This window comes from Corynebacterium sp. Marseille-P8863 (assembly GCF_946902955.1).
In the GTDB taxonomy this organism is placed as follows: Bacteria; Actinomycetota; Actinomycetes; order Mycobacteriales; family Mycobacteriaceae; genus Corynebacterium; species Corynebacterium gottingense.
The window spans coordinates 1-228,964 of the sequence record NZ_CAMPQC010000003.1; the positions used below are offsets into that span (position 1 = coordinate 1).

The following is a 228,964-nucleotide window of genomic DNA, read 5'->3' on the forward strand; positions in this document are numbered from 1 at the left end:
CCACCAATTCGATCGAGTCGCTGAATGCTGAACTGCGTAAAGCTACTCGAAACCGGGGTCAGTTCCCGAACGATACCGCGGCGCTGAAGACGCTTTGGCTGATGATCTGCAACATCGAGGACAAGCGCGCTGCCCAGCGAGCGAAGAAAGCAAAACGCGACATTGAGCGCAACGGCTATATTGAAGGAGCGAAAGCCACCGGGTGGAAACAAGCCATCAACCAACTAGCCGTGGCTTACCCCGACCGATTCGCGGACTACCTGTAAACCAAACCCCCGCACACAAACAATCGGACACTCTCATCAGGAAGGTTCCCCCAGGCACGCCGTGTCAACTATGTCGTGACTTCGGACACTGTCGGGGACACGCTGTCGGGGACACGCTGTGAAGTGGGGGTTTCACGAAACCTCCTGTCGACCGAAGGAATACGGCCGCGAACACAAAAATGACCCGCTCCGTTCATCGGAGGGGTCATTTTTCTTTGTCTGAACGCCGTTCCTGCTCGGGTTATAGCGCGGATTGTTTATGAGCGCGGACCGAGCCGCGGAAGAGTTTCCGTACTCATCTGGTGGCGCGGTTTTTGCAGCCCGTCATAGCGGTCTTGTTGCTGTGATCACGCAGGACTGGCTGCGGGTAGTTGTTGGGGTCTGAACCGAGAGGGGTGCGCCCGGTCAGGACCGTTTGGAACGCTGCCGCTACGTCAGAGCCCGAAGGCTCCGCCACTGACGAGGATCACGATGCCGAGGCCGATGAGAACGACGGGAAAGAGGATGCCCTCCCAGCGTTCGAGCACTTCCGCGATCGGGGGGCGGGTGGCGACGAACTTTGCCAGGGCCACCAGGACCGCAACGAGCGCGAGGAAGATAACGCAGTAGGCGACTACTGCGAGAGGTTCCACGCTGAGGAATACAGGGGTGTAGACGCCAATGTTGTCGCCACCGTTGGCAAACGTGACGCCTGCGACTGTCCAAACGCCGACCTTCTTGCCGGCAACCTTGGCCTCGTCGTCATCGTCGTCATCGTCTCCGCGCCAAGCCTCCCATGCGGCCCAGAGGCCGATGCCCAGAGGGATGAGACCAAAGTATGGAATAGCTGCCGGGGGCAGAAATGCTCCGGCGCCGATGGTCACAAGGATCGCGGCGACGAGGATGCCGGCAAATCCGAGGTACTGGCCGGCCATAATGCGCGCGGTTGTGCCGCGCTGGCCTGCCCCTCGCGCGAAGAAGAGAGAGAGCACGATGATGTCGTCGATGTTGGTAGCTGCGAACAGGCCTATCGCCTGCAAGACTGCGGTGAGGATCATGCGCCCTCCCCAGCTGTGTAGCACCCGGGAAGCGAGCAGGCGGGATCGATGCACGGGGCGTCTTCGTCTACTGCCAAGGAGGCATCGACCAATGCAGTCAGCGCCTGCGCCAAGTGCGGATCGGCGATCTCATATCGCGTCCGACGCCCCTCGGGCTCGGAGACGACAATCCCGCAATCGCGCAGACATGCCAGGTGGTTGGACACATTCGGGCGTGTCAGATTCAAAGCTCGAGCCAGTTCCGCCGGGTAAGCGGGATGGTCGAGCAAGGTCAAGATGATCCGCGATCGAGTGGGGTCGGCCAGTGCACGACCCAGGCGGTTCATCACGTCGAGACGTGAAGCAATAGTCAGCATGCACTGAACTATACAGCGAGCACTGAACTAGTCAAATTCCGGGTAGCGGTGCAGCTGTGTGCGCTGCTCAAAGGACAGTGGAAGTGGCAGAGATTCCGGCAAGTTGCGAAAACAGCGTCGCCAGATCAAGGTTCATGTCGTTCGTGAACTGGGCGTAGTTCGGGAAATCCGAATTCAAGCGCGAAGAAAAGACCCGAACGACCCGAAACTTGATGACCTGATCATCTTGAACCGGGAAGGCTCGAACAAAATTGTCGACCTGACCCGCAACCTCGATTCGATTCCCGTTAACGGCGAGAAAACCTCCAGGGTTGACGATGGCGTTCTCAACCGCATCATCGCCGACCAAAGCGAACTTCAACGGCTGTACAAGCGAGACCCTAAGGCGCTCCAGGCACTCGTAGAAGCCGAGACCTCGGCCGCTGAGATCAAGGGAACTGAAGAACCATCGCGACGTCGTTAACACTATGCAATCGTGGCTCGATGACCACGAAGCGTTTGCCGAAGCGAAAAACGCGGCGGGTGGCGATGAGAAGGCGTGGCAGAACCTTCTCGAAGCCAACCCATGGGTCCTCGGCATTGGTCTCGGAGATAGGGCTCTACACCACTTGGGACGAGGGAAGACTTGAGCAAACAGTTCGCGGAGCAAACCTGCACACTTCCGGGAAACGTGCCGACGCCTTCTTAGTGTCCAACGGCCTGCTGCGTTCAGTGGCGCTGGCAGAGATTAAACACCCGGACACGCCTTTGCTGACACGGGACCAATACCGCAGTGATGTTTACGGGATCAGCCGCGAGTTCTTCGGCGCAGTAGCCCAGGCCAAGAAACGGTTCTAGTCGCCAAAGAGAGCCGCGCTAGCTGGATTCCCAAGAGGGACACCGAGGGCGGCAGCACTGGCGACGGTGCGAATTTGGTCGAGCCACGCTCGTTTTTGGTGATCGGCTCCATGAGCGACTTGTGTAGCTCGCAAGGAAACCGGATTGACGCGAAGTTCCGTAGCTTTGAAAGTCTCCGCTCGAACCTTAAGTCACCGGAGGTGCTTACCTTTGACGAACTTGTCGAGCGGGCGCGGTGGGATGTGGAGCTTGCCGAGAAGCGAGAAGGCGCGGAGACGGAAGTTCCTGACTTTGAGTTCTAAGACGAAGTTCCTGCTCGCGGCATTTGCTTGACTACTGTCGTGTAACCGGAGGAGGAACCCGGTGTAACCGGGGTGTAGCCGCGGATCTGATATAACTGGTCAGGGTGTTTCGTGAAAGCCCCGAAGTCTCGAGACATCGTTCCGGTTATGTCTCGAGACTTCGGGGCTTCTTTCTTTTTGTTGCCGTTATCGCCGGGCCCCTGCGTAGGCGTTTGGCCCCCCTGTACTGCATTCTCGCCATGCCGGTATCGGTATCTGGCGAAGCGGGGCGCACTGGCTTCATTGGCGGTAGTGATCCTGAAATCCATCACCCTCCGGCACATTCATCGTGCGAGGGTCAGCGGGGTAGTCCCCACCCCAGCGCGCCTCTGAGCACCCGCTCCATTACCCCACCGAAGTCGTATACGGACATGCCTGCGTGCGGACCAGCACGAAGGAGGTAGCGCGACACGTGCACGCCGAGCAGCACCGTTGAGAGGTCGATGACGGCCTCATACGCGCTTGCGGTGGTGGGGCGGGGTGCCGCGCCTTGATTTTTCCGCCTCAGCGAGAAGCTCCCTCTCGATGTATCCGGTGACAGGGGCTCGGGTGTCCTTGTCGTTGAAGACGAGACGGAGGGTAGCGAGCACCTGCTCTTTGTGGATGAGGGACGCGTCGAGCACGCAACCCGCGACGAAGTACTGGAACGCACCGGAGCGGATTCGATGGAAGACGCATTTTGAGCGGTGATGGGACGATGAGGGTGACGTTAGCCGTCGCTAAGCGAGTGCTCACGCAGCTGCATCGGGACCCGCAGACCTTGATGCTGGTCTTCGTGGTGCCTTCGCTGCCATATTGGATGCTCATTGATACGCCAACGTTCGGGGGTTCGCGCACGCGATCTTTGCGCTGTCCCCGTTCCAGGTGATGTTCCTCGTCGCGTCCATCACGACGCTACGCGAACGCCGACGAGGCACACTCGAGCGCACACTCACCATGCCCGTATCGCGTGGCTCATTCATCCGCCGGATATGTGTTGGCGTTCGCGCTGCTCTCATTCGTGCAGGTGCTGATTACGGTCGGAGTGTGCGTGGCGTGGCTCGGCGTTGAGGTCGAAGGCTCACTGTGGGCCTTCGGAGGGATGACGGAGCACAGCGCGTTCCCACAGAGCAGCATCGCCATCGACGCGGTCTGCTTGCTGGCGTTCAGCGCGGTGCTGATCGGCGTGGCGTCGCTGAGCCTGGGCCGCCGGACAACAAACGTGTCCACAGAGGTAGACCACCCGACCACACGTCAACGCTGCCTGACAGAGTACTGCAACCTTACTCAAAGTTCGCTTACACTCACCAACATGAAACGAGGACTCGCCAGCACGCTCCTGCTCGCCTCCGGCCTTGCCATCAGCGCATGTGGCGCCCCGAATGCGGTACAAGATTCGCCCGAAACCGTGACGGTGAAACAGACCGTCACTGAGTACGAGGATCCGACGCCCGCCGAGACGGCACCACCGGCCGGGGAGGCGGCCCCGGAAGCCCAGCCGGAGCAGCCCGCGCCCGAGGCTGCGCCGGCACCTCCGGCGGGGAATCACAACATCAATGTCGGCCAGGTCGGCGGCGATTGCGGAACAACCGATTCCGGAATTCCGATCAAGGCAGGCTCGGCGACCTCGTGCGAATTCGCCGCCGCGATGTTCGATGCCGCACTGCAAGCCACATTCACTGTTACCCACGTGGCGTCCTCAGAGGTTACCCAGGTGCCGCATGCAGCGGTCACGGTCGCAAGCCCCGTCACCAAGGAGACGTACAACCTTGACTGCCGTCTGGGCAGCGACTGGGCAACGGTGACCTGCGAAAAACCCGAAGACCGGACCGTGAGCGCTTGGTTCACCCCCGAACTCCCAGACCGGATGAGCAACTACGTCGACATTGTCGAGAACTACGGATAGCGTCCCCCGGGAGACCGGCGGGGGTCCGGGGCGGCCGTGCCGGATCGTATACGTCGAGGCCGCAGGGGCGCCGATAAGCTGCCGCTAGAACTCAGCCGGCATGATGATCCAGGCGGCGAGATAGGCCAGGAACATCGGGAAGATGCCAAACAGGAGCAGGATGACGGCCAGCACACGGATGACGGTGGCGTCCATGTCGAAGTAGTCGGCGAATCCGCCGCACACGCCACCGATCATCTTGTTGGTCATGGAGCGGGTCAGGCGCTTCGGGGCTTGGTTGGGGTTGTAGCTCTGGTAGGTCATGATCGGTCCTTTCTCTCAAATCCTTGTCGGTACACCACCCATTAAACGTGCCTGGGAGGCGGCCGACAACGGGGTTTCCCCGGAGATACACCCCGATCTTTGACCCCTAGGGGGTGTTGTACGGGCGAGCGCGCTCCGTCATCGGCTGCGCACCGCGGTAGTCAGCGTAGCCTGGGACGTTGGTGACGTCCATGATTCCTTGGAAGAACTGCTTCAGCGCGCCAACGGTGCTGGGGTCCATGTGGTCAAACACCACTCGGCGGACACTTTCCACGTGCTCGGGGGCGGCCGACTCGAGGCGGCTCATGCCCTCCGATGTCAGGCACACCAGCACTCCCCTGGCATCTCCGGGGCTCTTCTCCTTGGTCACCAAACCACGCTTTGCCATCCGCGTGACCTGGTGGGAGGTCCTGGAGCGGTCCCACTCCAGCTCGCTGCATAGGTCCCGCAAACGGAGCGCCTGGTTTTCCGCCTCCGAGAGTGTGACCAGCACCGAAAACTCGGACGAGGAAAGGTCGGACTCCGCCTGCAACGTGTCGTCCAGCACGCGGGAGACCTTTCGCGACGCAGCGAGCATGAGGCGCCAGAGTTCCTGCTCTTCGTCGTTCAGCCAGCGGGCATCGTGTTTCATACTCTGCACCATAGCGGATGTGACTGCCCTAACAAAATAAGTGAATTCAGTTCGGGCGCTCCCGCTCCTCTCCTTTCCGCTAGTCCGCGTCCCCGCCCGCGAATGCGCTCCCAGCCTGTTTGAGCTCGTCGATGTGGACGGTCCGAGCAGCGGCAACGCGGTCGAAGCGCTGCGGGAAGCACGTGAGCACCAGCACCTGCGCGGTCCTCCCCACTTGAGAAAACAGGGTATTCATCAGGGCCAGGCGCTCCGGGTCGGTCGCACCGAGTGCATCGTCCACCACGACCGGCACCGGCGCGGAATCCCCCTCGGTGGACACGAGGTCCGCAATGGCAAACCGTGTCAGCAGCGCCAGCTGTTCCTTCGCGCCGCCAGACAGGGAGCTCAGCGGCACGGTCTGCTCGCCGATGGAGCGGTCCGTAATCTGCAGGTCGTCGCCGAAGTTGAACGCAACGTCCTTGCCGTAGATGATGCTGGCCCGTTTGCGCACCGCGTCGCTGAAAGGCTTGGTGTACTTGGCGCGCGCCGCGTCGCGGTGCGCGTGCAGCGTCTCCCGCAACAGGCGGATCGCGTCCGCGCGACGGGTCGCCTTGGCAAGCGCGGTCTCCGCCTTGTCCAGCACGGCTTCGGCCTTGTCCGCCTTCTCCGCGGCGCCCGCCGCCTGTTCGATCCGGCCGCGCAGCTCGGTGATGCGAATGGTGGCCTCGTGCTTCCGTTTCTGCATATTGGCAACCCTGGACTGCTCGCCCTCAAGCAACGTCTGGGTGAGCTCCACGTCCGCCTCGGCCGCGGCGGCGGCGAGCTCGTCGGCGTCCTGCTTTGCCGATTGCAGCGCCGCGGTCGCTGCCGCGAGCGCCTCGTCGAGCGCCTGCTGCGTCTGTGCGGTTTCTGCCGCCCGGAACTCCTTGTCGGCGTTGGCCATCTCGTTCGCCTTCGCCTCGAGGCGGGCTTCAAGCACCGCGAGTTCCTTTGCCGCCTTCTGTTCCGCGTAGGGCTTCAGCGCTGCCTCGGCGTGGTCCGCTTCCTGCTCGGCCTTCGCCAGCGCGGCGCTGGCCTCCTTCACAGCCGCCTCCGCGTCGGGCTCGCTGATCTCACTCCTCGCGCTGTCTGCCGCGTCGGCCAGTTCTTCCAGTACCGTCACGAGGCGGTCGCGCTCCGCGACGAGAGTATCGCGGTCCGTGCCCGCAAGCACGTCCTCGCGCCGTCGGCGCGCGGCCTCCACCTTGGACTCGTGCGCCTTGTACGCGTCGCGCGCGTCGCGCATCGCGTCGACGGACTCACACCCGGCGTCTTCCAGCAGGCCGGCGAGCGCCTCCTCCGCGTCCAGTACCGCCTCGCGGGGGTCCTTGGCCCCCTGGGCTGCGCGGTAGGTGAGGTCGTAGCCGCCGATGGCCAGCTGTGTGCCGTCGAAAAGCTGCACCTCGGTGCCCTCGTCAACGCGCACCTCCCGCCCATCAACGTCTATGGTGCCCTGCTTGCCCGCGATGGCAAGCTTTGCCGACGCCGCGTCGCGGAGCTTCCGCTGCAGCGCCACCTCGTTTTCTGCCGCCTCCGCGGCGCGCACCGCCTTCTCCGTGATCTCCTTGCTCGGCGCCTGCTCCAGCAGTTCCTTGTATGCCTGCTCCGCTTCGTCAACGCGCGCGAGGTGCGCCTTGAGCGTCTCGAGGCGGTGCGTCGCGCGAGCGACGTCGCGGCGCTGCTCCGCCTCCTTCACCGCGGCCCGGGCGCCGACGAGCGCTTCGCGGGCCGTCGCGGAGGCCGTGCGAAGCTGCTCCAGCTTGGCGGCTTCCTCCTCGCTCGCGGTTCGTGCCGGCTCGAGGGATCGTTCCAGCTCGGTGTGCTCCGTGCGCAGGGTATCGACGCGCTCGGCCAGCGCGGCACGTGCGGCCAAGTCCCTCTCGGCGCGCTGCACCTCAGTTGCTGCCTGCGTGTACTTCTTCTGCGCGTCCGCCACCTTTTCGGCGAGTTCCTTCGCCTTGGTCGCGTCCTCTTCGCGCTCGGCCAGGTCGGCCTGCGCCCCCGGGAGCTCCGCGTCGACCTGGGCGATCTCCTCCTCGCGGCGCGACACCTCGTCCACAAACGCGCTGAGGCGCTCCACTTCGGCGACGCACGCATCGCGCGCTGCCGCAGCGGCCTCCACGTCTTTTTCCAGCTGCTTCACCGCCTTCTTCGGCTTCGGCGGCGTGCTGTTGGACCAGTACTTGGCGTACTCATCCTCCACGGCCTGCATGAGCTTCGTGTCCTCGGTGGCGGAGTCGCCCTGCTCGTCGCTGCCGTCGAGCGCCCTGGTGATCGAGGGCACGCCCGCGGCCGCAACGGCTGGGTCCAGGTCTCCCTGGCGGAGGAAGAGCGTGTCCATGAGCGAGCGGTCCAGGTGCTCGTCCAGGATTCGGAACAGCTCGTCGTCGGCCTTCCTGCCGGAGAAGTTTTCCCGGCGCGGCGCGCGGACGGTCAACTCCGCCTTCTTCGACTTCACCCAGCGCTTGTGCACCACAAAGGACACTTCGCCCACGGTGGCGTCGAGCCAGACCTCGGGCCCCACGTCCTTGCCCACGGGCGCGTACTTTTCCACCTTGTTGCCGCCGGCGGTATAGCGCTCGCGCAGCACCAGGTCGAGCGCGTCCAGGATGGTCGACTTGCCCGCCTCGTTCGGCCCGTGGACGATCACCACGCCCGTATCGGGCAAGTTCTCCAGCTTTAGGTGGTCGATGGCGCGGAAGTTCTTGATTGTCAGGGAGTGGATTCGCATTTGGCTACTTCGCCTCCTGGGAGAATCGGAACAGCAGGTTGACGGCGTCGCGCGCGGTCGGATCGCCCTGCGCGGCCTCGCCGACGAGCTGGTGCATCGCCTGGCTGGCGTAGCCGGTCAGCGGGAGGTTGTCTAGCTCCTCCTCCCCCGGCTCAAGGTGCAAGTCCATAAGCCGGTCCCGCTCGTACAACGCGGCGAACACCGGCTCGAGCGCTGCCAGTTCGCGCGCCAACGTGCGGGTCGCTTCGAGCCCCAACGTTCCGGTGAGCGCGTACTTAATCACCGTGCGGTCCTTGTCGGGGTACGCCCGCAGCTGGTCGATGACCTCGGCGACGTCGTCGGCGTCGGTCACCTCCCAGCCGAGCGCGTCGAACGTCCAAATCCCGGTGCGTACCTTGTCCACGGACACCTCGGAGGCACCGCCGTCCTTGGTCACCGTGACCACCAGGGCGTTGCCGGAGTCGGATTCGCCGCCAGCCACAGCGCCCGAGAAGCCCGAGGAGCCCGCGGGGCCCGAAGTGCCCGAGCGCTCCGCGTAGTCTGTGGTTTCCGGGGCTCCGGAGAACCACACCTTGCCGGAGGAGCCCAGCGAGGCCGTCGAGTGCGAGTCACCCAGGGCGACGTAATCAATCACTCCGCGCGAGAGAGCATCTTCGAGGGGGTCGAGGTGGATCAAGGCTTCGTCATCATCCGTGCCAAAGCCCTCCACCTGGCCATGGCCGACGAGGATGCGGACCCGGTCCGAAGGCTCGAGGGCGCGGACCGCCTGCGCGCACAGGTCGTCCGAGGGATATTTGGTCAGCAGCGGCGCGCCGACGATGTCGACCCCGTCCACCGCCTCGATCGGCTCCGAGGACGAGAGGACGGTAACGTTCTCGATGTCCTCCGTGCGGCTAAAAATTGAATCCGCAACGAGCGGATCGTGGTTACCCGGGAGTAAGAAGACCGGGACCGGCAGGCGGCGCAACGCCTCGAGCGCGCGGCCAAGCGTGCGTTCCTCCAGCGAATTATGTTCGAAGACATCGCCGGCAATCACAATAAACTCCGCGCCGCGATCGCGCGCCAGGTTCCCCAGCGCGTCGATGGAGCGCTCCCGAGATTCGTCAAAACGAGCCTGGGCCTCGGGGCTTAAGAACTTTCGGGTCATACCGATCTGCAAATCGGAGCTATGGATAAATGTTGTGTGCGTCATGCTTTACACAACTACCAGGCCGACCGGACACCCGCCCTACCAACATAGAACTTATATTCCAAACCGCCGTGTTGAGCAGGCAGTTTAATCGGTGGTGAGGTCATCGTACAGCTCGGTGATGTCAGAGACCGCGCGCAGCTGATCGATGTTGGTAAAAGACACCGTCTGCATCGCCCGGTGCAGCAGCCCCGTGTCCGAATCATCAATCATCGGGGCCACCTTCGGGTGCGGCAGCGGCGGCAGGTCCCGCCCAGCCCAGAAGTACTTGGATCCCGGCTCGGTGTTCTCCCGCGCGATGGACGTCGCCTCCTCGCGCACCGCCTGCTCCACCGACGCCATGCTCAGGTCGCGCAGCGTAAACACCAGCGACGGCGTGGTGTGCACGCGCGACGCCGCCACCTGGGCCAGCGCCACCGCGTGCTTGCACACGGACGCGCTGTCCGGGCACGTGCAGGAGAAATACACCTCGTTTGGGTTGGAGAAAAGCATCACGTCCAACACTGTGTCCGGGAAGTCGCCTTGCATCGCGCGCTCGAGCGCTCCCGGGTTGCGCGCCAGCTCGCCGACCGCAACGCGCACCTCGCGTGGCGCGCGGAACGGCAGCATCATCGAGACTTCGAACGGGTAGTTTTGGCTGCCTACCACGGAGGCGTTGATCCGCGCGTTGTTGAACTCCAGGTTCACCACGTGGCCCTTGGAAGCGTAGTCGCGCCCGCGGTTCGCCCGGCCCAGGTCCGTCTTGCGCAGCGCCGCGTTGACCACGCGCTGCGCGGGCGCCGACATCGTCGATACAGCGCGCGCGGACAGCACCTTTTCGCCGGTCTCCTCCGCGGACGAGACGCGGCGGCGCTCGCCAAAGTTGGCGTAGATGACGTTGTCCTCGCTCGGACGCTTCTTCCCTGCCACTTACTCGGTCCTCCCTCGGAAGCTGATCAGGCGGGCCAGATCCTCGGTGTCCAGCTCCGTGATCCACCCCTCGCCCTCGCCGACCACCGCGCCGGCCAGGTGCATCTTGCCGTCCAGGACGTCCTGAATGGACTCCTCCATCGTGCCCTTGGTGATCATTTTGTACACGGTCACGTCCCGGCGCTGCCCGATGCGGAACGCGCGGTCCGTCGCCTGGTTCTCCACCGCCGGGTTCCACCACCTGTCCATGTGAATCACCACGGAGGCGGCGGTGAGGTTCAGCCCGGTACCGCCGGCCTTCAAGCTGAGCAGCATCGCCCGCGGCCCGTCGTCGCGCTGGAACTGTTCCACCATCGCGTCGCGGGCGCTCTTGCCCACCCCGCCGTGCAGGAACGGCACCTGTTCGCCCAGCTGGTCCGACAGGTACGGCTGCAGTAAGTCGCCGAACGCCTTGTATTGGGTGAAGATCAGGACGCGCTCGTCGCGCTCCACCGCTTGGTGCAGGAGCTCCATGAGCTTGGTTACCTTGCCCGAGCGGTGTGCGCCCCGGATGGTCACCGGCGAGCCATCGCCGAGAAAGTGGGCCGGGTGGTTGCAGATCTGCTTGATGCGCGTGATCGTGGCCAGCACCAGCCCGCGGCGCGCCATCCCTTTGCGCTGCTCGAGCTGCTGCTTCATCTCGTTCACCAGCGCCGTGTACAGGGCCGCTTGCTCCTGCGTCATCTCCACGGCGACGACGTGCTCGCTCTTTTCCGGCAGGTCGTCGATAATCGCGGCGTCCGTCTTCACGCGCCGGAGGATAAACGGCGCCGTGAGCCGCTGCAGCCGCTCGCCCATCTCATCGGCCAGGCCTTCGTCGCGCCGGGACTCGATCGCCTTGGCAAAGTGGTTGCGGAAAAACGCCTGCGAGCCCAGCATCCCCGGGTTCACAAAGTCCAGCAGGCTGCGCAGCTCGGACAGCTTATTTTCAATCGGGGTACCCGTCAGCGCAATGCGGTGTCGCGCGGGGATCGCCCGCACGCTTTTCGACGCCTGCGTCCCCGAATTCTTAATCGCCTGGGCCTCATCGCACACCACGTGATCCCACTGCACCCGGGCCAAATCCGTGAAGTCTCGCCCGACCACGCCGTAGGAGGTAATCACCAGATCCGCCTCGTCTGCTTTGGCAAACAGCTCGTCGCCCTTGGACCGGTTCGCGCCGTGGTGGACCACCACCTTCATCCCCGGGACGAAGCGGGCGGCCTCGCGCGCCCAGTTGCCCACGACCGAGGTCGGGGCAACCACCAGCGTCGGCCCGGTGCGGCGGCCCGCTGCCTCCTCTACCGCGAGCAGGGCGAGGAGCTGCAGCGTCTTGCCCAGCCCCATGTCGTCGGCAAGCACTGCCCCGAGGTTGTTGCGCGACATGTAGTAGAGCCAGTCCACGCCGCGACGCTGGTATTCGCGCAGCTCCGCGTGCACTGCCTCGGGGATGTCCACGCGCTCCGGGGCGGGCCGGTCCTGGCCGCCGACGAGCGAGGTAAACCACGTCGAGCCGGAGAACTCCACGGGCGATTCCGTCGCCGTCTCGAGCGCGAGTTGGCGCAACTCGGCGGCGGACACCTGCCCCTTGGTCTCGTCGTCAGCGAGCTCCTCGTAGCGCGCGCGGGCCTCGTCCGCCAGCTTGCGCAGCTCCGCGGCGTCGTCCGAACCGGCGGCCTCGGCCAGCTTGGCGCGCGTCTCAGCGGCCTCCGCCTCCAGGCGCGCCTTGTCGGCCGAGCTGCGCTGCAGCCGCTTCATGTACTGCTTGGTGCGCGACAGGTCCTTGCCGTCTGCAAGCACCCACTCGCCGCGCAGCTTGACCAGGCCGGACTTGGAGCGAACCAGCTTTTCCATCTCCTCGTCGGTCAGCTCCATATCGCCGAGGGAGACGTGCCAGTCGTATGAGACGAGCGTGTCAAAGCCCATCATGGTCACGGTGGAGGAATCGTACGGGTTCTCCGGGCGGGTCACGTGCAGCTTCGCCGAGGTCTCCGCCGTGGACCACGCCTTGGGCAGCATGACGGCAAACCCGGCCTGGCGCAGCTTCGACGCCTCTGTCTCCACGAACCGGACAATCTCCTCGGTGGAGAGGAAGCTATCCCAGTCGCCCCGATTCCGGTCTCGGATCGCCGACCCCTGGCGCGGGTGCCGGCGGGAGTCCACCAACTCCGTGACGTCGATCGCCGCCTCGATGGACTCGCGCAGTGTCTGCGCGGTCTGGGCATCGAAGTCGGACAGGCGCGCGGGCCGCGGGGCGTCCGTCCCGGCGCGCACCTGCACACGCACGGGCCACTGCAGGTCCTCCGCTTCCTCTGCGGCGTCGGCGTCCTCCGGTTCGTCCTCGGGGGCTTCCACGAGGAAGACTAGCTGCAGGTTCACCGCGGTAATGGAGCCGCCCCACTCGTTGATCTGCTGCACCAGCGACGCGTTCCCGCGGCGCAGCGGGGTGCCAAAGACCAGCGACGCCACGAAGTCGTGCCACGGGTAGGGCCGGACTCTCGACGGCACGCCCACCGACTGCAGCCGCGCTGTGGCGATCCAGTGCGTCAGGGTCTGCGCGAGATCCTCGCTCAGGTTGGGGTTGTTCAGTGAGAGCACGCCGGGGGCGGCGGCGATCATCTCCGCCAACCAGCCGCGCTCCTGCACCCCGGTACCCAGCTGCCACTGCGCATACCAGTTCCCGTCGCGCCGGGGCACGTGGATGGTCACCCGGCCCGCGCGCACGAATTGGTTCAGCCCCAAGTACGCGCGGACCAGCCAGCGCAGGTCCGGGGCGATCGTCTCGCGCTGCGCCCCGGTGCTGAGCATCGAGCTTTCGTCCAGATGCGCCAGCGCGGCGAGGAACTCGATTGCGGTGCTCGGGGAAAACGTCGCCGTCGGTGCGCGCAGAATCGCCTCTTTGCCCTTCGGCGTTTGCAGCTGCAACCGCTGGCGGCCGCGAAAGTGGTTCTTGCTCAGCAACGATTGCACGTGTGACGGGAATGTCCCGTCGCGGACGGCATCAATCGTGACAACTCTGTGGCCAGAGACCTGCTCAATCCAAACATTGAGCCCGGACTCCGGCAGCCAAAGTCCGTGGAGCAGGTATTCAGGCATACCCACCCTTATACCACTCCGAGGAATTTTCCGGGCTCGCAGGTTCGCTCGCCGGCGCGGACGACCACACGTTTCGTCCAATCCCCCACATTGCACATCTGTGCTGCGTTACGCTTTTTCCAACTCATTACCTAGTTACCCCCAAGGAGATGCACGTGACTGAGAGTTTCTGGCTCGTCATGGCCATTGTGATCTACTTCGGTGTCATGGTAACAATCGGGTTCTACTCGTGGCTCCAGACGCAGAAGTACGACGACTATGTCCTCGGCGACCGCGGACTCAACCCTTTCGTTGCCGGCCTTTCGGCTGGCGCATCAGATATGTCCGGCTGGCTGCTCATGGGACTTCCCGGCGCGCTCTTTGTCTCCGGCATGAGCGAGCTCTGGATTGTCATCGGCCTGTTCCTGGGCTCGTGGGCCAACTGGAAGTGGGTCGCGCCGCGCCTGCGCGCCTACTCCGAAGTATCCAACAACTCGATCACGCTGCCCAGCTTCTTTGAAAATCGCACCCGCGACACCTCGCGCGTCCTGCGCATCGTCGCGGCCGTGATCATCATCTTCTTTTTCACCTTCTACGTCTCCTCCGGCATGGTCTCGGGCGGGCGCTACTACGAGTCCACCTTCGGCGGCAACTACCTGGTCGGCATGCTCATCGTCGGCTCGATCACGGTCCTCTACACCTTCATCGGCGGGTTCCTTGCGGTTTCCTACACCGACGTGGTCCAGGGCGGACTCATGTTCCTCGCCCTGCTGGCCGTGCCCATTATGGCGCTGGTCGCCGTGGACAACCCGGGCGAGATCTTCTCCTACGCCACGGACCACGCCTACGGCCCGTGGCCGGAGGGCAACACCGACTACTTCAACCTGGTCGCCGGGGTGTCCGCCGCGACCATCATCGGCAACATCGCCTGGGGCCTCGGCTACTTCGGCCAGCCCCACATTGTCACCCGATTCATGGCGCTGAAGTCCCCCGCGCAGGCGACATCGGCGCGCCGCACGGGCATGATCTGGGTGGCCATCTGCTACGCCGGCGCGGTCTTCACCGCAATGGTGGGCACCATGTTCTTCTCCCAAACCACGCACTCGGTGACGGACCAGTCCGGCTACGAGACCGTCTTCTTGGACCTCGCCCGCATCCTTTTCCACCCGCTGCTCGCCGGCTTGGTGCTCACGGCCGTGCTGGCCGCCATCATGTCCACCATGTCCTCGCAGCTGCTCATCACTTCGTCGGCGCTGGTGGAAGACCTGTTCCGCATCTTCCGCAAGGATCCCAGCCACACCACGCTGCTCGTCGCGTCTCGCACCATGGTCGTCCTCATTGCCATCGTCGCCATGATCATGGCCGCCCGCCCCTCCGACACCATCCTCGGCCTCGTCGGATTCGCGTGGGCCGGGTTCGGTGCGGCCTTCGGGCCGGTTGTTTTCGCGTCTCTCTACTGGCGCCGCCTCACCGCGCCCGGCGCGATCGCCGGCATGATCGTCGGCGCCGTCACCGTGTTCGTGTGGGGCTCGACTGAGGTGCTCGCCGACACCATCTACGAGATCGTCCCGGGCGTCATCCTCGCCACCGCGGCGATGGTGATCGTCTCGCTGGCCACGAAGCCGAAGCCGGGCGTGGAGTCTGAGTTCGACCAGGCCATCGCCGTCACCGAGTACGCCGTGCGCCACCCCGAGGCCACGTTCGAGGACGCGCTCGGCGCCACGCAGCGCGCGAAATAATTTCCGCGGCGGTGGGAACCGGTGCCGCCCCGCGCGCGTCTAACAAGGTATGCGCTATTACCTTGCCCTCCTCACCGTTGCCACACTGTTCATCGCCCCGTTTCCCACCCCGCGCTCGCACATTGCGGCCGGTTCCGGGCCGCCGCGGGCCACCGTGCTCGGCTACTCGCGCGAGGAGTTCGGGCAGGGCTGGGCGGACACCGGCAACGGGTGCACCACCCGCACGGAGGCGTTGGCGGTGGCGTTCGGCGGGGATGGTGTGGCGTCGATAAGCTGCTCGACCCCGCACACGAGCTGGGGCGCCGCGCCGATCGACGACCCCTACACGGGCACCGCGATCACTCCCGCGGATGTCGAGCTCGACCACCTCATCCCGCTGTCCGCCGCGTGGGATCTCGGCGCGCACGCGTGGCCGCGTCGCACGCGCATCGCCTTTGCCAACGACCCGCGCAACCTCGTCGTCGTGTCCGCCGCGGCGAACCAGGAGAAGTCGGACCAGCTGCCCAGCGAGTGGATGCCGCCCGCACGGAGGAAGCGGTGCGCGTACTCGCACCGGCTCGCGGACGTGGCGCAGGCGTATCACCTCGCGCTTCCCGCCGAGGATTTGCGCGCTATGCGACGCTCATGTGCAGGGTTTTCCGGCCTCACCGGCGCCCGCTCGCTGAATGGATCCCAAGTCCATGTGCAAAACGCTGGCCGCGAACTGTGACGATCGTGCACGTGTCCATTACAGTAAGTCACCATGGTTACCTTTTTCACCGCCCTGCACGTCGTGGCCGCGATCATTCTGCTCGGCCCCGTCGTTGTCTCTACGTCCATGTTCCCCAAGCAAGCCGCAGAATCGCGCAACGGCGGCGAGGAAGCAACCGGCCGCGCATCCGTCCTGCACAAGGTGACGACCACCTACGGCATGCTCTCCGTCCTGGTCCCGCTGCTCGGCGCGGTCGTCATGGCCTCCGACTGGGGCACCTACAAGACCAACTACTTCCTGCACACCGCGATCATCCTGTCCGTGATCGCGTGGGGCCTGCTGTTCTTCCTGGTCATCCCGCAGCAGCGCAAGATGATGGGCTCGCTCGGCGCGCTCTCCCCTGCGGAAGGCGACGCCTCGGACGTTGCGCCGAACTTTGAGAAGGCCAAGGCCACTGCCACCGCTGGCTCCGGCATCTTCAACCTGCTCTGGCTGCTCACCTTCGTGCTGATGTTCCTGTCGGCGCCGGTCTAACCCACCCGGAACGCATCTGCCCCGCCTCGCGCGGGGCTTTTTCGTGCCCCTGAACGCGCGGCTACTTCATAAAGGCCTGGGCAAGCTGGGCGAGCAGCGGCACCACGACAGCGAGGATGGGCACCACGATGGCCAGGATCTCGCCCGGCGACTTCTCCGAGCTGGACGCAGCGCCGGACTCAGCACTAGACCCGTTCTCCGAGGATCCGGACGAACCGGCAGTGCTCTTATCAATGACGCCGTCGTACAGCCCGGCCTCGTCCAGGCCGGCGGCGGCGAAGAACTCTCGGCTGGCCTGCTCGGAGGTGATCGCGCGGCCGTCGCGAGGCGCTGCTCCCCAGCCCATCGGCTTCCCCTTCACGTGCACCGGGCCAAGCCAGGCCTCGCCGACGCTGTTCGGGTCCGCCGGGCCGACCGATGTCACGCCCAAGAAGCCCTGGCCCTCCACCCAGATCGGGCCACCGGAATCGCCCTGCTGCCACGTGGATCCGCGCAGCGTGAAACTCTCGTTCACCGCGCGGTAGAAGGTGCCGCAGCTGATTTCATCGGTGCCCAGGTGCGACGTTTCGCCGTGGTAGCACACCTTCGCCCCGCGCTTTACCGCGGACGGAGCCACGATCGTATCCCCTGAGTAGACGTTGTCGCCCAAGCGCACGTCGCGGTCCCACTCGATATAGCCCCAGTCGTTAGAGAAGGCCCCGTCGTACTTGGTCGACGGCCGGAACGTGCCCATGTCCTTGGACTGCTTCCCGGTGGCGCGGTCCACGAGGTGGACGCGGTCACCCTCCTTGCCGCAGTGCGCGGCGGTGTAGCTGATGTGCTGGTCCTTGTCGTTGTAGCCCAGGGTGCACCACCCGATGCTCGTCCCGATGGCCAAGCCCTGAACGGGCGAGTCGAGCTGCGCGGCCCCTGCCGGGGCGGGCACGAGCAGGGTTGAGGTGAGGAGCGCGGCGGCGAGCAGGGAACGGGAAGAAGACATGGGGTCCACCTAGCATTGGAGAAAACTGGAAGCGAACTGCAATTCGCCCGAATATCTCCTAAGTGTAGTGCACAGAGGCCGGTTCCGGCAGACCGAAGCGGGAAAATACCCCAAACACAGTACTGACCGCCCGGCGGAGCAGCTCCCCCGCCGGACCGACCGAGGACCCGCCGCGCGACACCGGGGCAGCCAGGTTCTCCATGTACAGCCCCATCAGCTGCGTTTGCGACACCGCCGGGCCGTCGCTTGGCACAACGCCAACGACGAAGTTGGCGCCACCGACCACGGGGAGCTGGCGAGCCGCCCACTGGCTGGAAATCACGCCGACGAAGCCGCGCCCCGGCACCCACACGGGCCCGCCGGAGTCGCCGGCGCGGGTGAGCGGGGCATCCACAAAGAACGTGTTCCCCACCGAACCCGCGAACTTTCCGCAGGTCTCGCTCCCGCCGCCGTGGCTGGTGTTGCCGTGGTAGCACACCGGCTCGCCGAGCGCGATGTCGTTCGGGTGCACCCAGCCGTTACCCGAGTACCCATTTCCCCCGATCGCCACGCCCGGGTCCCACTGGATCGCCGCCCAGTCATTGCCCAGGCGCGAGTCGAACGCCTTCGAGCGGAAGAACGTTCCGACGAGGCCGCTCGACGCGCCGGTCGCGGGGTCCACGATGGCCACCCTGCCGCCCTCGCGCCCGCAGTGCGCCGCGATCAGGCTGCGTTGGTGCGCGGGATCGCTGAAGCCCACCGTGCACTTTCCCCCGCCCTCAACGACCACCACGGACCCCTGCGCCACCACCGGCTGGGCCGTGGCGGGCTGCACGCTTATCGACGCCACCGCCATCGCCCCGAGCACGCACCCCACAACGGCTCGCGCCACCCGGCTTCCTGATGGCGCTGACAGTCCTGTCAGCGCGCGATGCGTTCCCCGGTGAAGTCCGAACATGGCACCCTTTCGCAGTGGAGGCAGTGAAGTCCATCTCACTCTACTGTGCGGGTGTGGCCTGCATTGAAACCACCCCGGAAAGCGCAACGGGGCCGGCGAGCGCTGTGCTCACCGGCCCCGTTTCCGCAGCAAGGGCCTAGTCCCAGTGACGCTTACCGCGCCCGCCCCTGTCGCGGCGATCGCCGCGGAACTTGTCCCGGCGATCCTTGTGGTCGCCGAAGCCACCGCGGCGCCCGCGACCGCCTCGGTCGCGCGGGGGTGCGCCGTGATCGCGCTGGATGTTAATCAGCTGACCGGAAATCCGGGTGTCGGAGAGCCGGTCCAGGACCTTCTTGTCCAGCTGCTTCGGCAGCTCCACCAGGGTGAAGTCTCCACCGATGGTGATGCGGCCGAAGTCCTTGGAATTGAGGCCACCCTCGTTCGCCAGCGCGCCGACGATGGCACCCGGCCGGACGTGCTGGCGCTTGCCCACATCCAGACGGTAGGTGTCAAAGTTCTCGCTGTCGTTGTGGCGGCGCTTGCCGCGCCCGCGATCGTCACGGTCGTCACGTCCGCGACGGCCGCGCCCACCACGGTCGTCGCGATCCCAACGGTCGCGATCGCGCCGGTCGCGCTTGTCCTTCGGCGGCTCCTTCATGAGGAACTCGTCGCCCGCAAGCGCCTGCGTGGCGAGCGCTGCGGCGATGTCATCCATCGGCACGTTGTTCGCCGCCGAGTACTCGCGCACCATGGATTTGAAGATCTGCAGGTCGGACGCCTCGAGGGATTCGGTGATGGAGTCCATGAACTTCGCCTTGCGGCTCTCGTTGACCTCGTCCACGGTGGGCAGGTCCATCTCTTCGATCTTCGCGTTGGTCACGCGCTCGATGGAGCGCAGCATGCGACGCTCGCGCGGGGTGACAAAGAGGATCGCCTCGCCGGACCGACCCGCGCGGCCGGTGCGGCCGATGCGGTGGACGTACGACTCGGTATCGTTCGGGATGTCAAAGTTGAGCACGTGCGAGATGCGCTCGACGTCGAGGCCGCGGGCGGCGACGTCGGTGGCCACAAGGATGTCCAGGCGGCCGTCGCGCAGTTGATCCACCGTGCGCTCGCGCTGCTGCTGCGCAATGTCGCCGTTGATGGCGGCGGCGGAGAATCCGCGGGCGCGCAGCTTCTCGGCCAGCTCCTCGGTCTCGTTCTTCGTGCGGACGAAGACGATCATCGCCTCAAACTCGGTCACCTCAAGGATGCGGGTGATCGCGTCGAGCTTGTTGCGGTGCGCCGTGAACAGGTAGCGCTGCGTGATGTTGGTGTTCGTTCGGGTCTCCGACTTGACGGTGACCTCTTCGGGGTCGTTGAGGTAGTCGCGGGAAATCCGGCGGATCGCCTTCGGCATTGTCGCGGAGAACAAGGCCACCTGTTTCTCGTCCGGCGTGTCCTCCAGGATGCGCTCGACGTCCTCCTGGAAGCCCATGTTGAGCATCTCGTCGGCCTCGTCCAGCACCAGGAAGCGCAGGCTGGAGATGTCCAGCGAGCCCTTCTCCAGGTGGTCGATGACGCGGCCCGGGGTGCCCACGATGATCTGCGCGCCGCGGCGCAGGCCAGACAGCTGGATGCCGTACGCCTGCCCGCCGTAAATCGGCAGGATGTGCACGCCGCCCAGGTGGTCAGCGAAGGACTGGAAGGAATCGGACACCTGCAGCGCCAACTCGCGCGTCGGCGCGAGGATGAGTGCCTGCGGGTACCGCTTGCTCGTGTCGATGCGGCTCAGGATCGGCAGCGCAAACGCTGCGGTCTTGCCCGTACCGGTCTGCGCCAGGCCGACGACGTCGCGGCCCTGCATCAGCAGCGGAATCGTCTCCGCCTGGATTGCGGACGGCTTTTCAAAGCCGACCTTCTTCACTGCCGCGATCACGTTGTCCGGCAGGCTCAGCGTGGTGAAGCCGTTTTCCGGCTCTGCATTCTCCTCGCTGGACTCGTTCGGCGTCGTTGCTTCAGTATTTACGTTCTCGGTGGCTTCTGCAGTCTTCTGCACAGAAGCGCCGGTGTGCTCAGAGGAACCCGCATCCCTGGTGTCTTCTGCAGCGGCAGGCTCAACTGCGTCCGCTGCGACATCCTGCGGGGTGTTCTGAGTTTCCGACAAGTTCATATCCGGCCCATTTTCGCTGCCGGTCGCGTTTTCGGAATTGCTCATTGCTTCACCAGCGTACGCCACATGGAGCCCCAGGACTATTCCGCAAGTTGGCCATCCGCACCCCGCGCTGGCGTTTCCACCCCCGTTTGGCTGCAACTCACTACACCCACCCAATGTGACATGTCCCACAATAGCGCAGTAGTGTTTCCCGCATGACTTCACCGCTCGCGCTGACCCTGGTCGGGTTGGCCATCATCCTCGTCACCGTCGGCGTGCTCCTCAAAGGCAAAATGCACCCGATTATCGCCATGACCCTCATCCCGATCATCGGCGCGCTCATCACCGGCTTCGGCATCGGTGACATCACCGACTTCTACGGCGAAGGCCTCGAGCGGGTCATGGGGGTGGTCGTGATGTTTATCTTCGCGATCATCTTCTTCGGCATCCTTTCCGATGTCGGCCTCTTTGACCCCGTCATCACCGCGCTCATCCGCGCCACCCGCGGCCAGGTCATGCTGGTCACCCTCGGCACCGCCGCGATCGCGATCGTCGCGCACCTCGACGGCTCCGGCTCGACCACCTTCCTGCTCACCATCCCGGCGCTCCTCCCCCTGTACAAGGCGATGCGGATGTCCAGATACGTGCTGCTCACCCTCGTCGCGCTGTCCGCGTCCGTGATGAACATGATCCCGTGGGGCGGCCCCGTCGGCCGCGCCGCCAGCGTCATCGAGGCCACCCCCAACGAGATCTGGGCCCACCTCCTCCCCGCCCAGGGCATCGCCATCGTCCTCGTCTTTCTTGTCGCCGCAGGCTTCGGCCTATCCGAGAAGCGCCGTATCTCGAAGCGATCGCTTCACGACGCCACCGCCACCGTCGACGTCAACGCCATCGCCGAAGAGTTCCGCCGCTCCCAGGCGGAGGAGCGCGCCAAATTCAACCTCACCCCGCGTACCGGCACCTGGGTCACCGCGGTCAACGTCATCGTGACCCTCGCGCTGATCGGCGTCCTCGTCTCCGGCATCACCTCGCCCGGGCCGGCGTTTTTGGTGGGCACGGCGCTGCTGCTCATCGTCAACTTCGCCACCCTGGACGACCAGAACGACGTGCTGCGCCGCCACGCCCCGACCGCACTATCCATGGCCGGCGTGATCCTCGCCGCCGCGATGTTCCTCGGTGTGCTCGACGGCACCGGGATGCTCGAGCAGATCGCGCTCTCGCTCATCTCGGTCCTGCCCGCGTCCGTCGGCGCTTACATCCACGTCATCGTCGGCCTGCTGGGCGTGCCCCTCGACCTGGCCACCTCCACGGACGCCTACTACTTCTCGGTCCTGCCCATCGTGCAGGAAACCTCCGCGGCGTTCGGCGTTTCCGGCATGGGCGCGGCTACCGCCATGATCGTCGGCAACGTCATCGGCACGTTTGTCAGCCCGTTCTCCCCCGCCCTGTGGCTGGGCCTCGGGCTGGCCGGTGCCAACATGGGCAAGTACATCCGCGTCGCGTTCCCGCTGTGCTGGGGCTTCTCGGTCGTCCTCGTGCTCGGCGCGTTTGCGACCGGGATGATGGCGTAATAGGCCCTTCCGATCACCCGCCGCAAAACAGGAACATTGCCGTACTATGTGCGCATGCGTAAAACTTCTTCCCTGCTAGCTTCAGTCCTTCTGCTCGCCCTCCCGCTGTCCGCCTGCGGCAGCGGCGACAGCGACAGCAACGCATCCCAGGATGCGTCGAGCACCACGAGTTCCCGGTCCGATGAAGAGGTGATCGCCGCGTCGCAGGCGGCGCGATCGTCGTCAAGCGCTGCGAAGTCCGCGTCCTCTGCCGCGGCCGCCTCCTCCTCTGCCGCTGCCAAGACCGAGCCGACGACCTACAAGGCGATTGCCACCGACGACCCCCAGCCGATCGGCACCAAGTGCGGCGAGATTGTCAACGCGTACGGCGAGCGCCTCGAGGTGATCGTGGTGAAGGACGGGACGTCCTGTAGCGCTGGCCAGCACGTCATGGAGGAATACAAGGCCGACGATTACGGCGCGGACGCGGACCGCTTCCACAACTGGACCTCCGAAGAGGGCTGGCACTGCTCCATGGACTGGCTGCTCCCCCGCGAGCTGGACACGCACTCGCAGGGCCGCATGACCTGCCAGGACGCCGACCTGCTCGACCCGTCCGACGACCCAGACAACACCGACGAGACCTCGACGCGCGGCAACGCGGCGCGCTTCGGCGAGCCGCGCCACCAGGTCGTGGCCATGTACCCGCAGGAGGCCACCGAGGCCGTCGACGAGATTCCGCGCTAAAAAACGCCGCGGGAACACACAGCCCGCTTTATAGTTTTTCGTATGCACGCACGTCGTTGGGCCACGTCCGTTCTCCTGGTGTCCGCTTCCCTCGCACTCGCCGCCTGCGGAGGGGGCGGCGGGGAACCTGGCGCCGACGGCACGACCTCTGCGACCTCTGCGACCGCGGCGAGCACGGAAGCCGTGACCAGCGATGCACCCAGCGCGGAGTCCGAGGCACCAGACACGAATGCCGCGGAGGCGGAGCAGGCCGACCTCTACACCGTCGTCGACCCGGAGCGGTTCCTGCTCGGTACCGCATACGTCATCGGCGGCGACGGCGACCGCTGGTTCCACGACTGCTTCATCAAGACAGCGGAGCTCAACTCCGAATCTGATTCGGGGACCTATTGCCACGCGGACTTCGCCGACCCCGTGCCCCCGACCGAGGAGGACTACGGCGTTCCCAATCCGCCGGCTCCGAACGTGATCAACTGGGACGAGGACGGCGGGCGTTTCAGCACGGCGTATTCCCCCGGCGCCGAGCTCCACCCCGGCACCCAGCGCCTCAGGCAGGGCGAGCAGGTGACGGTCGACGGCCTCACCGTCACCCACCTCCACGGCGGCGGCTACCGGGTGACCAAAGGCGACGCCACGTTTGAAATGCACGACGGCGTCTACACCACCACCGATCCCGGCTCGCCCGCCGAGGCGGAGGCGGCCGGCGGCGCTGCCGGCAATGTCTGCGGCACCGTCGAGAGTTCGATGGGTGGCTCGTACCAAATCATCGCCTTGGAGGACGGCACGACCTGTGAGAGCGCCCTTGCGGCGATGCGCGGCTACGTCGACGCGTACAGAAACGGCGCGGTCGAGGGCCAAGCCGGGTTCTGGACCGCGCCGAACGGCTGGGGCTGCGCGAACGGGTGGTTCCTCCCCGGCGACGAGCAGATCCGCGCCAATGCCAAGAACACGTGCAGCGCGTCGGACCGCGCCGGCAACCCCGCCCAGGAGGGATCCGGCGCGGTGGTCGCGCTGCGGCCTGACGACGTCGCCCGCTTCTAGCCGGCCCGCCCCAGAAATCTCGTGCGTGTTACCCAGGCCACAGTTACACTGAGAGCCGTGACACACTCACCGACATGCAAGGTCCTTCCCCTCGGTGCCGCGGCGGCGTTGACGTTGGCGTCGTGTAGCGCTGCGCCAGACGACGCTCCCGAGACCGAAACCACCACCACAGAAACCACCGCGTCCAGCGAGACCACCGACTCACGTCCACCCGAATCCACGACCAGCACCAAACCCACCACGACGGAGGTCCGCGAGGTCTCGCCCGAGGAGCTCGCCGGCCTCACTGAGGTCCCCGCGGACACGTTCAAGGCCACGCCGGTGACCTTCGCCGTCGGCTTCCCCGGGGTGGGAACCAAGGGCTGCATGGTCCCCACCGAGCGCATGGCGCCCAGCTACGCGCAGGGCAAGGACGAGATGTTCCAATTCAACTGCGACATCGGCGTCGAAGACCCCGCGAACCCGGCGCGCGAATACGACACCCCGCCTGGATCCAGCAATCGGGCACTGTCCATGCAGTACGAGCCGACGGTCGGCTTTTACACCTTCAGCAGCCAGGAGCCGATCCACAAGGACGAGTACACGAAGGATTACCCGGAGCTGCAGGTCGGGCAGAAGGTTGCGCTGAGCGGGTTTACGCTCGCCCGCCCGGCAGAAGACACCGTCGTTATCCAGCGTGGCGTGCACAGCCTCACCATTTCCAACGGCAACACCGCGGTGCACAGCCCGCCGGTGGAAAGCGTGCAGCAGGGCGAGCCGAACCCGGACTTGTTCGACCTTTCCAACACCGCCGCGCCCGAGGGCACGCCATGCAACGTGGTCAGCGCCTCGGACACCGAAACCGGCGAGACCCACCACTTCTCCCTCATCGCGCACGCCGACAACACGGACTGCACCACCACGTTTGATGTGGCCCAGCGTTTCATCACTGCCTTGCAGGCCGGCGAGGTGCAGCCGCCGACGTTGGAGTGGTCCTCGCCCGACGGCTGGTCGTGCAGCATGGACTATATGCTGCCGGGCACGCACACCGACGTGCTCAACGCGGCCCCGCTGTGCCGGAACGAAGGCGGCGGCGCCTTCGTCATCGCCGGTACCGAGATGCTCTAGCGCTGTGTCGCTTCTCGACGCCACCGCTCAAGCTTCAGCCGCGCGGCCAGCCCACCGCCGGAACGCGGCTTGAGGTCGAGGTGTCCGCCGTGGGCGCGCGCGATGGCGTCGGCAAGCGAAAGCCCCAACCCGTGCGAACCCGCGACGCGCCCGGCTCCCCTCACGAACGGCTCTTTGAGCCGCTCAACCTCGCGTTCGCCCAGCTCGGGGCCACCATTATCGACGCCCACCTCAACGGCCCCATCCGTAACCCTCACCACCACCGCGGCGGTGCCCGGCGCACCGTGCTCGACCGCGTTGGCGACGAGGTTACCCAGGGCCTGGCGCAGCAGCACCGCGTCGCCGGCAACCGTCGCCGCGGCGGGATCGACGCGCAGCGCGACGCCGTACTGCGCGCACACCTCCTCGCACAGCGCGGCCACGTCCACCTGCTCGCCGCGCACGCTGCCGGGCTGCGCCGCCTCGGCGCGCGCGAACGCAAGCAACCGCTCGACCGTTTCCCCGGCGCGCGCGTTGACCTCGCGAATCCGGCGCAGCGCGGTGGCGCTCTGCTCCCCTTGCATGAGCGCGACGTCCGCGACCGTCTGGATCGTAGCGATCGGGGTTTTTAGCTCGTGCGAAGCGTTGGCGGCGAAGCGGCGCTGCGCGTCGAGCGAGGCTTCCAGCGAGTCCAGCATCTGGTCGAAGGCGCGGGCCAGGTCGCCGACGTCATCGGCAGGCCCTTCGTAGTGCATGCGCTGGCTGACCTCGCCGTTTGAGACCTGGCGCGCCACCGTGGCGAGCCGGCGCACGGGCGTGAGCACGTACCCGGCGACAAACCAGCCCACCGCCCCCGCAAGCGCGGTGAGCAGGGCGAGCGCGATCAGCATGGTGACGAGCACGACGGTGATGATGTCGGCGGGGATGGGCATGGCGGCGTCGATAAGCACTCCCTCCGGCCCTGGCAGAGAGACGTGCAGCGGCACCGGTGTGAGCGCGAGGTATGCGCACACGAGGGCGGTGAGCGCCGCGCCGGCGGAAAAGACGGTGGCGACGAACACAAGGGTCAGGCGCAGGCGCAGCGTCACGGGCGCGCCTCCTCCGCGGCGTAGTATCCCGCGCCGGGCTGGGTGTGGATGATCCAGGGCTGGCCTAGCTTGCGGCGCAGGTGCGAGATGGTCACGCGCGGCGAGTTGGTAAATGGGTCGGCGAACGCGTCCCACGCCTCCTCGAGCAGCGCCTCGGCGGACAGGACCGCGCCGTCGGCGGCGAGCAGCGTCTCCAGCACCGCGAATTCCTTCGGACTCAGCGCGATCGGCGCGCCCGCGCGGGTCACGGTGCGGCGCGCGGTGTCCATGCGCACGTCCGCGCAGCGCAGCACGTCGGCCTGCGGCGGGGTGTGGCGGCGCATGAGCGCGTCCACGCGCGCGAGCAGCTCGGGCACCTCGAAGGGTTTGGTGAGGTAGTCGTCGGCGCCAAGCGCGAAGCCGCCAAGCCGCTCGTCCAGCGCGCTGGCCGCGGTGAGCATGAGCACGCGGATGTGCGGGTAGTCGGCGCGGATGCGGGCGCAGACCTCGTCACCATGGACGCGCGGGAGGTCCCGGTCGAGGACCACCACGTCGGCGGATTCGAGCATCTCGAGCGCCTGCGCGCCGTCGTAAGCAACCTGGGTCTGCAGGCCGTGCGCGGCGCAGGCGGCGGCGATGGCGTCGGCGAGGTAGGCCTCGTCTTCCACAACTAACACGTTGGACATGCGGGTCAGTCTAGCGCTGGTGAGCGCGGGTGGAGCGCGCGTTAACGCTCTCGCAACACGGCAGTTTTTAGCGTGTGCACCATGACGATTGCTTCCAGACTTCCCCCACCAGCGACGCGCATCGCTGGCCTCGACGCCGCCCGCGCCGTCGCACTCGCCGCGATGATGTGCGCGCACCTGACCGACTCGACCTCGCCGTGGCTCTACGGCTTCCCGTCCGCGCTGTTCGCGGTGCTCGCGGGCGTGTCGATGCAGGTCTCGTCCCGCGCCACGGGCGGTGTGGCGCTGGCGCGTCAGCGCCACCAGGCGATGCTGCGTGGCGCGGCCCTGCTCACCCTGCACGTTGTGCTCACCCCGCTCTCGGGCTCGATCACGGTGGTCCTCGGCGCGTTCGGCGCCTGCTACCTCGCACTCGCCCCGGCGCCGCGCTGGCGCACGCGCACGCTCGCGGCCCTGTTCGCAGCCCTCACACTCGCCTCGGCGCTGCGCCTCCCACTCGCGGTCACCGCCCCACCGTACCCACTGTTCGAGTGGGCCGCGCTCATGGTCGCCGGCCTCATCGCCGCGCGCCTGCGCCCGCGCGTGTGGCTCGCAGCGCTCGGCTTCGCGCTCGCCGTCGGCGGCGTATGGGCCCGCTCGCTTATCGACGCCCACCTCCACCCCTTCCTCAACCCCAATGGCCACACCGGCGGCCTCATCGCCATCCTCAGCGAGGTCGGCTGCTCCCTGGGCGTCCTCACCGTCTGCCTCATCGTGTTCCGGCGCTTCTGCCCGTACCCGCTGCAGGCCCTGGGCCGGATGCCGCTGACGGTGTACTGCCTGCACGTGACCACTGCGGACCTTGTGCCGTCCGGCGCGGCATCCGCGGCCGTGAGCATCGCCGCCGCGTGCGCGCTGGCGTCGGTGTGGCAGCTGCGCTTCCCGCGCGGCCCGCTCGAAGAAGCCCTGCGCGCGTTCACCCGGTCGCTCTCGCGCCAGGACCTCCCCCAGCGACCACTTCCCACCACACTTACCAAAGGAGCATAACCATGCGAATCTCCACCTCCACGATCCCCGCCGCCGCTGCGCTCGTCGCAGCGCTCACGGCGCTGGCCGCCACGCCCGCCGGGGCGCTCGAATCCGACACGTTCGCCGCCGATTCCCCCGACACCGCGTCCGAGGGCGCGAGCGTCGTTTCCGTGCGCACCGCCAACGACGACCCTGCCGACGGCGTGTGCACTGGCACCGCAGTCGCGCCGCACTGGGTGGTCACGGCGCGCCACTGCATGGACCACCTGCCCACCGCCGGCGGGTCGGTGCGGACCGGCGAGGGTAACGCGCAGCGGACGGTGGCCGTGGATCGGTGGCTCACCGCGCCCCAGGGCGACATCGCGCTGCTGCACACCGCCGATGACCTCGGCCTGGACCGCTACGCCACCGTGGACACCGAGGTCCCCGGCCCCGACACCGCCGCCCGCGTCTACGGCTGGTCCTCCGACGGCTCGGGCGCCACGACCCGCCTGCCCGTCACCGACGCGACCGTCGAGGGCGCAAGCCCCATGGCGCTTTTCGACGCCCACCAAGCCCTCACCATCGCGCTCGCCCAGGGAGCCGGCATCCAGGGTGGCGACTCCGGCGGCCCCGTCTTCCGCGACGGCAAGCTCACCGGCGTGCTCAGCGCCGGGCTGTTTGTGAACCCGGACGACCCGGAGGAAGTCGCCATGGACACCAACGCGGCCGCCTCCGCCGCCCCGCTCGGCGACGCCGCCGAGTGGATCAACGACACAATCGCCGACGACCTGAGCGACGCTGATGCCGCGGCAGACCCCGGCGCCGGCGGGGCGTCTGCGGCGCCGTACCTCATCGCCATCGCGGTGCTGCTCGCCGTGGCGGCCGGTGCGGCGGTGGTTGCGCGGCGGAGGGGGCACGGAGGCGTCGATAAGCAATAGGCCGAACCCCACATTTGGCGAGGCTCAATGTGGCAATATGCTGTAAAAGCCCATTGTTTCGGACAATTTTATGGAAGGTGGCTCAGCGCCGATGTCCACGAGCTCCCCAACACCTGCGAAGCCCGCACGCAAAGCTCGAGGCCTCAGCCACCGACACATCCACTTCATCGCGCTCGGCTCCGCCATCGGCACCGGCTTGTTCTACGGCTCGGCCGGCGCGATCCAGGCCGCTGGGCCGTCCGTCCTGCTGGTGTACCTCCTCGGCGGCGCGGTGGTGTACTTCATGCTCCGCGCGCTCGGCGAGATGAGCGTGCGCCACCCCGTCCGCGGTTCCTTCGCCGTGTACGCGCGAGAGCACCTCGGCGGGCTGGGCGGCTACATCACCGGCTGGATGTTCGCCTTCGAGATGATCATCGTGTGCCTGGCGGACCTCACCGCCATCGGCATCTACATGAAGTTCTGGTTCCCCGGCACGCCCGCCTGGGTGTGGATCACCGCGACCCTGTTGGTCATCGGCGCCGCCAACCTGGCCAGCGTGCGGTGGTTCGGCGAGCTGGAGTTCGCGTTCACGCTGATCAAGGTGGTCGCCGTGGTGGCCATGATCGTTGGCGGCGCGGCCGTCCTCGCCTTCGGGCTGGGCACGCACCCCGAAACCACCGGGCTTGCCAACCTGTGGAACGACGGCGGCTTCTTCCCCAACGGCCCCGAGGGCATGATTGCCGCGTTCATCCTCGTCCTCTTCGCGTTCGGCGGCACTGAGATCATCGGCGTGGCCGGCACCGAGGCCGACGACCCGGACCGCTCCATCCCCAAGGCCGTGAACACGGTGCCGGTGCGCATCCTCCTGTTCTACGTGCTGGCCATCCTCATCATCCTCATGCTCAACCCGTGGCGCAGCATTACCGGCGACGAGTCCCCGTTCGTGCAGATCTTCTCCACCCTCGGTGTGAACTGGGCGGCGGGCCTGCTCAACCTGGTGGTCATCACCGCGGCGCTTTCCGCCATCAACGCGGACCTGTTCGGCACCGGCCGCGTGCTCACGGGCCTGGCTCGCGAGGGACTCGCGCCCCGCGTGATGGCGCGCACGGTTCGCGACATCCCCGTCATGACCACCGTGACCCTGCTCATCGTCCTGGTCGTGGGCGTTGTCCTCAACGCGCAGTTCCCCGACGTCTTCGAGACGATCGCCGCGCTCGCCACCTTCGCCACCGTCTTCGTCTGGCTGATGATCCTCATCGCCCACCTCGCCTCGCGCCGCCGCATGACGGCCGCCGAACAGCGCGCGCTGCACTTCCCGGTCCCGTTCTGGCCCTACGGCCAGTGGTTCGCCGTGGCGTTCATCCTGTTCACGTTCGGCATCATGGTGTGGCTGCCGCAGTACCACGTCGCCCTCGGCGCCGGCGTCGTCTTCCTCGTCGTCATGACGGGCATGTACTTTGTCACCGGCCGACCGAAGGCGATCGCCGCGGCGCACACGGAGGAGGACTTCAAGTAGGGCTGGCTTATCGACGCCACCGTGCCCGCTTTCGCCCGAATACGTCCGACTTTACGGGAAATTCCGTTGTTTTCTGACCGGCTCCGCGGCACCGGCCCCAACGTTGTGCAATGATGGATGCCGGAAACAACGTCTACCGGTCACGGTATCGGAAAGAGGAGAACCACAGTGAGCATCACGAACCCGTCCACCCCGAAGAACAACATCACCCCCGGCAACAAGGTCGTGCTCATCGGCGCCGGCGCCGTTGGTGTCGCCTACGCCTACGCCCTGATCAACCAGGGCCTGTGTGACCAGCTCGCCATCATCGACCTCGCTGAGGAAAAGACTCGCGGCGAGGTCGAGGACCTGAACCACGCTGTCCCCTACTCCGGCCACAACACCAAGGTCACCTTCGGCACCTACGAGGACTGCCGCGACGCGGCACTGGTGGTCAACTGCGCGGGCGTCGCTCAGCGCGAAGGCGAAACCCGCCTGGACCTGGTGGGCCGCAACGTGAAGATCTTCGAGTCCATTAACAAGGAGGTCATGGCAAACGGCTTCAACGGCATCTACCTGGTCGCCACCAACCCGGTCGACATTCTGACCTACGCCACCCAGAAGCAGACCGGCCTGCCCGCCTCCCAGGTGCTCGGCTCCGGCACCGTCCTGGACACCGCCCGCTGGCGCTACAACCTGTCCCAGAAGTACAACGTGTCTGCATCGTCGGTGCACTCCTACATCATCGGCGAGCACGGCGACACCGAGCTCCCGGTCATCTCCACCGGCTCCATCGCAGGTATCGCGCTGCGCAACCGCCTCGCCGAGGAAGCCGAGAGCAACCCGGACGTGTACAAGGAGGTCGACGAGATGTTCGTAGCAACTCGCGACGCCGCGTACCACATCATCCAGGCAAAGGGCTCGACCGACTTTGGCATCGGCAGCTGCCTCGCCCGCATCACCCGCGCCATCTTCGCCAACGAGGACGTCGTCCTGCCGATCTCGGCCAAGCTGGACGGCCAGTACGGCCACAACGACATCTACATCGGCACCCCGGCCGTGGTGAACCGCAACGGTGTGCGCGAGGCCGTCGAACTCCGCCTCAACGATGAGGAGAAGGAGAAGTTCGACCACTCCGCAACCACCCTGCGCAAGGTCATGGAGGACGCTGGCCTGGTCTAAGCCAGCGCTCACGCTCGACTCGTAAAAAGGCACCGCAGTTCTGCGGTGCCTTTCCCATGCGGGGAGACATACACCCCCCCCCCGTGCCGACGCTCGGTATGCCCACGAGTCCCACGCGCAGCCTGCGAATTGTGATACTGACACGACCACCCAAGATTATGCGGCACAGTCTCCCCACCATGGCGATGCTCGATCATATGATGCGCATCGCACCGCGCGACAGGCTGCGTCCACCCCGAACCCGATTACTCGGTATGCACTAAGCACTGGGTGAACGCTCGTAGGCTTCGTACCCTACACGCACCCCAATACGACCGTCCGTCCACAGCCCGCATATTCATGTAACACGTAGCAGAGGAGCGAAGCCTCCCATCATCCACAAATTGCAAAAGCGGGTATAAAATCGTTGCAGGATCGGGTATAAAACTGTTGCAAAAGCGGGTATAAAATCGTTGCATAATTGGGTACAATGCTGGTGTGCAGTACTTTTCCCGCTTTGCAGATCAGGTTTTGGAGGACTCCCTCCAGCTCATGGGAGGTGTCCTCCTTGAAGGGCCACGCGCTTGCGGGAAAACCTCTACTGCCCTCCAAAAGGCTGCAAGTTCTGTACGCCTCGACCGATCCCCCGAGCTGATCACGCTCGCCGAATTGAACCCCGCAATTTTACTCAACGGCCCAACGCCTCGCCTCATTGATGAGTGGCAACTCGCACCTTCCATATGGAACACGATCCGCCATGAGATTGACGATCGCCAAGGACGCGGGGAGTTCATCCTTTCAGGATCAGCGGCACCAGCCGATGACACCACGCGTCACTCAGGTGCGGGACGCTTTGCAAGATTGAGGATGCGTCCAATGTCGCTCGCGGAGAGTGGGGCGTCGACAAACCAGGTAAGCCTCGCAGAGCTACAACCGGGCGTTGGTGTGAGCGGAGTTTCCAAGCTCACCTATAAGGGCATGGCCGAACAAGCCGTACGTGGCGGATGGCCAGGCCTACTCGGCACCAACACCCAGCAGGCGGTCATGTTTAATCGCTCGTACCTGGACAATGTCTTCGACGTGGAAGTACCAGAAAGCGTTGGCACACGTCACAACCAGCTAAACATTCGTCGGACCTTGGAATCCATCGCTCGGAACATTTCTGGCGAAGCAACGTTGAAAACACTCGCTGCAGACGTGTCTTCCGATGCCACAACAGTCGATCCGAAAACGGTCTCCACTTACCTCCAGGCACTTACCCGAATATTCATCCTCGACGAATTGCAGCCTTGGAGCGTCGCGCTCCGATCCAAATCACGGCTGCGCACCTCACCGAAGCTCCACCTCGCTGACCCCAGCCTGGCCTGCGCCGCCTTAGGTATCGGCGTTGACCGTCTCGCGAAGGACCCAGAGTTTTTCGGCCAGATCTTCGAGTCCATGGTCATCCGAGACCTGCGTGCTGCATCCGCCCTCCAGCACGGTCACGTCTACCACTACCGCGACAACACGGGCCTTGAAGTTGACGCCATCATCGAATACCCCGAGGACGGAAAATGGGGTGCCTGCGAAGTCAAACTCGGGGCGTCGCAGATCCCACAAGCCGAAGCAAACCTCATCAAACTCCGTGACGAACGTGTCGACACCAACAGGGTCGGGTCGCCTGCATACTTAGCCATTATCACCGCTACGGAGTATGCATACACGCTTCCTAGCGGAGTACACGTGATTCCTTTGGGCACCCTCACCGCTTAGCGGTCACAGAAACGAGTCAAACCACTCTCCCGGAATTGCAAAAGCATGTATAAACTCCGTGCACTGCAGGATTACGCAACACCAGGAACGCATCCATCGCCCTGCTGAGCGCCTAAACCAGCGGCGCGGACCCCGAAGTTTCAAACTGTAGTACGCGGATTGTAATAATCCTCGAAATGATGAGCGAAGGCGCCGGGCGAGCGGGTTTTTCAAAAGCCCAGGCCGCGCAGAGCCCCCACACCAGGTACTGCGCCTTCAGGCACTTATCACCGTGTCATCCAACCACATCATTTTTCGCCGCATCAAATACGCCTGCACATCCGCAGCCGGCCCAGGCAACCGCACGGTGGCATACCCATCCCATGATGAGTCACCCCCACGCGCGGAGTGCTCGGCTCGGTCGCCGGCAACTGAACACGCTCGGGTCCTGCTGCTGCGAGAACGAACTCGAAACCGCAGCGGTCAACCCAAAAAGCGCATCCAAAACACACGTCTAATAAGACTTATGCCCTTGTGCCTTGAGCACGACCGGTTCCACCTCCGCGTAGGCTGCGACCTCGTCGACAAAGCTCTCGTCGTGGCAGGTGAGGATCACCGCTTGGCCTGCGCGCAGGCCGTCCGCGATGACGTGGTGCGCCTGGGTGCGGCCGGTGGCGTCGAGTGAGGTATCGGGTTCGTCGATAAGCACGAGCTCCCGGCCCTGGGCGAAGACCTGGCGCAATTGGGCGACCCGTAGCTGCGCCTGCGGAAGGTCAAGCGGGTGCGTTGCATCGTCGCCGCCGGCGAACTCCGCGAGCGTGGTCTCCACGACCTGCTCAGCCACGCGCTGCAGCGCAAGCGAGACGCCGACCGGCTGGGGAGGATTTCCGTCAAGGCCGGCAAGCGCGCGCAACAACGTCGTCTTGCCCGACCCATTGTGGCCGCGCAGCCACACCACCCCACCGCGGCGTGGCGCGAGCTCGACCGGGCCCACCTCGAAGTGCTCGCCGCGCTTTTCCCGAAAATGCCACCACTTGCGCTGCGGTGCCTGGCGGCCCGCGGTCACGGCGCCAAGCTCGATTCGGTCGGGCTGCGGCTCGACGGGATCAGGAAGCGACACGAGGGTAAGGCGGGGGCTGGGGGTAAGCGTGGCGTCGACAATGCCGAGCTGCGCGCCACCAATCTCGCGTGGTTGATAGCCAAGCACCAGCGCGCGGGAGGTAGCGACGAGCTGCTCAATCAAGCGCGCAGATTCCACATCAAGGCCCGCAAACGGGCAATCGAGCACGAGCAGCTCCGGCTCAAGCACCGCGACGCACGCGATGGCGAGGCGGCGAGTCTCGCCACCAGACAACGTCGCCGGGTGGCGCTCCGCCAAATGCGCAAGTCCCGTGCGCGCAAGAATGCGCTCGCAGCGCGCCTGCATCTCCGTACGCTCGACGCCGCGCTGCTCCAGGCCGATCGCCACCTCCTCGATCACCGTCTCGCGCAGGTACGTCACGTGCGCCGCAGCGTCCTGGCCCACGACACCGACGTTCGGCCACTCCTCGTGCAGCTGGTTTGCCAGCTGCGACATCCCGGAGCCGGACGCGCCGACAACCTGCACGCGGTCGTGCGTGCTCAGCGCGCGCTGCAGCAGCGTCAGATCCATACGACCACCACCACGCACGCGATCGGGGCGACGATCCGCAGCGCCTTCTGCACCGCGGAGTCTGGCACCGGCCGTAGCACCGTGCGCCTCCCCGGCAAGTCATAGCCGGCGGTTTCCAACGCCGCACCGCGGCTCGCACCCTGGCTGAGCAGCGCGGTGAGCACCGGCATGATCAGGCGCGTCACCACGTTTCGCGCGTACACCGGCGCGCGCTTGAGCGCCTGCGCGTCGCGTACCACCTTCACCTGCGCGCTGCCGTGCGGGACGAGCTGCAGCGTCGCGCCCGCGATGTACGCCAGCTTGTTTCCGCCGGGCAGCACCTGCAGCGCCTTGACCAGCTCGGGGATGCGGACGTACGCGACGGCGGCGAGCATGCACGCCATCAACGCGCAGAATCGCGCCGCCAGCGCTGCGCCCACCGCCAGGCCGTCCGCAGTGAGCAGTGGGGCGATGCGTTCGCTGCCGTACGGCGCGTGGATGAGCAGCATGGACAGCCCGACGGGCACGGCGAGCGCCACCGTCGTCGCCGGCACCGAGGCGTTGCGCGTGCGCCACACCCCGAGCACGCACGCGACAGCCGTCATGGCCAGCGACACCACGGGCGAATTCAGTCCGAGGACCAGGATCCACCCGCACGCCCCCGCCGCCAGCGCCGTGAGAGGATTAATCACGCTGCGCGGAGTGCGCTTTTCGACGCGGCGCGAACGCCTGAACTGTCTTCCGCGGCAACGCCCGCACCGTCACGTAGGCGATCGCGAGGACGATCACCTTGTCCAGCGGGTCCGAGAGGAACGCCTGCGTGGTCACCGACGCGATGAGCGATCCGCCCATCTCGCGGAAGAGCGACACGAGCGCACCGGTGCCTACGCCCGCGGTGCCACCGAACACGAACGCGGCCACCGGCGCGGCGACGGCGCCGCCGACCAGGCCCAGCAGCATGCCGTAGCCAACCACCGTGAATATCGAGTGCAGCGCGTGCAACCGGTGGATGAACACGCCCGCGAGGTACCCGACGAGCGCGGAACCCGCCGCGAACGGGAGCGCCACCGGGTTGAGCAGCCCCCAGACGACGTTGTTGAGCGCGCCGGTGGTCAGGCCGGCGATCGGCCCGGCGAGCGCGGCGACGAGCACGGTGCCGATCGTGTCCAGGTAGAGCGGCAGCCCGATCGAGCCGACGATCTGCCCCACGACGGAGTTGATGAGGATGGCCAGCGGGATCAGGCCCAGCGTGCGCGCTGGAAGCATGGGCAGCGTCGCCGCGAGCAGCAGGACGGTGCCCAGCCCGTAGCCGCACAGGGTGATGATCGCTTCGGTGGATCCGCCGACGCTGTCCCAGCTGCTCGGACGGACCAGCACAAGATACGCCCAGGTTGCGGCGATGCACAGGGCGCCGGCGATGACGAGGAGGCGCTGTGGCAGGGTCCAGTCTCCAAGCGCCATGTCGGTCGGGGGCTTCACCGGCCCTTTGGGCGGAAACGGCAGGCGGTCGTCGGTATCGTGCGACATGGGGGTTCTCCAGGGGTAATACGCGGAAAAGGGGAAACTAGTCCTGTGGTCGACAGGGTTTCGCCTATGTCACCTCGGCGAAGCAGACGGCGAAAGTGTACCAGCTATTCCTCCGCCTTGAGGTGATACCCCGCCTTGAGCTGCTCATCTCCTGCGGTGAATCGTGCGTGGAGGGAGAACGCGGCGTCGACAAGCGCCCAAGCGCTGGGAATGTCCGCCGAGGTGACCACGCGCGCGTTGGGCTCGCGCTCCCACATGCCGCGCAGGTCGGCGGCGACGGTGCCGCGCATGAGCTCGCTTGCGGCTTCGACGTCAATGGTGGCCTCGGCGGCGGCAGTGTCGACGCGACCGAGCGCGATGAGCACGGTGAGCAGGTCGTGGAGCTGGGCGCGGTAGCCCTCGCCGACGTCCTCGTGGAACTCGAAGTAGAAACGCGTAATCTCCGGCAGCGCGGACGCGATCGGCGTCTCCCCCAGCGCTTCGACGAGCCGATCGAGGCGCGGCGGGTCCAGCAGCATCTGCTCGGTCACGCCCAGCGAGCACAGCGTGATGGGCACCGGGGTGCGAGCGAAGACCTCCTGCGCGGCGTGCGGGTCGACCCAGAAGTTCCACTCGGCGGTCGGCGTGGTGTTACCTGGGTAGTTCACGGCCCCGCCCATCACCGTGATGTGGCGCAGCTGCGCGAAGTGGCGCGGGTGGCGGCGCGCAAACACGGCGAGGTTGGTCATGGGGCCGGTGACGATGAGGTGGAGGTCCTCGGTGCCGCGCTCGATGGCGTCGCACCAGAGCATGTCCCAATCTGTCGCCACGTGGCGCGCGGGCGCGTGCGCGTAGCCCAAGCCCGTCTCGCCGTGGGTTTCCGGGGTGGTGGTCAGCGCAAGCTCGAGTGGCTGCGGCTCGCCTGCGGCCACGGGGATCGCTGGCAGGTTGCACTGCGCAAGCACCCACGCGGCATTCTGCGCGCATTGCTCGGCCTCAACGTTGCCCGCGGTCGTGGTCACGCAGTCCAGCTCCAGCTCGCCGGCGTGGTGCGCGGCGGTGAGGTAGGTCAGCGCGAACGTGTCGTCGATGCCGGGGTCGCAGTCCAGCAGCACTCTCATCCTAAGTCTCCTTCGTCTCAGTTCCGCGCGTGAGCCAGACGCCTATCGACGCCACCGCAATCCCCGCGCAGGCCACAAACGCTACGCCAAACCCAAAGGCCTGGGCGAGCAGCCCCACCACAATCGGCGCGAAAATCTGGCCCGCGTCTTGCGCCATCTGGAACGTGGAGAGCACCTTGCCGCCGGAGCGGTGATTCCCAATGATGTCCGCGAGCGACGCCTGCTGCGCCGGGCCGATCAACCCGCTGCCCACGCCCGCAAGTGCGGACAGGACGAGCAGCGGCACGACGCTGGTGGCCAGCCCCATCGAGCCGGTGAACGCGGCGGTAGTGATCAAGCCGGCAACGATAAGTGGCTTGCGCCCGTGCTTATCCGCGAGCCTGCCGGAGAACTGCAGCGTAACCGCGGTGCCGAACGCAAACGCGGTGAGCGCAAACCCTGCGGCCGCCCCACCGTTGGCAAACACCGCTGCGGCGAACAGCGGCAGGATGGAAACGCGGGTTCCAAAGTTGACCCAGCCGTGCGCAAATGCCGAGGACAGCAGGCTCTGGTAGGTGGGCATACGCAACGCGCTGGACAGCTGCATCGGCGGCAGCGGCGGCGGCAGTTGCGCCCGGCCCTGCGGGTTGTGCGTAGCCACCCACACGAACAGCGCGGCGACGCCCACCATCAGCCCGTACACGGCAAACGGGATGCGGAAGCCCAGGAACGACAGGGCCGCGCCGATGATGGGGCCGATGATGTTGCCCAACAGGAACGCTGACGAATAGATCGCGTTGGCGCGGCCGCGTATCGAGGGGTGCGTCACCCGCACAATGAGCGCCTGCGCCGACAACGTAAACATGGTTGAGCCGAACCCCGCGATGAAGCGCAGCACAAAGATCTGCCAGTAAGCGGTGGCAAACGCCACGAAAAACGTCGCGGCCGCCACCACACTCACGCCCGTGATGTAGACGGGCCGCGAGCCGAGCTTGTCCACGAGCATGCCCGCACCGGGCGCGCCGATGAGCCTCGCAGCGGCAAACACGGAGACGACCGCGCCGGCCGCAGCCATGGACACGCCGAAGCTCGCGGTGAACTGCGGCAGGATCGGGGCGATAAATCCGTACCCGAGAGCAATGAGAAAGGCCGCCCCCACGAGCACCCAGATGGTGCGCGGGATGGCCGGCCGTGGCGGTGTGTGCGGCTGCTGCTGAGGTTCGGGCGTAGGGGTCATCGGGAAACAGCCTAAACCCACGCGCCAAGCGAGCAAACTGCAAAAACAACCACACGTTCGCCACTGTGTTCTAATTTGTGCGGTGCCGTGTTCACCTCTCCTCTTAGAGTGCCAGGCATGTTGAACTTCACAAGCAAAACGCACACCGCCCCCGCCCAGCCTTCCGACTACTGCGCCCCGCTGCCCACTGAGTACGCCGCGCACATCCGCGAGCGCGAACCGGACACGCTCCAGCAGCTCACGGCGATGATCCACCACCCGCGCTCGCTCGCGCGGCCCACTGCGCGGTGGCGCCCACCGACAAAACGGCTCCCCCGCCTCGGTCACACCACCGACCTCACCATCGCCATCTCGCGGCGCCGCGTCGGCCCACGCGCGCAGGCAAGAGTCCGCGGGTACGGCGAGGACCGAGTGCCCGCGTTTCTCATCGAGGTCCGCGTCACCGACCCCTCCGGACTCCCCACGGACCGCCGCGTCGCCGAAGGGTGGGTGCGCGCGCTTTTGCCTATCGACGCCGCGGGCGCCGTCCACGAGCTTCCGTCACCCCGCGCGGCCAGCTACGTCTGGCTCACCGACGGCGACTTCGTCCCGGTACTGTCACCGTCCTCCATGTTTGAGGGTCTCGCGGCGGCGTAGCCCGCCCGGGCTAGTCCTCGTCGTCTCCGTCGTCCTCGTCGTCTTCCTCATCGAAGCCGTCGTCTTCGTCATCTTCGACGTCGTCGTGGCCGAAGATGTCGTAGATGTCGGGCTCGTCCTCGTCGTCTTCCAGCGGGAGGAGCTGGCCTTCCCACTCCTCCGCCTGGTCAGCGGCAAGCGACAGGACGTCGAAGAGCCGGTCGAAGTCGGTGAACGTGCCGAGGCTGAGCATTTCCGCCTCGGACACCGCTTCGCTGTGGATGGTCTCGAACAGGCGCAGTCGATCCTCCTCGGTCAGCTCTGCGTCGCCGTCGGACTCCCAGAGTTCGCCGATCGCGTCGTCCATGAGGTCGTCGTAGTTGTCCGACAGCGCGATGAACTCGACCGTCGCGGTGGCGGTCCCCTGCACCACCTCGACCTGGACCTGCAGCTCGGCGCTTTCGCCGACCTCGGCGCGCACCAGCTGGCTGTTGACGCGATCCGGGAAGAACTCCAGGTCCTCAATACGCTCGTCCGTAGCCTCGAGGAGGTCGCGCAGCACGGTAATCACCTGGTCGGTGGCCATGTGCTCTGCCACGGTCTCCACGGCGCTTTCCACGGAGAAGACGACGGCGACGAGCGCGGCCTCAAATTCTTCATCGTCCTCGTCCACGTCCGCGGCGGCAATGTACACATTGGCGGCGGGCAGGAGCGGGTCGATTTCTACAAACTGGATTTCCACCTCGGACGTGATGGGCACGAACATGGTGTCGTCGTGTACCCGGGATTCAATCCCTTCACGGTCAAGGCTGGCTGCAATGTCCTCGAAAAAGCTCATGGCGGCGGTTTCCTTCCACTCTCCAGTCCAGGCCTGCCCCAGCCTAGCCAGGAATTCGCCGCGCCGTCGGCCGACGCGCACAAAGCACGGATGCACGCGCGATGGAAATTGCTGGGAGGTGTGTAGAGGGGGTGGCGGTGGCGTCGCTAAGCGTTGCCCTCGTCAGCGATGGAATCGGTGAGCGTTTCCACCAGGTCCTGCCTGTGCATGCCCCATTCGCGCATGTCAAAGCCCTCCCACGCGCGGCGCTGCGCCGCCTTGGGGTCGTACTCCACGGAGGACTTCGCCGCGAAGATCGCGGTCGCGCGGCCGGGCTCCGTGTCGCTGCGGAAACCGTAGACCGGCCACTTCTCGCCCGGATGCGCGTTGTGGAAGAAGGAGCCCCAGTGGAACTGCATGGCGGCGCTGACCTCGTCGAATTCCTCGCGCGGCTGGAACGGGTCGAACTTGGAAGCGCGGGTTGCCTTCGCATCGCCGAACACCGCCGCCAGGTCCGAGGTGTGCATGGCGCCGAGCCCGATCCGGCGCATCGTGGTCGACGCGTAGTCAAAGCGGTACATCCAGGTCGGGGCCGTGCGACGATGCTCGGTTGCCAGCATCACCGACGGCGCCCAGAAGACCGCGTCCGCGATGAGGGCGGCAAACTTCCGGCGATCGTCCACAAAGTCGTACGTCTCCAGCACCGCCTCGGCGTTGTCGGGGTCGTAGACGCTCAGCGCCCGGCGCGCCGCCCGCAGGCGCGACTTGTTCGTCTGGTACAGCGCCTTGGCAAAACTGGCCTCATCCGCGTTCGTGCCGATGATCAGCGGGACCGGCGCCTGGGCACCGGATTGGAACACGTCGATCGGGTGCGCGGGAAGCGTGTGCGTATCCACGGTGGGCATGAAGCTGGTGTTGAACTGGACGAGCTCTTTGCGGTTGAGCAGCATCGATTGCCCGACCCGCACCAGTGCCTCGGCGTCAGCCTCGCGCAGCGCCTCCAACGTGGTCTGGCTGGGCAAGCCCATATCCTTGATCAGCTTGCGCACCCACATCGCCGCCTGCACGCGGGAGTGCACGCTGGCGACGGGCGGCGACTGCGCAATCGCGCGGTGGAACAGCCCCCGCGCAGCCGGGGCGCACATCAGGTGGATCACCGCCGCGCCACCCGCGGACTCGCCCATGACGGTGACGCGGCCGGGGTCGCCGCCGAACCCGGCCGCGTTGTCGTGGACCCAGCGCAGGGCGAGGATCTGGTCCAAGAGCGCTGGGTTGGCCACGCAGTCCTCGCCGAGCGTGCGGTAGTCCAAGTACCCGAACACGCCCAGGCGAAAGTTGACCGAGATGTAGACGATGTCCGTCGTCTTCGTCAGGTAGTGCCCCTGGAGAACCTTCTCGTGGCTCGACCCCGTGACAAAGGTTCCGCCGTGGAAGTACACCACCACCGGCAACTCCTCGTCGTTGTCGGGGCGCACGATGTCCAACGTGAGGCAGTCCTCCGTGCCGATGACGTTGTCCGTCCAGCCGAAGAACCCCTGCATGGCCGGGGGCGAAAAGGCGCTCGCGTCGCGCACCCCGGTCCACGACTCAACCGGGCGGGGCGCACGGAATCGCCCCGCGCCCTCGGTGGTCGCGCCGTACGGCACGCCGCGCCAGGTGCGGACCCCCGTGTCCGGGTCGACAATTCCGCGCACGCGACCGGCACTTGTGGTCACCACCGGTTGATCAGCGCTCGACATAGCCCCCACCCTAGACGCGAACGCGGTCGCGCACAGCGACGCTCAACGGCGCCGGGAATGGAAACCGCACGCGCAACGCTATACCGTGCGGAACTCGGTCCGACCGCCCAGGTGAGCACGAGCAATCACCGAGCGTTCGGCCGAAACGTGCACAATAGGTTTGCAACATCACACAATCGGGCTCGCCCCGGAGGAGGAAAGCATGGGACTGTTTGGCCGCAACAACGACAAGGACAGCACGAACCGCGAAGGCAATGCCAGCGATACCAGCGACGTCACTGCCGCCAACGGTGCGCAGCTGGCCGAAGGCGCCGGCCCGATCGCCCGCGCCTTCATCAGCTCCGTGGACAAGGCCGTCTCGCTCCAGACCGGCACCATCCGCGCGTACGTGGACTGGCTGCGTCGCCAGGACACGGACGCAACCCCGCAGGACGTGCAGAAACGCATGGACGCGCACTTCCGCAACACCGTCTCCGCTACCGGCGCCGGCGTCGGCGCCGCCGCGGCGGTCCCGGGCGTCGGCCTGATCTCCGGCAGCGCGGCAGTGGCCGGCGAGTCCGTCCTGTTCCTGGATCTGGCCGCCTTTTACACCGTCGCGTCCGCGTACCTGCGCGGCGACGATCCGGCCGACCCTGAGCAGCGCCGCGCAATGGTACTCACCACGCTGGTGGGCACCGAGGGTCTCGCCATCGTGGACACGTTTGTCGGCGAGAACGCCTCGCGCCTGCCGTCCAAGTCCACGCTCGCGCGCTTCTCCGGCCCGGGCCTGGCCGAGGCGAACAACATGCTCACCAAAGCGGCGCTGAAGCAGGTGCGCAGGAAGTTGCGCCGCGCCTGGATTGGCAAGCTCCTCCTGCTGGGTCTCGGCGCGGTCGCTGGCACCGCGGCAAACCGCAAGCTTGCAGATGAGGTGATCAAGCGCGTCGGGCAGTCGCTCGACCCGGTGCCGGACGCGTTCACTACCCCGCTCCCTCCGAAGAAGGACGACGGGCAGGACTCTCAGGGCCTGAGCGTCGACCCGAAGCGCTTCGCGCAGTGGATCCTCAACATTTTCGGCCGCGGCAAAAACGACGCGGAGGAGCGCGCGCAGGTCGACGCCGCCATCGAAGCAACCAAGTAGCGCCGTGCCCCACGGCTTCCCCCTGTTCCGCCGCTCGCTGACCGCCAACCCGGTCACGGCGGCGCTCGCGTTTGCCACCGCTGCAGCCGCAGCGGAGTTGCAGGTCCTCCTCCCCGCGCTGACGGGGCGCGCGGTGGACATCGCCACGGGCAACGTCACCGGCTCGGTCTCGCGCACCGCGTGGACGATGGTTGGCGTCGCACTGGTTACGTACGCGCTGGGCGCGGTGCGCCGCTGGGCGTCGGGCCGGCTCTCCGCCACCTCCCAGCACTGGCTTCGCGTGGAACTGCTGCGCACGATGCACCGGCTGGATGGCAACGGGCAGGACGCGATTGTCACCGGCCAGATCGTGGCCCGCTCGATTTCGGACCTCAACCAGTACGCCATGGTCCTGGGCCAAACGCCCATGTTCTTCACCCGCGCAATGCAGCTGGTCGGCACGCTCGTCGTCATGGTGGGTATGAATCTGTCGCTGACGGCAATGGCGCTGTGCCTGCTGCCGCTGATCTTGTGGGAGGCGAACCGCTCCCGGAAGGCGCTCTACGCCGCCACGTGGGTAAACCAGCAGGCCACGGCGGATTTGGCGGAGCACGTGGAAGAGACCGTCTCCGGGGTGCGGGTGGTCAAGGCGTTCGGCGGGGAGCGAAGGAGCGTCGATAAGCTTGATGCGCTCGGCCGCGAGCTGTACGCGGTGAAGATGCGCGCGGCGAAACTGACTGCCCGCTTCCAGCCGCTGTTATCACAGCTGCCCAAGATTGCGCTGGTCATCACGATCGTCGCGGCGGGGCTGATTGTGATGCGCGGCGGCATCACCATCGGCGCGTTCGTGGCGTTCACCACGTATCTGACGTCGCTGACCTCGTCGATGTCCATGCTGACCAACCAGTACGTGCGCCTGCAGATGGGCATGAGCAGCTTCGACCGCCTCGACGAGGTCCTTGCCCTCGCCCCGCACTCGCCGGAGCCCGCGCGCGGCAGCGCCCCGGAGGGCCCCGTCGGTCTCGCGTTCGACCGCGTGCGTTTCTCCGACGGCGGGACCACAGTGCTTGACGACGTCAGCTTTACCGTCTCCCCGGGCGAAACCCTCGCCATCGTCGGCCCACCCGGTGCCGGCAAAACCATGGCTGTGCAACTCGCCGGCGGCTTTTACACCCCCGATTCCGGGCAGTGCGCGCTTGTCGACGCCTCCCTGGCCACGACCCCCTACTCCGACCTTGCGCAGGAGGACCTCCGCGACCGGGTGACTTGCGTCTTCGACGACGCCTTCCTCTTCTCCTTCTCCGTCTTTGACAACATCGCCCTCGGCGCGCCCGCGGCGCTATCGGGCGAGGCGCTCACGGAGGCGGTGCACCGCGCGGCCAGGCTGGCGCGCGCGGACGAGTTCATCGAGCGCCTCGACGACGGCTACGACACGCTCGTCGGCGAGCGCGGGCTCACCCTGTCCGGCGGGCAGCGCCAGCGCGTCGCCCTCGCCCGCGCGCTCCTCTCGCAGCCGCGGGTGCTCGTGCTTGACGACGCCACCAGCGCCATCGACGCCATCACCGAAGCCGAGATCCTGCACAACCTTCGCACCGAGCTCGGCGACGTTGCCGTCCTCACAGTGGCCCACCGCCAATCCACGGTCGACCACGCCGACACCGTCCTCATCCTCGATGCCGGCCGCGTCACCGAGCACGGCCCCCGCGCGGACGTCGTCGCCACACCCGCCTACCGCGCACTCATGGCCCCCGAGGCGACGCAGGCCCCCGCGAGCGCGGAGGCGGAGCCGCCCGAGCACCTGCTCTGGCCGGACGAGCACTCCACATCCGCGAACCCCGACCTGGCCGCGGCATCCGCCGCCCGCGCGACCAGCAGCGGGGGCGGCCGGCATACCATCATGGCTGACGCGGGGTTGCTGGCTGACGTGGCAAAGCTCCCGCCCGCGCGAGAGCAGCCGAACCTCAACGAGGCGACGCTTGCGCGGCTGCGCACCCCGACGGGCAGCGGCAACGAGTTCAAGGTTTCGCAGCTCTTCCGCGCGGTGCGCTGGCTGATCGCAGGCAGCGTCGCGCTCCTCATCGTCGGCGTGCTCGCCGACCTCGCGTTTCCCACGCTCATCCGCGCCTCGATCGACCGCGGCATCGCACCGAACGACTTCCGCGCGCTCTGTGCCATCGCGGGCGCGACGCTCGCCGTCGTCCTCATCGGCTGGGCCGCCGACGCGTGCCTGACCGTCCTGTCCTCCCGCTCCGGCGAGCGGCTCCTCTACGGCCTGCGCCTGCGCACCTACGCGCACCTGCAGCAGCTGGGGCTGAGCTTTTTCGAGCGGCACCTGTCCGGGCGCATCATCACCCGCCTGACCACGGACATTGACACCCTCTCTAGCTTCCTCCAGACCGGGCTGGCGCAAGCGATCGTGGCGGTGGGCAGCCTCGTCGGCGTCTCCGCCATGCTGCTTGCCACGGACGGCCAGCTCACGCTCACCGCGATGAGCGCGGTGCCCGTCATCGTCGTCGCCACGCTCATCTTCCGCCGCCTCTCGCGCCGCTACTTCACGGCCGCCCGCGCCCAGATCTCGGTGGTCAACGGCGATTTCGCCGAGCTCATCGGCGGCATCCGCGTCACGCAGATGTACACCGCGGAGCGCCGCGCCGAGGCGGCGTTCACAGACGCTTCGCTCGCCTATCGACGCCTCCGTATGCGCTCCGTGACGCTCCTCGCCGCCTACTTCCCGGGCATGCAGGCCATCTCGCAGATCATGACGGCCGCCGTCGTCGGCGTGGGCGCGACGCGCGTGTCCGAGGGCGACCTCTCCGTCGGCGTACTCGTCGCCTTCACCATGTACCTCAGCCAGCTCTACGGGCCGATCCAGCAACTGGGCCAGATCTTCGACTCCTGGCAGCAGGCCACCGTCAGCTTCGACCGCATCACGGAGCTCCTGGCGGAGCGCACGACCGTTCCCGATACTGGCACCAACCCACGTGCGGCCGACGCCGCCCGCGGTCCGCTTGCCCTCGAGGGCGTGAGCTTCGGCTACGGGGGCGTCGACAAGCGCGACACCCCAACCCTGGTGGTGAAAGACCTGGACCTCGACCTACGGCCCGGCGAGACTGTTGCCCTGGTGGGGCCGACGGGCGCGGGCAAGTCGACCGTGGTCAAGCTGCTGGCTCGCTTCTACGACCCGACCGCCGGGCGGATCACCGCCTCAGGCACGGACATCGCCGAGTTCCCGCTGCCGGCATGGCGGCGCGCGCTCGCGCAGGTGCCCCAGGAGTCCTATCTTTTCCCCGGCACCGTGGCCGACAACATCGCGTACGGCGCGCCGGGCGCCTCGCAGGCTGAGATCGAAGACGCAGTGCGAAGGCTCGGTGCCCTCGGCGTGATCGCGGCGATCCCCGGTGGGTTCCGCGCCCCGGTCGGCGAGCGCGGCCGCGGGCTCAGCTCGGGGCAACGGCAAATCATTGCGCTGGCGCGGGCGGAACTGCTCCACCCAGATGTGGTGTTGCTGGACGAGGCGACCGCGACGCTTGACCCGGCCACCGAGCACACCGTCCTCAACGCTGCTGGTCGTACCACTGCTGGGAGGACCTCCATCATCGTCGCGCACCGTTTGCTCACCGCGCAACGGGCCGACCGCATAGTTGTCGTTGAAGGAGGACGTATCATAGAAGATGGTTCCCACGAGACCCTCCTGAAATCGGACGGAAAATATGCCCGGATGTGGGCAGTCAACCGAAATCGGGGGTAGGCCATGGTGGCGTCGTGGAAGAATGCGAGAGAGTTTTAACGCTCTGGCTATCAAGCGAATTACAGTCAAGATTTAGTTCGAGTAAAGACCCGACAGAAAGAGGCGAGGACCTGCCGTGAGCAGCGATAACACGTTCGGCCAGAACAGCTGGCTGGTTGACGAGATGTTCCAGCAGTACCAGGAGAACCCGGATTCCGTTGATCCGGAATGGCGCAAGCTCTTCGATGCAGAGGGTGCTCCCAAGGCACCGAAGGCTCAGCAGGCGTCGAAGGCTCAGCAGGCGCCCAAGGCCGCCAAGGCCTCCGCTGCGCCGGCTGCGAAGCAGGAGACGGCGAAGACCGACCCGAAGGTTTCCTCCTCCACCGCCGCGCCGAGCCAGGACGGCCGCGAGACCCAGATCGACCGCGCCGCCACCGCCGCGAAGGCCACCGCGTCCAAGGAGAAGGCAACGCTGCCGAAGCCGAAGAAGTCCCCGCTGGACAACATCAACAACATTGAGGTTGAGCCCGGCGAGTTCCAGCTCAAGGGCGCGTTCAAGGCGATTGCTAAGAACATGAACGAGTCCCTCGAGGTCCCGACGGCGACGACCGTGCGAGACATGCCGGTCAAGCTCATGTTTGAGAACCGCGCGCTGGTGAACGACCACCTCAAGCGCACCCGCGGTGGCAAAATCTCCTTCACCCACATCATCGGCTACGCCATCGTCCAGGCAGCCAAGCTGCACCCGGACATGAACAAGAACTACAAGGAGGACGGCAACAAGTTCTTCGCCGTCCAGCCGGAGCACATCAACCTCGGCCTGGCGATCGACCTGCCGGGCAAGGATGGCTCCCGCTCCCTCGTCGTCGCCGCCATCAAGGAGACCGAGAAGCTCGCGTTCAACGAGTTCATCGACGCGTACGAGGACATCGTCAAGCGCGCCCGCGACGGCAAGCTGACCATGGATGACTTCTCCGGTGTGACCATCCAGCTGACCAACCCGGGCGGCATTGGCACCCGCCACTCCATCCCGCGCCTGACCAAGGGCCAGGGCACCATCGTCGGTGTCGGCGCCATGGACTACCCGGCTGAGTTTGCCGGCGCGTCCGAGGACCGCCTCGCCGAGCTCGGCGTGGGCAAGCTGGTCACGCTGACCTCCACCTACGACCACCGCGTTATCCAGGGCGCGGAATCCGGCGAGTTCCTCCGCGACATCTCGCAGCTGCTTATCGACGACAAGTTCTGGGACGACATCTTCACCGCCCTGGAAATCCCGTTCTCCCCGATGCGCTGGGCACAGGACCAGCCCAACACCGGTGTGAACAAGGACACCCGCGTGATGCAGCTGATCCAGGCGTACCGCTCCCGCGGCCACCTCATCGCGGATACCAACCCGCTGCGCTGGCACCAGCCGGGCCTGCCCATGCCGGACTCCCGCGACCTGCTCATGGAGTCCCACGGCCTGACCATCTGGGACCTGGACCGCACCTTCCACGTCGGCGGGTTCGGCGGCAAGGAGACCATGACGCTGCGTGAGGTCATGTCTCGCCTGCGCGCGGCCTACACCCTGCACATCGGCGCGGAGTTCACCCACATCATGGACCGCGACGAGCGCGAGTGGCTGCGCGACCGCCTCGAGGTCGGCATGCCGAAGCCCACCAACGCCGAGCAGAAGTACATCCTGCAGAAGCTCAACGCCGCAGAGGCCTTTGAGAACTTCCTGCAGACCAAGTACCTCGGCCAGAAGCGCTTCTCGCTCGAGGGCGCCGAGACCCTTATCCCGCTCATGGACGCGGTCATTGACACCGCCGCTGGCCAGGGCCTGGACGAGGTCGTCATCGGCATGCCGCACCGCGGCCGCCTCAACGTGCTGTTCAACATCGTGGGCAAGCCGGTTGCCACCATCTTCAACGAGTTTGAGGGCAACATGCAGTCCGCACAGCAGGGCGGCTCCGGCGACGTGAAGTACCACCTCGGCTTCCAGGGCGAGCACATCCAGATGTTCGGCGACGGCGAGATCAAGGTCTCCCTGGCCGCTAACCCGTCGCACCTCGAGGCCGTCGACCCGGTCCTCGTCGGCATGGCCCGCGCGAAGGCCGACATCCTCAAGGAAGCCGGCGTACGCGAGGACCACCCGGTCGTGCCCATCATGCTGCACGGCGACGCCTCCTTCACCGGCCTGGGCGTGGTCCAGGAAACCCTGAACCTGTCCCGCCTGCCCGGCTACACCGTCGGCGGCACCGTCCACATCGTGGTGAACAACCAGATCGGCTTCACCACCACCCCGGACTCTGGACGTTCCTCCTTCTACGCCACCGACCTGGCCAAGGGCTTCGACTGCCCGGTCTTCCACGTCAACGGCGACGACCCGGAGGCGGCAGCCTGGGTTGCCCAGCTGGCTACCGAGTACCGCCGCGAGTTTGGCAAGGACGTCTTCATTGACCTCATCTGCTACCGCCTGCGTGGCCACAATGAGGCCGACGACCCGACCGTGACCCAGCCGGTGATGTACGACCGCATCCACAGCCACGATTCGGTCCGTACCCGCTACACCAAGGACCTCGTCGGCCGCGGCGACATCAACGCCGACGAGGCTGAGAAGGCGGCCCAGGACTTCCACGATCAGCTGGACTCCGTGTTCGCCGACGTCAAGGAGCACGAGGGCCACCCGAGCGAGCAGACCGGCATCACCGATTCCCAGGAGCTCACCCACGGCCTGGATACCTCCATCGACGAGGCGACCTTCAAGCGCCTCGCTGGCGCGTTTGTGGACCTGCCAGAGGACTTCACCTCCAACAAGCGCCTGAAGTCCGTGATGAAGAAGCGCGGCGGCTCCTTTGAGGACGGCAACATCGACTGGGGCTGGGGCGAGCTGCTCGCCTTCGGCTCCCTGGCCGAGGAAGGAAAGTTCATCCGCCTGGCGGGCGAGGATTCCCAGCGCGGCACCTTCACCCAGCGCCACGCGGTCCTGTACAACCCGGAGAACGGCGAGGCGTACAACCCGCTCGACCACAACGCGATCGAGTCCGGCAACGGCGGCCGCTTCGAGGTCTTCAACTCCGCCCTCACCGAGTTCGCGGGCATGGGCTTCGAGTATGGCTACACCCTGGGCAACCAGGACGCCATGGTCGCGTGGGAGGCGCAGTTCGGCGACTTTGCCAACGGCGCGCAGACCATCATCGACGAGTACGTCTCCTCCAGCGAGACCAAGTGGGGCCAGCTGTCCTCCCTGACGCTGCTGCTCCCGCACGGCTACGAGGGCCAGGGCCCGGACCACTCCTCCGCCCGCATCGAGCGCTACCTGCAACTCGTCGCGGAGGGCTCCATGACCATCGCGCAGCCGTCCACCCCGGCAAACCACTTCCACCTCCTGCGCCGCCAGGCGATGGGTGAGATGAAGCGTCCGCTCATCGTCTTCAGCCCGAAGTCGATGCTGCGTAACAAGGCCGCGGTCTCCCAGCCGGCTGACTTCATCGAGGTCAACCGCTTCCAGTCCGTTATCGACGACCCGAACTTTGTCGAGCGCGGCAACAAGAAGATCGCCGACACTGACAAGGTCACCACGATCATGCTCTGCTCCGGCAAGATCTACTGGGAGCTGGAGAAGAAGCGCGAGAAGGACGGCCGCGACGACATCGCGATCATCCGTGTGGAGATGCTCCACCCGATCCCGTTCAACCGCCTCCGCGACGCGTTTGCCAACTACCCGAACGCGAAGGAGATCCGCTGGGTCCAGGACGAGCCCGCCAACCAGGGCGCTTGGCCGTTCTACAACGAGCACCTGCGCGAGCTGATCCCGGACATGCCGAAGATGGTTCGCGTCTCCCGCCGTGCACAGTCCACCACCGCCACCGGTGTGGCCAAGGTGCACCAGCAGGAGGAGAAGGCGCTGCTCGAGGAGGCATTCGCCAAGTAACGCCTCGCAGCACAAAGGCCCCCGTCCTGGGGGCCTTTCTTCTTGGTCGCACCTAGGGCGCGCGCTTCTCGACGCCTCCCGCTACGCCGCGCGCTGCGTCCCGTCCTTCTCGTCCTCGTCCTTGGTTTTCGGGGCGTTGATGTTGATGCTCGCGTATTCCATCAACCATTCCGCCACCGCGGAACGCACAGTCTCCCCCGCTTCTACGCGCTCCGTCATCTCCTCGATGTCCTTGGTGGACATCACGCGCGTAATAAAGTTCAACCGGGTCGACTCGGTGCGGGTGAGCCTGCCGTCTTTGATGATGGGGACGATGTTCTCCGGCAGCCCCTGCTTCGCGGCCTCGCTGTCCTGGCAGGCCTGCGCGGGCGAGGGATCCACCGAGCGAACGTTTGCGGGGAACGTGGCGACCATGGCGGCATACACCTCATCTTGGCGCTCGGCCTCGGACGCGCTACTCGTCGTGTTCTCGTCCGCGGCTCCGGCCGCCTCGTCGCTCGGCTGCGCGAAACTTGCCGCGGTCTGCGGATCCAGCTGCGTGAGGACCTGGCCCGTGCAGCCGACCACGATGTCGACGTTGTCCTCCTTCAGGATGTCCAACGGGCTGCGCGACGCAAACGACGAGTTCGCCGCGAGGCCGACCGGGCGGCCGTACGCGGCGAGGACCTGGTTGTAGATCTCTCCGATGACCAGCTGCTCCGGCGACGCCGGGTCGACGGCGATAGCGAGCGTCCCCTCTGCTCCGACGTTGAGTACGGTGGCAATCTCCGGCCGCTCAAACGGCGTGCAGGACGCGAGGGACAGCGCGCTCGCTGTCACTATCGCCGCGGTGGCGACGCGTCGCCACCGCTGATTCACCTTGCCCACACAGATCCCGTCCTCTCGGTCAGTACGTTCGGCCGTTTGGTCCTCTTGATCCTAACGCTCGTCGCCGTCGGCCCCCGGTAACGGGCGCTGCGGCTGCCCCATCGCGGCGATCATGTCGCGGGCGCGAGTGGCCACGTCCTGCTCCGCAAGCACGTCGTAGCGGCCCGCCACGATCGTGGTCGCGGAGGCGAAGTCGCGCTTGCCGCCGGTGAACCCGTACGCAAACGCCGCGGAGATCAGCCCAAACACAGCACCGCCGATGACGCACATAGACACCAGCAGCCAAGTGCTGCCCTCGGACGCGAACATCCCCATAATGAGGCCGATGAACAGCCCGAACCACATGCCGGAGAGCGCACCGCCGCCGAGCACGCGCGGCCAGGTGAGCCGCCCCGTGATGTTTTCCACCTGCATCAGGTCGACGCCGACGATCGTGAGCTTTTCCACCGGGAACTCGTTGTCGGACAGGTTGTCCACGGCCGATTGCGCGTCCTGGTAGGTGCCAAAGCTACCCACCGGCCAGCCGGTTGGGATCTCGCGGTTCTGCGGGCTTCGGAGCGAGGGAGAAGTCATGGTCGGTGTCCTTTCCGGGGAGTCAGCGGCCTGCGCGTGCAACGTCCACATCTTACCGCCCGCGCTCATGGCTGGACCGCGCTACGCCGTTTCTGCCACGTCGCGCGCCACCCTATACTTGGTAGGCGTTATGACTGACACTTCCCCGATTACCAAAGACGCCGTCTACGAGGCCCTCTCGCGTGTCGAGGACCCCGAGATTGGCAAGCCGATCACGCAGCTCAACATGGTCGAGTCCGTGTCCATTGACGGCAACGATGTCGCCGTGGGCGTATACCTGACCATCGCCGGCTGCCCGATGCGAGACACCATCGAGTCCAACACGCGCGCGGTGCTCGAGGACCTCGAGGGCATAGGCGAAGTCTCGGTCACCTTGCACACAATGAGCGACGAGCAGCGGCGCGAGCTCGCGCAGTCCCTCCGCGGCCAGCAGAGCGGCCCCGCGATCCCGTTCGCCGACCCGAACTCGCGGACTCGCGTCTTCGCGGTCGCTTCGGGCAAGGGTGGCGTGGGCAAGAGCTCCATGACCGTCAATCTCGCCACGTCGCTGGCCAAGCAGGGGCTTTCCGTGGGCATTATCGACGCCGACATCTACGGCCACTCCATCCCCGGCCTCATGGGCTCCGCGGGGCAGGGCCCGACTGTGGTGGACGAGATGCTCATGCCGCCGATCGCGCACGGCGTCCGCCACATCTCCGTCGGCCAGTTCGTGGAGGGCAACGCCCCGATCGTGTGGCGCGGCCCGATGCTCACCCGCGCCATCCAGCAGTTCCTCGCGGACGTGTACTGGGGCGACCTCGACGTCCTGTTCATGGACCTGCCGCCGGGGACCGGCGACGTGGCCATCACCGTGGCGCAGCTGGTGCCCAACGCCGAGCTGCTCATCGTCACCACCCCGCAAGCCGCAGCCGCGGAGGTGGCGGAGCGCGCGGGCACTATTTCGCAGCAGACGGATCAGCCGATCGCGGGCGTGATTGAGAACATGGCGGGCATGGTCATGCCGGACGGCTCCACCATGCACATCTTCGGCGAGGGCGGCGGCGAGCAGGTCGCCGAGCGCCTCACCGCGCTGACGGATAATGAGGTCCCGCTGCTCGGGTCGATCCCGCTGGACCCGAAGCTGCGCGAGCACGGGGACACGGGCACGCCGGTCGTGCTCGATGAGCCCGACTCCCCCGCCGCCAAGGCCATCACGGAGGTTGCAAACAAACTAAAGATCCGCCGCACCTCGCTGGCGCGCAAGAGCTTGAACCTCGGCGTGAAGTAGCCCCTGGCGCTGCCTGCGCCTAGGTGATGTCGGCCCAGGAGAATCCGCCGCCGGAGGTGTCCGGCTTGCGCTTTCCTTGGGCGTCGCGCCGCGCCACCTGGCGGGTGGAGCCCCCGCCCGGCTCGCCCGGGTTGACGGGCGGCTTGGGGGTCCGGGCCTGCGGGTCGTCGCGAAGCGCCGCGCGCGGGTCGGTGTGTCCGGGGGCGTTCGCGTCCTTAACGTCATCGTCGAAAAGCATCTGCGCCATCGCACGCTTAGGTCCCATGGCGGCGTACTTGCTTACCTTCTGCATGGGCGCGCGGAACTCTTCAAACTCCTCGAATTCGCCGTTCAACTCCGCCTTTGCATTGTTGATGGCTTTGCGAGCCGCGTAAATGGCGGCGCGGACGTCCTGGATCACGCCCGGCAGGCGCTCGGGACCGATGACGATGAGGCCGATGATGAGGATGAAGAAAATCTCGCCCCAGCCGATGTTGGAAAACACTGCCTGCTCCCTCTACCCGCGGCGCCTCAGCGTACGGAAAACTACTTCCATCTTGTCCAACATGCTGCCGTGAGACTGCGCGGAGGGATCCGCCCCCGGACGGTCGGCGACGTCGTCGCTGCACAATTGCGCCAGCCGCTCGACCAGCGAGTCCGGGGCGTGCAAGTCATCGTCGTTGCAACGGCGCACCCGCTGGGAGGTGACGCGTTGCGCCTGCACCTCGGCGAAGCATTCCGCGCACTGCATCAGGTGCGAACGGGCGCGACGCGCCGCCGTGGCGCTGAGCTCGTTGTCGGTGAATGCGGCGATGGCCTCGGGGCCGAGGTGCTCGGTGGAGGAAAACTGCTTGCGCCGGGGTGCGCCGGATGACGCGGCGGTCGACGGCATCTTCTTGCTCACCCTGCTCACCTCGCCCACTCAGCGCGCTCCTTTACTCCTCGTTCTCGCTCGATCGCATGTTCAGGCCACTGGCCCAATTTGCACCTAGCGTACGCCCGTCCGGCGCCGAATGCGCTGACCGCCCCGCGCAGCAGATAAAACTACCGCGCCCGGATCAGGTCCTTCGCCGCTTGATCGTGCTGTGCCTGCGCCTCCAGCGACGCGCGCAGCTGCTGTCGGCCGCGGTGGATGCGCGAGCGGACCGTACCCATCTTCACGCCGAGGGTGTCGGCGATCTCCTCGTAGGTCATCCCGACGACGTCACAAAGCACCACGGCGACGCGGAAGTCCGGACCGAGCTCGTCCAGCGCGTGCTGGAGCGCGGGATCGAGGTTGGCCACCGTGTACGCCTGCTCCGGCGTCATGTCGGTGCCGGGGACGCGCTCGTAGTCCTCCGGCAGCGCCTCCATCCGGATCGTGGCGCGGTGGCGCACCATGTCCAGGAACAAATTGGTGGTGATGCGGTGCAGCCAGCCCTCGAATGTGCCGGGCTTGTAGCTCTTCAGGTTGCGGAAGACGCGCATGAACGTCTCCTGCGTGAGGTCCTCCGCGTCCTGTTGGTTGCCGGAGAGGCGGAACGCAAGGCGGTAGACGCTGTCCGCGTGCTCCGCAACCAACTCGGCCCAGGTGGGCATCCCGCCCTGGCCAGCGTCAAACGCCGCAGTGCCCGTCAGCGTGTCGGCGTTCGGGGTGGGCTGCTCGCGCGGTGAAGTCATTGCTCTATTGTGGCAGAGATAACTAAGCCTGGGCAACACTTTGCCCGGCACTTTGCCTGGTGGCGGGTAACAATCCGCTCACGATCCGCAGCTCGCTATGATGTGCGGTGTGAGTGAGACAGCTTTTTCCCAAATGATCGCCTACATCGACCAGCGCGCGAACCACGCGAAGGGCGCGGCGGACGCGGACCCGTTCAGCCACGGGCTCGAGGTCGCCCGCGTTGAGGCCGAGGAGAACGGCGTGAGCCTGCCCTCCCCGACCGTGGGCACGCTGCTGACAACCCTCGCCGCGGTGGGCGCGCGTGCAGACGCCGCGCAGGGCGCCGTCGCCGTCACCCCGGCCGCGGGCACCGTGGGCCTGCACCTGCTGCGCGGCCTGCCGGAAAAGTCCACCCTGACCTGCATCGAGCCCGAGGCCGCGCTGCAGTCCGGCACGAAGGCGGCGGTGCGCGCCGCGGGGTACGCACCCTCGCGGGTCCGCTTCCTCACCGCCCGCCCGCTCGATGTGATGGGCCGCCTGGCCAATGACGCCTATCAGGTCATCTACGCGGACGTCTCGCCCGTTGAGCTCGGGGCGATCATCGACGCCGCGTGGCCCCTCCTCACCCCCGGCGGCACCCTCGTGCTCGCCGGCTCACTGCTGGACGGCACGGTCGCCGACGCCACCCGCCGCGACCGCGAGACCGCGGCCGCCCGCGAAGCGGACGACTACGCGGAGACGTTCGCGGCGGAGCACGGTGGCATCGTCACGCGTCTGCCCCTCGACGGGGGCCTAACGCTTGTGACGAAGCGCTAGATCACTTCGTTCTTGCCAACGGCGACCACGCCGTTGTCGGAGACCTTGTAGCGCTCGCGATCGCGCTGCGGGTCCACGCCGATGATCTCACCATCGGACACGTAGACGTTTTTGTCCAGAATGCAGTGGCGCACCACTGCCCCCTTGCCCACGCGCACGCCCGGCATGAGCACGGACCCCTCCACGGTCGCGCCCTCTTCCACGCGCACGTCCGTGGACAGGACGGAATTGCGCACCGTCGCGCCGGAGATGATGGAACCGGAGGCCACGATGGACTCCTGTGCGATGCCGCCCATGACGAACTTGGCGGGCGGGAGGTTGCCGTCCTCGGTGGAGTGGATCGGCCACGCGTTGTTGTAGAGGTTGAAGATCGGGTGCGAGGAGATCAGGTCCATGTGCGCCTCGTAGAACGAGTCGATGGTGCCGACGTCGCGCCAGTACCCCTTGTCGCGCTCGGTCGCGCCCGGCACGTGGTTCTCGGAGAAGTCGTAGACGTTCGCCTCGCTCTGGTTCACAAAGTACGGGATGATGTCCCCGCCCATGTCGTGGGCGGAGTCCTCGTTCTGCTCGTCCTCCAGCAAGGCCTGCACGAGCGCCTCGGTGGAAAAGACGTAGTTGCCCATGGATGCGAACGTCACGTTCGGGTCATCCGGGGTGCCCGGCGGGTTGGCCGGCTTTTCCAGGAACTCCGTGATCGTGCCGTTTTCGTCGGACTGAATGCAGCCGAACGCGGTGGCCTCCGCACGCGGCACGCGGATGCCGGCGACGGTGGCTGACTTACCCGAGGCGATGTGGTTTTCCACCATCTGCGACGGGTCCATGCGGTAGACGTGGTCCGCGCCGAAGACGAGGACGTAGTCCGGTTTGTCGTCATAAATGAGGTTGAGTGACTGCACGATCGCGTCCGCCGAGCCGTTGTACCAGCGCTTGCCGCGGCGCTGCTGCGCGGGCACGGACGCGATGTACTGCGGGGTTGGGCCGGACACGTTCCACGCGGTGGCGACGTGGCGGTCGAGCGAGTGGGACTTGTACTGCGTCAACACGGCGATGCGCATGTACCCCGCGTTGACCAGGTTGGACAGAACGAAGTCGATGAGGCGGTAGTTACCGCCAAACGGGACTGCAGGCTTGGCACGGTCGGCGGTCAGGGGGAACAGTCGCTTCCCTTCGCCGCCCGCGAGGACGATGGCGAGGACTCTTGGCTGGCTTTTCACGCCCACCAGAGTATTGAAAAGCAACGTCTCCCGCAGTGGCTATGTACACATTTTCACCACTTTAGGGGGACGCACCACACCTCCCGTTCAGGTTCCTGCAGCGTCGCGCATTCCTCACTACTGTTGGGGCTCATGAGAGTCGGAATGATGACCAGAGAGTACCCACCGGAGGTCTACGGTGGTGCCGGCGTGCACGTCACTGAGCTGACGCGCTTTATGCGCGAGCTTATCGACGTCGACGTGCACTGCATGGGGACGCCGCGCGAGATGGACAACGTCTACGTCCACGGCGTAGACCCGGAGCTCACCGACGCGAACGGCGCGATCAAGACGCTGTCCACCGGCCTGCGCATGGCCAACGCGGCGAGCGGGTTGGACCTGGTGCACTCCCACACCTGGTACGCGGGCCTGGGCGGCCACCTGGCATCCCAGCTCCACGAAATCCCGCACGTGGTCACCGCGCACTCGCTGGAGCCGGACCGCCCGTGGAAGCGCGAGCAGCTCGGCGGAGGCTACAACGTCTCCTCCTGGAGCGAGCGGAATGCCATGGAATACGCCGACGCGGTCATCGCGGTGTCCTCCGGCATGAAGGACGCGATCCTGCGGGCGTACCCGCGCATTGAGCCGGACAAGGTCCACGTGGTGCTCAACGGGATCGACACCGATAACTGGTACCCCGGCCAGGCGACGATTCTAGAGGAGCTCGGGGTGGACCCGGCGAAGCCGGTCGTCTCGTTCGTCGGCCGAATCACCCGCCAGAAGGGTGTGCCCCACCTGCTCAAGGCGGCGCAGCAGTTCGACGAGGACGTGCAACTGATCCTCTGCGCCGGCGCCCCGGACACCCCGGAGATTGCGGCGGAGACGCAGGGGCTCGTCGAGAAGCTGCGCGCGCAGCGCGACGGCATCTTCTGGGTGCAGGACATGCTGCCGCCGGAGAAGATCCGCGAGGTCTACGCTTCGTCGGACGTGTTCGTCTGCCCGTCGATCTACGAGCCGCTGGGCATCGTCAACCTGGAGGCCATGGCGTGCGAGACCGCCGTGGTGGCGTCGCGAGTCGGCGGCATCCCGGAGGTCGTGGTTGACGGCGAGACCGGCACCCTCGTTGATTACGACGAGCACGATCCGGAGGCCTTTGAGCAGGCCCTCGCCGAGGCAGTCAACGCGCTGGCCGGGGACCCGGAGACGGCGAAGCGCATGGGTGCCGCGGGCCTGGCGCGCGCCCGCGACACGTTCTCCTGGTCTACTATCGCGCAGGAAACCGTGGACGTATACAAGAAGCTGCTGTAGAGGAAACAGAACTAAGTATGAGCGTTTACAGACCCGAACTGCACGTGACCGCCGAGCGCGGCATCCTCGAGGGCCCCGCAGGTGTCATTCGCGCCGGCGAGCGCGGCGAGCGCGTGTGGCACATGTTCTACCAGTACAAGCTCACCCCAGACGCCCCGAGCGCGTGGGGGCACGACATGAGCGAGCAGGACCCGTTCAGCTGGCTCGAGTGCAACGACGCCCTCGTCGCCATCGGCGGTGAGCTCAACGTCCGCGCCGGTGCGGTCGTCGCCACCGATGACGGCGCGGACCTGTACTTCACCTCCAACACCGCTGCGGGCGACACCGTGCAGCGCGCGCACGCCGACGACCTGGCCGCGCTCTGCGAGGAGCTGGAGGAGTCCGAAACCGGCCAACTGCTCCCCTCCTCCGGCGTCAAGCGCCTCGGCGCGGTGGTCCAGGACACGGAGGTCGACGGCCAGGTATACACCAACTTCCGCTCCCCTTGCGTCGTCCCTGACTGGGAGGAAGATGGCAACCGCGAGCGCGGCCACGACGGCTGGCTCATGCTCGCGGTCACCGGCTCGCTCGAGGCACCCGTGCCCGTCGTCCTTTCCTCGCACGACGGCCAGAGCTGGCTTGTCGACGGCGCGCTGACCTTCGACGGCGACCCCGGCCTCGATGTAACCAAGCCGCTCGTCGCCCCGCGCATCTCCCGCCTGCGCGACGAAGTGGACGGCGAGATCTACGATGTCCTCTTCCTCACCGCCGAGATCGACGGCAAGGACCGCACCGTGTACCTCGTCGGCGTGCTCAAGGGCAGCGTCTTCACCGTGACCTCCCAGGCGAAGCCGCTAGATTACGGCCACGACTTCACCCGCCCCCGCAACTCCGCCTACACCCTGGAGCCGTCGAACGCCGAGGACCGCTACGAGCGGACCTACCTGTTCGGTTTCATGACGGACTCCGGCCGCCACGGCGACCCCACCAAGGAACCGAACTGGGAGTCCGAGGGCTGGGCGAACACGCTGACGCTGCCGCGCCGCGCGACCCTGCAGCACGGGCAGCTCTACCAGGTCCCCGCCGGCGGGCTGCCGGAGGCGGTGCAGTCGTCGCGCCACGCACTGATGTGGACGGCGCTGTGCGACATCCCCGCGGGCTCGTCCGTGGAGGCCGAGGTACTGGACGGCAACGGCGAGCCGGTGGCTGTGATCACCCATAACGGGGAGACCCTCACCGTCGACCGTCTGGATGGCGCCCCTGCGGTCGCGGAGATCCACGACGACGATGAGGACAACATCACCGTCATCGTCGACGGCTCCACCCTCGAGGTCTACGCGGGCGGCGGCAGCGTCGTCACCGCATCCCGCATCTGGTCCGCCACCGGCTACAGCGGAATCCGCTCCCGCGCGGCGGGCGACGCCGAGATCTACAACGAGTGGCGCCGGGGGTTCCCCAGCGCCCGGTAGGCGCCCGCTCCGGCCTACGCCTTGCGCAGCCGGACTAGCTGGCCGCGCGCCGTCACGTCCATGTGCTCCGGCAGCGCCGCGAGGCGCTCCTGCAGCACGTCCGGCGCCACGTGGCGCGCCGACGGGCTCATCCCTACCTGCGCGGCAATCGCGTCGCGCTCCAGGCGCATCGTGTACTCGATGAGCTGCGGCTCCGCGGCCAACTCCAGGTGGCCCTTGGCCTGCTCCACCATGCGCTCGAGTTTGCCCGCCTCAACGCCGAGGATGCCCAGCGGTTCGCGCAGCTCGTCCAGGTGCCCCTGGTGCGCGATGAGCGCTACGACCTCACCGCCGGGCGCAAGGACGCGGGCGAACTCCGCCGGGTTCCGGGGCGCGAAGACATCCATGATGGCGTGAACGCTGCCGTCGCGAACCGGCAGCTGGCTCCACACGTCGGCCACCACGGCGCCGACGCGCGGGTGGGACTTTGCCAGGTGCTTCGCGGCGGGCACAGAAATATCCAGCCCAATGCCGCGCGCGCCGCCGACGCTGTCCAGCGTGTGCGCCAGGTAGTAGCCGGTGCCGGCACCCACCTCCAGCACGGCCGGTTCGGCCACGCCGCGCGCCTCCCCAACTGACGGGTCGCCCGGCTCGGGCGCACTGTGCTCCAACACGTGATGCACCTGCTCCGTCACCGCCTCGACGAACGGCGCGAAGTGCCCCTGCGAGAGGAAGGCTTCGCGGGCGTGGATCATCTCGATCGAGTCGCCCTCGTGGTTCAGGCCCTTTCCGCTGGCCAGCGTAACGTAGCCCTGCTTGGCCACGTCATAAGAATGCCCCGTCTCGGAGACGAGGCGCGAAAAGTCGTCCTCGCCCCGCAACGGGGAAAGATCTGCCGGGTCTGCAAGCACGTCCACGATGTCTTTGAGCATGTGGAAAGCTTACCGCACCGCCGGCCGGGCCAAGCGGTGCAGGGTGAATGCGGTGACGGCGTGGGTTACTGCCCCGCGGCGTCGATAAGCAGCTGGCCCAGCTCGGCTGCCTCTTCCTTGCTCATCTCCACGACGAGCCGCCCGCCGCCGTCGGATGGAATGCGCATCACAATCTTTCGGCTCTCTTCTACAGCTTCCATCGGGCCGCTACCGGTGCGCGGCTTCATTGCTGCCATGCGTATTCTCTCCTTTGAACTCAATGACGTATGGAGTCAATGATACGCCTGTATGGGCCCGACCATCCGGGCCAAGCAGCATTTCCGTAGCTAACTATGCCTTTCCGTACGGATTTTCCCCAGCTTTCGGTGCCGGCTCCAGCGTCGCGGGCGCCTCAAACTCCGCCGCGCTCACGCCCTCGGTGAGCGAGTGCGAGTCCACCTTCTGCGGGTTGCGGGGTTGCGCCGGGCGAGCCTCAGCGGCCTCGTCGTCGCGCCACTCCGCGGTGTCCTGGCCGGTCAGCTGCGCGATGAGTGCGTCGACCTGGTCCATCCGGTACCCGCGGTGGACAACCTCCAACTGAATGTCGTCAAAGTTGCCGTCCTCAACCGCGCGGCGATTCGCCGCCTTCACATCTTCCGTATCAGGCATCGGCGGCTGCGTCTCACCGCGCCCAAAAATCGACGACGCCAGCAGCGTCCCCAGCACGCTGAACAGTGCCAAGACAAGAATCAGGATAATCCAAGAGAGCATGGGCGCTATTCTACTTCCCGCCCCACGCAGCGCGCTGCTGTACCTCGCCCAGCGCGCCGCGCCCCGCGGCCCGATCCAGGATCGTCGCCACGATCATATCCGCCATCGGCGCGAGCTCCTCCAGCGGACGGTTCCGGTGTCGCCGCGCGCTGAGCTGCACTTCGGTGACGGCGGCGGGCGTGTGGGAGGACGCGACATCGAGGAGCAAGCCCACCTCGACCCCGTAGCCGGCGACAAACGGCAGGCTCAGCGCGGTGCTGCGACGGATGGCGTACTCTCCGGCGAGCGGCTGGGAGATGTGGCCGAGCTCGGGGAACAGCGCGCGCAGCAGCGGCTTCGCCGTGAGCTCGGTGACGCGGCCGCCGCCGGGGCCGCCGTTGAGCTCGCGGGTGTAGGCGGCCTTGACCAGGTGGATCGCCGGGTCCGCAAACGGCGCGGCGAGCGCGTCGATCCAGCCGGGTCGCAGCGAGGTCACGTCCGCGTCGACGAAGACGACGACGTCGCCGCTCGCGGCGCGCACCCCGCGCCACAGGGCCTCGCCCTTGCCGGGAACGGTCTCGGCGGGACCAACGTCTCGCCAGTTCACCACGCGGGCGCCCGCCGCTGCGGCCTCGCTGGCGGTGGAGTCGGTGGAGTCGGAGTCGATGACCAGCACCTCCCCGCCGTCGCGCGCGGCGCGCGACTCGAAGCAGGTCCGCACCACGCCGGCGACGGTGCGCTCCTCGTTCAGCGCCGGGATGACCACGCTCACGCGCGGGCTGCTCACGCGAGCCCCCGGACGGTGGCAAGCGGCGCGGCGGTACCCTGGATCGCCGCGGTCATGCGGATCACGTCCACGGTTTCCGCGACGTTGTGGACGCGGAAGGCGGCGACGCCGCGGGCGGCCGACCAGGCAGTGGCAGCGAGCGTGCCCGCGACGCGTTGCGCTGGGTCGGTGCGGCCCACGGTCTCGCCCACGAAGTCCTTGTTAGACAGCGCCATGAGCACCGGCCAGCCGGTGGCAACGAGCTCGTCGATCCGGCGCAGGATTTCCAGGCCGTGGAACGTGTTCTTGCCAAAGTCGTGGGTGGGATCGATGAACACGCGCTCGGCGGGCACGCCGCAGTCCACGGCGCGCTCGGCCAGCGCTGAAGTTTCGCGGATCACGTCGGCGACGACGTCATCAAAATGCACGCGGTGCGGGCGGGTGCGCGGCACTACCCCGCCGGTATGGGAGCAGACGTAGCCGACCGCGTGGCGGCCCGCCACCTCGACGAGCTCGGGGTCCCAGCCCGCCCAGGTGTCATTGATCAGGTCCGCGCCGGCGTCGATAGCCGCTTCGGCGACGCTCGCTCGCCATGTGTCCACGCTGATGGACACCTCGGGGTGGCGCGCGCGGACCTCGGCAATCAGCGGGACAACGCGATCGATCTCTTCGTCGACGTCCACTTCATCCCCCGGCCCGGCTTTGACGCCGCCGACGTCCACGATGGACGCGCCCGCCGCGATGACCTCGTCCGCGCGCTGAGCTGCCTTTTCAATGGCAAAGGTCGCGCCCTTGTCGTAAAAGGAGTCCGGGGTGCGGTTCACAATGGCCATCACCCGCGCGAGCGAGTTACTCATGTCCACCAGCGCGTTGCGCGTCGCCGAGGCGCTCATCCGTCATCACTTGGTGCGTCTCCACGATGTGCGCGATGGCCTCCTCAACCGAGTCAGTGACCAGGAACAGTTTTTCGTCGCCAGGCGAAATGAGCCCGCGCTCGAGCTGCTGGTTGACCATCCAATCGACCAGGCCGGACCAGAAGTCGGTGCCGATGAGCACGATCGGGAAGTTGGTCACCTTGCCGGTCTGCACCATGCACAGCACCTCGAAGACCTCGTCCATCGTGCCGAAGCCACCGGGCAGCGCGATAAACGCCTGCGCGTACTTCAGGAACATGGTCTTGCGGGCGAAGAAGTAGCGGAAGTTCAGGCCGAGGTCGACCCAGTCGTTCAGCCCCTGCTCGAACGGCAGCTCGATGCCCAGGCCGACCGACATGCCGCCGGCGTTATGCGCACCGCGGTTCGGCCCCTCCATCAGGCCCGGGCCGCCGCCGGTGATCACGGCGTAGCCGGCCTCGACCAGCCCGTGGCCAACCTGGTACGCCTGCTCGTATTCCGGCGTGCCCTCGCCCAGCCGCGCGGAACCGAAGACAGTCACGGCCTTCGGCAGCTCGCTGAGTGCGTCGAAGCCGGCCACGAACTCGGACTGGATGCGCATGACGCGCCACGGGTCTGCGTGCTTCCAGTCGTGGTCGGAGGAGCCGAGCGATTCGAGCAGGCGGCGGTCGTGCGTGGACGCCTGCTCGTTGTCGCTGCGCAGCATGAGCGGGCCGCGGAGCTTGCGGTCACGGTCGGGGCGGGGTGTGGTGTGCGGTGCCATAGTAATTGTGTGAGGAAAGTTTTCTATGTTCAGTGAAGGGACAGGTAGTCCATGAGCTGCGCGAACACCTCACGGATCTGGCTGATCGGGCACTGCTCGTCCTTCTTGTGAGCAAAGCCCGGATCGCCGGGGCCGAAGTTCACGGCCGGAACACCAAGGTTAGAGAACCTGGACACGTCCGTCCATCCGAACTTCGCACGGAAGTTCCCACCCACGGCCTTCACCAGGTTGGCCGCCACCGGGTGGTCCAGCCCCGGTAGCGCGGCCGGCGCCACGTCGTCGTACGCAAGCGTCAACCCGTCTTCCAGGGCGAGCACCTCCTCGAGGTGCGCCTTCGCGTTCTCCACGTCACGGTCCGGCGCGTAGCGGAAGTTGACAATCAGACGGGCGTGGTCCGGGATCGTATTGGTGGCCACGAACCCCTCCATGCCGACGACGTTGATGCCCTCGCGGTACTCGCACCCGGCGATGGTGACACGGCGCGGTTCGTAGGCGGCGATGCGGGTCAGCACACCCGCGAGGTCGTGGGCCGCGTTGTGACCCAGCCACGAGCGCGCGGAGTGCGCTCGGGTGCCGTGCGCGTCTACGAAGACGCGGATCGTGCCCTGGCAGCCGGCCTCGATCACCCCGCCGGACGGCTCGCCAAGCAGCGCGATGTCGCCCGCAAGCAGCTCCGGGTGGTCCCGCTCGAGGTGGAACAGCCCGTTGTATTCCTGGGCGACCTCCTCGGCCTCGTAGGCAATGACAGTCATATCAAACGCCGCGCGCTCCCCCGGTGCCTCGGCCTCGCCACGCACGAGCCGCGCGAACGCCCCGAGGTAGCACGCCATGCCACTTTTCATGTCCACGGTCCCGCAGCCAAACATGGTGTCGCCCTCAATGCGGTGCGGCGTGTTGTCTGCCAGCGGCACCGTGTCGATGTGTCCCGCCAGCACGACGCGCTGCTCGCGCCCGAAGTGCGTGCGGGCGACGACGGTGTTGCCAATCCGCTGCACGTCGACTGCGCCGTCCCCGGAGGCGTCGGCAAGCGCCCGAAGCGCCCCCTCGACGGCGTCGGCGATCGCCTCCTCGTGGTGGGACGGCGAATCGATGTCCACGAGCGCGGCGGTGAGATCGACTGGGTCTGCAAAGAGGTCTAGCGTGTTCACCTCACTCATCCTACGGGCGGCAATCCGCCTAGGATGAGGACATGCCCATTGGAGCGGAAGCAACCGGAATTGCCAACATCGCTATGGACGGGACCGTCTTGGACACCTGGTACCCGAGCCCAGCGCTTATCGACGCCACACCGTCCGAGCCACCCGCCCCCGCGAGCACCGAGCGCGTCAGCGCGAACGAGCTGTCCGACCGGTTCCTCAACCTCGTCGGCCTGGACCGCGACCGGCTGGTGGAGCTCGTCCCGGTGCGCACCCGCATCCCGGACCTGTCACAGCCACCGGTGGACGCGCACGACGTCTACCTGCGGCTGCACCTGCTCTCCCACCGCCTGGTCAAGCCGCTCGAGTTGAACATGGAGGACTGCCTCAGCCACCTCGTGCCCGTGGTGTGGACCAACAAGGGCCCGTGCCTGACGGACAACTTCGAGTTCATCCGCACCAACCTGCGCTCCCGCGGCACGATCCACGTCTGGGGCATCGAGCGAGTGCCGCGCATGGTGGACTACGTCGTTCCCTCGGGTGTGTCCATCGCGCAGGCCGAGCGCGTCCGCCTCGGCGCCTACCTCGCGCCGGGCACGTCGGTTCTGCGCGAGGGCTACGTCTCCTTTAACGCGGGCACGCTCGGCCCCTCGCGGGTGGAGGGGCGCCTGTCCTCGTCCGTGGTGGTCGGCGAGGGCGCGGACCTGGCGTTGTCATCCGTGCTCATGGCGTCGCGCGCCACGCAACGCACCCGCGGCCCAATGCGGGTGGGCAAGCACTGCACGATGCACCCCTCAGCCGGCGTGTTCGGCGTGGACCTGGGCGATAACTGCACCGTCGGCGTCAACGTCATGATCGAGCCGGAATCGGTGGTGTACGACGCCCGCCTGGACCGCGAGATCCCCGCCAAAGAGATCGCCGGGCAGGACGACTTGCTCATCCGGCGCGAGGCGATGAGCAATTGTCCGGTTGTGAGGGATCAGGGAAGCGTCGATTAGCATTCAAGCCCCCAGCTGGGACGATGCGAGCCTTATTGGCCCGCGACGCGGTGCCAACGATTAGAGTAAGACCATGTCTTCTCAGGATTCCCCTGGCAGCGCGTCGGTCATCGCACCGACTTCTGCCTCCGTCTCGCTTGAGCGTGGCCTCAAAACCCGCCACCTGACCATGATGGGGCTCGGTTCCGCAATCGGCGCCGGGCTCTTCCTCGGTACCGGCGTGGGCATCGCCGCTGCCGGGCCAGCGGTGATCATCGCCTACCTCATCGCCGGCGCGATCACCGTGTGCATCATGCAGATGCTTGCAGAGATGGTGGCGGCGCGGCCGTCCTCCGGCACCTTTTCCACCTACGCGGAGCAGGCACTCGGCCCCTGGGCCGGGTTTGCCATCGGCTGGCTGTACTGGTTCATGATGATCATGATCATGGCCGTGGAGATCACCGGCGCCTCCGCCATCATCGCCGCCTGGTTTGGCATCTCGCCGTGGATCCCGGCGCTCGTGGCCATCGTGGTGTTTACCGTGATCAACTTCGCCGCGGTGAAGAATTTCGGGGAATTCGAGTTCTGGTTCGCCCTCATCAAGGTCTCCGTCATCATCGCGTTCCTGATCCTGGGCGTGGCCCTGTGGTTGGGAGTGCTGCCCGGCACCAGTTTCGTCGGCACAAGCAACATCGCCGAGGTCGGGTTCATGCCCAACGGCTGGGGCGGCGTGGCCACCGCCATGCTCGCCGTCGCATTCGCCTTCGGCGGCATCGAGCTGGTCACCATCGCCGCCGCCGAGTCGGAAGACCCCGAGGTGGCGGTCCACGCCGCGATCCGCTCCATCATCTGGCGCATCGGCTTCTTCTACATCGGCTCCGTGCTGCTCATCGTCATGCTGCTGCCGTTCGGGCAGATCGGCGGAGCCGAGGACGCCTCCGAGTCCCTCTTCACCGCCGTTCTCCACCTGGCCAACGTCCCGGGCGCGGTGGGCATCATGGAGGTCGTCATCGTGGTTGCGCTGCTGTCGGCGTGCAATACGCAGATCTACGGCTCCTCCCGCTTCCTGCACAACCTGGCGCTGCGCGGCGACGCCCCGCAGATGTTTGCCACCACGGACACGCGCGGGGTGCCCATGCGCGCGGTCATCGTCTCCGTCTGCTTCGGGTTCGGCGCCGTCGCCCTGCAGTACTGGAACCCACCGGGGCTGCTCGCATTCCTGCTCAACGCGGTCGGCGGCTGCCTGATCGTGATCTGGTTTACCATCAGCTTCTCCTTCCTGCGCCTCCACCCGCGACTCGTGGCCACGGGCGAGATCACGCAGGTGCGCATGTGGGCGCCGTCCGTGCTGCCCTGGGCGACCATCGCGCTCGCTGCAGCGCTCGTCGTCCTCATGCTCACCACACCCGACGGGCGCACGCAGCTACTCGCGGTGGCCGTCGTCGTCGGCGTGGCCGCCATTGCAGGTGTGCTGTGGACGCGCACCGACTCCTTCCGCATCAACGCCGCGAAGGCGGCCGAAAGGAACATCCGATGAGCAGCGCTACCACCCACAACGGCCCTGATTCCGAGCTCGGCACCGGCCTGAAGTCCCGCCACCTCACCCTGATGGGGCTGGGCATGGCGGTCGGCGCCGGCCTCTTCCTGGGCGTCGGCGAGGGCATCCGCGCCGCCGGGCCCGCGATCCTGATCGCCTACTTCATCGCCGGTCTTATCGTCATCGCTGTGATGCGCATGCTCGGCGAGATGGCGGCGTCGCGCCCCTCCTCCGGCTCGTTTGCCACATACGGGCGCCAGGCGTTCGGCCACTGGGCCGGGTTCCTGCTCGGCTGGCTGTACTGGTTCCTGCTCATCATGGTCGGTGGTGCCGAAATCACGGGCGCGGCCGCCATCATGGCCGGCTGGTTCGGCATCCCGCAGTGGATCCCGGCACTGGTCGCCGTGGTGTTTTTCGCCGTGGTCAACCTCGCCCAGGTCAAGGGCTTCGGCGAGTTTGAGTACTGGTTTGCCATGATCAAGATCGTGGTCATCATGGGCTTTTTGGTCATTGGTGCCCTCCTCTTCTTGGGCGTGCTGCCGGGCAGCGACTTTGTCGGGCTCACCCACGTGAAGGAATCCGGCTTTGCGCCGAACGGCATCCCGGGTATCGCCGCCGGCTTGCTCGCCGTCGCCTTCGCATTCGGCGGCATCGAGGTCGTCACCATCGCGGCGGCTGAGTCCGAAAACCCCGCCCAGGCCGTGAAGAACGCGGTCAACTCCATTATCTGGCGTATCGCGCTGTTCTACGTCGGCTCCGTCGTGGTGATCATCCTCCTACTGCCCTACGCGCAGATCGACGCCGCCGATTCCGCCGCGGACTCGCCGTTTACCCAGGTCTTGTCCATGGCAAACCTGCCCGGTGTTGTCGGTTTCATGGAAGTCGTGATCGTGCTCGCGCTGCTCTCGGCGTTCAACGCGCAGATCTTCGGCACCTCTCGCCTGGCGTATCAGCAAGCGCTCGAGGGCGACGCCCCGAAGTGGCTTGCCAAGACCAACGCGAGTGGCGTCCCCTTCAACTCGGTGCTGGTTTCCATGTTCTTCGCGTTCGTCGCGGTCGGTCTGCAGTGGTGGAACCCGCCGGGGCTGCTCAGCTTCCTCATGAACGCGGTCGGCGGCTGCCTCATCGTCACCTGGATCATGATCACGCTGAGCTACATCCGCCTGCGCCCGGAAATGCGCGCGGGCGAAGGCCATTCCGCCGTCGAGGTACAAGGTGGGATGTTCGTGCCGTGGGCTACGCTCGCCGCCCTGCTCGCGCTCGTGGGGCTCATGCTTATCGACGCCTCCGCGCGCGGTCAGATCCTCGCCGTCCTTATCGTTTCCGCAGCACTTGTTGTCGCGTCCCTATTCACACGGGGCAGGGCTGCAGCGCTCCGACAGGATGATCTAAGCTAACAGGCATGACTTCAGCGATTGCACGTGGAATTGCCACGGTTACTCATGACGGCACTGTCCTCGACGTCTGGTTCCCCGCCCCTAAGCTGGGCGAAACCGTTGCCGAAAGTGGCACGAAGCGCCTGGACGAGGCCGATGCTCGCTTCTCCCACCTGATCGGCCCCGACGAGGACCGCGGTGTTGCCCGCGTGGCCGTGGAGACCGCGATCGCTGACATCAACGAGCCGGCGATCGACGCCTACGATGTCTACCTCCGCCTGCACCTGCTCTCCCACCGCCTGGTCAAGCCGCACGGCGCGAACATGGACGGCGTGTTCGGGCTGCTCGCAAACGTGGTGTGGACCAACTACGGCCCCTGCGAGGTCTCCGACTTCCAGATGACCCGCGGCCGCCTCGCCGCCCGCGGCCCCGTCATCGTCTACTCCGTGGACAAGTTCCCCCGCATGGTCGACTACGTGGTGCCCTCCGGCGTGCGCATCGGCGACGCCGACCGCATCCGCCTCGGCGCCCACCTCGCCGAGGGCACCACCGTCATGCACGAGGGCTTTGTCAACTTCAACGCCGGCACGCTCGGTGCCTCCATGGTCGAGGGCCGCATCTCCGCCGGCGTGACCGTCGGCGACGGCACCGACATCGGCGGCGGCGCCTCCATCATGGGCACCCTGTCCGGCGGTGGCAAGGAAACCATCACCCTCGGCGAGCGCTGCCTGCTCGGCGCGAATGCGGGTATCGGCATTTCGCTCGGCGACGACTGCGTGGTCGAAGCCGGCCTCTACGTCACCGCAGGCGCGAAGGTCGTGCTCACCGCAGAGGTCGCCGAGGCGCTGGGCAAGGAGGCGGGTGCCACCATCAAGGCGCTCGAGCTCTCCGGCGCCAACGGCCTGCAGTTCCGACGCAACTCCACCTCCGGAGCCATCGAGGTCGTTGCCGCAAAGGGCATCGAGCTCAACGAGGCGCTGCACGCCAACTAGCACTTCCTGGTGGCCGCCGCGCGACGACGCACTCGTCGACGGCGGCCTTACCCTTTTGCCGTGGTCCCATGTACACACTGTCCCTGGTGTGCGCGAGGACCTCTTCGCTGCCTCCACTGATGATCGAATGGTTGAGTGGACCACTGTGCCTTCGCCGTTCACCGAGGAGATGCTCGACGAATTCCTCGCCCACGTTCCAGATGGCGTGTTTCGGTGGGCGTTAGTGGTGGACGCTCGATACGCGGGCAACATCGAACTGCGCCTCGAGCCAGACGGCGCGGCGAACTTTGGTTACAACACCGCACCATGGGCACGCGGACGTGGCCTCATGACGCGCGCGGTGCGCCTCGTGACTGATCATGCCTTTGCGCGCGGGGCCGAGACGCTCAAGATCGAGATGCTTCCGGGCAACTCCGCCTCTCGCCACGTCGCGGAAAGCAACGGCTACACGTTCGCGGTTGAACATGGCCGCCACCTGCAATACCGCAGGTCACGCAGCTGAGATCTCCTTCGGCTTCCTGAAAGCCCAGACCTTGTTGATGATGAAGTTCACCGGCATCGCGATCAAGGTGGACAACGCCTGCGCCCAATACGACTTGGTGCGCAAGCCTGTGGAGTCGTCGAGGATGTGATCCGGCAGCGCGATCGGCGAGTTCGGGTTCATGAACAGCGTCATAAACGTCAGCGACACCAAAAACGCAATACCACCGGTCGCGAGGAACGGAAAGAAGCCGGCAAACCAGTTGCGCTGCTCGAGCTTGCGGAAGGTCCAAGAACGGTTGAGTTGGTAATTCCACACGTTCGCCAGCAGGAACGCGATGGTGGACATGACGTGGTACCAGCGCACATTAAATCGCGTGCCCGAGATCGCCACCAGTGCGTCTGCCTCGTGCAGATCCCAGCCGGCGTCGAGCGCCTTCTTCGCAAGGTAGAACACCACCAGGTTGACCACAACGCCGGAGCCGCCGACCACACCGAACTTGAAAAACTCCCGCAGCCCGGTGGCCACGCGTTGCCCTTTGGTCGGTGGGGTGGCTCGCTGCTCCCCCGGGGTGATGTGCGACTTCGACACGCGCGCATGCCTCCTTCAACTACGCCAACGGCCACGTACTAACCTGTCCAGTCTAGTACGTGGCCGTCTGTGAAAGAAAAACGCGAAAACTGCGTCGCGCGCTATTAGTCCTGCAGGCGCGCCACCGCAGCGTCGATACGCGCGTCCGGGGCAGTGAGCCCAATGCGCACGTGCTGCTCCCCCGCCGGTCCGTAGAAGTCGCCCGGAGCGGCCAGGATCCCGCGCTCAGCGAGCCAGTCGAGTGTGTCGCGCGCACCCATGCCCTCGCGGCACGACCACAGGTACAGGCCGGCCTCAGAATGGTCGACGGTGAAACCGCTGTCCACGAGCGCAGCGAGCAACGTGGCGCGTCGCTTCGCGTAGGTGGCGGCTTGGAGCTGCTCATGCGCGTCGTCGATAAGCGCGGCCCGCATGGCGTGCTGCACGGGCCCGGGCACCATGAGCCCGGAATGCTTGCGCACGAACAGGAGCTCCTGCACCAAGTCTGTATCGCCCGCGATCCAGCCCGCGCGATACGATGCCAAATTCGACGTCTTCGACAGCGAGTGCAGCGCAAGCAGACCAGTCATATCCTCGCCGCAGACACGCGGATCGAGGATGCTCACCGGCTCAGCAGACCACGGCAGGCCCAGGTAGCACTCGTCGGACGCAATGATCGCGCCCGTGTCGCGGGAGAACTCCACCCACTCGCGCATCTCGGCAACGCTCATCACCCGGCCGGATGGATTCGACGGCGAGTTGATAAACGCAAGCGCCGCCCCCTCAACCGGAGTATCGGAACGCACCGGCTCCGCACCGGCGAGCAGCGCGCCGACCTCGTAGGTGGGGTACGCAAGTTCCGGGATGATCACTTTCTGGCCGGCCAGCCCCAACAGCGTCGGCAGCCAGGCTATAGCCTCTTTCGTGCCGATAACGGGCAAGACCGAGCGCTCGTCAAGGCCGGTGACCGCGAAACGTCGCGCCATCGCGCCCACAATCGCCTCGCGCAGCTCCGGCGTACCCACCGTCTGCGGGTAGCCGGGCTCGGCCGCGTGCTCGACTAACGCGAGCTGGATCGACGGCGCGACGTCGTCGACCGGGGTGCCCACAGAGAGGTCGATAATACCGTCGGGGTGCGCGGCCGCCTTCGCCTTGACCTCGGCGATGGTGTCCCAAGGAAACTCCGGCAGGCGCTGACCAAGGGGCTGACGCTTGGGTGTAACCGGCATACGCCTAGTCCTGGTTCTGCGGCGGCAGGGCTGCGACAAACGGGTGGTCGTAGCCGGTCGGGCCCGTCTTGGCCGCGCCGCCTGGGGAGCCCAGCTTGTCAAAGAAGCTGACGTTGACGTCGTAGTACTCCGCCCACTCGTCCGGGGTGTCGTCCTCGTAGAAGATGGCCTCGACGGGGCAAGCCGGCTCGCACGCGCCGCAGTCGACGCACTCGTCCGGGTGGATGTAGAGCATGCGCTTGCCTTCATAGATGCAGTCGACGGGGCACTCCTCGACGCAGCTGCGGTCCAGCACGTCCACGCATGGTTGAGCAATCACGTAAGTCATGCTGTCCAGTATGTCACTTCGCTCGGAGCATCGGGAAAACGCCACCCAAAATTCCGGCGAACAGCAGGAGCAACGTCAGAATATTATCCGGCACGAGCTGCGGGCCGCCAGCTGGAAGCACGAACATGAGGGCGAAGAACCCGCCCAGCCACACCGCCAGGGGTACGAAGGCGATCCACGCTCCACCGCGCGCCCACAACCGGGCGGTCCTGGTCAGCACCACATTGAACGCGAGCGCCACCAGCACCGTCGCGGGCACGGGGACGCTGCCCACGCGCGCGCCCAGGTAGACCACCTCAAGCAGCAGTGACACCAGCGCGCCGATGCCCAGCCACACCATCGCGGCGACGACCTCGCCGCGCGAGTAGTCCGTGCGCACGGCCGGCTCCGTCACCGAGCCAGACCCCCGAGCACCCCGTCCTCCGGGCGCTCAATCGGCACGCCCGCGCCAAGCTGGAAGTGCTCGTACGGCTGAATCGGCTGCACGATGAGGTTGGACAACGCGTAGTACACCACCGGCCCCTGCCCCACGACCGAGTGCGGGTTGGTGGCGCTGGTGCGCCCGTCCGCGATCCACAGCTGGGTGGCGTGCGCGCGCATCGCCGCCACCTTCGCGCTGTACGCGGTGTGGGAAAGCCGCACCGCGACGTCGGAATGCGCAACGCCGTCGAGCTCGCCGTCCTCCGGCAGCCGCCAGCCTTCCGGAGCCTCGGCGGGAAGCAGCGCGTTGGTCTCCTCCGCCAGCCGCACTGCCCACAGGATGCGCGGCACGCCAACCTGCTCGGCGGCCGCGTGCGCAATCTCGTGCGCGCGGATGTGGTCGGGGTGCCCGTACCCACCGTCCGGTCCGTAGGTCAGCACCAGGTGCGGCCGCTCGGCCTCGAGCAGGGCAGCAAGCTTATCGACGCTCCCCTGCCCCCCATGCACAAACGCCCGCGGATTCTCGTGCGCCTTGGACCCGGCCATCCCGCTGTCGCGGTAGCAGCCCGCGCCGCCGAGGAACGCGCCGCGCACGCCCATCGCCGCGAGCGACTCCTGCAGCTCCCGGATCCGGAAGCCCCCAAGCTGGTCGGCGTGGTCCACGGTGAGCTGCTGGTAGGGCTCGCCGATGACCTCGCCTTCCTCACCCAGCGTGCAGGTCACCACAAGCACGTCCGCCCCGCGGGCCGCCAGGTCCGCGAGCGTGCCGCCCATCGTGATCGCCTCGTCGTCCGGGTGTGCGTGGACCGCCACCACGCGGTAGCCGGCGAGGTCCCTGTTGGTGGTGTGCATTGTCTCCTCCTTGCGTTGAATTGGTTTGGGCGGCGTGCGCTGCTCGGCTGCTACTCAGTGCCGGTGAGCGTCCACTGCGCGGCGCTCGACAGGCCTTGGTTCCATCGTTGCAGGTCCGCGTCGGGGCCGTCGATTGTAGTCCCGAGCGCCAGGATGCGGCGCTCCCGCACCACCGGCACCCAGAGCACCTCCTGCTGCTCGATGTCGGCGACGCGCCGCGCCGCCTCGCCTTGGCCCACCTCGCCGGAAAGGATGGCGCTGGCCAGTAGCTGGTTTTCCTGCGTGCACAGCCCGGAAACGTTCTCCTCCAAGTACTTGCCTGTAGGGCAGGCCACGCGCCCGGCCAGCTGGGTGGTGGTCCCCGCGTCGTACCGCCACCCCACCAGCACGTCAACGTTGCCATCGGGCATGCTGCTGGACAGCAGCGACGCGGTATCGGTGGACACGACGCTCGCGCGCACTCCGCGGCCGTTGAGGATGTCCGCGAGCGAGCGCGCCGCGGCGGACGCGGCCGTGTCGGAGGCGTCCACGCCGATGCGCAGCGGCCGGTACTTCTCCACGAACTGTTGCAGCCGCACAGGCTCGCCTTCCAGGGGCGGGGTAGGCTCGGCTGGGTCCAGGTCCGCGGAGCGGCCGGCGCTGATGGGGGCGAGCAGTGGAACGTCGATAAGCGAGCGAAGCTCCTCGCGCATCCCGCGGGACAGGCCCGAGTTCACTGACACGTTCACGCCGAGCGTGCGCGGGGTGCTGATCAGGCGCGTCTGCGTTGATGGCAGCAGGTCGAGCACTCGCGACGACGTCTCTTGCGGCGTCTTGTCCAGGAACGCGAGCTGGCCCGCGCGCAGCTGGTCCGCAACCTGAGTGGTCGTGCGCACCTCCTGGAGGTTAATGATGTCAATCTGCGCGGGCGACTCGCCCCAAAACCTGTCGTTGCGGTTGAGCGTGACCGTGCCGCGGCCGCGGTCCACCTCACGCACCATGTAGCGGCCGGCCGACGCCGGGATCGTGTCGTGCAGCGCCGCGCGGAAGTCCGACGCGTCCGCCGCGAAGAGGTGCGCGGGAAGCAGGTGCTGGAACAGGCTCTGCCACTGCCCCACCGGGCGGGCGAAGTCCACGTCGACGACCTTTCCGCCGTCGCCGCTGACGCGCACGCCCACGATCGCGCCGTAGCCTTCCGCGTCGATCGCGCCCGGGGTGTGCGACATCCCGCGCCACAGGTAGGCGAAGTCAGCGCCGGTAATCGGCGTGCCGTCGGACCACTGCGCCTCCGGCGCGATGACGTAGCGCACCGTCATGGCGTAGCTCGAGGTGGGCAGCCGCGTCGCCGCGACGAGCAGCTCGTCGTTGCGGACGCCGTCCACAAACGCGCTGGGCAGCACGAGGTTGGCAATGCTGCGCACCATCGCGGACTCGTCGGCGCGCAGGTGCGGGTTCAGGCCGTTGCGCAGCGTGTCCGTGCCGACCGTGATCTGGGTCCGCTCGGGGCCTTGCGTGGGCTTGCTTGTCGACGTCTCCTCGTCCGGCTCCGCGGCGCTGTCACCAGCATCGTTGGCGCTGGTGTCGCCGCCGGGGGCGTCCTGCACCTCGGCGGGGTCCACCAGTGGCGGCGGACCTGGGTTGGCGGCGCACCCGGCACTCCCCGCGAGCAGCAGCGCTGCGCCGAACGCGGCACACCACCTGCGTGCGGGGACGTGCATGGGGAGACCGCTTACTTGTTCTTTGCCTTCGCGCGGGAACGTGCGCGGCCGCGCTCGGTGGCGTCGAGGATGATCTTGCGCACGCGCATGGCCTCCGGGGCAACCTCGACGCACTCGTCGTCGTCACAGAACTCGATGGCCTCGTCCAGGGACAGGGTGCGCGCCTTCGCCAGGGTGACGGTCGCGTCCGCGGTGGCGGAGCGCATGTTGGTCAGCTTCTTTTCCTTGGTGATGTTGACGTCCATGTCCTCGTCGCGGTTGTTCGCGCCGACGACCATGCCCTCGTACGCCTCGGCGCCCGGCTCGACGAAGAAGTCGCCACGGTCTGCGAGGTTCTGCAGCGCGTACGCGGTGACCTGGCCGGAGCGGTCGGCCACGAGCGAGCCGGTCGGGCGGCCCTTGATCTCGCCGGCCCACTGGCGGTGCTCGATGGAGTACGAGTTGGCAATGCCAGCGCCGCGGGTCTCGGTGAGGAAGGTGGTGCGGAAGCCGATGAGGCCGCGCGACGGCACGTCGAACTCCATGCGGACCCAGTCGCCGGAACCGGCGTTGCCCATGGTCGTCATCTGGCCCTTGCGGTTGGCCATGAGCTGGGTGACGGCACCCTGGTGCTCGGACGGGACGTCAATGATCATGTGGTCGTACGGCTCGTAGGTCTTGCCGTCGACCTCCTTGGTCACCACCTGCGGCTTGCCCACGGTGAGCTCGAAGCCCTCGCGGCGCATCGTCTCAATGAGCACGGTCAGCGCCATCTCGCCACGGCCCTGGACCTCCCAGGCGTCCGGGCGCTCGGTCGGCAGCACCTTAATGGAGACGTTACCGATGAGCTCCTGGTCGAGTCGGGCCTTGACCATACGCGCGGTGAGCTTGTCGCCGCCGTTACGGCCGGCCATCGGGGAGGTGTTCACGCCGATGGTCATGGAGATCGCCGGGTCATCGATCTTGATGCGCGGCAGCGGCTCGACGTGCTCCGGGTCGCACAGCGTATCGCCGATCATGATCTCGTCGATACCGGAGACCGCGGCGATGTCGCCGGCAACCACGTCGTCGGTCGCCGGGACGCGGTCGAGCCCCTCGGTGACCAGCAGCTCGGCGATCTTCACGTTCTTCACGTGCTGCTCGCCCTCGGCGTCGTAGTGCACCCACGCGACGGTGTCGCCCTTCTTCACGGTGCCCTTGTACACGCGGATCAGCGCGATACGGCCGAGGAAGGAGGAGGAGTCCAGGTTGGTCACCTGGGCCTGCAGCGGCGCGTCGATCTCGGCGGACGGCTCCGGCAGGGTGTCGTAAATGACGTCGAAGAGCGGTTGGAGGTCCTCATTCTCCGGGACGTTGCCGTTGCCCGGGTTCTCCAGCGACGCGCGGCCCTCGCGGCCGGAGGCGTAGAGCACCGGCAGCTCGAGCAGGTTCTCGGCGGCCTCTGCGGCCTCCGGGTCTTCCAGGGACGCGCCGAGCTCGAGGAGAAGGTCCTGTGCTTCCTCCACGACTTCGTCGATACGCGCGTCCGGGCGGTCGGTCTTGTTCACGCAGATGATCACCGGCTTCTTGGCCTCGAGGGCCTTGCCAAGGACGAAGCGGGTCTGCGGGAGGGGGCCCTCGGAGGCGTCGATAAGCAGCACCACGCCGTCCACCATGGACAGGCCGCGCTCGACCTCGCCGCCGAAGTCGGCGTGGCCCGGGGTGTCGATAACGTTGATGACCAGGTCGCGGCCGTCCTTGCCCTTGCCCTTACGGCGAATCGCCGTGTTCTTGGCCAGGATGGTGATGCCACGCTCGGATTCAAGCTCGCCGGAGTCCATCACACGGTCGCCGTGCTCGCCGTGGTCGCCGAACACACCGGACTGCTCCAGCATGCCGTTCACCAGGGTGGTCTTGCCGTGGTCAACGTGGGCGACGATGGCGACGTTACGAAATTCAGGATGCGACACTGATCCGGTGCTCCTTATACATAGGCGGTAGAACGCTTAAACCTTACCCCTGCCGCGCCCAACTCGCACGTTTGGAGCATTTCGCTTATCGACGCCCCTCCACCCCACCTTGACAGTGTGACAAAAGTGACTACTGTTGCTGTAGCTGCGCAAGGTGCGGGTGTGTTGCGCGCGTTCGTGCGCGCCAGACCCCGCGTCGAGCCCCCAGCCCCGAGACCCCGAAGGAAGACGTCACCGCCGTGCGAACCACCGCCATCGCCGCTGCTAGCGCACTTGCCGCCGCCACGCTCGCCGTCGCCCCGGCCGCGCACGCCGCCCCCTCCGCGGGGCCCATTACCGTCGGCTCCACGACGTCCTCAAACCCGCTCGACTCGCTGGGCCGCCCCAACGACGAGACCATTGCGCGCGTCGAGGCGTTTGCCAGCCAGCCGTTCGTCCCCGCTGACGCGGCCAACCTGCTGCGCACCGCCCTCGCCTTCTACGCCGGCCAGGGCGAGCTCGGCGGCCCCGAGTTGCCGCAGGACGCCCCCGCGTTCACGCAGTTCGCCTGGCCGACCGTCTCCTCCAACTGCATCGGCCCCGGTATGCACTCCACCGCCTCCGCGCTCGTGGTCCCCGGCCCCGCCACGAGCCCCCAGCCTGGCGCGGCCGCGGGCGAGGCCACATTCGTCTTCACGGCGCTCGGCACGCCGGCGGCGGCGCAGGACCAGGGCCTCATGAATGCGTACTGGATCAACCTGGACAATTTCCGCACCGGTGTAACACCGTTGGGCAACCACGGGATAAACCCAACAGGACCGACCACCTTGACCGGCACCGCCGCGACGGGCCCCGGCCGCGTCCTGGCAGTCATTGACGGCAGTGCCCGCACCGCCGACAACGTCTGCAAGTTCGCCCCAACCGCAGCTAGTTTCCACGTGAGGTAGTAACCATGAGCGCCGACCTTCACCCCGTGAAGCAGGAAAGCTTCGACACCGCGTCGAACACCAACACCGACCCGAAGGGCTTCCTCCGCGAGGTGGACACGTACAAGGTGACGGACTTCGGCCTCTACATGGCCCGCGGCGCGAACCACCCCCGCTTCGGCTACCTGGAGAGCTGGCTGCTGCCCGAGCTTGGTTTGCGCGCCAACATCTTCCACTTCCGCGAGGGCGCGGAGAAGGAGCAAGACTTCTACTTCGACGTCGCGGACATTGACGTTGACGGCGACGTCTGGCGCACCCGCGACCTCTACGTCGACCTTGTGTCGCTGACCGGCAACCCGATCGACGTCGTGGACATCGACGAGCTTGCCGCCGCCTGCTCCGCCGGCCTCATCACCGCCGAAGAAGCCGAAAAGGCGATCGACGTCACTCTACGCGCGGTCGAGGGCATCACCCGCCACGACGACGACGCGATGGAGTGGCTCCGCGCCCTCGGCATCGAGCTCACCTGGGCCGACGAGGTCGAGCTCACCCCGGTCGGCTAAACGCGCCGCACTTCCACGTCCACCGGAACACCGGCGAGCTGCGTCTCCTGCGCGGCCCACATGTCCCAATACTCGGCGTAGTACGGGTCCCGCGCAAGCGCCCGTCGCTTGCGCAAGCTCTCGTCGGCGCTCACCCGCAGCGTGTCCACGCTCCCCCGCGCCCGGGCTCTGCTTATCGACGCCCACGTGACCGCCCCCACTCCCTCCACAATCACATCCGCGCGCGGCTCAAGCGGCACCCATTCCCCTCGCCTGTCGCGCTCCCAGTCCCACCGCCAGTAGCCCGGCGAGACCGGGTCGAGGACGTCGCGGGCCACCATCGCCGCCCCCTCCGCGAGGCCCGACCAGCCCGGGTAGAAGTCGTCCAGGTGCACCACGCGAATGCCGAGTGCTGCGCCGATCTGGTTGGCCAGCGAGGTCTTTCCGGCGCCGGAGGGGCCGTCGATAAGCAGCGTGTACGGCACTTAGCCCACCGCCCACACCGGGCGAAATTCCCCGGCCACAGAGGCTGCGCCGAGCGCGACGGCGGCGAGCGCCACGCACACCGCGAGCACCACCCAGTCGCGCGCGTGCATCTTGGACTCGCGCGCCCACGTGCGCGCCCCCGTCCGCCCGAACGCACGCGCCTCCATGGCGGTGGCGAGCTTGCCGGCGCGGCGCAGCGACATTACGAGCAGACCGAAGGCCAGCGAAAACGCGTAGCGCACCCGGTTCATGTCCGCGATCCCGCGCGAGCGGCGCGCCCGCCGCATCGCCTCCACGTCCTCGCGTAGCAGCGTGAGCATGCGCAGCGCGGCGACTGACCCCAGCACAAAGCGCGCGGGCAGACGCAGCACCTGGGCGAGTCCGTCGCCAAGATCCGTCGGGTCCACATCGGCCGAGAGCACCACCACCGGCAGCGCCACCGCCAGCACGCGCAGCGTAATCGCCCACGCCAGCGACAGCGACAGCTCCGAGACCTGGATCAACCCGTAATCCAGGTACACCTCGCCACCCGACTGGCCGTACAGCGCCATCGGAATACCCGCGACCGGGGCGAGCAGGAGAATCGGCCAGGCGCGGCGCGCGAACCGGCCGTAGCCCACCCCGCACAGCGGCGCGAGTACGAGCGTCGCCACAATCGCGACGGTCGCAGAGACCCAATCGATGCTCACCAACAGCGGCGTCGTCATCAGCGCAAGGCCCAGGATGCGGGTGACCGGGTTCATCCCATCGAGCAGGTTCACGATGCGGCCTCCGGTTCCAAGCGGATGATGTGGTCGCCGAGCGAGTCGATGAACACCTCGTCGTGCGTAATCGACACCACTGTCACGCCGTTGTTGGTCAGCTCGCGGATCAGCCGCGCCAGCTCGGCAAAGGTGCGGTCGTCTTGGCCGAACGTGGGCTCGTCGAAAAGCACGAGGCTCGGCGCGTTGACCAGCGCGGTCGCCACCGACAGCCGGCGCTTCTCCCCGCCCGAGAGGGTAAACGGGTTCGCGCCGACGAGGTGCTCGAGGCGCAGCCGCCGCAACAGCTCGTCGACGCGCGCCTGCGACGCGCCGGACAGGGCCATCTCCTCGCGCACCGTCGAGGTGACAAATTGGTGCTCCGGTTCCTGGAAGACGAAGCCGATGCGCTCGGCGAGCTGCGCCGACTTCCAGCGGATCGCTGGCGTGGTCAGCCCACGGGTGATCGATTCCGCGTAGATGATCTCGCCCGCCTTCGGCGCATCCAAGCCCGCCAACACGTGCGCGAGCGTCGTTTTGCCGACCCCGTTCGGGCCCGTGATCACGGTCGACGCACCCTCGGGGATGGCCAGGTCGGGCTGCCGGCCTACGCGGGTGTGCACGCCGCGCGTCGTCAGCGCCGCTGGAGTTGCGCTCGGCACGCCGCGTGCGGGAGGCAGCTGCGGGGCGCCGGGCAGCTTGTCGACGCCCACCTCTTCCACCCCTCCGTCACCCAAGTGCAACACGCGCGTGGCGAAGTGCGCCCACGGCCGCGGGCGGTGCTCCACGACGATGAGCGTGGCGCCGGTGTCGTTGCACACCCGCTCCACCGCAGCGATGACCTCGTCGCGACCCGCCGGGTCCAGGTTGGCGGTCGGCTCGTCGAGGATGAGGATGTCCGCGCCCATCGCCAGCACGCCGGCGAGCGCGAGGCGCTGCTTCTGCCCGCCCGAGAGGTAGGCGGTGTTGTGATCCAGCGGCACGTCAAGGCCCACTGCGTCGAGGGAGGCGCGCACCCGCTGCCAGATCTCCTCGCGGGGCACGCCGAGGTTCTCCGCGCCGAAGGCGACGTCGTCGCCCACGCGGGTGAGGATGGTCTGCGCCTCCGGGTCCTGCATCACCATGCCGACCGTGCCGTCGACGGTCAGCGTGCCGGTGCTGTGGCCGTCCTCGTCGTCGCCGCCCGCCAGACCGGCGAGCACGGCAAGCAGCGTCGACTTCCCGGAGCCGGAGTCGCCGGTGAGGATGACGCGCTCTCCGCGCTCGATGCGCAGGTCCACGCCCGTGAACGCGGGCTCGGCGCGGGTGGCGTACTGGTAGCTCAGGCCCTCGGCCAGGATCGCGGGCATCTAGCGGCCCGGGTTCGGCGCGCCTGCCTGTGCGCGCAGCCGTTCACGGCCCGCGCCGAAGCGATCCAGCGCGCCGGTCTTCGCCAGCGCCTTGACCAGGACGAAGCCGAGCAGGCCCGCGAGCACCGCGCCGGAGATGGCCGTGCACACGAGGTAAATCAGGTTGTAGCTCAGGCTCATCGCCAGGTTCCCGGAGGTGAACAGCTCGAGCACGAACGCGCCCACGCCCGCACCGATGCCGGAGAGCACCGCGACGTCCAGCGAGAAGCGCTTGTACATAAAGATGAGGAAGATGAGCTCCGCGCCGAAGCCCTGGGCAAGTCCGGAGTACACGGTCTCGATCGCCCACTGGCTGCCCAGCAGCGCGGAGACCGACGCCGCGAGTACCTCCACGAACACGGCCGCGCCCGGCTTGCGGATGATAAGCCCGCCCAGCACGCCGCCGATCAGCCAGATGCCGGTAAACAGGCCGCCGAGGCCGGGGGTGACGGCGTCGATAGCCTTGTAGCCCGCGTAACCCACACCGTTCCACAGCACGAACAGCAGGCCGCAGGCCACGCCGAGGACGGCGGCGGTGACAATATCGATCACGCGCCAGGAGTTGGATTTCGGCGCCGCAGCGCGGGCAGGGGTCGCAGTCATGCGAATCTTCCTTCCTTATCGCCGGTATTACCCGGATCAGGTTCGACGGTTTACCGCGTATCGCGGAATCTCAGCCAGGCGCGCGCCCAGCTCCCGTGTAGTGCACCATTAGCGTACCCGAGCGCAACGGGGCCGCCGGAACCGCCCGATTCGTGCGGAGTGGGCGGGGGCGGGTGATCGTCGATAAGCTTGGAGCGCTGTCAACAGAAAGGTAAGAATATGGCTGGTGGCCTCCTCGCACTGCTTGACGACGTCGCGCTGATCGCGCGCACCGCCGCTGCATCAACAGACGACGTGGCCGCGATGACCGCGAAAACCTCGAGCAAGGCGGTCGGCGTCATCATCGACGACGCCGCCGTGACCCCGCAGTACGTCTCAGGCGTCACGCCCGCGCGCGAGCTGCCAATGATCTGGAAGATCACCAAGGGCTCGCTGCGTAACAAGCTGCTCATCATCCTGCCGATCGCGTTGCTCCTCAACGCGGTCGCGCCGTGGGCGCTCGTGCCGCTCCTCATGGTCGGCGGCACCTACCTCTGCTTCGAGGGCGCCGAAAAGATCGTGCACAAGCTCACCGCTGACGACAAAGCCGAGCAGGAGCGCGCGGCGAACAAGTCGGCTGCGGACGAAGACTCGCTGGTGAAGTCCGCCATTACGACCGACCTCATCCTCAGCGCCGAAATCATGATCATCTCGCTCGATGAGGTCGCCGACCAGCCCATCTGGATGGAAGCAGCCGTCCTCATCGCGGTGGGCTTTTTCCTTACCGTGCTGGTCTACGGTGCCGTTGCGCTGCTGGTGAAAGTCGACGACATCGGCCACGGCATGATCGAACGCGGCCGCACGCCAGGACTCGGCCGCGCGCTGGTCAAGGGCATGCCGTACGTGCTCGCCGCGATCGGCATCATCGGCACCGTCGCCATGCTGTGGGTCGGCGGACACCTGATCATCCGCGGCTTCCACGAGGTCTTCGGCTGGCACTGGCCGCACGACCTCATCGAGCGCGGCGTCGAGGCCGTCGGCGGCGGCGCGCTCGGCTGGCTCGTCGACACCGGCATCTCCCTGGTCACCGGCCTCATCGTGGGGCTCATCGTGCTGGCCATTGTCTCCGGCGTGAAGAAGGTGCTGCCGTCTCGCGACAAGGAAGCGGGGCACCAGGCCGCGTAGTGTGTCGGAGCGCCTAAAGTAAACGGCAACGAACGACACAAGCCGAAGGAGGCCAAGGCCGTGGGACTCCAGCGCTACCCCCTCTCCCCCGCTATCTGGGGCGCGGGCGAAGAGATCCGGCTCACCCACGTGGTGCAGGCCGCGCTCTTCACCGACTTCGAAGCCAACCGCGCCACCTCGTACATCGACGTCGACCTCGAGGCGAACCCCCTGACCGGGTCGTGGCGCGTCCGCTACAACGGCGCGGTGATCGGCACCGTCCCCGCCGAGGACCGCGCCCGCTTCCCCGACATCGAACGCGTGCACAAGTCGCTGCTCCGCCCGGGCACGACCGCAGAGCTGCGGTTCAACGCCGCCACCGGCCAGTTCGACGTGGCCGTGATCCTGCCTCCCACCCAGCTCGCCGTGCCACGCAACGACACCCCGGCCGGCGCGTGGGTCCTCCCGCCCGGCGACATGATGGTCATCGACACCGCCGCGGGCGAGTTCTCCGCCGAGGAGCTGGAGATGCTCTCCCCCGGCCAGTGGCTCGTGGCCCTGCACCGCATCGCCGACACCGTCGTCGCGGTCTACGACGGCCGCGTGCTCGGCGGCTTCACCGGCGACGACGCGCTCGACCTCGTCGAGTTCGTCGAAGAAGCCACGGCCCTCGGCGCCCCAGAGGTCTACGCCAGGGCAGTGCTTATCGACGCCATGGCCGCCCTCGACGTCGCTTCACCGGGCGAAGGGCCCGTACTCGTCCCCGCGCTGAGCGTCCCCGACTCGCGCCCGCGCCGCCCCTGGTCCGTGGTCGACTTCCCCGACGGCTCGTGGGCTGTCACCGTGGAACACGACTACGCGACGGACCCAGACGAGGAGGTCAAGCCACTGCACACGGCGCGCTACGTCTCGCTCACCGGCGGCGACCGTCCGGCCGAGATGGCCGCGCCGACGGAGATTTTCGGCATCGTCGACGACACTCCCGCCCCCGACCCGGACCCGGAACCGGAACCAGCACCAGCGCCAGCACCGGAACCGGACCCCACGCCAACCGAATCGTTCGCGGACCTGCACAGCGCGCGCCTCGCGGGGTTCGCGCCCCAGCACTCGTGGAGCGGCGCGGGTGACTATCTCACCGAAGTGGAGAAGGTGCAGCTGCGCCGCCAACAGCGCGCACAGGCAGCGTCGGGTCTCGAGGCCGAGGGGCACCACCGCGCCCCCGACCGCACGCTGCAGCATTTCATAGCAGAGCGCGACGGAGTCACGCCGGCCGACTAGGCGGGCGTGTGTCAAATGTGGGCGAGGCGTTGTTCGCGTCTGTCGGGGTCGGCGTGATCAACCCCGCCGGGTATTCGATACCCACTCGGGCTCTGCCAGGTGATGCGCCCGCGGTGCCTGCCCATCCGGCCACGGGATGGCCTGCCGTTTTGCCGATTATGGTAGGTGCACAACCAGCACAGGTTCCCAATCTCCGTCCCACCCCCGCTGGCCCACTCGGTGAGATGGTGTGCCTCGGAGACATCCGCCGGCTGGTGGCAATCCGCCCAGGCGCATGTCGGCCCGTCCGCACTCATCAACAGCCGCAGCTCCCGGGTCGCCCGCCTCGGGTTGGCCGGGTCATCCCCAGCCAGCGTGGTCGCATACAGGTTGACCGGCCCGTCAGTCGGCGAGATCAGCGCGATGTAGCCCGCCTTGTTGAGCTTCCGGTTGACCAACTCGGCACCGTCAAGCCACTCGCCGTTGGTCAGCTGCACCTGGATCTCGGCGGCGTTGTTGGGGTGGGTGCGCCAGGTGGCGAACTCGCCGATGTCCATGTTGAGCACCGTGGTGATCGCAGGTGCGGCAGCACGGGTGGTGGCATCACCGGTCAGCCAGGCTGCCGGGTCAAGGCGTGCTGCGTGGTAGGCGGCGAGCACGTCGCTGGTACGCCCCGTTACATGCAGGGTGGACAGGCCCTTGTCGTGGTAGGTGATGTGTGCTTTCGGTGCCCGCGGTGGAGGTGGGGCGAGTGTCTTTTTCAGTTTCTTCGCCGCGCGCATGATGGTGCGCAAATCGCCGTGGGTCTCGCACAGGGTGGTGCGGTATTTCCAGCGTGCGGCGTCGGTGGGCAGGCTGCGAGAGGAGCGGGCGATAAAAGCAAGGGTGTCGATCCGGTGGCTGCGGCTGCGTGCGGCGTCGACGCAGGCGGTCTGCGCCCGGCGGTTGCGTACCGGGGCGAAGAAGACCTCGGCGGCGGTGGTCAGTTGGGCGGCGCGGTCGGGGTCCATACCGCGGGAGATCAGGGTCTCGGCGCTTGACGACGCGGCCGCGGCAACAAGGTCGATGCCGCGGCTGTCGAGGGTGATCAGGTCGTCGAGAAGCGTCATGCCACACAGCATAAACTCCCCTGACCTGCGGGTTCAATGGTTTGTGAGAAGGATTCCACTTTCGGCCAACCAGGGAACCGGCGGGGTGTTTCCAACGTCTAATTAGGTTTCGGGATTTCAACGCAGCGCCCGGAGGTTGCCGTCGAGGCGGCGGGTGATGCCGTGGGCGTCGAGAAGCTCGAGCAGCGGAATCGCCACGCGGCGGGTCGTGTCCCACGCGCGGCGCGCCTGCGAGGCGGTGAAGGGCGAGTCGAGGTCGCGCAACAGCTCCGCGGCGCGAGCGGGGGCCGAGGCGAGCAGTACGACGCCGTCGCCGAGGCGCACGATGCGGCCGGCGCGCTCCGCCGCCGCCAACTCCTTCTCGCCCACGTTCCAGCGCGCGAGGTCCGCCGCCTCCGGCGCGCGGAACGGCTGGGCGCGCAAGCGCTCCTCCAGGCGGGCCACGCCCGGCCCCAGGTCCCGCTGCGCGCCGCTGGTCACCACTCCGCCGGCGAGCGTGAGCTTGGCCGCCGCGGCCGCCAGCGCGAGCAGCTTCGGGTCGGGCAGCCCAAGCAGGTCGGACGCCGCGCCAGCCGAGAGGCCCGCGGAGAGCGGGTTGTCGCGCTCGTGCTCCGCCACCGCCGCCGCCAGCTCGCGCTTCCACGCCATCACCTGGCTCGCGCGGACCCAGTACCCGGCGAACGCCACCGCGCCCACCGGCGGCGCCGCCGGCACGTCGAAGCCGAGCCGAGCCAGGTGCGCGGGCGTGACCGCCACGCGCCGCGCAATCTCCGCATCCAACAACGGCAGCGCGGGCAGCTGCTCGGAGCGGCGCCTGCCGTCGCCGCGGCGCCGCAGCTCCGGCGGGTCCGCGTCGACCACGCGCACGCCCGCCAAGATGTGCTGTGCGCCGGGACCGCGGAGCACGAGCGCGTCGCCGAGCGTCAGGGACAGCGGCCGGTCGAGCACCAGCCGCACGTAGTCGGCGCCGAACGGCCGCACCTTCGCCGGGATCTGCGCGGTGCCGACGTGCGCGACCAGTTCGTGCGGGAGGTTGGTGGCAGGTTGGCCGGTGGTGATGTGGGCGTCGATAAGCGAGGTCTGCTCCCACGCGCCCGGGGTGCACAGCGCGTCGCCGCGACCGAGGTCCTCGGCGCTGACCCCGCGCAGGTTGAGCGCGACGCGCATCGCGGGGGCAGCCGCGCCGATCGGCGTGTCCTCGGACTGGATGCCGCGCACCTGCACGTCCCGCGCGCCGAGCCGCAGCGTGTCGCCAGGGCGGATCGTGCCCGCGGTGAGCGTGCCGGTGACCACGGTGCCCGCCCCCTTGATGGTGAATGCGCGGTCGACCCACAGTCGCACGCGCGCGTCCGGGTCGGGCCGCGGCGCATTTCGCAGCTTATCGACGCACACGCGCCCCAACTCCACCATCCCCTCGCCCGTGTGCGCTGAGACCTCGACGACCGGCGCGCCCTCCAGCGTGGTGCCGGCGACGTGGCGCGCGATCTCGGCGCGCACCTCGTCTCGGCGCGCGCGGCCGGCGCGATCGGCCCTGGTCATCGCGATGACTGCGTCGGTGATGCCGAAGGCGTCGATGGCGGCGGCGTGGTCGGTGGACTGCGCCATCCACCCCTCGTCGGCCGCGACGACGAAGAGGACGGCGGGCGCGGGGCCGACGCCGGCGAGCATGTTGGCAATGAAGCGCTCGTGGCCGGGCACGTCGACGAAGGCCACGTCGACGGGGTCGCCGGCTCCCTGCGGCAGGCGCGCCCAGACGAAGCCGAGGTCGATGGTGAGTCCGCGCTGCTTCTCCTCTTCCCAGCGGTCCGGCTCCATCCCGGTGAGCGCCTTGACCAGGGTGGACTTGCCATGGTCGACGTGGCCCGCGGTTGCCATGACGTACGTCGGGGGCGTCATTGCTGCCCCGCTTCGGCGACGGCGCGGGCGAGCTCGGCGTCCCGCGCGGGTGGGATGCAGCGCAGGTCGAGCAGCAGCGCGCCGTCGTGGACGCGGCCGAGGACGGCGGGGCGTTGGAGGCGGAGTGGCTCGGCGAGCGACTGGTCAACCGCCACCGCCCAGCCGGCGAGCGGCACGCCGGGCGCTCCCCCGCCGCCGACGCGGCCGTCGTGCGGCACGACGCACGCCTCCGTGCCGCCTTCCCGCAGCGCCGCGGCGAGCGCGTCGGCGCGGGTGCGCAGCTTGTCGGGGTCGGCGTGCAGCGCCGCTGAGGTGGGTGTGTTCCGCAGCCGGACGGTCGCTTCGAGCGCGGCGAGGCGCAGCTTGTCCACGCGCACCGCGCGCGCCAGCGGGTGCCGCCGCAGCCGCTCGACGGCGTCCTTGCGCCCCAGGATCACGCCCGCCTGCGGCCCGCCGAGCAGCTTGTCGCCGGAGAAGAGGACGATGTCGGCGCCGGCGCGCAGCGCGGTGGTGGCGTCGGGCTCGTCGGGAAGCGCCGGGTCCGGGTGCAGCAGCCCGGAGCCCGTGTCCACGATGAGGGACAGCTCGTGCGCGTCGGCGATGTGGCGCAGCTGAGCCACGCTCGCCTCGGCGGTGAAGCCGTGGACTCGGTAGTTGGACGGGTGCACCTTCAGGATGGCGCTCGCGCCCGCGGCGGCGCGCTCGTAGTCGTGCGGGTGCGTCCGGTTCGTTGCGCCCACCTCGACGAGCTCGACGCGGGCCGACTCGATGAGCTCCGGCAGGCGGAACCCCGCCCCGATCTCGATGAGCTCGCCCCGCGAGATGAGCACGCGGCCGTGCTCCGCCAGCGCCGCGTTGGCCAGCAGGAGCGCGCCCGCGCCGTTGTTGACCACCAGCGCATCCTCCGCCGCCGGGCACGCCGCGAGCAGCGCGTCGCGCGCGCCCGCCCCGCGGTTGCGCGACCTGCGGCCGGTCGCGAGGTCCATCTCCACGTCCACGTAGCCCGCGGCGTCGACGAGGGCGTCGACGGCCTCCGGCGCGAGTGCCGCGCGCCCCACGTTGGTGTGCACCACCACGCCCGTCGCGTTGAGCACCGGCGTCATGGAGGCGACGCCCTTGGCAACCAGGGCGAGGAAGTAGGCCTCGGCGGCGTGGGGTGGGATAAGGCGGCGTCGACAAGCGTCTTGCGTTGTGCGCGCGAGGGACTTGAGCGCGTGCGCGGCGAGCGGCGTGTCCTGCGCCAACGCCAGCAGCGCGTCGGTGCGGGGGATGTGGCGGCGCGGGTCGGTCAAGCTCGTGTCCTCCTCGAAAAGCGTGGCGGAGACGGACAGGAATCGAACCTGCCAGGTCGAGCTGCTCGGCCTCACCAGTTTTGAAGACTGGGGCGCCCACCAGGACACGTACGCCTCCGCGCAAAACGCTACCATAGGCCACATGAGCACCACGAACCCCAAGATTCGCCTCACCCAATTCGCCGCCGGCGGCGGCTGTGCCTGCAAGATCCCGCCCGGCGAGCTGGAAGACGCCGTCAAGGGCCTCGTCGGCGTGCACGACCCCAGCGTGATCGTCGGCCTGGACGACGGCGATGACGCCTCCGCGATCCGCGTGCGCGACGACCTTGCCGTCATTTCCACCGCCGACTTCTTCACCCCCGTCGTGGACGACGCGTACACCTGGGGAAAGATCGCCGCGGTCAACGCGCTTTCCGACGTCTACGCCATGGGCGGCACCCCCATCACCGCGATCAACCTGCTTGGCTGGCCGCGCGACGTCCTGCCGCAGGAGCTCATCCGCGAGGTCCTCCACGGCGGGCTCGACGGCGCGAGCGCTGCCGGCATCTCTGTCACCGGCGGGCACTCCATCTCCGCACCCGAACCGATCTACGGCATGTCCGCCACCGGCACGATCGACCCCGCACGCCTGATGCGCAACGACGCCGCCGCCCCGGGCCTGCCGATCACGCTGACCAAGCCGATCGGCTCGGGCCTGCTGAACAACCGCCACAAGGCCACCGGCGAGTGGTTCGACGAGGCGGTCGAGGTCATGACCACGCTCAACCGCGACGCCTCCCGCGCCGCCGTCGACGCCGGTGTGCGCGCCGCTACCGACGTCACCGGCTTTGGCCTACTCGGCCACCTGTACAAGATGGCGCGCGCCTCCGGCGTCGACGCGGTCATCGACCACACGAAGGTGCCGCTTATCGACGGCGCGCGTGACACCCTCGCGCAAGGCTTCATCCCGGGCGGTTCGCAGCGCAACCTGGACTGGGTGCGCCCGCACGTAGATGCTGACGGCATCAACGAAGAAGAATTGCTCCTGCTCGCCGACGCGCAGACCTCCGGCGGCCTCCTGGTTATCGGCGAGGTGCCCGGCTACCCCATCATCGGCGAAACCACCGAGGGCACCGGGCGCGTGCGCGTGCGCTAGCTAGGACGCGGTGGTGATGGAGTCGCCGACCTGTCCGGCCTCCTGCCGGGCGCGCAACCTGGCGCGCTGCGGCTCCACCACGTATTTCGGGTCCTCGGTGGAGCGCTTGCCCGCGGCAATGATGCCGAAACGGGTCAGGCACGACGCCGCCGCCAGCGCGACACCGCTCGCCGCCGCGACCGCGCGGCGCTTCCCACCGAACACCGCCCCGAGCCCGCCGGCGATGACCAACGCCTCCGCGGCCTTGAGGAACTTCCCCGCCTTGCCGTGCTCCACCGTCTCTTCCAACGGTTCGGTCAGCCTGCGGGTGAGCACTGACGACGCCACCACGTCCGCCACCGCACCAACCCCGGCCAGCGCGCGGGCCGGGCCGTTGTTCGCGGTGGAAGTCGTCACCAACGCAGCACCCGCGGACGCGCACGCCGCCGAGGAGACGAACAGGTTGGGCAGCTCCTTGTGCGCGTCCTGCCACATGGGCACGGACGTGTTACCAAGCAGCACCGCGGTGTAGACGGCCAGTGGCGCGCCCATCAGCCCGGAGGCGACGCCGGCCGGGGTGGCCAGCGCGTGCAGGAGCTTCCGTGTCGGCCCCGGCAGCGGGGCCCGCTCGCCGGTGAGCGCGTCCGCCTCCGCCGCGGCGGCGACCATCGCGCCGCCGGAGAAGGCACCGAGGATCCAGGACCCCACCGACATCGGCGAGGACAGCTTGAACACGCGGAACATGTTGAGCAGGCGCTCGGGGCGCCCGAGGTCGATGACCAGGCAGCCGGATCCCACCGCCGCGGCAACCGCCGCGGTCAGGCGCGTGTTGCGCTGCAGCTCCCTGTTGCCGGTCGCGCCGGCACCCACGGCCAGCAGCGAGGACCCGCCCGCCATGCCGCCCAGGAATAGGTAGACGCCGATCGGCCATTCCCACGGCGGGAATTTCACAATCGGCCGCCCGTAGTAGGAGTCGTACTGCTCAAAGTCCGCGCGCGGCACCATGAGCTCCTCGCCGCGCCGCCGCTTCTTGCCGCCGTAGCGGGTCGAGCCGCCCCGTCGCTTCGGTCCGCGCGGCGGCTCCGGTGGGCGGAAGGAATCGAACTCTGCCATCTACTTTCCTCCGATCACGAATGCCGCCGCGGCGGCGCCGACGAGCCCCGCGGCCGCGACGACGGCCCGCTTGGCCATCTCGGGCAGGTTTGCGGTGGGCACCTCGGGGTCCGGCGGCAGGCCGTAGACCTCGGGGGCGTCGAGAAGCAGGAAGATCGAACCGGTGCCGCCGACGCCATCGTCGCTGTTGGCGCCGTAGAGGCGTGCCTCGGTCATGCCCTGGGCGTGCAGCTCGGCCACGCGCGCCTTCGCGGCGGCGAGCATCTCGGTGTAGGTGCCGTACTGGATGGAGTTGGTCGGGCACGTCTTCGCGCACGCCGGGCCCTCGCCGACCTGCTGGCGGTCGAAGCACATCGTGCACTTCTGCGCCACGCCGACGTTCTTGATTGGCGCGACCTCGCCGACCGTGAAGTCCTCCCCCACCTTCGCGCGCTCGTTGCGCTTTTGCACTCCGCCGTCGGCGCGCCGCTCGATTACGCCGAACGGGCAGCCGGCCACGCACGTTCCGCAGCCGTTGCACACGTCGTCCTGCACCACCACGGTGCCGTGCTCAGTGCGGAACAGCGCGCCCGTCGGGCACACATCCAGGCAGCCCGCGTTGGTGCAGTGCTTGCACACGTCCGAGGACATCAGCCAACGGAAGTCCGGGGTGTCCGGCAGCTGGGACTCATGCCTATCGACGCCACCGTCACCCTCCCCCGATGCTCCCGATGCACCCGGCATCCCCGGCATTCCGAGTGTGACCAGCTTCTTGCCTTCCTCGCGGGCCTGCTGGATCTGCTCCTCGCTCTGTTCGATGAACGCCACGTGGCGCCACGTGTTCGCCCCGAGGGAGCCGGTGTTGTCGTACGACATGCCCGACATGGCGTAGTCGCCGTCCTGCGGGTTGCGGTTCCACTCCTTGCAGGCCACCTCGCAGGCCTTGCAGCCGATGCAGATTGAGGTGTCGGTGAAAAACGCTTTGCGCTGCTCACCGTCGTAGCCCACATTGGAGGGCGATTCTGTGATCCGGTTTTTCGTCTGCAACTGGTCTTAGCCCTCCTGGTTCGACATGTTGTGCTTCGTGGGGTCGTCCTTGGCTGCCGAGGCGTCGCCTTGTCCCTGGCGGACGGCGGCCTGCGACGTGGCGTCGTGAAGCACTGTGCCCGTGTTCTCGTCCAGGCCGGCGCGCTGCTGGTACTCGCGCACCAACTCGACGCGCGCGGCACCGCGGGGCCGGCGGCCGGGGCGGATGTCCACGGCCGAGACCTTGGAGGCCTGGATGTTCACGTTCGGGTCCAGCATGATGCCCAGCAGGTCGTTCGGCCCGTCGCCAGCCACCTCAGCGTAGTTGCCGCGGCCGTAGTGGAACGGCATGCCGATCTGCTCAAACGCGCGGTCGCCGACGGTGAGCGTCTTGATGCGGTCGGTGACCAGGACGCGCGCCTCGATGGCGTTACGCGGCGAGATGATCGTCGCCCACTCGCCGTTGCTCAGCCCGACGCGCTCCGCCAGCTCCGGCGAGACCTCGCAGAACAGCTCCGGCTGCAGCTCCGCCAAAAACGGCAGCGTGCGCGTCATCGCGCCGGAGGTGTACATCTCGGTCAACCGGTAGGTGTTGAGCATGTACGGGTAGACGTCCGTGCCCGGCTCGCCGTAGTTCGGCGCCGACAGGTTGTGCTCCCCGCGCATCACGATGCGCGACGGCGACTGCTGCTGGCCGTAGAGCACGTTGGGGAACGGCGACTCCTGCGGCTCGTAGTGCGTGGGCATCGGGCCGTCCACCATGCCGGTGGGCGCGAAGAGCCATGCGCGGCCGTCGTCTTGCATGATGAAGGCGTCGTTGCCCGCGATAGCGGCGGGCCCCACGGCGTCGCGCTCCGGCTTATAGCCGGGGGCGCGGTCCACGGGGAAGTCCACGATGTCCTTGGAGACCCACCGCTCCTCGTCTTCATCCCACCAGGCGAGGCGCTTGCGCTCGGACCAGGGCTTACCGTCCTCGTCCGCCGATGCGCGGTTGTACAGCACGCGGCGGTTCATCGGCCACGCCCAGCCCCAGTCCAGGGCCATCTCGTCCTGCTCCTGGCCGGGGCGCTTCTTCGCCGAACGGTTCACGTCGCCGGCGAACACGCCGCAGTAGATCCAGCAGCCGGACGCCGTCGAGCCGTCCGCCTTGAGGTCTGCGAATTTGTCCACCATCTGGCCCTTGCGCGGGCCGTCGATGTAGTAGCCGTTGATCTCGCGCAGCACGGACTCGGGATCGATCTCGCCCTCGGCATCCGTCTCGTAGTCCCACGTGATCCGCTGCAGCGGGATGTCGCGCGGATCCGTCGAGTCCTTCACGCGTTCCTTGATGCGCTGCCCCAGCTCGTAGAAGAACTGCAGGTCACTGTCCGCATCCCCCGGCGCGTCCTTCGCCTTGAAGCGCCACTGCAGGAGGCGCTGGGTCTGGGTAAACGTGCCCGCCTTCTCCACGTGGTTCGCCGCCGGGAAGAGGAACACCTCCGTGTCGATCTCCTCGGTGACCAGCTCGCCGGACTTGATCTCGGGCGAGTCCTTCCAAAACGTCGCGGTCTCGATCTCTTGGAAGTCGCGCACGACCATCCACTTGAGCTTGGACATGGCCAGTCGCTGCATCCGCCCGTTCGACTGCGCAACGGCGGGGTTCTGGCCGAAGACGAAGTAGCCGTCGATAAGCCCCTGGTCCATGAGCTGCAGGGTGTGGTAGGTGGAGTGCGCGCCCGTCAAGCGCGGCATGAGGTCCATGCCCCAGTTGTTGTCCTCGGTGGCGGCATCGCCCCAGTAGGCCTTCATCAGCGAGACCGCGTAGTTCTCGCCTTGCTGCCAGAAGCCCTTCTGGTCGCGCTTGGACACGGCGTCGAGGTACTGGTCCCACGTCTGCACCGTGGACTGCGGCATGGGCAGGTAGCCGGGCAGTAGGTGGAACAGCGTGGGCACGTCCGTGGAGCCCTGGATGGAGGCGTGCCCGCGCAGCGCCATGATGCCGGATCCGGGGCGGCCCACGTTGCCCATGAGCAGCTGCAGGATCGCGCAGGTGCGGATGAACTGCGCGCCCATGGTGTGCTGGGTCCAGCCGAGTGCGTACGCGAAGCAGGTGGTGCGCTCGCGCCCGGAGTTTTCCACGATGGAGTCCGCCAGGTAGAAGAAGTCCTCCTGCGAGATACCGCAGGCCTGCTCCACCACCTCGGGCGTGTAGCGCGAGTAGTGGCGCTTGAGAATCTGGAAGACCGTGTTGGGGTCCTCCAGCGTCGGGTCCGTCTTATTGTCCCACGACACCTTCGCATCCCACGCCTTCTGCGGCTGCCACGTCGCGTTGTCGTAGGCACCGGTCTCCGGGTCGTACCCGGAGAACAGCCCGTCGAGGTCCTCGGTGTCCTGGAATTCCTCGCTGATCAGCGTCGAGGCGTTCGTGAACGCGGTGACGTAGTCGCGGAAGAACAGGTCGTTCTGCAGCACGTAGTTGATCACCGCGCCGAGCAGCACGACGTCCGAGCCGCCGCGGATGGGCACGTGCTTGTGAGCGATTGCCGACGTCCGCGTAAACCGCGGATCAACGTGAATGATCCTGGCACCGCGCGCCTTCGCCTCAATGACCCACTGGAACCCGACCGGGTGTGCCTCGGCCATGTTCGAGCCTTGGATCACAATGCAGTCCGCATTGGCCATGTCCTGCAGCGGCTGGGTTGCGCCGCCGCGTCCAAACGAGGATCCCAAACTGGGAACCGTGGACGAGTGTCATATGCGGGCCTGGTTCTCAATCTGCACCGCGCCAGAGGCGGTCCAGAGCTTTTTGATCAGGTAGTTTTCCTCGTTATCCATGGCCGCGCCGCCGAGCCCGGCGATGCCCATGGTGCGGCGCAGCGGCCGCCCTTCCTCGTCAAAATCCTGCCACCCGTTCTTGCGCGCCTCCATAAAGCGGTCGGTGACCATGTCCAGCGCGGTGTCGCGGTCCAGCGTCTGCCATTCCGTGGCACCGGGGGCGCGGTAGAGAATCTCGGTGAGGCGCCCCGGCGCGTTCACCAGCTGCTCGGAGGCAGCACCCTTGGGGCAGAGACGCCCGCGGGAGTGCGGCGAATCCGGGTCGCCCTCGATCTGGATGACTTTCTCATCCTTGACGTACACGCGCTGACCGCAGCCGACGGCGCAGTACGGGCACACGCTCTTGACCACCCGGTCCGCATCTTCAATGCGGCCCTTCAGGTCTTTGCTTTTCGACGATTCCGTATTCGCTCCACGAGCGAAAAGGTCACCGTCCCGCACCTGGCGCACCACCGGCCAGTTCAAGGGGCTGAAACGAGACATGCCCCTCAGATTAGCCAAGTTTCGCGCCTTCGACGAGTTTCACACCCGATACACAGACACGTGGTACCCCCGTTTCACAATGCCCTACGCAATCGCAGCCACTTTGATACATTCATTGTGCTTCTTATAAGTGCCCTTACTCACCCCAAGTTTGAACAGAGACAGCATGCACTCCTCTTCCCGCCGCCGCGCACTGCTGTGCGCCGCCGTCGCCAGTTCCATCGCCCTCTCCTCAGTCGCCGCCCCGCAGGCAGCCCAGGCGCAGAAGATTCAGCTTGAAGGCCCGGCTGACTTCTTGGATACCCTGGACAATGCAGAGGAGACGAGCGATGCGATCAGCTCCGACCCTGAATCCGCGGCGGAACTGCACGTCGAGAACTTTGCCGGCCAGGCGGCCGTAAATACCTCCCGCCCGGTGGCGATGCCAAACGGCACGACTGTCCAGGTCAAGGGCGACATCCTCGGCCCCTGGACGGAGGGCATCGGGATGGGCGCGACCGACCTCGGCGTGATGGCGCCGCTGGATGACCGCGAGTACGCGATGGTCTTCGGCGATTCCTTCACCGGCAAGGCGTTTGGCAAGGGCACCTGGATGAGCCCCACCGGCGTCATCGCCCAAACCGACAGCGACGGCTTCGTTACTGTTCAGCGGCCGATGAACAGCGGCAGCAAGGTGGAAAAGCTGATCAGCTACTACCAGGAGGGCAACCTCACGCTCATCCCGTCGGACATCATCAATATCGACGGCACGCTGTACATGCAGGCGATGTGGAACAACGGCATCGGCAACGTGAGCAACACCCAGATCTGGAAGTCCACGTCCCGCGGCCGCGAGTGGACGTCGATCGGCTACACCGGCAACAGTTACATGGGCGGCATGGGCGACCTGATCAGCTGGGAGGAGGGCGACGACGGCTACATCTACGCCGTCTCCTCCTCCTTCAAGCGCGCCGACCCGGTCTACCTGTCCCGCTTCAAGCTCGAGGACATCGACGATCGCACGAAGTGGGAGCTCTACGACCCGGACACGGACAACTGGACCGATGAGGCCGCCCCGATCCTGTCCAAGAACGTCCAGGCCGGTGAGATGAACCTGCGCTACATCCAGGGGTACTGGGTGCTGGTGATGTTCAATGACGCGACCGACGCGATCGAGGTGCGCATCTCGGACACGCTGGAGCGCGACTGGAACGACGTGCCGGTCTCCACCATTGCCAAGGCGGGAAGCTGGAGCGACAAGCAGTCCCCCACCAACTGGTCGCAGCCCTACGGCGGCTACATCGTTCCGGGCTCCACCATCGACAACTTGGACGTCGTCGTCTCGCAGTGGAATACCAACACCAACAAGCGCTACATGTCCACGCAGTTCAACGTGCGCGGGCTGGACACGTTCTACGGCATCGACTCGAGCAAGCTGCCGCCGCTGCGCGAGGTAGTCCCGGCAAAGGACGAGCCGACTGGCCGCGGTAATGGTGGCGGCGGTGGCGCGTCCCTGAGCGCCAACATGGATGAAGAGACGGAGCGCATCGTCACCATCGTCGGCGTGCTTGCCGGCATCGCCGCGCTCGCCGCGATGTCCTTCCCGTACTGGCGCGGGGCGCTCCCGCCGCAGCTGCGCGAGTTCCTGCACATCTAGCTGCGCCGGGCGACGCGCCCCGGTTTACTCGCCGTAGATGACCTTGCCCTGAGAGGCCGTGGTGGCGGGCTGGGGCGCGGCCGGGGTCTCCTCCTCCGGGAGGAACTCCTGCTTGGCGTGGCTGGCAGCCTCCTCCAGGAACTTCGCGGAGGGGGCGAAGAAGTTCACGCCGGTGAGCGCCTCGGAGAAGTCCAGGATGCGGTCGTAGTTGCCTTCCGGCTCGCCGATGAACATGCGGCGCAGCATGAGCTCGGTGATGCGCACGTCCTTGGCGTAGCTCATGAAGTAGGTGCCCTGGTTGCCCATGGCGTCGCCGAAGCTCAGGTTGTTGCGCACGATCTCTAGCGACTCGCCCTTTTCGTCCTTCACGGAGTTCAGCGCCACGTGGGAGTTGGCGGGCTTGACATCTTCGCCCATCTCCACGTCCGAGTGCTTGGTGCGACCGATGACCTTCTCCTGCTCCTCTACCGGCAGGTCGTTCCACGCCTTGAGGTTGTGGATGTACTTCTGCGCCACAATGTAGGAACCGCCGGCCCAGTCGCCGTCCTTGATCAGCGCGGTTTCCACGCCGGCCTGCCCGCGCGGGGACTCGGTGCCGTCGACAAAACCGAGCGGGTCACGGAAGTCCTGGTACTGGAACGCGTGGACCTCGTCGTACTCGGCCACCGCGCCCTCCAACTGCGCGTTGATACGCCGGGCGAGCTCGAACGCGACGTCGTACTCGTCGGCGCGAATGTGGAAGAAAAGGTCGCCGGGGGTGGACGGCGCGTGGTGCTTCGCCCCCTGCAGCTCGCGGAAGGGGTGCAGGCCCTCCGGCTTCGGGGTGGTGAACAGGCGGTCCCACAGGTTCGCGCCGATGCCCACCACGGCGCTCAGCTGTGCCTCGGGCCAGCGGAACCCAACGCCGTTGACCAGGCCCTTCAGGCCGGTGATGACCTCGAGCGCCTGCTTCTCGGTGCCCTCGTTGAGCGTGACGGTGAGGAAGATCGCGTCCTTGGACTGGGGAAGGATGACAGTTTGCGAAACGTCTGCTGAGTACTTTTCGTTCATGGCCCCTACCCTACGCGGTGGGTGCCTACCACTGCGGAGCGTCCAGATCCACGCCCGCGGCCTCGGCGTGCGTGGTGATGAGCTCGAGAAGGTAGTCCTGGGCTCCGTCGAATGGCTTGTGGAAGCGCTCGTCGCCGACGTACATGCGGGCGAGGATCAGCTGGCGCGCCGGGGTGACCTCGTACCACTGCGCGATCGAGTCGCGGTGTTTCGCCACAATGCGTTCTGCCTCCTCCGAGCCAGGTTCGACGCCTGCGTCGCGGGCGGCGACCAGCTCGGCGGCCAGCTCCTCTTGCTCGCGCTTGAGCTGTTCCGCCTTCGATGCATCCATGCGGGCCAGCGCGTCCTGGGACTGCTGCCACTCCGCGGTGTCGCCCCAGCGCTGCTGCGCCTCCTCCTGGTGGGCGGCGAACTCCTCGCCGAAATAGTGCTTCATGTCAGACATGCTGAGCGTTCCTTTCTTGTGTTTGCGGATCAATGTCTCGACCGCGTCCAGCTGCGCCTCGAGGGAGTCGCGCTGGTGCACCAGGGCCTCGCGGTGGGCGCTAAGGGCGCGTGCGAGGTGGGACGGGGAGGCGTCGAGAAGCGCTGCGACCTGTGCGAGTGGGACCCCGATTCCCTGGTAGAGGGCAATCGCGGCGCCCCGCTCGAGGTCGGATGCGTGGTATAGGCGGTAGCCGGTGCTGGTGCGCTCCGGCTGTATGAGTCCGAGCGCCTCCCAGTGGCGCAGAGCTTTCGGCGTGACGCCGAGGATCTCGGCGGCCTCTCCGATGGTGGTTGCGGTCATGGTGATCAGTGAACAGGTTGCCGTAGGGACAAGGTCAAGCGGACGGGCGCGGCACCCAGACCCAGCCCTCTTCCGCGACGAGTTCCGCCTGGTCAGACGGCGGTGCTATGCAACGCCCGGCACGCACCTCTCGCGCGACGAGCGCGGCAATGACCGCGTCGAGGCAGTCCGCATTCTCGACGGCACGGCGCTGCATCCCACCCCAGTCCAGCTCGAAGCGCTCGGTGAGTCCCGCCGCAATCTCCTCGCGAGCACCGCGCCCCGCGACGTCCGCGCCCTTGTACCCGCGGTGGCGCAGCCCCCACTGCTTCAGCGCAGCCGCCGGATAGACCTCGGCGACCCGGCCGCGCCCGGCGCGGTCCACGTTGGCGCCCGCCGCGCGCAACCGCGACTCCACGCCGGCCCAGCGCAGCGCCGGGTGCGCGATGCGCTCGGCGGCCACCGGCAGCGGGGTCACCCCGGCGTTGCGGCGCACCTCTAGGTCGGTGAAGCGGTTGACCAAGCGGCGGCGCTCGTCCGGGCCGTAGGTCGCCGCGGCAGCCATGCGCTGGTCCGCGTGCGCACTCACGAACTCCCGAAACGCGCGCGGCCATCCGACGGGCACGTCCACGCCGGTGAGCTCGGCGCCGGTCACGAGTGCGATGAGGGTGGCGTCGGTGGCGGAGGCGGTGGCGTCGATAAGCGTGAGCCCGGCGGGCGTTTCCTGGATGGTTGCGGTGCCGGTCTTGGCCGGGTCGGCGGCGAGGTCAATGCCGGAGAAGGTGCGGTTCATGCGAGAAAGCATATTGCGCGCCGCGGGGTAGAGTGTCCGAGGTGACGCAACAACGATCCCCCTGGCCCGCATTGTGGTCCATGATGCTGGGCTTTTTCATGATCCTGGTCGATTCGACCATCGTTTCCGTAGCGATCCCCGCGATCACCGCCGGGCTCGGCGCGAGCTACAGCTCGGTGATCTGGGTCAACAGCGCGTATCTGCTCGCATACGCGGTGCCGCTGCTGATCACCGGCAGGCTTGGCGACCGCTTCGGCCCCCGCGCCCTCTACATCTCCGGCCTCACCCTCTTCACGCTGTCCTCGCTGGCGTGCGGACTGGCCGACACAATCGAGGCGCTCATCGTCGCCCGCGTCTTCCAAGGCCTCGGCGGCGCAATGGTCACCCCGCAGACGATGGCGGTGATGATCCGTACCTTCAGCCCCCGCGAGCGCGGCAGCGCCATGGGTGTCTGGGGCGCGACCGCGGGTGTCGCCACCATCGTCGGCCCGCTGTTGGGCGGGCTGCTTGTCGACGCTTCCGGCTGGCCCTGGATCTTCTTTGTCAACGTCCCCATCGGCGTGATCGGCCTGGTGCTCGCGTGGATCTACGTCCCGCGCCTCGAGCTCACCTCCCGCAGCCTCGACTGGCTCGGCGTGGTGCTGAGCGCAGCGGGCATGTTCTGCCTCATCCTGGGTATCCAGGAGGGTGAGCGCTTCAACTGGGACTGGCGCGCGCTCGGTCTCATCGCCGGCGGCCTGGTCCTGCTCGGTACGTTCGTTGCGTGGCAGTCGCGCACTCGTCGCGACGCACTTGTGCCCCTCGCCCTCTTTGCGGACCGCAACTTCTCGCTCTCCGCGGTCACGATCGCCACGGTGGGCTTTACCGTGTCGACGTACATGATCCCGTGGATGATCTACATCCAGTCCGTCCAGGGCTTCTCCCCCACCCGCGCCGCGCTCCTCCTCGTGCCCGCGGGGCTGGTCTCGGGCGTGCTGTCGCCCTGGATTGGCAAGCTCACCAACACGCACCAGCCCAAGCCATTCGCCATCGCGGGCCTGACCATGTTGGGCCTTTCGGTGGCGATGACCGCCTGGATCGCCGACCCCACGAACAGCCCGTACTGGCTGCTCGCCATCTCCGTGCTCAACGGCGTGGCGAACTCGATGGTGTGGGGACCGCTGTCCATGATTGCCACGCGCAACCTCGAGCCCGCGCTCGCCGGCGCCGGCTCCAGCGTGTACAACACGCTGCGCCAGGTGGGCGCCGTCATTGGCTCCGCCGCGATCGCCGCGCTCATGGACGCGCAGCTCAACGCCCAGCTCGGCCCCGGCGCGGGCGAGGCTTCCGTCGACGGCGCCGGTGCCAGCAGCGGGATGCCGGAGGCGCTCCACGCCCCGTTCGCACTCGCCATGTCACACTCGCTGCTCCTCCCGGCCGCAGTCTCGCTGCTGGGTGCCGTGATGGCCTGCTTCTTCGCACGAACGAAGAGCTGGAACGACTAGGCGCCCTCCGGCTGCTGTCGCATCCGACCACCCCACGTTCGCACGCTCGTACGAATCATTGGTGGAATGTCGGTCCTGATGTTCACCCCTCCCGCTAGTCTCCACCCCGAGATGCACACCGCACCGCAACGGAACGAAACACCATGACCGAACATCCCAGCATTCGCGTTGGCGACCGCGAGCGATCCTGCGCCCTGTCCCGGTTGAGCATCCATTTCACCGACGGCCACCTCAGCGTCGACGAGTTTGATGAGCGGGCTCAGCGTGTTGCAGCCGCTACCACCCGAGGAGAGCTTGACGGCATTTTCAGCGACCTCCCTTCACCGCCGCCCCAGGAGGAGCTCAAGGAACTGAAACGGGCCAGGTCCCTGACCGCGTTTTCCCGCGAGAGGGAATTGGAGAACAAGCTGTTCCGCCGGGAAAATCGGGACTCCGCCCTTTGCCTTACATTCGGCCTCGGTACCGCATTGTTTTTCCTGCTCAAGTTCGGGTTCGGCATAAGTTTCGCCTGGCTGTCGTGGCCAATCATCGGCCTCGCGTGCATTGCAATTGTGGCATTCGCTGGCCGCACTCGAGAGGAAGAAGCGCTCGTCGGAGAGTTGCAGCAGCTGGTAAACACGGAAAAGGCCGAGAGGCTCCGCATCGCATACGATCGCCAGCAAAAACTCGGCCTCTAGGGAGACTGCCTCGATAAGGCGCGGTGGGCGGCGATCACGCCTTAAGTTAGGGTGTCGGAAGCAGTTCCCGAACGAAAGGATGTCCCAGTGGCCGAGAGTCCTGAGATGCGTATCGGCGACCCAGAGCGTACCTCCGCCCTCGATCGCCTCGGCGAGCACTTCGCCGACGGCTACCTCGACGTCGCCGAGTTCGACGCCCGCACCGCCCGCGCCGCGTCCGCAACCACTCGCGGTGAGCTCGCTGCGCTTTTCACCGACCTCCCGGACCCCACCAGCGGCAGCGACCTCAAGCAGCGCGACGATTCCCCCGCGGTGAACGCAGCGCGCGAGGCTGAACTGGAGCGGAAGCTGAAGGTGAAGCGCAACTGCGATATTGCTGCAGGCGCCATCGTCAGCTGCGGTGCGGCCGTGTTTTTCCTGCTGCAGTTCGCCTTCCACGTGTCGCTGGCCTGGGTCGCCTGGCCGGTCGCGGCCATTGCGGCACTCGCGGTTTACACCATCGCCGGAATCTCCGATGAAGAGTACGACGTGCTCGAAGAGATAGAGAAGAAGGATAAGTCGGAGCGGGCGGAGCGACTCCGCATCGCCTACGAGCGCCGCAAGGAACTGGGCAAGTAGACTCCCCTCAACGCACCGACATGTGTACAGGCTGCTTGTACACTGTGGCGTGTGAACTTTCGACGCCTTCCTGCCTCCACGAGCGCACTTCTCGTTGCTGTGCTCACCGCCGTCTCCCTCACCGCCTGTAGCTCCGGCGACGGGGAGCGCGAGACCGTAGTGGTGAAGTCCACGACCTTTGTGAACCCGGACGGGTCCGAGGTCGACCCCGCGGACTTCCCCGAGTGGGCGAAGGAGCCCAGCTCTTCACAGCAGTCCGGCGAGGGCGATTGGAAGAGCGAGTACGAGAACGTCATCGCGCACCCGGACGATTACGCGTTTGACACCGACGCGCTGGTAGAGCCCACGGGCGAGTACAGCTACGCCCTGATCGAAGCAACCGGCGACGGGACGCCCGAGTTGCTGCTGAAGAAGGACTCGCGCGAGTTCGCGCCCGTGTTGGTCTTTCACCTGGATGAGGAGGGCAAGGCCCGCCCCTCGTCGCCGGTGTTGTTGGACGGGGTGCGCTCCGCTGGCGGCAGCCGCGCTGCGGTGTTCGCGTCCGCGTCGCAAAACGGCCTCTACCAGGAGGACCACTACTCCACCCAACCGGATGCGAACTTCCAGCTCTACTCCGTCGACGGCGACACGTTGACCAAGGTTGGTGCCCCAGAGGAAGCCCACATCGATGCCATCCCGGAGAAGTACCAGCAGGTCACATGGACCTCGACGACTGATCCGTCGGCGCTGCAGCAGGGGGCACCTGCAGCAGCAGCCCCGGCAGAAGGTGCGCAGGATGAGGCTCCCGCGGATGACGAGGTTCTCGGCGAAGGTGAGTTCGTGGGCACCGTCGAGGAGCTCACCATCGAGGAAGCACTGGCCCAAGCTGGCGCTGATGATCCGTCGGCGCCTGAATCCGGCAGTAAGTACTGGGTGCTGCACTTCGATGGCCCACAGGACATCTCGGCAAGCAAGGGTGGGTCGCGGGGGCCGGTGACGCAGACTACGGAGTACTTGCGGTTGGGGTATTCGGAGATCACCTCCTCAGGGAGTAGCGATGCCGGCACTGAGTGGGCACAGTACGTGGGCAAGCGCGTGAAAGTTTCGCTCGATCCCAGCACGTTGTCGTGGCCAAGTGACGTGAGCTACCCACTCGGCTCACTCAGGTTCACCCCCGAAGGAGCAGACTACGAGGTCACTGAACTCTAGGACATACGGGTGGGGGCAGCGGGGCGTCGAGAAGCACCAAGCCCCTAACGGTCACCCGAAATTTACCGGCATGTCACCCTGCGGAAAGCAAGGCTTTCTAAGTTTTATGGCAGCGTTTTGTGCTGCTCCCACCAGTTCGTCAGAAAGGCCCGACCCGTGCGCTTCCGCCGCAACGTCCAACTCCTCGCCACCACCACAGCCGCCGCGCTCGCCGTCTCGCTGGCGCCCGCTGCGCTCGCTGCCGATGACACCGCAGAGTTCACCATCTCCAACATCACCGACTTCCACGGTTATTGGAAGCCCACCGACAAGGTGCCCGGCGCGGCGGCGCTGAAGTGCTCCGTGGACAAGGTCGCCGAAGGCAAGACCCACATCTTCACCTCCGCGGGCGACAACATCGGCGCCTCTCCCTTCGAGTCGATGCTGCTGGATGACCAGCCGACGCTGGACCTGCTCAATCTCATGGGGCTAAAAGTCTCCGCGATTGGTAACCACGAGTTTGACCACGGCGCATCGGACGTCGAGGAGCGCGTGGTCAAGCAGGCCGACTTTGACTACCTGGGCGCGAACGCCCACACCATCGACGGCGTCAAGGACTACACGGTCGAGGAGCTCGACGGCGTGAAGGTCGCCTTCGTGGGTACCGTGACCGACGACATGCCGAACTTGGTCTCCCCCGACAACATCAAGGGCATTACCTGGGATAACCCGGTCGAGACCACCAACGCGCTGGCGAAAAAGCTGAAGGACTCCGGCGAGGCAGACGTTGTCGTCGCGCTCGTGCACGAGGGCAACCTCGGGCCGGACGACTTCAGCAAAGACGTCGACCTCGCGTTCCTCGGCCACACCCACCAGGTCATCGAGCCTGGTCAGACCAGTCCCGTGGTTATCCAGGCCGGCGAGTACGGCAAGCACCTGGCCAACGTCGATCTTTCCTTCGATCGCGCGACCAAGAAGGCGACCGTCAAGCACGCAGAGCTTCTCGACGCCGACGCTATCCGCGCCTGCGACACCCCCGAACCGGAGGTCGACGCCATCATGCAGCAGGCCGAGGAGAAAGCTGGCGCGGAGGGCGAGCGCATCGTGGGCAACGCGGGCACGGATTTCTACCGCGGCGCGAAGGAGGGCAAGGAATCCGGCTCCTCCGTGGGCGTGGAATCCCAACTGAACAACTTCGTCGCGGAGATCACCCGCTGGGGTGTGGACCAGAACTCCGCGATCACCCCCGACATCGGTGTGATGAACGCGGGCGGCGTGCGCTCGGACCTGGAGCAGGGCGACGTGACCTACGCCGACGCCTTCGCAGTCCAGCCGTTCGGCGGCGAGAACACCTACGTGGAGATCACCGGCAAGGACTTCGTCGACGCGCTCGAGCAGCAGTGGCGCGACGGCGACTCCATGCCGTTCGCCGCGCTCGGTGTGTCCGACAACGTCACCTACACCTACGATCCGGAGGCGCCGCAGGGCTCGCGCATCACCTCGGTCACCGTCGATGGCGCGCCGATCGACCCGGCGAAGAAGTACGTCATCGCCGGCTCCACCTTCATCCTGGGCGGCGGCGACCACTTTGAGGCGTTCACTCGCGGCACCGCACCGGCCAGCCTGGGCTACTTGGACCTCAACGCCCTCGTCGAGGCGCTCGGGGCAGGCAAGGCGAAGGCCCCGCGCGGCGGCCAGTCCAACGTCGGCGTGCACCTGGACGCCCCGCTGACCGCGGGCACGCCCGCGACGATCAACCTCTCCTCGCTGCAGTACACACTTGGCGAGACCGCGAAGCAGGTCACCGTGTCGCTCGGTGATGCGACGGCAACCGCAGACATCGACCCGGCCTACGGCCCGGAGGGGATGAATGAAAAGGGCAAGGCGACCGTGGCTCTCGACGTCCCGGCCGACATGTCCGGTACCCAGGAACTGCACGTCACCACCGACGCGGGCACCGACGCGACCGTCCCGGTCGAGGTCGCACCGGCGCAGGACGCCGACGAGCCGGGCACCCCAGCCCCCGCAGGGAGCTCCGCCGCGGACCTCGCCTGGATCCTGCCGGTTGCGCTCGCCGGCCTCGCGGGCCTGGGCAGCCTCATCGCGCTGCTTCTGCCACAGCAGGTCGACCAGGTGCTCGGACCGATTGCCAAGCGTTAAGGCCACTCCGCTCATGACTGCCGGTGATGCGCATGGGCCGCGGTAAGCCGCGCGCCGAGAAACGGCACATCACCGGCACCTATTCCATCGACACGGGCACCGCCGCGATCGTGGCGGACCCGTCCCGCGACGGTGGCTACACCCTCGAGGTCAACAACGTCCCGTCTTCCTACGTAGTCCCCGGCGCGCCCGAGGTGCTGGAGTACGACTACATTCGCTGGTTCGCCCAGCTCATCAGCGCGCACGAGGCGGCCGGCCACCTCCCGCGCCCGTTCACCGCCGTGCACCTCGGCGCCGCGGGCTGCACGTTCGCATCGTATCTCCAACAGCGCTACCCGGATTCCACCAACGTTGCCGTCGAACTGGACAGCGCACTCGCCGACCTCGTGCGCTGGGCGTTCGACCCGCCGGTACAGCTCGCGGTTGCAGAAGCCCGGGCGTTCACGCACGCGCTTGCGCCCGGCTCCGTCGACGTGATCGTCCGCGACGTCTTCGCGGGGCCGGACACGCCCCGCGCGCTGACCACCGTCGAGTTCTTCACCGCCGCGCGGCGCGCGCTGCGCCCTGGCGGTCTGTTCATGGCCAACATCGGCGACACGGAGGGGCTGCCGCGCACCCGCGCCGAGCTCGCCGGCCTGGAACTCGTCTTCGGCCACACCGCCGCCCGCTCCGAGGGTCGGGGGTACGGGAATGTGGTCGTGGGGGCGTCGACAAGCAGCATTGCGCTCGACGGGGCCTTGCTTATCGACGTCAACGAGTGCGCCCCACTCCGCGACTGATTACAGTGTTGCGAGTTCCCGAAGCGAAGCGACAGGAGGCCAACGTTGCACCATTTCAGCCCGCTGTTTCAGATGGGGCCTGCGAAGCGCGACCATATTCCCGCGTTCCGCACCGCGCTCGGCGTGGCGATCCCGATGTTTACACTGCTGGCGCTTGGACGACTTGACCTGGCAATTTACGCAAACTTCGGCGCGTTCACCGGCGTGTACGGCCGCCACGCCACCCCGCAGGTGCGGCGCAAGCACCATCTGCTGGCCGGGAGCGCGCTGACCCTGTCGGTGACAATCGGCGCAACAATTGCCTGGTTGGGTCTCAGCCCCTGGATCTTGTTGCTGGTCAGCTCGGTGGTGTCCTCGGTGTGGGCGACGATTGCGCTCGCCGCCGACATGAAGCCGACCGGTTCCGTCTTTGTGATCTTCTCGGTCGCCGCGGTCGGTTCGCTGCGCGACCCGGTGCACCCGCTCATGGCGTTCGGCATCGCGGGCAGCTCGGCGCTGCTCTGCCTGGTGCTCGGCCAGTGTTCCCAGTACATCGGCGAAGGGCCCGGCGGCAACGCGAAGGCCCCCGAGCGCCCGTCGCGCGCCCCCGACGCCGGCCCCGTGCCCCGCAAGCGGCTGCGCGTGGAGGCCGCCCGCTTCTTCTTCTCCCCGCTCCTCGCGGGCGTGATCGGCCTGCTCTCGGTGATGCTCATCGACCCCCTCTCGCACTTCTACTGGGCGATGGTGGCCGCGGTCGCGCCGCTGGTGAACTCGCGGTTCAAGGTGCAGTACTTCCGCGCGATCGAGCGCGTGCTGGGCACGCTGTCGGGCATCCTGGTCGCGGGCTTCCTGCTCTCGCACCCGATGCAGGGGTGGCAGATCGTGGTGTGGATCATTGTGCTGCAGTACCTCACCGAGATGTACGTGACCCGCAATTACACCATCGCCGGCAGCTTCATCACCCCGACCGCGTTGCTGATGATCCAGACGGTGCAGGCTGCCCCCGTCGCGCCGATGCTGCTTGCCCGCACGGCTGAGACCATTCTGGGCGCGGCCGCGGCGCTGGCGATCATCGCGATTGGCTACGTGCGCAAGTACCCCACCGTGGTGCTCCCTAAAACTGCAGGTCCTGGACAACAGTCGGCCGGTAGTACACAGCCCGATCCGCAGTCAGCGCCCTGAGGTGCGGGTTCGTCACCTCGGCGAGCGCCCCGATATACCCGGGCACCATTGACTTTGGCAGGCGCAGCCCCAGCGTCAGGTGCGGTACCCACCGCTCCCCTCGCCCCTCAGGGTTCTCTGCGCTGAGCTGTCGGGCGGCGCGCTCGAGCGCCTCCGGCGCCTCGAGTAACCACGCGACCGTCTGCTTGGACTTGGTGCCAAAGACGACGGTGCCCACCCGATCCAGTCTCGCGGGGAGCAGCGGCGGCAGCAGCGCCGCCGCGCTTTCTACCACGCTCTGGCGCATCCGTGGCGCAAACGTCACCGAGATATGGGGGCGCTGGTGCTGGCGCGGGAATCCCCGCTGCTCCAGCGCGTCAAAGATCCTGCGGACCTGCTCCTCCTCCGTGTCGGGGAGGCGCAACAGGATGTTTTCCGGCGAGCGCGAGGACATTCCAGTCGGTCGTTTCCCGAGTTAGACAAACTCGACCGAATCGAGGAGCTGTTGAAACTCCGGGGCGAGCTCCTGGATCCGGCCCACGTCCGCGGTGAGCGCGAGCATGACCACCCACCGTTGCGCGCCGCCCTGCTCGCGCAAGATGAGGTAGTTCTGCAGCTGGGCGACCTCGCCGCGCGTGCCGTCTTCCGCCGAGGCGGACAGCGTCACCTGCTGCAGGCCCGCATTACCGTCGGGGCTAACCTCCCCCTGCTCCACGCGCGGATTCTGCCCCGCCTGCTCGAGCCGGGCGAGGTTGTCCTTCATGACCGCCTGCATGTCGGCGTCCTCCGCCAGCGCCGCGGTCAGCCCGCTGATGGTCGGCGGCATGAACACGGACTGCTCCGCCTCAGCCGCACGGGCGAGGAGGAAGTCCATGTTCGCGGGCGTGGTCGCCTGGACCCAGTTGCTATTCGGAAGGGAAAATTTGTACTTCGTGGCCATGCTGCCCAAGGGTACGGCACGGCCGCGAATCGCTACGCAGTGCTGGCAGGCGAGCCAAACTCCCGGATGTAGCACAGCATGGCCACGTCCTGGCCCGGCTCAATGTTGGTGTATCCGCGCCGCTCGTAGAACTGACGGGCACCGGCATCAACGGCGTCCACGTTGATCTGCACCTCGCCCACGTGCCGTGCGCGCGCCTCAGCCTCCGCGCGGTCCATGATTCGGGTGCCGATGCCCTTTCCCCGGAGTTCGGGCCGCACGTAGAGCTCATCGAGCGTTGCGATCGGGCCGTCGTAATACGGGCTCGGGCGCAGCCTCAGCAGCGCGAATCCGACGGGCTCGGGCGACTCCGCGAGCACCACGTACCCGTGGTCCCCAGCGATGAGCTCTGCGAACCGCCGCGTGAGCGTGTCCAGCCCCGGGCACGGCGTAGCAAACTCCGCGTTGAAGTCGCGCAGGAGCTTTGCGACGCTCCCCGCCCGGTCAACCCCCGCGACGGCAACCCCCGCCCCGCTGTCCAATCGCAACCGCGCTACGCCTGCGCAGCGTTGGCGCCGTTGTCGCCGCCCGGGGCGGTGACGTTCCACGCGACGTTAAAACGGTCGACCACCATGCCGAAGTGCTCGCCCCACGGCGCCTGGGCGAACGGCATGCGCGCCTCGCCGCCGTCTGCAGCGAGGGCGTCGTAAAGCTTCTTTGCCTCCTCGGGCGAGTCCGCTTCGACGGTGAAGCCGTACTCGCTGGCGCTGAGTTGCTCGCGGTCGTGCTCGAGGTCGTCGCCGCCGGAGATGGTGAACGGGCCGCGCAGCAACGCGTGCGCGACCTTGTCACGGGGCGGTTCGAACGGGAACTGCACGCCGTTGTCCAGCTGCTCGCCGTAGGTGAGGATGCGGAGCTCGCCACCGAAGACGGAGTGGTAGAACTCAAGCATCGCGCGAGCGTTGCCGGGGAATGCGATATAGGTGCATGTGTGAATTGCCATGCGGCCAAGCGTAGACGCACAGCGCCGGTGTTGCCCGGCGGAGGAGGTTACGGGCGCAGGGGGCGCCGTGCTCGACGGAACGCAACGGTGAGCACGACCACCGCGAGCGCCGCCGCGACGAACTGCGTTGCGGTCCCGCCCAGCGACAACGGCACCCCGTAGTCCTGCAGGCTTGCCGCAGTATTCCACGCCGCGTGTGCTGCGACAGCGATGCCGATGCCGTTGAAATACCAGGCGAGCCAGGCGTAGAGCAGGCCATCGAGGAAGAAGTGTGCGAACGCGAGGGGTTCGCTCCAAGCTGCGGGGTGCACGGCAACGAACAGGAGCGCAGCGGCGATCGCGCCGACGAGCGGGTGCCGCGTCCACGCGGTAAAGGCCTGGAAGACAAGCCCGCGGAACAGCATTTCCTCGGCAAGCGCGGCAAGCAGAATCGCCACGAGCTCGAGCGGGAACGTACTGGAAAAGCCTGCGAACGCCTTGTCCCACGACGAGCCGAACGCGTAGACGCTGATCAGTCCCAGCGTGACGGCTATGACGGCAAACGCCAACAGATATGCCGCGACGAGCGCGAGCGGCCGCAGCGCTTTCCCACTCAACAGCACCGAAGCCGCGGAGCGCCGCCCCACCAGTTTGACTGCCACGAGCACCGCAATGATCTCGACGATCACGGTGGCGTAGGTAAACCAGCCGTCGACGTCAGGAGATGAGGTGTCAAGCCCTGCCGCCTCGAGCGAGAGCCCGACGACCACTGTCATCGCGATCACCATGACGATCACGGTGAGCATTTCGGCCAACGGTTTCCACCAGGAGTAGTTCGGTTGCTGTCTTGCGCCGAACGCGAAATCACGCACGCGATCCACTTGAGTTTCCTCTCCTATTCTTTCGGGTTTCATACAGCCGGCACAACGCTACATCCGTGGATCGTCGGTCGTCCGTTGGGCACCGCTCAGGCCGGTGAGAAGGATTGGATTGCACAATGAAAACCAGGGGGTTGACCCAAAGAAAGGTTTGCCTTACTTTAGAAGGAGTGCTTGCAAAGGCGAGCCTTACCTAAAGCAAGAAAGGTCTGCAGTTGAAACTTTTCCAACGCGCCGGAGCACTCCTTGTCTCCGCAGCCACGGTCCTCGGGCTCGCCGCCTGCTCCGGAAGTGATGACGACACCGCCGCGGTGACCGAGACGCAGAACGCCTCCTCGTCCGCCGCGCGGAGCGCGGACGCCGTCCACATCACCGACGCCGCCGGACGCACGCTCGACTTCGAGGCGCGCCCCGAGCGAATCGTGCTCGCCGAGGGCCGCGCGGTGTACGCCACCGCGGCCCTGCAGGACAACCCATTCAACAACGTGGTCGCGTACGGCGACGACCTCAACAAGGCGGCCCCGGCACTGCAGGAAAGGCTGCTCGAAGACTACCCCGAAGCCGAGGATATGCCGATGATCGGCTCCATCCAGAAGGGCGACGTCACCGCTGAGAACCTCCTTGCACAGAAGCCGGACGTCATCATCATGACGCTCGACCAAAAGAAGGCGAGCGAGGAGAACGGCTTCCTCTCCAACCTCGACGCGCTGGGGATCAAGTACGCGTTCATCGACTTCCGCCAGAAGCCGCTGGAAAACACCACCGTATCGATGACCATGCTGGGCGAGCTCTTGGGCCAGCAGGAGCGCGCGGAGAAGTTCAACGCCTTCTACGACGAGAAGGTGAAGACGATTACAGACCGCGTAGCCAACATCGAGGACCGCCCAGACACGCTGGTGTGGACCGCGGCCGGCTTCCAAGACTGCTGCTCTGTCGCTGGCGACGTCCACCTCGGCACCCTGGTCACGGCCGCGGGCGGCCACAACCTCGGCCCGGAGGTGCTCGGCACGGATTCCACCCAGCTGACTACAGAAAAGCTCGTGGAGATCAACCCCGAGAAGCTCATCGTCACCGGTGGCGAATGGGCAAGCGACCCGTCGAAGTCCGAGTCCTACCACCACGTCGAGCTGGGCTACCAAGCGGACGAACAGACCGCGATCGAGTCCTGCTCCGGCCCGCTGAAGATCCCGGGCATTGACCTGCTTGACGCGCCGAAAAACGGTAATTACTTTGCCGTGTACCACCAGTTCTACGACAACCCCTTCAACGTGTTCGCACTCGAGGCCTTTGCCAAGTGGCTCCACCCGGAGGAGTTCGAGGACATGGACCCGGCCGCAGACTTCGAGCAGTTCCACAAGGACTTCCTCCCCTTCGAATACAGCGGCGCGTTTTTCGCCGACCCCAACAGTGAAACCTCTTAAATGACCACTTCGACAACCCTTCGACAGACCGACCCCAGCGGCGCAGAGCGCGCCGGGGCAGACGCCCCGGCCTCGGCGGAAACCGCCCGGAACGACGCGATTCGTTCGTACCGGAAGCGTGGGCGTCGAAAAGCACTTGCGATCGTGGGCCTGATTATCGCGGCGGCGGTGAGCTTCCTCATCGCCATCATCGTCGGCCCGCTGAACCTGTCGCTTGCCGACGTCTGGAACGCCGTCTTCGACCCGGAAAGCGTCGACGACCAGACGCGGACCGTCATCCGGACGCTGCGGCTGCCCGCGGCCGTGATGGCCGTTCTCGTGGGTGCCGCGCTGGGCCTCGCGGGCGGGCAGATGCAGACCATTCTGGATAACCCGCTGGCCGAGCCGTTCACCCTCGGCATCTCTGCGGCGGCCGCATTCGGCGCCGCGGTGTCGATCGTCATGGGCTGGGCCCTCATCCCCAACCCGCAGTTCAACCTGGCGACCATGGCCGCGCTCACCGCACTGATCGCGGCACTTATCGTCGCGGCGGCGTCCGTGTGGAAGGGCGCGAACGCGCAGTCGATGATCCTGCTCGGCATCGCGCTGTCCTTCCTCTTCCAGGCGCTCCTCTCGCTCCTGCAGTACGGCGCGAACACCGAGGCGCTGCAGCAGATCGTCTTCTGGACCATGGGCTCGCTGCAGCGCGCCAACTGGACCGCCAACATCATCCTCGCCGCCGTCATCGTCTGCGCGATCCCCTTCTGCATCGTCAACGCGTGGCGGCTCACCGCGCTGCGCCTGGGCGAGGACCGCGCCGCCGCGCTCGGCGTCGACGTGCAGCGCCTGCGCATCATCACCCTCATCGTCGCCTCTGTGCTGGCCGCGGCCTCGGTCGCGTTCACCGGCATCATCGGCTTCATCGGGCTGGTCGGCCCGCACGTCGCCCGCATGCTCGTCGGCGAGGACCAGAAGTTCTTCCTCCCCGCCGCGGCAGCTGCCGGGTCGATGCTGCTCAGCATCGCGTACGCGGTCTCGCTGTCCATCATCCCCGGGGTGGCCATCCCGATCGGCATCATCACCGCGCTCGTCGGCGTCCCGTTCTTCGTCTTCCTGATTTTCACCCGCGCCCAGCGGAAAGGATAACGCCATGACTATTCAGGCTGATGACCTCACCGTCCAGTACGGCCGCAACACCATCATCGACGCCATGAGCTTCGCCCCGCTCGACGGCGGCAAAGTCGTCGGGCTGCTGGGGCCCAACGCTGCCGGCAAGTCAACCCTGGTGAAGACTCTCGCCGGTGTAAAGAAAGCCGCATCCGGCTCCTGCACCGTCACCATCGACGGCCAGGAAGTCAAGGACAAGGACCGCCCAAACCACGTCGGTTACGTCCCCCAAGACCTACTCTCCGGCGCGTCGCTCACGGCGTTTGAATCCATCATGATCTCCGCCAACCACGGCGGCAGCACAAGCGGTGACCCCGTCGACGCCACTGCGCGCGTCATGCAACGCCTCAACATCTCCCACCTGGCCGACCGCATGATCACCGCGATGTCCGGCGGCCAACGACAGCTGGTTGGCATTGCGCAGATGCTCGTACGTGAACCGAGCATTTTGCTTCTCGACGAGCCCACCTCCGCCCTCGACCTCCGCCACCAAGTGGAAGTCCTGCGACTGATCCGCGAGGAGATCGCCGGTACCAACAAGCTGGCAATCGTGGCAATCCACGACCTCAACCTCGCGGCCCGCTACTGCGACGAGCTCCTCGTCATGAAGGCCGGACAGCGCGTCACGCAGGGCCCACCGACCGAGGTGCTCACCCCGGACCTGCTCGATGAGGTCTACGGCATCCGCGCCAAGATCCTCAGCGACTCCGGCGTCCCCGTCATCTGCCCCGTCTAGGCGGGTCAGGTCCTTTATTCACCTACTCGCCGCGCTTGATGTTTTCCATCTTCTTGCCGCGGGCGAGCTCGTCGACAAGCAAGTCCATCATGCGGATCTGGCGCATGAGCTCGTCCTCGACCTCCTCCACGCGCACCCCGCACACCTTGCCGGTAATCAAGTTGGCATTCGGGGTGAGCGTGAGGTCCGCGAAGAATTCGCGCAGCGTCTTTCCCGAGTCCGCTGCAACCCGCAGCTCGTTCGGTTCAAGGAGCGTGAACCAGCCGAGGACGTCATCGAGCTCCTCGCGTGTGTGGCCCTTGCGCTCTACCTTGGCGACGTAGTTGCCGTAGATGTCGCCAAACGGGTAGGCGAAAACCCGCTCGAGCTTTGCTTGTTCGTTCAAAAGTACTCCTCTTTCACGCAAGCGTGTGCCTATGCGGCTGAGATTCAAAGTGCAAGACTACCGCGCGTTCGAGGTCACTACGGATTCTCCATCAGCACCGGTGCAAACGTAAGGTGGGCGGTATGAAGGACCTGCTTATCCAGCCCGGCCCGGGGATCCCCGGCGGTGCGATCGTCGCTGGCGCTGAGTTCACGGAGCGATTCGCAAAATCCTCGGGACCCGGTGGCCAGGGCGTCAACACCACCGATAGCAAGGTTCAGCTCTCCCTCGATGTCGCTGCATGCGCATCGCTTACCGATGCCCAGCGTCAACGCTTATAACACCTAAGGGCGCCTGTAGGGCGCCCTGATAAAGGAAGGAAAGGGCCTAAGGGGTGGTGACGCAGCGCGACTGAGCAGAGCTAAGCCGCTGATTAATACGCTGCGTCACCAATATAGGAAAGGCCCTGTAATGTACCATAAATAAGACATATGAATGTGGGGTATTGCACCCACACAAAAGTACCCCGGGGACAAGTTAGCCACCGGGGTACCTCAAGTGATACTGCTATGCAGCCATACCATCTACATCATAGAGATCCATTGCGCCCACATCGAACAGTCGCACAACATCGTCGTCATCCTGTACCGGGAGCGCGGTGACATTGTGGGTTAGACGAACTCGATGGAGTCGAGCAGCTTTTGAAACTCCGGTGCCAGCTCCTGGATCCGCCCCACGTCCGCGGTGAGCACCACCATCACCACCCAGCGGGTGGAACCGCCCTGCTCGCGCAGGATGAGGTAGTTCTGCAGCTGGGCGACCTCGCCGCGGGTGCCGTCCTCAGCGGAGGCACTCAGCGTGACCTACTGCAGGCCCGCGTTGCCGTCCGGGCTGACCTCGCCCTGCTCCACGCGCGGCTTCTGCCCGGCCTGTTCTAAGCGCGCGAGGTTGTCCTTCATCACCGCCTGCATATCGGCGTCCTCGGCGAGCGTGGCGGTCAGCCCGCTGATCGTCGGCGGCATAAAACACAGACTGCTCGGCATCCTCGGGACGGGTGAGCAAAAAGTCCATGTTCGCGGGCGTCGATACCTGCGCCCAGTGCTCATTCGGAAGGGAAAACTTGTACTTCGTGGCCATGGTGCTCAAGGCTACGGCACTGCAGCTTATCGACGCACCGTGGTGCCTTAGCGCAAGCTGTTCACACGTCGGCGGCCCCAAAAGCGGATACCCAATACAAAAAATGTGTTGCATTTTCCTACCCCCGGAGCAGAATGAATAGCAGGAGCCGCCACCGGCCCGTCTACTCGCGTCAGCTCAAAGGAGAACAGAACATGACCACCTCCTACACACCACAATCACACAGCAACAGGCTCAGCTCCGCAATAAACTGGAGCATCGGACTGCTCTGCGCTCATGGGGCGATCGGCCTTATTTTCGGCGCGCTTGTCCTCGCTTCGCCAGCTCGCGCCACTGCGATACTCACCCCGTTTATTGGCTACGTGATCGCATTCTGGCTCCTTACGACGGGGGTAAGCGAGCTGGCGGTTGTCCTCCGCCTGCGCCACGACCTGCCCGGCTGGGGCTGGGATGCGTTCTTTGCAGTGGCGACGATCATTGCCGGCATCATTCTCCTCTTTACCCCGGTCGGCACCGGATTCTTCGCGGCAATGCTTGTGCTGTGGTGCATCGCGTTGAGCGTGGTGTTCCGTGCAGTGACCCTGCTGCGTACGAGCCGCGGCTGGGGCGTGGGCATCGGTATCATCTACGTCATTTTGGCAGTACTGATGATCTGGCTCATCATCTCCAATCCGGCCGAGTCCGTCACCGCCTTGGTGTGGACGGCGGGCATCTGGGGCATCGTCTGCGGCATCACAAGCCTTGTCCTCGCGTGGCAGATCCAGCGGGCTCGCAGGTCATTCGGCGCGACATTCGGCGTGCAGCACTAGCGGAGCATGGACACCCCAACACCGTAGCGACATCCTGTTTCCATATTTGGCGACAACTTGTTGCTTACGTGTAGTGCGCGGCCGCCCGGTCGCACTACCACCAGGATTTTCAGGACGTTTCACCATGTATCTCGCTTGGCGCGAAATGCTTTTCGCGCACACGTTTTCTCTTAATGGGCGCCGTGCTGGGGCTGATGTCCCTGCTCGTCGTCATCATTTCTGGACTCACCGCAGGTCTGGTCAACGACGGCGTCTCGGGGCTCAAGGCCTTAGACGCTGACGTCATCGCCTTTGAGGACGGCACCCAGACCGACTCCGCTTTCACCCGCTCGATCGTCGAGACCGAACAAACAGCGGCCTTCGCCGCGCTTAACCAGGTCGAAGACGCAGCCCCGCTGGGTCTGACCATCGTCAACGCCCACAATCAACACGGCACCGCCGTGGATCTGACCCTGCTGGGTGTCGAGCCCGACTCCGGTTTCGCGGTGTCCTAAAGGGACAGAACCCCCGGATGTAGCAGCGCTTCCGGGAATCCTCGCCTGTCTCGATGTTGAACTAGCTGCGCTTGATGTTTTCCATTTTCTTGCCGCGGGCGAGCTCGTCGACAAGCAAGTCCATCATGCGGATCTGGCGCATGAGGTCGTTTTCGACGTCCTCCACACGCACCCCGCACACTTTGCCGGTAATCAACTCCGCGTTCGGGGTAAGCGCGAGGTCGGCGAAAAACTCCCGCAACGTCTTCTCCGACTCAGCCGCAGCCTGGAGCTCCGCGGGACTCAACTGAGTGAACCAGCCGAGGACGTCTTCGAGCTCCTCGCGCGTGTGCCCTTTCCTCTCGACCTTGGCCACGTAGTTGCCGTAAATGTCGCCAAAAGGGTAAGCGAAGACCCGCTCTAACTTTGCCTGTTCGTTCATGCGCGTTTCCCTCTTGCTCCTTAGTGGATCTGTGAGTTCATGTCCGAGTATCCCACGCTAGGCGGATGTGTCGAGGTGTGCCGTGCTCTGCTCATCTTGCGCAGTTCGAGCACCCCAACCATTGCGCGATGCTCAACCACTGAATACACTGTATTCAAACTCACCAAGGGGGCAACCATGGCAACGATGACGATCCGGATGGATGACAACGATGCGGAGCTCGTGCGCAAGTACGCACGCTTCGAAGGAGTCACTCTTTCCGACTTCGCCCGCACTGCGATCTTGGAGAAAATCGAAGACGCGCACGATGTACAGGAGCTTCGCGACGCTCTCGCTCACGACACCGGTGAGCGGTTCAGCCTTGATGACATCCTGGCCGACCTCGATCAGTAGCGCTCCCGATGACCACACCGTCCGGCCACTACAAAGTCGAATTCACGGCCCGCGCACGCAAGCAACTCAAAAAGATGGACCGCTTTGATGCACGACTCATCGCCTCCTGGATCAAAGACAACTTGGAGGGCTGCACCGACCCACGAGCATTCGGGAAAGGGCTCTCCGCGAATCACACCGGAGAGTGGCGCTATCGCGTCGGCGCGTACCGAATCCTCGCCCTCATCAACGAAGGCACAATCACAATCGAGGTGCTTTCAATAGGCCATCGCCGCGAGATCTACCGCGATTAATCGTGCTCACGGCAGGCTCACCATTCTTCATAGACGCCAGTGCAAACGTAGGGTGGGTGACATGAACGACCTGACTATCGCCCCCGGCCCGGGGATCCCCGGTGGCGCGGTCATCGCTGCCACCGATCTAACGGAGCGGTTTGCAAAATCATCGGGGCCGGGCGGCCAGGGCGTCAACACCACCGACAGCAAGGTCCAGCTTTCCCTCGACATTGCTGCGTGCGCATCGCTTACCGACGCCCAACGTCACCGCATCTTGCGCAACCTCGAACACCGTCTTGACGGCACCGTGCTTACCGTGAGCGCGTCGACGCAACGATCGCAGATTCGTAACCGCAGTGAGGCACGTCGCCGCCTGGCTGCGCTCTTGCGCGAGGCGCTCGCCCCGCCGCCTCCCCCGCGTCGCACAACGAAGCCAACGCGGGGCTCGGTGCGGCGCCATCGAGAGGCGAAGATGCGGCGCTCAGAACTCAAGTCCACGAGGCGGCGCCCCCAGATTCCCTAGCGCTCGCCATAGACTCGCGTTATGCCAAGAACCGACGTGCCCTTCCCCTCCGGGGGCGGCTCCTGCGCCGCGTGGCTGTCTGTCCCCGACTCGGCTCGCCGATGCCTGTGATGGCGCACGGCCTCGGCGGGGTGCGCCAGATGCGTCTCGACGCCTTCGCCGAACGCTTCAGCAGCGCCGGCTACCGCTGCCTGGTGTTCGACTACAGGCACTTCGGTGCCAGCGCAGGCGAGCCGCGGCAGCTGCTTTAGGTGCGCCGCCAACTGGAGGATTGGCGCAACGCAATTACATACGCACGGCAGCTCGACGGCGTCGATCCGGACCGGATCGTCCTGTGGGGCACCTCGTTCGCCGGCGGGCACGCCATCCGCACCGCCGCACGCGACCCGCGGGTTGCGGCCGTGATTTCCCAGTGCCCGTTCACCAACGGGTTCGCATCGACATTTGCGCTCCCGCCGAAGGTGTTGGCCAAGATCGCCGCGCTCGCCGGCATCGAAGCACTGATCCCACCTGGAGACCAGACGCCGTCGGGCATCACCGCCCGCTTCGGCGCCGACATCGTGCGCTACTTCCCCGGCCGCGACGCCCGCAAAATCCAGTGCCCCGCGCACCTCGCGGTGTGCGAGGACGATTCGCTGGCGCCGCCGCGCCCCACCCTGCGGCACGTGCGGAAGGCCCCGAAGGGAGAGGTTCGCATGCAGCCCGGCGGGCACTTCGACATCTACGTCGGCGACGCCTTCGAGCGCAACGTGGCGCAGCAGCTGGATTCCCTCGCGCGATACGTCCCGATAGGCTCCGGGGACGTGGATTAGGCGCTACGCCGAGACAGCTTGGATCGGTTGAATCTGCTCGATCTCGGCGAGGGCCTTATCTTCCGCCAGCTCAATCTCATACTGGTTCTGCAGATTCATCCAGAATATCGGCTCCACCCCAAAATATTTTCCGAGCCTAAGAGCGGTGTCAGCCGTGATTCCACGTTTGCCGTGCACAATCTCGTTAATACGACGGGGCGGAACCCCGATAGACACAGCAAGCTTGTGCTGAGTGATTCCGAATCCCTCAATGAAGTCATCTAAGAGAATCTCCCCAGGATGAATCGGCGGGTACAGCTTGTTCGACATGGCATTCCTTAGTGGTAGTCCTCAATGGTCACATGTTCGGGCCCTGCGCCCTTCCAGCGGAATGTAATTCTCCACTGGTCATTCACTCGGATACTAAACGTCCCTTTCCTATCTCCCTTGAGAGCCTCTAGGCGATTCCCGGGCGGTACGCGAAGAGCGTCAAGGGATACAGCAGCGTCGAGCTGGTGGAGCTTCTTGTTCGCCGACTTATGGATCCGAGGATCCAGTTTCGGAACTGGTTCACGCAGGAATACCAGCTCGGTCTCTCGGCTCCCGAACGACTGGATCATGCCTTACCCTACCCCCCCCATAACGCAAAGCGTCAATAACGCACAACGTTAAGCTTTAGCGTACCCGAATGCAAGTACACTCCCACCCCACGCAACAACACCGTTTCCGCATTACGGTGACTACCGTGAAGACAATACAAGGGAAGCCGATCAGTGAAGATCAGGTTGATACTTGGGGCACCGAAGCCGAAAATGGCTACGAGATCGAGTTCCTACTTTCTCGCGGGAGAAAACCTCGCGATACAAAACACTCCATTAGGCCGGAAGGCTCTAACTCCGCTCGTACACCAGACAGCGCATTTTAAGCCCCGCCCCTAAAATGATGCTCATGAGCGATCCCAATTTCACGATCCGGCAGATCACCTTCGACTGCAACGATCCCTCAAAGCTCGCCGAGTTTTGGTCCGCCGCAACCGGTTGCGAAATCGCCGCGGATTACGGCGATTTTGTGATGGTTGATTCCACCCCGGCGCTGGGATTTCAGCGCGTTAAGGATCCGACACCTGGGAAAAACCGCATGCACATCGACGTTGGCGGGGCGGAGCGCGAAACTTTTATCGAACGCCTCAAAGACCTAGGCGCTACCGAACTCACTACCCACGAGGCGCCGGGATTGGTGTGGACTGTCATGCAGGATCCCGAAGGCAACGAATTCTGCGTGGGCAACCCCGAAGCCTAGCTACACGTTAAATTTGAACTCCACGGTATGTCGTTGCAAAGTTACTTTCTCGTTAGCCTGCAACAATCAAAAAACAGTAATTTGCGTCAGTACACAGAGAACATATGGGGCGCACGGAAACACGCATTGGTTTTGCGGGATGGGCGTGGACGCCAACGTGAAGATTCTGGAGAACTTCGCCACCCGCGTCACCCCCGTCTTGGGGTGCCAGCCAAACCGCAAAGGACTAGTCATCGGCTACCCCATCGACTAATTCTTGCAGGTCACATGACCTTCGCGTAACTGTCAGTACAGTCTACGTTGAATAGTTCAGCGTACCGTGTATTGTTCAGCACATGCTGACTATTGCTTCACGCCTCGACGTCATGAACCGGCTCGGCCGGGCCATGGCGGATCCGACGCGTTCCAGAATCCTGATGACCCTACTTGACGGCCCGAGCTACCCGGCCGTGCTTTCGCGCGACCTGGACCTAACCCGCTCGAACGTCTCGAACCACCTGACCTGCCTGCGCGACTGCGGCATCGTCGTCGCCGAGCCAGAGGGCCGCAAGACCCGCTACGAAATCGCCGATCCGCACCTCGCGGCAGCGCTCGACGCGCTGGTGAACGCGACGTTGGCTGTCGATGAAAACGCCCCCTGCATCGACCCTGAGTGCTCCGTGCCCGGCTGCGGCGAGAAGGGAGCGGACGCATGAGCTCGGCGTGTGGGTGCGAACACGAACCCGCCAAGGAGATCGAAGAGCTCGATCGGCCATGGTGGAAGGACCCCGAATTGCTACTGCCAATCTTCTCCGGCGTAGCCCTCTGCATAGGCCTGGCGCTGGACTGGTCCGGGCTAGAGACACCCGCAACAGTACTGTTCTGGGTCGGCCTGCTGCTAGGGGCGTATACCTTCGCGCCCGGCGCAATACGGAACCTGGTCATGAAGCGCAAGCTCGGCATTGGCTTGCTGATGACGATCAGCGCGGTCGGCGCGGTGATCCTCGGCTTCGTCGGAGAGGCCGCGGCGCTAGCGTTCCTATACTCGATCGCCGAGGCACTGGAAGACAAGGCGATGGACCGGGCCCAGGGCGGACTGCGGGCACTGTTGAAGTTGGTACCGCAGACCGCGACAGTGCTACGCGACGGCACGGCGGTCGAGGTCGCAGCGAAGGACCTCGTGGCTCGCGAGCTGATGCTCGTGCGCCCCGGGGAGCGGATCGCCACGGACGGCATCATTCGGTCTGGGCGCTCCAGCCTTGACACCTCAGCGATCACCGGAGAATCCATTCCGGAGGAGGTTGCGCCCGGCGACGAGGTGCCCGCGGGAGCGATCAACTCCGCCGGTGTGCTGGAAGTCCAGACGACCGCAGCTGGAACGGACAACTCGCTGACCACACTCGTGGACCTGGTCGAGCAGGCGCAGGCGGAAAAGGGCGACCGCGCCCGGATCGCCGACCGGATTGCCCAACCCCTAGTGCCCGGGGTGATGATCCTGGCGGTGCTAGTCGGCGTGATCGGCTCGCTGCTGGGCGACCCCGAGACGTGGATCACCCGTGCGTTGGTGGTTCTGGTCGCAGCGTCGCCGTGCGCGCTGGCAATCTCCGTGCCGCTGACGGTCGTGGCCGCGATCGGCGCGGCCAGCCAGTTCGGCGTGGTCATCAAGTCTGGCGCGGCGTTCGAGCGGCTCGGCGGCATCCGTCACCTGGCGGTGGACAAGACCGGAACCCTCACCCGCAACCAGCCCGAGGTTACCGGCGTGGTCCCGGCAGACAGGTTTGATCGGGCGCAGGTGCTTACTTTCGCGGCGGCAGTTGAGCAGCAATCGACGCACCCCCTCGCCGCGGCGATCGCGGCAGCGGGGCCCGAAGCGCCCGCCGCCCTGGACATCAGCGAGGAAGCCGGGCACGGCATCAGCGGCACCGTCGAAGGTCGACGGGTGCTGGTGGGCAGCCCCCGGTGGATCGACGCCGGGCCGTTGAAGGCAGACGTTGAGCGCATGGAGTCCGAGGGCCAGACCTGCGTCCTGGTCACCGTCGATGACGCTCTCGCTGGGGCGATCGGTGTCCGCGACGAGCTGCGTCCCGAGGTTCCCGAAGCCGTGCAGACCCTGCGCGCCAACGATGTGGAAGTGAGCATGCTCACCGGCGACAACACTCGCACCGCCCGGGCGCTGGCTGAAATCGCCGGAATCGACGACGTGCGCGCCGAGCTGCGCCCTGAGGACAAGGCAAGCATCGTCGCCGAATTTTCCTCCAAGACGCCGACGGCGATGATCGGCGACGGCATCAACGACGCGCCGGCACTGGCGGGCGCGACGGTGGGCATTGCGATGGGAGCAACCGGCTCTGACGCCGCGATCGAGTCCGCTGACGTCGCCTTCACTGGCCACGACCTCCGGCTGATCCCGCAGGCGCTGCAGCACGCCCGCCGAGGCAGCAGGATCATCAACCAGAACATCGTGCTGTCTCTGGCCATCATCATCGTGTTGATGCCACTGGCGATCAGCGGTGTGCTGGGCCTGGCCGCCGTCGTGTTGGTTCACGAAGTCGCTGAAGTCATCGTGATCTTGAACGGCCTGCGGGCTGCACGAGCGAAACGCTGAGGCTGTGACCGGCAAGTCTTATAAGAGTTAAACCACGCGCCGAGCGCACACACGTTGGACCAGGCGAGTCATTCGAGTTCACCACCTGGTCCTTCTCGATGCGTGCAGGCACGGGAACTGTGGGTGAACCTAATAGTTCAACGGCCCGATACCGCTTGCAGATTCTACACACGAGGTAGCGGAATGGACCGAGGCCGAACGAAAACCGGAGTTAGAGACAGCGCTCTTCAACCTCCCCCCAATAACGCGAAACGTCATTAACGCTCCGCGTTACACATTAAATTTGAATTCAACGGAGTGGCGAAAGAAGGCTACCTCACTCAGTTGTAAGCGATTCGAGAAACCTGAAAAGTGTGCCGCAAGGCGTTTTCTGCTCGGAAAGGCAACCTCCGCAGGCTAGATCGCTCCCCGTCACGAAGAGCTGGCACCGCCGAAGTTGCCCTCACGCCAGATTCGGACTCATTCTCACAGTCAGTCGCGGAACGAAAACCAACTGAGCACGGTCCTGGCTGCAGCTAGAACTGTTGGTGCCGAAACTAAATACCATCTTCTAACCGCTGGCGAAGCACGACTTCTTCTTCATCGCTGAGCCCGGCAAGTCTTTCACCGTGTTGTTCCTCTTCGAATCGCAGCGCATCCGCCAATGTTTCTTTCAACGGGCGAATCCGCAGGCCCGCTTCGTAGGCTGCGGTGCAATCGAGTAGCGCGATGTTGCGAAACTGTTCACCTGGTACCCACAACGGCAACGATTTTGGGCCCATCCACGGGGTTACATCATTAGCGAGAAGCAGTTCATCAGAGCAAGGTCGCTCCGTAGACTCCGATGCGGTTAACTCCCGCGAAATCTTGAACACATCGGACAAGGAAGTAGCAAACCCCGTAGCATTAAAGGTTCCGAAAGTCCCGACTTCTGCGGACTCAACTATCCAGCCTGCAAGGTCTTTCACATCGATCATAGCGACGGGAAACGCCGGGTCTGGGACGATCACGTTCTCACCCGTGGGATGCGCGAAGCGCCACGGATAGTAACCACTGCGCCCTGTTTCGTCGCCGTAGCCGGCGATCAGACCGGGTCGAACTACCATTACCGACCGATTTGTGCTTCGATAAGTCGTTTCGCAAGCAGACTTTGCGGCTGGGTACTGCCCCATGTTCTCCATGTAGTCAATTTCAAGCGGAGCGACTACAGAATCAGACTCGGAAGAAATACTTCCCTGATCCTCATATACGCTGCTCGAAGACACAAATATACGATGCTTGGCCTGGAGTTTCGCCGCCGCATCCCGCGCATGCTTCGGCTGACTCGTCAGATCCACAATGGTGTCCCAAGTTTTCCCCGCAACCTCATCGTACGCACCGTCACGGTCACGGTCTGAACTCACAAATTCGGTTCCGTTGGGAACCTTCCCGTTACCCCGCGCGAGGCAAGTAACTTGATGTCCTCGCTCGACTGCTGCAAACGCAATGTGCCCTCCAAGGAAACCGGTACCACCGAGCAACAAAAAGTTCATGTCCCTAGTTGTACACGAAACCTTCTCACACGTGACCAGTCCTAATCCCAGCGCATCCAAGCTGGAATAAGATGTCAGAGCAGGATTACCCCACCATCTGCCAGAGCTTCTTATTCGGCTAACCTACACATTGAACTTAAATTCCACGGAGTGTCGTCGATAAATAACTATTCGATGCGCAAAGTACAACGAAATACCGCTAGAAACAGACAACATATGGGGGTGCACAGAAACACATATAGGTTCTGCGGAAAACCTATAGGGTGCGTCGCTAAAAACCGCTGTGCGCGAAAAACATAAAGGGTTTACGGACCCGGTCCCAGACCCCTCAATACTCTGAGCCGGAAGAATGGAAAGTGGAAGGTTGATGTATCCCCACTATTTATTTTTTCCGTTTTTCGGAGTACATCGGGAGCTACAACTGCGGACCAGCTCTGTGTGAACTAGATGAGAAGGCGCAGCAGCGAATCATCGACGCTGGACAGTTGGTGCTGCGGGCACGCGAGCGGCACCCCCAGCGGTCACTCGCGGAGCACTACAACCCGTTATCGATGGACCCAATTCTGCTCAAGGCCCACAACAACTTGGACCGGGAAGTCGATAAGGCTTTCGATGTGGCACGCAAACTCACCAACGAGCGCCAGCGCCAGGAGCTACTGTTCGCCAGCTACGGGGAGTTGGCGAGGGGCTATGTCTCCTCGCTTTCATCAAAATCGAAACCACCAGCAGGGTCGTTCCCCGTGCGGGTGATTTTGATCGGTCCCGCTGCTGGGTGTAGAACCCTGTCGCTGGCAACGCCGGGAACTATGACTGTGCCCGACGAGAACACGTCACTGCCATAACGCGGCTCACGGTAGACGAACATGGGTCGTTCACTACTACTGGTGGATTTCGGTTTTGGTGGTGGGGGGATTACCGCCGCCGGCCTCGATTTTTCCGTTGAGGAGGGCGTTGACTACTTCCCGATTGTGAAATGGGCCGATGGCGCGGTGAAGAGGAACCAGTCACCTGGAAGAGATCGATCCAGTCGCTGGTGTGCAATCTGGGAGGTAGGGTTGCGGGGTCGATTCCTCGCGAGCGCAACCATGATTGTGTCTCTGAACGTGATGAAAACAACCCTGCCCTTCGGAGAATTTCCCCTATCCCGCGTCCCCGGGCGGTGAAAACGGTGTGCACCATCGCCTGAAAGGCTTTGCGTTGCTCTATCGGGATCTTCGGGTCACCCACCCGGCGGATCACTAAGATCCCCCCGTCAACGTTTGGCTGTGGCCGGAAAGCAGACCTTGGTACTCGGGAACCAAGGTGAAACGTGAACCATGGGGACCACTGAGCTGTCATCATCGTGCTTGCACCTACCCCGGCCCGGCGGCGAGCGACTTCCCACTGCATGAGGAGTACAGCGGCAGTCCATGCCGGCGCATGCAACAACTTTCGAAGAATGGCAGTGGTGAGGTGAAAGGGAATGTTTCCCACAATGACGCAGGGAGTGGCGGGTAACGGGAAGTTGAGGAAATCATCATGGACCACTTCGACCGACGCCGAGGCGGTCTTTTTTGTGAGTTTGGCAGCTAGTTTTGCGTCTACCTCAACTGCCGTTATTGCCCTCCCCAAGTGGGATATCGGGTGAGTGAGGGCACCGCTTCCTGGCCCGATCTCAATGATGGGGCCGGAGGTTTGTTTTACAAGATCGACGATGGAGTTGATGATCTTGTGGTCTGTGAGAAAATTTTGGCCATGTTCGTGACGGCCGTATCCGTATGTAGACATCAGGTGTGCTCCGTGGAGTTGAAACGGAGCCGGGCATGGCAAATGGCCGCCCGGCTAAAGGACCGGAGCGGTTTCTAACCTGCGGGAGGGAGAAAACCGCCTTAGCGGCTGGTGAGCGGCCGCATGAAAACGGAACCTGAAATCAACATGGGCCTATCGTATCCAATTAATTTCGCAGGGTCCAATACGGTGAGAAAGAAGACAACCGCACCGCAACAGTGCAAGACCTCTCTGGATTGGAATTTAATTGAACATGGGTTTGGGGTACGACGCGCCCTACTCGGAGTGGCACGGACACTACGGCTGCGCGCCCACACACAACAGTAAAGAGCTCGGCAATGCACAGACACGTAACGAGAGCGCCACAAATGTATGTACGTTTAAGTTACAGCATCGACACTGACGCTCCACATGGAGGGACGGCCGCAGCCCTGCAGCAAGCACACGGCAGGGTGTCTGCTTCGGGCGACGTGAAATTACGCAGAAAAATACGAAACACATCACCGCAGGTCACGGTAGGTATTTGCGGGTCATTTCGTAATCTCGTAACCGAAAAGAACAAAACTACGAAACACAAAAACATACGTTGAGCAGCGTAAATGGTTTTCGTTTCGTAATTTTTCCACTTTTTGAAGAAAATCTAAATAAGAAGAGACACTTTGATTGCGATTGTGTCCCGTGTCACATAGCTGCAACCCCTGCAGCGTGCCCTCAACGAGGACGCTCTGTGTCGTAGACATGTGCCTGCAATGCGTGTCTGTGTCTCTCTCTTAAAAGGTTTGGGTCGAAATGCCGCAAAATTACGAAACACCGCCGAAATGTGACGTGTCTATGCAGGTCACAGCGTTATCGCGTGTTTCGTAATTTGGTTTTCCGATTTTCGTAGTTCTACGAAACCGCAGGTAGAGCGTTTCGTAATTTTTTCGTATTTTGATCGGCAAATTACGAAACGAGGTCAAAACTACGAAACGAGCACACTATAGACGTGTCACAGGTCACAAAAAGGCGCGCCCCTTGCGTGTCACCATGCCGCCACACAACAGCTGCCCCACCACAACACCCCAGCCGTGCCACGTGGCGTGTAGAAACGTGCTCGGTTCGATTCGTAAAGATTAGGTCGCAGGCTATTGTGCGCGACGCATAAGTTCCGTACGATGGCCCCCAGACCGTATGTGGCGTTTTAATTCGTTTTTGGTTTAGCCAGCCGCATACGGGGGATAACCCCGAGGATAATTCATAAAGAGACAGCCTCTCGACCGTGATAGGCGCGGTTCCTCCGACGAGATAGACCGGTCGGCAACGGCATTGCCAACCACAAAAGCGGTCAGGTAGGGAGTAAGCGCTCCCGTAAAGCGATGGGACGGCAGACCACCGTTCTAGCGAGTTGAGCACGGCACTCCAAGCCGCCTGAATAGCAAGCCGGTAAAGCACCCCGCTCCGGGACAGATCAATCTGCCCAGGAGCGTTTTTCTATGTCCGAAAAGGACACGACTACCGCCGTCGCGCCACGCTTTTACACGCTGCAGGAACTCGCCGATCTCGGCGTCGGCTCCGAGTCCACGTTGCGAAAAGCTATTAAAGAGGGCCGTCTTTCATTCCACCGTTTCGGCACCGCCTATCGGATTCGCCAAGACGATCTCGACGCCTACCTCGCGGCCGCACGCCGCCCTGCCCCGCAGCTATTCGACGGCTTCGTCGATGCCGTCGTGAATGCAGCGCCCCAACTGACAGATGAGCAGCGCCAGCAGCTCGTCACGGTGCTGGGCGGTGTGAAGCACTAATGCGGACAAACCCGCCTACGACGAGATCCCGCCGCTTAGCTCAGCTAGTCAGGCTGGGTCTTGAACTGAGTGCGAGGGCTGATGGGTGATGGCCGTGCTACTACACACGCGCGCTCCACCGTCGTGCCCCGAGTCCAAATAAACAGTTCATTCAACCAAGGAGAACAAACCATGTCTTTCAGAGACGATTACGCAGCAGCGCTGCGCGATGAGCAGCAAGCAAAAGATACCGTGAACGAGGCGCGCCGTGCACACAAAGCGACAAAGGAGCGCCTTGCGCAGTTGCGCAAGTATGCCGAAGAGTTCGAGGTGAATCTCGACGGTGACAAGTCCGCCAGCACCGAAGGGGACGGTGACAAGTCCGCCAGCACCGAAGGGGACAGCGATACACCTGAGAACGGTGACGGCGACACGCCTGAGAGCACCGAGGGCAGTAAGCCGAAGCGGCATCTAGAAGTTGTACCCGACTAACCCTTTAGCCGTACACGCAATCACCTCATGTGTGTACGGCCACGCGGCGTGACGACGTACAGCCGTCACGTTTGATGTCGCCACACACCCCGCTCGCAAGGGCGGGGTTTTCGCGTGTGTGCGGGTGGCTGCGGCACCGCTACACGTGACACTGTCACGATGCTTGCGCCGGTATCGGCGACGGGGCATATACACGTCTGCCCCGTCGCCTGGATCATCCGCCACATGGCTGGCGGTATGTCGCGCTGCTGTTATGCGCGGTTCTGGCCGGCATAGTCTTGTGTGGACTTGAAATATGCCGAAGACGGGGCCGTGGGTGCAGCAAAGACAGCAGCGTGGACAGAGCAGATTTCAGCAGCTGTGCTGCTGAAGATGCAACCGCGACGGCAGATGGTATGCGGCGCATGCCGCATAATGGACGCGTCGTGAGATACGCCAATATCCATCTCGGCAGGCTTGCCGTGATGGAGCGTTTCGTGATGACCCAAACACGACACATCGATGCTGGCATATCCGAATACATATCGACGGGATATATCGGATTGCCAGCATCGATGTGTCGTGACGTAAAGCATGGGTCATCACACAAGGTGCAGCGCCAGCTGCACTATTGGGCATCTTGACCGGAGCGCAGCGGAGGGCAAGACAGCACCAGCCAGACCGAGCGAGCGAGGTCTGAGACTGGGGCTGTAGGGGGCGGCGCGCCAGCGCCGGGCACCGGGTTATGCGAGCGCCAGCGAGCAGTAATACCCGGTGCAGTGCCTCGGCTATGCCGAGCGCCGGAGCGCAGCGGAGGCGTCGCACCCCCTTATGCCCTTTTCCCCCTTCTACCCCTATAACGACAAACATATAGGGGTTTTGACACAGAAGGGGGCTGCGACCTGCGTGTTTCGGGTCTTTATGCGGTCTTCGACCCTTACCCGAAACGGCCCGTTGATGCGCGAAGCGCACATGGTGCCTACACAAAATCTGCAGGTCGCCACGCTGTGCGCACCACATACGGCGTCAGTCGTTGTATGTCGGTCTTAAAGTAAGGGCCGATGACGGGTGGAAACGCCGCTTGCGGCGTCTTCCCGCGTCATCGCGCACGCCGTGTGCAACGTGAGCTTGCGAACGTGCCACGGCGTCGAACCGAACGGCAAGACCGACATCGTTAACGTGGTGCGCACAGCCACACCCTGCACTCTGGCACCGCCGCTAGGCGGTCATTGCAGGGTGGTGAACATCCCGCAGCGAGCCATCCGCCGCAAGGCGGTGTTGATGCTGCTGCGGGGGTCAACGACACGGGCTGAGTAACACACTCCATATCGGCCCGTGCTACAAGCACACTATCGGTGCAGACGTATCACGTTCGCGGCGGCCATATGCGCGCAAGCGCATGTAACAGACACCGCCAGCGACGTGTGTTTCGCGAGCGCCCGCTCGCAGCAGATCCAGCGGCAGCTGTTGATGCAAATGTGTAGCGCCGCGACTCGATTGGTTCATCTTTGTGGCAGCGGCTGTACGGCCCTGTGGCGGCCGTAGACGCCTCGGATGGACGGAGTGCGCGTGCAGAAGAACAGTTTCGAGACGTCGCTGTTCGTCGTGTATCTGCCGAAGTCGATGTGCAAGGAGATCCCCGACTACTACACCAGTGAGGTGGACGGGCGCGAAGTGAAACGTCCGCGCTATGCAGCCCGCGACTACGAAGAAGCAATGATGTACCCCGAAGAGTCAATGCGTTGGCTCGCCGAGAACTTCATTCCCGGCGGTATCGACGCAGTCGCTGGCGGTGATATGAACTTCGACGAATCAACGCCACACATCCAGTTCCAGGCGGATACGTTCTCACCGAAGCCCGAAGATCCCGACAAGCTCCGTTGCCGCCCCGGCATCGCGTACAACACTGACACCTCAGTGCGGTACACATCCGGCCCGAAGAAGGGCAAGCAGATCTCGGGTAACCAGAAGTTCATCGACGCGCAACGGGGCCTGCGCGAACACATGCACTCGCTGGGCTATCCGGTGGAACTGGAAGTCTCCGAGCGGCATGACGAGTCGTTGAACCTCGGACGCTACGCAGAACAACAAGACCGGGAGCGCGACCTCGCCAAGCGCGAGGATGATGTGGAAGTCAAGAAGCGATCCGTGCAGCGCGATATGGACGCAATTGATCGTGACCGCGAGCAAACAGCAAAAGAACTTGAACAGGCAAAAGCTGCCAACGAAAAAGCGCAAGGTGTGTTGCAGCACGCCGAAGAACAGGCTCGCGCTGTTGCCGAGCGTGTGCTCAACGAGGCACGTGAGAAGGCAGAGCAAGAAGCCGAGCAGATCCGCAGTGACGCGCGCGAGAAGGCCAAGCAAGAAGCCGAGCAGACCATGGGCCTTGCCGAAGCGCAAGCAGACGAGCTGCTCGAACGAGCCGAAGAGACTGCACAGGCCAAGGCGGGCGAGATTACAGCCGCAGCCCGCAGCGAAGCGGAGTCGATCACACGCCAAGCCGACGAGGCCCGTAAGCAGGCTGAGCGCGACGCTGAGACGATCCGCAGCGAAGCACGAGATGAGGCCACAAGCATCCGCGACGAGGCCACGCGCGACGCTGCAGTAACGCGCACGGATGCCCGCGATGAGGCTGATCAGATCCGCCGCAACGCGCACACGGACGCCGAAGATGAAGCAGCCATCATCATCGAAGAAGCGGTGAAGTCAGGACAGCAGTTGGAGCATCTGGACAAGAAGTTCCTGGTGCAAGAACTGCATCGCAGCCCGGAGCTGCTTGAGCGCTACACGCTGTTCAAGCAGTCGCAGACCTCAGGCAAGAAGGGCGGGGCGCAGCAACGTGCGCGCGAGCGTATCGAGAAGCGCCGCCAGCAGCAACAGCAGCGTGATCGTGACGGCGGTATGGAGCTTTAGCAGCTCACCATGCGCTCTGCACGCCCGTCTGCGGGCCGTACAGGGCGCCGTCGGCGTCGTCGGTCATCTGCGGTATGAAACCGCTGAGATTCGGCGAAAATCGAAGAAATCTCGGCTAAGCGGGGCCAAGTGTCACTACGTTGCGCAGCGAATTGGCCGGTTAAGTGGCGGAGATATTGCGCAGCGCGTCGGTGTGTACGACGGCGCATGTGCTGCACAGCAAACATGCCAGCACACAGACCTGCAGAATGTCGTTGTCATCCTGTTGCGCAGTAAAGGTGTCAATAGGATGACAAACCACTTCACTGCCCAATTCACATGTCATTAAAGTGACAGGGCATTTGATTGCGCAGTAAACGTGTCGATGAAATGGGTGCCCAATACACAGTGCAACCTACGTGTTAATGAAATGTCACAGACACTACATAGTGCAGTGAGTTGCGCAGCAGAAACGCCAGTAAAAGCACCGCACCACTGCACCGTAAAACTGCACAAGTGATTCGCAGCAAATTGGCGTGTGAAATGGTTGAAAAAATAACCCCGCAGCGTATGCGGGGTTCATCCACGATTACAATTGCAACCGGGCTCACACTGCTATCGGAGGGTTAACTCCCCCTGCAACGCGTTCACAACGTCACGGGGAAGTACAGCTAGCGTGGGAGACGGGAATGTCACCACCACCACTATTCGGAGGTAAAACCATGACCCGCATCGCCATCATCGTCGGCAGCACCCGCCCCAACCGCCTGGCACCCCAGGTCGCCGAATGGGTGCACGAGCACGCGCAGCAGCACGGCGGCGCCGAGTTCGAGCTCGTGGACATCGCCCGACCAGAACCTGCCCCTGCTGGATGAGCCCATGCCCCCGGCCATGGGCCAGTACTCGAAGGATCACACCAAGGCCTGGGCCGAGAAGATCGCCTCCTACGACGGCTTCGTCTTCGTCACCCCGGAGTACAACCACTCCGTGCCCGCCGCACTGAAGAACGCCGTGGACCTCCTGTACGCGGAGTGGAACAACAAGGCCATCGGCTTCGTCAGCTACGGCAGCGCCGGCGGCACCCGCTCCGTGGAGGCGTGGCGGCTGATCGCCGCGGAACTGCAGATGGCCGACGTCCGCGCCCAGGTGTTCCTGCCCTTCAGCTCCGACTTCGAGGACATGTCGAAGTTCACCCCGACCGAAGGCGCCACCGGCGCTCTCACCGATGTGTTCAACCAGGTCACCGCCTGGTCGGAGGCGCTCAAGACGCTGCGCGGCTGACCGGTAGTTGGTCTGAACCAGGCCGAACGCGGCGAGAAACCTGTGGTTTCCCGCCGCGTTGTCGTTCGTTGCTCGCCTCAATGCCGAGCCGTTCGAGTTCTTCCGGATTGCCCCGCATCTCCCGGACCACCTCGGGCGTGCGGCTCTCAGTCGAGGATCTCCTCCACTGCCCGTAAACCGCTTGTCCGTCAGGTCGGGGTCGTCCTCGAAGGGGACCGGGGTTCCACCCGGTGGATTCTGCCCGGCCACTCCCCGACCGCGGGTCCCGCTCCACGGATGGACGCATCCAGGGTGGCGGTCAGGTAGCTGAAGTTCGCCGATTCCCCCTCGCACAGATCAGTTCTGGTGCCGTGGGAAAAGGGGTCTCTCCCCTGGCCCGGGACGGTGCCGGTTCGGCTGTCATACGCATCTTCGCCTGAATTGGACCCACCACGGCAATCCGCTGCACGACAGGCCCGGTGAGCCCTTGTTCCCCGTACCTCGCTCAGCTCGTCAGAGTCCCCTCCACTAGGCTCGGGGCACATGACAACTCGACCGAATTCCCTCCGGCACTGGGAGTACTTCGTCGCCGTGGCCGAGGAGGGCAGCGTCACCGGTGCCGCGGAGCGGCTGAGGCTGACCCAGTCCCCCGTGTCCCAGGGGCTGAAACGTCTGGAGTCGAATCTCGGCCTCGACCTGATCCGCCGCTCCGCCACCGGTGCCACCCTCACCGAGGCCGGCCGGTCCCTGCTCCCGCAGGCCCGGATTCTGGTCCGGGACGCCACGGAACTGCAGAGCATGGCCCACGCCATCACCGACGCCGGGGCCGAGGTACGCGTGGGGCTGGCCCCCTCGGTGCCGCCGGGCATCGCCTTCGACCTCACCTCCGCGTTGCGGGACGTCGGCCGGGTCAGTGTGCACACGGCCGAGGTGTCGCAGCTGGTCACCCGGGTGGGCGAGGGCCGTCTGGACTGTGCCGTCATCGAGGACCCGGCGCCGACGGGTGAGTTGTCTCGCGGGCAGCTGCACGAGGTTCCCCGGCTGCTCGCCGGGCCCGCCGAAAAGCCCGCGACCTGGGCGGCGTTGCGGGGACACACCCTGCTGGACAACACCGCCGCCGTCAGCCCGGCGGCCGCCGGACGCCTGGCCGACGCCTTCTTCACCATCGGCTTGCACCCGGAGACCGAGCTGTGGCCGGACCGGACGGCCCTGGCCGCGCGGCTCGGTGCCGGAGGCGCGATGGTGCTGCTCACCCCCGATCAACTCGGGGGCCTGCCCGCGTTCCCGATGCCGACGGCCTTCCACCTGCGGCTGCGGTGTGTGGTGCCGCCGCAACGGGGCGGGGCCGTCGGAAAGCGGGATCTGCGCGACGTCGTGGACCGTGCCCTGCGGCGCTCCCTCGGGCGTCTGGGAGAGACCGGATGACCAGGAGCCTGCGGGCCCGGATCGGCACCGAATTGGTCGCCGCGGGCTGTGACGGTTGGTGCTGGGCGCACCCGGTCGGCGAAGAGGCGGCCGGCGTCGGGGTCGGCGCCGACAGTCAGACCAGCATCTCGTCGATGTACAAGGTCCACCTCCTGGCCGCCTTCTGCCTAGCCGTGGACCGCGGGCTGCTGAATCCGCTCGACGCGGTGACGCTCAGCACGGATGACGGCCCGGTCGGGACCCCGGGAGTGGGGCTGTTCGCCGATCCCGTGACGATGAGCCTGCGGGATCTGGTGCGTCAGATGGTGGTGCTCTCCGACAGCATCGCCGCCCGGGTGCTGCAGCGGCGTCTCCCACCGGGCCTGGTCGGGGAGGTCGTCTCCCTGGCGAATCTCGAGGACACCACGATCGTCGCCCCGGGCACCACCGAGTCCGAACTCCCGGCCCTTCCAGAGGACGGCTCCGCGGCCAGCGAGGCGATCCGGCTGCTGGTCTCCTACCCCCGGGTCCACCAGGATCCGGCCACCTACCGCTCGGTGAGCACCCCACGCCAGCTGTGCCGCCTGCTGGACTGGATCTGGACGGGCCCGGATCTCACCGGGGTCTCCCGTGCCTTCGCCCGGACCGTGCTCGGGCAGCAGGTGTGGGGCCACCGGATCCCCTCCGGCTTCCCCGCCGGGGGCGTGCGCTTCCACGGCAAGACCGGGACGATCGGCCCCGTGCGCGGCGAGGTTTCCGTGGTGGCCGTCGACGAGGAGGCACCCATCGTCGTCGCCGTGATCACCCGTTCAGCCCGCAGCGGCCCGAACCTCGCGGCCGCGGACGCCGCGATCGGCCGCATCGCCCGGTTACTCGTCGATGAACTGCGCATGTCGCGCTGAGATTTCCCACCGGAGAACACCCCGCCGAGCAGGCGATATTCGTCTCCCGACTGGCCGGAAGTCGTGCGGGAACGTGGTAGCGGTGAGCCCGTGGGCCTAATCTCATCCGGCATGACCACCCGCACCACTGTCCGTGTCTCCGCCCTGCTCGCCGCTACGGCGCTCGCGCTCTCCTCCTGCACCGTGCCCTGGTTCCGGGACGCGGTGGACGAGTTCGTCGTCGCCTTCAACGCCGGTGACGACGCCGGTGCCGCCACACTCAGCGACGATCCCGCCCGGGCCGCAGCCGACCTGGAGCAGCTGCGCGCGGGCATCGGCGGGACCAGCGTGGAACTGGACGCCGGCGGCGAGGAGGACGGCGCCACCGAGATCACCGCCACCTGGACCGTCCCGAATGGCGATGAGTCCACTACCACCGGGACGATCACCCTCTCCGAACAGGACAGCGACCTCATCACCTGGGACAAGCGGATCTTCTCCACGGAGCTGAACGGGGACAGTCGCTTCCTCTACTCCGACGACAAGACCTTCACTCTGCCGGTGACCGACCGCAACGGCACCGACATCCTGTCCTGGACACCTGTCACCGTCGTCTCCGCGGGCCCGGAGCTGATCCCGCGGGCCGGGGAGATCGCCGCCGCCGTCCGCCCGGTCGTGCCGACCTCCACCGCCGAATCCGTCACCGCCCAGATCGAGTCCGGGGACGGCTCCCCGGTGGGGCTGTTCACCCTCCGAGAGCGGGACTTCGCCGTGATAGGGGACGCCCTGCGGGCGATCAAGGGACTGGACCTGCGGGAGGAGGGCCGCATGCTCGGCCCCACCCGGGACACCGCCTCCCCGGTGGACGGCGGCCTGCGCGACTACTGGTCGGAGAAGATCACGGCCGACGCCGGCTGGACCCTCCAGGCCACCTCCCCCACCGGCACGACCATCCTGGGGCAGGTGGAACCGGCGGAGAGCGAACCCGTGCGCACCACGATGGACCTCGGGGTGCAGACGGCCGCGAAGCGGGCCCTGGAGCCGATCGAGCAGCCCGCGGCGATCGTCGCCCTCAGCGCCTCCACCGGCGGGGTTATCGCCGTCGCGCAGAACGACGCCGCCGACGCCCTCGGCCCCGTCTCGCTGAGCGGGCTGTACCCGCCCGGCTCCACCTTCAAGACGGTGACCACCGCCGCCGCCCTCGAACGCGGCACCGTGGTACCCGACTCCACCGTCGCCTGCCCCGCCACCGCGGAGATCGATGGCCGCGTCATCCCCAACGACGGCAACTTCGCCCTCGGGGACGTCTCCATGACGCAGGCCTTCGCCCAGTCCTGCAACACCACCCAGGGTTTCATCTCCCAGGATCTGGAGCCGGACGACATGAGGAACACGGCGGCGCGTCTCGGACTGGGCGTGGACTTCACCGCGCCCGGCATGAACTCGGTGACCGGCTCCGTCCCCGTCACCGAGCCCGGCGCGGCCCGGGTGGAGGCCGCCATCGGCCAGGGCGAGGTCCTCTCCTCCCCCTTCGGGCTGGCCGTCATGGAGGCCTCCCTGGGCAACAACGGCCGGATGGTGCTGCCGACCCTGATCCAGGGTGAGGAGACCACCGCCGATCAGGACCCCGAGCCGCTCGACCCGGCGACAGTGCGGGCCCTGCGCGCGATGATGGCGGAGACGGTGGACTCCGGGACCGCCGCCAGCCTGAGCGACATCCACGGTCTCGGCGGCAAGACCGGGACCGCGGAGGTCGGGGGCAACCGGCCCGCCCACGGCTGGTTCGCCGGCATCAAGGGTGACCTTGCGTTCTGCACCTTCGTCGCCGGGGCGGAGTCCTCGGGACCGGCGGTGGCGGCCACGGGCCGTTTCCTGCGCGATGACGCGATGTCGGAGTGGCGCTGAGCGGACCCCATCACCCGGGCCAACGCTCACGTCGATCCCCCAAAAGTAGTATTAGTGCAGGTCAGCCCCATTCAGGGGGCGGAAGAGGACGTTCCGGACAAAAGTCCGCAATACCTCGGGTGATCACGTCAACTTCTGCGTTAAAAAATGAGGAGTCGTTCACTGTCGGTCAACATATTCGAGAAGGTAACCCGGTGTTTTCACGGGAAGCCGACTGACATGTGGTGAAGATCCAAGGAAAGTGACCATTGACCAGGCAAATTAGTAGTTGTTGATGTCACAATTTGCCTGCTCGAAGGGATCACCTTCAGGGTGAAGACTACCAGCTTCCATGTCGGTACCCCGCTCCTGCTCAACTGTGCTCGAACGCCGGACTCATGTTATTGGCCGCCACCGCCGACGCCGTCAAAGTCGCCGATGCCATCGACGTGGAACTGGCCGAGTGACAGAACCCGAACCTGCTGCACACCATGACCGCACTAGCCCTGGCACTGGCCCTCAGCGGGGACGACGCAGGCGATGTTGATCTCCTGGGCCCGTTGGTGGCCACCGGCCTGGTCGACCAGGTGCCGTCGCACTCCACGGTGCACCGCCGCCGCAAGGAACTCGCCGACCACGACGACGAAGCTGCCGGTGCCGGCACAACCGCGGTGCTGGCCGGCATGAAAACAGCCCGTACCGCGGACTGGACCGCCTGCGGTGCCCGCAACCCCGCCGCCGCGGCCAGCACCGATGCTCCGTTGGTTCTGGACCTGGACGCCACGGAAATCCTCGCCCACTCAGACAAGGAAAAAGCGGCCCCGACCTGGAAGAAGCACTACGGGTTCCACCCGCTGTGCGCGATCATCGACCACGGCGACGGGCTGACCGGTGAACCCGCAGCCGTCCTGCTGCGTCCGGACAACGTCGGCTCGAATACCGCCGACGACCACAAGGACGTCCTCGACCAGGCCTTGGCCGCGATCCCCAACCGCGTCGATGGTCAGGAGTGGGGGAAGCGTTTGCTGATACGCACGGATTCCGCCGGCGGATCCCAGGCCTTTCTGAGACACCTCAACCAACAAGGCCTGGCGTATTCGGTGGGGTTGCCGGTGACCTGGCAGATCGGCGACATCGCCTCCACGCTCGGCGAGGGCATCAAACAAGGCATCATCCGCGCGGGCGGTACGGTCAGCGACACCACGGACGCTTATGTCGCAGACATCACTTCCCGGATGCGATCCTGGGCCGGGGAACCACTGGGCATTAACCTCGACAAATACCCCACAGATATGCGGATTATCATCCGAAGCCCTGACGATGGCCTGGAAGGTACGAGGAGACCTGAATGGGGCGATTTTCCACTCGGATCACGGCAGTGTTTATACCTCTGAGCAGTACCGGAGGTTGTGTGAGCAGTTCGGCGTCACCCAGTCGATGGGAGCGATCGGGACGAGTGCGGATAACTCGTTGGCGGAGTCGTTCAACGCGTCACTGAAGCGGGAAGTCCTTCAGGATGAGCCTGTTTTTCCAAGTCAGCTGGTGTGCCGCCGGGATGTGTTTCGGTGGTGCACCCGGTACAACACGAAACGTTTGCACTCATGGTCCGGCTACCGCTCGCCGAATGCCTTTGAAGCCGCCTGATTAGCTGCACTGACTATCATGATCACCGCCTCCGCGGAACCGCACGGCGGGGCCGTCGACCCACTGCGGGCTGTCCCATTCGTCGAACGCGAGCAGAGCCCCGACACCGCACCGCTGCGTGCGCGCCCAATTGCGACCATTGATTCCGCTGCCCCACACCGAAGCAGTTTCACGGTCGCAAGCGTCGTGCTCGTCGCCGCCCTTGCTGTCGCAGTGGGCGCTTTTCGACGGATACTCCTCCAGGGCCGACCCCGGCATCGCTCCATTCACCACGGCTAAAACTCGCCGCGAAGGTAGTGCACCGAGACCAGATTGACTGGCGTCGCAGCGCTATCAGTAGGTCGCGGTCAGCGCTGCCTCGCGTGTGAGGGCCGGGCCTTCGGGCAGGAGACTGAGGATGCTCCACGGAACGGTGTCCACGTGCAGTGCGCCGACGACGTCGAGGTTGTCCCTGGTATCCACCAGATGGCGCTGACCTGAAGCGGACACGACGTGGTAGCCGGCACCGGTGTCGACGCCGACAGCACCGGAGGCTAACCCGACGAAATGGGTCGCGGGGCTGTCACCGGACAGCTCGACCGATCCTGCGGTCAAGACATCCGAATCTGGGGCAACGAGTGCAACAGAGCCTGACTCCGTCACGCACACGGCCGATCCTTGTGGATCAACCCACTCCGGCGCTTTCTCCGGAACGGCGATATCTAGCGGGACTTGGGCATCCGGATACGCGGCAATCTGGGAGGGGGAAGAGGTTGAGGTGGGTGCGGCGGCGTCGATAAGCAACTGCTTCTGTAATTCCGAAACGGGCTGAATGCCGCCATGCTGTGTGACAGCCCATGCTTCGTCGGTGCCGTCGGCGAGCAACAGGCGCGGCAATGGGTGTGGCAGGCGGACCGGCGGAAGTTCGCGGATCGCGGACAGCACCGGCGCACTGATGTCTGCGCGGACGACCCGCGCGTCGATGCCCAGGGCGCGTCGGATCAGCCTGCCCTGTGCATCGCTGTCTGGCGGGAGTTTTGCGCGCCCCTCATTGGTGAGCATCCACTCGTTGCCGCCCTGAGTAACCGCGACAGCCTGCCCGTCGGCAAGCTGCTGCACCGGTTCCCCGGCGACAACCGTGACACGCTCCTCCCCCTCGCACGCCGACCACGCAGCATCCACCGCATCACCCGGCGCGAACATCGCCGGCGCCGTGGCGATACCCAACGGCACACCGCGCGGCATCTCGGTGAGTCGCTCCTCCCCCACGCGCTGCGGCTCCTCCGCACTGCCTGCGATCAGTCGCGCCGACGTCAGGTTCGTCACCGGGTGCACTACCTCCCCGACCCGCACGTACATCGCCCCGTCATTGGCCCGCAGAATCGCCGCCGCGCCCGGATCCGGTTTCGGCCGCAACCACGCGAACAGCCCCGATCCCGCCGCGATGAGCGCCACCGCGACCATCCCGAAGATCGCCGAACGACGCCGTGCCGCCAATGGATCATGAATCATCCGGATATCCCCGTAAATGAGCCCGTGCTCCACGCGCCGGCGCATGAAACGGTGCCCCGAAACCTGCGAACGCGTCGTCGGCAACAGCCTGCGCGCCTGCTTTGTCTCCCCCGAAACGGCATGAGTGTGCTGAGCCATGTGGACGCCCCCGTCGATTAGCAATGGCTTCTTTAAACGACGCTAAGCGCATGCGGGGCGGGCTTCAACCCGAAAATGCGCACTGAAGTGCGCAACGCTATTCGACGCCCGCGGCCGCCAGCTCCTCACTCGTCGGAGTCAGCTCAGGCAGCTCGGTGGAGCCGCCGTTGGCGACGGCGTCGCGCTGGAGTTCCTTGATCTCAGCTGGGGTGAGCTGCGCGTTGACGGCGAAGATGGTCACGCGACCGCGCTGGTAGACGGGCGTGACGCCGGGGGTGGTCCACAGGGCCTTGTCCACCTGCCAGTTTTTGGGCCCGGGCCAGAAGGTGTTGCCGGAGGAGACGATGAAGCGGACGCCCAGGTCGGCGGCGGCGTCGTCGGCGGGCGATTTCTCGTTCGGTCGGCCGCGTTCACCGGCGCCGAGTTGGCCGGCGCGGTCGGCGAGCAGGTTCGAGTCGACGCCCAGGCCGCCGTTGGGCCACAGGTAGTGGCGGGCGACTGTGGGCACGCCGTCGATGGCGTAGGCCCAGGAATACCCGTCGGTGGATTCGCCCATGACTAAGCCCTCGTGAGCCTCCGGGCGGGAGGCGAGCCAGGCGTAGGCCGTGAGCTGGTCGTCGTCGACCATGCGGTCGTTGAGGCGGGAGGCGTCGAAGGACATCTTCGCGCCGTCGACGGCGACGGTGGACGCCCAGGCGCCGGTGCCCCACCCGACGAGAACCGCGAGGATAGCGGAGGCAATCGACGTGCCCCACACCCACGGGCGGGTGCCGTAGCGGGCAGCGACGGGAGCGAGCGTGAACACGCGGATGATCATCGCGGCGCCGACAGCGGCACCGGCGATGACGGTCAGCGCCACGACCGTGATGATGCGGTGCGCGGAGTTGTAGTGCGGGGACCCGAGCAGGGTCAAAAGCGGTTCCCACAGTCCGTCGAACGGGTGCAGCGCATGCGCCGCGCTGGCCGTCATGAGCCCGTAGAAGACGGGCGCCCACACCTGCCCGCGCCAGACCACCATGGCGATCGCGCCGAAGCCGGCGAGCCACAGCAGGATGGTCGGGTCGAAGTCGGGGAAGAACTCGCCCACGTGGCGGGTGCTCATCTTGAACGCCTTCTCCCAGGCCTCCCCTGAAGTGACATTCTCGCTGGCGTCCCAGGTGTTCACCTCTTCGGCCTGAGTCTGGCCGGCGATGAGCTGCGGGAGGAACGCCACCGTCGCGCCGAGCGCCGGAATGGCCAGCCACAGGACATCGCTAACACGCGAGCGGTCCGGGCGCCACACCAGGTAGGTCAGCCAGTACAGCAGCACGGCGAGCACCACGACGAGCACCGCGGACGGGTGGACCTGCATCATGCCTAAGAACGCGAACAGCGTCGGCAGGGCCAGCGCGCGGTAGCGCGGCACCTGGTGGAACAACGCGATGACGATGCCGGACAGTCCGATCGCCACGATGTAGGGGCGCATGCCCACGAAATCCGGGATCCACACCAGCACCGGCGAGGCGTACACCGCGATGGCGGCCAGTCCCGCGGCGATCTGCGCGACCATGCCGCGGCCGCGCGCCATCGCCCACGCCAGACCAGCGGCGCCGGCGGTCAGGGCGAGACTCGGCAGCACGATCGACGCGAGGTTCACGGCTTCCACGGGGGCGAGGTCGCCCGCGCTGGCAAACAGCGCCGTCGCCGCGTGGAAAGCGGAAGGATAGAAAAGATCGATGTGCGTTTCGGGGTTCTGCAGCTCGCCCATCCGCGTGGGCGAGGCAATGCCTTCCTCCATGATGAAGCGCACCGCATTGACGTGCCACTGGATGTCCCAACCCTGGACAATATTGTCCAGCTGGCCGGGCACCTTCGACTGGAGTTCGAGCTGCTTGGCGATCAGCATCCACGCGCCAGCCACGACGCCGGCGCCGGGCAGCACCCACGACGGGTCGGCGATACTGCCGCGCCGCCAGTCGCCCGGCCACAGGGCACGCACCCAATTCTTCGCCGCGCGTTTTCTCGCCCGCCGCGCGAACGCGTAGCGCCACCCGGCCGCCAGACACAGCATGAGCACTAAGAAAACGATGAACGACGGCCACCCGAAGCGGATTCCCATCGCGCCGTACATCCAGCTGCCCAACCCGACGATGCCGAAGGTCGCGGGCAGCGACGACGCGGCCGCAGCGGGCAGTTTCGCGCCCGCGACCCACGCGAAGATCAGCCCCGGCAATGTGAATACAGCGATGGCCAACCACACGGCACCGACTGCATCCATGCGCTACCTCCCGGGGGCGACTCGTTCGGACAATTCCTGCCCAAGCAGTCTATTCCGTCGCCCGGGAAGACTCGGAGTGCACCTCCGAAGCGTCGCGCCGGTCGCGCGTCACTGCAGCGCGAGCTGCGAGTTCGTTATCTGCCGGGTAGTCGACGCCGAGGAGGGTCAACCCATTTGCGGGTGCCAAACTCACCGCGGCAGAGCGTTCCTTCTCCCCCAGCAAAGCCGCGGCCCACTCACCGTCGCGCTTGCCGGAGCCGACGTCGAGACACGTGGCCACCAGCGCGCGGACCATGTGCCAGCAGAACGCGTCGGCGACGATGACCGCCTCGTAGAGCTCGGGTTCCTCACCGGTGGACACGTCGCGCCACTCGAACGAGCGGACCTCCCGGATCGTGGTGGCGTGCGGCCGCGCTTTGCAGAACGCCGCGAAGTCGTGCAGCCCGACCACGGCATTCGCGAATTCTTGCGCCGCGTCCAGGTCCACCTTCTTCGGCCACACCGCGGTGTCCCTCACGCGCAGGGGCAGCGCGCCGCCGTCCGCGGTGGTCACCCGGTAGCGGTAGGTGCGCGTCAACGCCGAGAAACGCGCGTCGAAGCCGTCGGGCGCGGCGGACACTGCCGAAACGCGCACGTCGGGATCAAGCAATTTCGCTAATCGACGCACCAACCTCCCCGGATCCCCCTCAATCGACCTCTGGTCCAGTGACGACACCGGAATATCCGCATGCGCCACCTGCCCGGCGGCGTGGACTCCCGCGTCCGTCCGGCCGGCCACCGTCAGCTCCACCGGGTAGCGCAGGATCAGGCTCAGCGCGTCCTCCAGCACGCCCTGCACCGTGCGGAGCTCTTCCCCACCGGCAGGTTTCTGGCGCGCCCAACCGTGGAAGTCCGTGCCGTCGTAAGCGACATCGAACCGCAGGCGCACCATCTCTTCCGGATCGTCCGCACGGTCACCTACAACGTCGAAATCACTTTTTCCTGCGCCCATGCCCCCAACCATAAATGGCGCCACTAGATGCGTTTGAAATCGCTTCACAAAACCCCAGGTCGTATGTTTCCCTGCGGGGTTTCGTAGTTAGAACGGTACTTCTTCGCCCTCAGCGCCAGCCAGGGCGGCGGTCGCCGCCTCGCCTCCGCGACGGGCAGCGCGAGCAGCGGACTCCTTCTTGGAATCGATCAGCTGCACCGTGTCGATGCGCGCCACCAGCGGGTACTGCTTCACACCGTCCTTGTCGGTGTAGACGTCGGTCTTGAGCGAGTAGCTCACCGCGACGCGATCGCCGGAGCCGATGCAGCCGAACACACCGGGGTTCGCGGCGTCCTGGACGTAGCCGGTCAGCTCCACGATCTCGCTTTCCACCTTGCCGGTGGACTTGTTCTTGAAGGTGTTGCGCGCATAGACGCTGAGCTTCACCGTCGCGCCGCCGTTTGCGTGCTCGAACAGCTTGGGTGCGCGAGCTGCGTTGCCGACGATGGTGCCGTTGTTGAAGGGGTTGGACATGTTGGTTCTCCTTACGTGAGTGGGTGTGATTTGCCGTGCAATTTGGGTACTTAAGCAGCTGCTTTGCTGCTGCGGGGCGGTTGCGCTGTCGTTACAACACTGCCCAGGGCAGCGGTGTGCCTGCCGCCTCTAGGTCGCGCAGTTCTTGTGCTGCGCCCGGATCGGCGTCCTCGCCGTCGATGCCGTCGGCGAGCTGGTAGAGCAGTTCCAGGTCGGTGTGGGTGATGTCGCGCATCACGTGCCTCCTTGTTCGGATTGATGGTCAATCCGTCTGTTGGAGACAGCTCTGCTGTCTAAAGGTCACTCCCCTGCCTCGTTGCGGTGTCTGTCGTCGCAAGCCAAGGCCCCGCGAGAAAAAGAAACCCCGTTGCATTGCTACAACGGGGTGTGTGGTGCTACTCGGCAAACAAGATCGTGCGGGTCTTCTCAGCGCCCTCGCGGACAAGCTCGACCATCCGCTCGCCCTGGCCGATATCGGTCAGCTTCGCCACCAGCGACGGGAAGTTCTCGTCTGGCCCGATCTCGGTGGCTCGCTGCGCAGCCACGCCAGCTAGCCCCGGCTGGCCTGTGGCGTGAGCGAGCACGGCAACAGTGGCGGTGAGCTGCGAGCGCATGCCTGGCCAGCTGGTCGGGACAGCGCGCATAACTTTCTCTATGAACGCAAGGCCCGCCTGCGGGTCATCGAGCAGTGCGGCAAGCAGCGTGTCCCGCAAGCGCGGCGTGGTGAAGCATTTCAGCGCAGACCGAACAGCGCGAGCGCTCGGCTGGGTGATCCCTGCCGCCGCCTGCTCATACTCACGCTGCAGCACGTCTGCGAACATGGGCGGGATATACGCCAGCGCGTCTTCGATGATGTCGGCGTGCTCGGCAGCGTCGATGCCGTGGTCAGTGCTGTTCAACCGTGCCTCGATGTCGTCTTTGCTCGGCTCCGGCAGCTCGCCGGTGTGCTCTAGCATCTGCTGCAGCGCCGCTGATGCGGCGACCTCGCCGACAACACCGTGGCGCGGCTCGTCGATGAGCGGATGCTGGTACACAGACCACCAAGCAGCCCCAGTGACGATCTCGGGCACCTGCACCACCCCGAGCAGCGGCGGTAGCGGCGAGGCCCCGCTGGTGAGGTACGTGGCCGTCTCGTCGAAGACCGGCTGCGCAATGTCATCGCTGATCATGTACGCGATAACAGCGTCGAGTTCGAGGTGGTGGACCCACGCTGCGAACCGCTCGCGGCTCTCGGTGAGCTTCTCCACTGCTTCGTCCAGGTCGAACCGTGCGACCGGGCCGAGGCGGACGGTGTCGACGCCCTCGTCGTCGACGAAGAACGCGAGGATCAGCGAGTTGTTCGGGTAGAACCCGAGGATGCCGGGGAGGTTCGCGAGGATCTCGCCGTGGGATGCAAGCGTGTGAGAATGGGTGGACATGGCAGTGCTCCTTTGCACGAATACGGGGTGTATGTGGTCAATCCCGTATTCGGCCCGGCTCTGCCGGTCGCAGGCGTATCCCAGCAGTGCAGCACTCATGTGTGCCGAGCGTCGCTAGCGCAGCCTGATGCCTTCTCGCCGGGTGCGAGCGCTAGCGACGCAGCCTGTGCTTAAGCGTCGGCTTCGATGCGCTTGAGAGCGCGATAGATCGTCGGCCGCGAGACGTTAAAGGTGCGCGCTACAGCGCTGACGGACTTGCCGCCGTCGATAAGCTCCTTGGCCATCTGCGCCTGCTCAGCGCTGAGCTTCGGCTTGGGGCCGGCGACCCTGCCCTGTGCGCGGGCGTGCGCCACGCCCTCACGGGTGCGCTGGACAAGCAGGTCACGCTCCCACTCGGCAAGACTTGCCATGACGTTGATAACCACCTTGTCGGTGGGCTTCGACGTGTCCAGCGCTGGCTCCAACACCTTGACGTTGATGTCACGCTCGGCGAGGTCAGCGATGGTGTTCACGGTGTCCGCGAGGCTGCGGCCGAGCCTGTCCAAGCGCGTGACAACGAGCGTGTCGTCGGGGCGCATGTACGCCAGCGCGTCATCAAGACCAGGCCGTTGCCAGTTGGTGCCGGAGATGGTGTCTGAGTAGATGTGGTCCGGGTCGCAGCCAGCGTCGATCAGGGCGTCGCGCTGGGTGTCGAGTGACTGCCCCTGCTTCGAGGTGGAAACGCGGGCGTAACCGATGAGCATGGTTAGTCACCTGCTCCTATGCGTTACCTTTGGCACGGTTGTGGGACTTGCAGAGCAGCTCGCAGTTGCTTTCCTCGGTCTTGCCGCCCTTCGACCAGGCGGCGACGTGATCGGCGTCCATATCCTTGAGCGGCCAGATCTTCGCCTTGCCCCCCCTCGTGACCGAGGGCGCAATACGAGCAGTTCGAGACACCGTTCTTCTCGGCGGCGTCTGTCTGGCGCTTGTACACGCGCTTTTTGACGGCCTCAGTGAAGACACGCACGCTAAGCAGCCGCGTCTCTTTCTTGCCGCCGAGAAGGTACTCGTAGATACCCTTCTTCGACTGAACCTGCGAGTCGGAAAGCAACTCGCGTGCTTCGGCGGTCATCTCTGTTGCGTCGTAGCCCTTGTCGCCGTACTGCTCATAGAGCTTGTTCCATGCGATTCCACGCATGGAACTGTCCGTCATCTTGAACACGCTTGCGGCCCAGTCGATGACGGTGGTGAAGTACGTCTGCAGTTCATTGCAGTCGTCGTCATCGCGGTGCTTAGCCATGTAGTTGTCGATACTCACGCCGTCACGCTGAGCGATCCAGTCGAGGGCGACTTCAAGCACCTCCTGGCGGGCGGGTTCACCGCGCACGAAATTCGACCACTTCGACATCAGTCGCCAAGAAGTCTTCCGGTGGTGCATGCGCTACAACACCCGCAGACGGCACTCCTGGTGCAACGTTCTAGCCCCCAATGACTTCGAAGCACTCACATCAGCTACGCTGACCCAAGCAGCATAGCTAACCCCCGACGTGTCTACTTTCCGGGGGTCAGGCCCGTGCTCGACAACCCCAGCGGACTCAACGCCCACGCCAGCGTCGCGGACCATGCGGCCGGGTACCGGAAGGTGGCCAAGGCCGCGGGCATCGCGATTTAATCCCGCGCAGAGCCGGAGACTGTGACCTGGCGATCATTGATGCGCAAGGTGCTGTCAGCAGCAGCAATAACTGCGGCATCGTGCGTGGCGGCCAGAACGAGTGCGCCCCCGTCCGCAGCTCGCCGCAGGAGCGCGATAACTTGGTCGCGGTTAGTGGGGTCGAGGGAGGCGGTCGGCTCGTCAGCGAACACATAAGCCGCGCCGCGGAGCAGGGCTCGGGCGATCGCCAGCCGCTGCTGCTCGCCTCCGCTGAGAATAGCTGCCGGCCCGTCGAAGGGGACATCAAGACCGACTTCGCCGAGGGAGTGCAGCAATTCTTCTTTGGAGTATTGCTTCCTGGATAGCCCGAGGGTGAGGTTATCTTCGCAGCTTAGTTCGGGAATGATTCCGTGGTCTTGGTGGATTATCGCTGCGCGTTCTCGCCAGAACCTCCGCCTCCGCTTCATCCTCCACGCGGAGGCATTCTCACCGTCTATCCGGAGGAGGCCGTCCGCCGGCGGCAGGAGCCCGGCCAAGGTGTTGAGCAGCAAAGTCTTTCCGGAACCGCTGGCTCCACAGATGGCGACAAAGCCTGGCCCGGGTAGGGAAAACGTTGCATTTTCCACGAGGGACTTCTTCACCATCCGCGTGCTGCGCCCCACAGAAAAAGTCGACTCCGCGGCGAGACAGAGATGAGAGGTGGAAATCTCCGGCGGCAGAGTGGGGGACTGACTGGGGCTAGCCAATGACATTGTGACTCCTAGGGGAGGCGGACATGTGCTGAGAAATACTGAGACGGACAAAACCGAGGTAGACGATTAAGACAAGGCAGCTTAGCGCGGTGAAGGTGTAGAGGAACGGGTTGGGAAGCAGTAGCGGAGCCAGGACGGACAATATGACGACAACTGTCAGGCTGACCAGTTGGCTTTTGAATAGTCGCCACATCGTTTTGTCCGGTGATTGCCCAGCGCTGTGGAGGAGTACCAGGAGGCGACGGTGAACTCGGAGCTGGATGCGCGTCTGGACTATCAAGGCCGCAAGCGTGGCGAGCAAAGCTCCGAGGGCGCTCAGGATACTCAGCCAGAACAGCGCCGTGCTGGCTACTAGTTCGGCCAGACCGCGATCGGCGGCGCGTACCGGGTAGACGTAGCCTTCGAGGCCGGCAGCGGTAAGTTCTGGACCCAGTTCCGAGAAATCCGCGAAGAGCAAATTTTTACTCGAAGCTGTGGAGCTTAGGAAGTCTGCGTCGAAGCCGGATAGATCGTCCGTTTCAAGCACGTAAAAACAATCGCCGGGAACCAGTTCCCCCGACATTGTTCCACTAATGAATCCGACCGCATGATCGGCACTGACCGGACCAATTTGCGCAGATTTAAGGAGCAGGTCGCCGGATTCCTGAGCCCACAGATCCACGGAAGCTGCGAAATGCTCTTGGGCTGCGGAATAGTCGACCGAGTGGTTGTCGTCTCCGGGACGGAACTGATAATCCTGCAGATCGTGCCATTGGCGGTTGGCAAGTGCCACGGGGCAGGAGTCCGGCACACCGGTAGCTTCTTTCGGCAAAGTATGGCTGAGGACAGCCCCGTGCTCCCGTTCCCAGCTGAGCGCGAAGTCGCGGAAGTTCTGCTGCACACTGGGCGGCAAGAGCTCGCCTTCTTCCACGCGGCCAGCAGGGCCGTCGAAGTTGGCTGAAAAATGCAAGGCTCCAAACTCCGCGAGAGATTTCCAGGTCTGTTGGGCCTCGGATTCCTGCTGGTAGGAGCGGAGCGCAGCCGCTGAGCTAAGACCCGCTGCTACAAAGGTCACGCAGGTAAAGACCGAAATTACTTTCAGCGCTTTTCCCGCCGCCTTCTCTGCGGGGGCACGCTGCCCCAGCAGCGCTACTGCGCGGCGCAACAATGGGGCGGTGACGGCTACGGCCAAACCGGTGGTAGCCAGGGCCAAGCCTATCCCGGCGGCGTAGAACCTGAGGAACAGGAGGGCAAAAGAATAGCTCCCTTGGCGGGCGAGGAATGTACTCGCAAGGCCAATGAGAACTAGGTGCGGGAGGATGACAAAGGTCCATTGCCGCCAATTGCCTTTTTGACTGCGGTGCCCGCCATTTATTGTGCGCAGCGCTGCCAATCTAAGACCGGAAACCCGAAGAACAAATACCAGGGCAAAAAGGGAAACGACAAATAGAAACAGGATCGCCACCAACGCGGGCAGGCGGAATACGACCGATTGGATGAGGTGAAGGAACTGCGTCTTTTCGCTTAGCCTGAGCCCGTCATTCCTGGCCGATTCGTAGAAGTGGTTCGCATTGCCACCCGTTGCTTTGGGAACCAAGACGTAGTCACCGTGGTAATCCAGCGACCCAAGCTCACTGGCCGCTTGGCTCAAGGCATCCGGCCGGTTGAGCCGGGGAATGCGTTCCGGTGCTGGATAATTTTGCTCCAGCGGGATGAAAACCTCGTGGGAAGTCCCGCTTGCGTCATCGGTGCCAGTCAGCCGGTAGATGAAGTAGCCGTTCTGCTCGGCCAATGAAACCAGTGAGTTACGGATTACCGTCGGTGCGTAGTCTGACTCAAGTTCCTCCGCGAGTGAAGTCTTAGGCTCGACGTAGTCAAGACTAAAGGTTGATTCGACCCCTAAGGACAAGGGCTTGATGGAGTCAACCAGGGCTGTCAGCAGCCACCCAGTAGTCGCGATGACTGCAGCAAGAAGTAGGCTCAAAAGCCCAAGTACTAGGGGTCGAATGCGCATGAGTTCTAGCAGAAGTCGTAGTAGTAGCTGTCCTTAGTGCCCGGCAAATTCGTTGCCCAAAGCTCGGCGATCGACTTCTGGCCGCCGCGGGTGTTGATGCTTCGTTGCGTTCTGTCGTTGACGGTCACAGTCGAAGTATGGCACCGATTCACGGTGAAATAAGAACGCGCCTTAGCGTCCCAGAATCCGTACTCCCAGGTACCGCCACCTGCAGGGTAGCGAACTTTCCGGCCGACAGATGCCCAGTAGGTTGTGATGGCTGGTGCTGCCTCGCCGAGTAGCTCGGCCATCACACCGGAAGCAAAGCCTCCCTTGGCGCCGTGGTCTTGGAATTCTTCTGCGGAAGCAACGGCTGAGTTAGATACGGAAACGCTCAGAGCAGAGGCAATCAGCAGCGCTGCAAACTGCCGAGTGCGCTTTTTTGGGGGTCATAACAGTCTCCTTTGAGAGAGGAAATGAGGCGGGATTGCCTCAAAAGGGAGACTATCCTAAGTGAATACAAATGGGAATAGAACCAGTTTTCTAATTATATTGGTACTTTTCACAGGCCTTAGGCTCGGGAGGGCGTTGGTTGTCCTTGGTCCGCTATGTCTTGGATTCACCCCGTACGGAGTGGGGTTGCCCGCAACACGCCCTTTCGTCCTTGCTCTCTTCTGACGTCATCCTCGCCAACGTCAGCTGCGCGAAACTCCTGCCTAGTTTCGCACGCCGCAAGCGCACGGTGTCGTGCGCTTGCTTAGGCCGCCCCTAAGGCGCAGCACATGCGCGCGATTGTTGACGTGTCACACACTGCAACCTAGTTCCACACGATCTGCACCGATTCAGGGTTGAAGGTCTTGGTGCCGCGCACGCCACGGCGCAGGCGCACCTGGCACAGGGTGTTGATGACTCGACGCTGCACGGCAAGCTCTGCGTTGTCGAAGGCGTCCACGGGCGAGGCGTAGCCGGTTGTGTCGAGCAGCGCCGATGCGCCAGCAAGGCGGGCACGGCGCGTTTCGAGTTTCTCGATCTGCGGCTCATAACGGTTTCGCGCGCGCTTGAGGTCACGGGCCTCGATAAGCTCCTCGTCGTAGTCAGCCTGGACGCGGGCGAGCTTTGCGCGAAGCTCAGCGAGTTCGTCGTCGATGGCGTCGACCTCGTCGTCATCCGCAGTTGGCAACAGGTCTGCTAGGTCGTCACGGCCAAGGCGGGCGCGGATCACGGCGAGCACAAAATCATCGACGCTGTGAGTGCGCACTAAGCCACAGGCCGCGCAGCGGTAGCGGTCGGCATGCGTGTGCACGGGGTTGCCACACTCGTCGCAGACATACAGACCCGAACCGAGATGGCGGCGAGTGTTCCGGCGCTCCTTGTTTGTCAGCCGGTCGGGATCATCGAGCACGTTTTGCACACGCCACCACAAATCGGGTGTGACGATCGGCTCCCACTGCCCTTTCACCGGCTCGCCGGTATCGGGGTCGCGGACGATATGCGTGACACGGCGGTATTTGTTCTTCACGCCTTTGCGCTTGGCCTTCTTATAGGTGGAGTAACCGGCATACACGGGGTTGCGCAGGATCGAGTGCAACGACGTGTAAGCCCACGGCTGCGCGTCGGGAACCGACTTTTCTTCCTGGCCAGCAGCGCGACGGCGTGCGTTGCGCTCTGTGATCACGGTGTGCATATGGCGCGGCGTGGTCGGAATGTCCGGCAAGCCCGGTTGATCGACCCCAGATAAGGCGCGCGCAATGTCGCGCATGGAGTTGCCCCTCTCGACAGCGCGGAACATACCGAGCACGGCGGCGGCTTCGGATGGGATGATCTCGCCGGTGGAGGTGTAGCCGATCGGGCGCACACCGCCGGAGTACCAGCGGCCCTGCTCGGCGCGCTGCTGTTGCGCACGGGATTGGCGCATGCTTTTGCGTTCGATCTCGCCGCGCGCCACGGCTGCTTTGATACGCGCGTACATTCTGCCGCCGTCGGTGGCAAGGTCAGCATCACCGTTCGCGGTGACGAGTTTCAGCCCCTGCTCTTCCGCCCTGTCGATCCACTCTTCGAGCTGCGCGGGCTGTCGTGTGAGGCGGTCGAGGTCCCAGCAAATGATCGCGTCGATCTCGCCGCGCTCAAAGGACGCCACCATCGCGTCGTAGTCGGGACGGTCCACGTCCTTCTTTGATGCAGAGATCGATTGATCGACGTAGGTATGCACGACGTCCCAGCCGCGTTGCTCGGCGAGGGCTTCGCAGTCCTGACGCTGCCGGTCGATGGCGAGGCCGTCCATGGCAGCATCTAGCGAGATACGGAGGTAAATAGCAGCACGTGTAGTCATACGCTATTCATAGCGCATTTAGGTTACATTGAAACGAAACTCCACGACGTCGCCGTCGACCATGACGTAATCCTTGCCCTCCTGGCGCACCTTGCCGTGGGCACGTGCCTCTGCCATGGAACCAAGCTCATCCAGGTCCTCGAAGGCGACGATCTCGGCCTTGATGAAGCCCTTCTCAAAGTCAGAGTGGATCACGCCGGCCGCCTGCGGGGCGGTGTCGCCCTTGTGGATGGTCCAGGCGCGCGCCTCCTTCGGACCGGCCGTGAGGTAGGTCTGCAAACCGAGGGTGTCAAAACCGGCCTTCGCCAGCGTCTGCAGGCCCGGCTCGTCCTGGCCGACGGCGGCGAGGAGTTCGGACGCGTCTTCGTCGTCAAGCTCCAAAAGCTCGGTCTCTGTCTGGGCGTCGAGGAAGACTGCGTCGGCGGGGGCAACGACGTCGCGCAGTTCCTGCTTGCGCGCGTCATCGGTCAGCACGTCCTCGTCGGAGTTGAACACGTAGAGGAAGGGCTTGGCCGTCATCAGGTGCAGGTGGTGCAGCAAGGAGAGATCGATTTCGCCGGTCTTGGAGGCGGCGAACAGCGTGCGGTCGCTTTCGAGCACGGCCTGGGCCTTCTTCGTCTCCTCGGCCTGCGCGGCGATGTCCTTGTCCTTGCGGCCGTCCTTTTCCAGGCGCGGCAGGGCCTTCTCAATGGTCTGCAGGTCAGCGAGGATCAGCTCGGTGTTGATCACGGCAATGTCGCTCGCGGGGTCGATCTTGCCGTCGACGTGGATCACGTTGTCGTCGCTAAACGCCCTGACCACCTGGCAGATCGCGTCCGCCTCGCGGATGTTGGCCAAGAAGGCGTTGCCCATCCCCTCGCCCTCGGAGGCACCCTTCACAATGCCGGCGATGTCCACGAAGGACACGGTCGCGGGCAGGATCCGCTCAGATTCAAAGATCTCGGCCAGGCGGTCCAGGCGCGGGTCCGGCAGCTCCACCAGACCCACGTTGGGCTCGATGGTGGCAAACGGGTAGTTGGCAGCAAGCACCTCGTTGCGCGTCAGGGCGTTGAAGAGGGTTGACTTACCAACGTTGGGCAGTCCGACGATTCCAAGTGTAAGGCTCACGTCGGCCTATCCTAGCCCACTTCGCCTCCTCCCCCGACACGCAGGGGGTGCGAGCGCTTTGGATGCGAGTGGGGCACAATAGTGCGGGTGAGTAGCAGCAAGGCAAACACCGAAACCGTCATCGACCCCCAGGACACCGCTGCGGTCGAACGGGAGGATCGCGTGGACCGCGGCGTGGTCATCAACTCGTGGGTCAAGGGCGCCGCGATGTTGACGCTGCGCCTGCTCATCATCGCCGTGTTCCTGTTCGCGTTGGGCAACCTCATCGGCGCATTCTGGGCCGGCGTCCTGCCGATCGTGCTGGCGCTGATCATCTGTACGGTCTTGGCCCCCATCGCGTCGTGGATGCGCAACGCGGGCCTGCCGTCCGGCCTCGCCGCGACGATCACCCTGCTGGGCTTTTTCGGCCTCCTCAGCGCAATTGCCCTGCTCATCGCCCCGGACATCGTCTCGCATTCCCGTGTCCTCTACCTGCAAGCCCTCGAAGGCATCCAGCGCATGCAGCTGTGGCTGCAGGGTCCGCCGCTCAACATGGACCCCGATGACCTCAGCCAGGCGATCAACGAGGTCGCCCAGTGGATGCAAAACCAGGCGGGCGCGATTGCCGGCGGCGTCTTCTCCGGCCTGGGCACCGCGGCGAGCCTCATGGTCTCGCTCATGGTCCTCCTCGTGCTGACCTTCTTCTTCCTCAAGGACGGGCACCGCTTCCTGCCGTGGGTACGCTCCGCCACGGGCGGTCGTACCGGCCTCCACGCCACCGAGCTACTCACGCGCGCCTGGAAGACACTGAGCGGTTTTATCGTCGCGCAGGCCATCGTCTCGCTCGTTGACTCCGTCTTCATCGGCCTCGGCATCTCCATCGTTGGCGTCCCGATGGCGTTCACGCTGGCCGTCATCACTTTCATCGCCGGCTTCATCCCCATCATCGGCGCGGTCACCGCGGGCGCCCTCGCCGTCCTCGTTGCCCTCGTCTCCCTGGGGTTCACCGAGGCCCTTATCGTCTTGGCCATCGTCTGCGCGGTCCAACAGCTCGAGGGCAACATCCTCTCCCCCATGCTGCAGTCGCGCGCCATGAACCTGCACCCGGTCATCGTCCTGGTCTCCGTCACCGTCGGCGGCGGCCTGTTCGGCCTCGTCGGCGGCTTCCTCGCCGTGCCCGCGGCCGCGATGATCGCGGTGTGCTACCGCTACGTCCTGGACATCCTGCGCATTCACTCCGGCGAGAAGTTCGCAGCCGAGCTCGACTTTGTCACCGAGGAAGGCCGCACCATCGCCGAGATCGAGGAGAAGGAGTCCGTCCACGAGCGCGCGGAGTGGCGCAAGGAGCGCCAGTGGACCGCCCCGCCGGTCGTCGAGGAGCTCGAGGCCGACGAGCCCCAGGGGTCGTCGAGCTGGAAGAAGCTTATCGACGCCCACGAAAACTCCCGATTCGCCAAAATGTTCGGAAATTCCGACTCGGAGGGCGAAACCAAGGACTAGGTGTTCGGTGCGTGTGGTTAACTCGGGCGCATGTCTACCGCCACCGCATTTCTCCTTCTGGCCACGGGCCTCCTCCTCGGCTTCATCGCGGGACTGTTTACTGGCATGAGCTGGCTCAGGCGCAACACCCCCACGCCCGCGCCGCCGACGGACCTGGCGCCCGTCGCCCGTGCACTTACCCAGCTCCAGGATCAGCTGGACCAGCTGGACAAGGACCAGGCCGTCGGCCGCAACACGCTGGCCAGCCAGGTGCAGGCGATCGGCCGCACCTCTGCCCGGCTGGGCGACCGCACTGATCAACTCATTAACGCCCTGCGCAGCCCGCAAACGCGCGGGCGGTGGGGCGAGATCCAGCTCCAGCGCGTCGTCGAGCTCGGCGGGATGGTGGAACACGTCGACTTTGACGTGCAGGCGCACCTGCGCGGCGGCATCGACACTCCAGGCGTCCGCCCCGACATGGTGATCCGGCTCTCGCAGGACCGCAACGTCGTGGTGGACGCAAAGGTGCCCTTCTCCTCGTACCTGGACGCACTGAACACGGAGGACCCGGAGGAGAAGCAGGCATACATGCGCCGGCACGCGCACTTGCTGCGCCGCCACGTGGACACCCTCTCATCTAAGTCCTATATCCAGGCGTTCCAGCCCACTCCGGAGTTTGTGGTCATGTTCGTGCCTGCGGACCCGTTCCTCGACGCAGGCCTGACCATCGACCCGGAACTTCTCGACTACGCGCTTGCGCGCGACGTGGTCATCGCCACCCCCACCACCCTGTTCGCGCTGCTGCGCACGGTAGCGCTCGGCTGGCGGCAAGACTCGGTCAATGAAAAGGCGAAGGAGATCCAGCGGCTCGGCGCGGAGCTGCACACTCGCCTGCGCGTGATGGGCGAGCACTACAACAAAGTGGGCGCCTCGCTGGACAAGGCCGTGGAAGCATATAACGCCACGCTGGCGTCGATGGACTCGCGCGTCATGGTGACCGCCCGGCGGCTGGAGGATATGGAGGTGCCCACGGGCCGCGCACACGCCGCGCCGCTCACGCCTGCCACATCGCGTCCGCGGCACGCTGCCGGGTAAACTGTGTCACCGTGTCTCACGTGATCCGGAATACCAACGCCCCGTCTGCACCCTTCCAGGGCCTGCCGACAGGCTCTGCCATTGGCATCCAGTTCGCAGCCCTCGTGACCGGAGCACTGCTGTGCACCATGATCGGCCAAATCGGTTGGCCGTTGCTGGCCTGCTTTGCCGTCGGGGTCATCCTGGTCACCACCGTCGTCGAGCCGAAGGGGCTCTTCCTCACCGTCGCGTCCGCGCCGATCATGTTTGTCATCGCCGTGTTGGCTACGGGGTACGTGCTCTCGCGCAGCCAGATCGCCAACGGAGGCACCTCCTCGCGCGCCGCACTACTCACGGTGTTTTACCCGCTCACGGAAGTGTTTCCCGCGCTGATCACCATCACCATCGGCGCAATCGTCATCGCGGTGGTCCGCTACAAATTGGTCGAGCGGCAAAACCGTGCGCGCGCTCGCTCCGAGAGTGCGGAGCGTCACCGCGTCGCAGAGAGCAACCAGCGCACCTCCGTGCAGAGCCGCCGCGCGCGCGAGCGCACCTCGAGCGTGTCCGTGCAGGAGCTGCTCAACCGCGCGAAGACCGAGCGCGAGAAAAACCCGCGCCTGCAGCGAACGCGGGGCGGGTTGAACGACAACCTCTACGACTAGCGTCTAGCTCGCGGAGTTTTCCTTCGTGCGCCGCGCACGCAGATCGCGGGGCAGCGCGAACGTGATGGTTTCCACCGTGGTGGTGACCTCCTCAACGTCGGTGTAGCCGCGCTCCGCGAGGAAGTCCACGACCTGGCCCACCAGGATCTCGGGGACGGACGCACCGGACGTGACACCGACGGTGTTCACGCCCTCGAGCCACGCCTCGTCAATCTGCGAGGCGTAATCCACCAGGTGCGAGTCTTTCGCACCGGCCTCCAGCGCCACCTCGACCAGGCGCTTGGAATTCGACGAGTTCTGCGAGCCGACCACCACAACCAGGTCTGAGTCCGCCGCGATCTTCTTCACTGCAGCCTGCCGGTTCTGGGTGGCGTAGCAAATGTCATCGCTCGGCGGGTCCTGCAGGTGCGGGAAGCGCTCCTTGAGCTTGGTCACGATCTCCATCGTCTCGTCCACGGACAGCGTGGTCTGGGAGAGCCACACCAGCTTCTGGTCCTGCAACGACTCCGGCAGGCTCTGCACACCCTCGACGCCGTCGACCAGGTGCGTCACCTCCGGTGCCTCACCAGCGGTGCCCTCGACCTCCTCGTGGCCCTCGTGGCCGACGAGCAGGATGTGGAAGCCGTCGCGGGCGAAGCGCTTCGCCTCGTTGTGCACCTTGGTCACCAGCGGGCACGACGCGTCAAGCGTGCGCAGGTTCAGGTTCGCGGCGGACTCACGCACCGCCGGCGAAATCCCGTGCGCGGAAAAGACAAGGTGTGCGCCCTCCGGCACCTCGTCGGTCTCATCAACAAAAATTACGCCGCGCTGCTCAAGGGTCTCCACAACGTACTTGTTGTGCACGATCTGTTTGCGCACGTAGACGGGCGCGCCGTACTTTTCCAGCGCCTTCTCCACCGTCTCTACCGCGCGATCCACCCCGGCGCAGTAGCCGCGAGGCGCAGCAAGAAGAACTTTTTTACCCTGATCAGTCATGGAACCGACAGTACCCAATCTGCGTCTAAAAGAATAGGCGGCTTCGCACGGCCCGGGGCGCTGCGTACGTGGCGACGGTGGCGTCGAGAAGCGCTCTGCCCGTGTGCCGTGCGAGTGCGCTGTGTAAGTTCGGCTTTGGAAGAAAGGAGAAAAGGTGGCAGAAACCGCGAAAGAGAAGACCACGCCCGAGGCGCCATGGTCAGTCTCCAAGCTCAACACCACCGTGAAGGGGTGGATCGAGCGGCTCGGGTGGCTGTGGGTTGAGGGGCAGCTGGCCCAGATCAACGCGAAGCCAACCTGGAAGCTGTCCTACCTGGTGCTGCGCGACACGCAGGAACAGGTCAGCGTACAGCTCACCGTCAACTCGGGCATGTTGCGCGACATGCCGACCCCGCTGAAGGAAGGCGACCGCGTTGTCGTGCGCGGCAAGCCTGCGTTCTACGCCGGGCGCGGCACGTTTTCTATGTGGGTCACGGAGATTCGCCACGTCGGTGAGGGTGAGCTGCTCGCGCGCATCGAGCAGCTGCGCAAGCGGCTCGCCGCGGAGGGGCTGTTCGACCCTGCCCGGAAGCAGCGGCTGCCGTACCTGCCCACCACGATCGGGCTGATCACCGGCAAGGGCTCGGCCGCGGAGCGCGACGTGCAGTCCGTGGCGCAGCAGCGCTGGCCTGCAGTGCAGTTCCGCACCATCAATACCCCGGTGCAAGGCGCGCTCGCGGTGCCCGCCGTTGTCGAGGCACTCGAGCAGCTGGACCGCAACCCGGACGTGGACGTGATCATCATCGCCCGCGGCGGCGGCTCGGTGGAGGACCTACTGCCCTTTTCGGAGGAGGCGCTCCAGCGCGCGGTCGCAGCCGCGCGCACTCCGGTGGTTTCCGCCATCGGCCACGAGCCGGACACGCCGGTGCTGGATAACGTCGCGGACCTGCGCGCGGCAACGCCCACCGATGCGGCCAAGCGCGTCGTGCCCGACGTGGCGCAGGAGCGCGCGCTCATCGCGGAGGCGCGCCAACGCTCCGCGGCTGCGCTGCGGGGGTGGGTGCGACGCGAGCGGGACAGTCTCGCTGCGGTGCGGAGTCGCCCCGCGATCGCGGACCCCATGTCCCCCATCACCAGGCGGCGCGACGAACTCGAACGCGCTCGCACGCAGATCCGCCGCGATGTGACGTACCTGTTGCAGCAGGAGCGCAGCGGCGTGGCGTCGTTACGCGCGCAGGTTGCGGCGCTCGGCCCCTCAGCGACACTTGCGCGCGGATACTCGATTGTTCAGGTCCTCCCCCGCGACGGCAGCGGACCGGACGTGGTCACCAGCATTGAACAGGCACCGCCCGGGGCGCAACTGCGCATCCGCGTGGGCGACGGCTCTATTACCGCGGCCTCGATGGCCAACACACCAGCAGATTAAAGGAGACACTATGGCAGACAACACTTTCGGCGCGGGCGAAGCCGGCGAGAACGCGTTCCCGGACCCGCAGAAACTCAGCTACGAGCAGGCCCGCGACGAGCTCATTGAGACGGTGAAAATTCTCGAGCTCGGCCAGATGAGCCTCGACGAGTCACTCAAGTACTGGGAGCGCGGCGAGGCGCTTGCCAAGCGGTGCGAGGTGCTTCTCGACGGAGCGTCGCAGCGCGTCGAAGCCGCCATCCAATCCCGCTCCGGGGACGGCGACGACGGCAACGCGTCCAATTAACTCTGCGCCGGCAGCGGTGCCGCGGTGAGCGCCGCCTCAATCAGCGCGCGGAACTCCTCCTCGGTGCCGGCGCCCGTGACGAGGAACCGCGACTGCCCGGCGTCGACGGCCCACAGGTCGCGCACGTCGTCGGACGCAGAGGTGTACACCTGCGCTTCCGTGCCGCCCACGTCAACGGAGCGCTGCAGCTCGCGCGGTTTCTGGTCGGCCCCCCGCACCGCCTTGTCCAGCGGGGCGCCCGTCTGCGTCAGCTGGAGGTAGCCCCCGTCGGCCGTGACCCAGCCGACGGTCGGCGCGGGCGCCTGTTCGATCATCGCGCGGCGGGCGGAGTTGGTCACCCAGCCCGCCGGCGCCTCGGGGTAGACCACCGGGAAATTCACGGAGCGGGCCTCCATGTCCAGGAACGTACGCGCGTCGACCTCCTGTACCGGCCCCTGCTCCGGCTTGCCGGGGTTGAAGGTGCACAGACCGGTCGCGCCGACCGCCACGAGCATGATCACCACGATCAGCACCATGTTGAGCGCGATGTTTCGTCCGTCCTGAAAGATGCGGGTGCTGCTGTTACTTGCCACGTAGGCCAGTATGGCACGCGGCGTGGTCCACCCCCGAATTTGTCAGCCGCCGCGGCCGCACCGACGCGCGGGCCGCGCATCCGCCCTGCTGGGGTGCATCTTCCCCCGAATTGGTGGAATTCGGTGCCGAAACCGGGCGCAAAAGTGCGACAATGAGACGGTGCGGTGTGGTGTCGGTTCACCCCCGTTGATGTTCGATGCATGTATTTACGCCCAGGAGGCCACATTTCGATGTCTGAATCGAAGTCCACAGAGTACTTCCCCGACCGCAACCTTGCGATGGAGCTCGTCCGCGTCACGGAGGCCGCAGCGCTGGCCTCGGGGCGCTGGGTTGGCCGCGGGAAGAAGAACGAGGGCGACGGCGCGGCCGTCGACGCGATGCGCAAGATGATCAACTCCGTGAGCATGGACGGCGTCATCGTCATCGGCGAGGGCGAGAAGGACGAGGCCCCCATGCTCTTCAACGGCGAGCAGGTGGGCAACGGCGAGGGCGCCCGCGTCGACCTGGCGGTGGACCCGGTCGACGGGACCCGCCTCATGGCGGAGGGCCGCCCGAACGCTATTTCCGTCATCGCCGCTGCGGATCGCGGGGCAATGTACAACCCGAAGGACGCGTTCTACATGAACAAGATTGCGGTCGGCCCGGAGGCCGCCGGCCACATCGACATCACCGCGTCTGTCGCCGACAACGTTCAGGCCGTCGCGAAGGCGAAGGGCGTGCGCCCGAATGAGGTCACGGTGGTCGTGTTGGACCGCCCGCGCCACAAGCAGCTTGTCGACGAAATCCGCGCCGCCGGTGCCAAAGTCCGCTTCATCATGGACGGCGACGTCGCAGGTGCGATCGCCGCCGCGCAAGACACCAACTCCATCGACATGGCCATGGGCATCGGCGGCACCCCGGAGGGCGTCATCACCGCGTGCGCGCTGAAGTGCCTCGGCGGCGACATCCAGGGCATGCTCGCACCGCAGTCCGAGGAGGAGCGCGAGAAGGTACTCGCCGCGGGCCACGACCTCGACCACGTGCTGACCATCGACGAGCTGGTCACCTCCGATAACTGCTACTTCGCCGCCACCGGCGTGACCAACGGCGACATGCTGCGCGGCGTGTCCTACCGCAGGAACGGCGCCACCACCCGCTCCCTGGTGATGCGCTCAAAGTCCGGCACGGTCCGCTACGTGGAGTCCCTGCACAAGCTGGCCAAGCTGCAGCAGTACTCCGTCGTCGACTACTCGGACCCCACCCACGAGTAGCGCCCCTCCCCCACATCGGGCGGTCGCGAACTGGGACGACCGCGCCCGGCGGGAAAAAGGGGCATAATCGTGAGCTCAAGAATATTGTGACCAACCACGCAAGTAAGTAAAGGACGTTAGTTATGGCAGAACAGCAGTACCGCATCGAGCATGACACTATGGGCGAGGTCAAGGTGCCTGTCGACGCCCTCTGGCGCGCCCAGACCCAGCGCGCCGTAGAGAACTTCCCCATCTCCGGCCGCGGCCTGGAAGACCAGCAGATCCGCGCTCTCGGCCTGCTCAAGGCTGCCTGCGCGCAGGTGAACAAGGACCTGGGCAAGCTGGACGCCGAGAAGGCGGACGCAATCATTGCCGCCGCGAAGGAGATCGCTGACGGCAAGCACAACGACCAGTTCCCCATCGACGTGTTCCAGACAGGCTCCGGTACCTCGTCCAACATGAATACCAACGAGGTCATCGCCTCCATCGCGAAGGCGAACGGCGTTGAGGTCCACCCGAACGACGACGTCAACATGGGCCAGTCCTCCAACGACACCTTCCCCACCGCGACCCACGTGGCGGCGACGGAAGCCGCGGTCCAGGACCTGATTCCGGGCCTCGAGGTCCTGCAGAAGTCCCTGGCCGCAAAGGCTGACGAGTGGCACGAGGTGGTCAAGTCCGGCCGCACCCACCTCATGGACGCCACCCCGGTGACCCTGGGCCAGGAGTTCTCCGGCTACGCCCGCCAGATCGAGCTGGGCATCCAGCGCGTCCAGGGCACTGTCGAGCGCCTCGGCGAGCTGGCCATCGGCGGCACGGCCGTCGGCACCGGCATCAACACGCCGGCCGAGTTCGGCGGCAAGGTCACCGAGGAGCTGAAGAAGCTCACCGGTGTTGACGCCCTGTCCGAGGCGGCCAACCACTTCGAGGCCCAGGCGAACCGCGACGCGCTCGTCGAGTTCTCCGGCGCGATGCGCTCCGTGGCCGTTTCCTTCTACAAGATCGCTAATGACATCCGCCTGATGGGCTCCGGCCCGCTCGCCGGCTTCGGCGAGATCCACCTGCCGGACCTGCAGCCGGGCTCCTCCATCATGCCGGGCAAGGTCAACCCCGTGCTGTGCGAGACCGCCACCCAGGTCTCCGCCCAGGTCATCGGCAACGACGCCGCGATCGCCTTCGGCGGCACCCAGGGCCAGTTCGAGCTCAACGTCTTCATCCCGATGATGGCGCGCAACGTCCTCGAGTCCTCGCGTCTGCTGGCCAACACGGCCCGCCAGTTTGCCACCAAGCTTGTCGACGGGATCGAGCCCGACGTCGAGCGCATGCGCGGCCTTGCCGAGTCCTCCCCGTCCATCGTGACCCCGCTGAACTCCGCGATTGGTTACGAAAACGCGGCGAAGGTGGCCAAGCACGCGATCAAGGAGGGCATCACCATCCGCCAGGCCGTGATCGACCTCGGCTTCGTCGATGGCGAGAAGCTCACCGAAGAGGAGCTGGACAAGCGCCTCGACGTGCTCTCGATGGCCAACACCGATCGCAACTAATCGGCCCCGCCGGTTAGGATAAGTCCCCAGTATCACTACCGAGCTGGGGACTTTTTCATGCCTGATTCCTTTTCCGAGCTGCGCCACGCGGGCGGCTCCAACAAGCCGTGGGTCGCCGGCGGCGTCTTCGCGCTCGCGCTCGCCCTCATCGGCGTCGCGCTCGCCGCCGCGTACTGGTCAAGCAACCCGCACAACAATTCCGTCCCGGCCACGGTTACCGTCACCGCGCAGCCGTCCGCGCCCGGCCCGGACCTCGCCCCGGCGGGCACCTACTCCGGCACCTTCGTCCGCCTCGCGGAGACCACCGATGGTGCGAATACGCTATCGTGGCCGGTCGTCGCCACGTTCGGCGGCGGCACGGCGACCGTCACCTACCCAAACAGCGGGTGCAGTGCGCTTATCGACGCCACGCTCCACCATCACCCACTCACCGACAAGTGCGAGACCGCGAACGGCGCCGACGCGCGCTGGGAGGTTGCCGTGCCCGACAACGGGCTCGTCGAGCTCACCTACCTTGAGGACGACCAGCGGATCGCCGGCGGCACTCTCTCAATCGGGTTTGACCGGGCATAAACAGACGATTTGCCAAACTTTGCACTGAGCGTAAGATTGCACTCCGTGCAAAATTCACAGTCTTCCGCAAACGCGTGGGAGGTGAAGCGACAGCGCACCAGGCGGCGCATCTTTGAAGCGGCTATGGACCTGGTCGAGGCACACGGAATCGACAACACGACCGTCGAGGACATCTGCCAAGCCGCCGACATCTCCCGGCGCACCTTTTTCAACTACATGGACTCCAAGGACCACGCAATCCTTGGAGCATTCCCCTTCGATCTCACCGAAGACGGACTCGAGGCCATCGCGTCAACGCCCTCGGACAACCTTGTCGCGCTCATCATCGAGTCGCTCGAGGAGCACCCCGAGGCCGCAGACCAAGAGCACCTCGCCCGTCGGCGCAAGCTACTCCACCAGCACGTGGAGCTTGAGAGCGCCGCGATGGTTCGCAAAAGGGAGGCAATGAAGGCATTGTGGCGTGCCGTCGATAAGCACTTTGCACAACATCCGCAAGACCGAAAGCTCGACGGACCGGTCGAGGAAGAAATCCACGCAGTTGTGGAGATCTTCTTCTTCGCCGTCTCCCGCTATCTCCACCTTCCGGAACGACCGGAAGGCACCCTGAAAGCCAACCTGCTGCGCGCAGGCGCCATGTTTACTGAGTTTACAAAGGAACTGAAATGGAACAATCCGGTAACTCCGGCGTAACAACCGGGAGCACCGTCGTTGAAGGCGGTGCAAAGCAACACATTGGACTGATTTTCACGGCCCTCCTGCTCACCATGCTGATGAGCTCCATGGGCCAGATGATCTTCTCCACCGCCCTGCCGACCATCGTCGGCGAACTCGGCGGCGTTGACCACATGAGCTGGGTCATCTCCGCGTTCCTCATCACCATGACCATCGCGATGCCGATCAACGGCAAGTTTGGCGACGGCCTGGGACGCAAGTGGTTTTACGTCGGCTCGATCGGCCTCTTCGTCATCGGCTCCGCCCTGGGCGGCTTCGCGCACACCATGACGCTGCTTATCATCGGCCGCGCCGTGCAGGGCCTTGGTGCCGGCGGCATGATGGTGAACTCGCAATCCATCATCGCCGAGGTCGTCCCCGCCCGCGAACGCGGCAAGTACATGGGCGTTATGGGCGCCATGTTCGGCGTCGCCTCCGTGCTCGGCCCTGTCCTGGGCGGCTGGTTCACCGACGGCCCGGGCTGGCGCTGGGGCCTGTGGATGAACATCCCGCTCGGCATTCTGGCCATGCTGGTTTCTGCCTCCGTCCTTCGCCTGCGCAAGGGTTCCGAGGGCCCGCTTAACGCCGACTGGCTCGGCATGGTGCTGATGATTATCGGCACCACCAGCCTGATCCTCACCACCACATGGGGCGGTACCCAGTACGAGTGGGGCAGCACGACCATCCTGACCACGATCGCTATCGCCGTGGTTGCCATCGTCGCATTCGTCTTCGTTGAGCTGCGTGCGAAGAACCCGATGATCCCGATGGGCCTGTTCAAGAACCGGAACATGGCGCTCACCACCGCCGCCGGCACGGTGCTCGGGATGGCAATGGTCGGCGCACTCGCCTACCTGCCCACCTACCTGCAGATGGTGCACGAGATGACCCCGACGAACGCGGGTCTCATGATGATTCCGATGGTGCTGGGCATGCTGGGCACCGGCATGACCGTCGGCTTTGTCATCTCTCGCACCGGCCGCTACAAGATGTACCCGCTGGTGGGTATGGCCATCACCGCCGTCGGCATGTTCCTCTTCTCCCGCCTCACCGTCGAGACCTCGCTGGTCATGCTGGGCATCTACATGTTCATCTTCGGCTTCGGCCTCGGCCTGGTCATGCAGGTGCTGGTCCTGATCGTGCAGAACTCCTTCCCGGTTGCCATGGTCGGCACCGCGACGGCGACGAACAACTTTTTCCGCCAGCTCGGTTCCTCCATCGGCGCCTCCCTGGTTGGCTCGCTGTTCATCCACAACATGCGCACCCACATGGAGGAGCGCATGCCTGAGGCGATGGCACAGCTGCCGCCCGAGCAGGCGCAGGCGATCGGCCAGCAGTTCAGCGGCGGCAGCAGCAACCTCACGCCGCACCAGGTGGCGCAGCTGCCCGACGCGATCCGCGAGGTCGTGCTGACCAGCTACAACGACGGCCTCACCCCGGTCTTCCTGATGATCGTACCGCTCGCCGTCATCGCCTTCCTCCTGCTCATCCCGATCACTGAGGATCCGCTGAAGGAAACTGTGGACTAGGAAGAGCCACTGACCAACACAAAGGAGCCACCCTGGCACTCGCCAGGGTGGCTCCTTTTCTGCGTTCTTCGGACCTACTTTTCGTCGGGCTTTGGCAGCAGCAGCTCGTATATGTCGGAGTCGCGCCACTCGCCGGCGCGCTCGCCGTACGTCATCTTCGCCATGTGGTGGAAGGTGCCGATCTTTTCAAACCCGCGGGAGATGTGCAGGCCCGCGGAGCCGGTGTTCTCCGGGAAGATCCACGAGTGAATCGACCACTTGTCCAGCGCAACGCAGGTCTCGATCAGCTTGTCCAGCAGCGCGCCGGACACGCCCATGCCGCGCGAATCGGGGTGCGTGTAGATCGAATCCTCAACCACGCCATGGAACACGCTTCGCGACGACGCCTTCGCCGCGGCAACCCAACCGAGCACCTTGTCGTCGTCAAGCGCATCAACGGCGACGAAAACGGTCTCGATGATCTTACCGCGGGAGAACGCCTCCCACGTCTGCCCCTTCGTCTCGTAGGTGGCGTTTCCAGTGCTCAAGCCCATCTCATAGATCTCACGGACCTGCGGGTAGTCCTCAGGGCGGATCGGACGAATATTAAAACCGTTTTTGGCCATGCGCACTATTGTCATGGCCTTCGAAGTAGCGCGCAAACCGCGCACGAAAAACGCCCCACCACCAGGGTTTTCCTGGTAATGGGGCGCGAGCTATAGCGTAACGCTACGCCAGACTAGTGCTGGTTGATGATCGGGCCGAACTCGCCGTTGTCGCCGCGGGTCCACTCGATGGTGCCGTGCTCGAACTCCTGGATCCAGCCAGACTCGGACGGCAGCGGGGTCTCCGCCTCGAGCGGGAAGCCGAGGGTCTCGGCGTGGTTGCCGTTGATCCACTCGTTCGCAATCTCGCCCCAGATCGGCGCGCCGCCGGTGTTCTCGTTCCAGGTGACGTAGTGCTCGCCGTCGTAGGAGACGATCCAGCCGTTCGCGGTCTCCTCGATGGAAGCCGGCTCGCCCCATGCCGGGTCGGCGTACTTATCGATGGCCGCCGCCAGATCGTTCGGGACCATCGCGGTCTCGCCGTCCGCGGTAGCGATTTCGGTGGTGTCACCCTCAGCGCCGGCAGCAGCGCCCGCGCCTGCAGCGCCCTCGGCACCCTCAGCGCCGTCTTCGCCCTCAGCGCCAGCGGTCTCGGTGGCGGTAGCGGTCTCGGTCGCGGTCTCCTCGACCACGGTGGTGCCGTTCTCGCTGTCGCCCTCGTCGGAGGAGCAAGCGACCAGGCCGGTGGCCAGGGTCAGCGCAGCTGCGGAAGCGACGATCTTGCGGGAGATGCTCATAAACAAAACCTTTCGTTGTGTCGTTTACGTGACGTGACCATTATGCAAGCTATACATTCCCACGCCGTTTTACCCCACCCGAACGGGGGTAACATCTCCCGCTCCCCTTGCAGAATCCTGCACCATCCCCATGGATAGCAAACAAAAAGTGTGCACATCCCGCACTAGTTCCGTCCGCGCCGCCTTCCCCGTCCACGCGGCTGGATCGCTTTCCCCTTCTTCCGCTTCTTGTGGCTCTTATGGCTCTTCTGGGCCGCGTTGGCGCGCGAGGACCGCACCGAGCGCCCCTTGGTGATCCCCACGAAGTCCTGGATCGCGTCGCAGTCGTCGTCCTTGCGCCACACCAGCGCGATCGGCGTCGGCGCGACCGATGGTCCCGCCACCTCGAGCGGCACGACCTGCTTCTTCGATAGGTGCTTGAGCAACGGCAGCGGTCCGTACGCCACACCGACGTTCGCGGCGACGACCTGCAGCGCTTCGCGCAGCGCGTCTACGTCGGGCCGGTGCGAAAACGGCAGGTTGACGTACTCATCGGCGAGGTCCGATTCCGCGACCTGCTCCCCCACCTCCGCGTACACGGAGTCCTTGGGCACGGCGACCCCGGGGGCTTCCTCGTAGAGGCGGACCATGTGGAAGTCTTCGCTCGCGGCGTCGAGGCGCGGGTCCGGGAGGCGGAGCAAGGCGACGGTGGGTGGGGACGAGGGGGCGTCGATAAGCACTGCCCAGGGGTCGGCGGCATCGATGGCCTCGACGGAGTCCCCCGTGGCCTCCTGATAGCGCCGGATCCATTTGCTGGGCGCGGAACCTGTGACGAAGACGAGGGAGAGCATGCCCAGAATGCTACCGTGTGCAGCATGAGCAATGAGACGCCGTCCAGCACGGCCATGAAGCCGGAAACCGCCGCGAAGAAGCTCGGTGTGTATCTGCCCGCCACCCCGCAGGAGTTTCAGGACGGGTCGGTTACCCATGCTGAGCTGCGAGAGCTCCAGCAGAATCCACCCGAGTGGCTGCAGGAGCTGCGCCACAACGGGCCGCACCCCCGCCCCGAGGTCGCCCGCAAGCTGGGCATTTCCATCACCGCGCTGAAGAAGCACGAGATGGACCGCCCGCTGACCTCCAAGGAGATCAGCGAGCTGCTGGCAGACCAGCCGGAGTGGCTGCGCGAGGCCCGCGCGGCGCACGCCGAGCAGCGCAGCGACAACTAGCGCCCTAGAGCATCTTCCAGTCTTCGAGGCCCGGGTAGAGCGGGTACTTCTCCGCCAGTGCGTCGACGCGCGCGTGCAGGGCCTCGGTGTCGGCAGCCTCGCCCTTGATCAGGGCCTCCGCAATAATCTCTGCGACCTCGGTGAAGTCCTCCTTGCCAAAGCCGCGGGTGGCCAGCGCGGAGGTGCCGATGCGCAGGCCGGAGGTGACCTTCGGCGGGCGCGGGTCGAACGGCACAGCGTTGCGGTTCACGGTAATGCCCGCGCTGTGCAGCAGGTCCTCCGCCTGCTGGCCGTCCATCTTGGAGTTGCGCAGGTCCACGAGGACCAGGTGCACGTCGGTGCCGCCGGAGACGACGTCCACGCCGGCCTCTTTCGCATCCGGTTGGGTGAGGCGGTCGGCGAGGATGCGCGCGCCCTCGATGGTGCGCTCCTGACGGTCCTTGAACTCCGGCATGCCGGCGATCTTGAACGCGGTCGCCTTGGCCGCCACCACATGCATCAGCGGGCCGCCCTGCTGGCCGGGGAAGACCGCGGAGTTGAGCTTCTTGTTCAGGTCCTCGTCGTTGGTGAGGATGAAGCCGGAGCGCGGGCCGCCGATGGTCTTGTGCACCGTGGAGGACACGACGTGGGCGTGCGGCACCGGCGACGGGTGCAGCCCGGCGGCAACCAGGCCCGCAAAGTGCGCCATGTCGACCCACAGGTACGCGCCGACTTCGTCCGCGATGGAGCGGAACTCGGCGAAATCCTCGTGGCGTGGGTAGGCGGACCAACCGGCGATGATCACCTTCGGCTTGACCTCGCGCGCCTGCTCGCGCAGCTTCGCCATGTCGATGGTGTGGGTGTCCTGCTCCACCTCGTAGGCCGCGACGTTGTAAAGACGACCGGAGAAGTTGATCTTCATGCCGTGGGTGAGGTGGCCGCCGTGCGCCAGGCTGAGTCCCAGGATCGTATCGCCCGGCTCCGCCAGCGCCATGAGGACGGCGGCGTTAGCCTGCGCGCCGGAGTGCGGCTGCACGTTGGCAAACTTCGCGCCGAAGACCTGCTTTGCGCGCTCCTGGGCCAGTTCCTCCACCACGTCGACGTGCTCGCAGCCGCCGTAGTAGCGCTTGCCCGGGTAGCCCTCGGCGTACTTGTTGGTCAGCACAGAGCCCTGTGCCTGCAGGACGGCGCGCGGCACGAAGTTCTCGGACGCGATCATCTCCAGGGTGTTGCGCTGCCGGCTCAGCTCGTTGACGATGGCCTCGTGTACTTCGGGGTCGAAGGTGGCGAGGTCCTGGTAACGGAAGTCTTCAGACACGTGCTCCGGGTCCTTTCAATGGTTCAAGATTCGATGGCAAAATCCCCGCAGCGCGGTGACTTTCTAGCAGTATAAACGCCACCCCACACCCACGGGGGCAACTTCCAGCCCTCTTCAAGCCCTCTTCAAGCCCTGCCCTGAGCGCGAGCAGTGTTCCAGCGAGTGGAACAATGGGGCCCATGGCTCAAGGTGTACGGGGAGCGGACTCAAGCCCCTATCTGGACTTCCACCGCCAGGATTGGCGCGAGCGCCGCGCGACGATGCCGCAGGTGCTCACCGCCGAGGAGGCGGAGAAGCTCAGCGGTATCGGCGAAAACCTTGACTTGCAGGAGGTCGAGGACATCTACCTCCCCTTATCGCGTCTCATCCACCTCCAGGTCCGCGCCCGCCAGAAGCTCACCAACGCCACCGAGACCTTCATCGGCGGCGACCCCGGCCACGTCCCATTCATCATCGGCCTGGCCGGTTCGGTGGCCGTGGGCAAGTCGACCACTGCGCGCGTGCTCCAACTCCTGCTGCAGCGCTGGGAGTCGCACCCCCGCGTGGACCTGATCACCACGGACGGGTTCCTCTACCCCACCGAGGTCCTCCAGGAGCGCAACCTCATGTCGCGCAAGGGCTTCCCGGAATCCTACGATCGCCGCAACCTCATGCGCTTTGTCACTGAGGTCAAGTCCGGCCAGCCCGTGGTCAAGGCGCCCATCTACTCGCACACGGCGTACAACATCCTGCCCGGTGAGTACATCGAGGTCCGCCAGCCCGACATCCTCATCCTCGAGGGCCTCAACGTCCTCCAGACCGGCCCCACGCTCATGGTCTCGGATCTGTTCGACTTCTCAATCTACGTGGATGCCTCGGTCGAGCACATCGAGCACTGGTACATCTCGCGCTTTCTCAAGCTGCGCCACACCGCGTTCCGCGAGCCGGGCGCCCACTTCGCCGACTACGCCCAGCTTGATGATGCCCAGGCGACCCACCGCGCCCGCGAAATCTGGCAGACCATCAACCTGCCGAACCTGGTGGAAAACATCTTGCCCACGCGCCCCCGCGCCTCGCTTGTGCTGCGCAAGGGCTTCGACCACACGGTGCAGCGCGTACGCATGCGCAAGCTGTAGCGCTTGTCAGCGCCCCCTACTTCCCGAACCGACGCGACCGCTGGGAGTACTCGCGCAGCGCGCGCAGGAAGTCGATCTTGCGGAACGCGGGCCAGTACGTATCCGTAAACCAGATTTCGGAGTAGGCGGCCTGCCAGAGCAGGAACCCGGACAGCCGCTGCTCGCCCGAGGTGCGGATGACCAGGTCGGGGTCCGGCTGACCCGACGTATAGAGGTGCTCCCCGATCGAGTCCACCGTGACCGCCTCGGCCAGCGCGTCCGTCGTGGTGCCGCGGGCGGCTTCGTCCCGGATGAGTGAACGCACCGCGTCCACGATTTCCTGGCGCCCGCCGTAGCCGACGGCGATGTTGACGGTCAGCCCCGCCTTCCCCGTGGTTGACTCCGCGGAGCGCTGCATGCGCTCCACCACGTCCGGCGGCAGCAGGTCAAGGTGGCCGACGAGGCGCACGCGGCACGAATAGTGTTCCGTCGCGAGGTCCTCGATCACGTCAGAGATGATGTCAAAAAGCAGCTCCACCTCTTCGGAGGTGCGCTGGAGGTTCTCCGTGGAGAGCAGGTAGAGCGTGACCACGTCAACGTCCATTTCCGCGGACCAGCGCACCAGCTCGCCGATCTTCGCGCCGCCCGCCCGGTGCCCCTGGGAGATGTCGGTCAGCCCGGCCTCGCGCGCCCACCGACGGTTCCCGTCCGCCATCACAGCGATATGCTTGGGCCGCTTCTTGCCGCGCAGCTCGCGCTTCAAGCGCAGCTCGTACAGCGGGTACAGCATCTTCTCCAGCAACGTCACAGTCCTCACTCTACTCATGTGGCGCGCCCGCGCTTAGAAAATACGCTTCTTCCCGAGGTCCAGCACGCCGGCCTCGCGCATCGCGGCGTCCAGCGCCTCCTGGTCGAACGGGTCGATCCCGTGCGCCTCGGCGAACTGCTGGCGGCGCCGGAACCGCGAGTAGCGGCGGTGGAAGGCAAACCCGAGCGAGAGGATCACTACGGCCAACACCACCAGGATGAGCAGGCCGATTGGCGATGCCTTGCCAAAGTCCGGCCCCACCGGGGTCTCCGCGGGCGCCTGCGCGAGCACGTAGCTCGACGCGTTCACCGCGGACGCGGTCAACGATGCTGTGAACCCAATGCTCATTTCGCGGCCTCCTCCTCGATTCCGGCGAACAGGTCGTCCTCCGGCAAGTGCGTTTTCACCCTGGTCTGCGCAAGCTCGAACTCCTCGGTGGGCCAGGCGTCTCGCTGGTCCTGCACCGAGCTGGCCAAAAACGCGCCGGCCGGGTCGATCTGGGTGGCGTGCGCGGTGAGCGCCGCCTCGCGCTGCGCGAAGTACTCGCCGCACTCCACCTGCGTGGTCACGCGGCTCATCACGTCGGCCTGGTTCTGCTCCCAGCGCGCAATCATCAGCTCGTACGGGCTCGGCTTGCCCTGCGCGTAGAGTCGCTCCTGCAGCAGACGCATCCGCTGCAGGATAAACCCGTGGCTGTAATACAGCTTCAGCGGCGTCCACGGCTCGCCCGCCTCGGGCGCAAACTCCGGATCGCCCGCCTTTTCCCAGGCCAGCATGGAAATCGTGTGCACCATGATGTGGTCCGGGTGCGGGTAGCCACCGTTTTCGTCGTAGGTGATAATGACGTGCGGGCGGAATGCGCGTATCGACGCCACCAGCTTGGCCGCCACCGCCTCCGGATCCTGCACGGCGAACGACCCCTCTGGCAACGGGGGCAGCGGGTCCCCTTCCGGCAGCCCGGAGTCCTGGTAGCCCATCCACTCGTGCTCAACGCCGAGTGCGTCAACCGCGCGGGCCATCTCCTGCTCGCGAACCTGGATGAGGTTGTCCAGCACCCCCGGGCGATCCATAGCTGGGTTCAAAATGTCGCCCCGGCGGCCGTCAGTGCAGGTGACCACCTTGACGCGATTGCCTTCCGCCGCGTACTTCGCCATCGTCGCCGCGCCCTTAGACGATTCGTCGTCCGGGTGTGCGTGGATTGCCATCAGCCGCAAACCAGTCACGAGAACTCCAACTTTTGTAGGGGGCAGTGCTTCAACTCCGGCCCATCTTAGTACCATCAAGTGCGAAGCAATCGTTCGCTCCCGCGCCGCTAACCCAGAAGGAGAGGTCGCCGCCGTGTCCACTACCTCGAATGCACCCGCAGCACCAGGCAACGGCGGTACTTCGCGGACGCGGTACGGAGGGGGCACGGGGGCGTCGACAAGCAAACTGCCCGGGCGCATCATGGCGATCGCTGCGGTGCTGCTGGTGGGTTTTGCCATTTTTGCCGTGGCACGCGTGATGAGCGAGCGGTCCGCGCAGCCGATCAGCGCAGATTTCATTTCGCAGGAGAAGGTCGATGACTCGACCTCGCGGCTGTGGATCGACGTGACCCGCGAAGATACTGACGTGCCGTCCTATTGCATCGTCACCGCGGTGGACTACCACCACGCGGAGATCGGTCGCCGTGAAGTGGTCATCCCCGCGGGGGGCGAGGAAATGGAGCGACTCGCCGTTAACATGCCGGTGCGCGGCGATCTCGCGTCGGGGCGCGTCTACGGGTGCTCGGAGAAGATTCCGGACTATATGGACGCGGAAAGCGCCTACTACGCGGCCCGGTAGCCTGCGGGCAGTGTGTTAAGATCCGCCTGTATATTTGTACGAGTATGACCACGTAATCCGTCGGACTGGGCCCGGCCTGGGAAACAGGCGGGCTCGTTTTTGACGTATGAGGGAAGGGTTTTCCGCATGGCTGAGACGCAAAAGCAGTACATCACCCCGGAAATGAAGGACAAGCTCGAGGCAGAGCTGCAGCAGCTGATTGATAACCGCCCGGTGATCGCTGCTGAGATCAACGAGCGCCGCGAGGAGGGCGACCTCAAGGAGAACGCGGGCTACGACGCGGCTCGTGAGCAGCAGGACCAGGAAGAGGCCCGCATCAAGCAGATCTCCGAACTGCTGGCCAACTCCACCACCGAGCGCACTGGCGTCATCGAGGGCGTCGCGCACGTCGGTTCCGTCGTGCACGTGTACTACAACGGCGACGAGAACGATAAGGAGACCTTCCTCATCGGTACCCGCGCTGCATCCACCGACAACAAGGACCTGGAGACCTACTCCGAGAACTCCCCGCTTGGCGCAGCCGTCGTCGGCGCCTCCGAGGGCGATACGCGCAAGTACACCGCGCCGAACGGCCGCGAGATTTCGGTGACGATTCTCTCCGCGGAGCCGTATGATTCTGTTAAGGCTTCCACGCCGCGCGACTAGTACCACTAGCACGCAGCCTCATCCCCGCTTTATTGCACGCTCTTAGAACTAACTGAAGGATCAAACCTGTGATTTCCGTTTCCCGTAAGGCCGCGGCCGGCATGCTCGCCGTGGCAGCAGTTTCCCTCTCCGCCTGCCACCCGCCGCACCAGGTTGACTCCGCCGAGAAGGTCGACACGGCGAAGAGCCAGGACCCGGATTCGCTGGCTTCCTACGGCGCGACCCCGTCCGGCACCGCAGCTGCATCCGGCACCGCTACCGCGTCTGGCACCGCATCCGCGCAGCCGACCACTATCACGGCCTCTGACGGCACCCCCACCATCGCCAACTGCGGCGCCGTCGAGCTGGAGCGCCCGACCGAGCTGGTGCTGGATTGCACCGACCAGGGCAACCTGCTGCGCGACATCGTCTGGGATTCCTGGGAGGCCGACGCCGCTACCGGCACCGGCACCCGCGTGGCCCCGGGCCAGGAGCCGGAGGACATCGCCGTCTCCCTGTCCGAACCGGAGGTTGTCAACGGCGTACTGGCCTACACCACGATCACCGTGGACGGCGCGCAGGTGTACCCGGAGCGCGACATGTAAGTTCGCCCCGCCTCAGGGCACGCGAAACGCGCCCGGCCCGCAACCTTGATTCCTTGCAAGGTGCGGGCCGGGCGCGTTTGGTATTCAGTGATTAATCATCATTGAAGATGGACAGGAAGCGCAGAATCTCGGTGTAGAGCCAGATGAGCGTCACTGCCAGGCCGAGGGCGACGCCCCATGCCTCCTTTGCCGGCGCACCGGAACGCACCAGCTTGTCGGCCAGGTCGAAGTCCTGCAGGAAGGACAGCGAGGCGATCACGATGCAGACGAGGCTGAAGATGATGGCCATCACGCCGTCACCACGCAGCGGGTTGATACCGGTGAACATGGCGAGCAGGAAGTTGCCCAGCGCGAGGATGGCGACACCAAAGATCATGCCGGTCAGTGCGCGGTTGAAGCGCGGGGTGACGCGGATCGCGCCAGTGCGGTAGACAAACAGCATGCCGATAAACACGCCGATCGTGCCCAGGATTGCCTGGAAGATGAGCTCACCGGCCGTCCCGCCGATGAGGAAGGAGAAGCCGCCGACAAACAGGCCTTCAAACGCCGCGTAGAGCAGCGTGACGGTCGGCGAGCCAAAGCTCTTGGAAAACGAGTGGACCAGCACAGTGATGAACGCGGCGATACCGCCGACGAACGTCAGGATCATGCCGATGCCTTGGTTCACGCCCATGCACAGGGCGAAATTCACCGCGGCGAACGCGACGATCACCGCGAGGGTGATGCCGGTCTTCGACACAATGTCATCCACCGTCATCGGGCGCTGTGAGTCCTGCGGGGCCCGCGGGGCCTCAGTCTGGACGCCACCGTAGGGGGTGTGCTCGTTGCTCCCGTATCCGTAGCCCTGCTGCTGGGCCTGGGGCAAGTTCTTCAGTACCGGATTGCTACTTCGCATCTGGTTTCCATTCCTTTCCTTGTCCATCGTCCGTGTCACCTTATGTAACGCCCCACCTTCCCAGATAGTTCCCATCCGCGTATGAAGCTCGCGGCACACGGGCCTAAAGTGTGAGTATGCATCTGCCCGAATGGGGCGCGCCGGAGCTGTTTTCCCGCGCCCACCAGCAACGGTTTCGCCCCGCCGCGGTAGGCGACGCCGTGCGCGAGCGGCTGCTCGAGCTCACGGGGGATGCGCACCCGTTTGCTGCGCAGTACGGGGACGTGGAAATCCTGGCCTTTCGGATCAGCCACCCGGTGGACCACTACCTGTTCAGCACGTTCGGTCTGGCGCCGGTGCGCTCCTCGCTCCCGCTCGCCGGCACGCACACCGAGCTGACGCTCCGGGTTCCCGCAGCCGGCGCGCCGCTTCCCCCGGGTTGGCCCGCGGCGGTGCTGGGCCGGTTGGTCCGCCACATCCGGAGGACTGGCCGCCCCATCGAGCCCGGCCACTACTTCGACTTCCACGCGCCGGTCGCAGATGGCGCGCGGCTTTCCGCGTTCAGCTTCGTCGCGGACCCGCTGCTTGGCGTCGTCGATTCGCGCCTGGCCGTGGTCCGCTTCACCTACGCCGTGGGATTGACCGCGCGCGACCTCGAGGACGCGCTGGCGTGGGACCCGCTGAAGTTCACGGGCGTACTCGGAGACACGTTCCCCCTCGGGCTGAGCGATCCGGCGCGCGCGGACGTAGCCACGCACCGCGCCGCCCGCCGCATTGTCACCGCGGCCACCGCCCGCGAGGGATCGACCGTGGGCGCCGTCGAGTCGCGGCTGCTCGGTGTCGAGGGCACCGGGCGTATCGACGTCTCCGTCGACGGCGCCCGCGCGATCCTACGCGCCATGCGCCACCGCCTCCCCTTCGGCAGGCCTTTCGCCCTGGTCGCAGGTCGTAACTGGCTGCTGTTCGACCCCGACCTCCCAGGAGCCATCACTGCAGAGGAGGACGGCCTGCGCGTGCCCACCTCCCCGGACGTGCGCAACGAAATCCTGGCCAAACTGGACGCGGAACCGGGGACGTACTGGTTCGTCACCGCCCCGCTCGAGTTGCACGTCGTGGATACGCAGCGCTAAACCGCACGAGCATCGGTGCAATGAGCCACGACACCATCGCCCCCACCATCCTCGTGTGGTTCCGTGACGACCTGCGCCTGCACGACAATGCGGCGCTTGCTTGGGCGCCGCGGTGACGTGGAACCGCCGCTACCACCTCACCGACATCGACGCGCAGGTCAAGGAGGCCACCGGCGCGGTCTCGCACCCCGGCTTCCTGCTCACCGAGCCCTGGGAGGTCCGCACTGCTTCCGGCACGCCCTACCGCGTATTCACGCCCTTTTCCAAGAAGGCACAGGGCATGCTTCTCGACGCCCCTCCGTTCCCCCCACACCCGCCCCTGCCGTTGAGGGATTGGAGGGGGTCGAGGGGGCGTCGACAAGCGTGGACGAGCCCGAGTGGAGCGCAACACTTGCGGCTCACTGCACCCCCGGCGACCGTATGGCACGCGGTCGCGCACCCAGAGATGGACCCCGATGCGCAACACCTCGAGCAGCTCGCCCGCTGGCAGCGCGGGGAGACGGGCGTGCCGTACTTCCCTATCTTCAATCCGCTCACGCAGCAGCAGAAGTTCGACCCTGACGGCGCGTACGTCAGCCGCTGGGTACCCGAGGTGAGTACCCCCGCCTATCCTGGGCCGATGGTGGATGTACAGGCATCCCGCAAGGTGGCGTTAGCGGCCTACGACGACATCGCGGCGCATCATTAGTCTGGTGCGAAGATCCCATCCACCTCCACCGAAAGGACATCCCTATGGGCATCTTTGACAACCGCGTCGCGCTGGTCACCGGCGCAGCATCCGGCATCGGCAAGGCCGTTGCCGCCGACCTCGCCGCAAACGACGCGAAGGTCGTCGTCGCCGACATCAACGAGGACGCCGCCCGTGCAGTCGCCCAGGACATCGAGGCGGCCGGCGGCACCGCAGCCGCGCTCAAGCAGGACGCCGCGAGCGCGCAAGAGAACGAAGCAGCAGTGAAGTTCGCTGTGGAGACGTTCGGCGCGCTCCACCTCGCGGTGAACAACGCCGGTATCGGTGACCAAGTCCCGCTCGCGGAGAAGAAACTCGAGGACTGGGACCGAATCATCAACCTCAACCTCAACGGCGTCGCCTACGGCTGCCACTACCAGCTCAATCAGATGCTTACGCAGCAGGATGGAATCCCGTGCGCGATTGTCAACATGTCCTCCATCCACGGCTCCGTCGCCCGTCAAGGCGGGATCGCGGCGTACGCCGCCGCGAAGCACGGCGTGATCGGGCTGACCAAGTCCATCGCCGCGGACTACGCCGCCAAGGGCATCCGCTGCAACGCCGTCGGCCCCGGCTACATCGACACCCCGCTGCTCAACCGCCTGTCTGAGGAGATGCGCCAGCAGCTCATTGCCCGCCACCCGCAGGCTCGCCTCGGTCACGCGGAGGAGGTCGCAGCCATGGTCCGCTTCCTGCTCAGCGACGAAGCCTCCTTTGTCAACGGCTCCTACCACCTCGTCGACGGCGGATACACTGCTCTCTAGGCCTTCTAGCCCCCTAAAAAGAAAGGTGTACTCCCCGTGCCCACTTCAGCCTCGACCCCAACCGCAGCCGTGATCGGCGCCGGGTTCGCCGGCCTCGCCACCGCCGCGCTCCTGGCCCGCGAGGGATACGAGGTGACCGTCTTCGAGCGCTTGAACGCAGTTGGCGGGCGGGCCGGGGAGGAAACCTTCGACGGGTTCCGCTTCGACATGGGCCCGTCCTGGTACCTCATGCCGGACGCGTTTGACCACTTCTTCGCGCTCTTTGGCTACCGCACGGAGGAGCTGCTCGACCTCGTTCCGCTGGACCCCGCGTACCGCCTGTTCCCCGAGTGCCAGGCGCCACTCGACGTCCCCGCGGACCCCGCGCGCGCTGCGACGCTTTTTGAGTCCATCGAGCCCGGCGCGGGCGCGAAACTCACCGAATACCTCGACTCCGCCGAGCGCACCTACGACCTGGCGTTGCGCCACTTCCTCTACACCACATTCTCCTCCCCCGCCGCGTTCCTCGCGCCGGAGGTGCGCGCCGGCTACGCCGACCTGGCCAAGTTCCTCACCACCCCGCTCGACCGCTTCGTGGCGCGCCGCTTCAGCGATGTCCGCCTGCGCCAGATGCTCACCTATCCGGCGGTGTTCCTGTCGTCGCACCCGTCGAAGACCCCGTCGCTCTACCACCTCATGAGCCACACCGACCTCACCCAGGGCGTGCGCTACCCGCTAGGCGGATTCGCCGCCGTCGTCGACGCCATCTACCGCATCGCCCGCGAGCAGGGCGTCCGCTTCCGCCTCGGCACGGAGGTCACCGCCATCACGCACTCCGGCGGCCGCGCCACGGGTGTGCGCGTTGGCACGGAGCAATTGCTTTTCGACGCCACCGTCTCCGCCGCCGACCTCCACCACACCGAAACACGCCTGCTCCCGGCGGACAAGAGGACCTACGACGAGCCCTATTTTGCCAAGCGCAACCCCGGGGTCAGCGCCGTCCTGCTCACCCTGGGGGTGCGCGGAGCGCTGCCCCAGCTGGCGCACCACAACCTGCTGTTCAGCCGCGAGTGGGGCACGGATTTTGACGCGGTGTTCGACGGCCCCGTCGACGCGCGTCCGCTGGGCGCCTCGCGCTCAATCTACGTATCCAAGCCGTCGGCCACGGACCCCGGCACGGCGCCCGAGGGGCACGAGAACCTCTTCGTTCTCGTCCCGGTGCCCGCCCAGACGGATGTTGGGGGCGGAGATGCGTACGGAGGCGGGGCGTCGACAAGCGTCGAAGCGATCGCCGACGCTGCCCTGACGCAGATCGCGGAGTGGTGCGGCATCCCGGACCTGCGCGAGCGGATCGTCGTGCATAAGACGGTCGGGCCCGCAGACTTCGCGGACCGCTACCGCGCGTGGTCCGGAGGCGCGATCGGCCCGGCGCACACGCTGCGGCAGTCGGCGTTTCTGCGCGGGCGCAACGCGTCTCGCACACTGGACGACCTCTACTATGCGGGCGCGACGACGGTGCCGGGGGTAGGCGTGCCGATGTGTCTCATTTCTGCCGAGAACGTGGTGAAACGGCTCCGCGGCGACAAGAGTTCTGGGCCTTTACCTACCACCTGACGGGGTCGATCACGTATGGTCGGGCGCATGAAACGACACACCGTAATTGCCGCGACACTGCTGACCTCGGTGGGCCTGGCGCTTGCCGGCTGCTCGGCCGATGACTCGACCAGCACCGACACGAGCGCAACGGCATCGCAGGAGTCCCCATCGTCTGAGAGCACTGAGAGTCCCGTGGAAGCTGCGCCGGCGGAAGACCGAGGCACCGGCGAGCCGCCCGCCGAGTACGGCGAGGAAGCCAACAAGGTCATCGCCGCGTTCAAGGAGCAGTACCCCACCGCGGAGGAAACGGACCTGAATGCGCTCTACGAGCAGATGGGCGGCGACGACCAGTCGATGGAGACGCCCAGCGATGTCACCGTGGATCCGCCGCAGTGCGACTTCTCCGACGAGACCAAGGTCCTGGACAACCTCATGACCAAGCACTCGAAATCCACCCTGCTGTCCAAGCCGGCAGAGATGCCCGAGGGCCAAGACCCGGCCAGCGGTCCGTCGGTGGACCTGGTCGTCGCGGAATTTGGCAACGAGGACGACGCGAAGGCGCTGCTGAAGCGCAGCGACGTCTACAGCGGCGACTGCACTGACATCACGATCACGTCCGGCACCGGAGAGCAGGCCGTCTCTTCCCACAACACGTACGAGAAGTCGGACCTGAAATTTGAGGGCGCGGACGATTCCTTCTCCGGCGTAACCACCGTCGAGGGCGCAATGTCCTACACCGGAGAGACGGTCTACGGCCGCTTTGGCAACACCGTTGTCCAAATCACCGGTTCCGGCGAGGACCCGGAGCAGGTCACGCGGCTGCTGCAGGACGCCGTTGACGCGGTGAGCTAATCGGTGCCCCCAGTGGGACTCGAACCCACACTGAATCGATTTTAAGTCGACTGCCTCTGCCGATTGGGCTATAGGGGCAACAGGCAGTCATCGTACCCTGCACCCCCGACGCGCTAAGAATTGCCTACCCCTCCTGAGATTAAGAACATATTTTCGATTCCACCCTCTTGGTGTTGGCTCCAAAAGTAGACTCATTACCCCAAACGGTAAGCACTATATAAAGTAGGTCTCACGATGGAAAAACAACTCACCTCGGTAGAAATTTGTGCTGGAGCTGGCGGTCAAGCGCTCGGTCTTGAGCAGGCAGGCTTTCACCACCGAGCTGTAGTGGAAATTGATGATCACGCAGTGGCAACACTTCGCTCGAACCGTCCGGAGTGGAATGTAATTCACCACGATGTTTTAGAGTTTGATATTTCCCCTTACACAGACAACCTCGACCTCTTTGCAGGTGGTGTCCCCTGCCCGCCGTTCTCCATCGCGGGAAAGCAATTAGGTCAAGACGATGAACGCGATCTATTCCCTCGCGCGATCGAACTCATCGCTAGCTCAAACCCGAAGGCAGTATTGCTGGAGAACGTTAAGGGACTGGCGCAGCCTCGTTTTGCGGCCTACAGAGATAAACTCGTCAACCAACTCGCAGAGCTTGGCTACCAGTCGTACTGGGAACTCGTTACTGCTGCAGACTATCGAGTTCCCCAACTTCGGCCGCGATTCATTTTGGTTGCACTGAAAGAGGAGTATGCCGAGTATTTCGCCTGGCCAACGCCATACGAGAACCGCCTCACGGTAGGGCAGGCTCTCGAACCGCTTATGGGTGCAAACGGCTGGCCAGGCGCAAAACGGTGGGCGCTACAGGCAAACGCCATTGGGCCGACTCTCGTCGGCGGATCTAAGAAACACGGCGGACCAGATGTCGGTCCAACCCGAGCCCGAGAAGCTTGGAAGAAATTAGGCGTCCGTGGCACAAGTATCGCAGAAGAGCCTCCTCACCCGGATTTTCCAACCGATCTCTCTGAAAATTTACCTCGCCTCACCGTGAAGATGGGCGCCGTAATCCAGGGTTTTCCTCCAGAGTGGAAATGGGAGGGGGGCAAGACTGCGGCGTGGAAACAGGTGGGGAACGCGTTCCCACCACCTGTGGCCCACGCGATCGGTGTTCGAATTGCATCTGCACTACGAAAGGAGCCTCTGCAGGGCCTCTCCCCGGCCACAGCGATCATCCCTAACGCACCGTTACTCGAGGAGCTATCATCATGAAACCGCGTCCAGCTTTAATTACATCATCGCGCCGCGCCTTACATCAGCAACTTGTTGAATCAGGCACCCTTTCCATCGCGGAGACACCACTTGGCAAGATCGCATCAAACGCTGACAAGAGTCAGTCATCGTCCCGGGCGCTTTCTCTCCACGTCGCGGAACAGCTCCATGCACACACTGCCAAGAAAAAGCCTGGACAGAGCGCTGGAGCGGGCTTCGAACACATCATTGCTGAATTCCTGGAAGCAACGTTCCCCTATATGCAATCTGTGCGCCCGGGCGATTGGTCCATCCTCAATGTGGGCAGCTCACGCCGTAGAGACCATCTCGCAGTGTATGAGCCATATACGCACCTTGCGAGTTTGGCAGAAGCAATCCGCCTTAACCCCGACTTAGGCGCGTCCCTGGGCAACAACTATGTCATATCCCCGGATATTTTGGTTCTCCGAAATGCAATCTCAGACGACGTGCTAAATCAAGACCGTGTCATCGTCGATGAACACACTGGAACCCTCTCCCCTGTACGCGCTGCAAACCGCGCGGCTCCCACCGCGCATGTGCACGCTGTCATCTCCTGCAAATGGACAATGAGGAGCGACCGATCTCAGAATACGCGTGCGGAAGCGCTCAATCTGATTAGAAACCGAAAAGGTCGGTCTCCGCATATTATCGCTGTCACAAATGAACCAACGATGAGCAGGATAGCTAGTCTTGCTCTGGGCACTGGCGACGTCGACATGGTGTACCACGTTGCGTTGAATGAGCTTATGATCGCGATTGAAGAGAAGGGAAGCGACGACGCCAAGGAATTAATGCATACCTTGGTAGACGGTGACCGCCTGCGTGACATCGCTGACCTTCCACTTGATCTTTCGGTCTAATTAAATGCTCAGTAGCCCTGCGTCCACTTTCCCTGTACCCATCGGCGCAGCATTCGGTCTCACATTTCATAGTGGAGGCGCTCGTGGTTAGTCGCAATCCGCTATTCGCGGGCACCTGCTGCTGAACTGACTGCCGTCATGCAAGAGGCGGGCTGGCGCCAACGCTTGCAGCCCTCGTATTCAGGGCATCGTCGAGGGGCGCATCCACCGCAACCTGGTTCCACTCCGCCTGCGCCCGTTCGGTGCGAACTCCTGCGTCACGAAAGGCAGTCGTCACGGCTCGTCGTTCTGGCACAGTCGAGACGCGCATGGCACTACTCCTGCCACGAAGCGAACGGGCGGTTCTTTTCCCCGGTCACCACCGGCCCCAATGCGGAGCATTTTCTTGGTGCCCATCTCCCCGAATCGGCTGCTTACTCGCTGACCGAGATGACTTTCTTCTTGCCCTTCTTGCCTTTCCCTCCGGCAGGCTTGGGGCCGTTGACGTCAATCTCCTCGACATCGAACATGCTGGACAGGAAGTCCGCCACCCACTGGACGAGTTCCACGTCGCGCAGATTCGGGCTGTTGATGGCCTTCGACTCGCGCGGCATCGGCACCTGGAGCGTCTTCGCGGCGGCGCGGTAGTTCGCCCCCGAGTACAGGCGCTTGAGCCGCACCTGCTTCGAGTCCGGCAGCTCCACGGGGTGGAACTTGATGCGCGTGCCCTGCACCAGGATGTCGGAGACCCCGGCCTTGCGCGCCTGGTGGCGCAGCCGCGCCACGGCCATCAGGCGCGACACCTCGACCGGCATCGGCCCGAAGCGGTCCACCATTTCCTCGGCGACGCGCGCGAGGTCCTGTTCTTCGCGCGCCTCGGCGAGCTTGCGGTAGATCTCCAGGCGTAGGCGTTCGGCGTTGACGTAGGTTTCCGGGATGTGGGCGTCGACAGGCAAATCGACCCGGATCTCCTTGGGGCCCTGGTCGGTGCCGTCGACGGTGCCGCCGTCCATCATGGCCTTAAACGTTTCGACCGCCTCGCCGACGAGCCGGACGTACATGTCAAAGCCGACACCGGCGATGTGGCCGGACTGCTCGGCGCCCAGCACGTTGCCGGCGCCGCGCATCTCCAAGTCCTTCTGCGCCACCGCGATGCCCGCGCCCAGGTCGTTGTGCTGGGCGATCGTGGCCAGGCGGTCATAGGAGGTCTCTGTAAGCGTCTTTTCCTTCGGGTAGAGGAAGTAGGCGTAGCCGCGCTCGCGGGAGCGCCCCACGCGCCCGCGCAGCTGGTGCAGCTGCGACAGGCCCATGTTCTGGGCATTTTCCACGATGAGCGTGTTCGCGTTGGCGATGTCCAGGCCGGTCTCCACGATGGTGGTGCACACCAGCACGTCGTACTCGCGGTCCCAGAAGCCCTGCACGGTCTGCTCGAGCACCTGCTCGCTCATCTGCCCGTGAGCCACCACCACGCGCGCCTCCGGCACGAGCTGGCGCAGGGAGCGGGCGGTCTTCTCAATGTCGGAGACCTTGTTGTGGATGTAGAAGACCTGGCCGTCGCGCAGCAGCTCGCGTCGGATCGCCGCGGCAACCTGCTTGTCCTCTTGCGGGCCCACGTAGGTGAGCACCGGGTGGCGGTCCTCCGGCGGCGTGGTGATGCTGGTCATCTCGCGGATGCCGGTCAAGCTCATCTCCAGGGTGCGCGGGATCGGCGTCGCCGTCATGGTGAGCACGTCCACGTGGGATTTGAGGGCCTTGATGTGCTCCTTGTGTTCCACGCCGAAGCGCTGCTCCTCGTCCACGATGATCAGGCCGAGGTTCTTCCACTGCACGCCGGTGGTGAGCAGGCGGTGGGTGCCAATGACTACGTCCACGGAGCCGTCGGCAAGCCCGCCCGTGATCTCCTTCGCCTCCTTGGCTGAGGTGAAGCGGGACAGCTCACGGACCGTCACCCCGAAGCCGTCCATGCGGCCGGCGAAGGTGTTGTAGTGCTGCTGGGCCAGCAACGTCGTCGGCACGAGTACCGCGACCTGCTTGCCGTCCTGCACGGCCTTGAACGCGGCGCGGACGGCTACCTCGGTCTTGCCAAACCCGACGTCGCCGACGATGACGCGGTCCATCGGCGTCGGCTTCTCCATGTCGTCCTTGACCGCGTCGATGGCCGCCATCTGGTCCTCCGTCTCCACGAACGGGAACGCGTCTTCCATCTCCTGCTGCCAGGGGGTATCCGGGGCGAAGGCGTGGCCCGGCGCGGCCTGGCGCTTGGCGTAGAGCTCGATGAGCTCGCCGGCGATCTCGCGCACGGCCGCGCGGGCCTTGCGCTTCGTGTTCTTCCAGTCCGAGCCGCCCATCTTGCTCACGCGCGGGGCCTCGCCGCCGGTGTACTTGCTCAGCAGGTCCAGCGATTCCATGGGGACCCACAGCTGGTCGCCGGGCTGGCCGCGCTTGGCGGGCTGGTACTCCAGCACGATGTACTCGCGCCGCGAGTCCTCATCGCCCGTCTTGATGGTGCGCTCGGCCATCTTCACAAACTTGCCAATGCCGTGTGTGTCGTGGACGACAAAGTCGCCCGGCGTGAGCGCGAGCGGGTCGACGCGGTTGCGGCGGCGCGGGGCGCGGCGTTTGGCGCCGGCGATGTCGCCGACCCTGTTGCCGGTCACGTCCGTCTCGGTCACCACAACCAGGTTCGGGCCCGGGAACACCATGCCCGCGTGGCTGAGCGCCTGGTAGAGGGTCACGGCGCCGTCGACGGGCTCGAGCCCCGGCGTGGCGATGCGCGCGGACACGCCGTGCTCGCGCAGGCGCTCCGCGGTGCGCTCCACGGAGCCCTTCGCCGGGGCGACGAAGGCGACCTTGCCGTGGTTCTGCTGCACGTGCAGCTTCAGGGTGGCGTAGAGCTTCTCAATCTTCTTCGGGTCGCCCTTCGGCGCGGGCGCGGGGTCGAACTCGAGCGGGAGCGTCTCCGTGTCGTCCGCGGCGAACATGCCGGGCGGTGCGAAGGTCCACCACGCCGCCCCCGCGTTGCGCGCGGAAACCTCCAGCGACTCGTAGGAACGGAAGGAGGATGCGGACAAGTCGAGGCCCTCCACGGCGACGGGTCCCTCAGCGCCCATGGCGGCGGCCTCCCAGCCGGCCTCGAGGAATTCGTGGTCAGTCGCCTCCAGATCGGCGATGCGGGTGCGCACCTTCTCCGGGGAGGTCACCATCACGATCGCGCCGGACGGCATCAGCTCCGGCAGCGCCGCGTACTTCTGCTCGGTGAGCGCGGGGATGAGCGCCTCCATGCCGTCGGCGTGGATGCCCTCGGACACGCGGGTGAGCAGCTGCACCAGGGTCGGGTTGGACGGGAACTTCCTGGCAAGCTCGTCGGCTTTGGCGGACACGGTGGCGTCGATAAGCAACTGCCTGGCGGGGAACACCTCGACGGCCGCGACCTCGTCGATGGTGCGCTGGTCCGCGACGGAGAAGCTGCGCAGGTCGGTGACCTCATCGCCCCAGAACTCGATGCGGACGGCCTGCTCGGCGGTGGTGGGGAAAATGTCGATGAGGCCGCCGCGGGTGGCAAACTCGCCGCGCTTAGCCACCATGTCCACGTGTTCGTAGCCGAACAAGGAAATCCGCTCGGTGAGCTGGGAAAAGTCGTACTCGCGGTCGGCTTCGATCCGGATCGGCTCCGGCGCGGGGAGGACGGGCTGGCACGCGGCGCGCGCGGCGGCCACGATCACCCGCGGCATCTCCCACAGCACCTTCGAGCGCCGCCCCACCACGTCCGGCGCGGGCGAGAGCCGCTCGTGCGGCAGCGTCTCGTAGGCGGGGAAATGCCCCACCTTCGCCTCGCCGAGCAGCGCCTTGAGCTCCGCAGCGAGGTCCTCCGCCTCGTGCCCCGTGGCGGTAATGAGCAGCAGCGGCACCTCGCGCGCGATCGCCCCGGCCGCCCAGGCGCGCGCCTGGTCCAGCCCCGTCACATGCAGCGAATCCATCCCTACGTTGGCCACCAGCCCCTTGAGCTTGGGGTCGGTCATGGCCATGGTGAGCAGCCCGCCAAGCGCGGGCACGGTGTCCTGTGTCATTCGTCCTTCTCCCCATCCGTGGGCTTGTAGTGCTTGTCGACGCCACCTTCTCCGCCCCCACCCGAAGCCGAAAGTTCATACGGCACGATGTGGGGCTGCGCTTCCAGGCCGCGGAGCCCGTTCCAGCACATGTTGGCGATATGGGCGGCGGTGGTGTACTTGTCCGGCTGGCGCTCGTCCAGCCACCACAGCGCGGTGTTGGACACCGTGCCGACCAGCGCCTGACCGTACAACGCCGCAACCGAGTCATCTAATCCACGCTGGCGGAACGCCTGCGCTAACAGCGCGGAGACCTGCGAGGTGACGCGGCTGAGCAGCGTGGTGTAGGTGGGCTCCTCCCCCGGCGCTTGGCCGCGGACGATAATGATGAACCCGTCAGTTTCCTCCTCGACGTACTCCAGCACCGCGACCACCCCCTTCTCGATGCGCTCGCGCCACCGCCCGTCCTGGATCACCGCGGAGATCCGCGTTTCCAGCTTCTGCATCTCCACGTCGATGACGGCGCGGTAGAGCCCCTCCTTGCCGCCGAAGTGCTCGTAGACGACCGGCTTGGACACCTCGGCCCGGCTGGCGAGCTCCTCCACCGAGATGCCGTCGAGGCCGCGCTCCGCGAAGGCGGCGCAGCCCACGGCAATGAGTTGGTCCCGGCGCTGTTTGCCGGTCATTCGCTGACGAGCCATGCGTACTACTTTACGTCCGCGCGGCCCGCACCCGTCGAGGCCTCACCGCTGGAGACATTTTATGGAATCGCGCGCAATACGCTAGACTATCTTCTTGTCATTCCCCATGGTGTAATCGGCAACACTACGGTTTTTGGTACCGTCATTCTAGGTTCGAGTCCTGGTGGGGAAGCTTTTTATGCAGCGGGTTCGCGTGGCTCAAATAGTAAATTTAATCCTTTTCCGACTACACTGCCATTGTTTTAACAGCTAGTCGGAAGGCCTCCCCTATGCCGCGCCCAATTCACGGCTCAACCCGGTATGTCCCTGCGCTCGACGGGCTCCGCTCGATCGCGGTGCTGTTGGTCATTGCGTACCACCTGAACCTCCCGGGCTTTGGCGGTGGGCTACTCGGCGTCGGCGTCTTTTTCACGCTCTCCGGCTACCTCATCACGCTCAACCTGATGAACGGCCACCTGCGCGACAACTCGCTGCACCTGGGCACCTTCTGGCTACGCCGGTTCCGTCGTCTCGCGCCGGCGATGTTGGCCACCGTCCTGACGGTCCTGCTCCTCTCGGTCGCCTTCGACGCCGAGCACCTGCGCGACCGCGCCTTCGAGGCCATCAGCTCGGTGTTCTACGTGAACAACTGGCACAACATCGCCACCGGGACGTCCTATTTTGACCAGTTCAACGGGCCCGGCCCGCTCGACCACATGTGGTCGCTTGCCATCGAGGAGCAGTTCTACCTCCTGTGGCCGCTCCTGCTCTGGGTCCTGCTCAAGGTGCTGCGCCGCCCCTGGTTCGTCGCCACCGCCACCGTCCTCCTCGCCGCCGCCTCCTTCGGGTGGATGTGGGCACTGGCCACACCCGACGTGGACCCGACCCGCATTTACGAGGGCACCGACACCCGCGCCGGCGGCCTGCTGTTGGGCGCGGCGCTCGCCATCATCGTCGCTGCGCGCCGCAACGCCGGGAAGCAGGTGGCTGCTTCACCGGTGGCCGGCACGCTCGTCGGCGCAGTCGGCTTTGCCGGCATCATCGCGCTGAGCATGGTGGTCGCCCAGGAGAACATGTTCCTGTACAAGGGTGGCATCCTCCTGCTCAACGCGGCGACTGTCCTGGCCATCTACGCCGTTTTGGGCACGCGCGGCCCCTGGCCCGCGATCCTCGGCTGGGAGCCGCTGCGCTGGATCGGCGAACGCTCCTACGGCATCTACCTGTGGCACATGCCGGTCATCTACTTCATGCCGGATACGTGGCTGCAGGAGCACCTGTTCTGGGCCTCCGTGCTCACCGTCGGTTTGTCTGTGGCGCTCGCAGCGCTCAGCTGGACCCTGTTTGAAAACCCGATCCGCCGCCACGGTGTGTTCGGCCCACTCAAGGCGTACAAGACGAAGCCGCTGCAGGCGCTGCGCCCAGTATCGCTGGGGTCCACGGTGACGTTGATCAGCGTGATCGCCATCGGCATCCCCGCCCTGTTCGCCACGGACACCGGCAGCCCCGCGAAGCCGGCGATGGCGCTGCCCAACTCCGCGAAGAGCAGCGGTCACAGGGAACAGGAGGCCGAGGAAACGACCGAATCTATGACTACCACTGAGCAGGCGGCGTCGTGGAGCGACCAGGCCGCAGACGTCACCACCGCCTGCGGCCAGGTCATCCACGTGGGCGATTCCACCTCAATCGGCATGTTCGACCCCGGCCAGCTCCCCGAGGGCGCGGAAACCGCGATCGACCGCTACCTGGACGCCGGGGCGGACAGCGTCGAGACGAGCGTCTTCGGCGCTCGCGCCACCAACCAAGGGTTTAGCGGCAACGGCGAAAACTATCCGTCTGCCATCGAGTCCGTCCAGCAGCTCCAAAACATGGGCGTGCCCGGTGAGGACACCTGCTGGGTGATCGCCACCGGCGTCAATGACGCGGCCAACGCGGACGCCGCCCGCTCCTACGGCTACGACACCACCGGCGAGATCGAGACCAACATTCGCACGATGCTCGAGCTTCTCGACGGCTACCGCGTCATGTGGCCGACCGCCGCCACCGGCAACCCGAGCAACGGCTTCTACTCCAACGAGAACATGCAGGAGTTCAACGACGCACTCCGCAAGGTCGCGGCAGAGCGTCGCGACGTCGTGGTCTACGACTGGGCGTCCGAGGCCCGCGGCCACCTGGATTGGTTCCTGGCCGGAGACGAGGTGCACTACAACGCCACGGGCAACGACGCGCGCGGGAAGCACTTCGCCTCAGCACTGTCCCACGCATTCCCACAAGGCATCGAGACCAGCGACATCCCGAAGGACGCGGAGGTTACTGCGGACGGTCCAAAATCTTAAACTGGCCCATCATCCCCTCGTCCTCGTGGAACAGCATGTGGCAGTGGTACATGAAGGCGTACTCGGGGTTGGGGAGGAACGGGATGTCCACGTAGAGGCGGACCGTGGCCAGCGGCGGGATGTAGACGGTGTCGTGCCAGCCGTCCGTGAACGCTAACTCGCCGCCTTCCACGCCGAGCACGCGGAAGCGCGCGTTGTGGATGTGGAAGTTGTGGGGCCAATCCGCGTTCTCGTTGGTCACGGTCCACACCTCCGGCCCCTCCTTATCAATGACAAAGTCGATCCGGTCCATGTCCATGGACTGCTCGTTGATCTGGAACCCGTTGAGGCGGAACTCTCGCTCCACCGCTGCCTGGACATCGTCGGAGCTCACCTCCGGCGCCGCAGCGAGCGAGGACGGCAGGTCCCCACTGCTCCCGGACGCAGGCCCCGTGATTTCCAGCAGGTCGAACGTGTCGCCCAGCCCGAAGCCGTTGGCCACCTCCTCGTCCGGGAGTCCGCCGCCGTCCGGTACCCCGATGCTGCGCAGCTTCGCGGTCTTGCCCGCCTCAAGGTCCAGGATGACCTCGGCGCGCTCGCCCGGGCTGAGCAGGATCGAATCCACCTCGACGGGGCGCTCCAGCAAGCCCTGGTCCGTAGCGATGACGTGGACCGGCGTGCCAAAGCTGAGGTTGTGGAACCGCATGGTGGTCCCGTTGAGCAGGCGCAGCCGCAGCCGCGACGCTCGGGCCTCCAGCTTCGGCTTCGTAATGCCGTTGATCAGCGGGGTGTCCCCGAGCAGGCCGTAGGTCGGGTCGATCGTCTCGTCCAGCTGGCCGTCGTCGGTGAACTTGGCATCCGTGATCACCACCGGGATGTCGTCCACGCCGTAGGTACTGGGAAGGCCGAGGGCGTCCGCGTCGTCGTCGGCAATCACGATGCCTCCGGCGAGGCCGCGGTACGCGTGCAGCGCGGACACCCCGTGCGGGTGCGGGTGGTACCAGAGGGTGGCGGCGTCCTGTCGCACGGTCCACTCCGGCTGCCACTGCTCCCCCGGCGCGAAGGCGAGCGCGGGGCCGCCGTCCGCATCAGCGGGAAGGTGCATGCCGTGCCAGTGCACGACGGTGGGTTCGCTCACCTGGTTGCGCACCGTCATCCGCACGGTCTCGCCGTTGCGCATGTACAGGGTCGGGCCGAGGAAATCGCCGTTGAAGCCCCAGGTCTTGGTGCGCACCCCGGGCAGGATCTCAGCGTGCCCCTCCTGCGCGGTCAGCTCGAACTCGCGCGCTCCCCCGACCAACCGGCCCTGGTCCAACGGAGGGATAGGCAGGGGCCGTGCCTCCTCTTTCGCCCCGCGCGGGGTGGGTTGCCCGCTCGCGCAAGCGGCGAGTACCGCCGCACTCGAGAGGACGATGCCCCGGAAAAAGGTCCGCCGATTGATACCGCGTGCCACGGTCAAAGCCTCCTGCTCAGCCGAAAAGTTTGGTGCGCCTCATTCTGCGCACGCCACCCCTCAACTCTACTATTCCCCACATGAGCAACAGCCCGAAACCACATCAGGAGTACAACGCGCGCAGGTTCATCTGGTCGAACGGCCTGCAAGGCATCGGCGACCAGATCGTCGCCCCCAAAACGGTCCTGCCCTGGCTCTTCACGGCGGCAGGCGTGCCGCACGTCTTCACCTCTTTCCTCGTCCCGATCCGCGAGTCCGGCTCGATGCTCCCCCAGGCCGCGCTCAGCCCGTGGGTCACCTCGCAGGCGCAGCGCAAACGCGCCTGGCTCATCGGCTCGTGGGGCCAGGCGATCTCCGCAGGCTTGATCGCGCTCAGTGCAATGCTTATCGACGGCACCGCCCTCGGCGCCGCAGTCGTCGTCCTCCTCGCAGCGCAAGCGGTGTTCCGCGCGCTGTGCTCCATCGCGGGCAAGGACGTGCAGGGGCGCACCATTGAGAAGGGGCGCCGCGGCCGGATCACGGGCCGCGCCGCCGCGCTGTCCGGGGGCTTTACCCTCGCCGTCGGCCTTCTCCTCTCTTTTCTCCCCAACGACTTGCCCCGGTGGGTGATCGTGGCGCTGCTGGCGGGCGGCGCGTCCACGTGGGCGTTCGCCTCGCTGGTCTTTGGCACGATCAAGGAGCCCGCCGAGGAGCCGACTCCGAAGACCGACAGCAACTGGGCGAAGGCCACGTATGACCTGGTCAAGGGCGACCGCCAGCTGCAAAAATTCCTCGTCGTGCGCTCGCTGATGTTGGTCACCGCCCTGTCCACCCCCTTTATCGTGGTGCTGGCGCAATCGGAGGGCGCGAACCTCTCCAACCTGGGCTCGTTCATCATTGCCTCCGGCGGCGCGGCGCTCATTGGTGGGCGCATCTCCGGCATCTGGTCCGATAAGTCGTCGAAGACGACGATGGCTTGGGCGGCGGCGGTGGCGTCGATAAGCCTGCTCCTGCTCGTCGCGAGCGCAAACCTGCTGCCCGCGGCCGCCAACGCGTGGATCATGCCGCTGGGCTTCTTCGTGGTCAACCTGGCGCACACCGCCGTGCGCGTGAGCCGCAAGACGTACCTGGTGGACATGGCGGACGGCGACCGCCGCACGATGATCACGGGGGCCGCGAACACCGTGATGGGCGTGGTGTTGCTGGTGGTCGGCGCGATCTCCTCGGCGATCTCGGTGCTCGGACCGCAGACCACGCTGGTGTTCCTGGCCCTCGTCGGCTTCGTTGGTGTGTTCTCCGCCGCGAACCTGAAGGATGTCTCTGCCCGCAACGCGTAGGCGTTATGCGTTAACGTAAACAGGACGATAGTTACTCAACTCAAAGCCATACATAAGGAGCCAAGAGTGCCAAACCACTCCCAGTGCGCCGTCGTTGTGCTCGCCGCAGGCGCCGGTACCCGCATGAAGTCGACGAAGCAGAAGACGCTGCACGAGATCGGTGGGCGCAGCCTGCTCTCCCACTCGCTGCATGCCGCAGCCTCCGTGCACCCGGAGCACGTCGTCGCCGTCGTCGGCCACCAGCGCGACCAAGTGTCTCCGGCGGTGGACGAGATTGCCCAGGAGATGGACACCACCATCCTCCAGGCGGTGCAGGAGGAGCAGAACGGCACCGGCCACGCGGTCCAGTGCGGCCTGACCGCCATCCCGGACTTCGACGGCACCGTCGTGGTCACCAACGGCGACGTCCCGCTCCTGCAGCCGGAGACCATCGAGGCGCTCATCAGCGAGCACGAGCGGGCGCAGGCCGCCGTGACGGTGCTCTCCCTGGAATTCCAGAACCCCACCGGCTATGGCCGCATCATCCGCGACGAGTCCGGCGACGTGCGCGAGATCGTCGAGGAGAAGGACGCCAACGACGAGCAGAAGGCCGTCAAGGAGGTCAACTCCGGCGTCTTTGCGTTCGACGGCGCCGTGCTGCGCGACGCGCTGACCCGCATCAACTCGGACAACGCACAGGGCGAGCTGTACATCACCGACGTGCTCGGTATCGCCCGCGGCGACGGCAAGACCGTCGCGGCCTTTGTGGCGCCCGACGCCCGCGAGCTGGCCGGCGTGAACGACCGCGTGCAGCTGGCTGCCGCCGGCAAGGAGCTGAACCGCCGCCAGGTGGAGAAGGCGATGCGCGGGGGCGCCACCGTGGTCGACCCGGCGACCACCTGGATCGGCGTAGACGTGGAGATCGGCCAGGACGTGATCATTTATCCCAACACGCAGCTGTGGGGTGCCACCTCGATCGGCGACCGCGCCGAGATCGGCCCGGACACCACGCTGACCGACATGGAGGTGCACGCCGGCGCCAAGGTCGTGCGCACCCAGGGCGAGCTGGGCGTGATCGGTGAGGACGCAACCGTCGGCCCGTTCACCTACATCCGCCCCGGCACCGAGCTGGGCGCGCGCGGCAAGCTCGGCGGATTCGTCGAGTCCAAGAACGCGAAGATCGGCGAGGGCTCCAAGGTCCCGCACCTCACCTACATCGGCGACGCCACCGTGGGCCGCGAGTCCAACATCGGCGCCTCCTCCGTCTTTGCCAACTACGACGGCGTGAACAAGCACCACACCACGATTGGCGACTACTGCCGCACCGGGTCCGACACCATGTTTGTCGCCCCGGTGAACATCGGTGATGGCGCCTACACCGGCGCGGGTACAGTGGTAACGGAAGATGTGCCTGCAGGCGCACTCGCCATCAAGGAAGGCCGCCAGCGCAACATCGAGGGATGGGTGGAAAAGCGCCGCCCGGACACCGATGCTGCGAAGGCTGCCAAGAACGCACGCGAGAGCTAAAGGATCGCAATGACTGGATACTCAACCGAAAGCCACAAGGACCTCAAGGTCTTTTCGGGCCGCGCCCACCCGGCGCTGGCGAACCAGGTGGCCAACGAGCTCGGTATTGACCTCGTTCCCACCACCGCCCGCGACTTTGCAAACGGGGAGATCTTCATCCGTTTCGAGGAGTCCGTCCGCGGCGCCGACTGCTTTGTCATGCAGTCGCACGCGCAGCCGCTGAACAAGTGGCTGATGGAACAGCTCATTATGATCGACGCGCTCAAGCGCGGCTCCGCGAAGCGCATCACCGCGATCCTGCCGTTCTACCCCTACGCCCGCCAGGACAAGAAGCACCGCGGCCGCGAGCCGATCTCCGCCCGCCTCATCGCGGACCTGCTCACCACCGCCGGCGCCGACCGCATTGTCTCCGTGGACCTGCACACCGACCAGATCCAGGGCTTCTTCGACGGCCCGGTCGACCACATGCACGCCCAGCCCATCCTGGTGGACTACATCAAATCCAAGTACCCGATGGACAACCTGGTCGTGGTCTCCCCCGACGCCGGCCGTGTGAAGACTGCGGAGAAGTGGGCGAACGCGATGGGCGACGCCCCGATGGCGTTCGTGCACAAGACCCGCGACATCGACGCCGCGAACAAGGTCGTGTCCAACCGCGTCGTCGGCGACGTCAAGGGCAAAGATTGCATCCTCATGGATGACATGATTGACACCGGCGGCACCATCGCCGGCGCCGTCGGCGTGCTGAAGGAGGCGGGCGCGAAGTCCGTTGTCATCGCCTGCACCCACGGCGTGTTCTCCGACCCGGCACGCGAGCGCTTGAGCCAGTGCGGCGCCGAGGAGGTCATCACCACCGACACCCTGCCGCAGTCCACCGAGGGCTGGAAGAACCTGACGGTGCTGTCCATCGCCCCGCTGCTGGCCAAGACGATCCGCGAGATCTTCGAAAACGGCTCGGTGACCACCCTCTTCGAGGGCCAGGCGTAGTAGCCCACCGCCGTACTTTCCCATAAGCCCCCGTGACCGCACGCCGGTACGGGGGCCGCAATGAATTGTGAGGAGTCCCGTGTCCGACGTAGCAACACCGCCAGAAAGCGATGGTGGCCTGCAGCGCGGCGTGAAGCAGCGCCACATGCAGATGATCGCCTTTGGCTCATCGATCGGCACCGGCCTGTTCCTCGGCTCCGCTGAGTCCATCAGCTACGCCGGCCCCGCAGTCCTGCTCGCGTTCCTCATCGTCGGCGCGATCGTCTACCTGCTCATGCGCATGCTGGGCGAGATGGCGGTCGCCCGCCCGGTTTCCGGCTCGTTCGCCGCCTACGCCCGCGAGTTCATCGGCCCGCGCGCCGGCTTCATCGCAGGCTGGAACTGGTGGTTCACCACCATCGTGGTGGGCATGATCGAGCTGACCGCCATGGGCACGTTCCTCGACTTCTGGTTCCCCTCCATCCCCCACTGGCTCACAGCCCTGGTCACGCTCCTGGTCGTGGTGACCATCAACGCGGCGCGCGTGAGCGTGTTCGCGGAGGCCGAGTACTGGCTCAGCCTGATCAAGGTCATCGCGCTCACCCTCATGATTGTGCTGGGCGTCGTGCTCGTCCTGGGACTGGGACCAGAACCCGCGGTGGGCACCGACAACCTGTTCATCCACGGCGGGTTCTTCCCCAACGGCGCCACCGGCGTCCTGTTCTCCCTGGTCGCCGTCACGTTTACGTTCGGCGGCATCATGTCCATCGGCACGGCTGCGGGCGAGGCGCAGGACCCGTCGAAGTCCATTCCACGCGCCGTCAACTCGGTCATCTGGCGCATCCTCCTGTTCTACCTGGGCGGCATGAGCGTCATCTTGCTCCTCGCCCCATGGGACGAGCAGGGCTCCTCCGCCAGCCCGTTCATCCGCGTGCTCACGGCGGTCGGCGTTGACGGCGCAGCGCACCTTCTCAACCTGGTGATCCTGGTGGCGGTGGCCTCGGTGTGCAACACCATGACGTACTCCGGCAGCCGTATGCTCCGCGACCTCTCCCGCAACGGCCAGGCCCCCGCCTGGTTCTCCGCCACCACCAAGAAGGGCCTTCCGCTTCGAGCACTGCTTTTCGACGCCACGCTCATGGGCGTCGTCGTCATCCTGAACTACTTCTTCGAGGGGAAGGTCTTCGCGGTGTTGCTTGCCATCATCGTGGGTTCTGAGCTGATCACGTGGGCGTCGATAAGCTTTGCCCACCTCCGCTTCCGCGCGGGCGGCGGGCAGTCTTCCTTCCGCGCGCCGTTCTCCCCCGTTGCCAACTGGCTCTGCGCCGGGTTCTACCTGCTGGTGCTCGTGCTCATGGCGTGCCTGCCGGATTACCGCGTGGGGCTGCTCGCGCTCATTGCCTGGGTCGTCGCACTGAGCGTGATAAGTGCCCTCCGGAAGCACGATGAGGTCCTAAACTAGTCAGGCATGATCCGCCACGACCTCTCATCCCTTCCCGCATACGTCCCCGGCGCGCGCGAACTCGCGCCCGGCACCGTCAAGCTCTCCTCCAACGAGTCCGCGGAAGGACCGCTGCCCACCGTGGTGGAGGCGATGACGAAGGCGCTGGACGGCACGAACCGCTACCCCGACATGGGCGCGGTGGAGCTGCGCGAAGCCCTGGCCGCGCACCTTGGCGTCGACGTCGACCAGGTCGCTGTGGGCACCGGCTCCTCGGCGCTGTGCCAGCAGCTGGTCACCGCCACTGCGCAGCCCGGCGACGAGGTGATCTTTCCCTGGCGATCGTTCGAGGCCTACCCCATCTTCGCGCAGGTCGCGGGGGCGACGCCGCGCCCGATCCCGCTGGACGCGCAGCACCGCGTCGACCTCGCCGCGATGGCCGAGGCAATCACCGATGCCACCCGCCTCATTTTCGTGTGCAACCCGAACAACCCGAGCGGCACCACGATCACCACCGCGGAGTGGGAGTCATTCATGGCCGCGGTCCCGCCGCGCGTGACGGTCGCGCTCGACGAGGCCTACTTTGAGTACAACCGCGCCGCCGACACCCCGGTGGCCACCGAGGAAATCACGAAGTACCCCAACGTGGTGGGCCTGCGCACGTTCTCCAAGGCGTACGGCCTGGCCGGCGTGCGCGTGGGCTACGCCTTCGGCGCCCCCGCCATCATCGAGGCCCTGAACAAGGTGGCGGTGCCGTTTTCTGTCAGCTCCGTCGCGCAGGCGGGGGGCGTCGCCTGCCTGAGCGCGGGCGCGGAGCTGCAGGCTCGTGTGGACGAGACGTGTGTTCAGCGGACCAGGCTGGTCGAGGCGCTGTCCCGCTTCGGCACGCCGGAGTCGCAGACCAACTTCGTCTGGATTCCGGGTGCCCCACAGGATTTCGCCGAGCGCATGGCCGCGCACGGCGTGCTTGTGCGCGCGTTTCCAGAGGGCGTGCGCATCACGGTCACGAACGAAGACGAGACAGACGCCTGCCTGCGCGTCCTTCACCAGATATTGGAATAGACGTTCACCTCGCTCCGTACGCTCGCGGGCCTGGAGTTCAACCTCGGCACCGTCGACGCCGTCCTTGCAGAACTGTACAGCCTGGCCACCTCGGGCCGATGCACGACAACGCTGCTCAGCCCCAGCACTGGACCCCCGAGCAGCGCGAGCGCCTGTACCTGCACACCGAAATAAAGGAGCTCGAGGCGGAAACGGTGGCGTACCTCGTCTGCTCGCGCCTGGGCATCCGCTCCTCCAAGAGTTTGGATTGATGTCGCTGGTGGGTTACACTTTCCACGTCTCGGCGAGGGCTGTATAGCCGTTATCGGCGCGATATGTATCCAGACTTTTTCTCATGCTCGAGTGAGCAGTGATGAGCAAGCCTGCGATCACTCGACGAGCACCTGTTCCGTTCAGTGGTCGCAGGTTTTTCCTGTGGCCCGAAACTATAAAGGAGTCACATCATGGCTGTTACCCCGACCGTCATCAAGGTTGAAAAGCGCGAAGAGTTTGGCAAGGGCGCTGCCCGCCGCCTGCGTCGCGAGGGTCGTATCCCGGGCGTCCTCTACGAGTCCGGCATCGACAACGTTCACTTCTCCGTGGACCGCATCGAGATCTCCGCGATCATCCGTAACGAGGGCGTGAACGCTATTCTCGAGCTCGACCTCGACGGCGAGAAGCTGCTCTGCATGGTCAAGCACATCGACCAGAACGTCATCTCCATGGACATCGACCACATCGACGTGCTTGGCATCAAGCGCGGCGAGAAGGTCAACGTCGAGGTCCCGGTCATCACCACCGGCGAGGCTCACCCGGACGCCGTCGTCCTGGTGGAGAACGACGTCATCGAGATCGAGATCGACGCCCTGAGCATCCCGGACGAGCTCGAGGTGTCCGTCGAGGGCAAGGAGATCGGCGACCAGATCACCGCTGGCGACGTCACCCTGCCGGCGGGCGCTACTCTGCTGTCCGACCCGGAGGACCTGCTGGTCAACGTCACCTACGAGCAGGTTGACGAGGAGCTCGAGGAAGCCGCTGCTGAGGCCGAGGAGGGCGGCGCCGAGGCTGGCGCTGAGTCCTCCGAGGACGAGGCTGAGTCTGGCGACTCCGAGGAGTAAACACGATATGCTGAGGGGCCGTGTCTACTTCTGATTCGCCCCTCCTCGTTGTGGGGCTGGGAAATCCCGGCCCCACCTACGCCGGCACGCGCCACAACGCGGGCATCGCGCTTATCGACGAGCTCTGCTCCCGCGCCACACCGATGCCGGCCCAACTCGCCGTGCACAAACGCACGAACACCGAGGTCGCCGAGCTTGCCGCCGGCCGCCTCCTGCCCGACCGCCAGGTCATCCTGGCGCGCACCCGGGCCTTCATGAACGTCTCGGGCGGGCCGATCAAGGCGCTCGCGGACTACTTCCGCGTTCCCCCGTCCAACCTTTACGTCGCCTACGACGAGCTGGATCTCGAGCTCGGCCAGGTCAAGCTCCGCACCGGCGGCGGGGACCACGGGCACAACGGGCTGAAGTCCGTCACCAAATCCCTGGGCGGCAAGCCCTACCACAAGCTGGCGCTCGGCATTGGTCGCCCGCCAGGCCGCATGGCCCCGGCGGACTACGTGCTCAAGCCGTTTTCTTCCCGGGAGCAGGTCGAGATCTCCATCGCCGCGGCCGATGCGGCAGATTTGTGGCGCCATTCCGTATAAATTTGTGGCATGCGCTTAGTCACCCTGAGAGTCCCCGGCCATGACCTGACCGTCGCCGCCCGCCTCGAGTCCGACACCACCGCGGTCACCTACCCAGGTTTCCCGGACGTCGGCGCGCTCCTCCAGTCGGATTCCTGGCAGGAGGGCGAACGTGTCTCGTTTTCCCACGACCAGCTAGCGCCCGTGATTCCGAGCCCAAGCAAGATCATCTGCGTCGGGCTCAACTACGCCAAGCACATCGAGGAGATGGGGCACGAGCGCCCCGACGTCCCCACCCTCTTCATCAAGTTCCCCGAGGCCCTCATCGGCCCTTACGATGACGCGGAGATCCCCGACTTCAACGCGGATACGCTCGACTTCGAGGGCGAGCTCGCTGTGGTGGTAGGAAAGTACGCCCGGCACGTGCGGGAAACGGATGCGCACGCACACATCGCCGGCTACGCGGTGATCAATGACTACACCCAGCGCCACATCCAGAAGCGCACCAAGCAGTGGCACCAGGGAAAATCATTAGAAAAGACCGCGGGGTTCGGCCCGTGGCTGGACACCGAGTGGCAGCCCGGCCCCACCCTGACCACCACCGTCAACGGCGAGATGATGCAGCAGGCCCCCACCGACGATCTCATCTTCTCCCCCGCCAAGCTCATCGAGTTCATCTCCCACCTCTACCCGCTCAACCCTGGTGACGTGATCGCCACTGGCACTCCGGCGGGCGTGGGCCACGCGCGCGACCCCAAGCGCTACCTCGCAGACGGTGACACGGTCCGCGTGGAGATCGACGGCCTCGGCGCGATCGAGAACACCACCCGCATCCTGCGGCGACAGCACGCCATGCTCGCCAGTGCGTTCCCGCCCTCCGAGTACCTCTACGAACCAGAGTCGGACGAGAGCGACATCGCGATGATGCTCTGCCACGGCTGGAGCGCCGCCGAAATCACCGCGCATTACGAGGACGAGGACAACGTCGACGCCCTTTCGCTTCTCGACGACATCCGCGCCGAATACGCCCGCCGCATCCCCTCCCCCTCCGAGGACGCCACAAAACTCGAGGCCTTCAGCGACGCGCTCGCCGACCGCGGTCTCTCCTTCTCCTTCGACGAGGGCTGGACCAAGGCCGAAGCCGCGGACGAGGGCGCGGATCGGGCCACACGCGAGGGCCGCCGCGGTTACGCCTACTGCACCACGCAGGACGTGGACGGCCTCATCCACACCGGCAAGCTCTATTTCGGGTTTGCCTCGCTGGATGCGCCGAACACCGACGCCGACGACGCCGTCGGCCAGGAGGTCGTCGACGCGCTCAGGGACGTCGGCTTCGCGCCCGAGTGGGAAGGCACCCGCGCCGCGCGGATCACCTGCAGCGGCCTCGTGTTCGAGCTGGCGCTGAGCGACTAACGTTCGCCCAGCAGGTAGCGCTCGATCTCCTTCGCCGGCGCCTCCATCAGCTCCCCGCGGTCCTTGCCCACCAGGCAGTAATCCTGATCCTTCGTCATCGGGCGCAGGTACGGGTAGATCGGCGGCATGTCGCGGTAGCGCTTGGTCATCTCGTTTTCCAGGCCGCGCGCCCACCGGCCGGAAAACGCCTTGCTCACCACGGTTCTCCGGTCGGTGCGCAGCAGCTCGCGGTTACGCTGGCTGGTACCGGCTTCATCGGCCATGAGGAAGGCGGTGCCGCACGCAATGGTCGACGCGCCCAGATCCCGCAGCCGTGCCACATCCTCCGGCCCCCGCACCCCGCCCGCGGCGATGAACGGCGCACCGAAGTCCGCCACCTCTTCGACGATGGTGTCCAGGTAGCGGGTGTCCGGAACCTCCAGCGGCGACCAGGTGCTTCGGTGCCCGCCCGCCTCTGCGCCCTGCACGATGACGCCGTCGGCGTTCCATGACTCGCCCATCGCTTCCCACGCATCCTCGATGCGGGTCACGGTCACCCACGCCTCCGAACCGACGGAGTGCAACCGCTCCACGTGCTCCGGGTCCAGCGGCCCGAAGGTGCTGCTCACAATGGGTGGCGCGGCCTCCAGGACGAGCTCGAACTTTTCTTCAAAGCCCCCGGTGACATCCACGTTCGGGACGTCGGTGCCGAGTTCGGAGGCGATGAGTTCGACGTCGATAAGCGAAGGCTCGACCTGCGGTACGAAGAGGTTCACGCCAAACGGCGGTGTGCACTGGCCGAGCCACGTGCGAGCCTGCTCGACGGTGCAGGTGCCGAGCGCGAGAAAGCCGAAGCTGACCGCGTTGACCAGCGCCGGCGTGGTTGGTCCGCCCGCCATCGGTGCGGCGACGATGCGTGGTAGGTCCATGGTTATGCTTGTCCCCGTGTTCGATTTTCTGAAGCGACTGACATCCCAGCCACCGGCCAGCCCCCACACCGAGTGGCTCGTGGTGGGGCTGGGAAACCCCGGCCCCGAATATGAGACCACGAAGCACAACGCCGGTTTCCTGGCCGTAGACCAGTGTGCCAAAGATTTGCGCCCCGCGCCGAAGTGCCGCGCACTCGTGCAGCACATTGACGACGTCACGTTTGCCAAGCCCACCACCTTCATGAACCTGTCGGGCGAGTCCGTCTCAGCGTTCGGCGTGCGGCCGGAGCGGATCGTCGTGATCCACGACGAGCTGGACCTCCCGGCGGGGAAAGTACGCGTGAAGCTGGGCGGCAACGAGAATGGGCACAACGGGCTCAAGTCCATCACAGAGCACCTGGGCACCCGCGACTACGTGCGCGTCCGCGTCGGCATTGGCCGCCCGCCGAAGGGGACGCCCGTGCCGGACTGGGTGCTCGGCCCGCTCTCCGGGAACGAGGCGATCGAGACGGCCGCGGAAGCCGCGCGCCTCGTCTGCGCCCGCGGGCTCGCCGCGGCTCAGAACGAGATCCACGGGCGCTAGATTAGGACAGCGCCTGCTCGAGGTCGTTGAGCACGTTCTCCAGGGACTGGTTCTTCTGCTCACGGGGCGCGAAGGCGCCGTCGGCGAAGTCCTCGAACAGGGAGAGCGCGACCTGGTTGCGGACGCCGAACATGGAGAAGTTCGCAACGATCTGGCGCCAGTGCTCCACCGCGCGAAGGCCGTTATCAGCGCCGTAGGACACGAACGCGACGGGCTTCCCGGCCCACTCGGCGCCCAGCACGTCGAAGGCGTTCTTCATCGCGCCCGGCACGGAGTGGTTGTACTCCGGGGTGACAAAGATGAAGGCGTCGCAAGCGTCGACCGCCTTGGACCACGCGGTGGTGGCCTCGTCCTCGTACTGCTTGTTTGCGGCGCCCGGCACCATTTCCGCGTCGAGCAGCGGAACGTTGAACTCGGACAGGTCGAGCAGCTCGTACTCGAAGCCGTCGCGCTTCTCAGCTGCGTCCGAGACCCAGCGGGCGACGGCCTCGCCGGCGCGTCCCTTGCGGATGGAGCCGAGGAAGATTCCGATCTTCATAGATACAACCCTTTTGTTGATTCGTCTACAATTTCGCCCCTTTACTCTACACCGCTCCCCGCAACATTGTCAGCCGAATCAGTGCTGCGAGAAGTGCTCCAGGTCACGCGGGCTGCCCGCCGCCACGATGCGGTCCGACGGCGTGAGCTGGGTGCCGTCGGTAAGCGGTGCCCACCCCTCATCCCGCTTCACCGAGACGAGCTGGACATGCTGGCTCCTCCACACCTCACCCAAGTCGAGCGGGCGCCCCGTCACGCACGCGGGCGCCGCCATCTTTGTCACGCCGTAGTTGGTGGAGATCTCCGCGAAGTCCTGGAAGTGCCCACCCAACAGGTGGGCCACGCGCCTGCCCGTGTCGCGCTCCGGGCGAATCACGTGGTTGGCCCCGATCTGGTGCAGGATGCGCGCGTGCGCCTCCGAGTCCGCCTTCGCCCAGATGTCCTGCACCCCCAGCTCGACGAGGTTGGACGTGGTCAGGATGGAGTCCTCCAAGTGGGAGCCGATGGAGACGACAACGCGCTCGACATCCTCGATCCCCAGTTGCCGCATCGCCTCCGGGTCCGTGGTGTCCGCGGCGAGCGCCTCGGTGAGGTACGGCGCCCGCTCGCGGACAATCTTCTCGCTGGAGTCCACGCCGAGCACCTCCACCCCGTTCGCCATGAGTTCGGTGGCCAAGGCGGTGCCGAATCTGCCGAGCCCGATGACTACGACGGGCGGAATGTCAATCGTCGCGCGGGAAAATAACTTAGCCAATGAACGGCCTTTCTTCGGGGTAGCTAAAGCGCCTATCGAGCATCTTCGCCGACAGCGCCGCCACCAGGGTGGTCGGGCCTACGCGGCCCAGGTACATGATGAAGCAGAGCACGATTTGCGACGCCGACGACAACCCCGCCGTGATGCCGGTGGAAAGCCCCGACGTTGCAAATGCGGAGATGACCTCGAAGGACACCTGGTCACCGGTGAACTGCGGGTCGAAGACACGCAGGGCCGCCACGCCAAGAGTGACCACCATGACACCCGCGAAGCTCAGCGCGAGCGCCTGCCTGGTCACCGAGTGCGGCAGGCTGCGGTGCCCGATCGTCGTTTTTTCGCGACCGGTGAACTCGGCCGCCATCGCCGCCAGCAGCACGCACGCGGTGGTCACTTTGATGCCGCCCGCTGTGCCAGCCGAGCCTCCGCCGAGGAACATGAGGACGTCGGTGCCCATCAGCGTGATCGGGTGCGCCTGCCCATAATCAACAGCGTTAAAGCCCGCAGTCCTCGGCGACGCGCTGGCGAAGAAGGCATTGAGCAGCTTCACCCCCACCGGCATGGGACCGAGCACGCCGGTCCATTCCGTCGCCGCGACGAACACGGTGCCGGCGACAAGCAGGAACGCCGTCGCAGCCAGCGTCATCCGCGCCGTGATGGAGATGCGGTGGACGGCGTTGGACTTCCGGCGCACCAGCCGCACCAGCTCCGCCCACACTGGGAATCCGAGGCCACCGCCGATCAGCGCGGCGGCTAGCGGCATGAGGATCCAGGCATCGGACGCAAAGGACACGAGGTTGTCGCTGTGGGTGCTAAACCCGGCGTTGTTAAACGCGGAAACGGCGTGGAAGACGCCCTCCCAGGCGGCGCGGCGGAACGAGTACCCGTAGCCCACCATGAGCCGCGCGCCGACGATCACCGCGATGGTGGCCTCGGCGATCGCCGTGAACCCAAAGGTGAAGATGAGGGTCCGGCGGATGCCTCCGGCAGTGATGGGGCGCCCCTCGTAAGCGCCGGTCTTGCGCGCCTTCAAGCTGATGCGCCCGGTGAGCAACAGCCCGGACAGCGAGGCAAGCGACATGATTCCCAGCCCGCCGAGCTGGATGAGCAGCAGGATGACGGCCTGCCCGGCGGGGCTCCAGAAGGTGCCGGTGTCCTCGACGACCAAGCCGGTCAGGGAGACCGCAGACGTCGCGGTAAAGAGCGCAGCCAGGAACGAGGCGTGTTCCGCCCCCGCCTCCGCGAAGGGGAGCATGAGCAACCCCGTGCCGCTCAGGATGAGCAGCAGGAACCCGATCGCGGTCAGCCGTGCTGGGCCGAGCGATCGCAAGAAAAGCAAGCGCTTCACAAAGGTGAAGTATAGACGCAAGCGATTCCTCCGCACCAACCCTTGGCGGCTACACTCTGCGGCATGAGTTCTCTCACTTCCGAGGCCAAGCGCCGCCGCACCTTCGCCGTCATCGCCCACCCCGACGCCGGTAAGTCCACGCTTACCGAGGCGCTGGCGCTGCACGCACACATCATCTCGGAAGCGGGCGCCGTCCACGGCAAGGGCAACCGCAAGTCCACCGTGTCCGACTGGATGGATATGGAGAAAGACCGCGGCATTTCGGTCGCCTCCTCCGCGCTCCAGTTCGAGTACGCGCCGGAGGGGCACGAGGGCGAGCCCTACGTGATCAACCTGGTGGATACCCCGGGCCACGCCGACTTCTCCGAGGACACCTACCGCGTCCTCTCCGCCGTCGATGCGGCAGTCATGCTTATCGACGCAGCCAAGGGCCTCGAGCCGCAAACCCTGAAGCTCTTCCGCGTCTGCAAGGCCCGCGGCCTGCCAATCGTCACCGTGGTGAACAAGTGGGACCGTATCGGCCGCGAGCCCCTCGAGCTTGTCGACGAGATCGTGAACGAAATCGACCTGCAGCCCACTCCCCTCTACTGGCCGGTCGGGGAAGCCGGTGATTTCCGCGGCCTCGCCCACATCAGCGACGACGGCGAGGCCGACGAGTACGTCCACTTCATCCGCACCGCCGGCGGTTCCACCATCGCGCCCGAGGAGCACTACGCCCCGGACGACGCCTCCGGCAAGGAGGGCGAGGTGTGGGACACCGCGGTGGAAGAGGTCGAGCTGCTCGCCGCGGACGGCGCCCTGCACAACCAGGAGCTGTTCGAGCAGTGCATCACCTCCCCGATCATCTTCGCCTCCGCAATGCTGAACTTCGGCGTCCACCAGATCCTGGACACCTTGTGCGCGATCGCGCCCGCCCCGCGCCCGAAGGAGGAGCGCGACCTCGACGGCGACTTCTCCGGCATCGTCTTTAAGGTGCAGGCGGGCATGGACCGCAACCACCGAGACACGCTGGCGTTCATGCGCGTGGTCTCCGGCGAGTTCGACCGCGGTATGCAGGTCACGCACGCCCAATCCGGCCGCACCTTCTCCACCAAGTACGCCCTCACTGTGTTCGGCCGAAACCGCGACACCGTAGATACCGCCTACCCGGGCGACATCATCGGCCTTGTGAATGCGGGCTCACTGGCCCCGGGCGACACCATCTTCACCGGTAAGAACGTGCAGTACCCGCCGATGCCGCAGTTCGCGCCCGAACACTTCCGCACGCTCCGGGCGAAGTCGCTGGGCAAGTACAAGCAGTTCCGCAAGGCACTCGACCAGCTGGACGCCGAGGGCGTCGTCCAGATTCTGCGCAACGACCTGCGCGGCGACGCCGCCCCGGTGATGGCGGCCGTGGGCCCCATGCAGTTCGAGGTCATGCAGGCGCGCATGGAGGTGGAGTACAACGTGGAGACCGTCACCGAGCCGGTTCCCTACTCCGTGGCGCGCCGCACCGACGCGGAGTCCGCCGACGAGTTGGGCCGCCAGCGTGGCGTGGAGATCTTCACGCGCACGGACGGCGAAATTATCGCCCTGTTCGGCGACAAATGGAAGCTGGCCTTCGTGGAGAAGGAGCACCCCGAGCTGACGATCGAGCCGCTTATCGCAGACTAGGCGCTGGAGCGGCGAGGAACTCGATCCACCGTTCCCACTCGCGCTCGAGCTGCGCCTGGCCGGCAGCGTAGTTGCGCTGCAGCTTGCTGGGGCGGCGCTCGATCGACTCGGCCTGCATGTTGTCGGGGAAGAAGACCAGCGCATCGCCTGCCCGCTCGGCGGCGAGAATCTCCCGCTTGGCGGCATTGTAGCGCCCGGCGCGCACGTGTAGCGCGTTGCCGATCTCCGGGTAGCGGCGGAACATGCCCCGCACGGCCGCGGGCTGGACCAGCGGTTTCTTCCAGTAATCGCGGGGGCGGGTGGCTAAGACGACGAAGCGCGTGAAGCCGGCCCGGCGCGCGGCGTCGATGAGCAGGCCTCCGGAGGTGCCGAGGGCGCCGTCGACGTACGGTGCGGCGTCGATAAGCGTAATGGGCATGACTTTGGGCACTGTCGACGACGCGCGGGCCGCCCTTGCCACGAGCGACGGGTCGCGCAAGAAGTCGTCCCTGCCCCAACTGACGGTGTCACCGGTATCCGCGCGCATCGCCTCCACGTGCACCTGAGTGGAGGACGCGGCGAAGGTGGCGAAGTCGAACGGAAGGAGTTGTTCCGCCTGCCCGTAGAGGAACTCGGAATTGAAGTACCCCTTGCCGCGCGCCAGTTTGAGCACACCGCCGAAGTGCGGGTGCGAGGCTAGCTCGGTAAACGCGGCGCGGGCGCGGCGCACGTCCGCCGACGCGTAGTTCAGCGCGTGTACGGCGCCCGCGGAGACGCCGCCGACCCAGCCGAACTTCACCTGCTCGATGAGACGAACGATGGCGGGTGCGGTGTACGAGTTGCGCATCCCGCCGCCTTCAACAATCAGGGCCACGTCTTGCGCATCAATCATGCGCCAAAGTTTAGGGCTGGATCAGCGATCCCGCTGGGTGAGGAACTCGCGCATCGCGGGCCACTCGCGTGCCAGCTGCTCCTGGCCGGCTGCGTAGTTGGCTTTCAGCTTGTCCACGTTCAGCTCGGTCGACTCCACCCCCATGTGCTCGGGGTAGAACACGTACGCGTCGCCCGCCGCCTCCAGGCGTTTCACCTCGGCGCGCGCCGCGTTGTAGATGCCGGGGCGTGCGACCATTGCGTCGACGACGTTGGGGGTCTTGCGCAGGATGCGTCGTAAAGCGCGCTGCCGCTTCTCCGGCGGCTTGATGTAGTCGCGCGGGCGGGTGAGCACGACGAGAAAGCGGGAGTAGCCGGCGTCCTTCGCCGCTTGGATGAGGATGCCGCCCGAGGTCCCCAGCGCGCCGTCGACGTAGGGCACACCGTCGACCTCGCGCATCTTCATCACGAGCGGCAGTGTCGACGAGGTGCGTGCTGCGATATTGATCTGTTCGATGGTCTGCATGTCCTCGCGGTTGTAGGTGACAGTCTCCCCCGTATCCGCACGGACAGCCTCGAGGTGCACCTCTTCCTCCGTGCGAAGGAACGTCTCCATGTCGAACGGCAGTTGGTCCGCGTAGCCCTCGTAGATGAACTCGCCGTTGAGCAGGCCCTTGCCGCGGACCATGGTGCGCCAGCCGCCGAACTCGGGGTTGCCAACGAAGTCGGTGAAGGATTTCTCTGACCGGTACGCGTCGCGCGAGGCGAAGTTGAGCGCGTGGCTCGCACCAGCGGAAATGCCGCCAACCCAGCCGAACTGCACGTGCTCCGCGATGAGCTTCTCCACCACCGGGGCCGTGTACGAGTTTCTGGTGCCTCCGCCTTCGAAGATGACGGCGACGTCGCGGGCGTCAATTTCTGGCTCAACAGTCATGCGCTTCATCCTAAACGTTTTCGTAGCGTCGCCCCAAGGTATTACTTTGCACACCGTGCGCAAATTTGCATATGCTGTGCATCATGTCGAATTTCCTATACAAGCTGGGCAGCCGGTCATACCGAAAAGTATGGCCCTTCCTGGCCTTTTGGATAGTTGTCCTCATCGGCGCCGGGGTGCTCGCCTCCAACTTTGCCAAGGCACCCAACCCCTCATTCTCCATGCCGGACATGGACTCCACCATCACGCAGGAGGAGATGAGCGAGCGCTTTGGCACTGACGCGGATCTCACCAGCGCACCCACCGGCACCGTTGTGATCCAGGCGGAGGGCGACCGCACCCTCGCCGACCAAGACGTGATGGCAAAGGTGGACGAGATGCTCGGTGAGCTGAAGTCCTCCGACGCACTCGCCGATACCGACGCCATCGTGAACCCGGTGCTCGCCGCAGGCGGGATGCAGCAGCAGCTGACCGAGGCGAAGACAGCACAGGGCGTCCCGCCGGAACAGATTGCAAAGGACCTCGCGCAGCTCTCCCCTGTCAGCCCCGACCAGAAGACCGGGACCGTGGACGTCACTTTTAACGCCGCGGCGGTCATGGACATCTCGACTGAGCAGCGCAGCGAGATCACCGACGTTCTGGACAAGTACGACGGCTCCGAACTGCTCAACGTGCAGTACAACGGCATGGCGTTCCAGTCGCAGGAAATGAACATGACCTCCGAGCTGATCGGCCTGGCCGTGGCAGCGGTTGTCCTGCTCATCACGTTCGGCTCCTTCGTCGCCGCCGGCATGCCGCTGCTCTCCGCCGTGATCGGCGTGGGCGTCGGCCTGCTCGGCGTCCAGCTGGCCACGCTGTTTACCGACACGATCTCGGACATGACGCCGATGCTGGCCTCCATGATCGGCCTGGCAGTGGGCATCGACTACGCGCTGTTCATCGTGGCGCGCTTCCGCAACGAGCTCATCAACGGCGCCGGCCTCAACGACCTCACGCCGAAGGAGCTGGCACAAGCGCTGCGCACCATGGACAAGGGCACGCGCGCCCACGCGATGGGCATGGCCCTGGGCACGGCCGGAGGCTCCGTGGTGTTCGCGGGCTTCACCGTGCTCATCGCGCTCGCAGCGCTGTCCATCATCGGCATCCCGTTCCTGTCCACCATGGCGTACGCCGCGGCCGCGACGGTCGCGCTCGCCGTGCTTGTGTCCACCACCTTCCTGCCGGCAATGCTGGGCCTTTTGGGCACCCGCATCTTTGCGGGTCGCGTCCCGGGGCCGAGGGTGCCGGACCCGGAGGACGAAAAGCCGACGATGGGCCTGAAGTGGGCCCGAATCATCCGCAAGCGCCCGTGGGTCATGCTGCTGGCGTCGGTCGCACTGCTAGGCATCCTGGCCATCCCCGCCGCGGGCCTCCGGTTGGCCATGCCGACCGACGGCACGGCGTCGCCAGGCACCCCAGCCCGAGAGGCGTACGAGATGACCTCGGACGCCTTCGGCCCTGGCCGCAACGCCCCCATGATTGCGTTCGTTGACGTGGCCAACGTCGCCGAGCAGGATCGCCCCGCCGCGTTCCAGGATGCGCTGACCGCCTTCAACGAGGCCGAAGGTGTCGAGAACGCGCAGATCGTGCAGACCACCGACACCATGGACGCCGCGCAGGTCCTCATCACTCCGACCACGGGCGCGACCGACCCGGCGACCACGGAGACGCTCGAGCGGCTGCGCGACTACCAGTCCGAATTTGCGGACAGCACCGGCGGCGAGTTCGGCATCACCGGTGTCACCCCGATTTTCGACGACATCTCGCAGCGCCTCCAGGACGTGCTGCTCCCCTACATCGCTATCGTCATCGGGCTTGCGTTCATCGTGCTCATGCTGGTGTTCCGCTCCCTGTGGGTCCCGCTCATCGCCGCGCTCGGCTTCGCGCTCTCCATGGCCGCGACCTTCGGCATCACCGTGGCGATCTTCCAGGACGGCATGTTCGGCATCATTTCCGACCCGCAACCGCTGCTGTCCTTCCTGCCCATCATGCTCATCGGCCTCACCTTCGGCCTGGCCATGGACTACCAGGTCTTCCTGGTCACGCGCATGCGCGAGGGCTTCGTCTCGCGCGGCAAGACCGCCGGCAACGCCACCGCCAACGGCTTCAAGCACGGCGCGCGCGTCGTCACCGCCGCCGCGCTGATCATGATTTCCGTGTTCGCCGCTTTCATGCTCATCGACGAGCCCTTCATCAAAGCCATGGGCTTCGCGCTCGCCGTGGGCGTGCTTATCGACGCCTTCGTGGTCCGCATGACCATCATCCCGGCCACCATGTACCTGCTGGATGATCGCGCGTGGAAGCTGCCCAACTGGCTGGACAAGGTGTTGCCCAACCTGGACATTGAGGGCGAGCACCTGCAGCAAACGGTGGAACACCATGAACCTGCGCGAGTCTAAGAAACAGGCAACCCGCGAGGTGATTTCCGACGCCGCGGCGCACATCCTGCTGCACCAGGGGTCAGAGAAGCTCACCGTCGCCCGGGTCGCCGCCGCCGCGGAAGTGTCCCCGCGCACGTTCCACAACTACTTCGCGGACCTGGACGCCGCCCTGCTGGTCTTTGTGGAACGCACCTTTGCGGAGATCGGCGAGGATATTCGCCGCCTCCCGCCCGAGCTCGGGCTCACCGAGGCGTTCGAGCAGATCTGCGTCGACGCACTCACCGGCGACGGGGTCAAGCTGCACTCGGCGTCGACCCTGCTGCTCACCTCGGACCGGCTTGAGCTGATTCGTGGCTCCGCCTGCCCGAACGACGACCGCGAGCGCATCCTGGACCCGGTGGTCAGCGCGCTACAGGAGCGCGCACCCCAGCTGGCCCCCTTCGAAGTCCTCGTGCTACTCAGCGCCTACGGGTCCGCCGCGAGTGTGGCGTTCAAGCGGCACCTCCGCACGCCGAGTGCCGACAGCCAGGCCCTCCTGCACAAGGCGTTCGCCGCCGTGCGCGCGAGCCGCTAGTTCCGCGCGTTTTTCACCTCGCGCGCTGTCCGCGCGATCCACCGCTCCAGCTGCAGGCGCCACCGGGCGCCCTCGCTGGAGCGTGGCCGTGCCTGAATGTGCCGCTCAGAGTCGTACCCTACCTGGAGCTCCTTCGCGCGGAGGATTTCGGCGTCGATCTTCACGCCCTCCAGCAGCACGATGTTCATTACCCACACGAGCGCCAGCACCGCGATCACGGTCCCGAACGCCCCGTACGCGGATCGCACGCCGAACGTGGACATGTAGAGCCCGAACCCCCACCACAACCAGAAGCCGACGAACAGGGCTAACGACGACCCCACCGTCAGCAACCTGAACCGCCCCGGCCTCACATTTGGCGTGAAGTAGTACAACAGCGACAGCAGGATCATCGCCATCAGCACGATCACGGGCGTCCGCACATACACCCACACCGGCAGGAACTTCTCCGTGAGGTAGGTCAGCACATTCTCCACACCGAGCGGCCGCGCCACCGGCCCAAGCACGCTGTGCACGATGCCGTCCGTGAGCAGCGTCCCGATCAGGATCGCCAGCCCGCCGACGACGAGCATCAGCGTGATCAGCCACATGGTCACCCAAGTGACCACCACGTTTCGCCCTTCCGAGCGCCCATAGACCAGGTTGGCGTTGCGCGAAAAACTCCGCACGTACGCCGACGCAGATAGCAGCGAGATCAGCAGCGAGACGATCAACGCCACAGTGCTTTGCGACGGAGTGCCCACAATCGTCTCCATCAGATCCATCGCCTCTCCGCGAAGGGCCTCCGGCACGTACACCTCAACGAGCCCGTCCAGGAGCTGATCGACCGCCCCCGGATCGCGCCCGAGTAGCAAGGTCGCGATGGCGTACGCCGAGACCAGCATGGGCGCGAGGGACAGCACCGTGTAGTAGGTCAGCGTGGCGCCTCGATCCACCATGGCGTCCGTGGAAAAGTCTGCAAACAGCCGCTTGAGCACGAGCGTCCAACCGGCCTTTCCCAGCCGGTTCCTGCGACCGAGGGGATTGGGCATCGTGTCTTCCGACGGAGGAAACTCCGGTTCGCCGATGCCGTAGGGCAACACGAAGTCGACGCGTCGCGACGCAATCTCAGGGCCCTTTTCGGCATCTTCCATAGTGCCAGCGTAACGGTTTTCTGCACGTTGACCTTGTCCTGACACGGCGAAAACCAGCGCGCTTCCAGAGCAGCAGTTTGTGTTCGCACGGACATTCTTTGCGCCCATGTTCGAACGGTAATTGTGCACCACATCGGCACTCTTTCGTACGCCTGTTCTATTTTCGCCGCCAATCTTCGAACCGGTGTTGGGGGCCACGTTTATAGTGCAAGGCATGAACGCTCAACAAGCCCCACCTCGCCCCTACTTCCGAATAGACAGACCCCACGACAGCGATGCGCAATTTGGCCGCAGCCTCCGTGAATCGGAGCACGCACTGTACTCGCGCTTTAGCGACGACGGCGTGGGCATCGAAGACTTCGACGTGGTCGTCGATAAGCTTGCTCAGGCCACGGGGTACTCCCGCACCGTCATCCGCTCCGCGGTGCTGTCGTATCACCGGCTGACGGATCTGCCGCGGCTGCGTGCGCTGCACAACGAGCAAAAACTACTCACGCTGGGCCACCTGACCGCGATCCGGCGGAAGCTGGAGGAGCTCGGTCCCGACGCCGACGCGGAGATCCTCGCCGGTATCGACGACTTCCTGGTCGAACAGTTCACGCCCACCCGGCAGAGCCAGCCGTTCCCCGACCCTGCCGCCGTCACGCGAAAGTTGCGGGCGCACATCCGGCGCATCGATCCGGCTCTGGGGTACAACCCGAAAAAGCGGAAGGAGCGCGAGGCCCGCCGGGACCACGGAGCCGAGTTCTTCCTCGAGGACTTCGGTGGGATAACAAAGGGCATGATGAACCTGACCACGGACACCGCGACACTGGCCGCCGTGCGCGCGTTCGTGCAGCAATGCGGGTTGGAGCACAAGCTGTCTTCGCACGACACCGTGGTGAAACTGCTCACCGGCGAGATCACGCCGGCAGCGAAGGCGCGAATCCAGGTATACGCGCCGAAGGGGCGCGAGGCGGGGCAGCCAGTGTTCATCCCGGGCTTCGGCTGGACCGAGCCTGACGCCACGATCGCGTTCGACGAGATGTGCGCGCAGACCCCGCCCTCCGTCGCCGACATGGACGGCGTTCGCGAAAACACGACACCCAGCTACGTGCCGACGGCAGACATGCGGGCGCTCGTGGAGGCTCGCGACGGCACGTGCATCTACCCCGGCTGCAACCACCCCGCGGAGCAGTGCCAGTTGGACCACCGCATCCCGTTCGCTGAGGGAGGGGAAACACGCGTGGATAACCTTCACTGCCTCTGCCAGAGGCACCATAACCTCAAGACCGACCGCCGCGCCTTCTACGTCGTCGACCCCGCGACCGGGGACGCCATCTGGCTGTACGAGGACGGCACATTTGAGGTTTCGGAGCCTTCCGGGCTGCTGACTGCTCAGTTGGGTGCTGAGGATCCGCGGTGGAGGGCGTCGATAAGCGAAGTGAAGCGCAGGCGCGAGCGGGCCGCGGAGTTTCATGCGCGCGGACACGCGATTATGGACCAATACGAGAAAGATCAGGACATCATCGAGTGTGAATTCGCGCTGGACCAGCTCGAAGAACAGTTTGACATGCGCTTTCCGTTCCACCCGGAACCGGAATGGTGGATGGGGCTCACACCACCGGTGGATGCACCATTTCCCGACTATGAATGGGAGGACAACCCGGACAACCTGCGCTTTGACGACGCCAACATTCCGCTCCCGGAGGCCGGTTAGACTCGCACCATGGCATTTCTTGAGCGAATCCGCGCACTGTTCGCGGGCGACCCCACCCTGCCACTCGTGGAGTACCCGGAGGAATTTGAGCGATTCGAGGTCACACACCTGCACGTTCACACCGCGAACCTGTCCCCCGACACCGACGAAAAGATGGTGATCATCACGACAACGCCCGCCGCGCTCCCCGCTCTTCAGGAGGCGAACGGCCCGGTGCAACTTGTCGCAAAAAACGAACGTCCCGTGACGTTCGTCCCGATGGACAAGCAAGCAGACCCGCTGCTCGACCCGAACCTCGGATGGCTCATTCCGGTGACCGAAGCAACAGGTCGTGAAATTGCGACCATACAACAAGGCCCCGGCGCGCACGAGCTGGACTCGCTGCACCTGGGCCTTGTGCTGGAGGGCGACTAGGCGGCTACACCAGCCCCATCCACTTCCAGTACGTCGCGGAAAGGAGCAAGATCAACAAGTACGCCACGATGGTCAGCGGGATGCCCGCCCGGAGGAACTGCTTCGTGGTGAACGCGCCCGTGCCGTAGGCCAGCATGTTCTGCGGGGCGGAGATGGGCAGCAAGAACCCGAAGCAGATGACAAACTGCTGGATGATGACGAAACCGATGCCGCCATTCGGCACGTCGAGCGTCGCAGCGAGCGCGATGAACACCGGGATCAGGGCGGAAGCGAGCGACGTCGCGGACGCGAATCCCAGGTGAATGATGATGTTGAACAGGGACACGATCGCGATCGTGGCGAGGATCGGCATCGAGGAAATGCCCAGCGCGCCAAACGTCTGCTCCGAAAGCCAGGTCGCCGCGCCCGTTTTCAGGAGGAACGAGCCGAGCGAGATGCCCACCGCGAACACGATCAGCGTGCCCCAGTTGATGTGGTTCTGCGCGTACTTGAAGTCCATCACCCCGATGCCCGGTAGGAGCATCACGCCGATCGCCACGAGCGTGATCGTGGACGAGTTGATGGGGTGCAGCAGCCCCTCGGTCGCCCAGAAGAGAAGCAGGACCACGGCGATCGCAGTCAGGCGCTTCTCCGCGCCAGTCATCGGCCCCATCTCGTCCAGCTGCTGCTGCACCAGCTCGCGCCCGCCTTCGATGCGATCCACCTCGGGTTTCATGACGGCGAGCATGATGAAGTACAGCGCAATCGACATCAGCACCGCCCATGGCGCGGCCCACAGGAACCACTTGCCCCAGGACACGGTCTGACCCATCTGGTCCTCAATGAAACCGATGGCCACAAGGTTTTGCGCCGCAGCAGTCTTAATACCGACGTTCCAGATCGACACCGCTTGCACCGCAGTAATTACCAGCAGCGCCGACAGTTTCGAATCCACCGTCATGCCGAACGCGGCCACCATGCCCAGGAGGATCGGCACCACGGCGCCCGCGCGAGCGGTTGCGGACGGCACGAAGAACGCGAGGATGATAGAAATCACGATCGCGCCGGCGACAATGTGCGACGTCTTCTCGCCCGCAACTTTGAGCACGTTGAGCGCGATGCGCCGGTGCAGCCCCGTCGCCTGCATCGCCGTGGCCAGCGCCAACGCGGCCGCGACCAGCGCCACCGCGCCCGACGAGAAGCCGCCGAGCGCAATGCTCAGCGCCGGGCCCGTGCCGAAAATCTCGCCCGGATTTTCCGGATCGGGCGACAGCCCCACGAGCATGGCGATCAGCCCAATGATCAGCACCGAGCTGACCGGGTAGCTCACCGCCTCGGTCACCCACATGATCACGGCAAACGCAAGCATTCCGAGCGCGATCTGCCCCTGCCACTCGATGCTGTCAATGGGAATCAGCAGCACCACGATGAGTGCGATAAACGCAAGGAAAAACGAAATGAGCTTTCCCTTGCTTATCGACGCCCCTTCGCCACCCCCTCCCTGCGTCACCGTTCCCGAATCCGCGTTTTGGTGCGGTTTTGCTGGTTGTGTTGCAGCCGATGTCACGAAGACCTCCCTACCGAAAGTGGTGTTATTACCAATTCTAGCCGGGAAATTCGGCGCAACAAAAGAATACAAACGGTCAGAACCGGGCCCTACCAGGCACTAAAACGGAAGTAATCCCGCAGACCAGGCGCCTCCCGCGATGAGCGCGATCACACCGCCGAGCGCCGCGAGTACCGCGATCACGATGTCGGTGGTGCTCGACCCCCGTGCGGGATCCGAAGTGTCCGACGGCGTCTCCGTCGGCCCAATCGGCGCGCCCAGCTTTGCCTCCGCGAGCTCGCGCATCGCCTGTGAGGCGTCCGGGTCCGCGAGCACCTCCTCGCGCACCTGCTTCGCCTCGTCTGCGGAGTAGTCCAGGAGCGACAGGTCGTAGTGTTCGGCGAACACCTCGTCACCGTCCTTGTTGCGCACCGCCACGTCGAGCGGCATCGTTGCGCCCTTGAGGTGCTGCACCCCGGTGATCGGGATGTCGAAGGTCGCCGACGGCGTCTCCGCCAGCTGGCCGGGCACGCGGATCGTATCCGAGTAGTGCCCGCCGGGGTACGAGACGTCGACGGTGAAATCGTCCAGGTCCAGCCCCAGGTTCCGGAGCTGGGCAGTGACGCTGTTGTCGTTCCGGGAGGTGACGATGGAGTTTGTGGAAGCGTCGAAAAGCCTGAAGCCCGCCTGGCCCGCGTTGTGCTCGGCGGCCGCGATCTCCAGGTCCCGCACGAGCATATGGTCGTGGGTGACCACGGAATCGTCCGCGCCGACGGTGGCGTTGACCTTCCCAATGAACTTGCCGCCCAGGTCAAGGTGCTCCCAGTCCGGGGCCACCTCGTAGGCCCCGGTGTAGCAGGTGTAGTCGCCGCAATGCGGATCGTCGCCGTTGCCCTTGGCCACCGTGTCACTGTAGTCAAAACGGGCGAACTGGTAGAGGTAGTTCATCACGGACTCGTAATTGCGCAGCAGGTCAGTTGTCTCCACGCGCGTATCCGACAGCGCGGACCCGGTGTGGGTCAGGCCCAGGTTGTGGCCGAACTCGTGCAAAATCGTGTTGCGCACCTGGTCCTGGCCCGTCAGCCCCTCGTGCTTCGCCACGTAAAATACCGAATCGCTCACCAGCCCCATGCCGGTGGTGTAATCATCCTTGGCCAGCTGGTCGCCGATGATGCCGACGCGGAAGACGGACTCGCGCGGACCGAGGAGCCGGTCGCGGTCAGCGGCCAAGCGGGAGTGATGGTCGGCGTCCTTGAAGTAGTACGGCTCGAAGTCCTCGGTCGCGCCGCCGTGGCGCTCCTCATAGTTGGGGATGTTGTTGAAGAGGCTGCCGGCATCAATGTGCAGGTTAATCCCCTGCCGATCAAAGAGGTCGACGAGCTCCAGGAGCGAGCTTCTCGACGGCCTGTACACGTTCGCATTCGCCGCATTGCACGCCGCGAACTCGCCGAATTGCTCCGCGCTCACGCCGAAGCGCTGCTCGCGGTCGCACCCCAACGTCTCCCATTCGGACTTCGCCCAGTTGAGCTGCAGGTACAGGTCGGGCCGGTGCGGGTCCGCGCCCCACGCCTGTAACGGGAACTGCTCCCCGCTCGCGGTGGTGAAGCCCTGGCGCTCCCACGCGTCCGGAAGCCCGTCGCGGTCCGAATCCACCGCGGATCCCTGCGTGGCGATGTCCATGGTCATGCTGGCATGCAGCTTGCCCCCTGCGGGAACCGCCCGCTCCCAGCGCCCGCGCTGGAACGAAGCGCCATCCGCGCCCACGCGCCCGACCTTGCCCTCGGCTGTGGTCGCGCCCTTGTCGGCCGCGACGCCGGACGACGTGGGGTCCTTGTAGCGCAGCGTCGTCTCGTAGCCGCCGTCCCGCGGGGCGATCATAAACGCGCCGTCCCGGAAGCTCGCCCGGTCCTTGTCGTAGGCGGTGATGCGCGAGTTCATGTCCACGCTGAGTTCGCGGTCCTCGTTGCGCAGGTTGGTCAGGGTGACGTCGACAGCCATGGACTTCTTGCCCACCGTGAACGTCCGTTCCACCTTCACACCCTGGGACGCGTCTTCGTGCGTCAGCGTGACCACATCTGTGCCGCCTTTGGACGATGTGCGCACCCTCGTCGCGCTCGGCAGATAACGGACGCTGCCGCCGTCGGCGCGCAGCGCGACGTCGAAGCTGCCGGCCATAATCCCCGCCACGGAATAGGGGTGCTCGAACGTAAACGTCGTAGTGCGCCCCTTCGAGATGTCCATCACCGCGAACCCCTCGTCGTCGGCGCTGGGCGTCATGTGGACGCCAAAGGGCATGTCCTCCACGCCCGCACTCGCCGGGCTCGTAGTCCCCATCGCGATCATCGCCGTAGCAATCGCGGCGGCCCCCGCTCCCCTCAGGTTCACCGGGCACCCCCAGAGAAGGTGGTCCATGCCCAGTTGCCCACGGCTCCGGCGACCACCATCGCGACCATCACCACCGGGATCCACCACGCCTTGCTGAAGTCTGCGCTTTGGTCCGGCGCGTCCGCAGTCAGGGTGACGGTCGTCTCCTTCCCGTCGACGCGCAGCTTGACCGGGTACACCGCACCGCGCATCGCGTCCGACGGCACCGACGCCTTCACCGCTCCGTGTTCGTCCACGGCGACGTCTGCGCCGCCACTATCGACGATCACCACATCCGTTCCCCCGCCAGCAAGAATTTCCTCCTCCTGCCCCGGTCGCAGCGTGTGCTGCTGGGGCGCTGATTTCGGTGCCACCCGGAGGTGCACCGGCGCCGTCGACTGCGAGCCGTCCGCATAGCTCACGCGCACGTTGACGTCTGCGTCCTTGGCTGTGTCCGACGGAGCGGCGGAGACGGCGCCCGTCGCTGGATCGACGGAGATGGCCCACCCCTTCAGCTCCGGGTTGTCCGCGCGGCGCCACACAAACTGAGCGTCCGCAGGAACGTCGGCGTCACCAGTCTGCTTCACCGTCACCCGTTCCCCTGGCGCCGCGGTGAGCGTCTCCCAGCCGGGGTGGAACTGCTCCGCGGTTGGCAGGTCGTTGACCTGGAAGACGGCCGTGGCCTCAGCGGTGGCGCCGCTGGGCAGGCCGACTTCCAGCGGCACCGTGACCGAATCGCCCGCCTTCGCGCCCGACGCCGCGGTGTCTAGCGTGACCTGGCCAGTCTTTGCGTCCACCCACGCGCCCTCCGAGACGGTGTGGAACGTCATTCCCCCCGGGACCGGTTGGCTGGAAAACTCGCGCCCCTGGTGCCAGATGGTCACCGTCGGCGCCGCGCTCCGCACCTTGCTCCCGACCCGTACCTGCGTCACCGGGTACGTCACGTCCTTCGGGTCCTGCGGTCCGGTCACGCGCACTGGAATGGTCTCGACCTGCCCCGCCGACGTGCGCACAATGAGGTCGTGCACCCCCGGTTGCTCGTTCGCCGGGGGCATGGCCTCGACCGTGCCGTCGGTGAACACCTCTGCCCACTCCGGGCCGTCAATGCGCTCCACGGTGACCCCGCTCTCGTTGCCCGTCACCGTCGGCACCACGGTCGCGCGGCTCCCCGCGGAAACGTTGAGTGCATTCCACGCGTAGTCGACTGTGCGGCTCGGCCCCGGGATCATCAGGCTCGATTCCAGGTCTGCAGTGAGCTCGATTCCCGACTGCGTGTACTCCTCGCCGTCCCACGTCGCACGGTAGGCGTACGTGCCGACCGGGACTTCTAATGATACTCTGCCCGCGTAATCGGTCGTGGCCTGGAACGACCCGCCGCTGCCAGTGAGCTCGACGTCGACGTGTTCAAGCGGCCCGGCCGGGGTTGCAACCGTCAGGGTGTAGCGGGTGGTGTCGGCCGCGAGCGCCGCCGGGGCGACCAACGCGGTGGTGACCGCCGCGCACGCCACGATGGGAGTCGTTGTCCAGTTCATTATTCCGCCTTGCGCTGTTGAGCTTTGTTGAAGAGTTTAAATCAAGCCGCTCGCCCACGCCGCCGCTGCGCCACCTGCAATGGCCAACAGGAGGAGCAGCGGCACGACGATGGCCGCCGAGCTGCTGCCGCTTTCCGGCTTGGGCGTTGCCTTGGGGGCTTGCACTGCCTTCGTGGTCGGTGTTGCTTTGGCGGTCGGCGTGGTCTCGTTGTGCACCCGCGCGACCGCCGGGGTCGACTTCACGGCCCCGCCCATGGGCGTCGAGTCGGTGTTTGAGTCCTCAGCAACCGGGACGGCGAAGCGGTCCTCGAAGGTGGTGTTGCCAAGCTCATCGGTCGCGCGGACGTCGAGAGGCAATGCCGCCGGCTCCGTGGGTGTGACGGGTACGGTGATGGTCGTCGTGTTCTTGCCGGAGCGAACGCCGCCGAGCACAACGCGCTGGGTGTTGCCGCCGACGGCGACCTCGTAGCGGTGCAGATCCAGGCCCGGGTTCGTGAGCTTGAGCGTCACCTCGCCGCGCTTGCCGCTGGTCAGGTCGCCTTCGTCGGTGACCTCGACCTCGACGCGGTCACCGCTCGCGTCGGCGCGCTCCATCTCCTTGTCCAGCTTCTTGAGCGCTGCGGTGTCGACCTTGCGCGCGTCAACGCCCGCAGTACCGACGTGGCCGCCGAGGCGCAGGGAGTTAATAAGCAAGTTGTCCCAGTCCGCGGGGACGCGGTAGTCGCCGCGGTAGCAGTTCACGCCCGAACGGTTGCACTCCTCCGGGAGCGGACCGCCGGACACGGCCTCCACATCCGAGTAGTCGAAATAGGAGAACTGGTACAGGTAGTTCATCACGGACTTGTAGTTGGGCAGGTAGTCAGATTTTGGCACCTTGCCCTCAAACTTCAACGAGCCGTTGTGGTTGAGGCCCAGGTTGTGGCCCAGCTCGTGCATGATCGTGTTGCGCAACTGGCTGTCTTCGGTCATGCGCTCGTGCTTGGCCACGTAAAAACCGTTGTCGCCCACGAGGGAGGTGCCAACCGAGTAGTTGCTCGGGTTCATCTGGTCACCGATCACGCCGACGTGGAAGACGGAGGCACGCTGGCCCAGCAGGCGGTTGACGTTGTCCACCATGCGCAGGCCGGGGATGGAGTTACTGAAGTAGTACCGCTCGTATCCCTCGGTCTGTCCACCGTGGCGGGTGTCGTAGTTCGGGATGTTGGAGTAGGTCTCGCCAGCGTCGATGTGCAGGGAAACGCCGTGCTCATCAAACTTGTTCGCCAGCTCATCCAGGATGTGGCGGGGCGGGCGGTAGGTCCGGGTGTTCGCGGTGTCGCACTGCTCGGCGTCCGGCGTGTTCAGGCAGCCGAGCTTTTCGTACTCGGATTCCATCCAGTTCAGCTGCAGGAAGACATCGGGACGGTGCGGGTCTGCGCCCCATTCGTTGAGGGGGAGCTGGGTGCCGTCGTCAAGCGTGACGCCCTGTTCCTCCCACTGGTCGGGCAGGCCGTCCCGATCGCTGTCCACGGCGGAGTCCTGCGTGTCAAAGGTGATCGTTGCCTTTGCCGTGAGCTGGTCGCCGGGGTCGACCGAGCGGAACCAGCGGCCACGTTGGAACTGTGCGCCATCGGGGTCGACGTAGCCGACCTCGTCGGTCGCGGTGGTCGCATTGAAGCTGTTTGCCACACCGGAGAAACCGGGGTCTGCGAACTCCACCAACGTGTCGTAGCCGCCGTAATCCGGGCCGACGGTGAAGCGTTCGCCGTCGAAACTGCCGGTGAGCGTGCGGTTGGTGTTGATGGAATTGGTCAGGTCCAGCTGGAAGTAGGCGTCCTCGGAGCCCTGATTCGTGGCGGTGACCTCGACCGTCATCTCGGTGTCGGTGGTGCGCACGACCCGCTCGATTTGCACTCCCCTCGCGGAGTCTGCGTACTGAGCAGTTGTCACCCGCGCTCCCCGCTCATCCTTCGTGGTGACTGGCGCGTTGTCCGGTGCCATGATGCGGGCGCCGTTGACAAGAATATCGGTGTACAGCGTGTCCGACTGGGTACCCGCAACTGAATCCTCGTCGTGGTGGGAGAACTGCGTCAGGCGGGAAGCGTCCACTTTTGCCTCGACGGCACCGGCGACCGCGGGCTGCCCGCCCACGACGAGCGCTGCACCGAGCGCGACTGCGATGCAGCGTGATGCCAGCTTCCTCATGCGGCTGCTCCTCAACATTCTTACCCTGACCATGTATGCGCCGATGCATAAAAAATATTCACGGTCGATACATGAGCCAATGCTTATCAGTTCAGTTCTGGTGTCAACTGCTTAAGCTACCCCAAAACCGCAGATTAACAACTCCCCTTGCTCCAAAACCGCGACCAATCGCCAATTCATAGACACCGGTACATCAGATGTCCGAAAGCTTTCGCAGCCTGTTGAACAATCCTAGAGTGCATATTATTCACCGAGGAGTGTCCTATCAGATGAGAAGCTGTAAGGCTAATTCACACAATCAGTATCCTTTTCTCAGAATTGAACCGGCGTTCGGCCGTTAACTAGCACAAGTCAACATTTCTTCATTAAGGTTCGGCTTGGGCATCCTCTTAGGCCACGTGAATACCTTAGCCGGGACAGATATGGACAATTCAACGCTTGTCAATAATGCGCTTGCCCCGCAGTGCAACGCGGGACAAGCGCATTATTTTTAGTGATTTTTACCACACTTGGCGCTAGATGAGCCCCTGACTCAGCGCCCACCCGGCCCCTGCAGCGGCAATTCCGCCGAGTGCAAGCAGCACGGCGACTACGATCGCAACTGCAGAAACGGGCTCCTCCTGCTGCCGGGCCGGCTTCTCCGCCTGCTTCTCCGTCGGCGTCTTCGTGTTCAGTTTCGTGGCCGCTGCCGGGGCGCGATCTGTCACGCCGTCCAGCTTGGATTTGGCCATCCGTTTCACCTGCGGCGAGGCGTCGGACTTGAGCACGTCGTTGAGCACGCGCTCCGCCTCCTCAGCGGTGTAGTCCAGCACCGAGAGCTCGTAGCGGTCGGTGAAGACGCTCTCGCCCGAGTGGTTGAAAATCTGCACGTTGACCGGCAGGGTCGGGCCACTGATGCTGTTCGCGTTGCGGATCGGAATTCTCACCTCGCGCTCCGAGCGCTTGTCCTTGATCCCGGCGAGCGTGATCTCCTCGGTGTAGCGCTGCCCGCCCGGGTAGTTGGCCACCAGCGTGAACCGCTCCGCGTCGGCGCCAAGGTTGCTGATGGTGCCCGTAGCAAAGTTCTCTTCGCTGGCGGTCACGATGCCGTTGTCGCCGCTTGCAGTGGTGTCCATCTGGAAGCCGGCCTTGCCCACGTTGGCAACGGCGGCGTTTTCTGCCAGCTTGCGGGGAGTTTTTTCGGACTGGTCGTCGTCGTCGTCAAGCTGCCCGGAGCCCGTCGTCACATTGCCCTGGCCGATGTTAAAGCCAGGCAGGTCCAGATTGGACCAGTCAGCTGGGATGGTGACGGACTGCTCACCGCACCCGCCGCCCTTGACGCAGGCGTTTACCCTCGCGTCGGTCGGTTCCTTGGCGTAGTCGAAGTAGCTGAACTGGTACAGGTAGTTCATCACGGACTTGTACTCCGGCACGTACACGTCCCCCGAGAGCGGGTTGTCGGGCACCTCGGGCCCTGAGTGCCCCAGGCCCAGCGTGTGTCCGAACTCGTGGAAGATCGTGTTGCGAAGCTGCTCCTGCGTGGTCATGTCCTTGTGGTCCGCAATGTAGAAGGCGGAATCGCGGACGAGCGCGACGCCGGAGGAACGGTTCCCCTCCGCCATCTTGTCGCCGATGATGCCAAGGCGGAACACGGCCTTGCGGGGCCCAAGCAGGCGATTGCGCTCGTCGAGCAGGCGCTGAGCTTGCGACTTGTCCTGGAAGTAGTACTGCTCAAAGCGCTCGGTCTTCCCGCCGTGGGGCTCCTCGTAGCCCGCGAGCGAGGCGCTCTGGTAGGTCTCGCCCGCGTCGATGTGCAGCGCAATGCCCTCCTTGGCAAAGACGTCCTCCAGGTCGCGGAGGGTCGAGGTGGAAGGGCGGTACGAGTTAACGTTGGCGGTCGCGCAACCGGCGAATTGCTCGAATTCTTTCACCGTCGGCGCGAAGTCGTCCTTGCGCGCGCAGTTCAGGGTCTCCCACTCTGCCTGCATCCAGTTGAGCTGCAGGAACAGGTCCGGGCGATCGGGATCGGCGCCCCAATTCTGAATCGGCAGTTCGGTCCCGTCCTCCAGCTTCAGGCCTTTGAGCTCCCACTCGTCGCGCAGCCCGTCGCCGTCCGTGTCAATCGCGGACTCTTGCGCCGCCACGCTTACCGACGCCCGCGCCTCCACCGATTCTCCAGGATCCAGCACCTCGATCCACTCGCCGGCCTGGAGCTTCGGCGTCCCTTCGCCGATCCCCTTGCTCTGCTCCTGCGTCAGCTGCTCGCGGGTGCCGGAAAAGTTCGGGTCTGTAAAGGACACGGTGGTGTCGTACCCCTCGGACTCTGGCCCCACCTTGTAGGTGTCCGCCTTCGTCTCGCGGGCGCTCACCTGATAGGGGTTCTGCAGCTCGTTGGCAAGCTCGATGTCCACCTGGCGGCGCTGCTTGCCCGCGTTGCGCGCCCGTACGTCGACGTCGATGCGGTTCCCATAAATACGGAAGGTGCGCGTGATCTCGACGTCCGAGCGGGCGTCCGTGTAGGTGTAGGTGATCACGTCCGCCCCGCCGTCCTTGCGCACGTCGGTTGACGCGCCCCAGTTGGGTGCGAGGTTCTTGCCATCGATCCAGATGTTTGAGTACACGGTGAACTCGTGAATACCCACCGCGGCCGCAGGGTGGACGTAGGCGAGCCGGGCGCGGGAGTCCTTGCGGACCTCGCCGTCGATCCGCCCCTGCTCGGCGTTGGGGGTCTCGCCGTGGACGCGCACGGAGATTTCTCGCTGCTCCGTGGCGGCGGAGGCCTGCGGGACGGCGACGCCTCCGAGCGTGAGGGACGCGCACAGGGCGATGGCAACGGTTTTCAGGGAAGTATGCATGGTATTCACCTTTTAGATCCGGATCCCGAACTGTGAGAGCATCCGACGAATGTGGTCTTGGTTAACGAACGCGGCGTAGCCCACCCCGCCAATCGCGGCGAGGAGGCCGAGGACGATGGGCACCCAGTTGTACCCAGACGATGCGCCCGACGGCGCGTCCTGCGGGGTGGGGGTCACGGTTTGCAGGGCCGGGGCGTCGGCCTCGACATTCTTGATCCGCTGCGAACCGTCCGGGTACGAGACCACCACTGGAACTTGCACCGAATTCTTCTTGGTGACGGTGTCGTCCACGTCGACCGAGAGCTCGCCGGTGCGCTTATCGACGCTCACGTACCACCCCGGCTCGTTGAACTTCTCAGAGAGACCGAAGGTGGTCCCCTTCGGCGCGGTCGCGGTACCCTTGCTGTCCTTGCTGTCACGGCGCGCTTGCGAATCGGTGGTGACCTTGAGCGGGAGCAGCGCGGTGGTGCCGTCCGGGTACTGCGCGCGAACGCGGACGGTGTACGTGGCGTCGGCGGGCGCGTTCGCGGGAACATCGGCGCGGACGTTGCCGGTGCGCTGGTCAACGTCGACGCGCATGCCTGCGTCGTCCATGAGGACGAAGACGGTGCCCTCGGGGACGGTCCCCTTCGGCTTCGCGGTGACGGCGCGGCCCGTATTGGCGACGGTTACTGGGTAGGTCAGCGTGGTGCCGCGCTTCGGCGCCGTTGCGGTGGCCACGCCGATCCTCGCAGTGATGGTGCGCTCCGACCCGTCCGGGAAGCGGACCTTCACCGGGACCTTGACCGGCTTGGCGTCGGCCGACGGGGCGGTGACGTCGAGCACGCCGGTGCGCTGATTCACGCCAACGACCCACCCGCCAAGTTCGGCGTCCTCGTCGAGCGCGTACTCGGTACCGTCCGGCACGCCTTTGGAGGTATGCGCGGTGATCATCGTGTGCTGCCCGGGCCCGACCAGGACTCCGGCCTCGTAGCTCGGTGCGAGGCGGTCCGCGATCGGGGACTCGACGATTTCAAACGGGACGATCGCTTCGTCCTTCGACCCATCGGGGAAGGTGATGGCGACTTTCACCTTGATGGTGCTGCCGGGTTTCGCGTCCTTCGGCACCTTCAGCTCCACACGGCCGTCGCTGGTGACGGTCGCGTTCGGGTTTTTAATGATGCGGTACCCGGTGCCCGCCGGCAACGGCTGCCAGCCGTACTTCTCCGGGGTGATCGTGCGGGTCGCGGCCGGCTTCGGGCTGCTGGCCCGCTCCCCCGCGCGGACGGTGCGCGGTTCGTAGGACACGTCGTACAGCGCAGCCTCAGACTGCGGCTTCCCGACCGTGATGGTCACAACGTTGTGCCCTCCGGTGGAGTTGCGGATCTCCGCCGTGTACTTCCCCGGGGCGACATTTGCCTGCGGGGCTGCTGCGACGGTGCCGTTCTGGTCGACGGTGACCCAGGTGGCGTCGAGAAGCGGCTGCCCGTCTTGGCGGGTGACCCCATCCACGACGAAGGCGACGCCTCTGCCGGCGGACTTTTGGGGGTTTGCGATCTCGATCTCGCCCGGGCGGACCTCGATGTCGCCCCAGCCGAAGTTCTCAACCGGTGCGAGCGTGGGCTTGGGTGCGGGCTTCTTCGTGGTGGGAGTTGGCTTGGGTGCGGGCTTCTTCGTGGTGGGGGTCGGCTTGGGTACGGGCTTCTTCGTGGTGAGGGTCGGCTTGGGTACGGGCTTCTTCGTGGTGAGGGTCGGCTTGGGCTTTGTGGTGGTCTTCTGTGTGGTCTTCTTCGGTGTGGTCTTCTTCGGTGTGGTCTTCTTCGGTGTGGTCTTCTTCGTCGTGGGAGCTGGCTTCGGAGTTGGCGTTGGTGCGAGCGTGACCTCGAGCGCCACAGTCTTATTGGGCGAAACCACTACGCTCGTGGTGCGCGCTGTATAACCATCCGCAACCACGTCGACGACGTAGGTTCCCGGGGTGAGCCCCGCAGCCTGGAATGCCCCTTTGTCGTCCGTGGTCGCGGCAACTGCCCGGGCCGGGTCCTCCTCAGCGTGCACCTTCACTGTGGCTCCGGCTATCGGGGTCTTGCGGTCTGAGACGACCACCCCGGACAGCGCACCGGGCAACAGATTGACCGAAATGTCCGCAATCGCAGTCTCGCCCGGAGCGACGGGCACTCTCTGGTGCACGCCGCCCTCGATCGTTTCTGTCGCGGACACAGAGATGTCGTACGCGCCCGGCTCCAGGTCAGGGAACCGGAAAAAACCGTCTGGATCCGTGACGGCGACGGTGACAGTATCGTCCTGGTCGGCGCTTACTTTTACCCCGGCGACGGGGGTGCCGGAGGAATCGACCACTTTGCCGGTAATCGCGCCCGGTTGCGCGGCGACGGTGATGTCCCCCGCCCGGTTGCGCTCGGTGGGCTCGACCCTCACGCCTCTGCTTTTAGGCAGCGTGCGCGTCGAGGCTCCGACACGGATTTTTTGTTCCCCCTCCGGCACGTGGGTGAGGGTAAACGTTCCGTTGGCGTCCGTGGTGGTTTCCAACTCGCCGATGGAGACGGGGACGCCCTTGACGGGATTCTGGTGATCGTCGATCACGCGACCCGTCACGCCGATGGGCGTCAGCTCGATCGGGGTCGGAGTGTATTCCTGGCCGCTCGCCACGGTGAGGGAAACTGGCTGCTCGGCAAAGTACCCGTCCAGCGTGCCCGACTTGATGGTGTAGGTTCGGCCTGGTTCCACGTCGGCGAAGGTGACGGTACCGTCCGCGTCGGTGGTTTGGGTTTGGAGGGTTTTGCCGTCGGCGCCAACAAGCGAGACCTCGACGCCCTCGGCCGGCTCGGCGGAGTCGGCGCGCACCACCTTGCTGTGGATGGTGGCGGGCTGCGCGTCGAGCGGCTCCGCAAACCCGCGGGCGCCGACGGATGAGTTGTATGCGCGCCATGGCAACGTGTCCGCGCCAGCCGCGTTGCTGATGAACAGCGCCTCCGCTTGGCCGATGGTCACTGTCTTGGGCAGGGTAATGTCCAGCCATTTGTAGCCGCGGGCGTCCTCGAACCCGTAGCCCGTCAGCGCGCCGAAGTCCTCGGTGACCTTTCCGTTCGTCTTCAGCTGAACCTGATATTTCTCCTCTGCGGGGAAGAACCGATCCACGTTGGAATAGCGGCCCGTTGGCGTTGGGTAGTTCGGGTTCGCTTCCCGGTCAGGCAGGAAGTACATGCGCACGGACCGGACCGATTTCGACTCATAGTCGCCATCCTCGAGTTTGAAGAACCCACCCCAGCTCCGTCGCGCGTTGATGCTTTGATCATCCGTCGTGGCGTAGAGCGCAAACCCGGCTGCCTCATCAAGCACGTCGGCCGCGTGCGCGACCGGGAGCAAGGTGGGCGGCACGGCGACGACACCGGACGCGAGACAAGCAACGACTGTGGCTACGGCGAAATTACGGCTCCGAAAACCCCGCACCATATCAATTCCCAGACTTTCCTTGAGGGCAACACAGGTAACTCCATTAATTTAACTACAGATATGCCTAAACTGCACGTTTGCGGAACGCGGGCCAAATTCCGCGCGAGCGGAGTCGTTTTACTCAGCAAAGGAGGCGCGTGCTGGGTATCGTGAACCGGAGGTGTCGGCGCGCTCAGCGTCGACAAGCTTTTGCATGTGTTGACGGAAAGGTTGTTCGGAAGTGAAGATTGCGGTTCTCGGTGGGGATGGATTCTGTGGCTGGCCGGCCTCGTTGCACCTCTCCGACCTCGGCCACGACGTAATGATTGCGGACAATCTGTCTCGTCGCGCTATCGACGAGGAATTGGGCGTGGCCTCCCTGACCCCGATCGCTTCTGCTGAGGAGCGCCTGCAGGCGTGGAACGAAGTGTCCGGGCACACGATCGGCTTCCGCAATCTCGATGTCGCGCAGGACTACGAGGGGCTGCTCGCCTTCATCCGGGAGTTCCAGCCGGATGCAGTGATTCACTACGCCGAGCAGCGCGCCGCGCCGTACTCCATGAAGACGCCGCGGGCGAAGCGATACACGGTAGATAACAACGTCAACGCAACGCACAACCTGCTCGTGGCCATCGTGGAATCCGGGCTGGACGTGCACGTCGTACACCTGGGCACCATGGGCGTCTACGGCTACGGCACCGCCGGGATGGAGATCCCGGAGGGCTACCTGGACGTCAAGGTGGACACCGAGGACGGCACCACCGTGGAACAGGAGATCCTCTACCCCACCAACCCGGGGTCGGTCTACCACATGACCAAGGTGCTGGATCAGAACATCTTCGCCTTCTACGCCAAGAACGACGAGCTGCGCATCACCGACCTCCACCAGGGCATCATCTGGGGCACCCACACCGCGCAGACGCAGCGCGACGAGCGCCTGATCAACCGCTTCGACTACGACGGCGACTACGGCACCGTGCTCAACCGCTTCCTCATGCAGGCCGCCGTGGGCTACCCGCTCACCGTCCACGGCACTGGCGGGCAGACGCGCGCCTTCATCCACATCCAGGACATGTGCAAGTGCATCCAGATCGCCCTGGAAAACCCGCCTGCCAAGGGCGACCGCGTGAAGATCTTCAACCAGATGACGGAGACGCACCGCGTGCGGGACCTGGCGCAGCTCGTCGCAAAGCTTTCGGGCGCCGAGGTGCAGATGGTGCCGAACCCGCGCAAGGAATCCGCCGAGAACGAGCTGCACGTGAAGAACGACACCTTTATCGGGCTCGGGCTCGAGCCCACCAAGCTGGCGGAGGGCCTGCTCACCGAGGTCGAGGACGTGGCGCGCAAGTATGCCGACCGGGCGGACCGCTCCAAGATCCCGGCACGCTCCCTGTGGACGGCCAAGCAGGCTGCGGGTGTGCCGACCGGCGAGCAGTAACCCTATGCGCATTGCGATAGTCACCGAGGTTTTCCTACCGAAAATCGACGGGGTGGTTACACGCATCACCCGCCACCTCGACCAGCTGGCAGAGATGGGGCACGAAGTCATCATCTTCGCACCGGGCAACCCTCCCATGGAGTATGCGGGATTCGAGGTCGTGCCTATCCCCTCGCGGGCGCTGAAGGTTTACCCGGAGGTCAAACACGGCATGCTCGGGCCAAAGGCGCTGCGCCGTCTGCGTGAGTTCAATCCCGACATCGTGCACGCGGTCAACCCAATTTGGACCGCGGGATGGTCCACGCTTTTCATTTCGCGCTTTTTCCCCATGCTCGCCTCGTTCCACACCGACGTGCCGGAATATTGCGTCAAGCTGGGGATTCCGTGGGTCAAGCCCATTGCGAAGTGGGGCCTTCGCACGTTCCATGGGCGTGCAGCGATCAATCTGGTCACATCTGGTCCGATGATGGACAAAGCTGCTGAGTATCGCATCCCCAACGTTCGCTTGTGGCCGAAGGCCGTCGACACGGAACGCTTTACACCCGAGGCGCGCTCAGCATCGATGCGCGAGCGGCTGGGCGGCGGCCCGCTCGTAATGTTTGTCGGCCGTATCTCCGCGGAAAAATCCGTCGAGCGCTG

At 65.6% G+C, this 228,964-nt stretch carries 208 protein-coding genes, 2 tRNA genes, 7 pseudogenes and 1 riboswitch (1 of these 218 cut by a window edge); of the genes and pseudogenes, 111 read left to right on the top strand and 106 right to left on the bottom strand.

The genetic code is table 11. The features are described 5' to 3' along the window. Positions 1–266, top strand: a 266-nt coding sequence (locus OVO38_RS02295) for a transposase (RefSeq protein WP_267207673.1), incomplete at its 5' end; no start/stop codon positions are given. A 434-nt stretch (positions 267–700) separates the two neighbouring features. Here the strand turns inward: OVO38_RS02295 and OVO38_RS02300 are convergent. Further along, positions 701–1,303 carry a cadmium resistance transporter gene (locus OVO38_RS02300; RefSeq protein ID WP_095535075.1) on the bottom strand — a complete coding sequence of 201 codons (603 nt, stop codon included), beginning with the start codon at positions 1,301–1,303 and terminating at the stop codon, positions 701–703. Beyond that, entirely contained in the window at positions 1,300–1,659 is a 360-nt protein-coding gene (gene cmtR, locus OVO38_RS02305) for a Cd(II)/Pb(II)-sensing metalloregulatory transcriptional regulator CmtR (RefSeq protein ID WP_095275948.1), read from the bottom strand. Before cmtR (OVO38_RS02305) ends, OVO38_RS02300 begins: the two co-directional genes overlap by 4 nt. A 103-nt stretch (positions 1,660–1,762) precedes the next feature. On the opposite strand from cmtR (OVO38_RS02305), the gene OVO38_RS02310 reads away from it, so the two are divergent. From OVO38_RS02310 to OVO38_RS02325, 4 genes and pseudogenes are all read left to right on the top strand, one after another. Then, a complete protein-coding gene (locus tag OVO38_RS02310) occupies positions 1,763–2,122 on the top strand; it encodes a hypothetical protein (protein WP_239241858.1) in 360 nt (119 codons plus the stop codon). Positions 2,123–2,142: 20 nt separating this feature from the next. Continuing rightward, complete coding sequence (locus tag OVO38_RS02315) at positions 2,143–2,496, top strand: Shedu anti-phage system protein SduA domain-containing protein (RefSeq protein WP_267207674.1); 354 nt, start codon at positions 2,143–2,145, stop codon at positions 2,494–2,496. A gap of 26 nt (positions 2,497–2,522) precedes the next feature. Further along, positions 2,523–2,660, top strand: a pseudogene (locus OVO38_RS02320) (hypothetical protein); the annotation flags it as partial. A 1,126-nt stretch (positions 2,661–3,786) separates the two neighbouring features. Next, positions 3,787–4,722, top strand: a complete 936-nt coding sequence (locus OVO38_RS02325; RefSeq protein WP_267207675.1) for a hypothetical protein — start codon at positions 3,787–3,789, stop codon at positions 4,720–4,722. Positions 4,723–4,806: 84 nt separating this feature from the next. On the opposite strand, the gene OVO38_RS02330 is transcribed toward OVO38_RS02325, so the two are convergent. From OVO38_RS02330 to OVO38_RS02355, 6 genes are all read right to left on the bottom strand, one after another. Continuing rightward, positions 4,807–5,025 (bottom strand): PspC domain-containing protein, encoded by a 219-nt coding sequence (locus OVO38_RS02330; RefSeq protein ID WP_095275938.1) that lies wholly within the window; start codon positions 5,023–5,025, stop codon positions 4,807–4,809. A gap of 106 nt (positions 5,026–5,131) precedes the next feature. Next, positions 5,132–5,656 carry a MarR family winged helix-turn-helix transcriptional regulator gene (locus OVO38_RS02335; protein ID WP_095535079.1) on the bottom strand — a complete coding sequence of 175 codons (525 nt, stop codon included), beginning with the start codon at positions 5,654–5,656 and terminating at the stop codon, positions 5,132–5,134. A gap of 79 nt (positions 5,657–5,735) precedes the next feature. Beyond that, a complete protein-coding gene (locus OVO38_RS02340; RefSeq protein ID WP_267207676.1) occupies positions 5,736–8,405 on the bottom strand; it encodes an AAA family ATPase in 2,670 nt (889 codons plus the stop codon). Between the two features lie 4 nt (positions 8,406–8,409). Next, positions 8,410–9,597 (bottom strand): metallophosphoesterase family protein, encoded by a 1,188-nt coding sequence (locus OVO38_RS02345; RefSeq protein WP_267207677.1) that lies wholly within the window; start codon positions 9,595–9,597, stop codon positions 8,410–8,412. 84 nt (positions 9,598–9,681) lie between these two features. After that, positions 9,682–10,503, bottom strand: coding sequence for a hypothetical protein (locus OVO38_RS02350; protein WP_267207678.1), 822 nt, complete (start codon positions 10,501–10,503; stop codon positions 9,682–9,684). Then, positions 10,504–13,617 carry a DEAD/DEAH box helicase gene (locus OVO38_RS02355; RefSeq protein ID WP_267207679.1) on the bottom strand — a complete coding sequence of 1,038 codons (3,114 nt, stop codon included), beginning with the start codon at positions 13,615–13,617 and terminating at the stop codon, positions 10,504–10,506. Between the two features lie 155 nt (positions 13,618–13,772). Between OVO38_RS02355 and putP the strand changes: the two genes are divergently transcribed. The 3 genes from putP to OVO38_RS02370 are packed head-to-tail and all read left to right on the top strand — an operon-like array spanning position 13,773 to position 16,560. Further along, positions 13,773–15,335 (top strand): sodium/proline symporter PutP, encoded by a 1,563-nt coding sequence (putP, locus tag OVO38_RS02360; RefSeq protein ID WP_416358562.1) that lies wholly within the window; start codon positions 13,773–13,775, stop codon positions 15,333–15,335. Between the two features lie 49 nt (positions 15,336–15,384). Next, complete coding sequence (locus tag OVO38_RS02365; RefSeq protein WP_267207681.1) at positions 15,385–16,044, top strand: GmrSD restriction endonuclease domain-containing protein; 660 nt, start codon at positions 15,385–15,387, stop codon at positions 16,042–16,044. A gap of 33 nt (positions 16,045–16,077) precedes the next feature. Beyond that, the gene (locus OVO38_RS02370; RefSeq protein ID WP_267207682.1) at positions 16,078–16,560 is read left to right on the top strand and encodes a DUF2269 domain-containing protein; all 483 of its coding nucleotides are present in this window, start codon (positions 16,078–16,080) and stop codon (positions 16,558–16,560) included. A gap of 61 nt (positions 16,561–16,621) precedes the next feature. Here OVO38_RS02370 and OVO38_RS02375 read toward each other — a convergent pair whose 3' ends face one another. From OVO38_RS02375 to OVO38_RS02385, 3 genes are all read right to left on the bottom strand, one after another. Further along, positions 16,622–17,539 (bottom strand): trypsin-like serine protease, encoded by a 918-nt coding sequence (locus OVO38_RS02375; RefSeq protein ID WP_267207683.1) that lies wholly within the window; start codon positions 17,537–17,539, stop codon positions 16,622–16,624. 58 nt (positions 17,540–17,597) lie between these two features. After that, entirely contained in the window at positions 17,598–18,410 is an 813-nt protein-coding gene (locus OVO38_RS02380; protein WP_267207684.1) for a hypothetical protein, read from the bottom strand. A gap of 202 nt (positions 18,411–18,612) precedes the next feature. Further along, entirely contained in the window at positions 18,613–20,652 is a 2,040-nt protein-coding gene (locus tag OVO38_RS02385) for a DEAD/DEAH box helicase (RefSeq protein ID WP_095535089.1), read from the bottom strand. 152 nt (positions 20,653–20,804) lie between these two features. Between OVO38_RS02385 and OVO38_RS02390 the strand changes: the two genes are divergently transcribed. From OVO38_RS02390 to OVO38_RS02405, 4 genes are read left to right on the top strand one after another with little or no spacing between them, the layout of a single operon-like run. Beyond that, entirely contained in the window at positions 20,805–22,160 is a 1,356-nt protein-coding gene (locus OVO38_RS02390; protein WP_095535090.1) for a CitMHS family transporter, read from the top strand. A 54-nt stretch (positions 22,161–22,214) separates the two neighbouring features. Next, a complete protein-coding gene (locus tag OVO38_RS02395) occupies positions 22,215–22,886 on the top strand; it encodes a hypothetical protein (protein WP_133063998.1) in 672 nt (223 codons plus the stop codon). A gap of 42 nt (positions 22,887–22,928) precedes the next feature. Continuing rightward, positions 22,929–23,927 carry a hypothetical protein gene (locus OVO38_RS02400; protein ID WP_239216851.1) on the top strand — a complete coding sequence of 333 codons (999 nt, stop codon included), beginning with the start codon at positions 22,929–22,931 and terminating at the stop codon, positions 23,925–23,927. Between the two features lie 57 nt (positions 23,928–23,984). Beyond that, entirely contained in the window at positions 23,985–25,034 is a 1,050-nt protein-coding gene (locus OVO38_RS02405; RefSeq protein ID WP_267207685.1) for a hypothetical protein, read from the top strand. Here the strand turns inward: OVO38_RS02405 and OVO38_RS02410 are convergent. Beyond that, positions 25,031–26,101 carry a sensor histidine kinase gene (locus tag OVO38_RS02410; RefSeq protein WP_095546191.1) on the bottom strand — a complete coding sequence of 357 codons (1,071 nt, stop codon included), beginning with the start codon at positions 26,099–26,101 and terminating at the stop codon, positions 25,031–25,033. The genes OVO38_RS02405 and OVO38_RS02410 overlap by 4 nt on opposite strands. Further along, entirely contained in the window at positions 26,098–26,766 is a 669-nt protein-coding gene (locus OVO38_RS02415; protein ID WP_095536984.1) for a response regulator transcription factor, read from the bottom strand. Before OVO38_RS02415 ends, OVO38_RS02410 begins: the two co-directional genes overlap by 4 nt. A gap of 81 nt (positions 26,767–26,847) precedes the next feature. Here OVO38_RS02415 and OVO38_RS02420 point away from each other — a divergent pair, with 81 nt between their 5' ends. From OVO38_RS02420 to OVO38_RS02440, 5 genes are all read left to right on the top strand, one after another. Then, on the top strand, positions 26,848–27,792 hold the full coding sequence (locus OVO38_RS02420) for a hypothetical protein (protein ID WP_239216848.1): 945 nt from the start codon (positions 26,848–26,850) through the stop codon (positions 27,790–27,792). A 2-nt stretch (positions 27,793–27,794) separates the two neighbouring features. After that, positions 27,795–28,694, top strand: a complete 900-nt coding sequence (locus OVO38_RS02425) for a trypsin-like serine protease (RefSeq protein ID WP_239216847.1) — start codon at positions 27,795–27,797, stop codon at positions 28,692–28,694. Positions 28,695–28,785: 91 nt separating this feature from the next. Further along, positions 28,786–30,189, top strand: coding sequence for an amino acid permease (locus tag OVO38_RS02430; RefSeq protein ID WP_267207686.1), 1,404 nt, complete (start codon positions 28,786–28,788; stop codon positions 30,187–30,189). A gap of 168 nt (positions 30,190–30,357) precedes the next feature. Next, positions 30,358–31,350: an L-lactate dehydrogenase gene (locus OVO38_RS02435; RefSeq protein ID WP_240510656.1), complete on the top strand. Its 993-nt coding sequence runs from the start codon at positions 30,358–30,360 to the stop codon at positions 31,348–31,350. 477 nt (positions 31,351–31,827) lie between these two features. Next, on the top strand, positions 31,828–33,081 hold the full coding sequence (locus tag OVO38_RS02440; protein WP_122086358.1) for an ATP-binding protein: 1,254 nt from the start codon (positions 31,828–31,830) through the stop codon (positions 33,079–33,081). A gap of 493 nt (positions 33,082–33,574) precedes the next feature. Here the strand turns inward: OVO38_RS02440 and OVO38_RS02445 are convergent, their stop codons facing one another. The 5 genes from OVO38_RS02445 to OVO38_RS02465 form a co-directional block, all read right to left on the bottom strand. Next, positions 33,575–34,711 carry an ATP-binding cassette domain-containing protein gene (locus OVO38_RS02445; RefSeq protein ID WP_267207687.1) on the bottom strand — a complete coding sequence of 379 codons (1,137 nt, stop codon included), beginning with the start codon at positions 34,709–34,711 and terminating at the stop codon, positions 33,575–33,577. Next, complete coding sequence (locus OVO38_RS02450; protein WP_267207688.1) at positions 34,702–35,382, bottom strand: energy-coupling factor transporter transmembrane component T; 681 nt, start codon at positions 35,380–35,382, stop codon at positions 34,702–34,704. The genes OVO38_RS02445 and OVO38_RS02450 overlap by 10 nt, the downstream gene beginning before the upstream one ends. Beyond that, on the bottom strand, positions 35,375–36,151 hold the full coding sequence (locus tag OVO38_RS02455; protein ID WP_095537063.1) for a glycosyl transferase family 9: 777 nt from the start codon (positions 36,149–36,151) through the stop codon (positions 35,375–35,377). The genes OVO38_RS02450 and OVO38_RS02455 overlap by 8 nt, the downstream gene beginning before the upstream one ends. Before the next feature lie 170 nt (positions 36,152–36,321). Continuing rightward, positions 36,322–37,317: a nucleoside hydrolase gene (locus tag OVO38_RS02460; RefSeq protein ID WP_239215743.1), complete on the bottom strand. Its 996-nt coding sequence runs from the start codon at positions 37,315–37,317 to the stop codon at positions 36,322–36,324. Position 37,318: 1 nt separating this feature from the next. After that, entirely contained in the window at positions 37,319–38,533 is a 1,215-nt protein-coding gene (locus OVO38_RS02465) for an MFS transporter (protein ID WP_239215741.1), read from the bottom strand. A 117-nt stretch (positions 38,534–38,650) separates the two neighbouring features. Here OVO38_RS02465 and OVO38_RS02470 point away from each other — a divergent pair, with 117 nt between their 5' ends. Continuing rightward, positions 38,651–39,169 carry a hypothetical protein gene (locus OVO38_RS02470; protein WP_239215739.1) on the top strand — a complete coding sequence of 173 codons (519 nt, stop codon included), beginning with the start codon at positions 38,651–38,653 and terminating at the stop codon, positions 39,167–39,169. 10 nt (positions 39,170–39,179) lie between these two features. Here OVO38_RS02470 and OVO38_RS02475 read toward each other — a convergent pair whose 3' ends face one another. Together OVO38_RS02475 and OVO38_RS02480 are read right to left on the bottom strand one after the other, a co-directional pair. Continuing rightward, positions 39,180–39,986 (bottom strand): hypothetical protein, encoded by an 807-nt coding sequence (locus OVO38_RS02475; protein WP_239215737.1) that lies wholly within the window; start codon positions 39,984–39,986, stop codon positions 39,180–39,182. Positions 39,987–40,132: 146 nt separating this feature from the next. Further along, complete coding sequence (locus OVO38_RS02480; RefSeq protein ID WP_095535105.1) at positions 40,133–41,704, bottom strand: carboxylesterase/lipase family protein; 1,572 nt, start codon at positions 41,702–41,704, stop codon at positions 40,133–40,135. A gap of 160 nt (positions 41,705–41,864) precedes the next feature. Here OVO38_RS02480 and OVO38_RS02485 point away from each other — a divergent pair, with 160 nt between their 5' ends. The 3 genes from OVO38_RS02485 to OVO38_RS02495 all read left to right on the top strand — a co-directional run bounded on the left by OVO38_RS02485 (position 41,865) and on the right by OVO38_RS02495 (position 50,446). Beyond that, a complete protein-coding gene (locus tag OVO38_RS02485) occupies positions 41,865–42,824 on the top strand; it encodes a hypothetical protein (RefSeq protein WP_267207689.1) in 960 nt (319 codons plus the stop codon). A gap of 4 nt (positions 42,825–42,828) precedes the next feature. Further along, positions 42,829–46,551, top strand: coding sequence for an ABC transporter ATP-binding protein (locus OVO38_RS02490; RefSeq protein ID WP_267207690.1), 3,723 nt, complete (start codon positions 42,829–42,831; stop codon positions 46,549–46,551). Between the two features lie 115 nt (positions 46,552–46,666). Further along, positions 46,667–50,446: a multifunctional oxoglutarate decarboxylase/oxoglutarate dehydrogenase thiamine pyrophosphate-binding subunit/dihydrolipoyllysine-residue succinyltransferase subunit gene (locus OVO38_RS02495; RefSeq protein ID WP_267207691.1), complete on the top strand. Its 3,780-nt coding sequence runs from the start codon at positions 46,667–46,669 to the stop codon at positions 50,444–50,446. Positions 50,447–50,527: 81 nt separating this feature from the next. On the opposite strand, the gene OVO38_RS02500 is transcribed toward OVO38_RS02495, so the two are convergent. Together OVO38_RS02500 and OVO38_RS02505 are read right to left on the bottom strand one after the other, a co-directional pair. Continuing rightward, complete coding sequence (locus tag OVO38_RS02500; protein ID WP_095275870.1) at positions 50,528–51,313, bottom strand: hypothetical protein; 786 nt, start codon at positions 51,311–51,313, stop codon at positions 50,528–50,530. 51 nt (positions 51,314–51,364) lie between these two features. Continuing rightward, positions 51,365–51,937: a general stress protein gene (locus OVO38_RS02505; RefSeq protein ID WP_205691174.1), complete on the bottom strand. Its 573-nt coding sequence runs from the start codon at positions 51,935–51,937 to the stop codon at positions 51,365–51,367. Between the two features lie 79 nt (positions 51,938–52,016). On the opposite strand from OVO38_RS02505, the gene OVO38_RS02510 reads away from it, so the two are divergent. Beyond that, positions 52,017–53,153 (top strand): Mrp/NBP35 family ATP-binding protein, encoded by a 1,137-nt coding sequence (locus OVO38_RS02510; RefSeq protein ID WP_144717106.1) that lies wholly within the window; start codon positions 52,017–52,019, stop codon positions 53,151–53,153. 19 nt (positions 53,154–53,172) lie between these two features. Here OVO38_RS02510 and tatB read toward each other — a convergent pair whose 3' ends face one another. The 3 genes from tatB to sigE all read right to left on the bottom strand — a co-directional run bounded on the left by tatB (position 53,173) and on the right by sigE (position 54,791). Continuing rightward, positions 53,173–53,637: a Sec-independent protein translocase protein TatB gene (gene tatB, locus OVO38_RS02515; protein ID WP_095275863.1), complete on the bottom strand. Its 465-nt coding sequence runs from the start codon at positions 53,635–53,637 to the stop codon at positions 53,173–53,175. 12 nt (positions 53,638–53,649) lie between these two features. Then, positions 53,650–54,036 (bottom strand): anti-sigma factor family protein, encoded by a 387-nt coding sequence (locus tag OVO38_RS12390; protein WP_323746818.1) that lies wholly within the window; start codon positions 54,034–54,036, stop codon positions 53,650–53,652. Positions 54,037–54,176: 140 nt separating this feature from the next. Next, complete coding sequence (gene sigE, locus OVO38_RS02525) at positions 54,177–54,791, bottom strand: RNA polymerase sigma factor SigE (protein WP_095535114.1); 615 nt, start codon at positions 54,789–54,791, stop codon at positions 54,177–54,179. A 109-nt stretch (positions 54,792–54,900) separates the two neighbouring features. On the opposite strand from sigE, the gene OVO38_RS02530 reads away from it, so the two are divergent. Next, on the top strand, positions 54,901–55,587 hold the full coding sequence (locus OVO38_RS02530; protein WP_267207692.1) for an O-methyltransferase: 687 nt from the start codon (positions 54,901–54,903) through the stop codon (positions 55,585–55,587). On the opposite strand, the gene glgC is transcribed toward OVO38_RS02530, so the two are convergent. Further along, complete coding sequence (glgC, locus tag OVO38_RS02535; RefSeq protein ID WP_267207693.1) at positions 55,584–56,801, bottom strand: glucose-1-phosphate adenylyltransferase; 1,218 nt, start codon at positions 56,799–56,801, stop codon at positions 55,584–55,586. The two genes, OVO38_RS02530 and glgC, sit on opposite strands and share 4 nt — an antisense overlap. A gap of 132 nt (positions 56,802–56,933) precedes the next feature. Between glgC and glgA the strand changes: the two genes are divergently transcribed. Both glgA and OVO38_RS02545 read left to right on the top strand, forming a co-directional pair. Beyond that, positions 56,934–58,088, top strand: a complete 1,155-nt coding sequence (gene glgA / locus OVO38_RS02540; RefSeq protein WP_165765784.1) for a glycogen synthase — start codon at positions 56,934–56,936, stop codon at positions 58,086–58,088. Positions 58,089–58,105: 17 nt separating this feature from the next. Continuing rightward, positions 58,106–59,536: a GH32 C-terminal domain-containing protein gene (locus OVO38_RS02545; protein ID WP_095546206.1), complete on the top strand. Its 1,431-nt coding sequence runs from the start codon at positions 58,106–58,108 to the stop codon at positions 59,534–59,536. Positions 59,537–59,550: 14 nt separating this feature from the next. Here the strand turns inward: OVO38_RS02545 and OVO38_RS02550 are convergent, their stop codons facing one another. From OVO38_RS02550 to dapE, 7 genes are all read right to left on the bottom strand, one after another. Further along, positions 59,551–60,447 carry a methyltransferase domain-containing protein gene (locus OVO38_RS02550; protein WP_095546207.1) on the bottom strand — a complete coding sequence of 299 codons (897 nt, stop codon included), beginning with the start codon at positions 60,445–60,447 and terminating at the stop codon, positions 59,551–59,553. 65 nt (positions 60,448–60,512) lie between these two features. Beyond that, positions 60,513–60,683 (bottom strand): DUF3117 domain-containing protein, encoded by a 171-nt coding sequence (locus OVO38_RS02555; protein ID WP_095275850.1) that lies wholly within the window; start codon positions 60,681–60,683, stop codon positions 60,513–60,515. A gap of 94 nt (positions 60,684–60,777) precedes the next feature. After that, entirely contained in the window at positions 60,778–61,197 is a 420-nt protein-coding gene (locus tag OVO38_RS02560) for a cell division protein DivIVA (protein ID WP_207758780.1), read from the bottom strand. Positions 61,198–61,207: 10 nt separating this feature from the next. Beyond that, complete coding sequence (locus tag OVO38_RS02565) at positions 61,208–61,963, bottom strand: glucosyl-3-phosphoglycerate synthase (RefSeq protein ID WP_267207694.1); 756 nt, start codon at positions 61,961–61,963, stop codon at positions 61,208–61,210. Continuing rightward, positions 61,960–62,835, bottom strand: a complete 876-nt coding sequence (gene folP / locus OVO38_RS02570) for a dihydropteroate synthase (RefSeq protein WP_240510597.1) — start codon at positions 62,833–62,835, stop codon at positions 61,960–61,962. Before folP ends, OVO38_RS02565 begins: the two co-directional genes overlap by 4 nt. Beyond that, on the bottom strand, positions 62,792–63,598 hold the full coding sequence (locus OVO38_RS02575; RefSeq protein WP_267207695.1) for a TIGR00730 family Rossman fold protein: 807 nt from the start codon (positions 63,596–63,598) through the stop codon (positions 62,792–62,794). The genes folP and OVO38_RS02575 overlap by 44 nt, the downstream gene beginning before the upstream one ends. A 29-nt stretch (positions 63,599–63,627) precedes the next feature. After that, entirely contained in the window at positions 63,628–64,755 is a 1,128-nt protein-coding gene (gene dapE / locus OVO38_RS02580) for a succinyl-diaminopimelate desuccinylase (RefSeq protein ID WP_122084791.1), read from the bottom strand. Positions 64,756–64,787: 32 nt separating this feature from the next. Here dapE and OVO38_RS02585 point away from each other — a divergent pair, with 32 nt between their 5' ends. The 5 genes from OVO38_RS02585 to OVO38_RS02605 all read left to right on the top strand — a co-directional run bounded on the left by OVO38_RS02585 (position 64,788) and on the right by OVO38_RS02605 (position 70,118). Further along, positions 64,788–65,732 (top strand): succinyltransferase, encoded by a 945-nt coding sequence (locus tag OVO38_RS02585; RefSeq protein WP_122084792.1) that lies wholly within the window; start codon positions 64,788–64,790, stop codon positions 65,730–65,732. A 109-nt stretch (positions 65,733–65,841) separates the two neighbouring features. Then, positions 65,842–67,248 carry an amino acid permease gene (locus OVO38_RS02590; RefSeq protein ID WP_416358566.1) on the top strand — a complete coding sequence of 469 codons (1,407 nt, stop codon included), beginning with the start codon at positions 65,842–65,844 and terminating at the stop codon, positions 67,246–67,248. Beyond that, positions 67,245–68,645 (top strand): amino acid permease, encoded by a 1,401-nt coding sequence (locus tag OVO38_RS02595; RefSeq protein ID WP_267207697.1) that lies wholly within the window; start codon positions 67,245–67,247, stop codon positions 68,643–68,645. Before OVO38_RS02590 ends, OVO38_RS02595 begins: the two co-directional genes overlap by 4 nt. Positions 68,646–68,650: 5 nt before the next feature. Beyond that, positions 68,651–69,616, top strand: coding sequence for a 2,3,4,5-tetrahydropyridine-2,6-dicarboxylate N-succinyltransferase (dapD, locus tag OVO38_RS02600; protein WP_095275833.1), 966 nt, complete (start codon positions 68,651–68,653; stop codon positions 69,614–69,616). An 88-nt stretch (positions 69,617–69,704) separates the two neighbouring features. Next, positions 69,705–70,118: a GNAT family N-acetyltransferase gene (locus tag OVO38_RS02605; protein ID WP_133064705.1), complete on the top strand. Its 414-nt coding sequence runs from the start codon at positions 69,705–69,707 to the stop codon at positions 70,116–70,118. On the opposite strand, the gene OVO38_RS02610 is transcribed toward OVO38_RS02605, so the two are convergent. The 7 genes from OVO38_RS02610 to typA form a co-directional block, all read right to left on the bottom strand. Next, complete coding sequence (locus OVO38_RS02610) at positions 70,107–70,688, bottom strand: GtrA family protein (RefSeq protein ID WP_416358563.1); 582 nt, start codon at positions 70,686–70,688, stop codon at positions 70,107–70,109. The two genes, OVO38_RS02605 and OVO38_RS02610, sit on opposite strands and share 12 nt — an antisense overlap. A gap of 104 nt (positions 70,689–70,792) precedes the next feature. Further along, positions 70,793–71,896 carry a succinyldiaminopimelate transaminase gene (dapC, locus tag OVO38_RS02615; RefSeq protein ID WP_095537009.1) on the bottom strand — a complete coding sequence of 368 codons (1,104 nt, stop codon included), beginning with the start codon at positions 71,894–71,896 and terminating at the stop codon, positions 70,793–70,795. Between the two features lie 4 nt (positions 71,897–71,900). Beyond that, positions 71,901–72,224 carry a ferredoxin gene (gene fdxA, locus OVO38_RS02620; RefSeq protein WP_095546214.1) on the bottom strand — a complete coding sequence of 108 codons (324 nt, stop codon included), beginning with the start codon at positions 72,222–72,224 and terminating at the stop codon, positions 71,901–71,903. 13 nt (positions 72,225–72,237) lie between these two features. After that, entirely contained in the window at positions 72,238–72,603 is a 366-nt protein-coding gene (locus OVO38_RS02625) for a hypothetical protein (protein WP_095276197.1), read from the bottom strand. An 11-nt stretch (positions 72,604–72,614) separates the two neighbouring features. Next, positions 72,615–73,496 carry an N-acetyl-1-D-myo-inositol-2-amino-2-deoxy-alpha-D-glucopyranoside deacetylase gene (gene mshB, locus OVO38_RS02630; RefSeq protein ID WP_144717116.1) on the bottom strand — a complete coding sequence of 294 codons (882 nt, stop codon included), beginning with the start codon at positions 73,494–73,496 and terminating at the stop codon, positions 72,615–72,617. Between the two features lie 50 nt (positions 73,497–73,546). Further along, positions 73,547–75,193 (bottom strand): ABC transporter family substrate-binding protein, encoded by a 1,647-nt coding sequence (locus OVO38_RS02635; RefSeq protein ID WP_267207698.1) that lies wholly within the window; start codon positions 75,191–75,193, stop codon positions 73,547–73,549. 11 nt (positions 75,194–75,204) lie between these two features. Further along, on the bottom strand, positions 75,205–77,121 hold the full coding sequence (typA, locus tag OVO38_RS02640; protein WP_095275818.1) for a translational GTPase TypA: 1,917 nt from the start codon (positions 77,119–77,121) through the stop codon (positions 75,205–75,207). Positions 77,122–77,360: 239 nt separating this feature from the next. Here typA and OVO38_RS02645 point away from each other — a divergent pair, with 239 nt between their 5' ends. Together OVO38_RS02645 and OVO38_RS02650 are read left to right on the top strand one after the other, a co-directional pair. Continuing rightward, the gene (locus OVO38_RS02645) at positions 77,361–78,047 is read left to right on the top strand and encodes a hypothetical protein (RefSeq protein WP_267207699.1); all 687 of its coding nucleotides are present in this window, start codon (positions 77,361–77,363) and stop codon (positions 78,045–78,047) included. A gap of 5 nt (positions 78,048–78,052) precedes the next feature. Beyond that, a complete protein-coding gene (locus OVO38_RS02650) occupies positions 78,053–78,589 on the top strand; it encodes a DUF402 domain-containing protein (RefSeq protein ID WP_267207700.1) in 537 nt (178 codons plus the stop codon). Here the strand turns inward: OVO38_RS02650 and OVO38_RS02655 are convergent. The 4 genes from OVO38_RS02655 to OVO38_RS02670 all read right to left on the bottom strand — a co-directional run bounded on the left by OVO38_RS02655 (position 78,586) and on the right by OVO38_RS02670 (position 81,785). Next, on the bottom strand, positions 78,586–79,053 hold the full coding sequence (locus OVO38_RS02655; RefSeq protein WP_267207701.1) for a hypothetical protein: 468 nt from the start codon (positions 79,051–79,053) through the stop codon (positions 78,586–78,588). The two genes, OVO38_RS02650 and OVO38_RS02655, sit on opposite strands and share 4 nt — an antisense overlap. Beyond that, on the bottom strand, positions 79,054–79,815 hold the full coding sequence (locus tag OVO38_RS02660) for an energy-coupling factor transporter transmembrane component T family protein (protein ID WP_267207702.1): 762 nt from the start codon (positions 79,813–79,815) through the stop codon (positions 79,054–79,056). It abuts the gene before it with no gap. Continuing rightward, the gene (locus OVO38_RS02665) at positions 79,812–81,143 is read right to left on the bottom strand and encodes an ABC transporter ATP-binding protein (protein WP_267207703.1); all 1,332 of its coding nucleotides are present in this window, start codon (positions 81,141–81,143) and stop codon (positions 79,812–79,814) included. The genes OVO38_RS02660 and OVO38_RS02665 overlap by 4 nt, the downstream gene beginning before the upstream one ends. Then, positions 81,144–81,785 carry an ECF transporter S component gene (locus OVO38_RS02670; protein ID WP_095275805.1) on the bottom strand — a complete coding sequence of 214 codons (642 nt, stop codon included), beginning with the start codon at positions 81,783–81,785 and terminating at the stop codon, positions 81,144–81,146. It lies immediately after the preceding gene. After that, positions 81,779–81,892: riboswitch (TPP riboswitch) on the bottom strand. (Overlaps the previous gene by 7 nt.) A gap of 112 nt (positions 81,893–82,004) precedes the next feature. On the opposite strand from OVO38_RS02670, the gene OVO38_RS02675 reads away from it, so the two are divergent. Together OVO38_RS02675 and OVO38_RS02680 are read left to right on the top strand one after the other, a co-directional pair. Continuing rightward, positions 82,005–82,949 (top strand): DUF808 domain-containing protein, encoded by a 945-nt coding sequence (locus OVO38_RS02675; protein WP_267207704.1) that lies wholly within the window; start codon positions 82,005–82,007, stop codon positions 82,947–82,949. 60 nt (positions 82,950–83,009) lie between these two features. Continuing rightward, positions 83,010–84,206 (top strand): hypothetical protein, encoded by a 1,197-nt coding sequence (locus OVO38_RS02680; protein WP_267207705.1) that lies wholly within the window; start codon positions 83,010–83,012, stop codon positions 84,204–84,206. An 11-nt stretch (positions 84,207–84,217) separates the two neighbouring features. Here the strand turns inward: OVO38_RS02680 and OVO38_RS02685 are convergent, their stop codons facing one another. From OVO38_RS02685 to OVO38_RS02700, 4 genes are all read right to left on the bottom strand, one after another. After that, positions 84,218–85,294, bottom strand: coding sequence for an HNH endonuclease (locus OVO38_RS02685; protein WP_267207706.1), 1,077 nt, complete (start codon positions 85,292–85,294; stop codon positions 84,218–84,220). A gap of 117 nt (positions 85,295–85,411) precedes the next feature. Next, positions 85,412–87,190 carry a selenocysteine-specific translation elongation factor gene (selB, locus tag OVO38_RS02690; protein ID WP_267207707.1) on the bottom strand — a complete coding sequence of 593 codons (1,779 nt, stop codon included), beginning with the start codon at positions 87,188–87,190 and terminating at the stop codon, positions 85,412–85,414. After that, complete coding sequence (gene selA / locus OVO38_RS02695; RefSeq protein ID WP_267207708.1) at positions 87,187–88,482, bottom strand: L-seryl-tRNA(Sec) selenium transferase; 1,296 nt, start codon at positions 88,480–88,482, stop codon at positions 87,187–87,189. The genes selB and selA overlap by 4 nt, the downstream gene beginning before the upstream one ends. Positions 88,483–88,505: 23 nt before the next feature. Then, a tRNA-Sec gene (locus OVO38_RS02700) sits at positions 88,506–88,600 on the bottom strand. Between the two features lie 24 nt (positions 88,601–88,624). Between OVO38_RS02700 and selD the strand changes: the two genes are divergently transcribed. Then, on the top strand, positions 88,625–89,617 hold the full coding sequence (gene selD / locus OVO38_RS02705; protein WP_267207709.1) for a selenide, water dikinase SelD: 993 nt from the start codon (positions 88,625–88,627) through the stop codon (positions 89,615–89,617). Here selD and nrfD read toward each other — a convergent pair whose 3' ends face one another. The 3 genes from nrfD to fdnG are packed head-to-tail and all read right to left on the bottom strand — an operon-like array spanning position 89,618 to position 95,011. Further along, positions 89,618–90,709: an NrfD/PsrC family molybdoenzyme membrane anchor subunit gene (nrfD, locus tag OVO38_RS02710; RefSeq protein WP_095535139.1), complete on the bottom strand. Its 1,092-nt coding sequence runs from the start codon at positions 90,707–90,709 to the stop codon at positions 89,618–89,620. Next, entirely contained in the window at positions 90,710–91,696 is a 987-nt protein-coding gene (locus tag OVO38_RS02715; RefSeq protein ID WP_267207710.1) for a 4Fe-4S dicluster domain-containing protein, read from the bottom strand. It abuts the gene before it with no gap. A 45-nt stretch (positions 91,697–91,741) separates the two neighbouring features. After that, on the bottom strand, positions 91,742–95,011 hold the full coding sequence (fdnG, locus tag OVO38_RS02720; protein ID WP_267207711.1) for a formate dehydrogenase-N subunit alpha: 3,270 nt from the start codon (positions 95,009–95,011) through the stop codon (positions 91,742–91,744). Between the two features lie 166 nt (positions 95,012–95,177). Here fdnG and OVO38_RS02725 point away from each other — a divergent pair, with 166 nt between their 5' ends. Next, entirely contained in the window at positions 95,178–96,647 is a 1,470-nt protein-coding gene (locus OVO38_RS02725) for a DUF4185 domain-containing protein (protein ID WP_240511659.1), read from the top strand. 24 nt (positions 96,648–96,671) lie between these two features. Here the strand turns inward: OVO38_RS02725 and OVO38_RS02730 are convergent, their stop codons facing one another. From OVO38_RS02730 to OVO38_RS02740, 3 genes are read right to left on the bottom strand one after another with little or no spacing between them, the layout of a single operon-like run. Then, complete coding sequence (locus OVO38_RS02730) at positions 96,672–97,697, bottom strand: Dyp-type peroxidase (protein WP_095545683.1); 1,026 nt, start codon at positions 97,695–97,697, stop codon at positions 96,672–96,674. Between the two features lie 25 nt (positions 97,698–97,722). After that, positions 97,723–98,484: a MerR family transcriptional regulator gene (locus OVO38_RS02735; RefSeq protein ID WP_095545684.1), complete on the bottom strand. Its 762-nt coding sequence runs from the start codon at positions 98,482–98,484 to the stop codon at positions 97,723–97,725. A gap of 34 nt (positions 98,485–98,518) precedes the next feature. Continuing rightward, positions 98,519–99,256 carry a DUF429 domain-containing protein gene (locus tag OVO38_RS02740; protein WP_267207712.1) on the bottom strand — a complete coding sequence of 246 codons (738 nt, stop codon included), beginning with the start codon at positions 99,254–99,256 and terminating at the stop codon, positions 98,519–98,521. A gap of 41 nt (positions 99,257–99,297) precedes the next feature. Between OVO38_RS02740 and OVO38_RS02745 the strand changes: the two genes are divergently transcribed. From OVO38_RS02745 to OVO38_RS02775, 7 genes are all read left to right on the top strand, one after another. Continuing rightward, positions 99,298–100,740, top strand: coding sequence for a DHA2 family efflux MFS transporter permease subunit (locus OVO38_RS02745; RefSeq protein WP_267207713.1), 1,443 nt, complete (start codon positions 99,298–99,300; stop codon positions 100,738–100,740). Between the two features lie 143 nt (positions 100,741–100,883). Further along, positions 100,884–101,417 carry a DUF1707 SHOCT-like domain-containing protein gene (locus OVO38_RS02750; RefSeq protein WP_267207714.1) on the top strand — a complete coding sequence of 178 codons (534 nt, stop codon included), beginning with the start codon at positions 100,884–100,886 and terminating at the stop codon, positions 101,415–101,417. 87 nt (positions 101,418–101,504) lie between these two features. Further along, positions 101,505–102,035 (top strand): DUF1707 SHOCT-like domain-containing protein, encoded by a 531-nt coding sequence (locus OVO38_RS02755; RefSeq protein WP_244288057.1) that lies wholly within the window; start codon positions 101,505–101,507, stop codon positions 102,033–102,035. A gap of 51 nt (positions 102,036–102,086) precedes the next feature. After that, positions 102,087–103,223, top strand: a complete 1,137-nt coding sequence (locus OVO38_RS02760) for a hypothetical protein (protein WP_267207715.1) — start codon at positions 102,087–102,089, stop codon at positions 103,221–103,223. Between the two features lie 156 nt (positions 103,224–103,379). After that, entirely contained in the window at positions 103,380–105,362 is a 1,983-nt protein-coding gene (locus tag OVO38_RS02765; protein ID WP_267207716.1) for a bifunctional metallophosphatase/5'-nucleotidase, read from the top strand. A gap of 26 nt (positions 105,363–105,388) precedes the next feature. Continuing rightward, complete coding sequence (locus OVO38_RS02770) at positions 105,389–106,141, top strand: spermidine synthase (protein WP_267207717.1); 753 nt, start codon at positions 105,389–105,391, stop codon at positions 106,139–106,141. 45 nt (positions 106,142–106,186) lie between these two features. Then, a complete protein-coding gene (locus tag OVO38_RS02775) occupies positions 106,187–107,302 on the top strand; it encodes an FUSC family protein (protein WP_267207718.1) in 1,116 nt (371 codons plus the stop codon). On the opposite strand, the gene OVO38_RS02780 is transcribed toward OVO38_RS02775, so the two are convergent. Genes OVO38_RS02780 through OVO38_RS02800 form a run of 5 tightly spaced genes read right to left on the bottom strand, consistent with a single transcriptional unit; the run spans position 107,235 to position 109,988 of the window. After that, entirely contained in the window at positions 107,235–107,735 is a 501-nt protein-coding gene (locus OVO38_RS02780) for a 2'-5' RNA ligase (RefSeq protein ID WP_095555010.1), read from the bottom strand. The genes OVO38_RS02775 and OVO38_RS02780 overlap by 68 nt on opposite strands. Positions 107,736–107,756: 21 nt before the next feature. After that, complete coding sequence (locus OVO38_RS02785) at positions 107,757–108,221, bottom strand: hypothetical protein (RefSeq protein WP_095278912.1); 465 nt, start codon at positions 108,219–108,221, stop codon at positions 107,757–107,759. A gap of 32 nt (positions 108,222–108,253) precedes the next feature. Beyond that, complete coding sequence (locus tag OVO38_RS02790; protein ID WP_239215746.1) at positions 108,254–108,742, bottom strand: GNAT family N-acetyltransferase; 489 nt, start codon at positions 108,740–108,742, stop codon at positions 108,254–108,256. An 11-nt stretch (positions 108,743–108,753) separates the two neighbouring features. After that, positions 108,754–109,203: a VOC family protein gene (locus OVO38_RS02795; protein WP_095278913.1), complete on the bottom strand. Its 450-nt coding sequence runs from the start codon at positions 109,201–109,203 to the stop codon at positions 108,754–108,756. Positions 109,204–109,250: 47 nt separating this feature from the next. Then, positions 109,251–109,988 carry a type II CAAX prenyl endopeptidase Rce1 family protein gene (locus OVO38_RS02800; RefSeq protein ID WP_158522247.1) on the bottom strand — a complete coding sequence of 246 codons (738 nt, stop codon included), beginning with the start codon at positions 109,986–109,988 and terminating at the stop codon, positions 109,251–109,253. Between the two features lie 287 nt (positions 109,989–110,275). On the opposite strand from OVO38_RS02800, the gene OVO38_RS02805 reads away from it, so the two are divergent. The 3 genes from OVO38_RS02805 to OVO38_RS02815 are packed head-to-tail and all read left to right on the top strand — an operon-like array spanning position 110,276 to position 113,363. Continuing rightward, a complete protein-coding gene (locus tag OVO38_RS02805) occupies positions 110,276–111,481 on the top strand; it encodes an ABC transporter substrate-binding protein (RefSeq protein WP_267207719.1) in 1,206 nt (401 codons plus the stop codon). Continuing rightward, positions 111,482–112,606 carry a FecCD family ABC transporter permease gene (locus OVO38_RS02810; RefSeq protein WP_095548360.1) on the top strand — a complete coding sequence of 375 codons (1,125 nt, stop codon included), beginning with the start codon at positions 111,482–111,484 and terminating at the stop codon, positions 112,604–112,606. It begins immediately after the preceding gene. A gap of 4 nt (positions 112,607–112,610) precedes the next feature. Continuing rightward, positions 112,611–113,363, top strand: coding sequence for an ABC transporter ATP-binding protein (locus tag OVO38_RS02815; protein ID WP_267207720.1), 753 nt, complete (start codon positions 112,611–112,613; stop codon positions 113,361–113,363). A 22-nt stretch (positions 113,364–113,385) separates the two neighbouring features. Here the strand turns inward: OVO38_RS02815 and OVO38_RS02820 are convergent, their stop codons facing one another. Next, positions 113,386–113,748, bottom strand: coding sequence for a DUF2200 family protein (locus tag OVO38_RS02820; protein ID WP_267207721.1), 363 nt, complete (start codon positions 113,746–113,748; stop codon positions 113,386–113,388). 122 nt (positions 113,749–113,870) lie between these two features. Between OVO38_RS02820 and OVO38_RS02825 the strand changes: the two are divergent. Further along, positions 113,871–114,065 (top strand): annotated as a pseudogene (locus tag OVO38_RS02825) (aminoacyl-tRNA hydrolase); the annotation flags it as partial. Between the two features lie 525 nt (positions 114,066–114,590). Here the strand turns inward: OVO38_RS02825 and OVO38_RS02830 are convergent. After that, positions 114,591–114,770 carry a hypothetical protein gene (locus OVO38_RS02830; RefSeq protein ID WP_267207722.1) on the bottom strand — a complete coding sequence of 60 codons (180 nt, stop codon included), beginning with the start codon at positions 114,768–114,770 and terminating at the stop codon, positions 114,591–114,593. A 288-nt stretch (positions 114,771–115,058) separates the two neighbouring features. Between OVO38_RS02830 and OVO38_RS02835 the strand changes: the two genes are divergently transcribed. Together OVO38_RS02835 and OVO38_RS02840 are read left to right on the top strand one after the other, a co-directional pair. After that, positions 115,059–115,673 carry an HdeD family acid-resistance protein gene (locus OVO38_RS02835; RefSeq protein ID WP_186439382.1) on the top strand — a complete coding sequence of 205 codons (615 nt, stop codon included), beginning with the start codon at positions 115,059–115,061 and terminating at the stop codon, positions 115,671–115,673. A gap of 182 nt (positions 115,674–115,855) precedes the next feature. Next, entirely contained in the window at positions 115,856–116,167 is a 312-nt protein-coding gene (locus OVO38_RS02840) for a hypothetical protein (RefSeq protein ID WP_255456069.1), read from the top strand. A gap of 61 nt (positions 116,168–116,228) precedes the next feature. On the opposite strand, the gene OVO38_RS02845 is transcribed toward OVO38_RS02840, so the two are convergent. Continuing rightward, positions 116,229–116,588 (bottom strand): DUF2200 family protein, encoded by a 360-nt coding sequence (locus OVO38_RS02845; protein ID WP_144717291.1) that lies wholly within the window; start codon positions 116,586–116,588, stop codon positions 116,229–116,231. Between the two features lie 177 nt (positions 116,589–116,765). Between OVO38_RS02845 and relB the strand changes: the two genes are divergently transcribed. The 4 genes and pseudogenes from relB (at position 116,766) to OVO38_RS02865 (ending at position 118,591) form a co-directional block, all read left to right on the top strand. Further along, the gene (gene relB, locus OVO38_RS02850; RefSeq protein ID WP_165765475.1) at positions 116,766–116,981 is read left to right on the top strand and encodes a type II toxin-antitoxin system RelB family antitoxin; all 216 of its coding nucleotides are present in this window, start codon (positions 116,766–116,768) and stop codon (positions 116,979–116,981) included. An 8-nt stretch (positions 116,982–116,989) separates the two neighbouring features. Beyond that, positions 116,990–117,274, top strand: a complete 285-nt coding sequence (locus tag OVO38_RS02855; protein ID WP_095553174.1) for a type II toxin-antitoxin system RelE family toxin — start codon at positions 116,990–116,992, stop codon at positions 117,272–117,274. A gap of 61 nt (positions 117,275–117,335) precedes the next feature. Then, a complete protein-coding gene (gene arfB / locus OVO38_RS02860; RefSeq protein WP_267207723.1) occupies positions 117,336–117,779 on the top strand; it encodes an alternative ribosome rescue aminoacyl-tRNA hydrolase ArfB in 444 nt (147 codons plus the stop codon). Between the two features lie 21 nt (positions 117,780–117,800). After that, positions 117,801–118,591 (top strand): annotated as a pseudogene (locus OVO38_RS02865) (alpha/beta hydrolase). A gap of 3 nt (positions 118,592–118,594) precedes the next feature. Here the strand turns inward: OVO38_RS02865 and OVO38_RS02870 are convergent. Next, positions 118,595–118,900: a HigA family addiction module antitoxin gene (locus OVO38_RS02870; protein ID WP_095278919.1), complete on the bottom strand. Its 306-nt coding sequence runs from the start codon at positions 118,898–118,900 to the stop codon at positions 118,595–118,597. A gap of 8 nt (positions 118,901–118,908) precedes the next feature. Then, positions 118,909–119,190 (bottom strand): type II toxin-antitoxin system RelE/ParE family toxin, encoded by a 282-nt coding sequence (locus OVO38_RS02875; protein WP_267207724.1) that lies wholly within the window; start codon positions 119,188–119,190, stop codon positions 118,909–118,911. A 328-nt stretch (positions 119,191–119,518) separates the two neighbouring features. Here OVO38_RS02875 and OVO38_RS02880 point away from each other — a divergent pair, with 328 nt between their 5' ends. The 4 genes from OVO38_RS02880 to OVO38_RS02895 all read left to right on the top strand — a co-directional run bounded on the left by OVO38_RS02880 (position 119,519) and on the right by OVO38_RS02895 (position 122,453). Then, complete coding sequence (locus OVO38_RS02880; protein WP_095278920.1) at positions 119,519–119,869, top strand: VOC family protein; 351 nt, start codon at positions 119,519–119,521, stop codon at positions 119,867–119,869. A gap of 139 nt (positions 119,870–120,008) precedes the next feature. Then, positions 120,009–120,122 (top strand): alkane 1-monooxygenase, encoded by a 114-nt coding sequence (locus tag OVO38_RS02885; RefSeq protein ID WP_095278921.1) that lies wholly within the window; start codon positions 120,009–120,011, stop codon positions 120,120–120,122. Between the two features lie 82 nt (positions 120,123–120,204). Then, positions 120,205–120,564 (top strand): Cd(II)/Pb(II)-sensing metalloregulatory transcriptional regulator CmtR, encoded by a 360-nt coding sequence (cmtR, locus tag OVO38_RS02890; protein WP_070828718.1) that lies wholly within the window; start codon positions 120,205–120,207, stop codon positions 120,562–120,564. Next, positions 120,561–122,453: a heavy metal translocating P-type ATPase gene (locus tag OVO38_RS02895; protein WP_267207725.1), complete on the top strand. Its 1,893-nt coding sequence runs from the start codon at positions 120,561–120,563 to the stop codon at positions 122,451–122,453. The genes cmtR (OVO38_RS02890) and OVO38_RS02895 overlap by 4 nt, the downstream gene beginning before the upstream one ends. A 536-nt stretch (positions 122,454–122,989) precedes the next feature. Here the strand turns inward: OVO38_RS02895 and OVO38_RS02900 are convergent. Further along, on the bottom strand, positions 122,990–123,964 hold the full coding sequence (locus OVO38_RS02900; protein ID WP_005291014.1) for an NAD-dependent epimerase/dehydratase family protein: 975 nt from the start codon (positions 123,962–123,964) through the stop codon (positions 122,990–122,992). A 488-nt stretch (positions 123,965–124,452) separates the two neighbouring features. On the opposite strand from OVO38_RS02900, the gene OVO38_RS02905 reads away from it, so the two are divergent. Further along, positions 124,453–124,806, top strand: coding sequence for a type IIL restriction-modification enzyme MmeI (locus OVO38_RS02905; protein WP_016423158.1), 354 nt, complete (start codon positions 124,453–124,455; stop codon positions 124,804–124,806). A 70-nt stretch (positions 124,807–124,876) separates the two neighbouring features. Here OVO38_RS02905 and erm read toward each other — a convergent pair whose 3' ends face one another. Further along, positions 124,877–125,731 (bottom strand): 23S ribosomal RNA methyltransferase Erm, encoded by an 855-nt coding sequence (erm, locus tag OVO38_RS02910; protein ID WP_016456425.1) that lies wholly within the window; start codon positions 125,729–125,731, stop codon positions 124,877–124,879. 1,472 nt (positions 125,732–127,203) lie between these two features. Here erm and OVO38_RS02915 point away from each other — a divergent pair. The 10 genes and pseudogenes from OVO38_RS02915 to OVO38_RS02960 form a co-directional block, all read left to right on the top strand. After that, complete coding sequence (locus OVO38_RS02915; RefSeq protein ID WP_024058948.1) at positions 127,204–127,512, top strand: helix-turn-helix domain-containing protein; 309 nt, start codon at positions 127,204–127,206, stop codon at positions 127,510–127,512. Positions 127,513–127,683: 171 nt separating this feature from the next. Next, a complete protein-coding gene (locus OVO38_RS02920) occupies positions 127,684–127,983 on the top strand; it encodes a hypothetical protein (protein WP_024058949.1) in 300 nt (99 codons plus the stop codon). Positions 127,984–128,318: 335 nt separating this feature from the next. After that, on the top strand, positions 128,319–128,606 hold the full coding sequence (locus OVO38_RS02925) for a hypothetical protein (protein ID WP_267207726.1): 288 nt from the start codon (positions 128,319–128,321) through the stop codon (positions 128,604–128,606). 925 nt (positions 128,607–129,531) lie between these two features. Then, the gene (locus OVO38_RS02930; protein ID WP_231699088.1) at positions 129,532–130,875 is read left to right on the top strand and encodes a hypothetical protein; all 1,344 of its coding nucleotides are present in this window, start codon (positions 129,532–129,534) and stop codon (positions 130,873–130,875) included. Between the two features lie 701 nt (positions 130,876–131,576). Next, positions 131,577–132,135 (top strand): annotated as a pseudogene (locus OVO38_RS02935) (NADPH-dependent FMN reductase). A 522-nt stretch (positions 132,136–132,657) separates the two neighbouring features. Continuing rightward, complete coding sequence (locus OVO38_RS02940; protein WP_070421285.1) at positions 132,658–133,539, top strand: LysR family transcriptional regulator; 882 nt, start codon at positions 132,658–132,660, stop codon at positions 133,537–133,539. After that, positions 133,536–134,420, top strand: a complete 885-nt coding sequence (locus OVO38_RS02945; protein WP_070421284.1) for a serine hydrolase — start codon at positions 133,536–133,538, stop codon at positions 134,418–134,420. Before OVO38_RS02940 ends, OVO38_RS02945 begins: the two co-directional genes overlap by 4 nt. Positions 134,421–134,531: 111 nt before the next feature. Next, entirely contained in the window at positions 134,532–136,304 is a 1,773-nt protein-coding gene (locus tag OVO38_RS02950; RefSeq protein WP_267207727.1) for a penicillin-binding transpeptidase domain-containing protein, read from the top strand. A 470-nt stretch (positions 136,305–136,774) separates the two neighbouring features. Then, positions 136,775–137,677 carry a transposase gene (locus tag OVO38_RS02955; RefSeq protein ID WP_070421282.1) on the top strand — a complete coding sequence of 301 codons (903 nt, stop codon included), beginning with the start codon at positions 136,775–136,777 and terminating at the stop codon, positions 137,675–137,677. Further along, positions 137,583–137,927, top strand: a pseudogene (locus OVO38_RS02960) (integrase core domain-containing protein); the annotation flags it as partial. The gene OVO38_RS02955 and the pseudogene OVO38_RS02960, both read left to right, overlap by 95 nt. Before the next feature lie 333 nt (positions 137,928–138,260). Here the strand turns inward: OVO38_RS02960 and eccB are convergent. From eccB to OVO38_RS12450, 8 genes are all read right to left on the bottom strand, one after another. Continuing rightward, on the bottom strand, positions 138,261–139,556 hold the full coding sequence (gene eccB, locus OVO38_RS02965) for a type VII secretion protein EccB (RefSeq protein WP_267207728.1): 1,296 nt from the start codon (positions 139,554–139,556) through the stop codon (positions 138,261–138,263). Positions 139,557–139,653: 97 nt separating this feature from the next. Then, complete coding sequence (locus OVO38_RS02970; RefSeq protein ID WP_070570997.1) at positions 139,654–141,813, bottom strand: DUF6541 family protein; 2,160 nt, start codon at positions 141,811–141,813, stop codon at positions 139,654–139,656. 49 nt (positions 141,814–141,862) lie between these two features. Continuing rightward, positions 141,863–142,744 carry a tRNA pseudouridine(38-40) synthase TruA gene (gene truA, locus OVO38_RS02975; protein WP_083279290.1) on the bottom strand — a complete coding sequence of 294 codons (882 nt, stop codon included), beginning with the start codon at positions 142,742–142,744 and terminating at the stop codon, positions 141,863–141,865. Between the two features lie 147 nt (positions 142,745–142,891). Beyond that, positions 142,892–143,317, bottom strand: a complete 426-nt coding sequence (locus tag OVO38_RS02980; RefSeq protein ID WP_016456430.1) for a single-stranded DNA-binding protein — start codon at positions 143,315–143,317, stop codon at positions 142,892–142,894. A 91-nt stretch (positions 143,318–143,408) separates the two neighbouring features. Further along, on the bottom strand, positions 143,409–143,552 hold the full coding sequence (locus tag OVO38_RS02985; RefSeq protein ID WP_016456431.1) for a hypothetical protein: 144 nt from the start codon (positions 143,550–143,552) through the stop codon (positions 143,409–143,411). A 160-nt stretch (positions 143,553–143,712) separates the two neighbouring features. Beyond that, a complete protein-coding gene (locus OVO38_RS02990; RefSeq protein ID WP_049181628.1) occupies positions 143,713–144,735 on the bottom strand; it encodes a DUF4192 domain-containing protein in 1,023 nt (340 codons plus the stop codon). A 170-nt stretch (positions 144,736–144,905) separates the two neighbouring features. After that, complete coding sequence (locus OVO38_RS02995) at positions 144,906–145,478, bottom strand: recombinase family protein (protein ID WP_267207729.1); 573 nt, start codon at positions 145,476–145,478, stop codon at positions 144,906–144,908. A 16-nt stretch (positions 145,479–145,494) separates the two neighbouring features. Next, a complete protein-coding gene (locus OVO38_RS12450) occupies positions 145,495–145,599 on the bottom strand; it encodes an HNH endonuclease (RefSeq protein ID WP_197697018.1) in 105 nt (34 codons plus the stop codon). Between the two features lie 527 nt (positions 145,600–146,126). Between OVO38_RS12450 and OVO38_RS03005 the strand changes: the two are divergent. Further along, positions 146,127–146,249, top strand: a pseudogene (locus OVO38_RS03005) (IS3 family transposase); the annotation flags it as partial. Between the two features lie 133 nt (positions 146,250–146,382). Here the strand turns inward: OVO38_RS03005 and OVO38_RS03010 are convergent. From OVO38_RS03010 to ychF, 5 genes are all read right to left on the bottom strand, one after another. Further along, complete coding sequence (locus OVO38_RS03010) at positions 146,383–147,117, bottom strand: ATP-binding cassette domain-containing protein (RefSeq protein WP_051904781.1); 735 nt, start codon at positions 147,115–147,117, stop codon at positions 146,383–146,385. Continuing rightward, positions 147,104–149,110, bottom strand: coding sequence for a hypothetical protein (locus OVO38_RS03015; protein ID WP_267207730.1), 2,007 nt, complete (start codon positions 149,108–149,110; stop codon positions 147,104–147,106). Before OVO38_RS03015 ends, OVO38_RS03010 begins: the two co-directional genes overlap by 14 nt. 5 nt (positions 149,111–149,115) lie before the next feature. Further along, entirely contained in the window at positions 149,116–149,400 is a 285-nt protein-coding gene (locus tag OVO38_RS03020; protein WP_063938469.1) for a lactococcin 972 family bacteriocin, read from the bottom strand. Between the two features lie 506 nt (positions 149,401–149,906). Beyond that, positions 149,907–151,418 carry a recombinase family protein gene (locus OVO38_RS03025; RefSeq protein WP_063938425.1) on the bottom strand — a complete coding sequence of 504 codons (1,512 nt, stop codon included), beginning with the start codon at positions 151,416–151,418 and terminating at the stop codon, positions 149,907–149,909. An 18-nt stretch (positions 151,419–151,436) separates the two neighbouring features. Next, on the bottom strand, positions 151,437–152,525 hold the full coding sequence (ychF, locus tag OVO38_RS03030) for a redox-regulated ATPase YchF (protein WP_095276806.1): 1,089 nt from the start codon (positions 152,523–152,525) through the stop codon (positions 151,437–151,439). A gap of 81 nt (positions 152,526–152,606) precedes the next feature. Between ychF and OVO38_RS03035 the strand changes: the two genes are divergently transcribed. The 3 genes from OVO38_RS03035 to OVO38_RS03045 are packed head-to-tail and all read left to right on the top strand — an operon-like array spanning position 152,607 to position 155,719. Continuing rightward, positions 152,607–154,004, top strand: a complete 1,398-nt coding sequence (locus OVO38_RS03035) for an AI-2E family transporter (RefSeq protein WP_416358564.1) — start codon at positions 152,607–152,609, stop codon at positions 154,002–154,004. Positions 154,005–154,034: 30 nt separating this feature from the next. Beyond that, a complete protein-coding gene (locus OVO38_RS03040; RefSeq protein ID WP_267207731.1) occupies positions 154,035–155,078 on the top strand; it encodes a DNA recombination protein RmuC in 1,044 nt (347 codons plus the stop codon). An 11-nt stretch (positions 155,079–155,089) separates the two neighbouring features. After that, positions 155,090–155,719 carry a DUF6542 domain-containing protein gene (locus tag OVO38_RS03045; protein ID WP_267207732.1) on the top strand — a complete coding sequence of 210 codons (630 nt, stop codon included), beginning with the start codon at positions 155,090–155,092 and terminating at the stop codon, positions 155,717–155,719. Between the two features lie 3 nt (positions 155,720–155,722). Here OVO38_RS03045 and OVO38_RS03050 read toward each other — a convergent pair whose 3' ends face one another. Continuing rightward, entirely contained in the window at positions 155,723–156,694 is a 972-nt protein-coding gene (locus OVO38_RS03050; protein ID WP_095276810.1) for a 4-hydroxy-3-methylbut-2-enyl diphosphate reductase, read from the bottom strand. Between the two features lie 154 nt (positions 156,695–156,848). On the opposite strand from OVO38_RS03050, the gene xseA reads away from it, so the two are divergent. Together xseA and OVO38_RS03060 are read left to right on the top strand one after the other, a co-directional pair. Beyond that, entirely contained in the window at positions 156,849–158,099 is a 1,251-nt protein-coding gene (xseA, locus tag OVO38_RS03055; protein WP_267207733.1) for an exodeoxyribonuclease VII large subunit, read from the top strand. 10 nt (positions 158,100–158,109) lie between these two features. Beyond that, entirely contained in the window at positions 158,110–158,385 is a 276-nt protein-coding gene (locus OVO38_RS03060; RefSeq protein WP_267207734.1) for an exodeoxyribonuclease VII small subunit, read from the top strand. Here OVO38_RS03060 and OVO38_RS03065 read toward each other — a convergent pair. Next, positions 158,382–158,957 (bottom strand): DUF4245 domain-containing protein, encoded by a 576-nt coding sequence (locus tag OVO38_RS03065; RefSeq protein ID WP_095276816.1) that lies wholly within the window; start codon positions 158,955–158,957, stop codon positions 158,382–158,384. The two genes, OVO38_RS03060 and OVO38_RS03065, sit on opposite strands and share 4 nt — an antisense overlap. Before the next feature lie 231 nt (positions 158,958–159,188). Between OVO38_RS03065 and glpX the strand changes: the two genes are divergently transcribed. From glpX to OVO38_RS03090, 5 genes are all read left to right on the top strand, one after another. After that, positions 159,189–160,208, top strand: a complete 1,020-nt coding sequence (gene glpX, locus OVO38_RS03070) for a class II fructose-bisphosphatase (protein WP_122084830.1) — start codon at positions 159,189–159,191, stop codon at positions 160,206–160,208. Between the two features lie 122 nt (positions 160,209–160,330). Beyond that, positions 160,331–161,731 (top strand): class II fumarate hydratase, encoded by a 1,401-nt coding sequence (locus OVO38_RS03075; RefSeq protein ID WP_095537666.1) that lies wholly within the window; start codon positions 160,331–160,333, stop codon positions 161,729–161,731. Between the two features lie 57 nt (positions 161,732–161,788). Next, positions 161,789–162,304, top strand: coding sequence for a hypothetical protein (locus tag OVO38_RS03080; protein WP_095276822.1), 516 nt, complete (start codon positions 161,789–161,791; stop codon positions 162,302–162,304). A 45-nt stretch (positions 162,305–162,349) separates the two neighbouring features. Continuing rightward, on the top strand, positions 162,350–162,994 hold the full coding sequence (locus OVO38_RS03085; RefSeq protein WP_133064045.1) for a TetR/AcrR family transcriptional regulator: 645 nt from the start codon (positions 162,350–162,352) through the stop codon (positions 162,992–162,994). Further along, positions 162,967–164,544 carry an MDR family MFS transporter gene (locus tag OVO38_RS03090; protein ID WP_095276826.1) on the top strand — a complete coding sequence of 526 codons (1,578 nt, stop codon included), beginning with the start codon at positions 162,967–162,969 and terminating at the stop codon, positions 164,542–164,544. The genes OVO38_RS03085 and OVO38_RS03090 overlap by 28 nt, the downstream gene beginning before the upstream one ends. A gap of 74 nt (positions 164,545–164,618) precedes the next feature. Here OVO38_RS03090 and OVO38_RS03095 read toward each other — a convergent pair whose 3' ends face one another. From OVO38_RS03095 to OVO38_RS03105, 3 genes are all read right to left on the bottom strand, one after another. Next, entirely contained in the window at positions 164,619–165,149 is a 531-nt protein-coding gene (locus tag OVO38_RS03095) for a GNAT family N-acetyltransferase (RefSeq protein ID WP_095276829.1), read from the bottom strand. 113 nt (positions 165,150–165,262) lie between these two features. Further along, on the bottom strand, positions 165,263–165,865 hold the full coding sequence (locus tag OVO38_RS03100; protein WP_095276831.1) for an LGFP repeat-containing protein: 603 nt from the start codon (positions 165,863–165,865) through the stop codon (positions 165,263–165,265). Between the two features lie 164 nt (positions 165,866–166,029). After that, positions 166,030–166,695, bottom strand: a complete 666-nt coding sequence (locus OVO38_RS03105; protein ID WP_095276833.1) for a LysR family transcriptional regulator — start codon at positions 166,693–166,695, stop codon at positions 166,030–166,032. 24 nt (positions 166,696–166,719) lie between these two features. Here OVO38_RS03105 and OVO38_RS03110 point away from each other — a divergent pair, with 24 nt between their 5' ends. Beyond that, entirely contained in the window at positions 166,720–167,070 is a 351-nt protein-coding gene (locus OVO38_RS03110; protein ID WP_095535677.1) for a DUF5997 family protein, read from the top strand. A gap of 4 nt (positions 167,071–167,074) precedes the next feature. Here the strand turns inward: OVO38_RS03110 and glyA are convergent, their stop codons facing one another. After that, on the bottom strand, positions 167,075–168,367 hold the full coding sequence (gene glyA, locus OVO38_RS03115) for a serine hydroxymethyltransferase (RefSeq protein WP_095276837.1): 1,293 nt from the start codon (positions 168,365–168,367) through the stop codon (positions 167,075–167,077). A 179-nt stretch (positions 168,368–168,546) separates the two neighbouring features. Between glyA and coaA the strand changes: the two genes are divergently transcribed. Further along, entirely contained in the window at positions 168,547–169,482 is a 936-nt protein-coding gene (gene coaA, locus OVO38_RS03120) for a type I pantothenate kinase (protein WP_233125438.1), read from the top strand. 16 nt (positions 169,483–169,498) lie between these two features. Here the strand turns inward: coaA and OVO38_RS03125 are convergent, their stop codons facing one another. Genes OVO38_RS03125 through mca form a run of 3 tightly spaced genes read right to left on the bottom strand, consistent with a single transcriptional unit; the run spans position 169,499 to position 171,474 of the window. Then, the gene (locus OVO38_RS03125; protein WP_267207735.1) at positions 169,499–170,287 is read right to left on the bottom strand and encodes an isoprenyl transferase; all 789 of its coding nucleotides are present in this window, start codon (positions 170,285–170,287) and stop codon (positions 169,499–169,501) included. Positions 170,288–170,302: 15 nt separating this feature from the next. Further along, on the bottom strand, positions 170,303–170,617 hold the full coding sequence (locus tag OVO38_RS03130) for a hypothetical protein (protein WP_095535680.1): 315 nt from the start codon (positions 170,615–170,617) through the stop codon (positions 170,303–170,305). Next, positions 170,614–171,474, bottom strand: a complete 861-nt coding sequence (mca, locus tag OVO38_RS03135; RefSeq protein ID WP_095535681.1) for a mycothiol conjugate amidase Mca — start codon at positions 171,472–171,474, stop codon at positions 170,614–170,616. The genes OVO38_RS03130 and mca overlap by 4 nt, the downstream gene beginning before the upstream one ends. Positions 171,475–171,607: 133 nt before the next feature. Here mca and OVO38_RS03140 point away from each other — a divergent pair, with 133 nt between their 5' ends. The 3 genes from OVO38_RS03140 (at position 171,608) to OVO38_RS03150 (ending at position 173,322) form a co-directional block, all read left to right on the top strand. Continuing rightward, positions 171,608–172,093: a DUF4307 domain-containing protein gene (locus OVO38_RS03140; protein WP_244213318.1), complete on the top strand. Its 486-nt coding sequence runs from the start codon at positions 171,608–171,610 to the stop codon at positions 172,091–172,093. A 126-nt stretch (positions 172,094–172,219) separates the two neighbouring features. After that, on the top strand, positions 172,220–172,738 hold the full coding sequence (gene greA / locus OVO38_RS03145; protein ID WP_095276849.1) for a transcription elongation factor GreA: 519 nt from the start codon (positions 172,220–172,222) through the stop codon (positions 172,736–172,738). A 68-nt stretch (positions 172,739–172,806) separates the two neighbouring features. Beyond that, positions 172,807–173,322 (top strand): hypothetical protein, encoded by a 516-nt coding sequence (locus OVO38_RS03150; RefSeq protein WP_095548445.1) that lies wholly within the window; start codon positions 172,807–172,809, stop codon positions 173,320–173,322. A gap of 91 nt (positions 173,323–173,413) precedes the next feature. Here the strand turns inward: OVO38_RS03150 and OVO38_RS03155 are convergent, their stop codons facing one another. Beyond that, positions 173,414–174,217 (bottom strand): Bax inhibitor-1/YccA family membrane protein, encoded by an 804-nt coding sequence (locus OVO38_RS03155; protein ID WP_095548446.1) that lies wholly within the window; start codon positions 174,215–174,217, stop codon positions 173,414–173,416. Positions 174,218–174,333: 116 nt separating this feature from the next. On the opposite strand from OVO38_RS03155, the gene OVO38_RS03160 reads away from it, so the two are divergent. Genes OVO38_RS03160 through OVO38_RS03185 form a run of 6 tightly spaced genes read left to right on the top strand, consistent with a single transcriptional unit; the run spans position 174,334 to position 179,244 of the window. After that, a complete protein-coding gene (locus OVO38_RS03160) occupies positions 174,334–175,326 on the top strand; it encodes a suppressor of fused domain protein (protein ID WP_267207736.1) in 993 nt (330 codons plus the stop codon). 20 nt (positions 175,327–175,346) lie between these two features. After that, positions 175,347–175,442, top strand: coding sequence for a deoxyribodipyrimidine photo-lyase (locus OVO38_RS03165; RefSeq protein ID WP_205691175.1), 96 nt, complete (start codon positions 175,347–175,349; stop codon positions 175,440–175,442). After that, on the top strand, positions 175,439–176,014 hold the full coding sequence (locus OVO38_RS03170; protein WP_267207737.1) for an FAD-binding domain-containing protein: 576 nt from the start codon (positions 175,439–175,441) through the stop codon (positions 176,012–176,014). Before OVO38_RS03165 ends, OVO38_RS03170 begins: the two co-directional genes overlap by 4 nt. Positions 176,015–176,058: 44 nt before the next feature. After that, on the top strand, positions 176,059–176,817 hold the full coding sequence (locus OVO38_RS03175; protein ID WP_267207738.1) for an SDR family NAD(P)-dependent oxidoreductase: 759 nt from the start codon (positions 176,059–176,061) through the stop codon (positions 176,815–176,817). Between the two features lie 36 nt (positions 176,818–176,853). Continuing rightward, the gene (crtI, locus tag OVO38_RS03180; RefSeq protein ID WP_267207739.1) at positions 176,854–178,410 is read left to right on the top strand and encodes a phytoene desaturase family protein; all 1,557 of its coding nucleotides are present in this window, start codon (positions 176,854–176,856) and stop codon (positions 178,408–178,410) included. Positions 178,411–178,437: 27 nt separating this feature from the next. Beyond that, on the top strand, positions 178,438–179,244 hold the full coding sequence (locus tag OVO38_RS03185; RefSeq protein ID WP_143340297.1) for a hypothetical protein: 807 nt from the start codon (positions 178,438–178,440) through the stop codon (positions 179,242–179,244). 4 nt (positions 179,245–179,248) lie between these two features. Here the strand turns inward: OVO38_RS03185 and OVO38_RS03190 are convergent. Then, positions 179,249–179,322, bottom strand: a tRNA-Leu gene (locus OVO38_RS03190). Between the two features lie 156 nt (positions 179,323–179,478). On the opposite strand from OVO38_RS03190, the gene OVO38_RS03195 reads away from it, so the two are divergent. Together OVO38_RS03195 and OVO38_RS03200 are read left to right on the top strand one after the other, a co-directional pair. Further along, positions 179,479–180,504 carry a DNA cytosine methyltransferase gene (locus OVO38_RS03195; RefSeq protein ID WP_095547094.1) on the top strand — a complete coding sequence of 342 codons (1,026 nt, stop codon included), beginning with the start codon at positions 179,479–179,481 and terminating at the stop codon, positions 180,502–180,504. Then, a complete protein-coding gene (locus OVO38_RS03200; protein WP_095276872.1) occupies positions 180,501–181,385 on the top strand; it encodes an NgoMIV family type II restriction endonuclease in 885 nt (294 codons plus the stop codon). Before OVO38_RS03195 ends, OVO38_RS03200 begins: the two co-directional genes overlap by 4 nt. 413 nt (positions 181,386–181,798) lie before the next feature. Here OVO38_RS03200 and mfd read toward each other — a convergent pair whose 3' ends face one another. Together mfd and OVO38_RS03210 are read right to left on the bottom strand one after the other, a co-directional pair. Next, positions 181,799–185,431 carry a transcription-repair coupling factor gene (gene mfd, locus OVO38_RS03205; RefSeq protein ID WP_095547093.1) on the bottom strand — a complete coding sequence of 1,211 codons (3,633 nt, stop codon included), beginning with the start codon at positions 185,429–185,431 and terminating at the stop codon, positions 181,799–181,801. After that, positions 185,428–186,111, bottom strand: coding sequence for a TetR/AcrR family transcriptional regulator (locus OVO38_RS03210; protein ID WP_267207740.1), 684 nt, complete (start codon positions 186,109–186,111; stop codon positions 185,428–185,430). The genes mfd and OVO38_RS03210 overlap by 4 nt, the downstream gene beginning before the upstream one ends. Before the next feature lie 269 nt (positions 186,112–186,380). Between OVO38_RS03210 and OVO38_RS03215 the strand changes: the two genes are divergently transcribed. Continuing rightward, positions 186,381–188,423: an acyltransferase family protein gene (locus OVO38_RS03215; RefSeq protein ID WP_095276878.1), complete on the top strand. Its 2,043-nt coding sequence runs from the start codon at positions 186,381–186,383 to the stop codon at positions 188,421–188,423. On the opposite strand, the gene OVO38_RS03220 is transcribed toward OVO38_RS03215, so the two are convergent. Beyond that, positions 188,398–189,855 carry a multicopper oxidase family protein gene (locus OVO38_RS03220; protein WP_233125716.1) on the bottom strand — a complete coding sequence of 486 codons (1,458 nt, stop codon included), beginning with the start codon at positions 189,853–189,855 and terminating at the stop codon, positions 188,398–188,400. The genes OVO38_RS03215 and OVO38_RS03220 overlap by 26 nt on opposite strands. Positions 189,856–189,935: 80 nt before the next feature. Here OVO38_RS03220 and OVO38_RS03225 point away from each other — a divergent pair, with 80 nt between their 5' ends. The 10 genes and pseudogenes from OVO38_RS03225 (at position 189,936) to OVO38_RS12455 (ending at position 199,219) form a co-directional block, all read left to right on the top strand. After that, positions 189,936–191,171 (top strand): MFS transporter, encoded by a 1,236-nt coding sequence (locus OVO38_RS03225; protein ID WP_267207741.1) that lies wholly within the window; start codon positions 189,936–189,938, stop codon positions 191,169–191,171. Positions 191,172–191,237: 66 nt separating this feature from the next. Beyond that, the gene (glmU, locus tag OVO38_RS03230; protein WP_095276884.1) at positions 191,238–192,677 is read left to right on the top strand and encodes a bifunctional UDP-N-acetylglucosamine diphosphorylase/glucosamine-1-phosphate N-acetyltransferase GlmU; all 1,440 of its coding nucleotides are present in this window, start codon (positions 191,238–191,240) and stop codon (positions 192,675–192,677) included. 9 nt (positions 192,678–192,686) lie between these two features. Beyond that, entirely contained in the window at positions 192,687–193,664 is a 978-nt protein-coding gene (locus OVO38_RS03235) for a ribose-phosphate diphosphokinase (protein WP_095535692.1), read from the top strand. Positions 193,665–193,743: 79 nt separating this feature from the next. Then, positions 193,744–195,105, top strand: coding sequence for an amino acid permease (locus OVO38_RS03240; RefSeq protein WP_267207742.1), 1,362 nt, complete (start codon positions 193,744–193,746; stop codon positions 195,103–195,105). A gap of 6 nt (positions 195,106–195,111) precedes the next feature. Next, a complete protein-coding gene (hisC, locus tag OVO38_RS03245; protein WP_267207743.1) occupies positions 195,112–196,146 on the top strand; it encodes a histidinol-phosphate transaminase in 1,035 nt (344 codons plus the stop codon). A gap of 98 nt (positions 196,147–196,244) precedes the next feature. Next, complete coding sequence (locus tag OVO38_RS03250; RefSeq protein ID WP_165765816.1) at positions 196,245–196,397, top strand: hypothetical protein; 153 nt, start codon at positions 196,245–196,247, stop codon at positions 196,395–196,397. Positions 196,398–196,589: 192 nt separating this feature from the next. Next, positions 196,590–197,243, top strand: a complete 654-nt coding sequence (locus OVO38_RS03255; protein ID WP_267207744.1) for a 50S ribosomal protein L25/general stress protein Ctc — start codon at positions 196,590–196,592, stop codon at positions 197,241–197,243. 20 nt (positions 197,244–197,263) lie between these two features. Then, complete coding sequence (gene pth, locus OVO38_RS03260) at positions 197,264–197,827, top strand: aminoacyl-tRNA hydrolase (protein WP_095535694.1); 564 nt, start codon at positions 197,264–197,266, stop codon at positions 197,825–197,827. 9 nt (positions 197,828–197,836) lie between these two features. Continuing rightward, a pseudogene (locus OVO38_RS03265) lies at positions 197,837–198,634 on the top strand (fumarylacetoacetate hydrolase family protein); the annotation flags it as partial. Positions 198,635–198,730: 96 nt separating this feature from the next. Next, positions 198,731–199,219 carry a DUF6891 domain-containing protein gene (locus OVO38_RS12455; protein WP_415528316.1) on the top strand — a complete coding sequence of 163 codons (489 nt, stop codon included), beginning with the start codon at positions 198,731–198,733 and terminating at the stop codon, positions 199,217–199,219. Here the strand turns inward: OVO38_RS12455 and OVO38_RS03270 are convergent. Beyond that, on the bottom strand, positions 199,216–200,127 hold the full coding sequence (locus tag OVO38_RS03270; protein WP_267207745.1) for a nitronate monooxygenase: 912 nt from the start codon (positions 200,125–200,127) through the stop codon (positions 199,216–199,218). The two genes, OVO38_RS12455 and OVO38_RS03270, sit on opposite strands and share 4 nt — an antisense overlap. Positions 200,128–200,131: 4 nt before the next feature. Between OVO38_RS03270 and pth (OVO38_RS03275) the strand changes: the two genes are divergently transcribed. Next, positions 200,132–200,710: an aminoacyl-tRNA hydrolase gene (pth, locus tag OVO38_RS03275; protein ID WP_095546394.1), complete on the top strand. Its 579-nt coding sequence runs from the start codon at positions 200,132–200,134 to the stop codon at positions 200,708–200,710. 1 nt (position 200,711) lies between these two features. Here the strand turns inward: pth (OVO38_RS03275) and OVO38_RS03280 are convergent, their stop codons facing one another. From OVO38_RS03280 to OVO38_RS03290, 3 genes are all read right to left on the bottom strand, one after another. Next, positions 200,712–201,248 (bottom strand): NADPH-dependent FMN reductase, encoded by a 537-nt coding sequence (locus OVO38_RS03280; RefSeq protein ID WP_095545945.1) that lies wholly within the window; start codon positions 201,246–201,248, stop codon positions 200,712–200,714. A gap of 78 nt (positions 201,249–201,326) precedes the next feature. Then, positions 201,327–202,001 (bottom strand): potassium channel family protein, encoded by a 675-nt coding sequence (locus OVO38_RS03285; protein ID WP_095545946.1) that lies wholly within the window; start codon positions 201,999–202,001, stop codon positions 201,327–201,329. Then, a complete protein-coding gene (locus OVO38_RS03290; protein ID WP_267207746.1) occupies positions 201,994–203,346 on the bottom strand; it encodes a TrkH family potassium uptake protein in 1,353 nt (450 codons plus the stop codon). Before OVO38_RS03290 ends, OVO38_RS03285 begins: the two co-directional genes overlap by 8 nt. A gap of 63 nt (positions 203,347–203,409) precedes the next feature. On the opposite strand from OVO38_RS03290, the gene OVO38_RS03295 reads away from it, so the two are divergent. After that, positions 203,410–204,999, top strand: coding sequence for a peptide chain release factor 3 (locus tag OVO38_RS03295; RefSeq protein WP_095548458.1), 1,590 nt, complete (start codon positions 203,410–203,412; stop codon positions 204,997–204,999). Here the strand turns inward: OVO38_RS03295 and OVO38_RS03300 are convergent. Then, complete coding sequence (locus OVO38_RS03300; RefSeq protein ID WP_095548459.1) at positions 204,986–205,870, bottom strand: patatin-like phospholipase family protein; 885 nt, start codon at positions 205,868–205,870, stop codon at positions 204,986–204,988. The two genes, OVO38_RS03295 and OVO38_RS03300, sit on opposite strands and share 14 nt — an antisense overlap. 21 nt (positions 205,871–205,891) lie before the next feature. Continuing rightward, positions 205,892–206,782 carry a patatin-like phospholipase family protein gene (locus OVO38_RS03305; RefSeq protein WP_095537759.1) on the bottom strand — a complete coding sequence of 297 codons (891 nt, stop codon included), beginning with the start codon at positions 206,780–206,782 and terminating at the stop codon, positions 205,892–205,894. A gap of 83 nt (positions 206,783–206,865) precedes the next feature. On the opposite strand from OVO38_RS03305, the gene OVO38_RS03310 reads away from it, so the two are divergent. Together OVO38_RS03310 and OVO38_RS03315 are read left to right on the top strand one after the other, a co-directional pair. Beyond that, entirely contained in the window at positions 206,866–209,220 is a 2,355-nt protein-coding gene (locus tag OVO38_RS03310) for an MMPL family transporter (RefSeq protein WP_267207747.1), read from the top strand. Next, a complete protein-coding gene (locus OVO38_RS03315; protein WP_158221598.1) occupies positions 209,201–209,776 on the top strand; it encodes a TetR family transcriptional regulator in 576 nt (191 codons plus the stop codon). Before OVO38_RS03310 ends, OVO38_RS03315 begins: the two co-directional genes overlap by 20 nt. Here OVO38_RS03315 and OVO38_RS03320 read toward each other — a convergent pair. Further along, positions 209,773–210,909: a YihY/virulence factor BrkB family protein gene (locus tag OVO38_RS03320; protein ID WP_095554976.1), complete on the bottom strand. Its 1,137-nt coding sequence runs from the start codon at positions 210,907–210,909 to the stop codon at positions 209,773–209,775. The genes OVO38_RS03315 and OVO38_RS03320 overlap by 4 nt on opposite strands. Positions 210,910–211,123: 214 nt before the next feature. Between OVO38_RS03320 and OVO38_RS03325 the strand changes: the two genes are divergently transcribed. Both OVO38_RS03325 and OVO38_RS03330 read left to right on the top strand, forming a co-directional pair. Next, on the top strand, positions 211,124–212,608 hold the full coding sequence (locus OVO38_RS03325) for an HNH endonuclease signature motif containing protein (RefSeq protein WP_239214551.1): 1,485 nt from the start codon (positions 211,124–211,126) through the stop codon (positions 212,606–212,608). Between the two features lie 9 nt (positions 212,609–212,617). Further along, positions 212,618–213,022, top strand: a complete 405-nt coding sequence (locus OVO38_RS03330) for a hypothetical protein (protein ID WP_267207748.1) — start codon at positions 212,618–212,620, stop codon at positions 213,020–213,022. A 4-nt stretch (positions 213,023–213,026) separates the two neighbouring features. On the opposite strand, the gene OVO38_RS03335 is transcribed toward OVO38_RS03330, so the two are convergent. From OVO38_RS03335 to OVO38_RS03360, 6 genes are all read right to left on the bottom strand, one after another. Beyond that, entirely contained in the window at positions 213,027–214,568 is a 1,542-nt protein-coding gene (locus OVO38_RS03335) for an SLC13 family permease (protein WP_243389092.1), read from the bottom strand. 99 nt (positions 214,569–214,667) lie between these two features. After that, positions 214,668–216,959, bottom strand: coding sequence for a hypothetical protein (locus OVO38_RS03340; RefSeq protein WP_267207749.1), 2,292 nt, complete (start codon positions 216,957–216,959; stop codon positions 214,668–214,670). Continuing rightward, complete coding sequence (locus tag OVO38_RS03345) at positions 216,929–218,443, bottom strand: YPDG domain-containing protein (RefSeq protein ID WP_267207750.1); 1,515 nt, start codon at positions 218,441–218,443, stop codon at positions 216,929–216,931. The genes OVO38_RS03340 and OVO38_RS03345 overlap by 31 nt, the downstream gene beginning before the upstream one ends. A gap of 36 nt (positions 218,444–218,479) precedes the next feature. Beyond that, positions 218,480–220,627 carry a hypothetical protein gene (locus OVO38_RS03350; RefSeq protein ID WP_267207751.1) on the bottom strand — a complete coding sequence of 716 codons (2,148 nt, stop codon included), beginning with the start codon at positions 220,625–220,627 and terminating at the stop codon, positions 218,480–218,482. 515 nt (positions 220,628–221,142) lie between these two features. Further along, positions 221,143–223,461 carry a hypothetical protein gene (locus OVO38_RS03355; protein ID WP_095276923.1) on the bottom strand — a complete coding sequence of 773 codons (2,319 nt, stop codon included), beginning with the start codon at positions 223,459–223,461 and terminating at the stop codon, positions 221,143–221,145. Positions 223,462–223,473: 12 nt separating this feature from the next. Beyond that, positions 223,474–226,833: a Rib/alpha-like domain-containing protein gene (locus OVO38_RS03360; RefSeq protein ID WP_267207752.1), complete on the bottom strand. Its 3,360-nt coding sequence runs from the start codon at positions 226,831–226,833 to the stop codon at positions 223,474–223,476. Between the two features lie 295 nt (positions 226,834–227,128). Between OVO38_RS03360 and OVO38_RS03365 the strand changes: the two genes are divergently transcribed. Together OVO38_RS03365 and OVO38_RS03370 are read left to right on the top strand one after the other, a co-directional pair. Continuing rightward, complete coding sequence (locus OVO38_RS03365) at positions 227,129–228,325, top strand: NAD-dependent epimerase/dehydratase family protein (protein WP_267207753.1); 1,197 nt, start codon at positions 227,129–227,131, stop codon at positions 228,323–228,325. A 4-nt stretch (positions 228,326–228,329) separates the two neighbouring features. Next, positions 228,330–228,964, top strand: partial view of a glycosyltransferase family 4 protein gene (locus OVO38_RS03370; RefSeq protein ID WP_095548471.1) — the 5' portion only. It continues 484 nt past the right edge of the window; the window shows 635 of its 1,119 coding nt (coding positions 1–635); its start codon is at positions 228,330–228,332; its stop codon lies off the right edge, out of view.

What these genes read in the sequence shown, in the direction of transcription:
- OVO38_RS02300 (WP_095535075.1), bottom strand. Translation starts at nt 1,303, where the DNA reads ATGATCCTCACCGCAGTCTTGCAGGCGATAGGCCTGTTCGCAGCTACC.
- cmtR (WP_095275948.1), bottom strand. Translation starts at nt 1,659, where the DNA reads ATGCTGACTATTGCTTCACGTCTCGACGTGATGAACCGCCTGGGTCGT.
- OVO38_RS02315 (WP_267207674.1), top strand. Translation starts at nt 2,143, where the DNA reads ATGACCACGAAGCGTTTGCCGAAGCGAAAAACGCGGCGGGTGGCGATG.
- OVO38_RS02330 (WP_095275938.1), bottom strand. Translation starts at nt 5,025, where the DNA reads ATGACCTACCAGAGCTACAACCCCAACCAAGCCCCGAAGCGCCTGACC.
- OVO38_RS02335 (WP_095535079.1), bottom strand. Translation starts at nt 5,656, where the DNA reads ATGAAACACGATGCCCGCTGGCTGAACGACGAAGAGCAGGAACTCTGG.
- OVO38_RS02340 (WP_267207676.1), bottom strand. Translation starts at nt 8,405, where the DNA reads ATGCGAATCCACTCCCTGACAATCAAGAACTTCCGCGCCATCGACCAC.
- OVO38_RS02345 (WP_267207677.1), bottom strand. Translation starts at nt 9,597, where the DNA reads ATGACGCACACAACATTTATCCATAGCTCCGATTTGCAGATCGGTATG.
- OVO38_RS02355 (WP_267207679.1), bottom strand. Translation starts at nt 13,617, where the DNA reads ATGCCTGAATACCTGCTCCACGGACTTTGGCTGCCGGAGTCCGGGCTC.
- OVO38_RS02365 (WP_267207681.1), top strand. Translation starts at nt 15,385, where the DNA reads ATGCGCTATTACCTTGCCCTCCTCACCGTTGCCACACTGTTCATCGCC.
- OVO38_RS02370 (WP_267207682.1), top strand. Translation starts at nt 16,078, where the DNA reads ATGGTTACCTTTTTCACCGCCCTGCACGTCGTGGCCGCGATCATTCTG.
- OVO38_RS02375 (WP_267207683.1), bottom strand. Translation starts at nt 17,539, where the DNA reads ATGTCTTCTTCCCGTTCCCTGCTCGCCGCCGCGCTCCTCACCTCAACC.
- OVO38_RS02385 (WP_095535089.1), bottom strand. Translation starts at nt 20,652, where the DNA reads ATGAGCAATTCCGAAAACGCGACCGGCAGCGAAAATGGGCCGGATATG.
- OVO38_RS02390 (WP_095535090.1), top strand. Translation starts at nt 20,805, where the DNA reads ATGACTTCACCGCTCGCGCTGACCCTGGTCGGGTTGGCCATCATCCTC.
- OVO38_RS02395 (WP_133063998.1), top strand. Translation starts at nt 22,215, where the DNA reads ATGCGTAAAACTTCTTCCCTGCTAGCTTCAGTCCTTCTGCTCGCCCTC.
- OVO38_RS02400 (WP_239216851.1), top strand. Translation starts at nt 22,929, where the DNA reads ATGCACGCACGTCGTTGGGCCACGTCCGTTCTCCTGGTGTCCGCTTCC.
- OVO38_RS02415 (WP_095536984.1), bottom strand. Translation starts at nt 26,766, where the DNA reads ATGTCCAACGTGTTAGTTGTGGAAGACGAGGCCTACCTCGCCGACGCC.
- OVO38_RS02420 (WP_239216848.1), top strand. Translation starts at nt 26,848, where the DNA reads ATGACGATTGCTTCCAGACTTCCCCCACCAGCGACGCGCATCGCTGGC.
- OVO38_RS02425 (WP_239216847.1), top strand. Translation starts at nt 27,795, where the DNA reads ATGCGAATCTCCACCTCCACGATCCCCGCCGCCGCTGCGCTCGTCGCA.
- OVO38_RS02430 (WP_267207686.1), top strand. Translation starts at nt 28,786, where the DNA reads ATGTCCACGAGCTCCCCAACACCTGCGAAGCCCGCACGCAAAGCTCGA.
- OVO38_RS02445 (WP_267207687.1), bottom strand. Translation starts at nt 34,711, where the DNA reads ATGGATCTGACGCTGCTGCAGCGCGCGCTGAGCACGCACGACCGCGTG.
- OVO38_RS02455 (WP_095537063.1), bottom strand. Translation starts at nt 36,151, where the DNA reads ATGGCGCTTGGAGACTGGACCCTGCCACAGCGCCTCCTCGTCATCGCC.
- OVO38_RS02460 (WP_239215743.1), bottom strand. Translation starts at nt 37,317, where the DNA reads ATGAGAGTGCTGCTGGACTGCGACCCCGGCATCGACGACACGTTCGCG.
- OVO38_RS02465 (WP_239215741.1), bottom strand. Translation starts at nt 38,533, where the DNA reads ATGACCCCTACGCCCGAACCTCAGCAGCAGCCGCACACACCGCCACGG.
- OVO38_RS02470 (WP_239215739.1), top strand. Translation starts at nt 38,651, where the DNA reads ATGTTGAACTTCACAAGCAAAACGCACACCGCCCCCGCCCAGCCTTCC.
- OVO38_RS02475 (WP_239215737.1), bottom strand. Translation starts at nt 39,986, where the DNA reads ATGAGCTTTTTCGAGGACATTGCAGCCAGCCTTGACCGTGAAGGGATT.
- OVO38_RS02480 (WP_095535105.1), bottom strand. Translation starts at nt 41,704, where the DNA reads ATGTCGAGCGCTGATCAACCGGTGGTGACCACAAGTGCCGGTCGCGTG.
- OVO38_RS02505 (WP_205691174.1), bottom strand. Translation starts at nt 51,937, where the DNA reads ATGTGGACGTTGCACGCGCAGGCCGCTGACTCCCCGGAAAGGACACCG.
- OVO38_RS02510 (WP_144717106.1), top strand. Translation starts at nt 52,017, where the DNA reads ATGACTGACACTTCCCCGATTACCAAAGACGCCGTCTACGAGGCCCTC.
- sigE (WP_095535114.1), bottom strand. Translation starts at nt 54,791, where the DNA reads ATGACTTCACCGCGCGAGCAGCCCACCCCGAACGCCGACACGCTGACG.
- glgA (WP_165765784.1), top strand. Translation starts at nt 56,934, where the DNA reads ATGAGAGTCGGAATGATGACCAGAGAGTACCCACCGGAGGTCTACGGT.
- OVO38_RS02545 (WP_095546206.1), top strand. Translation starts at nt 58,106, where the DNA reads ATGAGCGTTTACAGACCCGAACTGCACGTGACCGCCGAGCGCGGCATC.
- OVO38_RS02550 (WP_095546207.1), bottom strand. Translation starts at nt 60,447, where the DNA reads ATGCTCAAAGACATCGTGGACGTGCTTGCAGACCCGGCAGATCTTTCC.
- OVO38_RS02555 (WP_095275850.1), bottom strand. Translation starts at nt 60,683, where the DNA reads ATGGCAGCAATGAAGCCGCGCACCGGTAGCGGCCCGATGGAAGCTGTA.
- OVO38_RS02560 (WP_207758780.1), bottom strand. Translation starts at nt 61,197, where the DNA reads ATGCTCTCTTGGATTATCCTGATTCTTGTCTTGGCACTGTTCAGCGTG.
- folP (WP_240510597.1), bottom strand. Translation starts at nt 62,835, where the DNA reads ATGAGCGCCTCGGCGACGCGCAACGCGCTGGTGGACATGAGTAACTCG.
- OVO38_RS02575 (WP_267207695.1), bottom strand. Translation starts at nt 63,598, where the DNA reads ATGGCACCGCACACCACACCCCGCCCCGACCGTGACCGCAAGCTCCGC.
- dapE (WP_122084791.1), bottom strand. Translation starts at nt 64,755, where the DNA reads ATGAGTGAGGTGAACACGCTAGACCTCTTTGCAGACCCAGTCGATCTC.
- OVO38_RS02585 (WP_122084792.1), top strand. Translation starts at nt 64,788, where the DNA reads ATGCCCATTGGAGCGGAAGCAACCGGAATTGCCAACATCGCTATGGAC.
- OVO38_RS02595 (WP_267207697.1), top strand. Translation starts at nt 67,245, where the DNA reads ATGAGCAGCGCTACCACCCACAACGGCCCTGATTCCGAGCTCGGCACC.
- dapD (WP_095275833.1), top strand. Translation starts at nt 68,651, where the DNA reads ATGACTTCAGCGATTGCACGTGGAATTGCCACGGTTACTCATGACGGC.
- dapC (WP_095537009.1), bottom strand. Translation starts at nt 71,896, where the DNA reads ATGCCGGTTACACCCAAGCGTCAGCCCCTTGGTCAGCGCCTGCCGGAG.
- fdxA (WP_095546214.1), bottom strand. Translation starts at nt 72,224, where the DNA reads ATGACTTACGTGATTGCTCAACCATGCGTGGACGTGCTGGACCGCAGC.
- mshB (WP_144717116.1), bottom strand. Translation starts at nt 73,496, where the DNA reads ATGCACACCACCAACAGGGACCTCGCCGGCTACCGCGTGGTGGCGGTC.
- OVO38_RS02635 (WP_267207698.1), bottom strand. Translation starts at nt 75,193, where the DNA reads ATGCACGTCCCCGCACGCAGGTGGTGTGCCGCGTTCGGCGCAGCGCTG.
- OVO38_RS02650 (WP_267207700.1), top strand. Translation starts at nt 78,053, where the DNA reads ATGAGCGCCGACCTTCACCCCGTGAAGCAGGAAAGCTTCGACACCGCG.
- OVO38_RS02665 (WP_267207703.1), bottom strand. Translation starts at nt 81,143, where the DNA reads ATGCCCGCGATCCTGGCCGAGGGCCTGAGCTACCAGTACGCCACCCGC.
- OVO38_RS02670 (WP_095275805.1), bottom strand. Translation starts at nt 81,785, where the DNA reads ATGACTGCGACCCCTGCCCGCGCTGCGGCGCCGAAATCCAACTCCTGG.
- OVO38_RS02675 (WP_267207704.1), top strand. Translation starts at nt 82,005, where the DNA reads ATGGCTGGTGGCCTCCTCGCACTGCTTGACGACGTCGCGCTGATCGCG.
- OVO38_RS02685 (WP_267207706.1), bottom strand. Translation starts at nt 85,294, where the DNA reads ATGACGCTTCTCGACGACCTGATCACCCTCGACAGCCGCGGCATCGAC.
- selB (WP_267207707.1), bottom strand. Translation starts at nt 87,190, where the DNA reads ATGACGCCCCCGACGTACGTCATGGCAACCGCGGGCCACGTCGACCAT.
- selD (WP_267207709.1), top strand. Translation starts at nt 88,625, where the DNA reads ATGAGCACCACGAACCCCAAGATTCGCCTCACCCAATTCGCCGCCGGC.
- nrfD (WP_095535139.1), bottom strand. Translation starts at nt 90,709, where the DNA reads ATGGCAGAGTTCGATTCCTTCCGCCCACCGGAGCCGCCGCGCGGACCG.
- OVO38_RS02725 (WP_240511659.1), top strand. Translation starts at nt 95,178, where the DNA reads ATGCACTCCTCTTCCCGCCGCCGCGCACTGCTGTGCGCCGCCGTCGCC.
- OVO38_RS02730 (WP_095545683.1), bottom strand. Translation starts at nt 97,697, where the DNA reads ATGAACGAAAAGTACTCAGCAGACGTTTCGCAAACTGTCATCCTTCCC.
- OVO38_RS02735 (WP_095545684.1), bottom strand. Translation starts at nt 98,484, where the DNA reads ATGACCGCAACCACCATCGGAGAGGCCGCCGAGATCCTCGGCGTCACG.
- OVO38_RS02740 (WP_267207712.1), bottom strand. Translation starts at nt 99,256, where the DNA reads ATGAACCGCACCTTCTCCGGCATTGACCTCGCCGCCGACCCGGCCAAG.
- OVO38_RS02750 (WP_267207714.1), top strand. Translation starts at nt 100,884, where the DNA reads ATGACCGAACATCCCAGCATTCGCGTTGGCGACCGCGAGCGATCCTGC.
- OVO38_RS02770 (WP_267207717.1), top strand. Translation starts at nt 105,389, where the DNA reads ATGCGCATGGGCCGCGGTAAGCCGCGCGCCGAGAAACGGCACATCACC.
- OVO38_RS02780 (WP_095555010.1), bottom strand. Translation starts at nt 107,735, where the DNA reads ATGTCCTCGCGCTCGCCGGAAAACATCCTGTTGCGCCTCCCCGACACG.
- OVO38_RS02785 (WP_095278912.1), bottom strand. Translation starts at nt 108,221, where the DNA reads ATGGCCACGAAGTACAAATTTTCCCTTCCGAATAGCAACTGGGTCCAG.
- OVO38_RS02795 (WP_095278913.1), bottom strand. Translation starts at nt 109,203, where the DNA reads ATGGCAATTCACACATGCACCTATATCGCATTCCCCGGCAACGCTCGC.
- OVO38_RS02800 (WP_158522247.1), bottom strand. Translation starts at nt 109,988, where the DNA reads ATGCTCACCGTGATCGTCATGGTGATCGCGATGACAGTGGTCGTCGGG.
- OVO38_RS02810 (WP_095548360.1), top strand. Translation starts at nt 111,482, where the DNA reads ATGACCACTTCGACAACCCTTCGACAGACCGACCCCAGCGGCGCAGAG.
- OVO38_RS02815 (WP_267207720.1), top strand. Translation starts at nt 112,611, where the DNA reads ATGACTATTCAGGCTGATGACCTCACCGTCCAGTACGGCCGCAACACC.
- OVO38_RS02830 (WP_267207722.1), bottom strand. Translation starts at nt 114,770, where the DNA reads ATGCCGAGCAGTCTGTGTTTTATGCCGCCGACGATCAGCGGGCTGACC.
- OVO38_RS02835 (WP_186439382.1), top strand. Translation starts at nt 115,059, where the DNA reads ATGACCACCTCCTACACACCACAATCACACAGCAACAGGCTCAGCTCC.
- OVO38_RS02845 (WP_144717291.1), bottom strand. Translation starts at nt 116,588, where the DNA reads ATGAACGAACAGGCAAAGTTAGAGCGGGTCTTCGCTTACCCTTTTGGC.
- relB (WP_165765475.1), top strand. Translation starts at nt 116,766, where the DNA reads ATGGCAACGATGACGATCCGGATGGATGACAACGATGCGGAGCTCGTG.
- OVO38_RS02855 (WP_095553174.1), top strand. Translation starts at nt 116,990, where the DNA reads ATGACCACACCGTCCGGCCACTACAAAGTCGAATTCACGGCCCGCGCA.
- arfB (WP_267207723.1), top strand. Translation starts at nt 117,336, where the DNA reads ATGAACGACCTGACTATCGCCCCCGGCCCGGGGATCCCCGGTGGCGCG.
- OVO38_RS02870 (WP_095278919.1), bottom strand. Translation starts at nt 118,900, where the DNA reads ATGTCGAACAAGCTGTACCCGCCGATTCATCCTGGGGAGATTCTCTTA.
- OVO38_RS02875 (WP_267207724.1), bottom strand. Translation starts at nt 119,190, where the DNA reads ATGATCCAGTCGTTCGGGAGCCGAGAGACCGAGCTGGTATTCCTGCGT.
- OVO38_RS02880 (WP_095278920.1), top strand. Translation starts at nt 119,519, where the DNA reads ATGAGCGATCCCAATTTCACGATCCGGCAGATCACCTTCGACTGCAAC.
- OVO38_RS02885 (WP_095278921.1), top strand. Translation starts at nt 120,009, where the DNA reads ATGGGCGTGGACGCCAACGTGAAGATTCTGGAGAACTTCGCCACCCGC.
- cmtR (WP_070828718.1), top strand. Translation starts at nt 120,205, where the DNA reads ATGCTGACTATTGCTTCACGCCTCGACGTCATGAACCGGCTCGGCCGG.
- OVO38_RS02895 (WP_267207725.1), top strand. Translation starts at nt 120,561, where the DNA reads ATGAGCTCGGCGTGTGGGTGCGAACACGAACCCGCCAAGGAGATCGAA.
- OVO38_RS02900 (WP_005291014.1), bottom strand. Translation starts at nt 123,964, where the DNA reads ATGAACTTTTTGTTGCTCGGTGGTACCGGTTTCCTTGGAGGGCACATT.
- erm (WP_016456425.1), bottom strand. Translation starts at nt 125,731, where the DNA reads ATGTCTACATACGGATACGGCCGTCACGAACATGGCCAAAATTTTCTC.
- OVO38_RS02915 (WP_024058948.1), top strand. Translation starts at nt 127,204, where the DNA reads ATGTCCGAAAAGGACACGACTACCGCCGTCGCGCCACGCTTTTACACG.
- OVO38_RS02920 (WP_024058949.1), top strand. Translation starts at nt 127,684, where the DNA reads ATGTCTTTCAGAGACGATTACGCAGCAGCGCTGCGCGATGAGCAGCAA.
- OVO38_RS02940 (WP_070421285.1), top strand. Translation starts at nt 132,658, where the DNA reads ATGACAACTCGACCGAATTCCCTCCGGCACTGGGAGTACTTCGTCGCC.
- OVO38_RS02945 (WP_070421284.1), top strand. Translation starts at nt 133,536, where the DNA reads ATGACCAGGAGCCTGCGGGCCCGGATCGGCACCGAATTGGTCGCCGCG.
- OVO38_RS02950 (WP_267207727.1), top strand. Translation starts at nt 134,532, where the DNA reads ATGACCACCCGCACCACTGTCCGTGTCTCCGCCCTGCTCGCCGCTACG.
- OVO38_RS02955 (WP_070421282.1), top strand. Translation starts at nt 136,775, where the DNA reads ATGACCGCACTAGCCCTGGCACTGGCCCTCAGCGGGGACGACGCAGGC.
- eccB (WP_267207728.1), bottom strand. Translation starts at nt 139,556, where the DNA reads ATGGCTCAGCACACTCATGCCGTTTCGGGGGAGACAAAGCAGGCGCGC.
- OVO38_RS02970 (WP_070570997.1), bottom strand. Translation starts at nt 141,813, where the DNA reads ATGGATGCAGTCGGTGCCGTGTGGTTGGCCATCGCTGTATTCACATTG.
- truA (WP_083279290.1), bottom strand. Translation starts at nt 142,744, where the DNA reads ATGGTGCGCCTGCGGTTCGATGTCGCTTACGACGGCACGGACTTCCAC.
- OVO38_RS02980 (WP_016456430.1), bottom strand. Translation starts at nt 143,317, where the DNA reads ATGTCCAACCCCTTCAACAACGGCACCATCGTCGGCAACGCAGCTCGC.
- OVO38_RS02985 (WP_016456431.1), bottom strand. Translation starts at nt 143,552, where the DNA reads ATGCGCGACATCACCCACACCGACCTGGAACTGCTCTACCAGCTCGCC.
- OVO38_RS02990 (WP_049181628.1), bottom strand. Translation starts at nt 144,735, where the DNA reads ATGTCCACCCATTCTCACACGCTTGCATCCCACGGCGAGATCCTCGCG.
- OVO38_RS02995 (WP_267207729.1), bottom strand. Translation starts at nt 145,478, where the DNA reads ATGCTCATCGGTTACGCCCGCGTTTCCACCTCGAAGCAGGGGCAGTCA.
- OVO38_RS12450 (WP_197697018.1), bottom strand. Translation starts at nt 145,599, where the DNA reads ATGGACGCCGATCACGTCGCCGCCTGGTCGAAGGGCGGCAAGACCGAG.
- OVO38_RS03010 (WP_051904781.1), bottom strand. Translation starts at nt 147,117, where the DNA reads ATGTCATTGGCTAGCCCCAGTCAGTCCCCCACTCTGCCGCCGGAGATT.
- OVO38_RS03015 (WP_267207730.1), bottom strand. Translation starts at nt 149,110, where the DNA reads ATGCGCATTCGACCCCTAGTACTTGGGCTTTTGAGCCTACTTCTTGCT.
- OVO38_RS03020 (WP_063938469.1), bottom strand. Translation starts at nt 149,400, where the DNA reads ATGGCCGAGCTACTCGGCGAGGCAGCACCAGCCATCACAACCTACTGG.
- OVO38_RS03025 (WP_063938425.1), bottom strand. Translation starts at nt 151,418, where the DNA reads ATGACTACACGTGCTGCTATTTACCTCCGTATCTCGCTAGATGCTGCC.
- OVO38_RS03040 (WP_267207731.1), top strand. Translation starts at nt 154,035, where the DNA reads ATGTCTACCGCCACCGCATTTCTCCTTCTGGCCACGGGCCTCCTCCTC.
- OVO38_RS03050 (WP_095276810.1), bottom strand. Translation starts at nt 156,694, where the DNA reads ATGACTGATCAGGGTAAAAAAGTTCTTCTTGCTGCGCCTCGCGGCTAC.
- OVO38_RS03060 (WP_267207734.1), top strand. Translation starts at nt 158,110, where the DNA reads ATGGCAGACAACACTTTCGGCGCGGGCGAAGCCGGCGAGAACGCGTTC.
- glpX (WP_122084830.1), top strand. Translation starts at nt 159,189, where the DNA reads ATGTCTGAATCGAAGTCCACAGAGTACTTCCCCGACCGCAACCTTGCG.
- OVO38_RS03075 (WP_095537666.1), top strand. Translation starts at nt 160,331, where the DNA reads ATGGCAGAACAGCAGTACCGCATCGAGCATGACACTATGGGCGAGGTC.
- OVO38_RS03080 (WP_095276822.1), top strand. Translation starts at nt 161,789, where the DNA reads ATGCCTGATTCCTTTTCCGAGCTGCGCCACGCGGGCGGCTCCAACAAG.
- OVO38_RS03090 (WP_095276826.1), top strand. Translation starts at nt 162,967, where the DNA reads ATGGAACAATCCGGTAACTCCGGCGTAACAACCGGGAGCACCGTCGTT.
- OVO38_RS03095 (WP_095276829.1), bottom strand. Translation starts at nt 165,149, where the DNA reads ATGGCCAAAAACGGTTTTAATATTCGTCCGATCCGCCCTGAGGACTAC.
- OVO38_RS03100 (WP_095276831.1), bottom strand. Translation starts at nt 165,865, where the DNA reads ATGAGCATCTCCCGCAAGATCGTCGCTTCCGCAGCTGCGCTGACCCTG.
- OVO38_RS03105 (WP_095276833.1), bottom strand. Translation starts at nt 166,695, where the DNA reads ATGCTCTCCCTCGTCTTCGTCACAGGTTCCGCGCCCAGCAAATGGATC.
- OVO38_RS03110 (WP_095535677.1), top strand. Translation starts at nt 166,720, where the DNA reads ATGAGCAATGAGACGCCGTCCAGCACGGCCATGAAGCCGGAAACCGCC.
- coaA (WP_233125438.1), top strand. Translation starts at nt 168,547, where the DNA reads ATGGCTCAAGGTGTACGGGGAGCGGACTCAAGCCCCTATCTGGACTTC.
- OVO38_RS03125 (WP_267207735.1), bottom strand. Translation starts at nt 170,287, where the DNA reads ATGAGTAGAGTGAGGACTGTGACGTTGCTGGAGAAGATGCTGTACCCG.
- OVO38_RS03130 (WP_095535680.1), bottom strand. Translation starts at nt 170,617, where the DNA reads ATGAGCATTGGGTTCACAGCATCGTTGACCGCGTCCGCGGTGAACGCG.
- mca (WP_095535681.1), bottom strand. Translation starts at nt 171,474, where the DNA reads ATGGCAATCCACGCACACCCGGACGACGAATCGTCTAAGGGCGCGGCG.
- greA (WP_095276849.1), top strand. Translation starts at nt 172,220, where the DNA reads ATGGCTGAGACGCAAAAGCAGTACATCACCCCGGAAATGAAGGACAAG.
- OVO38_RS03155 (WP_095548446.1), bottom strand. Translation starts at nt 174,217, where the DNA reads ATGCGAAGTAGCAATCCGGTACTGAAGAACTTGCCCCAGGCCCAGCAG.
- OVO38_RS03160 (WP_267207736.1), top strand. Translation starts at nt 174,334, where the DNA reads ATGCATCTGCCCGAATGGGGCGCGCCGGAGCTGTTTTCCCGCGCCCAC.
- OVO38_RS03165 (WP_205691175.1), top strand. Translation starts at nt 175,347, where the DNA reads ATGAGCCACGACACCATCGCCCCCACCATCCTCGTGTGGTTCCGTGAC.
- OVO38_RS03175 (WP_267207738.1), top strand. Translation starts at nt 176,059, where the DNA reads ATGGGCATCTTTGACAACCGCGTCGCGCTGGTCACCGGCGCAGCATCC.
- OVO38_RS03185 (WP_143340297.1), top strand. Translation starts at nt 178,438, where the DNA reads ATGAAACGACACACCGTAATTGCCGCGACACTGCTGACCTCGGTGGGC.
- OVO38_RS03195 (WP_095547094.1), top strand. Translation starts at nt 179,479, where the DNA reads ATGGAAAAACAACTCACCTCGGTAGAAATTTGTGCTGGAGCTGGCGGT.
- OVO38_RS03200 (WP_095276872.1), top strand. Translation starts at nt 180,501, where the DNA reads ATGAAACCGCGTCCAGCTTTAATTACATCATCGCGCCGCGCCTTACAT.
- mfd (WP_095547093.1), bottom strand. Translation starts at nt 185,431, where the DNA reads ATGACACAGGACACCGTGCCCGCGCTTGGCGGGCTGCTCACCATGGCC.
- OVO38_RS03210 (WP_267207740.1), bottom strand. Translation starts at nt 186,111, where the DNA reads ATGGCTCGTCAGCGAATGACCGGCAAACAGCGCCGGGACCAACTCATT.
- OVO38_RS03215 (WP_095276878.1), top strand. Translation starts at nt 186,381, where the DNA reads ATGCCGCGCCCAATTCACGGCTCAACCCGGTATGTCCCTGCGCTCGAC.
- OVO38_RS03225 (WP_267207741.1), top strand. Translation starts at nt 189,936, where the DNA reads ATGAGCAACAGCCCGAAACCACATCAGGAGTACAACGCGCGCAGGTTC.
- OVO38_RS03235 (WP_095535692.1), top strand. Translation starts at nt 192,687, where the DNA reads ATGACTGGATACTCAACCGAAAGCCACAAGGACCTCAAGGTCTTTTCG.
- hisC (WP_267207743.1), top strand. Translation starts at nt 195,112, where the DNA reads ATGATCCGCCACGACCTCTCATCCCTTCCCGCATACGTCCCCGGCGCG.
- OVO38_RS03250 (WP_165765816.1), top strand. Translation starts at nt 196,245, where the DNA reads ATGCACGACAACGCTGCTCAGCCCCAGCACTGGACCCCCGAGCAGCGC.
- OVO38_RS03255 (WP_267207744.1), top strand. Translation starts at nt 196,590, where the DNA reads ATGGCTGTTACCCCGACCGTCATCAAGGTTGAAAAGCGCGAAGAGTTT.
- OVO38_RS12455 (WP_415528316.1), top strand. Translation starts at nt 198,731, where the DNA reads ATGCTCTGCCACGGCTGGAGCGCCGCCGAAATCACCGCGCATTACGAG.
- OVO38_RS03270 (WP_267207745.1), bottom strand. Translation starts at nt 200,127, where the DNA reads ATGGACCTACCACGCATCGTCGCCGCACCGATGGCGGGCGGACCAACC.
- pth (WP_095546394.1), top strand. Translation starts at nt 200,132, where the DNA reads ATGCTTGTCCCCGTGTTCGATTTTCTGAAGCGACTGACATCCCAGCCA.
- OVO38_RS03280 (WP_095545945.1), bottom strand. Translation starts at nt 201,248, where the DNA reads ATGAAGATCGGAATCTTCCTCGGCTCCATCCGCAAGGGACGCGCCGGC.
- OVO38_RS03295 (WP_095548458.1), top strand. Translation starts at nt 203,410, where the DNA reads ATGAGTTCTCTCACTTCCGAGGCCAAGCGCCGCCGCACCTTCGCCGTC.
- OVO38_RS03300 (WP_095548459.1), bottom strand. Translation starts at nt 205,870, where the DNA reads ATGATTGATGCGCAAGACGTGGCCCTGATTGTTGAAGGCGGCGGGATG.
- OVO38_RS03305 (WP_095537759.1), bottom strand. Translation starts at nt 206,782, where the DNA reads ATGACTGTTGAGCCAGAAATTGACGCCCGCGACGTCGCCGTCATCTTC.
- OVO38_RS03310 (WP_267207747.1), top strand. Translation starts at nt 206,866, where the DNA reads ATGTCGAATTTCCTATACAAGCTGGGCAGCCGGTCATACCGAAAAGTA.
- OVO38_RS03315 (WP_158221598.1), top strand. Translation starts at nt 209,201, where the DNA reads ATGAACCTGCGCGAGTCTAAGAAACAGGCAACCCGCGAGGTGATTTCC.
- OVO38_RS03320 (WP_095554976.1), bottom strand. Translation starts at nt 210,909, where the DNA reads ATGGAAGATGCCGAAAAGGGCCCTGAGATTGCGTCGCGACGCGTCGAC.
- OVO38_RS03325 (WP_239214551.1), top strand. Translation starts at nt 211,124, where the DNA reads ATGAACGCTCAACAAGCCCCACCTCGCCCCTACTTCCGAATAGACAGA.
- OVO38_RS03330 (WP_267207748.1), top strand. Translation starts at nt 212,618, where the DNA reads ATGGCATTTCTTGAGCGAATCCGCGCACTGTTCGCGGGCGACCCCACC.
- OVO38_RS03340 (WP_267207749.1), bottom strand. Translation starts at nt 216,959, where the DNA reads ATGGACCACCTTCTCTGGGGGTGCCCGGTGAACCTGAGGGGAGCGGGG.
- OVO38_RS03345 (WP_267207750.1), bottom strand. Translation starts at nt 218,443, where the DNA reads ATGAACTGGACAACGACTCCCATCGTGGCGTGCGCGGCGGTCACCACC.
- OVO38_RS03350 (WP_267207751.1), bottom strand. Translation starts at nt 220,627, where the DNA reads ATGAGGAAGCTGGCATCACGCTGCATCGCAGTCGCGCTCGGTGCAGCG.
- OVO38_RS03355 (WP_095276923.1), bottom strand. Translation starts at nt 223,461, where the DNA reads ATGCATACTTCCCTGAAAACCGTTGCCATCGCCCTGTGCGCGTCCCTC.